General features: G+C 64.2%; 217 protein-coding genes, 7 tRNA genes, 1 other RNA gene and 2 pseudogenes (2 of these 227 cut by a window edge). 148 read left to right on the top strand and 79 right to left on the bottom strand.

Annotated elements, in window-relative coordinates; genetic code table 11:
• The 3 genes from moaC to ACYVGK_RS10935 all read left to right on the top strand — a co-directional run.
• Window positions 1-131 carry the 3' portion of a cyclic pyranopterin monophosphate synthase MoaC gene (gene moaC / locus ACYVGK_RS10925; protein ID WP_460733588.1) on the top strand. It extends 361 nt beyond the left edge of the window, so 131 of the gene's 492 nt are visible here — the last part of the coding sequence; the start codon falls outside the window, past its left edge; its stop codon occupies window positions 129-131.
• Window positions 128-373, top strand: coding sequence for a MoaD/ThiS family protein (locus tag ACYVGK_RS10930; RefSeq protein WP_460733590.1), 246 nt, complete (start codon window positions 128-130; stop codon window positions 371-373). Before moaC ends, ACYVGK_RS10930 begins: the two co-directional genes overlap by 4 nt.
• 181 nt (window positions 374-554) lie before the next feature.
• Window positions 555-983: a molybdenum cofactor biosynthesis protein MoaE gene (locus ACYVGK_RS10935; RefSeq protein ID WP_460733592.1), complete on the top strand. Its 429-nt coding sequence runs from the start codon at window positions 555-557 to the stop codon at window positions 981-983.
• 122 nt (window positions 984-1,105) lie between these two features.
• Here ACYVGK_RS10935 and ACYVGK_RS10940 read toward each other — a convergent pair whose 3' ends face one another.
• From ACYVGK_RS10940 to ACYVGK_RS10950, 3 genes are all read right to left on the bottom strand, one after another.
• Window positions 1,106-1,624 (bottom strand): hemerythrin domain-containing protein, encoded by a 519-nt coding sequence (locus tag ACYVGK_RS10940; RefSeq protein WP_460733594.1) that lies wholly within the window; start codon window positions 1,622-1,624, stop codon window positions 1,106-1,108.
• Window positions 1,625-1,927: 303 nt separating this feature from the next.
• Window positions 1,928-2,024: signal recognition particle sRNA small type (gene ffs / locus ACYVGK_RS10945), an RNA gene on the bottom strand.
• A gap of 48 nt (window positions 2,025-2,072) precedes the next feature.
• Window positions 2,073-2,165, bottom strand: a tRNA-Ser gene (locus ACYVGK_RS10950).
• 212 nt (window positions 2,166-2,377) lie between these two features.
• Between ACYVGK_RS10950 and dnaX the strand changes: the two genes are divergently transcribed.
• From dnaX to ACYVGK_RS10970, 4 genes are read left to right on the top strand one after another with little or no spacing between them, the layout of a single operon-like run.
• Window positions 2,378-4,129, top strand: a complete 1,752-nt coding sequence (dnaX, locus tag ACYVGK_RS10955; RefSeq protein ID WP_460733596.1) for a DNA polymerase III subunit gamma/tau — start codon at window positions 2,378-2,380, stop codon at window positions 4,127-4,129.
• 57 nt (window positions 4,130-4,186) lie between these two features.
• Window positions 4,187-4,507, top strand: coding sequence for a YbaB/EbfC family nucleoid-associated protein (locus ACYVGK_RS10960; protein WP_460733598.1), 321 nt, complete (start codon window positions 4,187-4,189; stop codon window positions 4,505-4,507).
• Window positions 4,508-4,523: 16 nt separating this feature from the next.
• Window positions 4,524-5,117 carry a recombination mediator RecR gene (gene recR / locus ACYVGK_RS10965; protein ID WP_460733600.1) on the top strand — a complete coding sequence of 198 codons (594 nt, stop codon included), beginning with the start codon at window positions 4,524-4,526 and terminating at the stop codon, window positions 5,115-5,117.
• A 27-nt stretch (window positions 5,118-5,144) separates the two neighbouring features.
• Window positions 5,145-5,495 carry a histidine triad nucleotide-binding protein gene (locus tag ACYVGK_RS10970; protein WP_460733602.1) on the top strand — a complete coding sequence of 117 codons (351 nt, stop codon included), beginning with the start codon at window positions 5,145-5,147 and terminating at the stop codon, window positions 5,493-5,495.
• 59 nt (window positions 5,496-5,554) lie between these two features.
• Here the strand turns inward: ACYVGK_RS10970 and ACYVGK_RS10975 are convergent, their stop codons facing one another.
• The 5 genes from ACYVGK_RS10975 to ACYVGK_RS10995 all read right to left on the bottom strand — a co-directional run bounded on the left by ACYVGK_RS10975 (window position 5,555) and on the right by ACYVGK_RS10995 (window position 10,570).
• Entirely contained in the window at window positions 5,555-5,887 is a 333-nt protein-coding gene (locus ACYVGK_RS10975) for a hypothetical protein (protein ID WP_460733604.1), read from the bottom strand.
• Between the two features lie 131 nt (window positions 5,888-6,018).
• Entirely contained in the window at window positions 6,019-6,507 is a 489-nt protein-coding gene (locus ACYVGK_RS10980; RefSeq protein ID WP_460733606.1) for a Slp family lipoprotein, read from the bottom strand.
• Window positions 6,508-6,561: 54 nt separating this feature from the next.
• Window positions 6,562-8,580, bottom strand: a complete 2,019-nt coding sequence (locus tag ACYVGK_RS10985; RefSeq protein ID WP_460733608.1) for a transglutaminase TgpA family protein — start codon at window positions 8,578-8,580, stop codon at window positions 6,562-6,564.
• A complete protein-coding gene (locus tag ACYVGK_RS10990) occupies window positions 8,577-9,581 on the bottom strand; it encodes a DUF58 domain-containing protein (protein WP_460733610.1) in 1,005 nt (334 codons plus the stop codon). The genes ACYVGK_RS10985 and ACYVGK_RS10990 overlap by 4 nt, the downstream gene beginning before the upstream one ends.
• A gap of 35 nt (window positions 9,582-9,616) precedes the next feature.
• Window positions 9,617-10,570, bottom strand: a complete 954-nt coding sequence (locus tag ACYVGK_RS10995) for an AAA family ATPase (protein WP_460733612.1) — start codon at window positions 10,568-10,570, stop codon at window positions 9,617-9,619.
• 78 nt (window positions 10,571-10,648) lie between these two features.
• On the opposite strand from ACYVGK_RS10995, the gene ACYVGK_RS11000 reads away from it, so the two are divergent.
• Window positions 10,649-12,508, top strand: a complete 1,860-nt coding sequence (locus ACYVGK_RS11000; RefSeq protein ID WP_460733614.1) for a glycosyltransferase family 39 protein — start codon at window positions 10,649-10,651, stop codon at window positions 12,506-12,508.
• A 24-nt stretch (window positions 12,509-12,532) separates the two neighbouring features.
• Here the strand turns inward: ACYVGK_RS11000 and ACYVGK_RS11005 are convergent, their stop codons facing one another.
• Complete coding sequence (locus tag ACYVGK_RS11005; RefSeq protein WP_460733616.1) at window positions 12,533-13,108, bottom strand: Maf family protein; 576 nt, start codon at window positions 13,106-13,108, stop codon at window positions 12,533-12,535.
• A gap of 1 nt (window position 13,109) precedes the next feature.
• The gene (locus tag ACYVGK_RS11010) at window positions 13,110-13,466 is read right to left on the bottom strand and encodes a hypothetical protein (RefSeq protein WP_460733617.1); all 357 of its coding nucleotides are present in this window, start codon (window positions 13,464-13,466) and stop codon (window positions 13,110-13,112) included.
• A 161-nt stretch (window positions 13,467-13,627) separates the two neighbouring features.
• Here ACYVGK_RS11010 and ACYVGK_RS11015 point away from each other — a divergent pair, with 161 nt between their 5' ends.
• From ACYVGK_RS11015 to ACYVGK_RS11075, 13 genes are all read left to right on the top strand, one after another.
• Entirely contained in the window at window positions 13,628-14,158 is a 531-nt protein-coding gene (locus tag ACYVGK_RS11015; RefSeq protein WP_460733619.1) for a YceD family protein, read from the top strand.
• Window positions 14,159-14,192: 34 nt separating this feature from the next.
• Complete coding sequence (gene rpmF / locus ACYVGK_RS11020; protein WP_460733621.1) at window positions 14,193-14,387, top strand: 50S ribosomal protein L32; 195 nt, start codon at window positions 14,193-14,195, stop codon at window positions 14,385-14,387.
• Window positions 14,388-14,691: 304 nt separating this feature from the next.
• Window positions 14,692-15,672 carry a beta-ketoacyl-ACP synthase III gene (locus ACYVGK_RS11025; RefSeq protein ID WP_460733623.1) on the top strand — a complete coding sequence of 327 codons (981 nt, stop codon included), beginning with the start codon at window positions 14,692-14,694 and terminating at the stop codon, window positions 15,670-15,672.
• 163 nt (window positions 15,673-15,835) lie between these two features.
• Complete coding sequence (gene fabD / locus ACYVGK_RS11030) at window positions 15,836-16,783, top strand: ACP S-malonyltransferase (RefSeq protein WP_460733624.1); 948 nt, start codon at window positions 15,836-15,838, stop codon at window positions 16,781-16,783.
• Entirely contained in the window at window positions 16,783-17,529 is a 747-nt protein-coding gene (gene fabG / locus ACYVGK_RS11035) for a 3-oxoacyl-ACP reductase FabG (protein WP_460733626.1), read from the top strand. Before fabD ends, fabG begins: the two co-directional genes overlap by 1 nt.
• Before the next feature lie 133 nt (window positions 17,530-17,662).
• A complete protein-coding gene (gene acpP / locus ACYVGK_RS11040) occupies window positions 17,663-17,902 on the top strand; it encodes an acyl carrier protein (protein WP_187712453.1) in 240 nt (79 codons plus the stop codon).
• A 187-nt stretch (window positions 17,903-18,089) separates the two neighbouring features.
• Window positions 18,090-19,328: a beta-ketoacyl-ACP synthase II gene (gene fabF / locus ACYVGK_RS11045; RefSeq protein ID WP_460733628.1), complete on the top strand. Its 1,239-nt coding sequence runs from the start codon at window positions 18,090-18,092 to the stop codon at window positions 19,326-19,328.
• Window positions 19,329-19,429: 101 nt separating this feature from the next.
• Window positions 19,430-20,785, top strand: coding sequence for an aminodeoxychorismate synthase component I (locus ACYVGK_RS11050; RefSeq protein ID WP_460733630.1), 1,356 nt, complete (start codon window positions 19,430-19,432; stop codon window positions 20,783-20,785).
• Window positions 20,782-21,603, top strand: coding sequence for an aminodeoxychorismate lyase (gene pabC / locus ACYVGK_RS11055; protein ID WP_460733632.1), 822 nt, complete (start codon window positions 20,782-20,784; stop codon window positions 21,601-21,603). Before ACYVGK_RS11050 ends, pabC begins: the two co-directional genes overlap by 4 nt.
• Before the next feature lie 19 nt (window positions 21,604-21,622).
• Window positions 21,623-22,690 (top strand): endolytic transglycosylase MltG, encoded by a 1,068-nt coding sequence (mltG, locus tag ACYVGK_RS11060; RefSeq protein ID WP_460733634.1) that lies wholly within the window; start codon window positions 21,623-21,625, stop codon window positions 22,688-22,690.
• Window positions 22,687-23,322 (top strand): dTMP kinase, encoded by a 636-nt coding sequence (tmk, locus tag ACYVGK_RS11065; RefSeq protein ID WP_460733636.1) that lies wholly within the window; start codon window positions 22,687-22,689, stop codon window positions 23,320-23,322. The genes mltG and tmk overlap by 4 nt, the downstream gene beginning before the upstream one ends.
• Window positions 23,319-24,299 carry a DNA polymerase III subunit delta' gene (locus tag ACYVGK_RS11070; RefSeq protein WP_460733638.1) on the top strand — a complete coding sequence of 327 codons (981 nt, stop codon included), beginning with the start codon at window positions 23,319-23,321 and terminating at the stop codon, window positions 24,297-24,299. Before tmk ends, ACYVGK_RS11070 begins: the two co-directional genes overlap by 4 nt.
• Window positions 24,296-24,661, top strand: a complete 366-nt coding sequence (locus tag ACYVGK_RS11075) for a PilZ domain-containing protein (protein WP_460733640.1) — start codon at window positions 24,296-24,298, stop codon at window positions 24,659-24,661. The genes ACYVGK_RS11070 and ACYVGK_RS11075 overlap by 4 nt, the downstream gene beginning before the upstream one ends.
• A 128-nt stretch (window positions 24,662-24,789) precedes the next feature.
• Here ACYVGK_RS11075 and ACYVGK_RS11080 read toward each other — a convergent pair whose 3' ends face one another.
• A complete protein-coding gene (locus ACYVGK_RS11080; RefSeq protein WP_460733642.1) occupies window positions 24,790-26,850 on the bottom strand; it encodes a 3-hydroxyacyl-CoA dehydrogenase NAD-binding domain-containing protein in 2,061 nt (686 codons plus the stop codon).
• A gap of 261 nt (window positions 26,851-27,111) precedes the next feature.
• On the opposite strand from ACYVGK_RS11080, the gene rpoE reads away from it, so the two are divergent.
• The 9 genes from rpoE to recO all read left to right on the top strand — a co-directional run bounded on the left by rpoE (window position 27,112) and on the right by recO (window position 35,884).
• The gene (rpoE, locus tag ACYVGK_RS11085; protein WP_460733644.1) at window positions 27,112-27,741 is read left to right on the top strand and encodes an RNA polymerase sigma factor RpoE; all 630 of its coding nucleotides are present in this window, start codon (window positions 27,112-27,114) and stop codon (window positions 27,739-27,741) included.
• Window positions 27,738-28,613, top strand: a complete 876-nt coding sequence (locus ACYVGK_RS11090) for a sigma-E factor negative regulatory protein (protein WP_460733646.1) — start codon at window positions 27,738-27,740, stop codon at window positions 28,611-28,613. The genes rpoE and ACYVGK_RS11090 overlap by 4 nt, the downstream gene beginning before the upstream one ends.
• Window positions 28,614-28,692: 79 nt before the next feature.
• On the top strand, window positions 28,693-30,234 hold the full coding sequence (locus ACYVGK_RS11095) for a DegQ family serine endoprotease (RefSeq protein ID WP_460733648.1): 1,542 nt from the start codon (window positions 28,693-28,695) through the stop codon (window positions 30,232-30,234).
• Between the two features lie 107 nt (window positions 30,235-30,341).
• Window positions 30,342-32,135, top strand: coding sequence for a translation elongation factor 4 (lepA, locus tag ACYVGK_RS11100; protein WP_460733650.1), 1,794 nt, complete (start codon window positions 30,342-30,344; stop codon window positions 32,133-32,135).
• 155 nt (window positions 32,136-32,290) lie between these two features.
• A complete protein-coding gene (gene lepB, locus ACYVGK_RS11105) occupies window positions 32,291-33,094 on the top strand; it encodes a signal peptidase I (protein ID WP_460733652.1) in 804 nt (267 codons plus the stop codon).
• A 34-nt stretch (window positions 33,095-33,128) separates the two neighbouring features.
• Window positions 33,129-33,509 (top strand): DUF4845 domain-containing protein, encoded by a 381-nt coding sequence (locus ACYVGK_RS11110; RefSeq protein ID WP_460733654.1) that lies wholly within the window; start codon window positions 33,129-33,131, stop codon window positions 33,507-33,509.
• Window positions 33,506-34,159 carry a ribonuclease III gene (gene rnc / locus ACYVGK_RS11115; protein ID WP_460733656.1) on the top strand — a complete coding sequence of 218 codons (654 nt, stop codon included), beginning with the start codon at window positions 33,506-33,508 and terminating at the stop codon, window positions 34,157-34,159. The genes ACYVGK_RS11110 and rnc overlap by 4 nt, the downstream gene beginning before the upstream one ends.
• A gap of 68 nt (window positions 34,160-34,227) precedes the next feature.
• On the top strand, window positions 34,228-35,136 hold the full coding sequence (era, locus tag ACYVGK_RS11120; protein ID WP_460733658.1) for a GTPase Era: 909 nt from the start codon (window positions 34,228-34,230) through the stop codon (window positions 35,134-35,136).
• 19 nt (window positions 35,137-35,155) lie between these two features.
• Complete coding sequence (recO, locus tag ACYVGK_RS11125; protein ID WP_460733660.1) at window positions 35,156-35,884, top strand: DNA repair protein RecO; 729 nt, start codon at window positions 35,156-35,158, stop codon at window positions 35,882-35,884.
• Between the two features lie 30 nt (window positions 35,885-35,914).
• Here the strand turns inward: recO and ACYVGK_RS11130 are convergent, their stop codons facing one another.
• The gene (locus ACYVGK_RS11130; RefSeq protein WP_460733662.1) at window positions 35,915-36,640 is read right to left on the bottom strand and encodes a response regulator; all 726 of its coding nucleotides are present in this window, start codon (window positions 36,638-36,640) and stop codon (window positions 35,915-35,917) included.
• A gap of 30 nt (window positions 36,641-36,670) precedes the next feature.
• Between ACYVGK_RS11130 and ACYVGK_RS11135 the strand changes: the two genes are divergently transcribed.
• The 12 genes from ACYVGK_RS11135 (at window position 36,671) to ACYVGK_RS11190 (ending at window position 47,778) form a co-directional block, all read left to right on the top strand.
• Window positions 36,671-38,692, top strand: a complete 2,022-nt coding sequence (locus tag ACYVGK_RS11135) for a translocation/assembly module TamB domain-containing protein (protein ID WP_460733664.1) — start codon at window positions 36,671-36,673, stop codon at window positions 38,690-38,692.
• Between the two features lie 39 nt (window positions 38,693-38,731).
• Window positions 38,732-39,355, top strand: coding sequence for a DUF1318 domain-containing protein (locus tag ACYVGK_RS11140; protein ID WP_460733666.1), 624 nt, complete (start codon window positions 38,732-38,734; stop codon window positions 39,353-39,355).
• A gap of 182 nt (window positions 39,356-39,537) precedes the next feature.
• The gene (gene rlmD, locus ACYVGK_RS11145) at window positions 39,538-40,881 is read left to right on the top strand and encodes a 23S rRNA (uracil(1939)-C(5))-methyltransferase RlmD (RefSeq protein ID WP_460733668.1); all 1,344 of its coding nucleotides are present in this window, start codon (window positions 39,538-39,540) and stop codon (window positions 40,879-40,881) included.
• A gap of 74 nt (window positions 40,882-40,955) precedes the next feature.
• Window positions 40,956-41,471: a CYTH domain-containing protein gene (locus tag ACYVGK_RS11150; protein WP_460733670.1), complete on the top strand. Its 516-nt coding sequence runs from the start codon at window positions 40,956-40,958 to the stop codon at window positions 41,469-41,471.
• A gap of 58 nt (window positions 41,472-41,529) precedes the next feature.
• Window positions 41,530-42,525, top strand: a complete 996-nt coding sequence (nagZ, locus tag ACYVGK_RS11155; RefSeq protein WP_460733672.1) for a beta-N-acetylhexosaminidase — start codon at window positions 41,530-41,532, stop codon at window positions 42,523-42,525.
• Window positions 42,525-43,091 carry a hypoxanthine-guanine phosphoribosyltransferase gene (locus ACYVGK_RS11160; RefSeq protein ID WP_460733674.1) on the top strand — a complete coding sequence of 189 codons (567 nt, stop codon included), beginning with the start codon at window positions 42,525-42,527 and terminating at the stop codon, window positions 43,089-43,091. Before nagZ ends, ACYVGK_RS11160 begins: the two co-directional genes overlap by 1 nt.
• 3 nt (window positions 43,092-43,094) lie before the next feature.
• Entirely contained in the window at window positions 43,095-43,559 is a 465-nt protein-coding gene (locus ACYVGK_RS11165) for a hypothetical protein (protein WP_460733676.1), read from the top strand.
• The gene (locus tag ACYVGK_RS11170; RefSeq protein WP_460733678.1) at window positions 43,556-44,308 is read left to right on the top strand and encodes an S-methyl-5'-thioinosine phosphorylase; all 753 of its coding nucleotides are present in this window, start codon (window positions 43,556-43,558) and stop codon (window positions 44,306-44,308) included. The genes ACYVGK_RS11165 and ACYVGK_RS11170 overlap by 4 nt, the downstream gene beginning before the upstream one ends.
• Window positions 44,309-44,409: 101 nt before the next feature.
• Window positions 44,410-44,613 carry a cold-shock protein gene (locus ACYVGK_RS11175; protein ID WP_056133187.1) on the top strand — a complete coding sequence of 68 codons (204 nt, stop codon included), beginning with the start codon at window positions 44,410-44,412 and terminating at the stop codon, window positions 44,611-44,613.
• A gap of 116 nt (window positions 44,614-44,729) precedes the next feature.
• Window positions 44,730-45,959, top strand: a complete 1,230-nt coding sequence (locus tag ACYVGK_RS11180; protein ID WP_460733680.1) for an FAD-dependent oxidoreductase — start codon at window positions 44,730-44,732, stop codon at window positions 45,957-45,959.
• Window positions 45,960-45,986: 27 nt separating this feature from the next.
• Window positions 45,987-46,169: a hypothetical protein gene (locus tag ACYVGK_RS11185; protein ID WP_460733682.1), complete on the top strand. Its 183-nt coding sequence runs from the start codon at window positions 45,987-45,989 to the stop codon at window positions 46,167-46,169.
• Window positions 46,141-47,778, top strand: coding sequence for an acyl-CoA dehydrogenase family protein (locus ACYVGK_RS11190; RefSeq protein ID WP_460733684.1), 1,638 nt, complete (start codon window positions 46,141-46,143; stop codon window positions 47,776-47,778). The genes ACYVGK_RS11185 and ACYVGK_RS11190 overlap by 29 nt, the downstream gene beginning before the upstream one ends.
• Window positions 47,779-47,805: 27 nt before the next feature.
• Here the strand turns inward: ACYVGK_RS11190 and ACYVGK_RS11195 are convergent, their stop codons facing one another.
• From ACYVGK_RS11195 to ACYVGK_RS11210, 4 genes are all read right to left on the bottom strand, one after another.
• Window positions 47,806-49,560, bottom strand: coding sequence for an ABC transporter transmembrane domain-containing protein (locus tag ACYVGK_RS11195; RefSeq protein WP_460733686.1), 1,755 nt, complete (start codon window positions 49,558-49,560; stop codon window positions 47,806-47,808).
• Between the two features lie 130 nt (window positions 49,561-49,690).
• A complete protein-coding gene (locus tag ACYVGK_RS11200) occupies window positions 49,691-50,275 on the bottom strand; it encodes an IMPACT family protein (protein ID WP_460733688.1) in 585 nt (194 codons plus the stop codon).
• Entirely contained in the window at window positions 50,272-51,312 is a 1,041-nt protein-coding gene (locus ACYVGK_RS11205; protein ID WP_460733690.1) for a hypothetical protein, read from the bottom strand. Before ACYVGK_RS11205 ends, ACYVGK_RS11200 begins: the two co-directional genes overlap by 4 nt.
• Entirely contained in the window at window positions 51,309-51,863 is a 555-nt protein-coding gene (locus ACYVGK_RS11210; RefSeq protein WP_460733692.1) for an RNA polymerase sigma factor, read from the bottom strand. The genes ACYVGK_RS11205 and ACYVGK_RS11210 overlap by 4 nt, the downstream gene beginning before the upstream one ends.
• Window positions 51,864-52,103: 240 nt before the next feature.
• Here ACYVGK_RS11210 and ACYVGK_RS11215 point away from each other — a divergent pair, with 240 nt between their 5' ends.
• The gene (locus tag ACYVGK_RS11215; protein ID WP_460733695.1) at window positions 52,104-55,022 is read left to right on the top strand and encodes a bifunctional diguanylate cyclase/phosphodiesterase; all 2,919 of its coding nucleotides are present in this window, start codon (window positions 52,104-52,106) and stop codon (window positions 55,020-55,022) included.
• 54 nt (window positions 55,023-55,076) lie between these two features.
• Here ACYVGK_RS11215 and ACYVGK_RS11220 read toward each other — a convergent pair whose 3' ends face one another.
• The 3 genes from ACYVGK_RS11220 to xseA form a co-directional block, all read right to left on the bottom strand.
• Complete coding sequence (locus ACYVGK_RS11220) at window positions 55,077-56,897, bottom strand: vWA domain-containing protein (RefSeq protein ID WP_460733697.1); 1,821 nt, start codon at window positions 56,895-56,897, stop codon at window positions 55,077-55,079.
• A 63-nt stretch (window positions 56,898-56,960) separates the two neighbouring features.
• The gene (locus ACYVGK_RS11225; protein ID WP_460733699.1) at window positions 56,961-58,403 is read right to left on the bottom strand and encodes an aldehyde dehydrogenase family protein; all 1,443 of its coding nucleotides are present in this window, start codon (window positions 58,401-58,403) and stop codon (window positions 56,961-56,963) included.
• Window positions 58,404-58,464: 61 nt separating this feature from the next.
• On the bottom strand, window positions 58,465-59,802 hold the full coding sequence (xseA, locus tag ACYVGK_RS11230) for an exodeoxyribonuclease VII large subunit (RefSeq protein ID WP_460733701.1): 1,338 nt from the start codon (window positions 59,800-59,802) through the stop codon (window positions 58,465-58,467).
• Window positions 59,803-59,934: 132 nt separating this feature from the next.
• On the opposite strand from xseA, the gene ispG reads away from it, so the two are divergent.
• The 4 genes from ispG (at window position 59,935) to ACYVGK_RS11250 (ending at window position 67,267) form a co-directional block, all read left to right on the top strand.
• Window positions 59,935-61,167 (top strand): flavodoxin-dependent (E)-4-hydroxy-3-methylbut-2-enyl-diphosphate synthase, encoded by a 1,233-nt coding sequence (ispG, locus tag ACYVGK_RS11235; protein ID WP_460734409.1) that lies wholly within the window; start codon window positions 59,935-59,937, stop codon window positions 61,165-61,167.
• A gap of 50 nt (window positions 61,168-61,217) precedes the next feature.
• The gene (locus ACYVGK_RS11240; RefSeq protein WP_460733702.1) at window positions 61,218-61,883 is read left to right on the top strand and encodes a phosphatase PAP2 family protein; all 666 of its coding nucleotides are present in this window, start codon (window positions 61,218-61,220) and stop codon (window positions 61,881-61,883) included.
• A gap of 334 nt (window positions 61,884-62,217) precedes the next feature.
• Window positions 62,218-65,583, top strand: coding sequence for a S8 family serine peptidase (locus ACYVGK_RS11245; protein ID WP_460733704.1), 3,366 nt, complete (start codon window positions 62,218-62,220; stop codon window positions 65,581-65,583).
• Window positions 65,584-65,677: 94 nt separating this feature from the next.
• Window positions 65,678-67,267, top strand: coding sequence for a YadA-like family protein (locus ACYVGK_RS11250; protein WP_460733706.1), 1,590 nt, complete (start codon window positions 65,678-65,680; stop codon window positions 67,265-67,267).
• A 53-nt stretch (window positions 67,268-67,320) separates the two neighbouring features.
• Here ACYVGK_RS11250 and ACYVGK_RS11255 read toward each other — a convergent pair whose 3' ends face one another.
• From ACYVGK_RS11255 to ACYVGK_RS11280, 6 genes are all read right to left on the bottom strand, one after another.
• Window positions 67,321-68,247, bottom strand: coding sequence for a DMT family transporter (locus ACYVGK_RS11255; protein ID WP_460733708.1), 927 nt, complete (start codon window positions 68,245-68,247; stop codon window positions 67,321-67,323).
• On the bottom strand, window positions 68,247-69,302 hold the full coding sequence (gene murB, locus ACYVGK_RS11260; RefSeq protein ID WP_460733710.1) for a UDP-N-acetylmuramate dehydrogenase: 1,056 nt from the start codon (window positions 69,300-69,302) through the stop codon (window positions 68,247-68,249). Before murB ends, ACYVGK_RS11255 begins: the two co-directional genes overlap by 1 nt.
• A 19-nt stretch (window positions 69,303-69,321) precedes the next feature.
• Window positions 69,322-70,380 carry a quinone-dependent dihydroorotate dehydrogenase gene (locus tag ACYVGK_RS11265; protein WP_460733712.1) on the bottom strand — a complete coding sequence of 353 codons (1,059 nt, stop codon included), beginning with the start codon at window positions 70,378-70,380 and terminating at the stop codon, window positions 69,322-69,324.
• Window positions 70,381-70,398: 18 nt separating this feature from the next.
• The gene (amaB, locus tag ACYVGK_RS11270) at window positions 70,399-71,931 is read right to left on the bottom strand and encodes an L-piperidine-6-carboxylate dehydrogenase (protein WP_460733714.1); all 1,533 of its coding nucleotides are present in this window, start codon (window positions 71,929-71,931) and stop codon (window positions 70,399-70,401) included.
• Between the two features lie 58 nt (window positions 71,932-71,989).
• A tRNA-Arg gene (locus ACYVGK_RS11275) sits at window positions 71,990-72,066 on the bottom strand.
• Window positions 72,067-72,290: 224 nt separating this feature from the next.
• Entirely contained in the window at window positions 72,291-74,516 is a 2,226-nt protein-coding gene (locus ACYVGK_RS11280; RefSeq protein WP_460733716.1) for a M3 family metallopeptidase, read from the bottom strand.
• A gap of 174 nt (window positions 74,517-74,690) precedes the next feature.
• On the opposite strand from ACYVGK_RS11280, the gene ACYVGK_RS11285 reads away from it, so the two are divergent.
• Window positions 74,691-75,116: a CBS domain-containing protein gene (locus ACYVGK_RS11285; RefSeq protein WP_460733718.1), complete on the top strand. Its 426-nt coding sequence runs from the start codon at window positions 74,691-74,693 to the stop codon at window positions 75,114-75,116.
• A 94-nt stretch (window positions 75,117-75,210) separates the two neighbouring features.
• Here ACYVGK_RS11285 and ACYVGK_RS11290 read toward each other — a convergent pair whose 3' ends face one another.
• Window positions 75,211-75,981: a MerR family transcriptional regulator gene (locus ACYVGK_RS11290; protein WP_460733720.1), complete on the bottom strand. Its 771-nt coding sequence runs from the start codon at window positions 75,979-75,981 to the stop codon at window positions 75,211-75,213.
• A 197-nt stretch (window positions 75,982-76,178) separates the two neighbouring features.
• Between ACYVGK_RS11290 and ACYVGK_RS11295 the strand changes: the two genes are divergently transcribed.
• The 4 genes from ACYVGK_RS11295 to ACYVGK_RS11310 all read left to right on the top strand — a co-directional run bounded on the left by ACYVGK_RS11295 (window position 76,179) and on the right by ACYVGK_RS11310 (window position 84,494).
• Window positions 76,179-78,209, top strand: coding sequence for an amidohydrolase family protein (locus tag ACYVGK_RS11295; protein ID WP_460733722.1), 2,031 nt, complete (start codon window positions 76,179-76,181; stop codon window positions 78,207-78,209).
• A 164-nt stretch (window positions 78,210-78,373) separates the two neighbouring features.
• On the top strand, window positions 78,374-80,755 hold the full coding sequence (locus ACYVGK_RS11300; protein WP_460733724.1) for a TonB-dependent receptor: 2,382 nt from the start codon (window positions 78,374-78,376) through the stop codon (window positions 80,753-80,755).
• Window positions 80,756-80,872: 117 nt separating this feature from the next.
• Window positions 80,873-81,355 (top strand): glutathione peroxidase, encoded by a 483-nt coding sequence (locus ACYVGK_RS11305; protein ID WP_460733726.1) that lies wholly within the window; start codon window positions 80,873-80,875, stop codon window positions 81,353-81,355.
• A gap of 715 nt (window positions 81,356-82,070) precedes the next feature.
• Window positions 82,071-84,494: a bifunctional diguanylate cyclase/phosphodiesterase gene (locus ACYVGK_RS11310; RefSeq protein WP_460734411.1), complete on the top strand. Its 2,424-nt coding sequence runs from the start codon at window positions 82,071-82,073 to the stop codon at window positions 84,492-84,494.
• 133 nt (window positions 84,495-84,627) lie between these two features.
• On the opposite strand, the gene ACYVGK_RS11315 is transcribed toward ACYVGK_RS11310, so the two are convergent.
• Window positions 84,628-85,803 (bottom strand): acyltransferase family protein, encoded by a 1,176-nt coding sequence (locus ACYVGK_RS11315; RefSeq protein WP_460733728.1) that lies wholly within the window; start codon window positions 85,801-85,803, stop codon window positions 84,628-84,630.
• A gap of 155 nt (window positions 85,804-85,958) precedes the next feature.
• Here ACYVGK_RS11315 and ACYVGK_RS11320 point away from each other — a divergent pair, with 155 nt between their 5' ends.
• Complete coding sequence (locus ACYVGK_RS11320; protein ID WP_460733730.1) at window positions 85,959-86,864, top strand: LytTR family DNA-binding domain-containing protein; 906 nt, start codon at window positions 85,959-85,961, stop codon at window positions 86,862-86,864.
• 160 nt (window positions 86,865-87,024) lie between these two features.
• Here the strand turns inward: ACYVGK_RS11320 and ACYVGK_RS11325 are convergent, their stop codons facing one another.
• The 4 genes from ACYVGK_RS11325 to ACYVGK_RS11340 all read right to left on the bottom strand — a co-directional run bounded on the left by ACYVGK_RS11325 (window position 87,025) and on the right by ACYVGK_RS11340 (window position 92,848).
• Window positions 87,025-87,834: a ferredoxin--NADP reductase gene (locus ACYVGK_RS11325; protein WP_460733732.1), complete on the bottom strand. Its 810-nt coding sequence runs from the start codon at window positions 87,832-87,834 to the stop codon at window positions 87,025-87,027.
• Window positions 87,835-87,987: 153 nt separating this feature from the next.
• The gene (locus tag ACYVGK_RS11330; protein ID WP_460733733.1) at window positions 87,988-89,658 is read right to left on the bottom strand and encodes an ABC1 kinase family protein; all 1,671 of its coding nucleotides are present in this window, start codon (window positions 89,656-89,658) and stop codon (window positions 87,988-87,990) included.
• Between the two features lie 76 nt (window positions 89,659-89,734).
• Complete coding sequence (locus ACYVGK_RS11335) at window positions 89,735-90,922, bottom strand: PQQ-dependent sugar dehydrogenase (RefSeq protein WP_460733735.1); 1,188 nt, start codon at window positions 90,920-90,922, stop codon at window positions 89,735-89,737.
• 48 nt (window positions 90,923-90,970) lie between these two features.
• Window positions 90,971-92,848, bottom strand: coding sequence for an ABC transporter ATP-binding protein (locus tag ACYVGK_RS11340; protein WP_460733737.1), 1,878 nt, complete (start codon window positions 92,846-92,848; stop codon window positions 90,971-90,973).
• Window positions 92,849-93,045: 197 nt separating this feature from the next.
• Between ACYVGK_RS11340 and ACYVGK_RS11345 the strand changes: the two genes are divergently transcribed.
• On the top strand, window positions 93,046-94,764 hold the full coding sequence (locus tag ACYVGK_RS11345) for a hypothetical protein (protein WP_460733739.1): 1,719 nt from the start codon (window positions 93,046-93,048) through the stop codon (window positions 94,762-94,764).
• Between the two features lie 61 nt (window positions 94,765-94,825).
• Here ACYVGK_RS11345 and ACYVGK_RS11350 read toward each other — a convergent pair whose 3' ends face one another.
• The 6 genes from ACYVGK_RS11350 to ACYVGK_RS11375 all read right to left on the bottom strand — a co-directional run bounded on the left by ACYVGK_RS11350 (window position 94,826) and on the right by ACYVGK_RS11375 (window position 99,867).
• On the bottom strand, window positions 94,826-95,602 hold the full coding sequence (locus tag ACYVGK_RS11350; RefSeq protein ID WP_460733741.1) for a LytR/AlgR family response regulator transcription factor: 777 nt from the start codon (window positions 95,600-95,602) through the stop codon (window positions 94,826-94,828).
• Window positions 95,602-96,684 (bottom strand): sensor histidine kinase, encoded by a 1,083-nt coding sequence (locus ACYVGK_RS11355; RefSeq protein WP_460733743.1) that lies wholly within the window; start codon window positions 96,682-96,684, stop codon window positions 95,602-95,604. Before ACYVGK_RS11355 ends, ACYVGK_RS11350 begins: the two co-directional genes overlap by 1 nt.
• Window positions 96,685-96,727: 43 nt before the next feature.
• Window positions 96,728-97,582 (bottom strand): DUF2306 domain-containing protein, encoded by an 855-nt coding sequence (locus ACYVGK_RS11360; protein WP_460733745.1) that lies wholly within the window; start codon window positions 97,580-97,582, stop codon window positions 96,728-96,730.
• Window positions 97,582-98,268 carry a DUF2306 domain-containing protein gene (locus ACYVGK_RS11365; protein ID WP_460733747.1) on the bottom strand — a complete coding sequence of 229 codons (687 nt, stop codon included), beginning with the start codon at window positions 98,266-98,268 and terminating at the stop codon, window positions 97,582-97,584. The genes ACYVGK_RS11360 and ACYVGK_RS11365 overlap by 1 nt, the downstream gene beginning before the upstream one ends.
• Window positions 98,269-98,463: 195 nt before the next feature.
• The gene (locus ACYVGK_RS11370) at window positions 98,464-98,922 is read right to left on the bottom strand and encodes a carboxymuconolactone decarboxylase family protein (RefSeq protein ID WP_460733749.1); all 459 of its coding nucleotides are present in this window, start codon (window positions 98,920-98,922) and stop codon (window positions 98,464-98,466) included.
• Window positions 98,923-99,006: 84 nt separating this feature from the next.
• Complete coding sequence (locus ACYVGK_RS11375) at window positions 99,007-99,867, bottom strand: RNA polymerase sigma-70 factor (RefSeq protein ID WP_460733751.1); 861 nt, start codon at window positions 99,865-99,867, stop codon at window positions 99,007-99,009.
• 163 nt (window positions 99,868-100,030) lie between these two features.
• On the opposite strand from ACYVGK_RS11375, the gene ACYVGK_RS11380 reads away from it, so the two are divergent.
• A complete protein-coding gene (locus ACYVGK_RS11380; RefSeq protein WP_460733753.1) occupies window positions 100,031-101,581 on the top strand; it encodes a fumarate hydratase in 1,551 nt (516 codons plus the stop codon).
• An 84-nt stretch (window positions 101,582-101,665) separates the two neighbouring features.
• Here ACYVGK_RS11380 and ACYVGK_RS11385 read toward each other — a convergent pair whose 3' ends face one another.
• Together ACYVGK_RS11385 and ACYVGK_RS11390 are read right to left on the bottom strand one after the other, a co-directional pair.
• On the bottom strand, window positions 101,666-102,841 hold the full coding sequence (locus ACYVGK_RS11385; RefSeq protein ID WP_460733755.1) for a phospholipase A: 1,176 nt from the start codon (window positions 102,839-102,841) through the stop codon (window positions 101,666-101,668).
• Complete coding sequence (locus ACYVGK_RS11390; protein ID WP_460733757.1) at window positions 102,841-103,341, bottom strand: DUF456 domain-containing protein; 501 nt, start codon at window positions 103,339-103,341, stop codon at window positions 102,841-102,843. The genes ACYVGK_RS11385 and ACYVGK_RS11390 overlap by 1 nt, the downstream gene beginning before the upstream one ends.
• A 248-nt stretch (window positions 103,342-103,589) precedes the next feature.
• Here ACYVGK_RS11390 and ACYVGK_RS11395 point away from each other — a divergent pair, with 248 nt between their 5' ends.
• The 7 genes from ACYVGK_RS11395 (at window position 103,590) to ACYVGK_RS11425 (ending at window position 110,697) form a co-directional block, all read left to right on the top strand.
• Window positions 103,590-103,796 (top strand): cold-shock protein, encoded by a 207-nt coding sequence (locus tag ACYVGK_RS11395; protein WP_460733759.1) that lies wholly within the window; start codon window positions 103,590-103,592, stop codon window positions 103,794-103,796.
• 277 nt (window positions 103,797-104,073) lie between these two features.
• On the top strand, window positions 104,074-104,814 hold the full coding sequence (locus ACYVGK_RS11400) for a GspH/FimT family pseudopilin (protein ID WP_460733761.1): 741 nt from the start codon (window positions 104,074-104,076) through the stop codon (window positions 104,812-104,814).
• Complete coding sequence (gene pilV, locus ACYVGK_RS11405; RefSeq protein WP_460733763.1) at window positions 104,811-105,278, top strand: type IV pilus modification protein PilV; 468 nt, start codon at window positions 104,811-104,813, stop codon at window positions 105,276-105,278. Before ACYVGK_RS11400 ends, pilV begins: the two co-directional genes overlap by 4 nt.
• Entirely contained in the window at window positions 105,275-106,369 is a 1,095-nt protein-coding gene (locus ACYVGK_RS11410; protein ID WP_460734413.1) for a PilW family protein, read from the top strand. Before pilV ends, ACYVGK_RS11410 begins: the two co-directional genes overlap by 4 nt.
• A complete protein-coding gene (locus tag ACYVGK_RS11415; protein ID WP_460733765.1) occupies window positions 106,366-106,911 on the top strand; it encodes a pilus assembly PilX family protein in 546 nt (181 codons plus the stop codon). Before ACYVGK_RS11410 ends, ACYVGK_RS11415 begins: the two co-directional genes overlap by 4 nt.
• Window positions 106,912-106,924: 13 nt before the next feature.
• On the top strand, window positions 106,925-110,278 hold the full coding sequence (locus ACYVGK_RS11420) for a pilus assembly protein (protein WP_460733767.1): 3,354 nt from the start codon (window positions 106,925-106,927) through the stop codon (window positions 110,276-110,278).
• A gap of 11 nt (window positions 110,279-110,289) precedes the next feature.
• A complete protein-coding gene (locus ACYVGK_RS11425) occupies window positions 110,290-110,697 on the top strand; it encodes a type IV pilin protein (RefSeq protein WP_460734415.1) in 408 nt (135 codons plus the stop codon).
• An 85-nt stretch (window positions 110,698-110,782) separates the two neighbouring features.
• On the opposite strand, the gene ACYVGK_RS11430 is transcribed toward ACYVGK_RS11425, so the two are convergent.
• Together ACYVGK_RS11430 and ACYVGK_RS11435 are read right to left on the bottom strand one after the other, a co-directional pair.
• Window positions 110,783-111,235 (bottom strand): glycine zipper 2TM domain-containing protein, encoded by a 453-nt coding sequence (locus ACYVGK_RS11430; RefSeq protein WP_460734417.1) that lies wholly within the window; start codon window positions 111,233-111,235, stop codon window positions 110,783-110,785.
• A gap of 143 nt (window positions 111,236-111,378) precedes the next feature.
• On the bottom strand, window positions 111,379-111,822 hold the full coding sequence (locus ACYVGK_RS11435) for a hypothetical protein (protein ID WP_460733769.1): 444 nt from the start codon (window positions 111,820-111,822) through the stop codon (window positions 111,379-111,381).
• A gap of 123 nt (window positions 111,823-111,945) precedes the next feature.
• On the opposite strand from ACYVGK_RS11435, the gene ACYVGK_RS11440 reads away from it, so the two are divergent.
• Entirely contained in the window at window positions 111,946-112,752 is an 807-nt protein-coding gene (locus ACYVGK_RS11440; RefSeq protein WP_460734419.1) for a tRNA threonylcarbamoyladenosine dehydratase, read from the top strand.
• Between the two features lie 6 nt (window positions 112,753-112,758).
• Here the strand turns inward: ACYVGK_RS11440 and ACYVGK_RS11445 are convergent, their stop codons facing one another.
• Both ACYVGK_RS11445 and ACYVGK_RS11450 read right to left on the bottom strand, forming a co-directional pair.
• Window positions 112,759-113,529, bottom strand: a complete 771-nt coding sequence (locus ACYVGK_RS11445) for a TatD family hydrolase (protein WP_460733771.1) — start codon at window positions 113,527-113,529, stop codon at window positions 112,759-112,761.
• Window positions 113,530-113,532: 3 nt separating this feature from the next.
• The gene (locus ACYVGK_RS11450; protein WP_460733773.1) at window positions 113,533-113,766 is read right to left on the bottom strand and encodes a DUF6116 family protein; all 234 of its coding nucleotides are present in this window, start codon (window positions 113,764-113,766) and stop codon (window positions 113,533-113,535) included.
• A 171-nt stretch (window positions 113,767-113,937) separates the two neighbouring features.
• Here ACYVGK_RS11450 and ACYVGK_RS11455 point away from each other — a divergent pair, with 171 nt between their 5' ends.
• The 5 genes from ACYVGK_RS11455 to ACYVGK_RS11475 all read left to right on the top strand — a co-directional run bounded on the left by ACYVGK_RS11455 (window position 113,938) and on the right by ACYVGK_RS11475 (window position 119,803).
• Entirely contained in the window at window positions 113,938-114,750 is an 813-nt protein-coding gene (locus tag ACYVGK_RS11455; protein WP_460733775.1) for a glycine zipper 2TM domain-containing protein, read from the top strand.
• 196 nt (window positions 114,751-114,946) lie between these two features.
• On the top strand, window positions 114,947-116,110 hold the full coding sequence (locus ACYVGK_RS11460; RefSeq protein WP_460733777.1) for an acyl-CoA dehydrogenase family protein: 1,164 nt from the start codon (window positions 114,947-114,949) through the stop codon (window positions 116,108-116,110).
• Between the two features lie 160 nt (window positions 116,111-116,270).
• Window positions 116,271-116,819 (top strand): GNAT family N-acetyltransferase, encoded by a 549-nt coding sequence (locus tag ACYVGK_RS11465; RefSeq protein ID WP_460733779.1) that lies wholly within the window; start codon window positions 116,271-116,273, stop codon window positions 116,817-116,819.
• Window positions 116,819-117,457, top strand: coding sequence for a glutathione S-transferase family protein (locus ACYVGK_RS11470; RefSeq protein WP_460734421.1), 639 nt, complete (start codon window positions 116,819-116,821; stop codon window positions 117,455-117,457). Before ACYVGK_RS11465 ends, ACYVGK_RS11470 begins: the two co-directional genes overlap by 1 nt.
• A gap of 75 nt (window positions 117,458-117,532) precedes the next feature.
• Window positions 117,533-119,803 (top strand): thiamine pyrophosphate-dependent enzyme, encoded by a 2,271-nt coding sequence (locus ACYVGK_RS11475; RefSeq protein WP_460733781.1) that lies wholly within the window; start codon window positions 117,533-117,535, stop codon window positions 119,801-119,803.
• 174 nt (window positions 119,804-119,977) lie between these two features.
• On the opposite strand, the gene ygfZ is transcribed toward ACYVGK_RS11475, so the two are convergent.
• Complete coding sequence (gene ygfZ / locus ACYVGK_RS11480) at window positions 119,978-120,850, bottom strand: CAF17-like 4Fe-4S cluster assembly/insertion protein YgfZ (RefSeq protein WP_460733783.1); 873 nt, start codon at window positions 120,848-120,850, stop codon at window positions 119,978-119,980.
• 29 nt (window positions 120,851-120,879) lie between these two features.
• Here ygfZ and ACYVGK_RS11485 point away from each other — a divergent pair, with 29 nt between their 5' ends.
• The 24 genes from ACYVGK_RS11485 to ACYVGK_RS11600 all read left to right on the top strand — a co-directional run bounded on the left by ACYVGK_RS11485 (window position 120,880) and on the right by ACYVGK_RS11600 (window position 140,085).
• Complete coding sequence (locus tag ACYVGK_RS11485) at window positions 120,880-121,068, top strand: DUF1674 domain-containing protein (RefSeq protein ID WP_460733785.1); 189 nt, start codon at window positions 120,880-120,882, stop codon at window positions 121,066-121,068.
• Between the two features lie 82 nt (window positions 121,069-121,150).
• Complete coding sequence (gene sdhC, locus ACYVGK_RS11490; RefSeq protein ID WP_460733787.1) at window positions 121,151-121,546, top strand: succinate dehydrogenase, cytochrome b556 subunit; 396 nt, start codon at window positions 121,151-121,153, stop codon at window positions 121,544-121,546.
• The gene (gene sdhD, locus ACYVGK_RS11495) at window positions 121,543-121,938 is read left to right on the top strand and encodes a succinate dehydrogenase, hydrophobic membrane anchor protein (protein WP_460733789.1); all 396 of its coding nucleotides are present in this window, start codon (window positions 121,543-121,545) and stop codon (window positions 121,936-121,938) included. The genes sdhC and sdhD overlap by 4 nt, the downstream gene beginning before the upstream one ends.
• A gap of 42 nt (window positions 121,939-121,980) precedes the next feature.
• Window positions 121,981-123,735, top strand: coding sequence for a succinate dehydrogenase flavoprotein subunit (gene sdhA / locus ACYVGK_RS11500; protein WP_460734423.1), 1,755 nt, complete (start codon window positions 121,981-121,983; stop codon window positions 123,733-123,735).
• A 15-nt stretch (window positions 123,736-123,750) separates the two neighbouring features.
• Window positions 123,751-124,533, top strand: a complete 783-nt coding sequence (locus ACYVGK_RS11505) for a succinate dehydrogenase iron-sulfur subunit (protein WP_460733791.1) — start codon at window positions 123,751-123,753, stop codon at window positions 124,531-124,533.
• A 38-nt stretch (window positions 124,534-124,571) separates the two neighbouring features.
• The gene (locus tag ACYVGK_RS11510) at window positions 124,572-125,579 is read left to right on the top strand and encodes an SRPBCC family protein (protein WP_460733793.1); all 1,008 of its coding nucleotides are present in this window, start codon (window positions 124,572-124,574) and stop codon (window positions 125,577-125,579) included.
• Window positions 125,580-125,597: 18 nt separating this feature from the next.
• Entirely contained in the window at window positions 125,598-126,020 is a 423-nt protein-coding gene (locus tag ACYVGK_RS11515; protein ID WP_460733795.1) for an MAPEG family protein, read from the top strand.
• Complete coding sequence (locus ACYVGK_RS11520) at window positions 126,017-126,271, top strand: FAD assembly factor SdhE (protein ID WP_460733797.1); 255 nt, start codon at window positions 126,017-126,019, stop codon at window positions 126,269-126,271. The genes ACYVGK_RS11515 and ACYVGK_RS11520 overlap by 4 nt, the downstream gene beginning before the upstream one ends.
• Before the next feature lie 37 nt (window positions 126,272-126,308).
• Window positions 126,309-126,671, top strand: a complete 363-nt coding sequence (locus ACYVGK_RS11525) for a hypothetical protein (protein ID WP_460733799.1) — start codon at window positions 126,309-126,311, stop codon at window positions 126,669-126,671.
• 24 nt (window positions 126,672-126,695) lie between these two features.
• Complete coding sequence (locus tag ACYVGK_RS11530; protein ID WP_460733801.1) at window positions 126,696-127,940, top strand: lipoprotein-releasing ABC transporter permease subunit; 1,245 nt, start codon at window positions 126,696-126,698, stop codon at window positions 127,938-127,940.
• Window positions 127,933-128,643: a lipoprotein-releasing ABC transporter ATP-binding protein LolD gene (lolD, locus tag ACYVGK_RS11535; RefSeq protein ID WP_460733803.1), complete on the top strand. Its 711-nt coding sequence runs from the start codon at window positions 127,933-127,935 to the stop codon at window positions 128,641-128,643. Before ACYVGK_RS11530 ends, lolD begins: the two co-directional genes overlap by 8 nt.
• Before the next feature lie 30 nt (window positions 128,644-128,673).
• Window positions 128,674-131,022 (top strand): DNA internalization-related competence protein ComEC/Rec2, encoded by a 2,349-nt coding sequence (locus tag ACYVGK_RS11540; protein ID WP_460733805.1) that lies wholly within the window; start codon window positions 128,674-128,676, stop codon window positions 131,020-131,022.
• Window positions 131,023-131,143: 121 nt separating this feature from the next.
• Window positions 131,144-131,806, top strand: coding sequence for a MotA/TolQ/ExbB proton channel family protein (locus ACYVGK_RS11545; protein WP_460733807.1), 663 nt, complete (start codon window positions 131,144-131,146; stop codon window positions 131,804-131,806).
• Window positions 131,807-131,815: 9 nt separating this feature from the next.
• On the top strand, window positions 131,816-132,253 hold the full coding sequence (locus ACYVGK_RS11550; protein ID WP_460733809.1) for an ExbD/TolR family protein: 438 nt from the start codon (window positions 131,816-131,818) through the stop codon (window positions 132,251-132,253).
• On the top strand, window positions 132,250-133,998 hold the full coding sequence (msbA, locus tag ACYVGK_RS11555; RefSeq protein ID WP_460733811.1) for a lipid A export permease/ATP-binding protein MsbA: 1,749 nt from the start codon (window positions 132,250-132,252) through the stop codon (window positions 133,996-133,998). The genes ACYVGK_RS11550 and msbA overlap by 4 nt, the downstream gene beginning before the upstream one ends.
• Before the next feature lie 4 nt (window positions 133,999-134,002).
• Entirely contained in the window at window positions 134,003-135,013 is a 1,011-nt protein-coding gene (lpxK, locus tag ACYVGK_RS11560) for a tetraacyldisaccharide 4'-kinase (protein WP_460733813.1), read from the top strand.
• Window positions 135,014-135,060: 47 nt separating this feature from the next.
• The gene (locus ACYVGK_RS11565; protein WP_460733815.1) at window positions 135,061-135,843 is read left to right on the top strand and encodes an SPFH domain-containing protein; all 783 of its coding nucleotides are present in this window, start codon (window positions 135,061-135,063) and stop codon (window positions 135,841-135,843) included.
• A 24-nt stretch (window positions 135,844-135,867) separates the two neighbouring features.
• Entirely contained in the window at window positions 135,868-136,632 is a 765-nt protein-coding gene (gene kdsB, locus ACYVGK_RS11570) for a 3-deoxy-manno-octulosonate cytidylyltransferase (RefSeq protein WP_460733817.1), read from the top strand.
• A gap of 15 nt (window positions 136,633-136,647) precedes the next feature.
• Entirely contained in the window at window positions 136,648-137,127 is a 480-nt protein-coding gene (locus ACYVGK_RS11575; protein ID WP_460734425.1) for a low molecular weight protein-tyrosine-phosphatase, read from the top strand.
• A 33-nt stretch (window positions 137,128-137,160) separates the two neighbouring features.
• Complete coding sequence (gene uvrC, locus ACYVGK_RS11580) at window positions 137,161-139,020, top strand: excinuclease ABC subunit UvrC (protein ID WP_460733819.1); 1,860 nt, start codon at window positions 137,161-137,163, stop codon at window positions 139,018-139,020.
• Window positions 139,017-139,598: a CDP-diacylglycerol--glycerol-3-phosphate 3-phosphatidyltransferase gene (gene pgsA / locus ACYVGK_RS11585; protein WP_460733821.1), complete on the top strand. Its 582-nt coding sequence runs from the start codon at window positions 139,017-139,019 to the stop codon at window positions 139,596-139,598. Before uvrC ends, pgsA begins: the two co-directional genes overlap by 4 nt.
• A gap of 89 nt (window positions 139,599-139,687) precedes the next feature.
• A tRNA-Gly gene (locus ACYVGK_RS11590) sits at window positions 139,688-139,763 on the top strand.
• A gap of 101 nt (window positions 139,764-139,864) precedes the next feature.
• Window positions 139,865-139,938: transfer RNA gene (locus ACYVGK_RS11595), tRNA-Cys, on the top strand.
• A gap of 60 nt (window positions 139,939-139,998) precedes the next feature.
• A tRNA-Leu gene (locus ACYVGK_RS11600) sits at window positions 139,999-140,085 on the top strand.
• A gap of 19 nt (window positions 140,086-140,104) precedes the next feature.
• Here the strand turns inward: ACYVGK_RS11600 and ACYVGK_RS11605 are convergent.
• Window positions 140,105-140,908: an isocitrate lyase/PEP mutase family protein gene (locus ACYVGK_RS11605; RefSeq protein WP_460733823.1), complete on the bottom strand. Its 804-nt coding sequence runs from the start codon at window positions 140,906-140,908 to the stop codon at window positions 140,105-140,107.
• A 148-nt stretch (window positions 140,909-141,056) separates the two neighbouring features.
• Here ACYVGK_RS11605 and ACYVGK_RS11610 point away from each other — a divergent pair, with 148 nt between their 5' ends.
• Together ACYVGK_RS11610 and ACYVGK_RS11615 are read left to right on the top strand one after the other, a co-directional pair.
• Window positions 141,057-142,337, top strand: coding sequence for a nucleotide sugar dehydrogenase (locus tag ACYVGK_RS11610; protein ID WP_460733825.1), 1,281 nt, complete (start codon window positions 141,057-141,059; stop codon window positions 142,335-142,337).
• A gap of 49 nt (window positions 142,338-142,386) precedes the next feature.
• On the top strand, window positions 142,387-144,009 hold the full coding sequence (locus ACYVGK_RS11615) for an FMN-binding glutamate synthase family protein (RefSeq protein ID WP_460733827.1): 1,623 nt from the start codon (window positions 142,387-142,389) through the stop codon (window positions 144,007-144,009).
• 39 nt (window positions 144,010-144,048) lie between these two features.
• Here the strand turns inward: ACYVGK_RS11615 and arsC are convergent, their stop codons facing one another.
• Window positions 144,049-144,399: an arsenate reductase (glutaredoxin) gene (gene arsC / locus ACYVGK_RS11620; protein WP_460733829.1), complete on the bottom strand. Its 351-nt coding sequence runs from the start codon at window positions 144,397-144,399 to the stop codon at window positions 144,049-144,051.
• Between the two features lie 71 nt (window positions 144,400-144,470).
• A tRNA-Val gene (locus ACYVGK_RS11625) sits at window positions 144,471-144,545 on the bottom strand.
• Window positions 144,546-144,719: 174 nt separating this feature from the next.
• On the opposite strand from ACYVGK_RS11625, the gene ACYVGK_RS11630 reads away from it, so the two are divergent.
• From ACYVGK_RS11630 to ACYVGK_RS11705, 16 genes and pseudogenes are all read left to right on the top strand, one after another.
• Window positions 144,720-145,547 (top strand): tyrosine-protein phosphatase, encoded by an 828-nt coding sequence (locus ACYVGK_RS11630; protein ID WP_460733831.1) that lies wholly within the window; start codon window positions 144,720-144,722, stop codon window positions 145,545-145,547.
• Window positions 145,548-145,696: 149 nt separating this feature from the next.
• Window positions 145,697-146,314, top strand: coding sequence for a polysaccharide biosynthesis/export family protein (locus tag ACYVGK_RS11635; protein WP_460733833.1), 618 nt, complete (start codon window positions 145,697-145,699; stop codon window positions 146,312-146,314).
• A pseudogene (locus ACYVGK_RS11640) lies at window positions 146,311-147,681 on the top strand (GumC family protein); the annotation flags it as partial. The gene ACYVGK_RS11635 and the pseudogene ACYVGK_RS11640, both read left to right, overlap by 4 nt.
• A 141-nt stretch (window positions 147,682-147,822) precedes the next feature.
• A pseudogene (locus tag ACYVGK_RS11645) lies at window positions 147,823-148,455 on the top strand (CpsD/CapB family tyrosine-protein kinase); the annotation flags it as partial.
• Window positions 148,456-148,479: 24 nt separating this feature from the next.
• Window positions 148,480-149,667: a hypothetical protein gene (locus ACYVGK_RS11650; RefSeq protein WP_460733835.1), complete on the top strand. Its 1,188-nt coding sequence runs from the start codon at window positions 148,480-148,482 to the stop codon at window positions 149,665-149,667.
• A gap of 66 nt (window positions 149,668-149,733) precedes the next feature.
• The gene (locus ACYVGK_RS11655) at window positions 149,734-150,150 is read left to right on the top strand and encodes a hypothetical protein (protein ID WP_460733837.1); all 417 of its coding nucleotides are present in this window, start codon (window positions 149,734-149,736) and stop codon (window positions 150,148-150,150) included.
• A gap of 74 nt (window positions 150,151-150,224) precedes the next feature.
• Window positions 150,225-151,589 carry an O-antigen ligase family protein gene (locus ACYVGK_RS11660; protein ID WP_460733839.1) on the top strand — a complete coding sequence of 455 codons (1,365 nt, stop codon included), beginning with the start codon at window positions 150,225-150,227 and terminating at the stop codon, window positions 151,587-151,589.
• A gap of 20 nt (window positions 151,590-151,609) precedes the next feature.
• Entirely contained in the window at window positions 151,610-153,040 is a 1,431-nt protein-coding gene (locus tag ACYVGK_RS11665) for an undecaprenyl-phosphate glucose phosphotransferase (RefSeq protein WP_460733841.1), read from the top strand.
• Between the two features lies 1 nt (window position 153,041).
• The gene (locus ACYVGK_RS11670; RefSeq protein ID WP_460733843.1) at window positions 153,042-154,343 is read left to right on the top strand and encodes a WcaI family glycosyltransferase; all 1,302 of its coding nucleotides are present in this window, start codon (window positions 153,042-153,044) and stop codon (window positions 154,341-154,343) included.
• A gap of 48 nt (window positions 154,344-154,391) precedes the next feature.
• Window positions 154,392-155,507 (top strand): GDP-mannose 4,6-dehydratase, encoded by a 1,116-nt coding sequence (gene gmd, locus ACYVGK_RS11675; protein ID WP_460733845.1) that lies wholly within the window; start codon window positions 154,392-154,394, stop codon window positions 155,505-155,507.
• 101 nt (window positions 155,508-155,608) lie between these two features.
• Window positions 155,609-156,910 (top strand): polysaccharide biosynthesis protein, encoded by a 1,302-nt coding sequence (locus tag ACYVGK_RS11680; protein WP_460733847.1) that lies wholly within the window; start codon window positions 155,609-155,611, stop codon window positions 156,908-156,910.
• Window positions 156,907-158,505 (top strand): hypothetical protein, encoded by a 1,599-nt coding sequence (locus tag ACYVGK_RS11685; RefSeq protein WP_460733849.1) that lies wholly within the window; start codon window positions 156,907-156,909, stop codon window positions 158,503-158,505. Before ACYVGK_RS11680 ends, ACYVGK_RS11685 begins: the two co-directional genes overlap by 4 nt.
• A 319-nt stretch (window positions 158,506-158,824) precedes the next feature.
• The gene (locus ACYVGK_RS11690) at window positions 158,825-159,556 is read left to right on the top strand and encodes a CgeB family protein (protein WP_460733851.1); all 732 of its coding nucleotides are present in this window, start codon (window positions 158,825-158,827) and stop codon (window positions 159,554-159,556) included.
• Window positions 159,553-160,731: a glycosyltransferase family 4 protein gene (locus ACYVGK_RS11695; protein WP_460733852.1), complete on the top strand. Its 1,179-nt coding sequence runs from the start codon at window positions 159,553-159,555 to the stop codon at window positions 160,729-160,731. Before ACYVGK_RS11690 ends, ACYVGK_RS11695 begins: the two co-directional genes overlap by 4 nt.
• Before the next feature lie 90 nt (window positions 160,732-160,821).
• The gene (locus tag ACYVGK_RS11700) at window positions 160,822-161,961 is read left to right on the top strand and encodes a glycosyltransferase (RefSeq protein ID WP_460733853.1); all 1,140 of its coding nucleotides are present in this window, start codon (window positions 160,822-160,824) and stop codon (window positions 161,959-161,961) included.
• Window positions 161,958-162,524 (top strand): LbetaH domain-containing protein, encoded by a 567-nt coding sequence (locus ACYVGK_RS11705; RefSeq protein WP_460733855.1) that lies wholly within the window; start codon window positions 161,958-161,960, stop codon window positions 162,522-162,524. Before ACYVGK_RS11700 ends, ACYVGK_RS11705 begins: the two co-directional genes overlap by 4 nt.
• Before the next feature lie 316 nt (window positions 162,525-162,840).
• Here the strand turns inward: ACYVGK_RS11705 and ACYVGK_RS11710 are convergent, their stop codons facing one another.
• On the bottom strand, window positions 162,841-163,515 hold the full coding sequence (locus ACYVGK_RS11710) for a phosphatase PAP2 family protein (RefSeq protein WP_460733857.1): 675 nt from the start codon (window positions 163,513-163,515) through the stop codon (window positions 162,841-162,843).
• A 16-nt stretch (window positions 163,516-163,531) separates the two neighbouring features.
• Window positions 163,532-164,476, bottom strand: a complete 945-nt coding sequence (gene fcl, locus ACYVGK_RS11715) for a GDP-L-fucose synthase (RefSeq protein WP_460733859.1) — start codon at window positions 164,474-164,476, stop codon at window positions 163,532-163,534.
• 132 nt (window positions 164,477-164,608) lie between these two features.
• Here fcl and ACYVGK_RS11720 point away from each other — a divergent pair, with 132 nt between their 5' ends.
• Together ACYVGK_RS11720 and ACYVGK_RS11725 are read left to right on the top strand one after the other, a co-directional pair.
• A complete protein-coding gene (locus ACYVGK_RS11720; RefSeq protein ID WP_460733861.1) occupies window positions 164,609-166,006 on the top strand; it encodes a mannose-1-phosphate guanylyltransferase/mannose-6-phosphate isomerase in 1,398 nt (465 codons plus the stop codon).
• Entirely contained in the window at window positions 166,006-167,133 is a 1,128-nt protein-coding gene (locus ACYVGK_RS11725; protein WP_460733862.1) for a nucleotidyltransferase family protein, read from the top strand. The genes ACYVGK_RS11720 and ACYVGK_RS11725 overlap by 1 nt, the downstream gene beginning before the upstream one ends.
• Window positions 167,134-167,148: 15 nt before the next feature.
• On the opposite strand, the gene ACYVGK_RS11730 is transcribed toward ACYVGK_RS11725, so the two are convergent.
• Genes ACYVGK_RS11730 through ACYVGK_RS11740 form a run of 3 tightly spaced genes read right to left on the bottom strand, consistent with a single transcriptional unit; the run spans window position 167,149 to window position 170,840 of the window.
• The gene (locus ACYVGK_RS11730) at window positions 167,149-168,057 is read right to left on the bottom strand and encodes a hypothetical protein (RefSeq protein WP_460733863.1); all 909 of its coding nucleotides are present in this window, start codon (window positions 168,055-168,057) and stop codon (window positions 167,149-167,151) included.
• Window positions 168,054-169,952, bottom strand: coding sequence for an asparagine synthase-related protein (locus ACYVGK_RS11735; RefSeq protein ID WP_460733864.1), 1,899 nt, complete (start codon window positions 169,950-169,952; stop codon window positions 168,054-168,056). The genes ACYVGK_RS11730 and ACYVGK_RS11735 overlap by 4 nt, the downstream gene beginning before the upstream one ends.
• Window positions 169,953-170,840 carry a sugar-transfer associated ATP-grasp domain-containing protein gene (locus ACYVGK_RS11740; RefSeq protein WP_460733865.1) on the bottom strand — a complete coding sequence of 296 codons (888 nt, stop codon included), beginning with the start codon at window positions 170,838-170,840 and terminating at the stop codon, window positions 169,953-169,955.
• 85 nt (window positions 170,841-170,925) lie between these two features.
• Here ACYVGK_RS11740 and ACYVGK_RS11745 point away from each other — a divergent pair, with 85 nt between their 5' ends.
• Window positions 170,926-171,174, top strand: a complete 249-nt coding sequence (locus tag ACYVGK_RS11745; protein WP_460733867.1) for a hypothetical protein — start codon at window positions 170,926-170,928, stop codon at window positions 171,172-171,174.
• A 22-nt stretch (window positions 171,175-171,196) separates the two neighbouring features.
• Here ACYVGK_RS11745 and ACYVGK_RS11750 read toward each other — a convergent pair whose 3' ends face one another.
• The 3 genes from ACYVGK_RS11750 to ACYVGK_RS11760 are packed head-to-tail and all read right to left on the bottom strand — an operon-like array spanning window position 171,197 to window position 172,090.
• The gene (locus ACYVGK_RS11750; RefSeq protein WP_460733868.1) at window positions 171,197-171,658 is read right to left on the bottom strand and encodes a lasso peptide biosynthesis B2 protein; all 462 of its coding nucleotides are present in this window, start codon (window positions 171,656-171,658) and stop codon (window positions 171,197-171,199) included.
• A complete protein-coding gene (locus ACYVGK_RS11755; RefSeq protein ID WP_460733869.1) occupies window positions 171,655-171,936 on the bottom strand; it encodes a PqqD family peptide modification chaperone in 282 nt (93 codons plus the stop codon). The genes ACYVGK_RS11750 and ACYVGK_RS11755 overlap by 4 nt, the downstream gene beginning before the upstream one ends.
• 19 nt (window positions 171,937-171,955) lie before the next feature.
• Window positions 171,956-172,090, bottom strand: coding sequence for a hypothetical protein (locus ACYVGK_RS11760; protein ID WP_460733871.1), 135 nt, complete (start codon window positions 172,088-172,090; stop codon window positions 171,956-171,958).
• Window positions 172,091-172,312: 222 nt separating this feature from the next.
• On the opposite strand from ACYVGK_RS11760, the gene ACYVGK_RS11765 reads away from it, so the two are divergent.
• Complete coding sequence (locus ACYVGK_RS11765) at window positions 172,313-173,962, top strand: ABC transporter ATP-binding protein (protein WP_460733873.1); 1,650 nt, start codon at window positions 172,313-172,315, stop codon at window positions 173,960-173,962.
• A 19-nt stretch (window positions 173,963-173,981) separates the two neighbouring features.
• On the opposite strand, the gene ACYVGK_RS11770 is transcribed toward ACYVGK_RS11765, so the two are convergent.
• From ACYVGK_RS11770 to ACYVGK_RS11780, 3 genes are all read right to left on the bottom strand, one after another.
• Window positions 173,982-174,827, bottom strand: coding sequence for a hypothetical protein (locus ACYVGK_RS11770; RefSeq protein WP_460733875.1), 846 nt, complete (start codon window positions 174,825-174,827; stop codon window positions 173,982-173,984).
• A gap of 77 nt (window positions 174,828-174,904) precedes the next feature.
• Window positions 174,905-175,528, bottom strand: coding sequence for a TetR/AcrR family transcriptional regulator (locus ACYVGK_RS11775; protein WP_460733876.1), 624 nt, complete (start codon window positions 175,526-175,528; stop codon window positions 174,905-174,907).
• A 19-nt stretch (window positions 175,529-175,547) separates the two neighbouring features.
• Complete coding sequence (locus ACYVGK_RS11780; protein WP_460733878.1) at window positions 175,548-175,805, bottom strand: acyl-CoA-binding protein; 258 nt, start codon at window positions 175,803-175,805, stop codon at window positions 175,548-175,550.
• Window positions 175,806-175,956: 151 nt separating this feature from the next.
• Between ACYVGK_RS11780 and ACYVGK_RS11785 the strand changes: the two genes are divergently transcribed.
• Entirely contained in the window at window positions 175,957-177,948 is a 1,992-nt protein-coding gene (locus ACYVGK_RS11785) for an SDR family oxidoreductase (protein ID WP_460733880.1), read from the top strand.
• A 135-nt stretch (window positions 177,949-178,083) separates the two neighbouring features.
• On the opposite strand, the gene ACYVGK_RS11790 is transcribed toward ACYVGK_RS11785, so the two are convergent.
• From ACYVGK_RS11790 to ACYVGK_RS11800, 3 genes are all read right to left on the bottom strand, one after another.
• On the bottom strand, window positions 178,084-179,028 hold the full coding sequence (locus tag ACYVGK_RS11790; RefSeq protein ID WP_460733882.1) for a restriction endonuclease: 945 nt from the start codon (window positions 179,026-179,028) through the stop codon (window positions 178,084-178,086).
• 211 nt (window positions 179,029-179,239) lie between these two features.
• Window positions 179,240-179,752 carry a phasin family protein gene (locus tag ACYVGK_RS11795; RefSeq protein WP_460733884.1) on the bottom strand — a complete coding sequence of 171 codons (513 nt, stop codon included), beginning with the start codon at window positions 179,750-179,752 and terminating at the stop codon, window positions 179,240-179,242.
• Window positions 179,753-179,861: 109 nt separating this feature from the next.
• Window positions 179,862-181,121, bottom strand: coding sequence for a patatin-like phospholipase family protein (locus tag ACYVGK_RS11800; protein WP_460733885.1), 1,260 nt, complete (start codon window positions 181,119-181,121; stop codon window positions 179,862-179,864).
• 99 nt (window positions 181,122-181,220) lie between these two features.
• Between ACYVGK_RS11800 and ACYVGK_RS11805 the strand changes: the two genes are divergently transcribed.
• Window positions 181,221-181,946, top strand: coding sequence for an FFLEELY motif protein (locus ACYVGK_RS11805; RefSeq protein WP_460733887.1), 726 nt, complete (start codon window positions 181,221-181,223; stop codon window positions 181,944-181,946).
• 5 nt (window positions 181,947-181,951) lie between these two features.
• Here the strand turns inward: ACYVGK_RS11805 and ACYVGK_RS11810 are convergent, their stop codons facing one another.
• Both ACYVGK_RS11810 and ACYVGK_RS11815 read right to left on the bottom strand, forming a co-directional pair.
• A complete protein-coding gene (locus tag ACYVGK_RS11810) occupies window positions 181,952-182,344 on the bottom strand; it encodes a hypothetical protein (protein ID WP_460733889.1) in 393 nt (130 codons plus the stop codon).
• Between the two features lie 99 nt (window positions 182,345-182,443).
• Window positions 182,444-184,213 (bottom strand): M14 family metallopeptidase, encoded by a 1,770-nt coding sequence (locus ACYVGK_RS11815; protein WP_460733891.1) that lies wholly within the window; start codon window positions 184,211-184,213, stop codon window positions 182,444-182,446.
• Between the two features lie 159 nt (window positions 184,214-184,372).
• Here ACYVGK_RS11815 and ACYVGK_RS11820 point away from each other — a divergent pair, with 159 nt between their 5' ends.
• The 4 genes from ACYVGK_RS11820 to ACYVGK_RS11835 all read left to right on the top strand — a co-directional run bounded on the left by ACYVGK_RS11820 (window position 184,373) and on the right by ACYVGK_RS11835 (window position 188,119).
• A complete protein-coding gene (locus ACYVGK_RS11820) occupies window positions 184,373-185,005 on the top strand; it encodes a glutathione S-transferase family protein (RefSeq protein WP_460734427.1) in 633 nt (210 codons plus the stop codon).
• Entirely contained in the window at window positions 185,005-185,775 is a 771-nt protein-coding gene (locus ACYVGK_RS11825; RefSeq protein ID WP_460733893.1) for a hypothetical protein, read from the top strand. Before ACYVGK_RS11820 ends, ACYVGK_RS11825 begins: the two co-directional genes overlap by 1 nt.
• Window positions 185,776-185,864: 89 nt before the next feature.
• Window positions 185,865-187,493 (top strand): POT-type proton-dependent oligopeptide transporter, encoded by a 1,629-nt coding sequence (locus ACYVGK_RS11830; RefSeq protein ID WP_460733895.1) that lies wholly within the window; start codon window positions 185,865-185,867, stop codon window positions 187,491-187,493.
• A 23-nt stretch (window positions 187,494-187,516) separates the two neighbouring features.
• On the top strand, window positions 187,517-188,119 hold the full coding sequence (locus ACYVGK_RS11835; RefSeq protein ID WP_460733897.1) for a rhomboid family intramembrane serine protease: 603 nt from the start codon (window positions 187,517-187,519) through the stop codon (window positions 188,117-188,119).
• Between the two features lie 30 nt (window positions 188,120-188,149).
• On the opposite strand, the gene ACYVGK_RS11840 is transcribed toward ACYVGK_RS11835, so the two are convergent.
• On the bottom strand, window positions 188,150-188,347 hold the full coding sequence (locus ACYVGK_RS11840) for a hypothetical protein (RefSeq protein ID WP_460733899.1): 198 nt from the start codon (window positions 188,345-188,347) through the stop codon (window positions 188,150-188,152).
• Between the two features lie 226 nt (window positions 188,348-188,573).
• Between ACYVGK_RS11840 and ACYVGK_RS11845 the strand changes: the two genes are divergently transcribed.
• The 8 genes from ACYVGK_RS11845 (at window position 188,574) to ACYVGK_RS11880 (ending at window position 197,296) form a co-directional block, all read left to right on the top strand.
• Window positions 188,574-189,464, top strand: coding sequence for a hypothetical protein (locus ACYVGK_RS11845; RefSeq protein WP_460733901.1), 891 nt, complete (start codon window positions 188,574-188,576; stop codon window positions 189,462-189,464).
• 1 nt (window position 189,465) lies between these two features.
• Window positions 189,466-189,792 carry a GNAT family N-acetyltransferase gene (locus ACYVGK_RS11850; RefSeq protein ID WP_460733903.1) on the top strand — a complete coding sequence of 109 codons (327 nt, stop codon included), beginning with the start codon at window positions 189,466-189,468 and terminating at the stop codon, window positions 189,790-189,792.
• A gap of 75 nt (window positions 189,793-189,867) precedes the next feature.
• Entirely contained in the window at window positions 189,868-190,581 is a 714-nt protein-coding gene (locus tag ACYVGK_RS11855) for a pseudouridine synthase (RefSeq protein ID WP_460733905.1), read from the top strand.
• A 115-nt stretch (window positions 190,582-190,696) separates the two neighbouring features.
• A complete protein-coding gene (locus ACYVGK_RS11860) occupies window positions 190,697-191,536 on the top strand; it encodes a DUF3298 and DUF4163 domain-containing protein (protein ID WP_460733907.1) in 840 nt (279 codons plus the stop codon).
• Window positions 191,537-191,600: 64 nt separating this feature from the next.
• Window positions 191,601-192,725, top strand: coding sequence for a cyclopropane fatty acyl phospholipid synthase (gene cfa, locus ACYVGK_RS11865; RefSeq protein WP_460734429.1), 1,125 nt, complete (start codon window positions 191,601-191,603; stop codon window positions 192,723-192,725).
• A 159-nt stretch (window positions 192,726-192,884) separates the two neighbouring features.
• A complete protein-coding gene (locus ACYVGK_RS11870) occupies window positions 192,885-194,159 on the top strand; it encodes a glycerophosphodiester phosphodiesterase family protein (protein ID WP_460733909.1) in 1,275 nt (424 codons plus the stop codon).
• 378 nt (window positions 194,160-194,537) lie between these two features.
• Window positions 194,538-196,634, top strand: a complete 2,097-nt coding sequence (locus ACYVGK_RS11875; protein ID WP_460733911.1) for a M13 family metallopeptidase — start codon at window positions 194,538-194,540, stop codon at window positions 196,632-196,634.
• A gap of 272 nt (window positions 196,635-196,906) precedes the next feature.
• Window positions 196,907-197,296 (top strand): VOC family protein, encoded by a 390-nt coding sequence (locus tag ACYVGK_RS11880; RefSeq protein WP_460733913.1) that lies wholly within the window; start codon window positions 196,907-196,909, stop codon window positions 197,294-197,296.
• 21 nt (window positions 197,297-197,317) lie between these two features.
• Here the strand turns inward: ACYVGK_RS11880 and dinB are convergent, their stop codons facing one another.
• Complete coding sequence (gene dinB, locus ACYVGK_RS11885) at window positions 197,318-198,418, bottom strand: DNA polymerase IV (protein ID WP_460733915.1); 1,101 nt, start codon at window positions 198,416-198,418, stop codon at window positions 197,318-197,320.
• An 86-nt stretch (window positions 198,419-198,504) separates the two neighbouring features.
• Here dinB and ACYVGK_RS11890 point away from each other — a divergent pair, with 86 nt between their 5' ends.
• The 6 genes from ACYVGK_RS11890 (at window position 198,505) to ACYVGK_RS11915 (ending at window position 202,642) form a co-directional block, all read left to right on the top strand.
• Window positions 198,505-199,137, top strand: coding sequence for a CDP-alcohol phosphatidyltransferase family protein (locus ACYVGK_RS11890; RefSeq protein ID WP_460733917.1), 633 nt, complete (start codon window positions 198,505-198,507; stop codon window positions 199,135-199,137).
• 86 nt (window positions 199,138-199,223) lie between these two features.
• Entirely contained in the window at window positions 199,224-200,216 is a 993-nt protein-coding gene (phaE, locus tag ACYVGK_RS11895) for a class III poly(R)-hydroxyalkanoic acid synthase subunit PhaE (RefSeq protein ID WP_460733919.1), read from the top strand.
• Window positions 200,213-201,298, top strand: a complete 1,086-nt coding sequence (locus ACYVGK_RS11900; RefSeq protein WP_460733921.1) for a class III poly(R)-hydroxyalkanoic acid synthase subunit PhaC — start codon at window positions 200,213-200,215, stop codon at window positions 201,296-201,298. Before phaE ends, ACYVGK_RS11900 begins: the two co-directional genes overlap by 4 nt.
• 276 nt (window positions 201,299-201,574) lie before the next feature.
• Entirely contained in the window at window positions 201,575-201,949 is a 375-nt protein-coding gene (locus ACYVGK_RS11905; RefSeq protein ID WP_460733923.1) for a DUF5329 family protein, read from the top strand.
• A gap of 52 nt (window positions 201,950-202,001) precedes the next feature.
• The gene (locus ACYVGK_RS11910) at window positions 202,002-202,202 is read left to right on the top strand and encodes a PspC domain-containing protein (RefSeq protein ID WP_460733925.1); all 201 of its coding nucleotides are present in this window, start codon (window positions 202,002-202,004) and stop codon (window positions 202,200-202,202) included.
• 8 nt (window positions 202,203-202,210) lie between these two features.
• Entirely contained in the window at window positions 202,211-202,642 is a 432-nt protein-coding gene (locus ACYVGK_RS11915; RefSeq protein WP_460733927.1) for a hypothetical protein, read from the top strand.
• A gap of 335 nt (window positions 202,643-202,977) precedes the next feature.
• Here the strand turns inward: ACYVGK_RS11915 and ACYVGK_RS11920 are convergent.
• The 14 genes from ACYVGK_RS11920 to ACYVGK_RS11985 all read right to left on the bottom strand — a co-directional run bounded on the left by ACYVGK_RS11920 (window position 202,978) and on the right by ACYVGK_RS11985 (window position 212,952).
• Window positions 202,978-203,064: transfer RNA gene (locus ACYVGK_RS11920), tRNA-Leu, on the bottom strand.
• A 28-nt stretch (window positions 203,065-203,092) separates the two neighbouring features.
• Window positions 203,093-203,545, bottom strand: coding sequence for a DUF2214 family protein (locus tag ACYVGK_RS11925; RefSeq protein WP_460733929.1), 453 nt, complete (start codon window positions 203,543-203,545; stop codon window positions 203,093-203,095).
• 60 nt (window positions 203,546-203,605) lie between these two features.
• On the bottom strand, window positions 203,606-204,220 hold the full coding sequence (locus tag ACYVGK_RS11930) for a cysteine dioxygenase family protein (protein ID WP_460733931.1): 615 nt from the start codon (window positions 204,218-204,220) through the stop codon (window positions 203,606-203,608).
• A gap of 123 nt (window positions 204,221-204,343) precedes the next feature.
• Complete coding sequence (gene metX, locus ACYVGK_RS11935) at window positions 204,344-205,471, bottom strand: homoserine O-acetyltransferase MetX (RefSeq protein ID WP_460733933.1); 1,128 nt, start codon at window positions 205,469-205,471, stop codon at window positions 204,344-204,346.
• A gap of 102 nt (window positions 205,472-205,573) precedes the next feature.
• A complete protein-coding gene (locus ACYVGK_RS11940; protein WP_460734430.1) occupies window positions 205,574-206,590 on the bottom strand; it encodes a tetratricopeptide repeat protein in 1,017 nt (338 codons plus the stop codon).
• 10 nt (window positions 206,591-206,600) lie between these two features.
• Entirely contained in the window at window positions 206,601-207,071 is a 471-nt protein-coding gene (locus ACYVGK_RS11945; protein ID WP_460733935.1) for a cytochrome c-type biogenesis protein, read from the bottom strand.
• The gene (locus ACYVGK_RS11950; RefSeq protein ID WP_460733937.1) at window positions 207,068-207,604 is read right to left on the bottom strand and encodes a DsbE family thiol:disulfide interchange protein; all 537 of its coding nucleotides are present in this window, start codon (window positions 207,602-207,604) and stop codon (window positions 207,068-207,070) included. Before ACYVGK_RS11950 ends, ACYVGK_RS11945 begins: the two co-directional genes overlap by 4 nt.
• 17 nt (window positions 207,605-207,621) lie before the next feature.
• On the bottom strand, window positions 207,622-209,559 hold the full coding sequence (locus tag ACYVGK_RS11955) for a heme lyase CcmF/NrfE family subunit (RefSeq protein ID WP_460733939.1): 1,938 nt from the start codon (window positions 209,557-209,559) through the stop codon (window positions 207,622-207,624).
• 2 nt (window positions 209,560-209,561) lie between these two features.
• Window positions 209,562-210,023: a cytochrome c maturation protein CcmE gene (gene ccmE / locus ACYVGK_RS11960; RefSeq protein WP_460733941.1), complete on the bottom strand. Its 462-nt coding sequence runs from the start codon at window positions 210,021-210,023 to the stop codon at window positions 209,562-209,564.
• Window positions 210,024-210,029: 6 nt separating this feature from the next.
• Entirely contained in the window at window positions 210,030-210,194 is a 165-nt protein-coding gene (locus tag ACYVGK_RS11965) for a heme exporter protein CcmD (protein WP_460733943.1), read from the bottom strand.
• On the bottom strand, window positions 210,191-210,940 hold the full coding sequence (locus tag ACYVGK_RS11970; RefSeq protein ID WP_460733945.1) for a heme ABC transporter permease: 750 nt from the start codon (window positions 210,938-210,940) through the stop codon (window positions 210,191-210,193). Before ACYVGK_RS11970 ends, ACYVGK_RS11965 begins: the two co-directional genes overlap by 4 nt.
• A 109-nt stretch (window positions 210,941-211,049) precedes the next feature.
• Window positions 211,050-211,742 (bottom strand): heme exporter protein CcmB, encoded by a 693-nt coding sequence (ccmB, locus tag ACYVGK_RS11975; protein ID WP_460733947.1) that lies wholly within the window; start codon window positions 211,740-211,742, stop codon window positions 211,050-211,052.
• Window positions 211,739-212,389: a heme ABC exporter ATP-binding protein CcmA gene (gene ccmA / locus ACYVGK_RS11980; protein WP_460734432.1), complete on the bottom strand. Its 651-nt coding sequence runs from the start codon at window positions 212,387-212,389 to the stop codon at window positions 211,739-211,741. The genes ccmB and ccmA overlap by 4 nt, the downstream gene beginning before the upstream one ends.
• Before the next feature lie 89 nt (window positions 212,390-212,478).
• Window positions 212,479-212,952, bottom strand: coding sequence for a DUF3293 domain-containing protein (locus ACYVGK_RS11985; RefSeq protein ID WP_460733948.1), 474 nt, complete (start codon window positions 212,950-212,952; stop codon window positions 212,479-212,481).
• A 117-nt stretch (window positions 212,953-213,069) separates the two neighbouring features.
• On the opposite strand from ACYVGK_RS11985, the gene ACYVGK_RS11990 reads away from it, so the two are divergent.
• The 14 genes from ACYVGK_RS11990 to ACYVGK_RS12055 all read left to right on the top strand — a co-directional run.
• Window positions 213,070-214,218: a pyridoxal phosphate-dependent aminotransferase gene (locus tag ACYVGK_RS11990; RefSeq protein ID WP_460733950.1), complete on the top strand. Its 1,149-nt coding sequence runs from the start codon at window positions 213,070-213,072 to the stop codon at window positions 214,216-214,218.
• 411 nt (window positions 214,219-214,629) lie between these two features.
• Window positions 214,630-215,094 (top strand): hypothetical protein, encoded by a 465-nt coding sequence (locus tag ACYVGK_RS11995; RefSeq protein ID WP_460733952.1) that lies wholly within the window; start codon window positions 214,630-214,632, stop codon window positions 215,092-215,094.
• 31 nt (window positions 215,095-215,125) lie between these two features.
• Entirely contained in the window at window positions 215,126-216,061 is a 936-nt protein-coding gene (locus tag ACYVGK_RS12000) for a VirB8 family type IV secretion system protein (RefSeq protein WP_460733954.1), read from the top strand.
• Window positions 216,058-216,828, top strand: coding sequence for a TrbG/VirB9 family P-type conjugative transfer protein (locus ACYVGK_RS12005; RefSeq protein WP_460733956.1), 771 nt, complete (start codon window positions 216,058-216,060; stop codon window positions 216,826-216,828). The genes ACYVGK_RS12000 and ACYVGK_RS12005 overlap by 4 nt, the downstream gene beginning before the upstream one ends.
• Window positions 216,825-218,081 (top strand): TraB/TrbI/VirB10 family type IV secretion system protein, encoded by a 1,257-nt coding sequence (locus ACYVGK_RS12010; RefSeq protein WP_460733958.1) that lies wholly within the window; start codon window positions 216,825-216,827, stop codon window positions 218,079-218,081. Before ACYVGK_RS12005 ends, ACYVGK_RS12010 begins: the two co-directional genes overlap by 4 nt.
• Window positions 218,082-218,096: 15 nt before the next feature.
• Window positions 218,097-219,131, top strand: coding sequence for a P-type DNA transfer ATPase VirB11 (gene virB11, locus ACYVGK_RS12015; protein WP_460733960.1), 1,035 nt, complete (start codon window positions 218,097-218,099; stop codon window positions 219,129-219,131).
• Between the two features lie 174 nt (window positions 219,132-219,305).
• Entirely contained in the window at window positions 219,306-220,025 is a 720-nt protein-coding gene (locus tag ACYVGK_RS12020; RefSeq protein WP_460734434.1) for a lytic transglycosylase domain-containing protein, read from the top strand.
• A gap of 83 nt (window positions 220,026-220,108) precedes the next feature.
• A complete protein-coding gene (locus ACYVGK_RS12025; RefSeq protein ID WP_460734436.1) occupies window positions 220,109-220,474 on the top strand; it encodes a TrbC/VirB2 family protein in 366 nt (121 codons plus the stop codon).
• Window positions 220,467-220,778, top strand: coding sequence for a VirB3 family type IV secretion system protein (locus ACYVGK_RS12030; protein WP_460733962.1), 312 nt, complete (start codon window positions 220,467-220,469; stop codon window positions 220,776-220,778). The genes ACYVGK_RS12025 and ACYVGK_RS12030 overlap by 8 nt, the downstream gene beginning before the upstream one ends.
• A 56-nt stretch (window positions 220,779-220,834) precedes the next feature.
• The gene (locus ACYVGK_RS12035) at window positions 220,835-223,312 is read left to right on the top strand and encodes a VirB4 family type IV secretion/conjugal transfer ATPase (RefSeq protein ID WP_460734438.1); all 2,478 of its coding nucleotides are present in this window, start codon (window positions 220,835-220,837) and stop codon (window positions 223,310-223,312) included.
• Window positions 223,313-223,357: 45 nt separating this feature from the next.
• On the top strand, window positions 223,358-224,119 hold the full coding sequence (locus tag ACYVGK_RS12040) for a hypothetical protein (protein ID WP_460733964.1): 762 nt from the start codon (window positions 223,358-223,360) through the stop codon (window positions 224,117-224,119).
• A 22-nt stretch (window positions 224,120-224,141) separates the two neighbouring features.
• Window positions 224,142-225,272: a TrbL/VirB6 family protein gene (locus ACYVGK_RS12045; RefSeq protein WP_460734440.1), complete on the top strand. Its 1,131-nt coding sequence runs from the start codon at window positions 224,142-224,144 to the stop codon at window positions 225,270-225,272.
• Between the two features lie 87 nt (window positions 225,273-225,359).
• Window positions 225,360-225,770 carry a DUF4189 domain-containing protein gene (locus ACYVGK_RS12050; protein WP_460734442.1) on the top strand — a complete coding sequence of 137 codons (411 nt, stop codon included), beginning with the start codon at window positions 225,360-225,362 and terminating at the stop codon, window positions 225,768-225,770.
• A gap of 131 nt (window positions 225,771-225,901) precedes the next feature.
• Window positions 225,902-226,160, top strand: the 5' portion of a protein-coding gene (locus ACYVGK_RS12055) for a DUF4189 domain-containing protein (RefSeq protein WP_460734444.1). The gene runs 140 nt beyond the window's last position; only the first 259 of its 399 coding nucleotides appear in the window; the start codon lies at window positions 225,902-225,904; the stop codon falls past the right edge of the window.

Consider the following 226,160-nt stretch of genomic DNA (forward strand, 5'->3'; position numbering starts at 1 on the left):
TGACCGGCGCCACCGTCGCCGCGCTGACGGTGTACGACATGTGCAAGGCGCTTTCGCACTCCATCGTCATTGGTCCCGCCAAGCTGCGGGGCAAGCGTGGCGGACGCCGCGACTTCGGAAAGACCCAATGAGTAAGAAGGTCACCATCCTGTACTTCGCCGGCTTGCGCGATGCTGCCGGCAGGGCGAGCGAGTCGGTGGAAACGACTGCTCCCGATCTACACGCGCTGTACAACGAATTGCAGGCGCGCCACCAGCTGCCGTTCCCGGCGCGTCAATTGCGGGTGGCTGTCGATGGCGATTTCGCCCGATGGGAAGATGTCCCGCGCGAAGGCGCCGAGATCGCTTTCATCCCCCCGGTGAGCGGTGGGTGAGGGAGTGCGCTTGGTCGATGCCTTATTGGCAGCGCCCGGCCATGGATGGCCGGGCCGGAACATCCGAAATCGCTGACGTTTCGCCAAGGACGGCGACAGAAGATGCATCGAAGCCAAAGAGCGCCCGGAACACCCGGATTGCAGTTGCTCCAGCCGTAACGAGACCCAAGACAGACCCGCAATGAACCGCTTCTCCCTCTCCGACACCCCCTTCGACACCGCGACCCTGCGCGCCGAACTGCTCGACGATCGCGTGGGCGGCTACGCCAGCTTCGAAGGCTGGGTGCGCAACCACAATGCGGATCGCGCCGTGCTCGGACTGCATTACGAGGCCTATGCCGCGCTCGCTGAAAACGAGGGCGAAAAGGTCCTCGCGGAGGCCATGGAAAAGTTCGCGGTGACCGATGCCCGTTGCGTGCATCGTGTCGGCGATCTGGGCATCGGTGAGTTGGCGGTGTGGGTTGGCGTAAGTGCGGAGCACCGCGATGCGGCGTTTGCCGCATGTCGCTACATCATCGACGAGGTGAAGGCGCGCGTACCGATCTGGAAGCACGAGCGCTATGTCGAAGGCGATTCCGGCTGGCTGCATCCGGCCCACGGTAGCGATTGAGTGCCGGTAAAGCTGATGCCGCGCCCGCGGCTGAAAACGCTAGGCCGTCGGCGCTTTTCATCGAGCCAAAAAACAAGGCGGGCCTGAGCCCGCCTTGCAGTGTTTCGTTGGCAACGCCCCCCTTACGGCGCGTAAAGCGGATACAGATTGCCTTCTTCGCGCTCGATGCGCATGACCAGCAATTTGCCCACTTCATCGTATTCGCGCATGAAGTCGTTGGCGTTGGCGGCGGTGACGCGCATTTGCTGATAGCGGCGGACAAACTCGACCACGCCACGCGCAATGCCGTTCATCTCGCGACGGAAGTCGCGGATGATCGCCATGTTGTCGCTGTCTTGCGCAAGCGCCTGTTCCAGATAGACGTAGAAGCGCACATTCTCGATCAGCAGATGCGCTTCCAGCCGAGTCTTGAACGCGAGCAGGGAGTTCGGGATGCGCTGATAGTGGCCGTCGCGGACGTCTTGCCCAAGCTGGCCGTACATCGCCACCAGCTCCGAATGATCGTGTCTGAGGTTTTCGACCAGACCTGCGTCGTAGCGGATGGTCCGCTCCGGTGGCTTCATGTATTCCAGCGTTTTAGCCGCCGGCCGCATGTCACCCTGCTGCGGTTTTCCCTTGAACCAGTTCCCGAACAGTCCCATGTCGCAGCTCCTTGCGAAGCCGGTCCCCCTGACCAGCCATAGCGGGCCACTCTGGAGAATCGTGAAGGGAATGGCAAGCAAACGGGACAATGAGGCAATAGCCGCATTTCCGTTCTGAGACGGCCGGCCTCTTTACTGGGCCAGCTTTGGTCCGCCAACGTGCTCCGCGCCGAATCGCGCTGGAGGAAAGCCCGCTTAGTAGGGGGGCGCGGCGAAGCCGTGGGGATTGGAAGCGATAGCCCGGGGCCCGAAGTTTGCGTTGCAAACTTCGGGCGTTTTGGGCGGAGCCCAAAACGGGCGATGACCCCGCCGGCTGACCTCGGCGCCCGCGTCGATCGATACCGTTGCTGCCTTCCGGCCCTGGCGGGGTTTTCGACCTAGCGTCGCGAGGGGCCGACGGGGCCACCATAGAGACTTACTGATCGTGCTTTGCGCACGAGATTGCGGCTGGCGGAGAGAGGGGGATTCGAACCCCCGAAGCGCGGTTTAGACGCTTACACACTTTCCAGGCGTGCTCCTTCAACCACTCGGACACCTCTCCGCACCTGGTACCGCAAAAGCCCTGAATACGACATCCGGCCGACTTCAGGGGCGCAAATTCTAACTGCGGCGCGCGGGTATCACAAGGAACAGGTGCCTGGAGGCCGGGGTGTGGGTCAAAAAGGCCGGCGTCAGAACTTCCTGGCGCGCTGCGGCGCGTTTCAGTTCCATGCAGGCATAGTTTGTCGCGGCGCGGCGCGGCAGAATGGCGGCATGTCCTACCTCGTCCTCGCCCGCAAGTGGCGTCCCAAGCGTTTCGCCGAACTGGTCGGGCAGGAGCATGTGGTCCGTGCGCTCACCAACGCGCTGGATTCGGGCCGCGTGCACCACGCCTTCCTGTTCACCGGCACCCGCGGCGTGGGCAAGACCACGATCGCCCGCATCTTCGCCAAGTCGCTCAACTGCGAGCATGGCACCTCGGCCGATCCCTGCGGGGAATGCGAGACCTGTCGCGCCATCGATAGCGGCCGATACATCGACCTGCTGGAAATCGACGCCGCCAGCAACACCGGCGTCGACAACGTCCGCGAGCTGATCGAAAACGCCCAGTACCTGCCGTCGCGCGGCCGCTACAAGGTCTACCTGATCGACGAAGTGCACATGCTGTCGAAGGCGGCGTTCAACGCGCTGTTGAAGACGCTGGAAGAGCCGCCGGAGCACGTGAAGTTCCTCTTCGCGACCACCGATCCGGAAAAGCTGTTGGTCACGGTGCTGTCGCGGTGCCTGCAGTTCAACCTCAAGCGATTGGACGAGCAGCAGATCAGCGGCCAGATCACCCGCATTCTCGAAGCGGAAGGCATTCCGGCTGAAGCCGGTGCGATCCGCCAGCTCGCGAAGGCCGCCGACGGCAGCCTGCGCGACGGCCTTTCGCTGCTGGACCAGGCAATCGCCTACACCGGCGGCAAGCTCGACGACGCAGCCGTGGCTGCCATGCTGGGTACGGTCGATCGTACGCGCGTGGGCGCCCTGCTCGATGCTCTATCGCGCGGCGACGGCGCGGCGCTGCTGGCGGAAGTCGGTGTGCTGGCCGAGTTCTCCCCGGACTGGGGTGGAGTGCTCGACGCGCTTGCGGACGCATTGCACCGCGTGCAGGTGCGTCAGCTGGTGCCGGAAGCCGCAGTCGAGGGTGAGAGTGTCGCCATCGGTGCACTGGCCGCCGCGTCGCGACCCGAAGTCGTGCAGCTCTGGTACCAGATGGCGCTGCATGGCCGCCGCGATTTGCCGCTGGCGCCGAGTCCACGTGCCGGCTTCGAGATGAGTCTGCTGCGGATGCTTGCGTTCCGGCCGGCGGACGGCGAGGGTGCGCGTGCGCCGGCGCCACCTGTTTCGTCGCGCAGTGAAGCACCACGCACGACGGCCGCAGAGGCATCCTCAGGGATGTCGGCTGCAGCGGCGGCGCGCGAAGCCCTGGCTCGTGACCCTGCGCCTCGCGAGGCAGCACCACGGCAAGCCATGCCGCGCGAAACCGTTGCGGCACCTTCCATGCCAGAGCCTGTTCGAGTCGCGCCAGCGATGGCGCCGACTCCGCAGGCGGAGCAGCCGGTGATGGCTGCGCCAACCACCACCGGCGTCATCGCGGATGCGGATGCCTGGCATGCGTTCGTCGCCGACAGTGGCCTGCGCGGTCCAGCGCGCCTGCTGGCCGAGCATGCCGGTTTTATCGGTTACGACGGCAGCGTGTTGCGCCTGTCGCTGCCTGCGGCTGACGAGCATCTCAAGTCGACCGCGCTGATCACGATGGTGGCCAACGCGCTGGCCCCTGCGCTTGGTGCCGCTCCGCAGATCCGTTTCGAGAATGCCTCCGTGCAGGCCGAGTCTCTGCGCGAACGCAACGAACGCGCGCGTGATGAACGTCAGAGCGCCGCCGAATCCGCCTTCATGAACGATCCCGACGTGCAGCGCCTGATTTCGCAACACGGCGCCAAGGTGGTGCCGGATTCGATCCGACCTTTCGAAGACAATTAGTCCAACCCCCACGCTGTCGTCGCGATTGCGGCACGGCTTTCATCAGAGAACAGAACCATGCGTGGCAACATCGCCCAAATGATGCAGCAGGCCCAGCGCATGCAGGAAAACCTGCAGCGTGCCCAGGAAGAAATCGCGAAGATCGAAGTCACCGGGTCGGCCGGCGGCGGCATGGTCAACGTGACGCTGACGGGCCGCAAGGAGTGCCGCAAGGTGCGTATCGATCCGAGCATCCTCTCCGACCAGGAAATGGTCGAGGACCTGATCGCCGCCGCCTTCAACGACGCCTCCAACAAGATCGACCAGGAATCGCAGGCCAGGATGTCGGCCGTCACCGCGGGCATGCCGCTGCCTCCGGGAATGAAGCTGCCGTTCTGATCGGCAGGCTTGCCTAGTGAGCGCATTGCTCGAACAACTTATCGATGCGTTGCGGGTATTGCCGGGCGTTGGGCCGAAGTCGGCGCAGCGCATGGCCTACCACGTGCTCGAACGCGATCGCGACGGCGGTCGACGGCTGGCGGAAACGCTGGCCGAGGCGGTGGAGAAGATCGGCCATTGCGCGCGCTGCCGCGACTTCAGCGAGACCGAAGTGTGCGCGACCTGCGCGAGCGCGTCGCGCGATGCCTACCTGTTGTGCGCGGTGGAATCGCCTGCCGACCGTCTCGCCATCGAACAAGCCACCGGCTATCGCGGCCTGTACTTCGTGTTGCAGGGGCGCTTGTCGCCGCTCGACGGCATCGGTCCGCGCGAACTGGGGCTTGACCGCCTGGCATCGCGCCTGGCCGAGGGCGAAGTTCAGGAACTGATCATCGCGACCAATCCCACCGTCGAAGGCGAAGCCACCGCGCATTACCTCGCCCAGCTTGCGCGCCAGCACAAGGTGCGGCCGAGCCGGCTCGCGCACGGTGTTCCGTTGGGCGGTGAGCTGGAATACGTCGACCGCGGCACACTGTCGCATGCCTTCGGCAGCCGCAGCGAAATGCTCTGACTTCAGAAGGAATCAGAAGGAAACCCGATGTCCGACACCATCTTCCACAAGATCATCCGTCGCGAGATCCCTGCCACGATCGTCTACGAGGACGACGACGTCATCGCCTTCAAGGACATTGCGCCGCAGGCGCCGGTGCACGTGCTGTTCGTGCCCAAGGTCGACATCGCCACGCTCAACGACGTGCAGGCTTCGCAAGCCGAAGTGATCGGACGCCTGCATCTCGCCGCAGCCGACTATGCCAAGCAGCAAGGCTTCGCCGACGAGGGCTACCGGGTGGTGATGAACTGCAATGATCACGGTGGACAGACGGTGTTCCAGGTGCACCTGCACCTGCTCGCCGGTGCGCCGCTGGGGCGTTTCGGTACGCCGAAATAACGCCCGGGAAATAACAACGCCCGGGGCCAGGTCCCGGGCGTTATCAAAGCACTTTCCGATCAGTGGCCGGAAGAACGCCCGGCCGCTTCGAGCAGCGCGTTGCGTGCGGGCTCGCCCTTCTTGTTGCACATGGCGTCGGATACCACGCGACCCATGATGGCGATCGTCCCGGTGACGTAGCAGTTATATACCTGCCCCTTCTTTGTCTTTACGACATAGTTCGTCTGGCTGCCGTCGTCCACGCGATTACTGATCGTGAACTGGCCCTTGTCGAGGCCCAACGCAAACGCGGTTTTGTCTTCGAGGCTTTCGTTGGTGACAGCAACCGACGCACATCCTGTGACGACGGTAGCTGCAAGAAATGCAGCAGCGAGTTTCGACTTGCGGAACATTTGTATCTCCTTCATCCATGCGCCCTTTCTCCTGTGTGTCGCCGGGCGCGTCAGCGACGTTTCCATTGTACCTGCACCCCGAAAACGAAAACGCCCGGGATGCCCCGGGCGTTCTTGCCGAACCTCGACGGTTACCAGCCCCACCACCACGGCCACGGCGGCGGACGCGTGGTGATCACGTCGACGTGCTCGCGTACCGGCCACAGATAGACCACGTCGGCCTCTAGTCGCGGGAAGCGGTAGTTGTAGGCGCCGATTTGGCGATTCTCGTAACCGTCGATGCGGCCGGTGAAGGTCACTTCGCGGTTTTTCTCGAACAACGCCGGGTCGTAGAAACCGGTCTTGCACGCGATGAAGCGGCCACCGACGTCATCGGTCGCCCAATAGGGGCGTCCATAGGCGGACAGGCGCGTGGAGATCATCTGGAAGCAGGTGCGGTTGGGCTGCGGCTCGACTTCCACGACGCGGCCGCCCCAACGGACCGTTGCGCCGGCGGATTCGGATGCAGCCGCCTGTTGCGGCGTGATCTCGGTGAACGAACCCTGCAACGGTCGTGGTTGCGAAGCGCAGGCGGCGAGTAGGGCCGCGCTGAGTATGGGCAGGACTATTCGGGCCTTCATTTCCTTTTCTCCGATGGGCGGATCCGTTAGGGGTCCCGCGCGTCCGGGCACGGGTCAGGGGTTCTTGCGACCGGGACGATGGCTGCGCAACGCGCGGACCAGATCCCGTCGGGCGCGGGCGTTGCGTGTTCCTGGCTGGAGTTCAGCGTAGCGCCAATTGGCGAAACGGTGGCTGAGTTCGCCCAGTCCGCGTACGAGGTCGGGGCGGGTGCGGGCGACCCGATCGAGCCAGTCACCCGCAGTCTCGTGCGGCGTGCGTTCGAGATCGAAGCGGCGGTAGCGCGCACCCAGGCGATGCCAGGCGCGAAGTACGGGGTCGGGCTCGCGCTGGCCGCGGGCGCTGAGCCATACCATCCAGAGCAGGGCGAGGGCGGCTGCCAGTGAAAAAATCAGTGTGAGCTGCGCGCTATCAACCTTGCGAAGACCAAGCGGCGATAGCAGGTTCGACTGGCGTTCCGCGTCGAAACCAAGGACCAGGTCGTTCCAGTTGCGCCGCAGCCAGTCACGGGCGTTCCAGACGGGCATGCCGAGGTCGCCGAACAATCCCTGCGAACCCGGCGCACGATCAGCCAGCGTGTCGTAGATCCGCTCCGGTGCAACCGCTGCCGTGGGATCCACGCGCACCCAGCCGCGGCCCTGCAACCAGACCTCGGCCCAGGCATGCGCGTCAGACCGGCGCACGATCCAGTAATCGCCCAACGGATTGCGATACCCGCCGGCATAGCCGGTCACGATCCGCGCCGGAATGCCGGCTCCGCGCATCAGGACGACGAAGGCCGAGCTGAAGTGCTGGCAGAAGCCGGCCTTGGTGTCGAACAGGAATTCGTCGACCGCGTTGCGGCCCCAGGGAGGCGTGTCGAGCGTGTAGGCGAATTCGGCGCGGATCCAGGTCAGTGCCCGGCGGACGATCGCGACGTCGTCGGTACCCGCTTCGCGTCGCCATTGCCGGGCCAGGGCAATGGTGCGTGGATTGAAGCCCTGCGGAAGCTCAAGTGCAGTCTGGCGCAGCATGGCCTTGAGGTAGGGTTCGTTGCGCAGCGCGACCGCGGATTGCATCCGCCAGCGCGTCAGCGACGTAAGCGAGCGGTTGCTGCGTAGCGACAAATCACCAATCTGGGTACTGCCTTGCGGGGCGGCCAGGGGCAGGTCGAGTGCAACCAGCTGACGGCGATCGGTGGGTTCGACTTCCAGTTCGTAATCCCAGCGCTGCGGGGCGAGTTCTGTCGTGGGGGGCGGCAGGCCGCGCGTCCAAAATGGTTGCGTCCACTCCTCGCCGTCGAAGCGCCACAGCGTCATGTTGCGCCAGTACATCTGGTCCTGAGACGGCGTCGCCCCGAAGAAGCGCACGCGCAACGTGGGCGTGTCGTCCGTCATCAGATTGAGCCAGTCGTTCGGACGCATGGAGTCGGACAGACCGGGGCGCGCGATCGCGCGATCGGGTACGCCCCATAACGGCGAGGCAAGACGCGGAAACAGCCAGAACGTAGCCAATGCCAGCGGCAACCCGACAAGCAGCAGATGCAGTGCGCTGCGCAGGCGGGTCCTCAAGGAAACACCGAAACGCGTGTCTCCCGATTCAAGGTCTGCAAGGCGCTGCAGTGCGGCTAGCGCCGCAATGGCGGCCGTCAGTCCGAGCGTCAAGGACAGCGGACCCTGATCGAGCAGGAAGGTAGCGAACGGTGCAAACAGGGCGAAGCCGATCAGGCTGCGGGCGTCGCGCAATTTCGCCGTCTCGGACGGCTTGATCGCCAACATGGAGGCAAGCAGCGCGCAGCCTGTGTCACGGCCGAAGCGCATGCTCGATACGGCCATCACCATGGCCAACATCAACAACGGAAGCAGGATTCGCAGCACCACGGGTAGCGGCTTGCGCCAAGCCAGCACGGTTGTCCCCACTCCCGCAGCCATGATCGGCCACGTCAGTGAGGGCGGCAGCTGCAGCAGCAGCGGCAACATGCATGCAGCTGCCGCTAGAAGGGCCCAGCGACGGCTGGCATGGTCGAGCAGTACTTCCGCGGGCGCTGAGCTACGCGCGATCGCATCCGACGATAGTGAGACCGTTCTGGCGCTCATCGGGCGATCCCGACGGCGGATGGCAGCAACGCAAGTGCGCGCTGACAGGCCTGCCGATGCGCCGCGCCACGATCCGGGCCGATGTCGGGCTGGCCGGGGAGACTCAGGCGGTAACGACGCCCATCGCGCTCGGCTTCATCGACCCAGCGAGCGAGTCGCGAAACCCGTGCTTCGTATTCCAGACGTCCCAGCTGCTGCCAATCCAGAACGACATCCGCACCCAGCGGCTGCTCGTATTCGCGCACCAGCAACGTGTCGCGACGCGCGGATGGCTTCCAGGCAATCGCGCGTCGTGCGTCACCGGCACGGTAGCCGCGCAGATGGTGCACGTCGTCGCCGGCGGGATGCAGGCGCGTCTGTGCTTGTTCACCTGATCCGGTGGGCAGGGGCGGTCCATCCAGTTCGGGTGCAGCGAAGACCAGCATCGGAGCGTCGCTCCAAACGTAGGTCCAAGCTCTGGCCAAGCCCAATGGGCGTGTGGTGTAGAGGCGCAGACGCGGCACGTCGAGCCAACCGCGCCGATACGTGGGCAGGACAAGCTCGGCTTCGCCACGACCCTGTTCGAGGTTCAGCAACGACGATGCGAGCAGATCGTCGTCATCGATGCGCAGACCCCTGCGCACGCGCGCCGGATCGGCCTGGGCATGCAGGCGCACCAGCAACGGATGCCCGGCCGCGACCGGCTCGGCATCGATGGCGGTGATGTTCAGGCCAGTGAGCTGCATCTGCGCCGCGATCAGGCTGGCCAGCCCGGCGCCGCCGAGCAGCAGGCCCAGCAGCAGCGCGGGATTGTTGTTGTAGTTCAACGCGCCCGCGCCCATGCCCATCAGCAGCAGCGCGTAGAACAGGCCAAACCGTGTGGGCAGGACGTACACGCGGTGGCGATCGATGGTGACGGGCAGGGACTCGGGCGTTCGCGGGCGGGTGAGGCTCAACGCAAGTGCACGCAGCTGGCGCAGCGGACTGGCGGATCGCGGGATCGGGGCAGTGGGCAATGGCATCGCTGTCATCCGGATTGAGACTTGCCCGTCTGGCCTCAATCCACAGGCACCGAATGCAGGATTGCCTTGGCCAGCGATGAATCGCTACCGGCTTGCGCGTCCGCGACCAGACGGTGCGCGGCGACGGCACCAAACAAGGCCTGTACGTCTTCGGGCAGTACGTGCGAGCGCCCCAGCAGCAGCGCGTACGCGCGCGCTGCGCGCAGCAGTGCCAGGCCTGCACGCGGCGACAGGCCTACGCGCACGCCCGGATGCTTGCGGCTGCGGGCGAGCAGCGCCTGCACGTATGTGATCAACGCTTCGCTGGCATGCACTTCGGAAACTGCCCGCCGCGCCGCCAGCACATCCTCCGCACTCAGCAATGGCATGGTCTGCGCGATCAGGTCACGTCGATCGACGCCGGCGAGCAGATCACGCTCCGCAGCTTCGCCCGGATATCCCAACGCCAGGCGCAACAGGAAGCGATCAAGCTGCGAATCCGGCAGCGGATACGTGCCGGCCAGGTCGACCGGGTTCTGCGTGGCGATCACGAAGAATGGGTCGGGCAAAGTGTGCGTGGTGCCATCGATCGTCACCTGATGCTCGGCCATCGCTTCGAGCAATGCGCTCTGCGTGCGTGGCGGTGCGCGATTGATTTCGTCGGCGAGCAGGACCTGGGTAAACACCGGGCCCGCATGGAACTGAAACGTGCGCGTCTGCGGATCGAATACCGACACGCCGACGACATCCGCCGGCAGCAGGTCGGAAGTGAACTGCACGCGTTGGAAGTCGAGGCCGAGCGTGGTCGCCATCGAGCGTGCCAGCGTCGTCTTGCCCAGGCCGGGCAGATCCTCGATCAGCAGGTGGCCGCCGGCCAGCAGGGCGACGAAGGCGAGCCGGACTTCATGCACTTTGCCCAGCACCAACGCGTTGACCTGTGCCTGTGCACGATCAAGGGTGGCGCGCAGGTTGTCGGGTAGCATGTTCGCCATGGAAGGGGATACGGCCATGTGCTCGGTCCTCGTCGATACTCGCAGTGTAGCCGGGGCGAAACGCTTCATGCTTGACGTTGTTTTTTTGGATCTTCGATGGGTGTCGAGGTAATGGCGACGCGGGACGATGCCCGCTTCGTGCGAGGTGCTTTCTGGGCGCTGTGGACGGCGGTGCTGCTGTTCAAGCTGACGGTGGCGGCAAGGCTGCCGCTCTTTGTCGATGAGGCGTTCTATTGGCAGGAAGGTCAGCATCTGGCCGCTGCCTATTCCGACCTCCCGGGCATGACCGCATGGCTGGCCCGCCTCGGCGTGGCGTTGGGCGGCCAGCACGTGCTCGCACTGCGAGCCCCTTTCCTGATCGTCGTCGCGCTGGTGCCAATCTTGATGGCCAGGTTGACCGCGCGCGAATTCGGAGAGCGCAGCGGCTGGGAGGCCGGTTGCTTCGCACTGTTGTTGCCGTTGTCAGGCACGCTCGGCCTGCTGGCGCTTCCCGATGCGATGCTCGCGCTGGCGACCCTGTTGTGCGTGGATGCCGGCGCGCGTTTGCTGCGTGAAGTCACCACCGCGAGCGCGTTGGAACTGGCCTTGGGTTTGAGCCTGGGTGCGTTGAGCCATTACCGCTTCGTCGCGGTGATCGGCGTGGGCTTCTGCGCCCTGCTAATTCTTGCCGAGGGGCGTCGATCTCTACGCGATCCTCGCGTCTGGGGAGCCATCGCGCTGGGTGCGCTGGCGTGGCTCCCTTTGCTGGCCTGGAACCTGCGCAACGCCGATGCTGGCCTGCGGTTCCAGCTGGTGGATCGGCATCCGTGGTCGTTCCATCTGGATGGACTCTGGTTTGTCGCGATCCAGATGCTTCTGGTAACGCCCCTGTTGTTCGTCGGGCTGATGCAGGCCGCCTGGTCCGGGCGTCGCAGTACTCGGCCGGTTTCCCGTTACTTCGCGCTGCTGGGCGGGTTGGTGGTGGCGGGCTTCTTCCTGCTGGGTTTCTTTGCCGATAGCGAGCGGGTGAGTTTTCACTGGCCGTTGCCTGGATACCTTGCCTTGGTGCCGCTGCTGCCCGCGGTGCTGGCGGGCTGGCCGCGCGCGCTGCGCACGCTCGCGTGGATGCTGGCGGGCCTCGGACTGCTGGCGACGCTGGGTTATTACATCGCGGTCTCGGTGCCGGCCGTCCGCGCGAGCGGCGCGACTTCCAAGGGGTATCCCGCCAATTTCTCGGGCTGGAACGAACTCGCCGATGCCGTGCAGCAGGAGCGCGAGCGCATGCCTGCCGACACTCGCGTCATCGCCGACAATTTCAAGGTCGGCGCCGAGCTCGGTTTTGCCCTCGGCGACCCTGCGATTCCCGTGCTCGATCATCCGCTCAATCACAAGCACGGGCGCGCGCCCCAGCTTCACTTGTGGAGCCTGGAGCAGGGCGTCGTGCGCGATTGGTCGGAGCGCCCTGCATTGCTCGTCGTGGGCATCTCCGATGTCCCGTATCGAGGGCTGCTGCAGCGCTATCACGCCCTGTGCGAAATGGTGGGCCCGCTGCCCGCGCCGCGGGTGCTGAATGTCGATCACGGACGACGGCGCTTTGCCTTGTTTGCGCTGGACGAGCGACGCACAGGAGCCTGCACTACGCCGGCCATGGCCTGGATCGATTCGCCTGCGGGAGGCGATCGGGTAGCGCGTGAATTTCAGGTGCGCGGGTGGGCCTTCAAGGACGGCGTCGGACTCGCAAGCGTGGAGGTCCTGCTGGATGGGCGAGTGGTCGCTTCAGGCGACTATGGCAAGCCCTACGAGGGCCTGCAGCACTCGTGGCCAGGCTCCAACGATCCGCAGCACCCGAATGTGGGCTTCAGTGCGCGCGTCCAGCTCCCGGAAACCGTCGCCGGACGCCATTGGCTCGGATTGCGGCTACATGGTCGAGATGGAAGCAGCGAAGACTGGTCCGAGCAACCGATTGAGATCAGGTAGCGCTGCGGCTTGTTCGAACCGTCGTCATGGCAGCGCGAAGCCAGCTTCGCGCAGCAGCCGAGCCGTAGCAATGAGCGGGAGCCCCACGAGAGCGGTGGGGTCCTCGGTCTCGATCGCATCGAATAGCGTGATTCCCAGCCCTTCCGACTTGAAGCTGCCGGCGCAGTCGAATGGTTGTTCCGCATCGACGTAGCGCGCGATTTCGACTTGGGTAAGCGCGCGGAACCGGACGGTGGTCGTGTCGATAGTCACGCGAGGCACATCGCCATCGTGCTGCACGCACACCGCGGTGCGAAATCGCACCACCTCGCCCGACATTGCGCTCAGCTGCGCAAGTGCGCCATCACGGTCGCCCGGCTTGCCTAGCGGGGTGCCGTCGAATTCGGCCACCTGGTCGGAGCCGATCACGAACGCCCTGGGCTCGCGCCTGGCAATGGCACCCGCCTTGGCGATCGCCAGGCGTTCGACCAGGGCCAAGGGCGTTTCGTCACGAAGCGGAGTCTCATCGACGTCCGGCCGGGCGGTGTCGAAAGGGAGGCGCAACCGTGCTAGCAGCTCGCGCCGGTACGCCGACGTCGAGGCGAGAATCAGGCGGGACATGTCAGGTCTGCGGTGCGCGGGCCCGCGCGATCTTGATCAGCTGGGCATCGATGCGTTCGCGGGCCGTGTCGATGGTGTTGCGGACTTCGGCCAACTGCTCCAGGGTCGCCTCGCGACCATGGTCGCGCAGCCACAGGCGCTGTCGGAGCATCTCACGCATCGCGTCGCCAACCGGGTCCGAGCCTTGGTTGCCGGTCACGGCTTCGATTTCGGCGCGGGCGGTGCGCAGGCGGGCTTCCAAAGCATCGGCCGCATCCAGCAGCTCCCGGAGGGCCCGGGCGCGCCGGCGGGGGGCGTTCTGGCGCAGGGCGACCATCAGCACGGTCACGACACCCGCCGCGACCAGAATCCAGAGCAATGCGTGAAGGGTCACGGCGCCGACTGCGAGAATGGGAGCTTCAGTCTGAACCGCCGGGGCCTGTTTAGACAATTGAGCACCCATCGGGAGCAAAACCCCGCCACCACAAGGACTTGCGGGTTTGACAGCAGGTGGTCGCGGCCTCTACCATCCCGCGTCTTATGTCAGCTGGCACGCCATCCGAACGGGTCCCCGAACATCTGGACGCCTGGCGGATGGTGGCGGCGCGGCGCGGGGTCGAAGGACACCTGCCGCTGTCGGCGCTGACACGGCTGGAAGGCAGCCTGCTCGATACCCAAGGTGATGTGCGGTTCGCGCTCGAATTCGATCGCGACTCGCTGCAGGTGCCTTACGTCGAGTTGCGCATCGAGGCCGAGTTGCCGCTGGAATGCCAGCGCAGCCTGGAGCGATTCCTTCTGCCGGTGAAGATCGTGCAGCGGCTCGGTCTCATTCGCGACGAAGCGGAAGAGGCTGCGCTGCCGGAAGGTTACGAGCCGCTGCTGGTGCCGGACGACGGCGAGCTGCGGACGGCCGAGCTGGTGGAGGATGAATTGATCCTCGCCGTGCCGGTGGTGCCGGTGAAGCCCGGCGGCGAGGCGGTGGAGCGCGACTGGCCCGCCACGCAGGTGGAACAAGAGCGCGCAAATCCGTTTGCCGCGCTGTCGGCATTGAAGTCGAAACCGAACAAATAACCAGCTTTAACTAGCGAATTTTTGGAGCAAGACCATGGCAGTTCAAAAGTCCCGCGTCACCCCGTCCAAGCGTGGCATGCGCCGTGCGCACGACGCTCTGTCGGCCAAGCAGCTGGCCACCGACCCGACCTCGGGCGAGACCCATCTGCGCCATCACGTCACTGCCGACGGTTACTACCGCGGCAAGAAGGTCATCGACGTCCAGTCGAAGGTCGCTGACGAAGAATGATTATTCCGGCGCTTTTTGCGCCGGAATAATTGCCGCCGTTGGAACGGCCGCTGCGCGGCCGTGCAACGCCGGCGACGAAGCGGGCGCTTATGCGCCCGTTCGCGTTTGGGTTCCGGATCCATTCCTGGGGCCCTGTTAGAAATTACGGGCGCTTTGTGCGCCCGTTTGCGTTTGTGCAATGCGCCAAAGGGCGCCCAAGCGAGTAGCATTCAGCATCCGCGCTCCGGGTGCCCCGGACGCTCCGCTTCCGCCGGATGGCCCGGGCGCCTGGCGCTCCCGTCGCGGCTCCACGAATGAGACAGGCATGACCCAGCAAGTGTTCGCGCGTATCGCAGGTACCGGCAGCTATCTGCCGGAAAAGGCACTGTCCAACGATGACCTGTCGAAGATCGTCGACACCACCGACGAGTGGATCGCCGCCCGCACCGGTATCCGCAACCGCCACATCGCCGCCGAAGGCGAGACCACCAGCGACCTCGGCTACAACGCTGCAGTTCGTGCGCTCGAGGCTGCAGGTGTCGATGCCAAGGATCTCGACCTGATCGTGGTCGGCACCACTACGCCGGACCTGATCTTTCCGTCCACCGCCTGCCTGATCCAGCATCGCCTCGGTGCGGACGGCTGCCCGGCGTTCGACGTCAACGCGGCCTGCTCCGGCTTCGTGTACGCGCTGACCGTCGCCGACAAGTTCATCCGTTCCGGCGCGGCCAAGACCGCGCTGGTGATCGGTGCGGAAACCCTGACCCGCATGGTCGACTGGAGCGATCGCACGACTTGCGTGCTGTTCGGCGACGGTGCCGGTGCAGTCGTGCTCAAGGCCGATACCGAGACCGGCATCCTCAGCACGCACATGCACGCCGATGGCGGCAAGAAGGAATTGCTCTGGAATCCGGTCGGCGTCTCCGTCGGCTTCAAGCCGGGCGAAGACAACGCCGGCGTGCGCATCCACATGAGCGGCAACGAAGTGTTCAAGCACGCCGTGAAGGCGCTCGACTCCGTGGTCGAGGAAACGCTCGAAGCCAATAACCTGGATCGTCACGACATCGATTGGCTGATCCCGCACCAAGCCAACCTGCGCATCATCGAAGCCACTGCCAAGCGCCTGGACATGCCGATGGAGCGCGTGATCGTCACGGTCGACAAGCATGGCAATACGTCGTCGGGTTCGGTGCCGCTGGCGCTGGATGAAGCCGTGCGTTCGGGCAAGGTGCAGCGCGGCCAGCTGGTGTTGCTGGAAGCCTTCGGTGGCGGCTTCACCTGGGGCTCTGCGCTGTTGCGCTATTGATCTTGTAGAGCGGAGCTTGCTCCGCTGCTTTTCATACGGCCGTTTCAAGTGCAGCGGAGCAAGCTCCGCTCTACAAGGCGGTCATTGGCCTGCATACGCACTGGTACAGACGAATGACCGCCTTCGCCCGTATCATGCCGCGTCTTTTTTGAAGGGAACCGCCGTGACGGAGCCTTCTTCGCAACTTGCATTCGTGTTTCCCGGACAGGGCTCGCAGTCGCTGGGCATGCTTGGCGAACTCGCCGGTCAGCACGCGCTCGTCCGCGATACCTTCGCTGAAGCCAGCGAGGGTGCCGGCGTGGACCTGTGGACGATTTCGCAGGACGGACCGGAAGAACAACTCAATCGCACCGAGTTCACCCAGCCGGCATTGCTCGCCGCGGGTGTTGCGGTGTGGCGCGCGTGGCAGCAGCAGGGCGGTGCGCAACCGTCAGTGCTGGCTGGCCACAGCCTGGGCGAATACACCGCGCTGGTCGCCGCCGGAACCTTGTCGCTGCACGACGGCGCGCGCCTGGTGCGCCTGCGCGGTCAGCTGATGCAGGACGCCGCGCCCGCCGGTACCGGCGCGATGGCGGCCGTACTCGGCGCCGAGGACGAACTGGTTCTCGAGGTTTGCAAGGCCGTGTCCGGCGACGAAGTCGTCGTTCCCGCCAATTTCAACTCGCCGGGTCAGATCGTGATTGGCGGTCATGCCGCCGCCGTCGACAAGGCGCTCGCGACGCTTGGCGAACGCGGCGTGCGCAAGGCCGTGAAGCTCGCGGTGAGCGTGCCCTCGCACACGCCGCTGATGCGCGAAGCGGCCAACCGGCTTGCCGAGGCCATGAATGGCACTGCCTGGCACGTCCCGCAACTGCCGGTAGTGCAAAACGTCGACGCCGAAGTGCACGAAGGCGTCGAATCGATCCGCGGCGCGCTCGTCCGTCAGCTGTACCTGCCGGTGCAGTGGACCGGTTGCGTGCAGGCACTTTCCGCACGCGGCATCACCCGTATCGCCGAATGCGGCCCCGGCAAGGTGCTGGCCGGCCTGATCAAGCGCATCGACAAGTCGATCGAGGCGCGCGCGCTCGGCACGAGCGCGGAATTCGAATCCGCAATGACGGAGTGGAAGTAATGAGCAATCTCCCGCTGTCCGGTGAAATCGCACTCGTCACCGGCGCCAGCCGTGGCATCGGTGCCGCGATCGCCGACGAACTCGCCGCGCAGGGCGCCACGGTCATCGGCACGGCGACCTCGGAAGCCGGTGCCAAGGCCATTGCCGATCGTCTCGCCGCGCATGGCGGCCACGGCCGCGTGGTGAACGTAAGCGAGGCCGAATCGATCGAAGCCCTGATCGACGGCATCGCCAAGGACATCGGCGCGGTTTCGATCCTGGTCAACAACGCCGGCATCACCCGCGACAACCTGCTGATGCGCATGAAGGACGAGGACTGGCAGGCCATCCTCGATACCAACCTCACCAGCGTCTACCGCACCTCGAAGGCGGTGATGCGCGCGATGATGAAGGCACGCAAGGGCCGCATCATCAATATCGCTTCGGTCGTCGGTGTTACCGGCAATGCCGGCCAGACCAATTACGCCGCGGCCAAGGCCGGCATCATCGCCTTCAGCAAGTCGCTGGCGAAGGAAATCGGCTCGCGCGGTGTCACCGTCAATGTCGTTGCGCCGGGTTACATTGCGACCGACATGACCAAGGACTTGCCGGAAGACGCCAAGCAGGCGCTTATGAGCCAGATCGCACTGGGTCGCCTGGGCGAACCTGCCGACATCGCGCGTGCGGTAGCCTTCCTGGCAGGCCCTGCCGCGACCTACATCACCGGCGAGACCTTGCATGTCAATGGCGGCATGTACATGCCGTGAAAATTCGCTTCGGCCGGTTGCCCATGTAACCGTAACCGGTTGAAGTAAAAGGGTTTTTGCGACCTTCGCGAACGCCCGTGATTCATTTAGACTATTCCATCGAATTTCCCGATCCCGGGAGGAGTGAGACCCAATGAGCAGCATCGAAGAGCGCGTCAAGAAGATCGTCGTCGAACAACTCGGCGTGAAGGAAGATGAAGTCACCAACAACGCTTCGTTCGTCGACGACCTCGGCGCGGACTCGCTCGACACCGTCGAGCTGGTGATGGCCCTCGAAGAAGAATTCGAGTGCGAAATCCCGGACGAGGAAGCCGAGAAGATCACCTCGGTGCAGCAGGCCATCGACTACATCAAGGCCCACGTCAAGGCTTGATGTGATCGCGGAGCCCGGTACGCCGGCTCCGGTGGTTTTCCATCCGATCCTTTCGTTGATGGCGAACCACAAAACCAGACCGGGGCCGCTTTCTGCGGCCCCGCGTTTTTGAGCCGCGGAAACCATACCGTGGCGTTTCAACCGCAATCCTGCCGGTAATCCCGGCGCAGCGTTCGGAGTGTGTTTCATGTCGAAGAGACGCGTAGTGGTCACCGGTATGGGTACCGTGTCGCCGCTGGGTAACGACCTGGCAACGACCTGGGACGGCATCATCAATGGCCGGTCCGGCATCGGTCCGATCACCCATTTCGACCCGTCACCGTTCACCACCCGCATCGCCGGCCTGGTGAAGGACTTCGATATCACCAAGTGGGTGAATCCGAAGGACGCCAAGAAGATGGATGCGTTCATCCATTACGGCGTCGCCGCGTCGCTGATGGCGCTGGAAGATGCGGGCTACAAGATCGACGATTCCAATGCCGAACGCACCGGCGCCCTGATCGGTTCCGGCATCGGCGGCCTGCTCGGCATCGAAGAGCAGACCATCAAGTACCACGAAGGCGGCGTGCGCAAGATTTCGCCGTTCTACGTGCCCAGCACCATCATCAACATGCTGCCCGGCCAGGTGTCGCTAATCACCGGTGCCAAGGGCCCGAATTTCTCCGCCGTCTCGGCCTGCGCCACGTCGAACCACTCGATCGGCATGGCGATGCGCATGATCCAGTACGGCGACGCCGACGTGATGATCGCCGGTGGTGCCGAACGCGGTTCGTCGCCGACGTCGGTCGGCGGCTTCTGCTCGATGAAGGCGATGTCCACCCGCAACGACGAGCCGACCAAGGCCTCGCGTCCGTGGGACAAGGACCGCGACGGCTTCGTGCTCGGCGATGGCGCCGGCATCCTCATCCTCGAGGAATACGAACACGCCAAGGCCCGCGGTGCGCGCATCTACTGCGAGCTGGCCGGCTTCGGCGCGTCGTCCGATGCGTTCCATATGACCGCGCCCAGCGAGAACGGCGAAGGCCCCGCGCGCTGCATGGTCGCGGCATTCAAGGATGCCGGCATCAATCCCGAACAGATCGGCTACCTCAACGCGCACGGTACCTCGACGCCGCTGGGCGATCTGGCCGAAACCCTGTCGATCAAGCGCGCGCTGGGCGACTACGCCTACAAGACCATGGTCTCCTCGACCAAGTCGATGACCGGTCACCTGCTGGGTGCGGCGGGCGGCGTGGAAGCGATCTTCACCGTAATGGCGCTGCACAAGGGCATCATCCCGCCGACGATCAACCTCGATAACCCGGGCGAAGGCTGCGATCTCGATTACGTGCCGCACACGGCGCGCGAAGCCAAGGTCGACGTGGTCGTATCCAACGGCTTCGGCTTCGGCGGTACCAACGGCTCGCTGGTGTTCAAGCGCATCTGATCGCTGGCGCCCGCGAGACGTTCATCCGATCCCCGCTCCGGCGGGGATCGCTTTTTCCGGTCTCCTGCAAAAGTCCGTCGCAAACGCGGTCTAATACGCCCATGTTGTTGACCCGCTCCTTGCCGTCCTCGCTGGACCTGCTTGCCCTGCATCGGCTGGCGCCGTTGCGTTACCCGCTGCTGCTGGAATCCAGCGCGCACGGCACGGCGCAGGGGCGTTGGGACCTGCTGCTGTTGACCAATGGCGACAGGCTACGGCTGGATCGCGATGGCGTGTCGCGAGATGGAACCGGGCAGTCGCTCGCTGGCGATTTTTTCACCGAGTTGGATGCCGCGTGGCAATCGCAACGCGTGGCGCGCGATGAGCCGCGCTGGCCATTCCGCGGTGGCTGGGCATTGCTGCTCGGCTATGAACTGGCCGCACAAGTCGAGCCGGTTCTGCGCCTGCCGGATGCGCCCGGCGATGTTCCGGTTGCGCTGGCGTTGCGTTGCCCTGCCGCAGTGCTGCGCGACCATGTCACGGGCGAATGCATCGCGGTCGCGGAGCCTGCCCAGGCCGAGATGCTCGATGCCATTGCGGCGGATGTTCAAGCCGCGGTGGCGCTTCCCTCGCTACCGCCTTGGCAACCACCCGCCACCATCGAAGAAGACGAGCCGCAACGCTATACGGACGGCGTGCAGCGCGTTCGCGACTACCTTGCCGCGGGTGATGTCTTCCAGGTGAACCTCTCGCGCGTATGGCGCGCCGGCTTCGTCGATTCACTGGATCCTGCGGCCCTGTTCCAACGGCTGCGCGAAAATAATCCCGCTCCGTTTGCAGGGATCTTTGCGCAAAGCGAGTGGGCGGTGGTGAGCTCGTCGCCGGAGCGTCTCGTGTCGGTGCGCGGCGATCTCGTGGAAACACGTCCCATCGCCGGAACACGCGCCCGCTTCGCCGGGGATGACGACGCCGAGCGCATCCGCGAACTCGTCGGCCATCCCAAAGAGCGCGCCGAGCATGTGATGCTCATCGATCTCGAGCGCAACGACCTGGGGCGCGTCTGTACGCCCGGCAGCGTCGAGGTCGACGAACTGATGACCGTGGAAAGTTACGCGCACGTGCACCACATCGTGAGCAATGTTCGCGGCCGGCTGCGCGAGGGCACCACGCCAGGCGAGGTGATCCGTGCGGTGTTTCCGGGCGGCACGATCACCGGCTGCCCAAAGGTGCGCTGCATGCAGATCATCGCCGAGCTCGAAGCCGTGGGGCGGGGCGCCTATACCGGCGCGATTGGCTGGTTGAATCGCGATGGCGATCTCGACCTCAACATCCTGATCCGCAGCGGCGAAGTAGAAGGCAAGACGCTGCGCTTTCGCACGGGCGCGGGCATCGTGACCGACTCCGATCCGCAACGCGAACTCGAGGAAACCCGCGCCAAGGCGCGCGGCATGCTGCGCGCGCTCGGAGTCGCGGGATGAACGCGCGCATCTTCGTGGGCGACACCCGCTTCGATGCGATCGCAGCAGACGATCGCGGTGTGGCTTACGGCGATGGTTTGTTCGAGACGATGCGCGCGCATCGTGGCGAACTGCCGTGGTGGGATGCCCACTGGGCACGCCTGCAAGCCGGTGCGCATCGTCTGCGCATCGTCCTGCCCGAGCCGAGTCGAGTGCACACCGAAGCCGCGAGTCTGCTTTCCGGCAAGGATGCAGTGCTCAAACTGATCGTCACGCGCGGCAGTTCCGGCCGTGGTTATGCCCCCGACGCGGACAACACGCCGACGTGGATCGTTTCCGTCAATCCTCTGCCGCCGGCAATGCCGGAGACGGGAATCACCGTGCGTTGGTGCGAAACCCGACTGGCCCTGCAACCCGCGCTCGCGGGCATGAAGCACTGCAACCGGATGGAACAGGTGCTAGCGCGCACCGAGTGGCTCGATCCGATGGCCCCGGACAAGGGGGCCGCCGAAGGCCTGATGCGCAGCATGGAAGGCGACGTGGTCTGCGCCACGGCGGCCAACCTGTTCGTGCTCCGCGATGGAACCTGGCTCACGCCGCGGATCGATCGATGCGGCGTCGCTGGCGTTTGCCGGGCCTGGGCCATGGATGCATTGACGGCGACCCAATCCCGCATTGCTGTGACCGATGTCGAAACCGCCGACGCGGTTTTCCTGTGCAATGCGGTGCGCGGTATCCTGCCGGTGGCGAAGTTGGGCGAGCGCACGTGGTCCCTGCATCCACAGGTGGTCGCGTTGCGGAGGCAGCTTGCTCTCGCGCATCCGGCCTTCACCCAGTAACGAACGAACCGGAGACGTTGTGAGTCGCAAGCCCAAGCGCCGCTTCGGCGGCTTTTTTCTTCTTCTCGTGCTGATCGTCGCGGGCGCCGGCTTTTGGGGCTGGCAGCGCTACAGCAGCTTCGCCTATCGCCCGATGCCGGGTATTTCGGAGGGGGCTTCGATAGTCGTGCAGGCGGGCGACTCGCTGCCGACGGTCTTGCGCAAACTTCGCGACGCCGGGATCAGTACGGGCGAATCGCTCGAATGGCGTGTGCTCGCACGGGAGCTGCATGCGGCCGGCAAGCTGCAGATCGGCGAGTACCCGCTGGACTCCTCGACCACACCGCGCGAATTGCTGATCGCCATGCGCGACGGCAAGGTGATCCAGCGTCGCTTCACGATCGTGGAAGGCTGGAACATCCGCGAAATGCGTGCCGCGCTGGCCCGCGCCAAGCCGCTGAAACAGGACACTGTGCAGCTGGACGATGCCGGATTGATGAAGGCACTTGGCCACCCGGGCCAGCATCCGGAAGGCCGCTTCCTGCCCGAAACCTACTTGTACACCGCCGGCGACAGCGATCTCGACGTGCTGGAACGCGCGTATGCCAGCATGGAAAAGGCGCTCTCGACCGCCTGGGAGCAACGTCACCAGGACACGGTGCTGAAGTCTCAGGACGAAATGCTCACGCTCGCTTCGATCGTTGAGAAGGAAACCGGCGTCGCTTCGGAACGTCCGCAGATCGCGGGCCTGTTCGAGCGCCGATTGCAGCTTGGGATGAGGTTGGAGACCGATCCCACTGTGATTTACGGCATGGGCTCGGCCTACGGTGGAAACATCCGCAAAGCCGATCTGCGCACCGACACGCCCTACAATACCTATCGTCGCGCGGGCCTGCCGCCCACGCCGATCGCCATGCCTGGCATCGATGCGCTCAACGCAGTGGCGAATCCGGCGCCCGGCGACGCGCTGTTCTTCGTGGCCATTGGCGACGGCAGCGGACGCCACCTGTTTGCGCGGACCTATGCCGAGCATCAGGCCAATGTGGCCCGATACATCCGCAACTATCACGCTGCCCAGCAGGCGCCTGCGCAGACGGAGAAGCAATGACGTTGCAGTCCCACGCCCGGTTCATCACGCTCGAGGGCGGCGAGGGCGCCGGCAAGTCCACGGTGCTGTCGGCGCTGCGTGGTTTCCTGCTGGCCCGCGGCTTCGAGGTCGTGTCCACGCGCGAACCGGGCGGCACGCCACTGGCCGAACAGATCCGCGGACTATTGCTCGATACCCATCACGAACCGCCGGCGACGGAGACCGAGCTGTTGCTGATGTTCGCTGCGCGTTCGCAACACGTGCGCGAAGTCATCCTGCCGGCCTTGCAGCGCGGTGCCTGGGTGATCAGCGATCGCTTTACCGATTCCAGTTACGCCTACCAGGGCGCAGGCCGCGGCATGGATGCGGGTTTCATTGCGGATCTGGAGCGCCGCGTCGTCGGCATCGCGCCTGCGATGACGCTGCTGCTCGATATCGGCGTCGCTGATGCGCGCGAGCGCACGCGCGGGCGCGACCTTGCACCCGATCGCATCGAGCGCGAGCAAGACCATTTCTTCGAACGCGTGCGCGATGGCTTTCTGGCGCGTGCGCAAGCCGAGCCGCGCCGCTTTCGTGTCGTGGACGCCAAGCAATCGGTCGAAGCGGTCGCCGCCGAAGCGGTAGCGCATCTGCGCGCGCTGGTGGACGCATGAACGCGCCGGCTGTCTTCGCGCCCTGGCAGCAGCGGATCTATGCCCAGGCAGCCGCGAGCCTGGATGCCGGACGCCTGGGGCACGCGTTGTTGTTCGCGGGGCCGGCGCAACTTGGCAAGCGCGAAGTGGCCAGACGATTGGCGCAACGCCTGCTGTGCGAGCGACGTGGCGAGGACGGCGAGCCCTGTGGCCGATGCCGTGGCTGTCACCTATTCGGGGCCGGGACGCATCCGGATTACCAGTTCGTGTCGTTCATTCCGAACAAGGAAGGCACGCGGCTGCGCACCGAGATCGTCATCGAGCAGATCCGCGAGCTTTCCGAGCGTCTGTCGCTCACTCCGCAATATGGCGTAGCCCAGATCGTGATCATCGATCCGGCCGAGGCGATCAACCATGCGGCCAGCAATGCGCTGCTGAAGACACTGGAGGAGCCGGTGCCGGGCCGCTATTTGTGGCTGGTCTCCGCGCATCCGGCCCGGCTGTCGGCCACGATCCGCAGCCGCTGCCAGAAGCTCGAATTCCGGCTCCCGCCGGGCGACGAATCCCTGGTCTGGCTGCGAGCGCGCGGTCATGCCGAGGCGGCGGCGCGCGAGGCACTGGAAGCCGCCCGCGGGCACCCCGGTCTCGCGGATGAGTGGCTGAACGGGGGCGGGCTGGCCTTGCGACGGGAAGTCGCCACCGACTTGTCGAAGCTTGCGCGAGGCGAAGCGACCGCGGCAGACACCGCGCAGCGCTGGGCCGCCGACGACAACCTCGAATTGCGCCTGCGCCATGCCGCGGATCTCGCGCTGGCCGAGGCCGCCTGCTTGACCGATCCGGTGCGAGCGCGCAGTCTGGCCGAGTGGTTTGATCGCGCCAATCGCGTCCGCGACCTCTTGCGGACTACGGTGCGCGCCGATCTGGCAGTAATCGAATTGCTGCTCGCCTGGAGCGGTAGCGGCGCAACTCGGGCGGGTGCGGGAGGAAGCAGGGGATGAGCGGAATGACAGGAGCAGGCGGTGCACGGCAGGGCATTCTGTCGCACGCAGTCAAGGACAAGGCCGCGCTGTACAGCGCGTACATGCCATTCCTCAAGTCTGGCGGGATTTTCGTCACCACGGCCAAGCGCTATTTCCTTGGCGACGAGGTGTTCCTGCTGCTGACCTTGCCCGATTCAGCCGAACGCCTGCCCGTAGCAGGCAAGGTCATCTGGGTGACCCCGACTGGTGCGCAAGGCAACCGGCCGGCCGGCATCGGCGTGCAGTTCGCGGACACGGCCGAAGGTGAAGCGGTAAAGAGCAAGATCGAGGCCATGCTTGCCGGTACGCTGGCGGCGGAGCGCCCGACGCACACGATGTAACTGCGCGTGGCCCCAGGCCTACGCGGTACGCGGAACGGTTGAATCCCAAGCCCGGCGAAACGCCACCGGATATCTCGCTGGTGGCGTTTGCTGTTGGGTAGGCTGTCCGTCCCATGGACTGCCGAAAATCACGCTGCCTTCAGTAGCGCCGGGTTCGACCACCCATTCCGTGGCGCGAACCGCTCGCCATACCTCACCTGCAGCGCCTTGAGCTTTTCCAGCAGCACGGCTGCGCCGGTTTCGCGGATGTACTGAATCGGACCACCACGGAACGGCGCGAATCCGGTACCGAAGATCACGCCGGCATCGAGCAGGTCGGCATCGCTTACGACACCGTCGTGCAGGCAGGCGACGGCTTCGTTGAGCAGCGGCAGGATCAGGCGGTCTTCGAGATCGTCCGGCGCCTTGTAGTCCTTGGGCAGCTCCGGCTTCTGCGCACGACCGTCGACCCACTTGTAGAGACCCTGGCCGTCCTTCTTGCCGCGCTTGCCCGCTTCCGGTGGCGTGGAAAGTGAAGCAGGGATTGGCAGCCCGAGGAACGGCGCGAGTTCGGCACCCACACCGGACGCCACATCGAGACCGACTGTGTCGATCAGTTCGATCGGTCCCATCGGCATGCCGAACTTCACTGCGGCCTTGTCGATCGCCGCGCCTGGGATGCCTTCGGCGAATGCCGTGGCGGCTTCCAGCATGTACGGGAACAGCACGCGATTGACCAAGAAGCCAGGCGTTCCGGCGACAGGTACCGGCAGCTTGTCGATCGCCTTGCAGAACGCAGCCAGGCGCTGCTCGGTTTCCGGAGCCATGGCGTCGTGGCGGATGATTTCCACCAGCGGCATCAATGCGACCGGATTGAAGTAGTGCAGGCCGGCGAATTGCGCCGGGCGTGCGATGTGTTCGCGCAATTCGGTCAACGGGATCGACGACGTGTTGGTGGTGAGCAGCGCGCCGGGCTTCATGCGTGGCTCGACCGCGGTGTAGAGATCGCGCTTGGCTTCCGGCTTTTCGATGATGGCCTCGATCACCAGGTCCGCCTGCGTCACGCCGTCGCCGGCGAGGTCGCCCTTGAGTCGTGCGGCCACGGTCGCGCGCTTGGTGTCGTCCTTCACTTTCTTGTTGAACAGCTCGGCGGAACGGCTCAACGCGCCATCGATAAAGCGCTGCTCACGATCGCTCAGCGTCACGTCGAAGCCACGATAAGCCGACCATGCGGCGATATCGCCGCCCATCACGCCGGCGCCGACGACGTGCACGTGCTTGATGCCATGCTCCCTGCCGCCAGTGGACTTCAGACGCTCCTGCAGGAAGAACACACGAATCAGGTTGCGCGCGGTTGGCGTCGAAGACAGCTTCACCACGGCCTTGCGCTCGGCCGACAGCAGCGCCTGCACGCCGCCGCTGGAGCGTTGCCAGCAGCTGATCAGTGCGTAGGGGGCCGGGTAGTGTTCTTTGCGTGCCTTGCGCGCGACCTGCTTGATTAGCATCGGTGCGAGCAGCTGGCGGGCAGGCCAGGTGTTCGTCGCCCATGCCATGAAGCGTTGCTTGAACGGACGCTCCGTGCCGCGCAGCGCGAGCTTGGCTGCTTCCTCCAGCAGCGAGGCGGGATCGACGACTTTGTCGACCAGACCCATGCCGCGCGCCGCCGACGCGGACAGCGAGCGTCCCGTCAGCATCATGTCGAACGCCGCCGGTGCGCCGACCAGACGCGGTAGCCGCACGCTGCCGCCCCAGCCTGGGAAGATGCCCAGCTTCACTTCCGGCAGGCCGATGCGGGTGGATGCGTCACTGCTAGCCACGCGATAACGGCAGGCCAGCGCCATCTCCGTGCCGCCGCCCATGCAAAAGCCGTGGATGGCGGCGACGGTGGGGAAGGGCAGTTCGGCGATTCGCTGGAACACCTGCTGGCCGCGGCGGATGGCGTCGTTGACGTTGCCCTTGGCGTCGAATTCGGCGAACTCCTTGATGTCGGCGCCGGCGATGAAGCCGCTGGTCTTGGCCGAACGCAGCACCAGGCCCTTGGGCGGATCCAGCGCGAGGCGTTCGAGCACGCTGTCGAGCTCGATCAGCACTTCCTGCGCGAAGGTATTCACCGAGCTGCCGGCGCGATCAAACGACAGCACCACGACGCCGTCGTCGCGCTGTTCCAGTTTCCAATGCTGCAAGCGAAGCCCGTCGAGGCCAGCGATCATGCGGGACCATCCTTTCAATCAGTGGGGGCGGCGCAATCCGCGCCGAAGTTTTGGGCAGGCCATCCGGGCCCGGATGGTCCTATCATCCTGAGCTTGTTTCGACCTCGTCAAACCGTATGGTCGAACCATGACAGATGGCGCTTGTGGCGTATGGTCGTTGCCCCCATCAATGTCCTACGAATGAACTTTCGCCCGCGCGGGCGGTCACACGGTCCAGCTTCGCCGGACTGACCGCAGCGTGAGCTGAGGGAGACAGGTGCGGTGAAGCCCGAAAATACGTTGACCCCGGAATCCGACCTGGACCAGGAGCTGGTCCGGCGCGTGCAGCGTGGCGACAGTGCCGCGTTCGATGCCTTGGTGCGCAAGTACCAGCATCGCATCGTGGCGCTGATCGGCCGCTACATCGCCGACTGGAGCGAATGCCAGGACGTGGCGCAGGAAACCTTTATACGCGCCTATCGCGCGCTGCCCAATTTCCGGGGCGACTCCCAGTTCTATACCTGGCTGCACCGGATCGCCGTGAATACCGCAAAGAATCATCTCGTTGCGCAGAATCGCAGGCCGCCCACCGACGATGTCGATGCCGGCGACGCCGAACAGTACGACAGCGGCACGCGCCTGCGCGAGACGGCAACGCCCGAGCATGAATTGTTGCGACAGGAAATCGAACTTACGGTGATGCGTGCTGTCGAAGCCTTGCCGGAAGAACTGCGCACGGCCATCAACCTGCGCGAAGTCGACGGCCTGAGTTACGAGGATATTGCCGCCAGGATGGATTGTCCGATCGGCACCGTGCGTTCACGGATCTTCCGGGCGCGCGAGGCGATCGACAGTCAGCTGCGGCCCCTGCTGGATTACGACGCAAACCTTCGTGAGCGTGCGCACCGATGAACAACGGTTCCAACACCTCCAATCACCATCCGCTGCACCCGCGCGACGACCGGGAGACGCTCAGCGCGCTCTTCGATGGCGCGCTGCCTGGCGATGCGGCGCGTTTCGCACTCAAGCGCCTGGATCATGATGCGGGCTGGCGCGATACCTGTGGTCGCTGGCAGTTGATTGGCGATGCGTTGCGAGGCGAAGCCACTTCGGCTGCTCCAGCGGACTTCGCCGCGAGCGTCATGCGAAAACTAGTCGCGGAAGGCGCGGTGCCGGTCGCGGCTTCGCCTGTCGCCCCCGTGGCTGCTTCCCCGGCCGCGGTCACCACGCGCCGTCGCTGGATTGGCGGCGCCGCGCTGGCGGCTTCGGTGGCAATGGTTGCAGTGCTGGTGGCGAGACCGTTCTCGCAGTCGCCGACTGGCGCTCCGCCGCAGGTGGCCGGTGGCGTGGTAGCGCCAGCGACAGCACCGATCCGGGCGACGCAAGGTGCCGAGGCCGTTCCGACCATTAGTCCGGCGGCTTCCTCGACCGCAGCCGCCTCGCTCGCTGTGGCCGATGCTCCGCGCCCACAACCGGTAGCCGCACATCGCGTCGAACGTCCCGCGCATTCGACGCCGCGCCCGATACCGTCGACCGCGAGCGACGACGGCTCGAGGGTTGTGGCTGTCGCGGAGGCGACTGCGACCCGCAAGCCCTTCCATCCTCCCATCGACGACGTCGCGACACGGCCCTGGCCGCGCGCCGTGCTGCCGGACGCTGGAGCCGGAGCGTTTAGCGTGAGTTTTGATCCGGGCGTGACGCCTGCTTCGTCGTACTACCCGTTCGAGCCGCGTCTGCCTGAAGCCGCGGCGGCGAAGCCCCCGGCGACCGAGCCGCAGCACTGACGCGACACGAGCCCCTTCCCCCAGGTGCCACCGCAGGGCGGCGCCTTGGATCTTCACAACCAAAACCGACCACTACTCCATGAATCGATCGCTTCGTTCCCTGGCCGTGCTCGGCGCCATCGCCGCCAGCCTGCCGGCCGCCTGTACCGCCCAACCCCCGGCTTCCGGTGCATCGGTGCCCGCTACCACGACGGCGCAAACCGTTCCGGTGGCCCCCATCGTGACCGGGCTTCCGGACTTCACCAATCTGGTCCAGCAGGTAGGACCGGCGGTGGTGAACGTCAGCGCCGAGACCGGCTCGCGACGCGTTGCCCGCCAGGGGCCGGATGACGAGCAGATTCCCGAATTCTTCCGTCGCATGCTGCCGCCGGGGATGTTCGAGGGCCCCGAAGGCCCCGACGGGCCGCAGATGCCGCAGGCGCCCCGTGGGTTCTCCATGGGCACCGGCTTCCTGATTTCGAGCGACGGCTACGTGCTCACCAATCACCATGTGGTGGAGGGCGCGGATACGGTGACGGTGAAGTTGTCCGACCGGCGCGAATTCAAGGCGAAGGTGGTCGGCAGCGACCAGCAGTCGGACGTGGCGTTGCTCAAGATCGATGGCAAGAACCTTCCCAATCTGCGCATCGGCGAGTCCTCCCGCTTGAAGCCCGGCCAGTGGGTGGTCGCGATCGGCTCGCCATTCGGCCTCGACCAGTCGGTCACCGCCGGCATCGTGAGCGCCGTTGGTCGCGCGAACCCATACGCCGACCAGCGCTACGTGCCCTTCATCCAGACCGACGTGGCGATCAATCGCGGCAATTCCGGTGGCCCTTTGCTCAACACCTCGGGTGAGGTGGTTGGCATCAACTCGCAGATCTTCAGCAACTCCGGTGGCTACATGGGCGTGAGCTTCGCGATCCCGATCGACGTGGCGATGAACGCGGCCGATCAGATCAAGAAGGTCGGCAAGGTGCGTCGCGGCCAGCTCGGCGTGCAGGTCCAGGCGATCTCCGCCGATGAAGCGCGCGGTCTTGGGCTTCCGGACGCGAGCGGTGCCCTGGTGTCGGTCGTAGTGCCGGGCAGTGCTGCCGGCAAGGCGGGCGTCGAGCGCATGGATGTGATCCGCGCCGTGAATGGTCGCCCGGTCAGCGTTTCGAGCGATCTGCCGCCGTTGATCGGTGGTCTCGCGCCAGGTTCGAAAGTCCATCTAAGCCTGATCCGCGACGGCAAGCCACGGGAGCTCGATGTGACCCTGGACGTGCTCGATGAGAGCCTGGCCGGTGGCGCGGTCGATCAGCCCGGTTCGGGCGACGACGATCAGGCCCCGGCGGCTTCGGGTCGCGGGAACGCCCTGGGACTGGTGGGCCGGGACCTGAGTGGCTCCGAGCGTCAGCAGTTGGGCCTGCAGACGGGCGAGGGCGTGCGTCTGGCCCGGATTGGCGACGCGGCGGCGGAAGCCGGCCTGCAGCCAGGCGACATCGTCCTTTCGGTCGGTCGCACCACCGTCGGCACGACGGCAGGGCTCGACCGTGCCCTGTCGGGGGTCAAGAACGGGCAGACCGTGATGCTGCTGGTCCGGCGCGGCAATGCGACCCAGTTCGTCGCCGTGACCGCGGGCGATAGCGACAAGTCGGGCTGAGTCCCTCCGCCTTTGCCGAACCGCACTGCGCCCGCCCACAAGGCGGGCGCAGTCGCGTATGCGATAATCACGCGTTAATTTTTCCGAGACGGCACGACGCCGCCCGCATGCAACTGATCCGCAACTTCTCCATCATCGCCCACGTCGACCACGGCAAGTCGACGCTGGCAGACCGCATCATCCAGCTCTGCGGCGGCCTGGAGGCCCGCGAGATGGAAGCCCAGGTGCTCGACTCCAATCCGATCGAGCGCGAGCGCGGCATCACCATCAAGGCCCAGTCCGTCTCGCTGCCGTATAAGGCGAAGGACGGCAACACCTACCAGCTCAACTTCATCGACACCCCGGGTCACGTCGACTTCAGTTACGAAGTCAGCCGCTCGCTGGCCGCCTGCGAGGGCGCGCTGCTGGTGGTCGACGCGGCGCAGGGCGTGGAAGCACAGTCGGTCGCCAACTGCTACACCGCGGTCGAGCAGGGACTTGAAGTCGTTCCCGTGCTCAACAAGATCGATCTGCCAACGGCGGACGTCGATCGCGCCAAGGCCGAGATCGAGGCCGTGATCGGCATCGACGCCGAAGACGCCGTGGCGATCAGCGCCAAGACCGGCCTCAACGTCGAGCTGGTGCTGGAAGCGATTGTCCATCGCATCCCGCCGCCGAAGCCGCGCGACACCGACAAGCTGCAGGCGCTGATCATCGACTCCTGGTTCGACAACTACCTCGGCGTGGTGTCGCTGGTGCGCGTGATGCAAGGCGAGATCACCCCGGGTAGCAAGATCCTGGTGATGTCGACCGGCCGTACCCACCAAGTCGACAGCGTTGGCGTGTTCACGCCCAAGCGCAAGGTGCTGAACAAGCTCGGTGCGGGCGAAGTGGGCTGGATCACGGCTTCGGTGAAGGACGTGCACGGTGCGCCGGTCGGCGACACGCTGACGCTCGCGAGCGACCCGGCACCGAAGCCGCTGCCGGGCTTCCAAGAAATGCAACCGCGCGTGTTCGCCGGCCTGTTCCCGGTTGATGCGGAGGACTACCCGGCGCTGCGCGAATCGCTGGAAAAGCTGCGCCTCAACGACGCCGCGCTGCGCTTCGAGCCCGAAAGCTCCGAGGCGATGGGCTTCGGCTTCCGCTGCGGCTTCCTCGGCATGCTGCACATGGAAATCGTGCAGGAGCGCCTGGAGCGCGAGTACAACCTCAACCTGATCAGCACGGCACCGACGGTCATCTACGAGGTGCTGAAGACCGACGGCACTATCGTGCCGATGGACAACCCGGCCAAGCTGCCGCCGGTGAATATGGTCGAGGAGATCCGCGAGCCGATCATCCGCGCCAACATCCTTACGCCCGAGACCTACATCGGCAACATCATCAAGTTGTGCGAGGAAAAGCGTGGCGTACAGCTGGGCATCCAGTACCTGGCCAGCCAGGTGCAGATCAGCTATGAGCTGCCGATGGCGGAGGTGGTGCTCGATTTCTTCGACAAGCTCAAGTCGGTGTCGCGCGGCTATGCGTCGCTGGATTACCACTTCCTGCGCTTCGACGCCGGCCCGTTTGTGCGCGTGGACACGCTGATCAACGGCGACAAGGTCGATGCGCTGTCGATCATCGTCCACCGTTCGCATGCCGACCGCCGTGGCCGCGAGCTGTGCGAGAAGATGAAGGAACTGATCCCGCGCCAGATGTTCGACGTGGCGATCCAGGCCGCGATCGGCTCGCAGATCATCTCGCGCAGCACGGTCAAGGCTATGCGCAAGAACGTGCTCGCCAAGTGCTACGGCGGCGACATCAGCCGCAAGAAGAAGCTCCTCGAGAAGCAGAAAGAGGGCAAGAAGCGGATGAAGCAGGTGGGGCGCGTGGAAATTCCGCAGGAAGCCTTCCTCGCCGTGTTGCAGGTGGACAGCAAGTAATCCCTGCCGGTTGGGGAACCTGAAGTTTCAATCGCTGTCTTTGCTGGCAGCATGATGGACCTGCCTTGCCGGGACTGGTTTCCGGCAAGCGGGACGGCAGTCCGGTCCGACCTTATCCTCCCAGTCGCCAACATTCCGGCTCCCAAGGAGCAAGCATGAAGTGGTTTGAGATCATCCTCGTCGTCCTGACCCTGTTCACTGGCCTGGTCTGGCTGCTGGACAAGCTGTTCCTGGCCAAGCGCCGTACCGCCGGTGCCGGCTTGCTGGACGAGGGGGAAGAGCCTGTCGTCGTCGATTACTCGAAGGCGTTCTTTCCGGTGCTGGCGATCGTCCTGATCCTGCGCAGCTTCGTGGCCGAACCCTTCCGGATCCCTTCGAATTCGATGATGCCGACGCTGCTGACCGGTGACTTCATCCTGGTCAACAAGTTCGCCTACGGCCTGCGCCTGCCGATCAACAACAAGAAGTTCTTCGACATCGGCGAGCCGCAGCGCGGCGATGTCGTAGTGTTCCATTTTCCGGGCCATACTCCGGATGACCCGAACAAGGGCGTCGACTTCATCAAGCGCGTGATCGGGTTGCCGGGCGATCGCGTCGGTTACCACGACAACCAAGTGACGGTGAACGGCGTTCCGGTCGCCTACCAGGAGATCGGAACCTATACCGGCAAGGGCAAGGGGGCAGAGATGACGGGATCCCTGGAATTGCGTGAGAATCTGCCCGGCCGGTCGCACTCCGTCCTGGAATCGGCGGCTTCGCCGTTCACCAATCCGGGGGAGGGCGATTGGGACGTACCCCAGGGGCAGTATTTCGTGATGGGCGACAATCGCAAGAACAGCGACGACAGCCGATACTGGGGCTTCCTGCCGGAGAGCCAACTTCGTGGCAAGGCATTTCTGATCTGGATGAGCTGGGACGGCGGACTCGAGTACCACCGAATCGGCACCGGCATTCATTGACGACGCGGTTTTTCGATAACTGGGGAGAGTTCGAATGAAGCGTACTCAGCGTGGCATGAGCCTGATTGGGTTCATCTTGGTGCTAGGGGTCGTGGGCGTGTTCGCCTACATGGGCATGAAGGTCATTCCCATGTATTCGGAGTTTTACTCCGTGAAGCAATCCCTCAATGGCTTGGCCAATGAGCCCGGCGTGGCGAGTATGGATTCGGAACATATCAGGAGTCTGTTTTTCCGCCGCATGGACGTGAACTATTCGGAAAACGTGAAGCCCGAAAACGTCAAGTTCCAGCGCAGGGAAACTGGCTGGCAGATGACGGTCAACTACGAAGTGCGTCGCCCGCTGATCGCCAACCTGGATGTGGTCGGCAACTTTCACGCAGAGAAAGAGCTGAAGCGCAACGCAGGCGACAATTGAGTATCGCCATCAGTCATCGTTTCAAGCGTCAGGAGTTCCTTACCCAAGCCCTGACTCACCGCAGCGCAGGCGCTCCGCATAACGAGCGCCTCGAATTCCTCGGCGACGCACTGGTCAACCTGATCGTCGCCGAGGCGCTCTACCACTACTGGCCGCATGCCGACGAAGGCGCGCTTACCCGCGCCCGGGCCGAACTGGTGCGCGAATCCGCGCTGGCCCCCATCGCGAGGCAGCTGGACCTTGGTGCCAAGCTGATCCTGGGGCCCGGCGAAATGAAGTCGGGCGGTCATCGCCGCGATTCCATCCTGGCCGATGCGCTCGAAGCGCTGGTCGCCGCGATCTACCTGGATGCCGACTTCGAAACCTGCCGCTCGGCGGTCCTGCCCTGGTTCACGCCAGCAATGGAAGCACTCCCTCCGCCGCACAAGGTAGGCAAGGATGCAAAGACGCGCCTGCAGGAATGGCTTCAGGGCAAGCAGAAACCGCTGCCCATCTACGCCCTCGTTTCCGAGAGCGGCGACGACCACGCCAAGACCTTCCACGTCACTTGCACGCTGCAGCAGCTGGTGACCGAGGGGCAGGGCAATTCCCGGCGTGCCGCCGAGCAGGCCGCGGCCGAAGCCGCGCTCCAGAGCCTCGGCGTCGCCTAATTTCTGAACGCCCTCGAACGTCTCGCCTCGGTTTGCCCTTGGCGGGCTCGCGGCGGACAATTCCGGATATGACAGACCCCATGTATCGCGCCGGCCACGTTGCCGTCATCGGCCGTCCCAATGTCGGCAAATCCACCCTGGTCAACGCGCTGGTAGGCGCCAAGGTCAGCATCGTGTCCCCGCGCCCGCAGACCACGCGCCATCGCCTGCTGGGCATCGCCACCTTCCCCGAAGGCCAGCTGTTGCTGGTCGACACCCCCGGCATCCATCGCGAGCAGAAGCGAGCGATGAACCGCCTGATGAACCGCGCCGCCCGCGGCGCGCTGGAAGGCGTGGATACCGCGCTGCTGGTCGTGCGTGCCGGGCAGTGGGACGACGAGGACACCCTGGCCTACGATGCACTGCGCGGTGCGGGCCTTCCCGTGATCCTGGTGGTCAACCAGGTCGACCGCATCACCGACAAGACCGCGCTGCTGCCATACCTGGCCAAGGTCAGCGAAGGGCGCGACTTTGCCGGCGTGCATCCGATCTCCGCGCTCAAGCGCAGCGGCCTGGAGGCATTGGTGAAGACCGTGCTTGCCCAGTTGCCCGAGCAGCCCGCGCTCTACGGTGAGGACGAAATCACCGACAAGAGCCAGCGCTTCCTGGCCGGCGAGCTCGTCCGCGAGCAGCTCATGCGCCAGCTCGGCGAGGAACTGCCGTACGCAACCACGGTGGAGGTCGAGCGTTTCGTCGAAGAACCTTCGCCCAAGGGCGTGCTGCTGCGTATCGGCGCGGTGATCTGGGTCGAGCGCGAAGGCCAGAAGCTGATCGTGATCGGCAAGGGCGGCGAGCGCCTGCGCGAGATCGGCACCAAGTCGCGCCTGCAGATGGAACGCCTGTTCGGCGCCAAGGTCTTCCTCGAAACCTGGGTGCGCGTGCGCGAAGGCTGGTCGGACGACGAGGCGGCACTGCGCGCCTTCGGCTACAACGACTGACTGCAAAACGCGTTGATCGATGCGGTTCTCCGCTGAGCCCGCCTTCGTCCTGCACACGCGCCCCTGGCGCGAGAGCAGCCTGCTGGTGGAAGTGCTGAGCGCCGAACACGGGCGGTTGGGCCTGGTTGCGCGCGGCGTGCATGGGCCCAAGCGGCATTTGCTACGCGCCGCGTTGCAACCACTTCAGTACATCCGTTTCGACGCGGTGCAGCGTGGCGAGCTGGCGACACTGGCTACGGCCGAAGCGCTCGACGCTGCGCCGCGATTGCTCGGTGACGCAATGCTCGCCGGCTTCTACCTCAATGAACTCACGCTGCGATTGGCGCCGCGCGGCGATCCGCAACCGGAGTTGTTCGAAGCCTATCGCGCGACGCGCCTGCGGCTGGGAGAGGCTCCGCTGGCGTGGACGCTGCGGCGTTACGAGCGTGACTTGCTGGATGCGCTGGGCTTCGGCTTCGACTGGACAGTCGAGGGCGATGGCACACCGATCGATGCCGCCGCTCGCTATCGCCTGGACCCCGAATACGGGCCGCGCCGGCTTCTGCTCGATCGCGGCCACGGGGACCGCCGTAGCGCGGCGACCGGTCGCGGCCTCCTCGCACTTGCGGCCGACTCGTTGCCTGCGGACGAGGACCTGGCCAGCCTGCGCCTGCCGATACGCGGCGTGCTCGCTTTTCATCTCGGGCCGCGCGGACTGAAATCCTGGGAGATGCTGGGTGAATTGGCGCGCGTTTCGTCCGGCGACTGAGCGGCGCGCCTGATCGGATTCAAACGCTGTCTATGGTGCTTCGTCTGATCCAGTCAATGCGTTCGCCTCGACCGTGAAATCCTGCAGCGCTTCCGGCGAACGATCGTCTGCGCCGAGCGACTGCACGGCCTGTTGCAACCGGGCGGCGCCTACGAAACCGCAGCTGGCGCGCAGACGGTGCAGCTCGCCATGCAAGCCCTGGTAGTCCTCGTTGTCGAAGGCATTGCGCACGCGTTCCACGACGCCCGGCAACTCGGTCAGGAAGAGTTTGCGCAATGCCGCGATGTGTTCGGGGTTGCCGTTCAGGGCCCGCGTGGCCGCTTCATCGTCCCAATGTGGAAGCGGGTCGTTCGTCACCATCACCGGTAACGTCATTCCAGCTGCGGTTATGCCCAGGGTCTGACACAACGCCTTCTGTACGGCTCGCGCGGGAAGCGGCTTCACCAGCACCTGGACGAAACCCGCCCCTCGCAACGATTCCCCGATTTCGACATCGGACGCCGCCGTGTGCGCCAGCGCGGGTGTCGAGGCATCGCGAACGCGCAGGCGTTCGAGCAGCTCGACCCCGCTGCCATCGGGCAGGTTCGCATCGAAGAGCCATGCGTCGTAGCGGTTGGTCGCGGCCAGCGCCAGTGCGGCAGCCATGCTGTCGGCGGCGTCCACCGCCGCGGGCAGTGCATGGATCGCTGCGCTGAGAAATGCCCGACTGACGGGATCGTCTTCGACCAGCAGCACACGAGGCAACGCGGACGTCATGTCTTGCCCTCCGATCGGTATCCTTCCCGGATGTCGGCCGGGATGGTACGCCTGATATGCATGGTGTGGCTCGCTGCTCTGGCGGCGGGGCCGGCGCATGCACGGTCGCTGCAGGCGCGTATCGCCAAGGTGACGACGCCCGTGGCGACGTTGCAGGACGTAAGCATTCGACTGGATTGGCCCGAGGCGGCGGCGCAAGGCGAACTGCGGCTGCGCGCGGGTCGCGTGGAAGCACCCGATCTCGGTTATCGCTTCCGCAACCTGGACTGGCAATGTCCATTGCAGCGTGACGGTCGGGGCGGCTGGCGTTGCGAGGGGCCGCTGCGCAGCGGAGCGGGCGCGCCATTTCGACTTGCCTTGGATCTGGGTGTCGCGACCACCGATGTGCGGCTGACCCGTGCCAATAGTGCGTTGTCAGTGCGCCGCAATGCAGCGACACCCGATCTCACCGACATCGATCTCGCCCGCGTTCCCCTGGCGTGGACGCAGGCTTTGCTGGCGAATGCCTGGGCCGAGGGTCGCATCACCAAGGGCACTCTCGACGCCAGGCTCGTCATCAATGCACCGCCCACGCAGCCGCTTCGCGTCGCCGGCCCGCTGCAGCTCACCGGCGCGGCGTTCGATACCCCCGATGGCACTATCGCTGCCGAGAACCTCGGCGCCAGGCTGGCGCTGGACCTGTCGTTCGCCCAGCGCGATACCGCCAGGCTGGAGGGGCAGGTGCTCGGAGGTGAACTGCTGTTCGGCAACGCCTATGTTTCGTTGCAGCAGCGCCATGTCGACGTGCGCATGGAGGCCTATCAGGACGATGGGCAGGGCTGGCGCTTCCCGGGCATCCGGTGGCATGACCGTGGTGTATTGGAAGCCCAGGGCAGCGCGGCGCTGACTCTCCAGGGAGACGTGGATGCGCTCGAGCTACAACTGCATGCCCCGGATCTGACGCCGCTACGGGATGCCTACCTCAGTGGCTGGATGGGCATTGCCGGCCTGTCCCAGCTGCAATTGCGGGGCGCTGCTGACGCTCAGATGACCATCGTCGCTGGCGCATTGCGTGATGTCGATGCGGCCGTGCACGAAGTGACGATCGACGATCCTGGACAGCGGTTCGGATTCGATCGACTGGATGGAACGGTGACGTTTTCATCTGGTGCGTCCAAGCAATCCAATCTGCGTTGGCAGGGCGGCCAGTTGTATGGCCTGGCCTTCGGCGCCGCGCAGTTGCCCTTTATCAGCAATGCAGGGGAGCTGCGTTTCCGCGAGGCGGTGGTCGTACCCATGTTGGGCGGGCAGCTGCGCTTCGATCATCTTCAGTTGCGGCCGCCTGCGGACGGGCAAGGTCTGGACGTCCGCTTCGGCATGACGTTGGACAAGCTGGATGTCGCGCAACTGGCGAAGGCGCTGGAGTGGCCGGCGTTTGCCGGAGAATTGAGCGGCAGCATCCCCTTGGCGCATTACGCGGCCGACCGGCTTGATTTCGATGGCGGCCTGCGCATGCAGGTGTTCGATGGCGAGGTGAGCATGTCCTCGTTGTCGATGGAACGTCCGTTCGGCGTGGCCCCGACTTTGTCGGCGGATGTGGCGCTGGATGACCTTGACCTCGAGGCGCTGACCGGGGTGTTCGGCTTCGGCAGCATCACCGGACGTCTGGACGGCAGCATCAACGGCCTGCGAACCGTCGACTGGCAGCCCGTGGCGTTTGACGCCACCCTGCGCACCCAACGCAAGCGGGGCGTGAAGCAGCGCATCAGCCAGCGCGCGGTCCAGGACCTGTCGAGCGTGGGCGACGCGTCGTTCGCTGGCAGCCTGCAATCGAAGCTCATCGGCTTCTTTGACGATTTCGGCTATTCGCGGATCGGCATTTCCTGCCGGCTCGCCGACGACGTCTGTGCCATGGACGGACTGGGTTCAGCCGGGCGGGGATTTATTATCGTGGAAGGTTCCGGCGTACCGCGGCTGAACGTGGTCGGGTACAACCGCCAGGTCGATTGGCCGACGCTGGTGGAGCGGCTGGGGGCTATCGGCAAGGGCGACGTCAAGCCGGTCGTCGAATGATTTCGAGCAACTGACATTTCATTTCTGGAGAAAACCGATATGCGCCGCCTGATGGGAATTCCGTTCGCCGCCGTGCTGCTCACGGCCTGCGTGACGATCAATGTGTACTTCCCCGCCGCCGAGGCAAAGGAAGCGGCGAAGGAATTTGTCGAGAAGGTCATCGGCGACGAAGCCAAGGGCAAGGACGTGAATGTGAAGCCGTCGGACGGCGGTGGCATGGCGTTCGAGTCGCATCCAGTCGAACGCAGTCTGCTCGCTCGTGTTGATCTGCTCAGCCTGGTTGGCATTGGCACCGCCTACGCGCAGTCGCAGCCCGACATCACGATCAAGACGCCCGCCATCCAGGCGATCCAGGCGCGCATGGCCGAGCGCTTCGATGCGCAGCTGCGCGCGGGGTTCGATGCCGGCGCGCTGGGTTTCGCCGATGACGGCACCGTCGTCGTGCGCGATGCTGCGAAGCTTGCGCTGAAGGACCGCGTTGCGGTGAATCAGGCCGTGGCCGACGACAATCGCGACCGCAAGGCCGTGTATCGCGAAGTTGCGGTCGCCAACGGTCATCCGGAATGGGAAGCGCAGATCCGCGATGTGTTCGCGAGGCAATGGGTCGCCAGTGCACGGGCTGGGTGGTGGTATCAGAGCGGTGGGGCCTGGAAGCAGAAGTAAGGCCTATTGAGCCCGGCAATTCTCGAGAGAGGCCCGCTTCGGCGGGCTTTTCTTTTTGGAGTCCAAAGCCCGTTGCCAGACGTTCTCAGCCGCCGCCGCGGCATCATTTGACCGGTGCTTTAGGTGGGTCGAGGGGCGGCAGTCTGCGACAATATGCGGCCCTAGTCGTACCGAATTCTTCCGTGGCCCGCATCGATCAGACCCCCTTTGAAGTAGACATCACCGGCTTGAGCCATGACGGCCGCGGCGTGGCCCGGCGTGACGGGGAAGGAGGCAAGGTCACCTTCGTTGCCGGTGCACTGCCCGGTGAGCGCGTCATGGCGAAGCAGACTTCGCGTTCGCGCCACTTCGACGAAGCGACGACCCTGGAGGTCCTGCGCGCGTCCGAAGAGCGTGTGCCCGCGCGTTGCCCGCATTTCGGCACCTGCGGTGGCTGCGCCCTGCAGCACCTCGACGAAAGCAAGCAGATCCTGTCCAAGCAGCGCGTGCTGCTGGAGAACCTGGAACGCATCGGCCACGTCACACCCGAACGCGTCCTGCCGCCGCTTACCGACGCCGCCTGGGGCTATCGCCGCAAGGGCCGCTTCTCCGTGCGCCGCGTTGAGAAGAAGGACAAGACCCTGGTGGGTTTTCGCGAACAGGACCCGCGCTTTGTCGCCGATCTGTCCGAATGCCACACCGTGATTCCGGAAATCGGAACCAAGGTGTCTGCGCTCGCCGCACTGGTCGACAGCATGCAGGCGCGTCGCGACATCCCGCAGATCGAATTCATCGCAGGCGACCCTGCTGACGACTTCAGCGGAATCGCGCTGACCGTTCGTCATCTCGCGCCGCTGTCGGAGTCCGATCAGGCCGCACTCGTCGCGTTCGGCCAGCAGCACCGCTTCGCCATTTTCCTGCAGCCAGGCGGCGTCGACAGCGTGCACCCGCTGTGGCCTTCCGATCCGAAGCTCGCGTTCAAGCTGCCGCAGTGGAACATCGAATTCGTGTTCCGCCCGCTCGACTTCATCCAGGTCAACGCGGGCCTCAATGGCAAGATGATCCAGTCGGCGCTGGACCTGCTCGATCCGCAACCGGAAGACCGAGTGCTCGATCTGTTCTGCGGACTGGGCAATTTCACCCTGCCGCTGGCGCGACGCGTACGTGAAGTCGTCGGTGTCGAAGGCGAGGCCGGACTGGTGAGGCGCGCGCGTGAAAACGCGGCGCACAACGCCATCACCAACGCCGAATTCCATGCGGCCGACCTGGGCAAGGACCTCAGCGACCACACCTGGATGCGCGAAGGCTTCGACCGCCTGCTGCTGGATCCACCGCGTTCCGGCGCGGACTTCGTGCTGACCCAGCTCAAGCTCAAGCAGTTCAAGCGCATCGTCTACGTCAGTTGCCATCCGGGCTCGTTGGCGCGTGATGCCGGTTATCTGGTGAATGAGAAGGGTTGGAAGCTGCGTGCGGCGGGTGTGATGGACATGTTCCCTCACACGGCGCACGTCGAATCCATCGCGATGTTTGAACCGCGCCACGATTGAGGCAGGCGTGCGACGGATTCAAGCGCGCCGCAGCGCGTGTTGAAGTCAAACAACGAGCTTTTTGAACAACTACCATGCCTATCGAAATCGAACGCAAATTCCTCGTAACCAGCGACGGCTGGCGCACCGCCGCACGCAAGGCCGTGCCGATGGCGCAGGGCTACCTCAACGACCTGGCCGCCATGGATACGGGGGCGATGAAAACCTCGGTACGCGTGCGCATTCAGGGAGATGAGGCTTACCTCAACCTCAAGTCGCGCGAACTGGGACACACCCGTCAGGAGTTCGACTATGCGATTCCAGTCGAGGATGCGCGCGCGCTGCTCGCATTAAGCGTGGGTGGTCTTGTCGACAAGCGCCGCCACTACGTCGATTTCGACGGATACGTGTGGGAAGTGGACGAATTCCTCGGTGATAACGCTGGCCTGGTGGTGGCCGAGATCGAGTTGCCTGCGGCGGATGCGGCGTTCGATAAGCCCGGCTGGATCGGGCGTGAAGTGACCGACAGCAAGCGCTACTACAATCTGGCGCTGGCCACGCGGCCGTACTCGCAATGGAACGAGGCGGAGCGGGCGGGTACTGTGGATTGAGTTGTTGATCGCGGCAGGCGACCCTCAACCCGCCTCTGTTGCTTCTCGGAGTTCTGACATGTTGCTTATTGGCGTTGCTGGCAAAGAACTCACCACGCAGGAACGCGACTGGCTGCGGCACGATGCCTGCGCCGGCGTGATCCTGTTCGCGCGCAACTTCGCGTCCAAGGCGCAGGTGAGCGAGCTGTCGCAGTCGATCCGCGAGGCTGCCCCGCGCCCGCAGCTCGTGTGCGTGGATCAGGAAGGCGGGCGGGTGCAGCGCTTCCGCGAGGGTTTTAGCGCACTACCGCCGTTGGAACATTTCGGCCGCCTGCACGGGGAGAGTGCAGCGGCCGCGCTGGCAATGGCCGAGGAACATGCATGGCTGATGGCTAGCGAGGTCCGCGCGAGCGGCGTCGATCTCAGCTTCGCGCCTGTCGTCGATCTCGGCCGCGGCAATCGCGCCATCGGCAATCGCGCATTTTCGGAAGATCCTGAAGTCGTCGCCGAGTTCACGCGGGCCTATGTGCGCGGGATGCATGCTGCCGGCATGGCCGCGACGCTTAAGCATTTCCCGGGTCACGGTTCGGTGCTGGAAGACACGCACTACGACACCGCCATCGATCCGCGTCCGCTCGAGGAAATCCGTGCGCTGGACCTGGTGCCCTTCATCGCCGGCATCGACGCCAAGGCCGACGCGGTGATGATGGCGCATGTGGTCTATCCGGCCGTGTCGCCCGAACCGGCGGGGTACTCGAAACGCTGGATCGAGGAGATCCTGCGCGGTGAACTCGGATTCCACGGTGTCGTTTTCAGCGACGACATCGGCATGGCTGCAGCCAACGCGGCTGGTGGCGTCGGCAAGCGCGTCAATGCCCATCTCGATGCGGGCTGCGATGTGGTGCTGGTCTGCCATCCGGAACTGGTCGACGATTCGCTCGCAGCCATCCAGAACCGCAAGCTCAACACCATGGCGCTCACCGGCCTGATTGGCCGCGGCGCGATGGGTTGGGATGGATTGATCGCCGACGCCCGTTACGGCGCGGCCCGTAATCGCCAGGAAGGACTGGCCTGATGACTCACCACCACGACGACCACGACCTGCAGACCGCGCTGGCCAACAGCGACCTCATCCACGACCGCTTGACGCTCGAAGCGGCGATCGTGCGCATGGCCGCCCGCATCCGCGAGGACTACGTCGGCAGCGTGCCGGTCTATCTCACCGTGATGCACGGCGGCCTGCCGTTTGCCGGACAGCTTTCGCTGGAACTGGGCGCGCTTGGCCAGGATCTCGAATTCGACTATCTGCACGCCACCCGCTACCGCGGTGCGACTTCCGGCGGCGAACTAGCCTGGAAGCATCGTCCGGCGACGTCGCTGCAGGGGCGCCGCGTGCTGCTGGTCGACGACATCGTCGACGAAGGGCACACATTGGCCGCGATCCGCGAGTGGTGCCACGAGCAGGGGGCGGCCGAAGTACGCATCGCCGCTCTCGCAGTGAAGATCCACGACCGTTGCGTGGCCGGCCTGGCCGCGGACTACCTGGGCGTCGAAGTGCCCGATCGCTACGTCTACGGCTACGGCATGGATTACCACGAACAAGGTCGCGGCTTGCCGGCCATCTATGCGCTCAAGGACTGATCGGTGAGCACTCGCAGGAGCATCGGTGGTTGGATGACCGTCGCCATGGTCCTGGGCCAGCTCGCGATCATCCGGATCAAGGATCTGCGGGAACATGGCGCGACTGATGACTTCCTGGGGTATGCCCCGAACCTCGTGGCTGCCGCGACGCTGCCGGGTCTGTTCGTGCTGCTCCTGCTGAAGCGCGGTGTCGATGCGGATTCCGCCTACAGCTGGTCGAGTCTGTGGCGTGAGACTTCCGTGCATGCCTGGGCGTTGCTGATCACCACGGGTTCCCTGCTTGCCTGGGAGTTCGTGCAGGTGTATCGCCCGAACCGCACCTTCGATCTCCAGGACATCTGGGCAACCCTGGTTGGCGCCGCCGCCTGGCTTGCACTAGTCGCAGCAGGGCGAGCCTTCACAACCGGATCGCATCGCCGCCTCGTTGCGGCATCCCTCGCCGACACCACTGTGGAGAACACGCCGTGAGCACCATCGACCTCGCCATCATCGGTGGCACCGGCCTGTACAAACTGGCCGAATTGCAGGACGAGGAGACGCACCAGCCGGTGACGCACTACGGAGCGCTCTCCGGGCCAGTTCGTGTGGGAACGCTGGACGGCCATCGCGTCGCCTTCCTCGCGCGGCATGGCGAGGGGCATTCCCTGCCGCCGCACAAGGTCAACTATCGCGCCAATCTCGCCGCGCTGAAGGCGCTGGGCGCGCAGCGCGTGCTAGCGCTCAACACTGTGGGCGGCATTACCCAGCGCTTTGGTCCCCGCGTCCTTGCCTGTCCCGATCAGCTGATCGACTACACGTGGGGTCGGATCTCCACGATCTGCGAGGAAGAAGGCACTGATGTGCTGCACGTCGACTTCGGCGAGCCGTATACGCGGGGGTTGCGTCAGGGCGTGATTGCGGCGGCGGCAAAGGCCGGTGTCGCGCTCGTCGATGGTGGTTGCTATGGCGCCACGCAAGGGCCACGCCTGGAAACCCGAGCAGAGATCGTGCGCATGCGCCGTGACGGCTGCGACCTGGTCGGCATGACCGGCATGCCCGAAGCGGGGCTCGCGCGCGAAATGGGTCTCGACTATGCCTGTCTTGCCATCGTCGCCAACTGGGCGGCGGGTGCGGGGCCGGATCAGGACGAAATCATCACTCTGCAGGACGTGCTGGATAACGTCGCCGCCGCATCGGCGGGTCTGCCGGGTCTGCTACGCGCTCTCCTGGCTGCCTGAGATCGCAGGCCGGGTTTGCGTTCGTTCAGCAAGTTGGCATACTCGCGGTGCGCCGCCAGGGCCGGCGCTCGTCAACGCATCCAGCAGAGGTCAACAAGGACATGCAGTACGGTACCGTGAAGTGGTTCAACGACGCCAAAGGATTTGGCTTTATCTCGCCCGAAGACGGCAGCGCGGATGTTTTCGTGCACTTCTCCGCGATCAACGCTAAGGGCTTCCGTAGCCTGCAGGAAGGCCAGCGCGTCAGCTACCAGCTGACCCAGGGCCCGAAGGGCGCACAAGCGTCCGAAGTCGCGCCGGTCTGATTTGGGCGGCGGTGACTTGAGCCGATACGGCTCGATGAGTTCGACTTTCCAGGCCCCGCTTTTGCGGGGCCTTTTTCTTTTGCGGTTTGCGTCTGAGATCTGGGATATCGCGGGCAATGAAGCGAAAGCTGCGTGTCGGCATCGTGGGCTACGGCACGGGCGGTCAGACCGCCGCGCTGCTGCTGGCGCGCGACGGCCACGAAGTCGAGGTGTTCGAGCAGGCACCAGTGCTGGGACCGGTCGGCGCGGGTTTCCTGCTGCAACCCACGGGCATGGCTGTGCTGTGGGAACTGGGGCTGCTGGAAGCCACGCTCGCGCACGGCGCGCGCATCGGCCGCCTGTTTGGCGAGACGCACGCCGGTCGGGCGGTGATGGACATGCGTTATCGCGACCTCGACCGGCGCCTGTTCGGGCTGGGCATGCAACGCGGCGCATTGTTCACGCTGCTGGATGACGCGTGGCAGGAAGGGCGACACGTCCACTGTGGACGGCGCATCGTCAATATCGATACCGAACGCGGTGTGCTGCGTGATGCGGATGGCATCGAGCACGGAAGCTTCGACCTGCTGGTGATCGCCGACGGTGCGGCTTCCGGACTGCGCGGTAGTGTGGGCGAAGCCGTGCTCGATCGCCCCTATCCATGGGGCGCACAGTGGTGCCTGGTGCCGCGTCACGAGTGGCCCTTCGCCGACGAATTGCGTCAGCGCTACGTCGGCGCGCGACGCATGGCCGGGATGTTGCCCGTCGGCACGCGGCCGGGCGACGACACGCCGCGTATGAGCTTCTTCTGGAGCGTGCCGGTGTCTGCGCTGCATGAAGCATGTGATGAAGCGCAATGGCGTGCCGATGTCGCGGAAGTCTGGCCTCAGGCTGCGGAGACGTTGTGCGATATCCAGGTGCCACACGGCCTGGCGAAGGCGCGCTATCGCGACACCATGCATCGTCGCTGGCATCGCGGCTGCGCCGTGCTGCTCGGCGATTCAGCCCATGCGATGAGTCCGCAGCTCGGACAGGGCGCGAACATGGCACTGATCGATGCAATGGCCCTGCGTGATGCGCTGCGAGCACACGACGAGCTCGCGGCTGCGTTCGCCCAGTACGAACGTGCGCGTCGCGCGCACGTCGGCATCTATCACTTCTGGAGTCGGTGGCTGACGCCGCTGTTCCAGTCCGAGCGCGATAGCCTGGCGACGATGCGCGATTACCTGTTCCATCCGCTCACCCGCATGCCCGTGGGCCGCCGCCACGTGTTGCGTGTGCTCACTGGAACGCGGCGCGGCTGGTTGGGCGTGTTGCCCATGGATCATGACTTCATGGCGCTCCTTGCAGAAAAGCGCATGACGTAATTCACTCCAAATCGACATCGAACTGCGATGCGTTGTGAACACGAAATCGCCGCCGCGTTCCAGGCGCGTGCCAGCGAGGGCGACTGGGTGCGCCGCGCCGACCTGGCGCTATATCGTGCCGGGCGGGAAGGGCGCAATATCACCCGTGACGACATGGATGCCACGCCAGCGGAACTCGATGATGAATCCGTCTCCGTTTCAGACCCATGAGGTCGAAAACCAGCCGCCCGAATTCGCGCCGCGAAACCTCTGGGACGACGACGTCGTCCTGCGTGAAGCGATTGCGCGTGAGCAGGCAGCGCGGTTCACAGACCGCCTGGCGGCGTACGGTGCCATCGCGGGCAGCGACTTGTATGGGTTGAGTTTCGATGCGCATCGGGACCGCCCACGACTGCGCACCCACGATCGCTTCGGCCATCGCCTCGATGTAGTCGAGTTCCATCCCAATTACCACGCAGTAATGGGCGCTGCGATCGGGCATGGCGTCGCCAGCCTGTCGTGGAGCGACACGGGGCCTGGCAGCCACGTGGCACGTGCGGCGCTGAGCTATCTGCATGGCCAGGCCGAGCCGGGCAGCAGCTGTCCTTTGACGATGACGCATGCCGCGGCGCCGGTGCTGCGCCGCGAACCGGCGCTGAAGGAATGGGCGGACAAGTCCACTGCGCCGCACTACGACCCGCGGGACGCTCCCATCGGCAGCAAGCAGGGCGTCACCCTCGGCATGGGCATGACCGAGAAGCAGGGTGGCAGCGATGTCCGCTCCAACACCACGCGCGCCACGCCTCTGACCGCCTCCAACGAATACACCCTGGTCGGGCACAAGTGGTTCTTCTCCGCGCCGATGTCGGACGGCTTCCTTGTGCTGGCGCAGGCGCCCGGAGGACTCAGTTGCTTCCTGATGCCGCGTTGGCGTCCGGATGGGAGCAAGAACGCGTTCCGCCTGATGCGCCTGAAGGACAAGCTCGGCGACTGGTCGAACGCTTCTTCGGAAGTCGAATTCGACGACGCCTGGGCCTATCGGATCGGCGACGAAGGTCGCGGGGTCGCGACCATCATCGAGATGGTGATGCTCACGAGGCTGGACTGCATGCTGGGTTCCTCCGCCCTAATGCGTATGGCGCTGGCACAGGCTCTGCATCACACGCGGCATCGCCGCGCGTTCGGCAAGACGCTGGTCGAACACGCGCTGATGCGCAACGTGCTGGCCGATCTCGCGCTGGAGTCCGAAGCCTCGCTTGCGTTGTCCATACGCGTGGCCGGTGCCGTGGATCGCGCATCTGCAGACGCGCGCGAGGCGGCTTTCGCCCGGGGTGCTACCGCGATCGGAAAGTTCTTCATCTGCAAACGCGCGCCGGCCTTCGTCAACGAGGCCCAGGAATGCCTGGGCGGTGCGGGTTACGTCGAGGAATCCCTGCTGCCGCGCCTGTACCGCCAGGCGCCGCTGAATTCGATCTGGGAAGGCAGCGGCAATATCCAGTGCCTAGATGTACTGCGTGCGCTCTCGCGCGAGCCGGAAACGTTGGAAGCATTGCGGGCTGAGCTTGCCGCCGCTGCCGGTCTCGATGTCGCGCTTGATCGCGAAGCGGACGCGCTGCTTCGGCAGCTGAGTAATGCGAGTGGTGTGCTGGAAGCCAGTGCGCGCGGCCTGGTCGAACGCATGGCGCTCGCCTTGCAGGCGAGCGTGTTGCTGCGAGCGGGAAGTCCGGCCGCGGAGGCCTTTTGCCGATCGCGTCTGGCCGGCGAGCGCGGGCTGGTGTTTGGAACACTGTCCGCCGACATCGATTTCACCGCGCTCATCGAACGCGCCTTGCCGGAGTAGCGCCGGACTCGCCCGGCGCCAAGGACCTCAATCGAGGAACTGGAGCTTCGCCAGTTCCGCGTACAGACCGCCCTGAGCCAGCAATTGCTCATGCGTGCCTTCGGCGATCACGCGGCCGTGGTCCATCACCACGATGCGATCGGCCTTCAGCACGGTGGCCAGGCGATGCGCGATAACCAGGGTGGTGCGGCCTTCCATCAGCGTTTCCAACGCCTGTTGCACCGCGCGTTCGCTCTGCGCGTCGAGTGCGCTGGTGGCTTCGTCCAGCAACAGGATCGGAGCGTCCTTCAGCAGCGCGCGAGCGATGACGATCCGCTGCTGCTGACCGCCGGACAGGCGCGCGCCGCGTTCGCCCAGTTCGGTGTCCAAGCCCTGCGGCAGGGCACGGATGAAGTCAGCGGCGTGCGCGTTGCGAACGGCGGCATCGATCTGCTCGGCATCGGCTTCGAGCCGTCCATAGCGGATGTTGTCGCGCGCGCTGGTGGCGAAGATGGTGGGTTGCTGCGGGACAAGGGCGATGGCTTCGCGCAGTTCGGCCGGATCGAGCTTGCGAATGTCCGTGCCGTCGACGCGCACCGTGCCTGCATCCGGATCGTGGAAGCGCAGCAGCAGCGAGAACACCGTGCTCTTGCCTGCGCCTGAGGGGCCGACCAACGCAACCGTCTCTCCCGGTCGTACGCGCAGATTGAAGTCGGCCAGCGCGGCCTGATCGGGGCGTTGTGGGTAGTGGAACGTGACGTGTTCCAGAGCGAGCTCGCCTTGCAGCGGTGCCGGCAGCGAATGCGGCTGTGCCGGTGCGACGATGGCGGGTGCTTCGTTCAACAGCTCGCTGATGCGACCCATGCCGCCAGCCGCGCGCTGCAGCTCGTTCCAGACTTCGGCCAAGGCACCGATCGAACCGCCGCCGATCAGGGCGTACAGCACGAACTGTCCCAATGTGCCCGCGGTCATGCGGTGGGCGACCACATCGTGGGCGCCCGACCACAGCACCAGCGTGATCGCACCGAACACGATCGTGATGGCAACGGCCGTGACGATCGATTGCGCACCGATGCGCTTGCGCGCGGTATTGATGGCCGCTTGCAGGGCAGAAGTGAAGCGCCCATGTTCGTAGGGTTCGCGTGCATGGGCCTGCACCGTGCGTACGGCACCGAGTGTTTCGGCCGCGAGTGCGTTGGCGTCGGCGATGCGATCCTGGCTGGCGCGCGAAATCTTGCGCAGCCGGCGGCCGCCGATCACGATCGGCAATACCGCGAGGGGAATGCCGATCAGCGCGTAGGCCGCCAGATAGGGCGCCGTGACGAACAGCATCACGATCGAGCCGATCACCGTCACCACGCTGCGTAATGCGACCGACATGGTTGAACCCACAACGCTGCGCAGCAGTTCGGCGTCGGCGGTCAGGCGGGAAACGAGTTCGCCACTGCGGTTGCGATCATGGAATCCCGCGTCGAGACCGAGAAGCTGCGTGTAGAGTCGTTCGCGCAGATCTGCCACGACACGCTCGCCCAGCAGGGACACGAAGAAGAAGCGCGCCGCTGTCGACAGCGCCAGCGCGAGCGCCGCTACGAACAGAAGCAGGAAAGCATGATCGATGGCCGCGCCACCGGTGGCGAAGCCCTGGTCGATCACCACGCGCGCCGCGGCTGGAAAGCTCAGGGTTGCCGTGCTCGAACAGGCGAGGGCGACCAGCCATGCGATGAACAGCCCCAGATGCCGGCGCACGAAGGGCCACAGGGTACGCAGGCTGCCGATGGGGGCTTTGGGTTTCGGGTCGGACATGTTGTTCTTGTTGCCAGTGGGGATGGCTGGCCGCTTGCAACTGGCGGATGACCATGATCGCTGCCGGAGTTTCGTATCTCGCGAGCAGACGTGGAATTGAGGAGGTGGGACAGTGACCGGGCAGTGATGTTCAATCCGATCCGAAGCGCACCCGATCCCGGGTGGCGTCCCGCAGCTGGATTTTCAAGGCGTCAACGCGATCGGCCGGTAGCCGCAATCGCATGGAGACGCCATCGGCCAGGTAATCCTCGCCCAGCTTGTCCGCGCCCAGCGATCCCAGCGTTGAGTGCACCGATCCGGTCGCCTCGAAGGGGTAGGTAATCGTGAGTTCGGCATAGGCGATCAGCGCTTGCTTCGGCGCCACGCGCAGGCATTCCGCCGCCGCGCCGCCGTAGGCCCGCACCAGCCCGCCCGCTCCCAGCTTTATGCCGCCGTACCAGCGTGTCACGACCGCGACAACCTGATCGTAGCCCTGGCCGTCGATGGCGGCGAGGATCGGGCGACCCGCGGTCCCCGCCGGCTCGCCATCGTCGCTGAAGCGATATTGCCCGCCGATGCGATAGGCCCAGCAATTATGGGTGGCTGCCGTGTCCGAGACTTCCGCGAGAAAAGCCAAGGCGGCTTCCGGAGACGCGACTGGCGCCGCGTGGACGATGAAGCGACTGTGCTTCACCTCCAGCGTGTGTGCCGCGTGGGCGGCAAGGGTGTGGCTCATTGCTTCGCGTCGGCCAGCAACGCGCGCAGGTCGGCAGGCAGGCGGACGCGAGGATGCTCGCGACGGAACAGGACCAGGCTGGCGCGTGCGTGCTCCAGATCGCCATCGTCCCGGCGGTCGCGGATCCGCTGCAACCATTCGTCGACGGCCAGCTGCGCATCGTCGCGGATCGGTACCTGCGCCCAGGCTACTGGCTGGTTGCGCAGCCGCGAACCGGTCACTTCGACCCGGTCCAGTGTGGTGGCATCGGATTCGGCCGCGGCGGCTGGTGCGGCTGCCGCTGCGGGTGCCGCTGCGGCCATCGGGGCGCTTTTGCTGGCGCGCGCGCGCCGCTCGGCCGTGGCGCGTGCGGCGGTGGTGTAAGTGGCATGGTCCCTGCGCATCGGCGCTTCCGCCCCAGGCGGTTCCGGGGTGAAGCCACTGTTTGCGCGCACGGCGGCCGCGTCGGTCGCACTCTTTTCTTCCGCGACAGCTTCGGCCCTGGCCTGGGCCGCGAGCAATCCGGCTTCAGTCGCAGGCGGCGGCGGAGCAGGCGCGGCCGGCGCCGGTTCCGCGGCAGCGCGTGCTACCGATTCGGTGCTTGCCGCCGCCGGAGCGCTGTCCTGCATTTGTGCCGCAGCGGCGGCCCGTTCGGCCGGCGCAGCAGCCATCGGCGACTCTGGAAACGGCGGCGGATTCGCAGGGGGCTTGGCGGTGCCCATCGGGGCGATCAGGATCACTTCCTCTTCGCCGCCGCTGGCGTCACTGCTCGCCGCGATTTCGCTGTACTGGGGGCGCATCTGCCACACCAGGCCCAACGCCAGCACCGCGGCGGCCGCAACCCCGACGCCCGTGACCAAGGCCGGTGGAACGCCCAGCCAGGCCAAGTGGCGACGCCGGTTCGGCGCACGCGTGGCCGCCGCGGCATGCGCGGCGGCGAGGATCTTCGCATCCAACGCGGGCGACGGACCGTCAAACGGACCGACACGCCCCAGCCGCGCGGCGAGATCGCGTTCCTCGGCGTCCAGCGGTTCGTGGTGGTCGGGACGGGTGGTCATTCGTTCAATCTCTGGCGCAGCTTTTCCATGGCGTAGCGAAGCCGCGATTTGACGGTTTCCCGGCCAACGCCGGTGATCTCGCCGATTTCCTCCAGGCTCAGTTCCTGTTCGAGGCGCAGGATCAGCACCTCACGCTGTTCTTCCGGCAACTCCTCCATCGCGAGCTGCAGGCGGCGACGTTGTTCGAACTCTGAAAGTTCGCGCTCCGGCGTGCTCGGGTCTGGCACCCGGGCCGCGCGTTCGTCGCCGTCTTCCGGTGCTGCCGGACGGTGCTTCGCCGCCCGCCAGTGATCGTTGAGACGATTGTGGGCGATCCGGAAGAGCCATGTCGCGAAGGCGGCTTCCGGTTTCCAGCCGGCACGAGCCGCGATCACCCGCTGCCATACGTCCTGGAAGAACTCGTCCGCCAGCGCCTGGTTGCGCAGCTGGCGCAGCAGGAAGCGATACAGCGGCCCGCGGTGGCGCGCATACAGGATTTCGAACGCCGCTGCGTCGCCGCCCACCCAGGCCAGCATCAACAGGTCGTCATTGGCGTCCGCGCCCGGATTCATCGCGGGGAGGTTACGGGCTGGCGCTGGCGACGTGAAGCCGTTGACCACGGCCGCATGTGAGGCTACGGGGTGAGGGCGCCGCTCGTCGGATGCAATGAGGCAAGGCGGGGCGAGAAATGGTGCAAGGGCAAGCTCCATGCATCAACCAACGGTCGGGCGGTCGGGGTGGGGTTGGTCTTCCAACACGGCCCCCGGCTGGGGTTATGCTGGACGGGATCGTTAAGGCGAGGTTGGGGGCTAGTGCAGCGATCAGCGACAAGGATCAAGTTCGAGGAGCCGGCAGAGGGCAGCGGCAGTCATGTGCTGGCTGAAGTTCTCCAGCAGGGCCTGCCCGCTGGCTCCCAGGTGCTGATCCGCTGGCGTGATGACGTGGGCACCCCCGGCTTTTCCGTGTCGGAGGATGTGCACGGTCGCCTGCATGAGATCGCGGACCGATGCATCGTCACGGGCTCGCCCGTCGAAGACGCACAGACCATGGCGTCGGTCTGGGATGGCGGAGGCGAGATGCGTGCCGCGATCGTCGCGCACGTTCCGGAAACCATGCCGCAGTGCGCGCGTCGCGGCTGGATGGCCATGGCGCAGATGCTGGTCGCCGCTCATCTGTCCGCCGCCGAGGCGAAGGCCCGCGCTTCCCTCCTCGAAAAATCCGAGCGCCTTCAGCAGGCCCTTTACGAAATCGCCGATCTGGCCGGCTCCGATCTGGAAATGGCCGACATGCTGCGACGGATCCACGCCATCGTCGCCGGCCTGATGTATGCCGAGAATCTCTTCATCGTGTTGTACGACGACGTGCGCGATTCGCTCCGCTTCCTCTATTTCGCGGACCGGCAGGATCCCTACGTGGCGGATCCGTCGCTCGAAATTCCGGCCATCGATATTTCGAACAGCATGACCCTGGCACTGTTGCGCCTGGGCGAGCCGATGCTGGGGCCATCGCGCCAGTTGCGCGCACACTTCAGCGTTTCCAGCGACATGGCGCATGGTCCGGACGCGGAGGACTGGCTGGGCGTGCCGATGCGTCGCGACGATCGCGTCTGCGGCGCCGTCGTGGTGCAGAGCTACGACCGGCCCGATGTCTACAGCGACGAAGAGTTGGCGCTGCTGAGCTATGTCGCCCAGCACATCCTCACCGCCCTCGACCGTCGTCGCGCGCGCGATGATCTCGAACGTCGCGTCGAGGAGCGGACCCGGGCGCTGCAGCACAGCAACCGCGACCTGCAGGCCGAGATCGTCGAGCGCCAGCGCGGCGAGCGCCTGCAACGCGCGTTGTTCCGCATCGCGGAGCTGTCGATCACTTCCGACACGCTGGAGCGCTTCTACGCCCAGGTCCACGATGTCGTCGGCGAGCTGCTGTACGCGCGCAATTTCTACATCGCGCTGGTGTCCGAAGATGGCGCGATGATCGAGTTCCCGTACTCGATCGACGAGCGCGATGCGGCTCGGCAGACGCGCCAGTTCGCCAAGGGCCTGACTGAATACGTGATCACGCAGGGTCGTGCGCTGCTTGCAGAGCGACCGCACATCCAGGAATTGCAACAGACGGGCGAAGTCCGCAGCCAGGGCGCGCTGGCCCACTGCTGGCTGGGTGTTCCGTTGTTCCGCGATGACATGGTTGTCGGCGTCATCGCGGTGCAGAGTTATTCGCCCGCCATCAGCTTCACCAGCCGCGACCAGGAACTGTTGACCTTCGTAGCGCATCACATCGGTATCGGTCTGGCGCGCAAGCAGGCGCAGGACCGGTTGCTGATCGCGCACAGCGAACTCGAGCAGCGCGTTACTTCACGCACACGCGAGTTGGCCCAGGCCAACGCCGAACTGCTGTCGCAGATCGGCGAACGCCTGCGTGCCGAGCAGCAGCTCACCCATCAGGCGCGACACGATGCGCTGACCGGATTGCCCAATCGCAGCCAGTTGCTGGAGCGGCTCGCGGCCGCAATTGCGCGGGCGCAGGCCGAAGCGCTGCAAGGGCATACCTCCGCTCGGCAATTCGCGGTGCTGTTCCTCGATCTGGACCGCTTCAAGCTGGTCAACGACAGCGTGGGGCATGCGGCCGGCGACGAGCTGCTGATCGAGGCCGGCCGGCGCATCGTTGCCACCGTGCGCGGTTGCGACACCGTCGCGCGATTGGGCGGTGACGAATTCGCCATCCTCATCAGCGACATCGATGACCTGCAGATTGCCGAAGACCTGGCGCGTCGCGTGCTGGTGGCGCTGGGCGAACCGCTCTGGATAGCCGGGCGCGAAGTATTCCCGTCGGCGAGCGTGGGTATTGCGGCTTGGAACCCGCGTTATCAGAACGGCGCCGAGTTGCTGCGCGACGCCGACGCGGCGATGTATCGCGCCAAGGCCAGCGGTCGCAACGGCTGCGCGGTGTTCGACGAAGCGATGCGCGAGGAAGCCATGCGCATCCTCGACCTGGAAGCGGATCTGCGCCGCGCGATCAACAGCGACGACTTCGTCGCCTACTACCAGCCGATCGTGCGGCTCAGCGATCGTCGCGTGATCGGTCATGAGGCGCTGCTGCGCTGGCGCCACGAGAAGCGTGGGCTGCTGGCGCCGGCCGAGTTCATCGGCCTGGGCGAAGACAGTGGCCTGATCGAGGAAGTCGATTGGCTGATGTACGCGCAGGTGGCCAAACGCCTGGCCCGTGAGGAATTCGGCTACATCTCCGTGAACGTGTCGCCACGCCACTTCCTGGCGCCGGATTTCGCCGAGCGGCTGCTGCATCTGCTCGACGAAGCCGGTGCGAATCCGCACCGCCTGCGCATCGAGATCACCGAGGGCGCGCTGCTCGACGACACGGCTCGTGCCCTGCGCACGCTGAGGACGTTGCGTAGCAACGGTGTGCTGGCGCAACTGGACGATTTCGGTACCGGCTTTTCTGCGCTCTCCTATCTGCACCGGTTCCCGCTGGAATGCCTCAAGGTGGATCGCAGCTTCGTCTCCGGCCTGGTCGGCGATACGCGGCCGGAAAGCATGGCGGTGGTTCGTGCAATCCAGGCATTGGCCGGTTCCCTCGGCATCCATACCATTGCTGAAGGCGTGGAGAGCGAATCGCAGCGGATCATCCTGCGCGAACTCGGTTGCCAGCACGGACAGGGCTTCCTGTTTGGCCGGCCTGCCGAAGAACTGCTGCCACTCGCGCCGTTGGTGCGCTGATTCGGCGTCGATACTCCTTGGGGTGCCGGAATCCGGCACCCCACATAACCGCAGTTACTCGCTGACGTTGACGGCCACGCCGTCTGGCGAAGTGAGCTTGCGCGCCTGCTCGACCAGTTGGACGAATTCCTTGCGCTGCCCCCACGGATCCGCGCCGACTGAGCGCTTCGCCGAAGCAGCGATGTCTTTCCAGCCCCATTGTCCGATCTGCTTGCCGCCGCGCAGCGCGTCCGCGAAGGCGGTCACGGTGCTGGCAAAGCGCAGCGATTCGTCCGGTGAGGCGACGAGCTGCGAACGCAGGATCGGTGTTTCGATCAGCCGGCTCGTGTCTTCGCCCGGTCGCTTGTAGCGCAACCGCAGGTGCGCCAGTTCGCGGGCCTTGCCGGCAGGCTCGGATGATTTGGTTTCCTGTCCGTAGCGCAATGCCGGCACACGATCCGCGCCCGAGCCGACCGGAGTGATTTCATACAGGGCCGTGACTTCATGTCCGGCTCCGATGTCGCCGGCATCGACCTTGTCGTTAGCGAAGTCCTCGCGATTGAGGATGCGGTTCTCGTAGCCGATCAGGCGGTATTCCGCTGCCACCGCCGGATTGAACTCGATCTGTATCTTCACGTCCTTGGCGATCGTGAGCAGGGTTGAACCCATCTCTTGCACCAGTACTTTGCGGGCTTCCATCGGCGTGTCGATGTAGGCGTGGTTGCCGTCACCGACGTCGGCCAGCTTCTCGGCCAGCTGGTCGTTGTAGTTGCCCTGGCCGAAGCCGAGCGTGGTCAGCGCGATGCCACTCTTACGCTGGTCGGCGACCAGGGTTTCCAGTGCGTTCTGGTCGACCGTGCCGACGTTGAAATCGCCGTCGGTGGCAAGGATCACGCGGTTGACGCCGCCCTTGATGTACGCCTGCTTCGCCATCGCATAGGCCAGGCGGATGCCGTCGCCACCGTTGGTGCTGCCCCCGGCTTCCAGGCGGTCGAGGGCGCCGAGGATGTCATCGCGTTGCGCACCGGAAGTCGGCGGCAGCACCAGCCCCGCCGAGCCCGCGTACACCACCATCGACACGCGGTCCTGGGGGCGCAACTGCTTCACCAGCTGGCGCAGGGCGTCCTTCACCAGCGGCAGCTTGTCGGGATCCTGCATGGAGCCCGATGTGTCGATCAGGAACACGAGATTGGCTGGCGGCAGCGCCGCCTTCGGCACGTCGTAGCCCTTGATGCCGATCATCAGCAGCTGGCGCTTGCTGTTCCACGGCGCGGGAGCAAGCTCGGTGGTCACGCGGAACGGTGTTTCGCGCGACGTTGGCGCGGGATGGCCGTAGTCGAAGTAGTTGATGAATTCCTCCGCGCGCACCGCATCCGTCGGCGGACGCACGTTCTCGGCTAGCATGCGGCGCACGTTGCTGTAGCTGCCGGTATCGACATCGATGGAGAAGGTGGACACCGGCTGTTCGGAGGTGCGGTGCACCGGATTGTCTTCGTTGTGCGCGTACTTTTCGGTGTTGGCAGGCTGCAGCAGCGGCTGCGCGATCACGGCCATCTTTACCTGCGCGGGCGGTGGAGGTGGCGCGACCTGATTGCTCGAGATGCGTGAGCCGGTGGCGTCGACACGATCCAGACTCACGGCGGGCGCATACGCCTCGCTGAGCACGGGGGCCGGTGGGGAGGTCGGGGCGACTACGCCGGCCTTTCGCTCCGCTTCGCTGGGCGCGCGTTCGCGCCGTGCTTGCAACGCGCCAGTTGCCGCTGCGGCATCCGCCGCGGAGGCGGCATCGGCTTCTTCCGAACTGCTCAGACTGCTGTTGGTGGTACTGCAGGCGCCCAGGGCCAGGACAAGGCCGAGGGCAAGGGCGAGGCGGTGCGGCTGGGGCGAGCGTTGCATGGTGCGTCTCCGCGGCTGGGTTGCCGATGGAAACGCCTGGCCCTCGTGAGTGGGGTTATCGGGTCACGACCTGATCACCAGCAACCGTTGCTCGGTCATGTCTTCGATGGCGTAACGCACGCCTTCGCGACCCAGTCCCGAGTGCTTCACGCCACCGTAGGGCATGTTGTCGACACGGAAGCTCGGTACGTCGCCGACGATCACGCCGCCGACCTCGAGCCGATCCCATGCGCGCATCGCATGCGCGAGGTTGCCCGTGAACACGCCCGCCTGCAGGCCGAAGTCGCTGTCGTTGACGCGATCCAGTGCATCGTCGAAGTCGTCGAACGGTTCGATCATCGCGACCGGACCAAAGGCTTCCTTGCGATAGAGGTCGCTGTCGTGCGGCACCTTCTCCAGCAATGCCGCCGGCAGCATGTTGCGTTCGCGCGCACCGCCGGCGAGCAGCTTCGCCCCCCGTTTGCGCGCGGCGGCGATCCAGTTCTCCACCCGCTGGGCGGCTTCGTCGTTGACCATGGGGCCGATGAACGTCTTTTCATCGCGCGGATCGCCCATGCGCAGCTTCCCGACCGCAGCCTTCAACTTGCGCCGCAGCTTGTCGTAGATGTCCACATGCGCGTAGATCCGCTGCACGCTGATGCAACTTTGGCCGGATTGGTAATAGGCGCCGAAGACGAGGCGCTCGACGACATGGTCCAGCGATGCACCGGGATCCGCATCGACGATGCAGGCGGCATTGCCGCCCAACTCCAGGGTCACCTTCTTGCGGCCCGCACGTGTCTTCAGGTCCCAGCCGATCAGGCCGCCGGTGAAGCTGAGCAGGGCGATTCGTTCGTCCTCGACCAGCGCGGCAGCGTCGTCGGTAGTGCAGACCACGACCGAGAACGCACCCTTCGGAAGATTCGTCTCCGCCAGAATCTCCGCGATGATCAGCGCGCCAATCGGTGTCTTGTCCGCCGGCTTGAGTACGAACGGACAACCCGCGGCGATTGCGGGGGCCACTTTGTGCGCGACCAGGTTGAGCGGAAAGTTGAACGGGGTGATGAAGCTGCACACGCCGATCGGCACGCGCTTGACCATGCCGCGATAGCCGCGGGCGCGGGGCGAAATCTGCAGTTCGAGCAGCTCGCCCGCATTTCGCGTGGCTTCGCCGGCGGCAATGCGGAACGTGTCGATCAGGCGGGTGACTTCGCCGCGCGCGTCCTTGATCGGTTTGCCTGCCTCGATGCATAGGGCTTGGGCGAGTTCTTCGAAGCGCTCGTTGAAGCGGCGCACGCAGTGCTCGAGTACATCGCGGCGCGCATCGGGCGGAAATGCTGCCATCGCTTCGCGTGCCTTGTGCGCCGCGACTATCGCCTTGCGCACCGCGGCCGCATCGGCCAATGCCACGCGCGTGGCGCGCTTGCCGGTGTACTTGTCGAGGACGTCCAGTTCCTGCTTCGCGCTGACCGGCTGGTTGGCGAGGTAGTAAGGGTAATTCTTCGCGAGAGCGGGCTTGGCAAGCATGTGAACCCTCCTTAGTTCCTGCAGCCTAAACCATGTCCCGTGGAAGCCGGGCGTGCATCGTCTACGGTTCGGCAACCTTCAAAGGCAAGGTGCCATCCGACAGGCGTGCCTCGAGGCGATCACCCGGCGCCGCATCGAGCACGCTGCGTACCACGCGACCATCGGGATGACGCAGGATCGTGTAGCCGCGTGCCACGGTAGCCAGTGGGCTCACGGCTTCCAGCGAACGCGCCAGTCCACGCAGGCGCAGGGTTTCGTTGCCCAGTCGCCGCACGATCGCCACTTGTGGCCGTGACGACAGCGCCGCCAATCGTTCGCGCAGGCGCGCGATGCGGCGTTGCGGATGCGCGGCGCGCAGGACCGCATCGGCGTGACGCACCCGGGCGCGTTCGCGTTCCAGGCGTCGTTGCCAGGCCGCGTTGAGGCGCCGCACGGCGTCGGCCTGGCGCCGGCGCAGCGCATCAAGACGGGCGCGCGGGCTCAGCGCATTCAGTCGCAGAGCGGCACGATCGGCGCGTTGCATGGCCGCGCGCAGATGCTGCGCCTGCAGGTTGTGCAGGCGCGCATCGAACATGCGTACACGCCGTGCCAGGTCGTCGCGGCTCGGGACCAGAAGTTCGGCGGCGACCGAGGGGGTTGGTGCACGCAGGTCGGCCGCGAAGTCGGAGAGGCTGAAGTCGGTCTCATGGCCCACGGCCGAGACCACCGGCACCGGGGAGGCGGCGATCGCACGCGCCAGACGCTCATCGTTGAACGACCACAGATCTTCCAGCGATCCGCCACCGCGGGCGAGCACCAGCACGTCGTAGCGGCCAGAGGTCGCTGCTCGCTGCAGCATCGAAACTATCTGCGCGGCCGCGGCGGCTCCCTGCACCTGCACAGGCAGCACATCCGCTTCCACCAGTGGAAAGCGCCGAGCCAGCACGCTGAGCACGTCGCGTACCGCGGCGCCACTGGGCGAGGTGATCACGCCGATGCGCCGCGCGAACTGGGGCAGGGGGCGCTTGCGTTCGCTGTCGAAGAGGCCTTCGGCGGCCAGCTTCGCCTTGAGTTCCTCGAAGGCCCGTCGCAACGCGCCTTCGCCAGCTTCCTCCATGTGGTCGAGCACCAGCTGGTACTCGCCGCGTGCCTCGTACAAGGTCAGCCGGCCGCGCGCGAGTACGTGCACGCCTTCGCGGGGGATGAACTTGAGCCAGCTGCTCTTGGGCTTGAACATCGCGCAGCGGACCTGCGCGCGCTCGTCCTTCAGCACGAAGTACAGGTGGCCGGAGGAGGGGCGGGAGACGTTGCCGAGCTCGCCTTCGACCCAGATCAGCGGGAACGTGCCTTCCAGCAGGTCCCTGGCCAGCGTGTTGAGCTGGGAAGGCGTCAGGACGTTGCTGGCGTCGTCTTGATTCATGAACTAGGGCTTTGGCCCTGCCGACTGCACGGCGGCCCACGGTACCGCAGCGGGGCCGTCGGGTCACGCCGCCAGTACAATAGGCCCATGAATTCCGTTCTCGATCTCGCTTCCGCCGCGCCCTGCGCCGGCATGGCCTTCGGCCCGCAACCCCGCCGCAACACCCGCGCCGTCACCGTGGGGGGCGTGCAGGTGGGTGGCAACGCGCCGGTGGTGGTGCAATCGATGACGAACACCGACACCGCTGACGTCGCTTCGACCACCAAGCAGGTCGCCGAGCTGTGGCGCGCGGGTTCCGAACTGGTGCGCGTCACCGTCAACACGCCCGAAGCCGCGGCCGCGGTGCCGCGCATCGTCGAGAAGCTGGCGATGATGGGCGTGCACGTGCCGATCATTGGCGACTTCCACTACAACGGCCATCAGCTGCTGACCAACGAGCCGGCCTGTGCCGAGGCGCTGGCGAAGTACCGCATCAATCCCGGCAACGTCGGTTTCGGCAAGAAGAAGGACACGCAGTTCGCGACCCTGATCGAATTCGCGATCCGTTACGGCAAGCCGGTCCGCATCGGCGCCAACTGGGGCTCGCTGGATCAGGCGCTCGCGGCGCAACTGATGGACGAAAATCACAAGCTCGCCGAGCCGCTCGACGCTGCCGAAGTACTGCGCGAAGCCCTGATCCGCTCGGCGCTGGATTCGGCGGCGCGCGCGGTCGAGCTCGGTCTGCCCAAGGACCGCATCGTGTTGAGCGCGAAGGTCAGTGGCGTGCAGGAACTCATCGCCGTCTATCGCGAGCTCGCGCGCCGTGGCGACTACGCCCTGCACCTGGGCCTGACCGAAGCCGGCATCGGCAGCAAGGGCATCGTCGCGTCCAGTGCGGCGCTCGGCGTGCTGCTGCAGGAAGGCATCGGCGACACCATCCGCATCTCGCTGACGCCGGAGCCTGGCCAGTCGCGCACCACCGAAGTCATCGTCGCGCAGGAACTGCTGCAGACCATCGGCCTGCGTGCGTTCACGCCGATGGTCACGGCCTGTCCGGGTTGCGGTCGCACCACCAGCACGTTCTTCCAGGAGCTCGCGAAGAAAGTGCAGGAGCATGTGCGCGCGAAGATGCCGGAATGGAAGGTCACCCACCCCGGTGCGGAAAATCTGACGCTGGCGGTGATGGGGTGCGTGGTCAATGGCCCCGGCGAGTCGCGCCACGCCAATATCGGCATCTCGTTGCCGGGTACGGGCGAGGCGCCATCCGCGCCGGTGTTCGAGGACGGCGAGAAGACCGTCACCTTGCGTGGTGAAAATATCGCCAACGAGTTCGTCGAGCTGATTGACCAGTACGTCGAGCGCCGTTACGGCGCAGCGCGCGACTGATCCCGGGCCGGGGGCAGGGCGCTCCCGCGCGACACGAAAGGAATGTCCGCTTGAATCGACACGATTCCGCGCGCCGTCGACGGCGCCTGACCCTGTTGCTGATCGGCTTGCTCCTGCCGCTCGCAGCTTTCGCATCGCTGGCGGTGAGTGTGGATGCCAGCGCGCGGTTTTCGTTCGATATCCCCGCGATGCAATGGACGCACTCGTGGGCGGGCCCGGTCATGGATCGGGCCTTCCTCTGGATCAGCCATCTGGGTTTCAGTCATGGCGTGGTCCCGTTCGACATCCTGCTCACGCTGACGCTGCTCGTTCGCCGCCGTTGGCGTGAGGGGCTGTTCGCATTCGTGGCGCTGGGGGGATCGATCTGGCTCAACGGCGTGCTGAAGGATGCGTTTGCACGACCACGCCCGGACCTGTGGGAGCCGATGCTGCATTACCCCGGCTACAGCTTTCCCAGCGGCCATGCCATGGCGACGATGACCCTGACGTGGGTGTTGGGCCTGCTGGCCTGGCGTACCCGCTGGCGCTGGCCGGTGTTGGCGTTCATGAGTGTATTCACTGCCCTGGTAGGCGTCTCGCGGCTGTACATGGGGGTGCACTATCCCTCCGATGTACTGGCCGGCTGGGCCGTTGGTGCGGTGTGGCCGGCTGCCTGTTATCTGGTTGCCTTCCATCACCGGCATCCCTGGCAGGAATCCCCGCTTCCCAAGCCATGACTTGGGTCACGCGCGATCCAGCGCCACTCCGATTTGATTGAAGTGAAAGTTGCTGGCGGCAAACCTTTTGCGCCGCTCATGTCAAGTTGGTTCTTAGAAAACTTTGCCATTTGACCGCTTTTTAGGCTGAAGCCGTCACAATTCGTGCTGCTCTGCAGCAAGCAATTTTCTTCCACATCCGTATGGTGTCCGCTTGTCAGGTTCGGGGGGACCGACAAACGGCAAGCGTGTATGGGCCCCGCTTGCCCTCTCTCAGGGAAGAACTCCCGTCTTGAAGCAATCCCGCGGTCTTCGGGCCGTGGGTGTCGTGTCTTTTCATTTAGGGGTAGCGAAGATGTCCATGAGCAAGAAGGGCGTGCTCGGCATAACGATGTGCGCGCTGATGGCGGCCGCAGGTGCGGCCGTTTTATCCACGCCTTCAGGAGGAAGGTCGTCTGCAGGTTCCGTTGCACCGAGCGCCGGACGCACGGGCGGGACTGTGCCGAATGCCAATCCGGATGGGAGGGACGAAGCGTCTTCCCGTTACATCGTCGTCTACCGCGAAGATGCGCTGGCCGGCTATCACGGCAATGTCGCCGGCCTGCCGGCAGCACCCAAGCTCGCCACCACCAGGAGCATTGCAGGCGCTCGCACTTTCGGTAGTGGTCGCGGAACCAGCCGCATGGACGTCAGAAGTCCGCAGGCTCGCGGCTACGTGCGCTATCTCGAGCGCCAGCAGCTCGATCATGAAATCCGGATCAGCCGCGTGCTGGGTCGCCGCCTGAAGGTCCACGGCCGCATGCAGCATGCGTTGAATGCCGACGTCATGGATCTCACCTCGGCTGAAGCCGCCCGCGTGCGCCAGCTGTCGGAAGTCGCGCTGGTCGAGGAATATCGCGAATACAAGCTCGATTCGGACGTCGGTCCGCGCCTGATCGGCGCCGAGCCGATCTGGAATGGCACCAATCCGGGAGCCACCGGCGCGTTCCAGGGCGAAGGCGTCGTGTTCGGCATCATCGATACCGGCATCAACTTCGGCAGCCCGTCGTTCGCCGCAGTCGGACCGGTCGACGGCTACCAGGCGGTCAATCCGCTGGGTGCTGGCAACTATCTGGGTACGTGTGCTCCGGGTGGCGTCGACGCAGGTCGCTGCAACGACAAGCTGATCGGCGGCTACGACTTCGTCTGCGCTGCGCCTGGCAACGCCTGCGGCGCGGCCGGTGTCCGCGAGGAACCCGGTTTCGGCGACACCAACTCGCACGGCAGCCATACCGCATCGACCTCGGGCGGCAACCGTCGCGACGCGGTGTACAAGGGCACGACCGTGCGCATTTCGGGCGTCGCCCCGCACGCGAACATCATTGCTTACGACGTCTGCTACACCACGATCTCCACCGGTCAGGGCTCGTGCCCGAACACCTCGTCGGCCGCTGCGGTCGATCAGGCCGTGGCCGATGGCATCGTCGACGTCATCAACTTCTCCGTCGGCGGCGGTGCACAGCCGTGGAGCGATGCCGTTTCGCTGGCGTTCCTCAATGCCGTGGATGCGGGCATCTATGTCGCGACTTCGGCCGGCAACAGCGGCCCGGGCCCGAACACCATGGGTCACCACGAACCGTGGACGGGTTCGACGGCTGCAGCCACGCATACGCGAGGCAGCTTCGCCTACCTGATGCAGATCACCGGTCCGGGCACGGTGCCGGATGCGCTGAAGGCCCTCGTCCTTAGCGAAGGCAGCGGCGGCGTGGCCCATTCGGCAGCTCTGCCGGGCACCACGCCGTATACGGTCAGCTCTGGCATCAACACGACCAGCGACGGTTGCGCGGCCTATCCGGCCGGCACGTTCCAGGGCGCGATCGCGATGATCCGTCGTGGTACCTGCTCGTTCTCGATCAAGGTCAACAACGCTGCGGCTGCAGGTGCGATTGCCGTGGTGGTCGCCAACAACCAGGCGGGCGTCATCCTTCCGTCGGTCCCCGGTACGACCATCCCGACGTTCTCGGTGGTCCAGGCCGATGGTGATGCCATCGCGGCCTACTCGGTTTCGAACCCGGGCATGACTGCCGCGATCGGTTATCCGCCGTCGCCGCTGCCGTCCACGCCTGATGTCCTGGCTTCCTTCAGTTCGCGCGGTCCGGCCGCCAATTTCGATCTGGTCAAGCCGGATGTCACTGCGCCGGGCGTCAACATCCTCGCGGTGGTGTCGGGTACGACGATCTCTGGTTCGGAAAACGCCGTCGATCTCATGAACGGCACGTCGATGGCTTCGCCGCATCATGCCGGTGCAGCGGGCCTGCTCCGTCAGGCGCAGCCGAGCTGGACGGTTCCGGAAATGAAGTCGGCGCTGGCGATGACCGCCAAGCAGGAAGTGTTCAAGGAAGACTCGATCACGCCGGCCGACGCGTTCGCAAAGGGTAGCGGCCGCATCCAGGTGGACCAGGCCGCACGCGCGGGTCTGGTGATGAACGAAACCAAGGCCAACTACCTCGCGGCCAATCCGGCTACCGGTGGCAACGTTTCCAGCCTCAACCAGCCGAGCATGGCCAACGGTCGCTGCGCCGAGTCCTGCACGTTCACCCGCGTCTTCCGCAACACGCTGAGCTTCCGTCAGTCGTGGACGTTGAAGCTGGCTGGAGTGAAGGGCACGGTTTCGCCCGCGCTGTTCACGATCAATCCGGGCGAAAGCAAGTCGGTCAAGATCTCGGTCTACACCAGCACGCAGCCGAACGACGGTTCGTGGGCATTCGGTTCGCTGACGCTGCAGCCGGGTACGATCGGTAATCCGAACCAGCCGGTGCTGCGTCTGCCGATCGCTGTCTCGGTGCCGCCGCCGGTGCTGACGCTCACGCCGTCGTCGCTCAGCGTCGCGCTGACCGCCGGCAACAACAGCTCGGCGACCTTCAACGTCGCCAACCTCGGCGGTTCGAAGCTGAACTACAACGTCGATAACACCGGTGTCGGCACCTACACGCCATACGACTTCAACCATGGCGCCGTGACCAGCGGCTTCCGCTCGACCACCTTCACCGACCCGGCAACCGCCGGTAGTGCGGCGCAGTACGCGGCCGATGATTTCGTGCTCACCGAATCGACCAAGATCAAGTCGCTCTTCATGGAAGGCTTCGTGGTCAGCGGACAGCCTCTCGGTAGCACGGCCACCAACCTGAGCTGGAACATCTACCGCGACGTCGGCGGCAATCCGGAAGGCCATCCGTTGCAAACGCCGAATCTGGCGGTGTGGACGTTCACCGCGCTGCCGACTTCCACGGCCGTGGACCTGACGGGCAACAACATCCGTCTGAACCTGGTGGCTGCTGGCCAGAACGTGGTGCTGCCGCCCGGCCGCTACTGGGCGATGGTGAGCGTGCGTTCCACGTTCGCCAACCGCTTCGCCTGGTACGGCGCGCCGAGCGGCGACGGCACGTTCCGCACGATCACGGTCACCACCGCCGGTGCCGGCGCTTGGGCGAGCAACAACAGCTTCCCGGGTCTCTCGTTGCAAGTGCGTGGCGAAGTCTCGTGCGGTGCGCCCTGGCTGGGTGCCGCGACGCCGACCATGGGCACGCTCGCCTCCACCGCCAACAGCAACGTCCAGTTCCAGCTCAACACCGCGGGCCTGGCGGCTGGCAATTACGCCGGCTACGCCTGCTTCAGCAGCAACGATCCGTCCTCGCCCAAGGTGGCCGGACGCATCGGCCTGACCGTGAACCCGGCGCCGTAAAACAATCGCAACGATGCCGGACCGGCAATGCCGGTCCGGCGCAGTTCTCAGAATGGACAGCAATGGCTGTCACGAATATCCAGGGGAAAGAAATTTGAACGTCATTCATCGTAGTGTCCTGGCCACCGCCATCCTGTTGGCCGTGGCCTCCGTGGCACCTGCACACGCAGGCGAAGTCTGCGTCCTAGATGATGGAATCAGCACCGGCACCGGCGGAGCTTCCGCTACCGGCGCGGCCGCGACGGCCTGCGGCACCGGGGCCAGCGCCAATGGCGATGCGAGCACGGCAGTTGGCAACAACAGTTCGGCCGGTGGCACGGGCAGTACCGCGGTTGGCGCGGATAGCCTCGCTAGTGGCGAGCAGAGCACGGCGATTGGTCAGGGCAGCCAGGCCACGCAGTTCGGTGCGACTGCGATCGGTAATGGCGCGGTGGCCAGCGGCGAATTCAGCACCGCAACCGGCATCAGTAGCCAGGCCACCGGCCTGAACAGCACGGCGACCGGCGCGGGCAGCAATGCTTCCGCGGAATCGACGACCGCCAACGGTGTCTTCAGCGAAGCCAGCGGACAGTTCAGTTCGTCGTTTGGTGCTTTCAGCTTCGCCAACAGCAACAGTGCGAGCGCATTCGGCTTCCAGGCTCAAGCCATCGCCAACAACAGCGTGGCGCTGGGTGCGAACTCGATCGCTGATCGCGCCAACACGGTGTCGGTCGGTTCGGCTGGAAGCGAGCGTCAGATCGTGAATGTCGCCGCCGGCACGCAGGCCACCGATGCTGTCAATTACGGACAGCTGCAGGCTGTGGAAACCGTGGCCAATACCGCGCTCACGAACGCAGCCACCGCGCAGACGACCGCCAACACGGCGCTGGCCAATGCTGCAACGGCCCAGACGACCGCGAACACGGCGCAGACCACGGCAAACACGGCGCTCACGAACGCAGCCACCGCGCAGACGACTGCCGACACGGCGCTGGCCAACGCTGCAACGGCCCAGACGACCGCCGATACGGCGCTTACCAACGCTGCGGCCGCTCAGACCACCGCCAACACCGCGCTGACCAACGCCGCGACGGCGCAGACCACTGCTGACACGGCACTGTCGAATGCCGCGACCGCGCAGAGCACCGCCAACACGGCCATCACCAATGCGGCCACTGCGCAGACGACCGCGAACACGGCTCTCGCCACTGCAACCAACGCCGTGGTCAGCGCGAACGGCTACACCGACACGAAGGCCGCGGCGACGCTGAGCAGCGCGAACGCTCATGCCGATGCCGGTGACGCTGCCACGCTGTCGTCTTCGAAGACCTATGCGGACGCGGGCGATGCCCATACGCTGTCGCAGGCGAATGCCTACACCGACTCGCGCATCACCCAGATGCTTGCAGCTCCGCAGGCGGCGATCGACGAGCTTCGCGGTGACATGGAATGGCGCTTCAGCCAGACCGATCGTCGCATCGATCGCATGGGTGCGATGACCGCGGCCATGGTGCAGATGTCGAGCGCAGCGGCTGGTATCCACACCAAGAACCGTGTTGCCGTCGGTGCCGGCTTCCAGAATGGCGAGCAGGCACTGTCGATCGGCTATCAGCGTTCGATCGGCGAGCGTGCTTCGTTCACCCTGGGCGGTGCGTTCAGCAACAGCGAAAGCTCCGCTGGCGTGGGCCTGGGCATGGGCTGGTAAGGCTGGAGCCTGAAGTAGTGAGCATGCCCGCCGCGGTGCGGCGGGCATGCGATTCATTCGCCCGGCTTGGCAGCTTCCACCGGCGCCGTCGTGGCGTGTTGCCGGGCCAGCTTCGCCTCGCGATGCGCGATATAGGCGTTGGCACCGAAGATGATCGCCGCGCCGACAGCGGTCCAGCGATCGAGCTTTTCATCGAACAGCAGATAGCCGAGCACGGCTACCACCAGCAACTGCATGAAGCTGATCGGCGTCAGCGCCGACACATCTCCCAGCTTGATTGCCCGAGTCCACAGCATGTGAGCCGTCGTGCCGAGAATGCCGGCAGCGGCGACCCACAGCCACGCGATTCCCTGCGGCCAGTGCCATACGAACAGCGCCGGAACCAGCGACATCGGCACCCATAGCAGGGTGGTCCACACCACGATGCGATCGGCAGGTTCCGTGTACGAAAGCTGTTTGATCTGGATCGACACCAGTGCACTGAACACCGCGGCAGCCAGCGCCACCAACGTGCCCGCGCTGAAGCTTTCCGAGCCCGGACGCAGGATCACCATCACGCCGACGAAGCCGATCAGCACCGCGGCCCAGCGGCGTGCACGGACGTGTTCCTGCAGGAAGATGACCGCGGCGATGGTGACGAACAGCGGCGTCGAATACGACAGAGCGATGGCCTGCGCGAGCGGCAGGTGGCCGATGGCCCAGAAGCCGCAGAACATGCCGATCACCCCGATCACGCAGCGGATCAGGTAGCGACGCCACTGGGTGGTCTTCAGCAGGCCGGGGCCGTGCTTCACCAGCAACGGAGCCGTCGCCAGCAAGCCGAAGAAATTGCGGAAGAAGGCGACTTCGAAGGTGTGCATCGAAGCCGAGGCCAACCGGATGGCAACGGCCATCAGGCCGAAGAACACCGTGCTGCCCAGCATCAGCAGCGCCGCCTGGACGTGCGTGTTTGCCGGAGCAGGCTTGGTGGGGGGGGTCATTACCAGGTGGCGCCAATCACGCGTGGTTCGGGTTCGATCATCACGCCAAAGCGTGTTCGCACCGAATCGGAGATGCGTCGGGCCAGGTCCAGCAGTTGCATGCCGGTGGCCTGGCCATGATTGACCAGCACCAAGGCATGCGAAGCCGCCACGCCCGCGTCGCCCTCGCGATGTCCCTTCCAGCCGCATTGATCGATCAGCCATGCGGCGGAAAGCTTGCGCGAGCCTTCGTCGTTGCCCCGGAACATCGGCAGCGGCTCGTGCTCCGACTTCAATGCCTCGGCCTGTGCCGCGGGCACGATCGGATTCTTGAAGAAACTGCCGGCGTTGCCGAGCACCGCGGGGTCGGGCAGTTTGCGCCGACGGATCGCGATCACCGCGTCGGCGACATGCTGCGGCGTCGGCTCGGTGACGCCCATGTTGGCCAGTTCTTCGCGGATGCCGGCGTAATCGAGTTTGAGCGAGGGCGTGCGCGACAACGCGAATTCCACCGCGGTGACGATGTATCGATCCGGTTGCTGCTTGAACAGACTGTCGCGATAGGCGAAGCCGCAGCCGTTCGCGTCGAAGCGGAGCATCTGGCCGGTCGCGGGTTCGAACGCTTCCACGGCGTGGATGAATTCGCGGACTTCCGCGCCGTAGGCGCCGATGTTCTGGATCGGCGCCGCACCGACGGTGCCGGGAATCAGCGCGAGATTTTCGAGTCCGGCCAGGCCCTGGCGCAGCGTGCGCATGACGAAGTCGTGCCATTCCACACCGGCATCGGCACGCACGATGGATTTCTCGTCATTGCTCGTCGTGTCGTGCGGATCGAGCCGGACGACGCGCTTGCCGGTCAGTGCCAGCACCACGCCATCGGGGTTGCCCGCGAACAGCAGGTTGCTGCCGCCACCGAGCACCAGCGAGAGCTGCCCGCCGAAGTCGCGGTCGGCCAGCAACGCGGGTAGGGCGTTCGAGTCGGATACTTCCACCAGCACCGGCGCGGTAGCTGCGACGCCGAATGTGTTGCGCGATTGCAGCGAGGCGTCGCGGGCGATGCGGATGGAGTCGGTCATGGATGCGGAGTTTGGGCTCTCAGGTTTCAGGCGGCAGGTTGCCGCGGCTGGGGGCTTCCTTGCGGCGACGCAGCGCTTCGACGCATTCGCGCACCAGGCCCGGGCCCTTATAGACCAGGCCGGTGTACAGCTGCACCAGCGTCGCACCGGCCGCCTGCTTGGTGGCGGCGTCGGCGCCGGACACGATGCCACCGACGCCGATCAACGGGATCGATTCGGGCAGGCGCGTGCGCAGCATGCGCAGGATCGTCGTGGAAGCGCCCATCAGCGGGCGTCCCGACAAACCACCGGTTTCGTTGGCGTGGTCTGCGCCTTCGACCATCGTGCGCGAGATCGTGGTGTTGGTCGCAATGACGCCGTCGACGTGGAGATCGGCGAGCACGCGCGCGGCGGCATCGACGTCGCTCTCGCTCAGGTCGGGTGCGATCTTCACCAGCATCGGCACACGCTTGCCGTGCTTGGCGCCAAGCCGTTCCTGTTCCTCGCGCAGCGTACCGACCAGGCGACGCAGCGCCTGTTCTTCCTGCAGCTCGCGCAGGCCGGCGGTGTTGGGCGAGGAGATGTTGACCGTGACGTAGTCGGCGAGCGGATACACGCGCGACAGGCAGTACATGTAGTCGCCTTCGGCCGCTTCGTTCGGCGTGTCCTTGTTCTTGCCGATGTTGATGCCGAGCAGGCCGCCGCGACGTTGTGCGCGTTCGACGTTGCGCACCAGCACTTCAATGCCTTCGTTGTTGAAACCGAGGCGATTGATCACCGCGCGATGCTCCGGCAGGCGGAACATGCGCGGCTTGGGATTGCCCGACTGCGGCTTCGGCGTGATCGTGCCGATCTCGACGAAGCCGAAGCCCAGCGACAACAGCGCGTCGATGTGCGCGCCGTTCTTGTCGAGGCCGGCCGCGAGGCCGACCGGGTTCGGGAAGGTCAGGCCGAAGGCCTTGGTCGGCAACGGATCGGGCTTGCGCGACAGCAGCGGGTTGAGCCCGCTGCGATAGGCGGCTTCCATTGCCGACAAGGCGACACCGTGCGCGGTCTCGGCATCGAGACCGAACAGGAAGGGGCGCGCAAGTCCGTACATCGTCACTGGGACCGTCGCTTACAGGTCGAACTTGATGCCCTGGGCCAGCGGCAGCGAATCCGAGTAGTTGATGGTGTTGGTCTGGCGGCGCATATAAGCCTTCCACGAATCCGAGCCCGATTCGCGGCCACCGCCGGTTTCCTTCTCGCCACCGAAGGCGCCGCCGATTTCGGCGCCCGAGGTGCCGATATTGACGTTGGCGATGCCGCAGTCCGAACCCGACGCGGCCAGGAAGGCCTCGGCAGCCTTCAGGTTGGTGGTGAAGATCGCCGACGACAGGCCCTGCGGCACGGCGTTCTGCATGTCGATGGCTTCGTCGATCGTCTTGAACTTCATGACGTACAGGATCGGCGCGAAGGTTTCGTGCTGGACGATCTGGTCTTCGTTGGTCAGGCCGGTGACGATCGTCGGCAGGACGAAGTTGCCCTTGCCCTCGACCTTGGCGCCGCCGGTTTCGATCTTGCCGCCCGCGGCCTTGGCCTTCTCGACCGCATCGAGGTAGGCGTTGACGCCATCCTGGCTGTTGAGCGGGCCCATCAGGTTCTTCGGGTCGGTCGGATCGCCGATCTTGCCTTCGACCTGCTTGTACGCGGTGACCAGCTTGCCCAGCACTTCGTCGTACATCGACTCGTGCACGAACAGGCGGCGCGTGGTGGTGCAGCGCTGGCCGGCGGTGCCGACGGCGCCGAACACGATCGCCGGGATCGCCAGCTTCAGGTCGGCGGTCTGGTCGACGATGATCGCGTTGTTGCCGCCGAGCTCGAGCAGCGAGCGGCCCATGCGCTGGGCGACGCGCTCACCGACCATGCGGCCGACCTTGGTCGAACCGGTGAAGCTGATCAGCGGGACGCGCTTGTCGTCGACGAACTGCTGCGCCAGCTCGCTGCCGGCGTCGTTGAACAGGAAGAAGATGTCGGGGAAGCCGCCCTTCTTCAGCGCTTCGTTGCAGATCTTCATCGCGGCGATCGCGGAGAGCGGGGTCTTCGGCGACGGCTTCCACACGGTGATGTCACCGCAGATGGCGGCGATGAACGAGTTCCAGGCCCACACGGCGACCGGGAAGTTGAACGCGGAGATCACGCCGACGATGCCGATCGGGTGCCACTGTTCGTACATGCGGTGGCCCGGACGCTCGGAGTGCATGGTCAGGCCGTACAGCTGGCGCGACAGACCGACGGCGAATTCGCCGATGTCGATCATTTCCTGCACTTCGCCGTCGCCTTCCGGCTTGGACTTGCCCATTTCCAGCGCGACCAGCGAACCCAGTGCGTCCTTGTGGGTGCGCAGTGCGTCGGCACACAGGCGGATGGCTTCGCCGCGGCGCGGGGCCGGGGTGGTGCGCCAGACTTTGTAGACGGCCTGGGCGCGCTCGATGATGGTGTCGTAGTCGGCCTGCGAGGAGGCCTGCACGCGACCCAGCACTTCACCCGTGGTCGGGTTGACCGGTTCCAGCACGCCCGCGTCCTTGGTGGTGGCCCACTGGCCATTGCCGAGGAAGGTGCCGGATTCGTTATCGGTCAGGCCGAGCGCGGTGAGGACAGGGTGGGTCATGGGGGAAGCTCCAATGGAAAAGAGGTGCTGGCCGGACTGACTTCCGGCTGGCAAAGACTGGCGGCCCCGACACGATTCGAACGTGCGACCTTCCCCTTAGGAGGGGGACGCTCTATCCAGCTGAGCTACGGGGCCATAAGGCGCGGAATTATCGCAGAGAACGGCGGTAGGCCGTACCCCGGGGCAGGGTGCCGCGCCTCTGGCGAAGCTCAAAAAGGATCCCGCAGCTCGCCAGGATGACGAGTCATGGCCGGGGGTATTCGGCGAATTGACGATTCGGTGGTGCATCCGGATTCCGAAGCGTCAAAAACAAAACGCCCGGATTGCTCCGGGCGTTCTGTCGTGCAGGAACGCGAAACTTACTTCGCGCGCTTCTTCTTGCCCTTCCCACCGTCGGCCGGCGGCGCGGTGTCGTCCGCCTTGGGCGTGGCGACCAGGCCACGGCGTTCCAGCAGCGGCTGGATGTCCGGCTTGCCACCGTAGAACTTCTCGAACAGTTCCATCGCATCGACGCTGCCGCCCGGCGACAGGATCATGCTGCGCAGGCGGTCGCCATTGGCGCGCGTCAGGCCCCCGTTGGCCTTGACCCAGGACACGGTGTCGGCATCGAGCACTTCGGACCAGATGTAGGCGTAGTAGCCGGCTGCGTAGCCTTCCATGATGTGCTTGAAGTACGGAGTGCGGTACCGCGGTGGGACGGCCTTGTAGTTCAGTCCCACCGAGTCCAGTGCCGCTGCTTCGTAGTCCATCACGCCCGATGCCGCGGGGATCTTGTCGGCGCTGACCTGGTGCCACTTCTGGTCGAGCATTGCCGCGCCCAGGTATTCGGTAGTGGTGAAGCCCTGGTTGAACTTGGCCGCGGCCAGCACCTTGTCCAGCAACGCCTTCGGCATTGCCTCGCCGGTCTGCCAGTGCTTGGCGTAGTTGGCCAGGATCGACGGCCAGTCGGACCACATCTCGTTGACCTGCGACGGGTATTCGACGAAGTCGCGCGGCACGTTGGTGCCGGAGAAATAGGGGTACTTCACGTTCGAGAACATGCCGTGCAGGACATGGCCGAATTCGTGGAAGGCCGTGTTGGCGTCGTCCCACGTCATCAGCGAGGGCTTGCCCTGCGTCGGCTTGGTGACGTTGAGGTGGAAGGCGACCACCGGGTGCGTCCCCATCAGGTCGGACTGGTCGACGTAGGAACTCATCCAGGCGCCGCCCTGCTTGGAGGCGCGCGCATAGGGATCGACGATGATGATGGCGAGCTGGCTGCCGTCTTCGTTGAACACGTCATAGGTCTGCACGTCTTCCTGATAGACAGGCAGGTCGGTGCGACGCTTGAAGGTCAGGCCGTAGAGCTGGTGGGCGGCGTAGAAGACGCCGTTGTTCAGCACGTTGTTGAATTCCAGGTACGGTTTGAGCTGGTTCTCGTCGAAGTCGTACTTCGCCTTGCGCACCTTCTCGCTGTAGTACAGCCAGTCCCAGGATTCCAGCTGGAAGCTCGGCTGGCCCTTGGCCTTCTGTTCCTTGTCGATCATCGCCTGCAGTTCGGAGCCTTCCTTGCGCGCGTTGGCAACAGCGGCGGGGGCCATGCGGGCCAGCATCGCGTTGACCGCCTCAGGATTCTTCGCGGTCTGGTCAGCCAGGGCGAATGCGGCGTAGTTCGGGTAGCCCATGATCGCGGCGCGTTCGGCGCGCAGCTTCATCAGTTCCGCGATCGGTGCGGTGTTGTCCCACTGGTTGCCGCGGGTATTGCGCGCCATGGAGGCCTTCTGGATGCGCTCGCGCAGGGCGCGGTTGTCCAACTCGGCCAACAGAGGCTGCAGAGTCGTGTTGAGCAGCGCGATGCGGTACTTGCCGGGCAGGCCCTTGTCGGTGGCGGACTTGCCCAGCACGGCGATCTGCTCGTCGGACAGGCCGGCGAGCTCGTCCTTGCTGTCGACGATGATGGCCGAGTCATTGGCTTCGGCCAGCACGTTCTGAGTCAGCTTGGTCTGCAGGCTGGCGACCTGTGCGTTGATGGCCTTGACCCGATCCTTGTCGGCGGCGGACAGGTTGGCGCCGGAGCGTTCGAAGTCCTCGTAATACTTCTCCACGAGGCGCAGGCCCTGGGCGTCCAGGCCAAGCGAAGCACGCTTGCCGTACAGCACCTTGATGCGGGCGAACAGCTTGTCGTTGAGGTAGATGCTGTCGTGGTGCGCGGCGAACTTCGGCGAATAGGCGGCGTCGATCTTGTCCAGCGCGTCATTGGTGTTGGCACCGGTCAGGTTGCCGAAAACGTAGCGCGCACGGGCATAGATCTGGCCGCTCTTCTCCATCGCCACAATCGTGTTGTCGAAGGTCGGGGCGTCCTTCGAATTGGCAATCGCATCGATTTCCTTGAGCTGCTCGGCCATGCCGCGGTCGAAGGCCGGCGCGAAGTCGCTGTCCTTGATCTTGTCGAACTGCGGGTAATGGAACTGCAGCGGGCTGTCGGAGAAGAAGGGGTTGGCCTGGTTGTTCACGACTGTGGGAGCGGTGGTGGGCTTCTTGGCGAAAGCCGGAGTGGAAGCCGCGGCCAGGGCGATGGCGACGGCGAGTGCGAGGCGGTGCGACATTCGGGTGGACTCGTGGAACGGGAGCCGGAGGGTAACCGATGGGGGCTGACCGGGACCCATGACGAAAGGCACGGAGGGGTGCCGGATGCCCCGTTCATGACCCTGTCACGCCACGAGAACCGGGGGTTTTTCATGCTGGGTGCGTTCTCGGAGCCCGCTGATCGGAGATCTGCCATGAATGTCGTGTCCGTAATGACTCCCAACCCGGCCTGCTGCGCCGCTACCACGCCCCTGCGCGACGTGGCCCGGATGATGCTCGACAACGACTGCGGTCAGATTCCCGTGGTGGACGCGTCGCAGCATCCGATCGGCGTGGTGACCGACCGCGACATCGCCATGCGCGTCGTCGCCGAGGGCCGCAACAGCAACGACGCCACCGCCGCCGATGCGATGAGCATGCCGGTGCGCACGGTGACCACCGAAACCAGCCTGGCCGACTGCGTCTGCCTGATGGAGGCGGACCAGATCCGTCGCGTGCCGGTGGTGGATGCACAGGGCAGGCTTGCGGGCATCGTGTCGATCGCCGACCTGGCACTGGCCGGCAAGCGCGAAGCGACGGCGGAAGTGGTGAAGGAAGTCTCGGAGCCGATGCGGCACTAACGTCTGACACTTTGTAGTCCCGGGCCTGCCCGGGACGCTTCGTGGTGTCGAAGTGCCGGGCAGGCCCGGCACCTACAGGACGAACGGTGGAGACTTAGTGCTGTTCTGCCGCATTGGCCCGGATCGCCGCGATCAGATACGCGGCCAAGCCGGCACCGTGACGGTCGTAGTAGTCGCGGAAGCGCTCATCGGTCTCGTAAAGATCGGCCAGGCCGCATTGCATCGCATTGCTGCACGGGTAGTAGCGCTCGCCGATATGCAGGCGATGGCGTTCGGCCAGTGCCATGGCGCGTTCGCTGTCGGGCGCCGCACCGCCGTCGCGTGCGCTGCGCAGGTCGGCGATCAGTGCGTCATGTTCGGACTGCGCGGCTTGCCAGTCCGCGCGCTTGTAACCGGCGACGCGACGGCGGGATTCCTGCCAGGCTTCGGTGTGGCCCCAGCGTTGCTCGGCTTCGCGGGCATATTCGCCGTTCTCGAACTGCTCGAAGCCTTCAAAGAGTTTGTCGGTGGTCATGGGTCGCTGCTCCTGTAATGAGTCGAGGGTCGCATCGACCGCACGCAATACCGCTTCGGCATGGCGCCGTTGCTGGTCGACTACCGCGCGCTGCTCCAGCAGCGCCTGGCGCTGCCGGTCGGGCGTGGCGTCGATCAGCGCGTGTACCGCGTCCAGCCCGAAACCCAGTTCCCGGAACAACAGGACCTGGCGAAGACGGCGCAGGTCGTCGTCGTCATACAGCCGATAGCCGGCCGCGCTGCGCTGCGACGGCTTCAGCAGCCCGATCGCGTCGTAGTGATGCAGTGCCCGCACCGTGAGGTGGGTGAGGGCGGCGACCTGGCTGACGGTGAGATGGGGCTGGCGTTTCATGGCGGTGCGATCCGATGCGGCACGCAGGTTCCGGCCTGACGCAGCGTCAGGGTCAAGCGCGACGTCCATCCCGGTTCAGGGATGCCTCAGCACTGCCGTAACGTGAGAGACAGGAAAACCCAACCTTTGGCCATGGCGGGGCCGCCGCTTTGCGGCGATGCTGCGGCCTCCATTCGACCCTGACAAGGAATAGCAGGATGAAACGAGTATTGGCTCTGTCGCTGGCGGTGATCCTGGCCAGTCCGGCCCACGCCGCGCAAACGCTTCGCTATGTCGCACTCGTCGACAACGGCAAGGAAGCGGGTCACCAGGTCGTGACTACGGGCGACGACGGCGTGACCCACGTGGACTTCATCTTCAAGGACAACGGCCGCGGTCCCGAATTGAAGGAAGAGTTCAAGCTCGCGCCGGACGGTACTTACACCAGCTACCACGTCACCGGCAGTACGACGTTTGGCGCGCCGGTCGATGAATCGTTTGGCCGCGACGGTGGCAAGGCGTGGTGGAAGTCCACGTCGGACCAGGGTGAACAGACGGTGGATGGCACCGCGTTGTATTCGCCACTTGGTGGCACGCCCGCGGGCTTCTCGGTTGCGCTCGCGGCGATCGCCAAGCGTCCCGACGGCAAGCTGCCGCTGATTCCGAACGGAATGCTGAGCACGCGCAAGATCGCCGAAGCCGAAGTCAACCATGGCGCCGAGAAGCAGAAGGTGCAGTTGCTCGCAGTCACCGGCGTTGGCCTCACGCCAACGTTTGCGTGGGCGACGCAGGGTGAATCGCCGCGTCTGTTCGCGTTCATCGTGCCGGGCTTCCTGCAGCTGATCGAGGACGGTTGGCAGTCCAATGGCGCCACCCTCGAAGCCCGCCAGAAGCAGGCGGAAGGCGAGACCCTGGTCGCCTTCCAGAAGCGCCTCGCGCATCCGCTGAAGGGCGCGACGCTGATCCGCAACGCACGTATCTTCGACAGCGAGCACGCCACGCTGGGGCCGGCATCGGATGTGCTGGTGCGTGACGGCCGCATCGTTTCGATCAGCGCCACTGGCGGCAAGGGGCAGGCCGACCAGGTCGTCGATGCCGCTGGACGCGTGCTGCTGCCGGGGCTGTTCGACATGCATGGCCATGTGGGTCGCTGGGATGGCGGGCTCAACATCGCTGCCGGCGTGACCACCGTCCGCGACATGGGCAACGACAACACCACGTTGCAGCAGATCCTCGCGGAGGAGAAGGCGGGCACGCTGCTGATGACGCGCATCGTCCCGGCTGGCTTCATCGAGGGCGAAAGCCCGATGTCGGCGCGCAACGGCTTCGTGATCAAGAACCTCGACGAGGCAAAGAAAGCCGTCGACTGGTATGCCGAGCACGGCTATCCGCAGGTGAAGATCTACAACTCCTTCCCGAAGGACCTGCTGCGCGACACCGCGGCCTATGCGCACAGCAAGGGCCTGCGCGTGAGCGGGCACGTCCCGGCCTTCATGCGCGCCCAGGACGTGGTGGAGCAGGGCTATGACGAGATCCAGCACATCAACCAGGTGTTGTTGAACTTCCTGGTCGATGAGAAGACCGACACGCGCACCCTGGTGCGCTTCTATCTGCCCGCCGAGAAGGTGGCCGACCTGGATTTCGACAGCAAGCCGGTGCAGGACTTCATCGCGATGCTCGCGGCGAAGAAGACCGTGATCGATCCGACGCTGTCGACGTTCGAGTACTGGCGCCAGCGTCCGGGCCAGGTCGCGCAGAGCTATGCGCCGGTCGCCGAGCACATGCCGCCGGATGTCCAGCGCGGGTTGAAAGTCGCGGAAATGAAGATCCCCGACGATGCGACGTGGGAGCGCTACAACAAGTCGTACCTGAAGATGGTCGAGTTCGTGGGACGCCTCTACAAGGCCGGGGTGCCGATCGTCGCCGGTACCGACGCGGTGCCCGGCTTCACCGTGCAGAGCGAGCTGGAATGGTACGTCCGGGCCGGGCTGACGCCGGCGCAGGCGCTGCAGGTGGCGACCTGGAACGGTGCGAAGTATTCGCGCACGCTCAATGACCGCGGTTCGATCATGCCGGGCAAGCTGTCCGATCTCGTGCTTATCGACGGCGATCCGACCCGCGACATCTCCGACATCCGCAAGGTCGCGCTGGTGATCAAGGGCGACACCGCGTACTACCCGGACGAGATCCACGAGGCCATGGGCATCAAGCCGTTCGTGTCGGCGGTAAAGGTCGGCGCGGGCCACTGAGGTACCCGATCCGCGTCCGTGGCGGTCACGGACGCGGATCGATACGGACTGGTACGGCTTCTTTAACAGTGCGGTAACATCCGGCGGCGCAACGCCAGGACCGGCAAGGCGGTCCTGGCTCCCCGAACCCGGCGGCCTGTGCCGCCCTGACCGCGAGGCCGCCCATGACTTCCAAGCCGCTGCACGCTCGCCAGCCGTCCCGCCACGTACTGGCCGTAGCCATCGCACTGCTGCTTCCCACGCACGCTGCGCTTGCCCAGGAAACCACCGCTCCGAGTACGGCTCAGAAGGCGACCACCCTCGACAGCGTGCAGGTAACCGCGCAGCGCAAGGTCGAGAACATCCAGGACGTCCCGGTCTCGGTCAGCACTGTCAGCGGCGAGAACCTCGAGGTGATCGGTTCCGGCGGCAACGACGTGCGCTTCCTGTCGGGACGCGTGCCCAGCCTCAACATCGAATCGTCCTTCGGCCGCGCCTTCCCGCGCTTCTACATCCGCGGTTACGGCAACACCGACTTCCGCCTCAATACCTCGCAGCCGGTGTCTCTCGTCTATGACGAGGTCGTGCAGGAGAACCCGATCCTCAAGGGCTTCCCGGTGTTCGATCTGGACCAGATCGAAGTGCTGCGTGGTCCGCAGGGTTCGCTGTTCGGCCGCAACAGCCCGGCAGGCGTGGTGAAGTTCGAATCCGCGCGTCCGAAGAAGGAAATGGACGGCTACGCCAAGCTCGGCGTCGGCAGCGACGACATGATCAATTTCGAAGGCGCCATCGGTGGTGGCCTCGGTGGCAACTGGTCGGGTCGTGCTTCGGCCATGTTCCAGCGCCGCGACGACTGGGTGCGGAATACCTATCCGGGTCCCAACGACGGGTTCGAGGGCTACGACGAAGGCGCCGCGCGCCTGCAGGCGCTGTACGCAGGCGAGGATTTCGAGGCCTTGTTGAACGTCCACGCGCGCCACCTCAACGGTACCGCGCGCCTCTTCCGCGCCAACATCATCAAGCCGGGCACCAATGAACTGGTCGACGGTTTCGATGAAAACAGCGTGTCCATCGATGGCGCCAACCGGTCCGAACTGGACAGCAAGGGCGCCAGCGCCCGCCTGACCTGGAACCTGGGCAGCTACAAGCTGCACTCGATCACCGGCTACGAGTCGGTGGAAACCTATAGCCGCGGCGACATCGACGGCGGCTTCGGCGCGGCGTTCCTGCCGGTGTCCGGGCCAGGTGTGATTCCATTCGCGTCGGAAACCGCCGATGGCATTCCCGAGCACTCGCAGTGGACGCAGGAGTTCCGCATCGAGTCGGACACCGGCACGGCGATCGACTGGCAGGCCGGCCTGTTCTATTTCAAGGAAGACTACGACGTCGAAAGCTTCAGCTACGACTCGCTCAATGGCGGCGCGCAGGATGGTTACGAGCGCGTCAACCAGACCAGTGACTCGTGGGCGGTGTTCGGTGCCGCGACCTGGAAGGTCACGCCGGCGTTCGAGCTGCGCGGCGGCCTGCGCTACACGGTCGACAAGAAGGAGCTGACCGTCGAGGAATACAACGCCAGCGGTTTCGCCCCGTGCTTCCGCTACATGGTCATCTTCAATCGTCCGGACCTGGCGAAGTGCAACATCACGCAGCTCGCGGCGCAGGAACCGGATGGCGATCTGTCGGCTTCGCCGGAAGACAAGAAGCTGAGCTGGGATCTGTCGGGCACGTATAAGATCAACGACAACATCAATGTCTACGCGCGCGTTGCCACCGGCTATCGCGGCAGCAGTATCCAGGCTGCGGGCGCATTCAACGCGAAGTCGGTGGCGGGTCCGGAGACGTCTACGGCGATCGAAGCCGGCGTGAAGGCCGATCTGTGGGACAACCGCGCACGCCTGAACCTGGGTGTGTTCCGCTACGAAGTGAAAGACCAGCAGCTCACCGCTGTGGGCGGTTCGGCCAATGCCAATGTCCTGCTCAACGCCGACAAGACGGTCGGACAGGGTTTCGAGCTCGACTTCCAGGCGTACCTGACCGACCACCTGCTGGTCACTCTGGGCAGCAGCTACAACGACACCGAAATCCAGGACGACGACCTGGTGGTTTCCGCGTGCGGCACCGGACAGCACGTGCCCAACCCGCAGGCCAACTGCACGATCCTCGATCCGCATGTGTTCGAGCAGGATCCGGTGACAGGCGATTGGGTGGCGCGCGCCAACATCGACGGCAATCCGCTGCCGCAGGCGCCCAAGTGGACCCACAACTTCACCGCGCGCTGGAGCATGCCGGTGGCCGATGGCGCCGAGCTCTACGTCTACACCGACTGGGCGTACCGCAGCGAAGTGAATTTCTTCCTGTACGAGTCGAAGGAATTCACCGGCAAGTCGCTGGTCGAAGGTGGCCTGCGCCTGGGCGCGAACTGGAATTACGGCAAGTACGACCTGGCGGTGTTCGGTCGCAACATCACCAATGAAGTGCAGGTCGTGGGCGGCATCGACTTCAACAATCTCACCGGCTTCATCAACGAGCCGCGCACCGTAGGTGTGGAGTTCAAGGCCTCGTTCTGAGGTCGCAGCGATGGATGCGGGAAGCGCCGGGCAAGTCTCGGCGCTTCTCTTCTGACGAGCCAGCCAAACCGTGCGCCACGGCGCTATTCTCATTCGACCAAGCCCGGGAGCCATGCCATGACCACTGCTTACGATTTTTCAGCGACCGATATCGATGGTCAGTCCACGACTCTGAGCGACTACCGCGGCAAGGTGCTACTGGTCGTGAATGTCGCTTCTCAATGCGGCTTCACGCCGCAGTACACCGGACTGGAACAGCTGTGGCGCGACTTTGGCGAGCGCGGACTGGTCGTGCTGGGTTTCCCATGCGATCAGTTCGGCCATCAGGAGCCGGGTGATGAAGCCGAGATCAAGAATTTCTGTTCACTCAATTACGACGTGAGTTTTCCGATGTTCGCCAAGATCGATGTCAACGGCGACCAGGCGCATCCGTTGTGGAAGTGGTTGAAGGAAGAAAAAAGCGGCTTCCTTGGCATCGATGCGATCAAGTGGAACTTCAGCAAGTTCCTGATTGGTCGCGATGGTGAAGTGATCAAGCGCTATGCGCCCACCGACAAGCCGGAAGCGATGGCGAAGGACATCGAGAAGGCGCTCGGATAAACGCCGGGCGCGGGGTAACCCGGACGGGCATCCCCAATCGACGGTGCCGCGGTGAAAAGCGGGCCGGAACGCCGACGGGCGGACGCCGGGGGAGGGATTCCCCTAAGACGCCCGTGGAAGGCGGGCGTACACTCAAAACCCTATGGTCACGCGCGCCCAGGATCTCGAACAGGGCGGAGGGGCCGGTGGCAGGCTCACAGGGACGGCATCGGCTGCCGAGTTCGTCTCCCGGTTGTTCACCGTTTCCAATCTCGAAGAGATTGGAGCCGCGGTCGAGCGCGAGGTTGAACGTGGCTTCGGTGCCCGCGATGCACGCGTCATCTGGAACGAACCCCCCGTCGACGACGCTGGCGACGGTGCGGACGGCGCAAGACCCACGAACGGTAGCTGGCAGTCGCCGGTAGCCAATCACTATCCGCATCGAGATGGTCATGGCGCGGCAGCACCCGCGACCGGTTGGCGACGCGTGAATGTGGAGCTGGGCATTCCCGGTTCGCGACATAACGCGACATTGAGTGCCGACTGGCCGGCTTCCAACTGCGTCCCCGAGTTGGACGTTCCCACCTGGAACGAGTTCTGCAGTGTCGTCGGCGCGCGCGTCGCGTCCGCGATGGAACTGGCCGAGCAACGCCTTGCGGCGCAGCACCTTGAGAAAACCGCGAAGCTGCAGACCGCGTTGTTCGCCATTGCCGACCTGGCCAGTAGTGAGCTCGACATGCCGGAGATGCTCACGCGCATCCATGGGGTGGTCGGCGAGTTGATGTATGCGAAAAACTTCTTCATCGCGCTCTACAACGCGGCGCGCGACAGCGTGCGTTTCATCTATTTCGCCGACGAGCACTATTCGCTCGCGGTTGACCCGATGCAGGAGTTTCCGGCGGCGGAGATGCGCAGCAGTCTGACTCTGGCGATCATCCGTCACGGTCGACCGGCGATGGGGCCGTCGCGCCAGTTGCTCGATGAGTTCGGTCTGGAGTATCCCGAGTCGGATAGTTACGGCCCCGACAGCCAGTCGTGGCTGGGTGTTCCGCTGATCGCCGAAGGCGGCGTGCTGGGTGCCGTGGTGGTGCAGAGCTATGACGACTCCGCGCGCTATACCGAGGAGGATCGCGCGCTGCTGGCGTTCGTGGCGCAGCACATCCTCACCGCGCTGATGCGCAAGCAGGCACACGAGGAGCTGGAGCGCCGGGTTGAAGAACGAACCCGCGAACTCACCACCGAAGTACGCGAGCGCCAGCGCGGCGAGAAATTGCAGGCGGCGCTGTACAGCATCGCCGACCTGGCCAGCAGCGAACTAGATATGAAGGAGATGCTGCGCCGCATCCATTCCGTCGTCGGAGAGCTGATGAATGCGCGCAATTTCTATATCGCGCTGTACAGCTCCGAGCGCCATACGATCCATTTCATCTACTTCGCCGATGAAATGGATACCAACATGTACGACACGGAGAAGGAGATTCCCACGGCGGAGATGGGCAACAGCCTGACGCTGGGGCTGATCCGTCACGGCAGGGCGGTCCGTGGCGCCGCGCGTGAAGTTGCCGAGCGTCTGGCCGTGCCCAGCGGCATCGGACTGGGCACGCCCGCGGAGGATTTTCTGGGTGTTCCGATGATCGCCGAAGGCGACGTGCGCGGCGCGGTGGTCGTGCAGACGTATGACAAGGCGCTGCGCTACACCGACGAGGACAGTGCGCTGCTTAGCTACGTGGCGCAACACATCCTCACGGCGCTGGAACGGAAGAAGGTCCAGGGCGAGCTGGAGCGACGCGTGGAGGACCGCACCCGCGAATTGGCGGCGGCGGTGAGCGAACTGCGCGAGCAGATCGCCGTGCGCGAGCGCGCCGAACAGCAACTGGTGCACGAGGCCCTGCACGATTCGCTGACCGGTCTGCCCAATCGGGCCTTTCTCTATGGCGCGCTGGAACGCGCGCTGGCACGCCTGCAGCGCGATCCGAGTCACCGCTTTGCGGTGCTCTTCCTGGACCTCGACCGTTTCAAGGTTGTCAATGACAGCGTAGGCCACCTCTACGGCGATCAGATGCTGCAGCAAGCCGGTGAGCGTTTGGCGGCTTGCGTGCGCGAGTCCGATGTCGTCGCGCGTTTGGGCGGCGACGAATTCGCAGTGCTGCTGGAGGACGTGCAATTGCCTGAAGCCGCCTGCCATACCGCTCAACGGGTCATCCAGGCGTTGAGCGAACCGATGTACATCGGCGGCAAGGAGTTGTTCACGTCCGCCAGCGTCGGCATCACCCTGGGGAGTTCGCGCTATCGCAAGGCCGAGGAACTGCTACGCGATGCGGATGTGGCGATGTATCGCGCCAAGGCGCATGGACGTCATCGCTTCGAGATCTTTGACGAACGCCTGCACCAGGAAGCGCTGCAGCTTCTGGATCTCGAAGTCGACCTCAGGCGCGCGACGTTGCGCGACGAGTTCGAGCCGCATTACCAGCCCATCGTGAACCTGCACAGCGGCCGCGTTGCCGGCTATGAAGCCCTGTTGCGATGGCGGCGACCGGGCAGCGACATCATGTTGCCTGGCGAATTCCTCAAGGTGGCAGAGGACAGCGGCAGCATCGAACAGATCGATTGGCGCCTGTTCGAACACGCGTGCCGGGAGATCGGCGAGCTGGTCGGGCAGGGCGGTTACGTCACCATCAATGTCTCGCCACGGCATTTCCGCTCACCGTCGCTGGCGCGCCAGTTGCTCGATCTGCTGGCGGCTTATCAGGTGCCACCGCCAAGCCTGCGGATCGAGGTCACCGAGGGCGCGTTGCTCGAGAATCCGGATCAGGTCTTCGCCACGCTCGATGCCTTGCGCAAGGAAGGCGTGCTCGCGGTGCTGGACGACTTCGGCACCGGCTATTCGTCGCTGAGCTATCTGCACCGGTTCCCGCTGCACGCGTTGAAGATCGATCGTTCGTTCGTCAGCGCGTTGCGTCCGGGCGATCGTGGCGGCAGCGCCGCGGTGGTGCGTGCGGTGCTGGCCCTGGCCAACACGCTGGGCATGGAAGTGATCGCGGAAGGCATCGAGACCGAGAGTCAGCGCGATGCCTTGCTCGAGATCGGTTGCGAACAGGGACAGGGGTTCCTGTTCTCGCATGCACGGCCCGTTCGCGACTGGACGATCCACGCCGCGTGACGTTTCGCGGCAGCGCCCTCCGCCACCCGAACACCCAACGGTAAGCCACTGCACCGCCATCGTGGAGCGCCGAATCCTGTTCCCCGCTGACCTGCGACGAGGACATGTCGGCGCCACCACGATGGCCGTGGGGTCAGGCCGTGGCAGCCACTTCAGTCAGCGGCTTGGCGGCCCGGTTGACCGCCTTCAGGCCGAAGCATGGACGCAGCCAGCGCACGCGACGGATCACGAATTCATGCAGCAACCAGCAGCCCACGATCGTGCCGACGAACAGCAGCAGCGGTTCCGATACCGGGCCCAGGTGGAGCGGCAGCAGCCAGTAGGCGATCAACAGGATCAGGCTCTGGTGCAGCACGTACCACGGATACACCGCTTCATTCGCCCACGGCAGCCAGCGGAAGGGACGGTCCAGGCAGGCCTTGGCCCAACCCAGGATCGCGCACAGCGCCATCCAGATGTAGAGATTGCGCAGGGTGCGACCGACCAGCAGCACCCAGTCCGGGATGTCATCGGAAAGACCAAAGACCATGCCCAGGTAGGCCGACACCAGTAGCAGTGCCGTCATCAGGGAGTGCTTGCGCAGGCGTACCAGCTCTTCCCAGACGGTTTCGCTGCGTCCCAGCCACCAGCCGTAGAGGAAGACGGTGAAGTAGACCGCGTGCCGATACCAGTCGTGGATGAGGTCGCCGGTGTCCTCGAACAGCGGCTGCAGGGTCAGCGTGTAGGCCAGCAGCGGCAATGCCGGCAGGGTGAGGAGCCAGCCGCCACGCAGGCGGGCGAAGGGGTTGGGCAGGCGACGCAGAAGTGGCAGCAGGGCGGCGAACACCATCGTGTAGCACCACAGGTAGATCAGGTACCAGAGATGGTTCCAGGTGAAGCTGTGCTCCCAGCCATTGAAGGCGTCCTCGGGCCACTGGCGGCCACCGAAGTAGTCGCCCAGGAACCGGAGGTAGCCGGGTTCGACCGCGCCGTTGGCGATGCCCTGCACGTAAGGCTGGACCGGGACCACCAACAGGCAGCCGAACACCAGCGGCAGTAGCAACCGCCAACTACGCTGGGCTACGAATCGGCCGGCCGACGTGCCGCGCAACAGGAAGTGCACCGACAGGCCCGAGATCAGGAAGATCAGGTCCATCCGCCAGCGGTTCACCACCAGCATCGGAAGCTGCAGCCATTCGGCCAGGTGGGTGCTCTTGAGGTGCCAGCCCCAGTCGTCGCCGGCGACGTAGAACATGCAGCAGTGGTAGACGATGAGCAGGGCGAAGGCGAGGGCGCGCAGGGCGTCGATGTCGTGTCGGCGCTGTTGCATGGTGGACTCCGTGACGGGGTGACTGCCGCCACGATCGAGCGCACCAGCATCCTGTACTACCGCCAAGTGATTGATTGCGCTGAAATGGGGACGAAGCGCGGGCTCGTGGGATGAGTCGGAAGCGCTTCCGATCGCGCCTGGGTGACAATGAGCCGATGAATTTACCGCCGCCCTCTGCAACCGCCTCGACTGCGCCCTCCGACAACCTTTGGGACCGCTACCAGCCGTGGCGCCGAACCGTCGAATGGGGTTTCTGGATCGTCAGTTACATAGTCGGCGCCGCGACCAACAGCGTGACCGCCCTGATGGATGTCCGCCGGGCAGGCCTCGACGTCGCCGCATGGGAACCGGCGGTCTGGGAGTGGAGCAGCCATCTGGTCGCGCTGGTCCTGACGCCCGCGGCGCTCTGGTACACCCGGCGCTTCCCCCTCCACTTCGATACCTGGCGGCGGAACCTGCCCTGGCTGGCACTGGGGAGCGTCGCCTGGTCCCTGTTGCACGTGGGCGGAATGACGGCGCTGCGCAAGGTCATCTATGCCGCGCAAGGCGATTACTACGACGCTGGGCCATGGGCGAGAACGTTCCTCTACGAGTATCTGAAGGACTTCAAGCACTTCGCCGGCCTGGTGGTGATGATCGAGATCTACCGGCTGCTGATCCGTCGCCTGCAGGGTGAAGCCAGCGTTCTGGTGCAGCCGGACGATGCTCCGATGGTTGAGCAGCCGGAGCGCCCCGAGCGCTTCCTGGTACGCAAGCTGGGCAAGGAGTTCCTGATCGCGGCATCCGAGGTGGAATGGCTGCAGGCTTCAGGCAACTACGTGAACCTGCATGTCCGCGGCCGTGACTATCCGCTGCGTACCACGATGGCGGCGATCGAGGGGCAGCTGGATCCCGCGCGTTTCGTGCGGGTGCACCGCAGCTACATCGTCAACCTTGACCGTGTGGGGGAAATCGAGCCGCTGGATACGGGGGATGCGCGGATTGCGATGCGGGATGGGGTATCCATTCCGTGCAGCCGGACTTATCGCGATGCGTTGCGGCCGGAGAAGCGGGCCGCTTGACCGCCCCTCCCCTGCGTCGCTACGCGACGCTGTCCCTCTCCCCGCAAGCGGGGAGAGGGTGCGCACGGGCGAGGCGAGGGAGACACTTGCCCTTCTCCCCGCTTGCGGGGAGAAGGTGGCGCGCAGCGCCGGATGAGGGGCGCGCGGCAACGCCGCGCGATCACTTCTCGACAAACGCCCGCTCGAACACGTATTGCCCCAACGAACCAATGCGCGGCGCCGCACTAAAACCGCGCTCATCCAACAACGAGCGAAAATCCGCCAGCATCTGCGGGCTGCCGCAGATCATCGCGCGGTCGTGTTCGGCGTCCAGCGGCTCGATGCCGAGCTGATCCATCATCTTCCCGCTGGCCATCAGGTCGGTGAGGCGACCGCGCTGGTCGTGCCCATTGAGCTCGAAGCCTTCGCGCGACACTGCCGGGTAGTACTTCAGCTTTGTGCTGATCTGCTCGCCGAGGAATTCATGCCGCGGCAGCTCGTTGACGATGTAGTCGCGGTAGGCGAGGTCCTGTGCATTGCGCACACCGTGGCACAGGACGACCTTGTCGAAGCGCTCGTAGGTCTCCGGATCCTTGATCACCGCCAGCCACGGCGCGAAACCGGTGCCCGTGCCCAGTAGATACAGGTTGCGGCCCGGGTGCAGGTCGGAGATCAGCAGCGTTCCGGTCGGCTTGCGGCCAATGAGTACGCTATCGCCAGGCTTGATGTCCTTCAGTCGCGAGGTCAGCGGCCCGTTCTGCACCTTGATGCTGAAGAACTCCAGCTGTTCTTCCCAGTTCGCGCTGGCGATCGAATACGCGCGCAGCAGCGGCTTGGTGCTGCCGTCTTGCTGCGGCACTTGAAGGCCGATCATTACGAACTGGCCGTTGTCGAAACGGAAGCCGTCGTCGCGGGTGGTGGTGAAGCTGAAATAGGCATCCGTCCAATGACGGACATCCAGCACGGTTTCGGCGCCGAAAGCGGAAGACATGGGGCAGGGGTGTGACGCGGGGAGGGCGGCATTTTAGCCCGCCCACATTACGAATGAAGCGACAGGGGCTTGCGGGCCGCGCGCGCGGCTTGGTGAAGGCAAACAACCTCCTGTCACCCCTGCAGCCAGCGGCTGGCATAGGAGGCAAATGCCTTACCGCGGCCCCGACTCCTCCCTCGGCCGCGCCTTGCGATCGCGCAGCAGCGCGCTGACCACGATGCCCACCCCCAGTGCGGCGGCGAGCACGAACAGCACCAGTGCCAGCGCGGGATACCCGAACAGCCGCACCTTGGTTTCGATCCGCATGATCATGGCTGCTGCCACGATCAACGCGGCCACGATCAGACCGGTGGTGATGCGGTTGGCGATCTTCTGTAGATTCTCCATCAATCGCGATTCCTCCAGCCCGGTAATGCGCAGTTGGAGGCGGTTGTCGGCCAACAGCGACAACATGTCCGACAATTTGCGCGGCGTCTCGCGCACGAGCGTCTGCAGATCCATGAGCTCGCTGGCCACGCGATGCGGCGACAGCGAACGGCGCAGGCGCTTGACCATCACGCTCTCGAGATGGCGGTCGACCACGCGCTTCATGTCCAGGCGTGGTTCGAGTGCACGGCACGTGGTTTCCAGATGCGCCAGTGTCTTGCCGAGCAGACTCAGCTCCGAAGGCGGACGCAGGCCGCACGCGGTGCTGATGCGCACGATGTCGAACAGCAGCCGGCTCTCGCTGGCAGACTGTCCCGGATGTGCCGCGTAGCGTGCTACCAGTTGACCGGCTTCACGCAGGAAGCGTTCTCCCTCGAAGTCTTCCAGCCGCGTGCCCATCGCGATCGCTTCGCGCGCGGCTTCCTCACCGCGACCGTCGACGGCGGAGAACAGCAGCCGGAACAGGCGGTCGCGTTGCCGCGGCGGAACATGAACGACCATGCCCAGGTCGAACAGCGCCAGCCGTCCATCCTCCATCGCGAGCAGGTTGCCGGGGTGCGGATCTGCATGGATGTCGCCATGCACGAGAACCTGATCGAGGTAACCGCGCAGCAACGCCTCGGCCATGGTGCGCGTGTCGTGTTCGGCGCGATAAAGGCCGGACAGTTCGGTCACCTTGTGCCCGGTGACAAGTTCCATCGTCAGCACGCGCCGGCTGCTGAAGTCGGGCAGCGGCGCTGGCACGAACACTTCGGGATAGTCGCGGAAATGCGCGCGGAAACGGCGGAGGTTCTCCGCTTCGCAGTTGTAGTCCATCTCGAGCAGCAAGGTCTTGCGGAACTCGTGCACCCAGTCGGCGAAATGCACGCGACGCCCGACCCTCGTCGCCTGGTCGGCGCGGCTGGCGATGCCGGCCAATGCATCGAGGTCGGTGTGGATCAGGCTATCGATGTCCGGTCGCTGCACCTTCACCGCCACGGCACGCCCGTCGCGCAGGGTGGCGCGGTGCACCTGCGCGAGCGATGCGCTGCCCAGCGGCACGTCATCGAAGTGCTCGAACAGATGACTGGGGCGGACGCCGAGCTCGTTTTCGATCACCGCGCGGATCTGTTGCGCGGAAATCGGGGATACGTCGTCCTGAGTGCGTTCCAGCGCCGCGAGATATGCCGGCGGCACGAGGTCGGGCCGCGTGGACAGGGCTTGTCCGAACTTGATGAAGGCGGGGCCGAGGGCCACGAGGTCGGCAACGAACTCCTCCGGCTTGCCGCTGACCTCCGGCATGGTGCCGTCGTTCACGTGGTCCAGGTCGAGCCCGGTGAACACGCCCGCGTGTCGATACTTCAGCAGGAAGCGCAGGATGCGCGCGGTACGCGCGAGTCCGCTCGGGGCATCGCTCATTGGGCGTCACTCCCTTGGCTCGGTGCCAGCCTAGCGGGTGCGATGTGAAGGGATTCGCCTCCGGTCGGCCAGTCCGTCAGTTCGGCGCTTCCAGTCGCAGCAAGCTGCCGTTCTCGTCATCCGTCAGCACATAGACACTGCCATCCGGTCCCACCCGCACATCGCGAATGCGCGCGCCGAGCTCCTTCAGCAATCGTTCCTCGCCGACAATGCGATCGCCGTCCAGCGAGAGGCGGATCAGGCTGCCGTCCGAGAGCGCACCGAGGAACAGACTGTCGTTCCACTTCGAACGCGGCTGGTTGACCAGGAAGGCCATGCCCGACAGCGCCGGCGACTTCGCCCATACGTGGTACGGCTGCTCCATCCCTGGCGCGCTGGTACCTACCGCTTCGGGGATCGGGAAGCCGGAATAGTTGATGCCATGCGTGATGATTGGCCAGCCGTAGTTCTTGCCGGGTTGCGGACGATTGATCTCGTCGCCACCGCGTGGGCCGTGCTCGCTTTCCCACAATGTGCCGTTACGCGGATCGATGGCCAGGCCCTGCATGTTGCGGTGGCCATAGCTCCAGATTTCCGGACGCGCATCGCTGCGGCCGACGAAGGGATTGTCCGGCGGAATGCTGCCGTCCAGGTTCAGGCGCACCAGCTTGCCCTGCAGCATGCCGAGTTGTTGTGCGCGCATGCGGTCGTTGCGCTCGCCCTGGCTGATGAAGATATGACCAGTCTTGTCGAAGGCCAGCCGCGAGCCGAAATGATTGGGACCTTCCAGCTTGGGTAGCTGCCGATAGATCACCGTCACGCCGTCGAGCGAGGTTTCGCCAAGGATCGCCGTGGCGACCGTGGTGCCGGCCGTGTCGCCTTCGCCCGGTTCGGCGTAGCTGAAATAGATGCGTCGGCTGCTGGTGAAATCGGGCGCCAGCGCCACATCGAGCAAGCCGCCCTGTCCCTGCGCGAAGACCGCCGGTACGCCGCGCAGCGGTGCGGACAGTGCGCCTTTGGCATCGACGCGCCGCAGGCGTCCCGGGCGTTCGGTGACCAGGAAGTCACCCTGCGGCAGCAGCGCGACCGACCAGGGGTGTTCGAGTCCGCTAGCGATGGTGGTCACGCGCACATCGCCCAACTTGCTGGCGACGATCTGCGAGGTTGCATCCGGCGCCGAAGCCGATGCGCTCGCTTCCGCAGCCGCCGGCGTCTTATGCGCCTCGCATCCGAGCATCGGCAGGCAGAGCCCGGCGATCGCAGTACCGAGTAGGAAAATTCGCATGGTGCTTTTCTCCGTTCGCGGGACTTCCGACGACGTTCCTGCCCGAGTCTAGCGGTATCCGGCGGCCTGCAACTCGAACAACTCCGCGTAGCGCCCGCCCTGTGCCAGCAGCTGCTCATGCGTGCCGCTGGCTTCCAGCCGACCTTCATTGAGCACCAGGATGCGATCGGCCATCCGCACGCTGCTGAAGCGGTGCGAAATCAGGACCGCCGTGCGGTTGTCGGACAATTCCTTGAAGCGTTGGAAGACCTCGAACTCGCTACGCGCATCCAGCGCCGCGGTGGGTTCGTCGAGGATCATCACCTGCGCATCGCGCATGTAAGCGCGGGCAATCGCGATCTTCTGCCACTGGCCGCCGGACAGGTCCACGCCGGTGCGGAAGCGTCGCCCAATCACCTGGTCGTAGCCACGGGGCAGGGGTGCGATGACCTGATCGGCCAGCGCACGGCGCGCCGCTTCCTGGATGCGAGGCTGGTCGTACATCGCGTCGATCTGGCCGACGCCGATGTTCTCGCCCGCGGTGAGGTGATAGCGCACGAAGTCCTGGAAGATCACGCCGATGTTGGCGCGCAGGTCGTCGAGGTCGTATTCGCGCAGGTCGCGTCCGTCGAGCAGGATGCGACCTTCGTCCGGGTCGTAAAGGCGTGCGAGCAGCTTCACCAGCGTGGTCTTGCCGGCGCCGTTCTCCCCGACCAGCGCCAGGACTTCACCCGCGCGCAGTTCGAAGCCGAGGCCGCGCAGCGCCCAGCGTTCGGCATCGGGGTAACGGAAGCCGACGTTCTCAAACACGAAGCCCTTCGTGATCGGCTGCGGTATCGGCACAGCGTGCGCCGGTGAGCGGATTTCCGGCTGGATCTCGAAGAACGAGAACAGGTCGTCCAGATACAACGCCTGTCCTGCCACTTGCGAGAAGCCCACCAACAGGCCCTCCAGCAATTGGCGCAGGCGCAGGAAGCTGCCCGCGAGGAAGGTGAGGTCGCCAATGCTGAAATCGGCCTTCACCGTGCGCCAGGCGATGTAGGCGTAGGCGACGTAGTAACCCAGTGTGCCCAGCGCGGCGAGCAACGTGCCCCATACCGCGCGCCGCCGTGCCAACCGGCGATTGGCCGCGAAGAACTTGTCCGACAGCTCACGGAAGCGGGTGATGAAGAAGCGATTGAGGTTGAAGATCTTCACCTCCTTCGCCGTTTCCACGCTCGCACCCATCTGGCGGATGTATTCGAGCTGGCGTCGCTCCGGCGTCCACTGGAAGTTCAGCGAATAGCCCAACGCATTGAAGTGGGCTTCGCCTACGAATGCGGGAATCAGCGCCACGGCCAGCAGCGCGATCAGCCATGGTGCGTATACCAGCAGGCCTGCGGCGAAGCTGATCACGGTGATCACGTCCTGGACCTGGCCGAACAGCTGACTCATCAGGTTCATGCGCCCCATGGTCTGGCGGCGCGCGCGATCGAGTTTGTCCTGCAGATCCGGGTTCTCGAATGCTTCGAGATCCAGTGTTGCCGCATGCTCCATCAGGCGGATGCTGGTCGCATTGGTGAACAGCTCCGACAGCAGCGCATCGCCGTAGCTGATCAGCCGTCCCAACAAGTCCGAGCCGATGGCCAAGCCGAATTCGGCAAGCAACAACCACAGTAAGCGATCGAGTTGTCCGCCATGCCAGGACGCGGTGAAGGATTCGAACGCGACTCCCGCGCCGACCAGATGTACGGCTTCATCGATGATCAGCTTGCCGACGTAGAGCGTCGCGACCGGCAGGAGCGCGCGTATCAGTCGCAGCGCCATGGTCATGACGGTCAGCGGGGGGCTGGTCGTCCAGATCTGGCTCAGGAATGGCGGGAGGTTGCGCAGTGCGTTGAAACGGTCGCGCAGGCTGGGCTGGCCTGCGGAGCGGGCGGGGCCCGACGTCGGATCTGGGTTGGCCATGCGGCAATTGTGCCTGTGTCAGGCCAAGAGAGGCCGCCTGCACCGATGTGAAGGCGGTTGCGGCAAATACGCAAAGCACCGGCCCGCCCGGCCATGTGTCGAAGCCGTGACGATGTGTCCTGCGATTCGCACCAATGGCGTTCTCCCCTACGTCGCCGGCAGGCGACAAAAAATCGATCATCAGGAGAAACGCATCCATGAGGACCACACTGATCGTGACTGCCATGTGCGCGCTCGGCGCGACCGCAGTTCTCACTACCACCAGCAGCAAGGCGCAGGTCGCCGGCGACAAGGCTGCCCCTCGTACTTCACTCGAGCATGTGGAAGACGTTCCGGTCGTGATGCCGCGTCTGACAAAACACGTGCAGGCAAAGAAGGCCGGCGCCCCGGCCCGTTACGACCTGCCGCTGATGGGCAACGACCTGGATTCGGGCGAACGCTACTACGTCGGCAAGAAGCGGCACAGCGATTCGGGCTCGCAGATGTGGGGCTACGACATCGGCATGATGAAGTACGACGGCGACAAGGACAGCTGGTCCGAGGTCAAGCCGGGAACCGATTGGAAGAAAATCAAGAATTCCAATTACTACGTTTATGGCAAGCCCGCCTACGCGATGGGCGACGGTACGATCATCCGCTGCTGGCGCAACGCGCCGGAGAATCCGCGGCCGTACAGCTCCGCGCTCGGCGACGATTGGGATGAGGAGTTCAAGGACAAGGACTGGCTGAGCACGGAATGGCGCGCCAAGAAGATGTCCGGGGCCGGCAACCATCTGCTGGTGCAGGAAGACGATGGCGATCTCGTCCTGTACGCCCATGCGCAGACCGGCAGCATTCCCACATCGCTCTGCCCGCACAACGCCACGCTGTACAGCAAGGCGGAGGCCGACAGCGAAGCCGACGTTCCCGCCGCTCAACAAGTCCACATCCATGCGGGCCAGAAGCTGTACCTGATCGGCAATTCCGGCAACTCCAGCGCACCGCATCTTCACGTGCACAAGCAGACCGACGACGGTACGCCAGTGCAGATGCAGTTCAATCGCGGCCTGGCGAATGCCATTCCCGACTATCAGCATGCCGATATCGACAAGTGGACGCGCTTCGCAGGCCAGCGCATTCCGGATGGCCCGGTGCTGATCTGGCCGCCGCACATGCTCGGCGGCGAGTATTCGCGCCATGGTTATCCGGCCAAGGATTACCAGCGTCTGTTCGATCATCTGGCCGATTCCGGGTTCCGTCCGGAATGGGTCGACGGTTACAGCGTCGGCGGCACGCCGTATCTCAACTTCACCTGGCGCCCGGCGACCGCGGCATGGCGTTCGTACTTCCTGCTGAAGCCGGCCGACTACCAGGCCCGTTTCGACGAGGCCAAACAGGACGGATTCGCACCGACGCAGGTCGAGAGTTCATTGGTCAATGGCCAGGTGCGCTACTCCGCGATCTTCGTGAAGGGCCTGCCAGGCAGCTATCTGGCACGCCACGGCCTGACCACGGCACAGCACGACGCCGTGATCCAGGAAGCCAAGAACAAGGGCCTGTCGCCGGTGGACGTGTCGGTGGTGTCGGTTGGTGGCCAGCGCAGCTATACGGTGCTGTACCGCTCCGAAGGCATTGGCCAATGGGAGATGAAATCGCAGGTGCCGGAAGCGTCGTACCAGGCGCTGTATGACACCAATGCCCAGGCCGGTCGCCGCCCGGTCTATGTCAACGCCTACATGCACGGTGGCCAGCCGTTCTATTCGGTGGTGTTCGCGCAGAAGCCGGCCGGTCCACGCAAGGACCGTCATGGCATGAATCCCGCGCAGTACCAGTCCGAGTTCGACAGCGCGATGCAAGCCGGATTGCCGACGCGTGCGGTGTCGGGCATCGACGGCGCGACCTCCAACCATCGCTACCTCGCCTACTGGCGCAAGTAATTGCCTGGTAGAAGTTGAAACAAGAGTTGGAACCGACGATGCCCGGCAATGCCGGGCATCGTCACATCTGGCGGAACAGATGCAGGTAACTGCGGCTGACGGGCAGTACATCCTTGCGGCCGCGCAGGTGGATGCTGGCGGTTTCGTTCTCGCCACGCGTTACGTGGCTGATGGCCCGCAGGTTGACCACAACCGAACGATGGACCTGGGCGAAGTGCGCGGGGTCAAGCTGCCCAATGAGTTCCTTGAGTGATGTGTTGATCAGCGCCTCGCCAGGCTGGCCGCCGTCGTCGCGCCAGGCGATCAGCGTGTACTTGGTGTCCGAACGCAGATAGTCGATGTCATCGACGGGAATCAGGCGCAGCGTCTGGCCTACCTGGGCGCGTATCCAGCGCAGCGGCGCCGGTGCCGTGCCACGTTGCAGCTGTTCCGACAGCTGTTGCAGCAAGGCGTCCGTGTTCAAGGCGGGTTGCGCGGTCTGCAGTCGTTCCTTGAGGCGCGAGACCGTTTCGGCGAGGCGGGTCGCTTCGACCGGCTTCACCAGATAGTCGAGCACGCCTTCGTTGAAGGCCTGCAGGGCATATTTGTCGTAGGCGGTGACGAAGACGAGGTGCGCGCGACGTCCGATCTGGTGCGCGGCTTCAACGCCGGACAAACCGGGCATATGCACGTCGAGGAAGCAGACCGTCGGACGCTTGGCTTCGAACATCCGCACCGCCTCGCGCCCGTTGCGCGCGAGCGCGACCACTTCCAGTTCCGGCCAGGCTTCGGACAACTGGCGCGCCAATGCGTCGCGCAACAGGGGTTCGTCGTCGGCGATCAGGGCGGTGGGACGCATCAGGGCACCGCCTGGCGCAGCGGCAGGTCGAGTTCGGCGGACACGCCGCGTGGGTGCCGGGCGAGCACGCGCAAATGCGCGTCGCCGCCGAAGACCAGGCGCAGGCGTTCGCGCAGCATCGACAGCCCGGTGCCGAGACCATTACCCGCCGGCTGCAGACCGACGCCGGTATCGCTCACGCGCACGATGCAACGGGCATCATGTACTTGCGCGGAGATGTCGATGCGGCCGCCTTCCTCGCTGGGATCGATGCCGTGGCGCACGGCGTTTTCCACCAGCGTCAGCAAGGTCATCGGCGGACAATGCTGGGAACGCGCGGCTTCGTCGACATGCAGGTCGAACCGCAGGCGATCTGGCATGCGCATGTGCATCAGCTCCAGATAGGCCTGCACCAGATCGAGTTCCTGCCCGAGTGTGGTGGCGGGGTCGTTCAAGCGCGGCACCGCGGCGCGCAGGTACGCCACCAGACTGCGCAGCACCGCCGACGCCTGCGGCGATCCCGTATCGACCAGCGCCTGCACGTTGGCCAGGGTGTTGAACAGGAAATGCGGCGATACCTGCGCCTGCATCAGGTGCAGACGGGCATCGAGTGCCTGGCGTTCCAACTCGCTGCGTTCGAGTTCGAAGGCCAGCGCCTGATGCCGCGCCAGCGCGTCCTTCTGTCTTACCAATGCGCCGAGAGCCACCCAGGGCGAAAGGAATATTCCCATCCCGGTCAACGCAGAGAAGCCCTCCATGCGTTCGCGGTCGTGCCAGAACTGCGGCGCACCGTGTTTAGTCGAGTAGAGCCAGATCAGGAAGGTGCCGATCGGCATCGACACCGCCACGCCGAGTACCTGCAGGACCCAGCGCGCAAGCCACTTGGGCAGTTCTTCGGGCCATTGCTCGAACAGGCCGAACGCCATCAGGCCGATCATGCCCAGCGCCACGACGCGCGTGACGGCTGACCACCAGCCCGACTGCCAGCCCATTCCGATCATCGCGCCGAGCAGGAACGAGAACAGCAAGGTGAAGCGCACGCGCGGCCAGGCCAGCATCAGGGCCAGGCCGCGCGGCTTCATGGAAGGAACTGGAATCGACATGCCGGCAGGATAGTTCACCGCGGCCGCGCCGCAGCGGGGCCGACTACAGCCGGGGCAGCCATAGCATTGCAGTCGTGGCGGCGATGCCGCCCAGCATGGCGAGCGTCACGACACTCAACACTCCCGCCGTGGCCAGTCGCATCCCTTGAGTGCGACTCCTCTGCGCACGGAAATACAGATCCAGCAGCGCCAGCGGCACGAGGTATTGCGCGAAGGCGAGGCCGGTGAGGAAGGGGCCGGTAAAGGTCTTCGGATCGAAGCCGACCGGCCCATGGTTCACGACCAGCCACAACATCAGGCCGATGCGGAAGAACCAGCCGCCGTTCACTACCAGGAAGAGCCGAAGCGCCCACCGACGATGCGCGTCGAATCGACGCGCCCGAGCTCGCTGCCAGGCCAGGCCGGCGAAGGTGAGGATCAGGAGCGCATTGATGCTGATCGCAATGTGCTGGGAGACATCGCCGGCGGCACCGCGCGTCCAGATCATGATCAGGCCGCCCAGACTCGCGATTGCGGCGGACAAGGCGAACAGGCGGCCAGTCCATCGATGGAAACGCGGCCAGCGATTGCGTACCCACGGCAGGACTTGAAGCACACCCGCAAGCGTGACGATGAATCCGAACGCGAGGTGCGACGCCAGAACCGCATTCCCGGCCGTGTCCCCGGGCACGTACCCCACCTGCAGTACGTCGTTCCACTTTTCCGGATGGCCCTGGATGGCGGCGCGCCCATAGAACCCGATCAGGTACGTCGCGAACGCCGTCAGCCCGAGCGTCATCGCGCTGAAGCATGCGGCGGCGGAGAACCGCAAGGCGCGGGTGGACCACGTAGTGCGGTGCGATGCCGCCGTGTGTTCACGGAGTTCGAGCGTGGCGACCAGTTCGTTTGCCGCTTGCATCACGGATTCTCCATAGCGTTCTGGTGTGCGATCGCATGTGGGCGACGACTGATCAGCGTGCGTGCCAGCCAGTACAGGACGACCAGCGTCACGACCAGTACGGGGATCGCGCGCAGCCCGATGTGCTGGCGCAGATAGTCAGGGAACACCGTGGCTTGGCCGATGAAGAAGGAAGTGGTCGCGATCCACATCGCAAAACCCATACGCCACAAGTGGCGCGCGATCCGATGCGCCCCTTCGATATGCCCTGCCCACAACATGCGCGCATCCAGCAAGCCTCCGGCAAGGCCCGCGATGGCGAACATGAAGAGTGGTTGCGGCGGCACGTGACCAATCGTCCCGGTGGGACTGGCGAGCGCCATGAACGCCAGCGAGAACGCCCAGGCGCTGAGCGACAGCGCCGCCAGCATCAATGCGATCGTCACGCCCCGCATCTGCGCAACGGTGCGCTTGACCGCGAGCATCGCCGTGCCGACCAGGTAGCAGGTCATCGAGCCGGCCATCACGTTGACCGGATTGGGCTTGATGAAGACCGCCATCAGTGCGCCCGTGGATGCCATCACCAGCATGGCGCCGACGAAGACCGTGCCGGCCTTGCGATGCAGCGGCGAGCCTTTGGCGGCGAAGAGGGCGATGAAGCCCGAGATGAGCGCCAGCAGCCCGGCGGCGATGTGGACCAGTTTCATGCAGCGCTCCCCGTTGCGACCGTTTTGGAGGTCGACGGGGAGTTTCCGAAGCGGAACGCCGGCGGTGAAGGTCGTTTTCGACGAACGACGGCGTCAGAGGGATGGGCTACGACCGGTGCGGACGAGTGGTCCCAGACGGAGGTCCAGTTACCGCGTGGGGTGGTGGCCCTGCCTGTGAAGGCAGGGCCGCACCGATCAGGCGGCTGCAGCGGTCATCGGCAGCGGTACGTGCAGGCCCACGTTGAGCGTGTTCCAAGCGCGGATCATCGCGACCGTGAAGGCGAGCTCGGAGGTCTCGCGCTCGTTGAAGTTCTGCTGCACGGCTGCGAACGCCTCATCCGGCACGTGCGCACTGCCGATGGCGTTCAGCGCTTCCGCCCAGCCCAGGGCGGCGCGCTCGCGCTCGTCGAACAGCGGGCTTTCGCGCCAGGCGGCGAGCGTATCCAGCTTGCGCTGCTCCATGCCGGCCTTGCGAAGGGCGGTGCAGTGCATGTCGAGGCAGTACACGCAGCCGTTGATCTGCGAAACGCGCAGCGAGACCAGTTCGACCAGCTTGTGGCCGAGCGGGCCCTTGTGCAGTCCGTTGCTCAGGGCCAGCAGATGCTGGAAGGCCTGCGGGGCGTGGGTGATGTAATCGATGTGGGGAGCGTTCATTGCGGTCTTCTCGTGTCGGCCACCATGGCCTTGCATGGAGTAGACGGACGGGCAGGGCGCGTTGTGACACTTGAGGAGAAATTCTCAGTCGAACGCGCTCAACTTGTCCGGATTCAGTACCGAAAGCACCTGGGTGATGCGATCGCCGTCGACGGCAATCGTGGTGATCGAATGCAGGTGTCCCTGGTACCAGCGCAATATCGCCGGCTCGCCGTTGACATAGCCGATGCGGCACTGCGTCTGCGTGCCGACCCGCGACGCAACGGCACCGTAGAGACGGGCGATGCGCTCGGCGCCTTCGAGCGGACGGATCACCGCGGTGACCTTGCCGCCGCCATCGGACACCAGGCGCGCATTCGTATCCAGCAGGGCGACGATCGAGGCCTGGTCGCCCGTTTCCGTCGCGCGCATGAAGCGTTCGAGCAGTCGGCGGTGCTTGTCGGGCGTGACCTCGAAGCGGGGGCGTTCCGCCTGCAGTCGTTGGCGCGCGCGGTGCACCATCTGCCGGCAATTGGCTTCGCTGTGGCCGATCAGCTCCGCGACCTGGGCGTAGTCGTAATCGAAGATTTCCTTCAGCAGGAACGCAGCGCGCTCCTCGGCGCCGAGCCGCTCCAGAAGGGAAAGGAAGGCGAACGAGACCTGGCTGCCGATGTCCGCGCGATTTTCCGGGCTAGGCGATTCGTCGACCGTCAGGGGTTCGGGCAACCAGGGGCCCGAGTAGGTTTCGCGCTCCGTGCGGGCCAGGCGCAGCCGGTCGATGCCGAGTCGTGTGGTCGCCGTCACCAGCCAGGCCTCGACATCGCGGATCGCGGAGCGATCGGCCTGGTGCCAGCGCAGCCAGGCGTCCTGGACCACGTCCTCGGCGTCGCTCCGGCTGCCCAGCAGCTTGTAGGCCAGTCCGAACAGGCGGGAACGGTAGGTTTCGAAGAGATTTTCCGTATTCATGCAGCCAGGACGGGGGAGGGCGGCGCGTTGTGACACATGGTAGGCCGGGTCTTGACCCGCCGAATGGCTGGAGGCGTTAGTCCGTTGCAGGGATATGTTCACAGGGCGGCGGGTCTAGAGCCGTCTTACAATAGTCGGCTCCGCCCGCTACCCATCGGCAGCCGTGACCGCCAGCAAGCCCGCTTCCAGCAACACTCCTGTTTCCATCAAGCAGGAAGACCTGATCCAGTCCGTCGCCGACGCCCTGCAGTACATCTCGTACTACCACCCGGTCGACTACATCAAGAATCTCGCCGCCGCCTACGAGCGCGAGGAATCGCCGGCCGCGAAGGACGCGATCGCGCAGATCCTGATCAACTCGCGCATGTGCGCGGAAGGTCACCGCCCGATCTGCCAGGACACCGGCATCGTCACCGTGTTCCTTGAGATCGGCATGAGCGTGCGCTGGGACGACGCCACCATGGGTGTGGAAGACATGGTCCACGAAGGCGTGCGTCGCGCCTACAACCACCCGGACAACAAGCTGCGCGCCTCGGTGCTGGCTGATCCGGCCGGCAAGCGCACTAACACGAAAGACAACACGCCGGGCGTGGTCAACGTGAAGGTCGTGCCGGGCAACACGGTAGAGGTGATCGTCGCCGCGAAGGGCGGTGGTTCGGAAGCGAAGTCGAAGTTCGCGATGCTCAACCCGTCCGACTCGATCGTCGACTGGGTGCTCAAGACCGTGCCGACCATGGGCGCCGGCTGGTGCCCGCCGGGCATGCTCGGCATCGGCATCGGTGGCACCGCCGAGAAGGCGATGCTGCTGGCGAAGGAAGCACTGATGGAGCCGATCGACATCACCGAGCTGCAGGCTCGCGGCCCGTCGAATCGTGCCGAAGAGTTACGCCTGGAGTTGTACGAAAAGGTCAACGCGCTGGGCATCGGCGCGCAGGGCCTGGGTGGTCTGACCACGGTGCTCGACATCAAGGTCAAGGATTACCCGACCCACGCCGCCAACCTGCCGGTGGCACTGATCCCGAACTGCGCCGCTACCCGCCACGCGCATTTCACCCTCGATGGCAACGGCCCGGTGATGCTGGATCCGCCGTCGCTGGCCGACTGGCCTGAACTCACCTACGACGCCTCGAAGGGCCGCCGCGTCAACCTCGACACCTTGACCAAGGAAGACGTCGCTTCGTGGAAGCCGGGTGAAGTGCTGCTGCTCAACGGCAAGCTGCTCACCGGCCGCGATGCCGCGCACAAGCGCATGGTCGACATGCTCAACAAGGGCGAGGAACTTCCGGTCGACCTGAAGGGCCGCTTCATCTATTACGTCGGTCCGGTCGATCCGGTGCGCGACGAAGTCGTCGGCCCGGCGGGCCCGACCACCGCGACGCGCATGGACAAGTTCACCGAACAGGTGCTCGCGCAAACCGGCCTGATGGGCATGGTCGGCAAGGCCGAGCGTGGTCCCACCGCGATCGAGGCGATCAAGAAGCATCAGTCGGCCTACCTGATGGCCGTCGGTGGCGCCGCCTACCTGGTGTCGAAGGCGATCAAGGCCGCCAAGGTCGTCGGTTTTGCCGACCTGGGCATGGAAGCGATCTACGAATTCGAAGTGCAGGACATGCCGGTCACCGTCGCGGTCGACTCGCAGGGCACGTCGGTGCACAACACCGGACCGAAGGAATGGCAGGCGAAGATCGGCAAGATTCCGGTGGTCGTCGCGTAAGCGCTATTGCCAGTTCCAAGCAAACAGGCCGCATTCGACGGCCTGTTTGCTTTTATAGGGCTGCGCTTCGCGTTCCGCGCGGCCTCAGTACCATTCGAGCAGCGAAATCCCCAAGCCGAGGTACGTCGCGCGGTGGTTGTAATCGATCAGGCTTTCGCCGTAGCCGTCGAACACCTGCACGTGACCCCGCAGTGTGCGGCTGATTGGAAAGCCCCAATCGAACTGCACTGCGCCTCGCGAACGCTCACCGGTGCGCAGGGAGTGGCGCGCCATCAAGGCGAACTCGTGATCGTTCCAGCGATGCACGAGGGTAACGTCGCCGCGGCCGACGTAATCCTCGATGGCCGGATTCTCGTCCTCGTCGTCGACATCGGGAATGCGCCACCACGGACGGATCATCACCGCCCAGTTGTCGCGATCCAGGCCGACGTTCACCACTACGCGGTTCCAGCTGCGCGAGATGGGATCGGCTCGACCATTGGACTGATGGTTCACGCCGAAGCCCAGTAGCCGCCCGTGCCAACCACCCAGCTCATAGCTGTTGCGGAACACCAGCATCACTTCCGGTTCGTAGTTGGTCTCACGGAAAGGGCGCGACTCATCGGCATTGAAGACCTGCCAGCGCGAGCTCTGGGAATACGCCGCCCATAGATCGCCGTTGTCGCCGAACAGGTTCTCCGCGATCTTGGTCTTGAAGCTGATCTGGAACTTCGCCTCGGTCGTATTCAACGACTGCCGTTGTGCGGGCACTCTGTTGGGATTGGAGGAGCTGGGCAGTTCGTTGGGATTGCTGCTCCAGAATGCCGGCAGCAGATAGACCGGTTTGTAGGCGCGGAAGTTGAAGAGGCCCAGCTTCGAGTTCCTGGCCAGTTCCCAGCGGCTGTCCAACAACGAGCCCTTGCCGGCATTGGCGATGCGTTCGTCGAAGACGGTGCCGCCTTCCTTGCGGAACAAGTCGCTGACCACACGACGCGTGCGTTCGGCCGGCGGAAGCGATTCACGCTCCAGGCGCTCGTACTGCTGGATGACGTGCCTGGTCGCCTTTGCGTCGACGGCGGCCTTGTCGGCCGCGGCGGTGTCGGGTGAGCCGCGTTTCATAGCCGCGTCGTAGCAGGCCAGGCGCTCGGCATCGACGACGATGGAGACGCAGGCTTCCGGTTCGATTGGCGGAGCCTGTTGCGCGAGTGCCGGGGCGGTGACGAAGAGGGCTAGCACCGAGCCGGCTGTCGCGTTGCCGCCGGGAAAAGCTAATGCCTTCATTAGAAGAACCAGGCGATTGCGAACAGGCCGACCATCACGAAGGCCACACCCAGCTTGAGGATCGTGCCGACAACGATGCCGAGCCATGTGCCCAATCCAACTTTCGTTGCCTGGCCCAGCTCGCGGCCGCCGACGCCCCGCAACCAGACCAGTTCGCCCAGCAGGGCGCCGATGAAGGGTCCGATGAATACTCCAACGAAGCCGAAGAGCAGGCCGGCAAAAGTGCCCAGCACGGCGCCGACGAGCGCGGGCTTGCTTGCCCCGACTCGTTTGGCACCCATGGCCGTGGCCATGAAGTCGATGCCCAGCGAGAGCAGGGTCAGCAAGGCCAGCACCGCCACCGTCCAACCGCTTACCTGTTCGAAATGACCCGCCCAGGCGGCCAGCAACATGCCGGAAAAGACCAGGGGCAAGCCGGGCAGGGCGGGGAGCACTGTCCCGGCGATCCCGACCACCATCATGACTATCGCGAGCACGTAGTAGACCGTTTGCAGTTCCATTCTTTTCCCTTCGGATTGCCTTGTTTTTGTGCCGCTAATCGGAGGCCTCTCGACCTCTGTCCGGCGTCGTTGCATTTTGACTGGTCCCGGGGTACCGTGCGGGCGCTGTGTTTGCCAGGGTCACCGTGAACCGTGGCCCGATGCGGTTGATCATCGATCGCTACATCGTTGCACCTCGCTTCCTCCTTGCGAACCAGCGCCACGATGCAAGTCGTGTCTCAACCAGCAACGTTCCAAGGAGCAAGTAAATGTCCCGCGAAACCGGTACCGTCAAGTGGTTCAACGATGCCAAGGGCTTTGGCTTCATCAGCCGTGAAAATGGTGAAGATGTGTTCGTGCACTTCCGCGCCATCCAGACCCAGGGTTTCAAGAGCCTGAAGGAAGGCCAGAAGGTTACGTTCACCGTCGTCCAGGGCCAGAAGGGCCTGCAGGCTGACGCCGTCGAACCGATGTAAATCCCCGGCGCGGTTCATTCCGCGTAACCAGGATTTTTTGGAACCCGGCCTCGCCGGGTTCTTTTTTGCCTTCCAAATCGTTGTTGCATAGCAGCAACCCGTGCGTCTGTCCGGCCTTGTCGAAGCGGCTTATCGGGCCGCGACATGTGAATGGGTGCACGATTCCGACGCTTCCTTGCCGCTGGTCGGGATTTTTCCAAGTTTCGTCTGTAAATTCATACCGTAAGTCGGTCTGACGAGCGGTAGTCGTGCGCTGCGGGGGCGGTGCCGATTCGAAATGAAGCAATTGGGGGAAGGGATGCAGGGGACAAACCGGGGATTCACTCTGTTCGAGCAGAGCGCGACTTTTATTGTCGCGAAGTCCCGTCGTGCGCTTGCCGGCTTCTCTTCCGGCAAGACCTTTAGCGCCGGCAACGCCGGGAGCCGTGGCGCGAACTGCCATCGATCACTACGGGGCCGATCCGGCTTCACGCTGGTCGAGTTGCTGATCACCGTAGCCATCATGGCGATCCTGGTCACGCTGGCGACCCCCGCCCTGACCGCGCTGATCAATGGCAATCGGCTGCGCGCCGCTGCCAACGAAACGATCGCGATCTTCCAGTCGGCCCGCTTCGAGGCCATCCGCGCCAATCGCCGGACCGTGGTCTGCATGAGCGCCGACCCCAATGCGGCGGTGCCTGCCTGCGGGGCGGCGGGGGCGACTGGCTGGATCGCGTTCGTGGATGCCGACCGCAATGGGCAATACGCGGCGGCCGAGCCATTGCTCCGACGGGCAACGGTCGCAAGCGGTGTGAAACTCCTGGGCAGTGCCGCTTTTGGGAGCGGCATCACATTTAACTCCGATGGCATGGCAAGGGATGTAGGGGGGAACCTGCTGACCGCCGTTGTAGGCGTGTGCCTGCCGACCACCAAGCCGCAGGAAAACGAGAGTGACGTCAGCATCAGCTCCGGCAGCCGGATCCTGCTCTCCCGGAAGGCTGCAGCGGGCAAGTGCCTGACGCCAGGAGACAAGCCATGAACCACACGCCCCGCGCACGCGCGCGGAGAGCTTTCCGCGGGCCCCGCCATGCCACCGGCATTGGCATGATCGAGGTGTTGATCGCGATTGTGATCCTCGCGTTCGGCCTGCTCGGCATCGCGGCGCTGCAGATGACGGCGCTGCGCGGCAGCCAGAGTTCATTGCAGCGCAGCCAGGCGACAATGCAGACGTACGCCATCCTCGACGCCATGCGTGCAAATCGCGAAGCGGCGCGCATCGGTGGTTACAACCTGAGCAAGATGACCTGCAAGGCGCCCGATCGCGGTTCGCTGGCCATGAACGACCTGGCCAATTGGATTGGCACCCTCAAGCAGACCCTCGGGGACTCCGCCTGCGCCATGGTCGTTTGCGGCGCTGTCGAGTGCGAGATCTCCGTGCAATGGGACGACGCGCGTGCTGCTGGCGATTCCCAACAGACCGTCAAGACCGTGACGCGCCTATGAAAGTCAATGCATTTTCCGGTCGCCGCGGCTCTCACGGCGTCACCCTTGTCGAGTTGATGGTATCGATGGTGGTGGGCCTGATCGTGGTCGGTGCCGCGATCACGGTCTTCCTCGCCACCAGTCGTACCTACCAGGCGACAGAGAGCCTTGGGCGCGTGCAGGAAAACATGCGCGTGGCGTTCGAGCTCATGGCCCGCGACATGCGCGAGGCCTCTGGCAATCCGTGCGAAAAGAACCTGCCGGTCTACAACGTTCTGAACAAGCCGAAGGACCAGTGGTATACGGATTTCGTAACCGGCGTTCGCGGCTATGAAGGTTCGGAAGCCTTTGCCGGCGCTGCATTCGGAACCGGCGCCGGGCAACGCATCGCGGGTACCGATGCGATCGAGCTCAAGTCGGCCGCGGCTGGAGTGAGCATTGTCAGCCACACGCCGACCTCCGCCCAGTTCAAGGTCAGCACCGTCAATCACGGGCTGTCCCCGGGTGATCTCGCACTTGCGTGCGACTTCGGCCAGGTCGCGGTGTTTCAAGTGACCAATGCCAGTCCCGGCACCAACGACACGATCGTGCATAACACGGGCACGGGAACTCCAGGCAATTGCAGCAAGGGGCTGGGATTCAGCTCTCCCGCCAATTGCGATGGGGCCAACGGCAACCAGTACGCGTACGGCTGCTATCAGGGCAAGTTTTCGGGGTCCGGCTGCGACGGAGACGAGGACGGCATCAAGAATGAGGTCGAGGACATCTGGCCCGCCATCATCGCCAAGTTGCGGGTAACGCGCTGGTACATCGGCGGCAACGACAAGGGCGGCCGCTCGCTCTACCAGTCGAGCCTGCGCAACAACGCGGGTGCCCTGGTCGTCGACAACAACGAGATCGTCGACGGCGTGAAGGACATGAACCTGAAGTACCTCCTCGTCGGTTCCACCAACTACGTAGATGCCACCTCGGTGACCGCTGCGGATTGGGTGTCGGATAAGGTCGTTGCCGTCAGCGCCGACCTGACGCTGGAAGGAGCCGATTCCATCGATGGCAAGACGTTGCAACGCCACCTGCAACTCGTCGTCACCATTCGGAACCACGCGCAATGATCACTCTGCCCAAACACTTCTCGCATCGGCCCCGCGACCAGCGCGGCGCAGCCACGCTCGTGACCGTGCTCATTCTACTGTTGGTCGTTGCCCTCATCGGGTTGGCGAGCCTGCGCGGAACGCTCATGGAGGAGCACATGAGCGGTGGCGTTCGCGACCGTGGGCTGGCCTTCCAGGCGGCTGAAGCGGCCCTGCGCGAAGGTGAACTCCTGGCGGCTACCAAGCCGGCACTACCGGCGGCGGGATGCCTGAAGGGACTTTGCGCGAAGCCTGATCCCAAGGCGACTCCGGTGTGGGAAGACGAGACCGTGTGGACGAACGCCAACCAGACCGTGGTGACACTCGGCGGCCAGACAGTGAAGCCGAAGTTCATCGTCGAATTGCTCGCCAACAACATCCCGCCGAGGTCGAGCTGCACCACCAAGAACGTCATCGGCGAGGGCGGGTGCAGCGGAACCGAAAGCCGTTATCGCATCACCGCGCTGAGCCGCGCGGATGGCCGCGCCGAAGTGATGTTGCAATCCATCTATGCGGTCCCCTGATCGGAGCCGATTCATGTCCAGGTCCAAGTTCAATTCCGAATCCGCTCGTCGGCCGCGTAGTCGCCTCCTTGCTGGCGCACTGGCTTTCGTAGCGACGCTGGCGGCAGCACCCGGTTATGCCGTCGTCGTGCCCAACATCCCGCTGCAGTCGCAGGCCGAGTATCCCGCGGCGAACGTGCGTTTCATTCTGGACGACTCGGGTTCGATGAACCTGATCTCGATGCCGGCTTCGCTCGCTGATTCCAAGTACAAATCGGGCACGGGTGCGTCGGGGGACCTGGATTCCAACAACATCCGCCACGCCTCATACGGCCACAACACGATCTACTACAACCCGACGACCGACTATCAGCCGTGGATCAAGGCCGACGGCACGCGCTACACCGGGGGCACATCGCTCCGCGCCGCCTATCGCCACACGACCCTCCTGTCGGATACGGTGGACTTGTCTGGCACTACCCAGACCTTTTTCGTCCCCAAGTCGAGCAGCGTGCTGACGAGCACGAGCGAATCCGACTTCTACCGCTATCAGATCCTCAAGGTCGACGGGACGTCGCGGGTAGTCAGGAGTGAGTGGGGCTCGAAATCGAGCTCCGCCGGTGAAACCGATGCCGGGTGCGTGGAATATGGTTCGAGAACCAAGGGTAGCGATTGGCGCAACTGCACTTTCGATACTCCGGCTCGCGCGCCGAAGCGCAACGAAGCGGAAGAGATCACGAATTTCGCAACCTGGTATTCGTACCACCGCAGCCGCATGAAAGTGGCCAAGGCCGGCGCCAGCGAGGCAATGAGCCGTGTGGGCGAAAAGTTGCGCATGGGCATCGATACCATCAACCGCAATACCACCGGCATCCCGTATGACATCCCGGTAAGCACCGACGACGGCCTGTTTCGCGGCAGCAACAAGTCCACGTGGTTCGACCGCCTGCAGCAGGCCGAGGGCGACGACTCCACGCCCTTGCATCGCGCGCTGCAGCGTGCCGGTGACTATTTTTCCAGGGCCGACGCGAATGGTCCGTGGGGTCCGCTCAGCGGCGACAAGCAGATCAGCTGCCGCCAGAACTTCGCGATCCTGACCACGGACGGCTATTGGAATAGTACCGACGGCTTCAGCAGCGTCGGTGATGCCGATGGGACCGTGGGCGTAGACCTCGTCAACTCCAAGGGCGAGACCATCAATACGTACTCGCCACGAAACCCGTACAAGGACAATTTCGTCGAGACGAAGACCACTACCCGCGCGGACACGTTGGCCGACGTGGCCATGTACTACTGGAAGCGCGACCTGCGTCCGTACGTCAGCGCAGCGGATCCGGGGTTGGAGAACAACGTGCCCCACTCGGAGCGGGACCGAACGGATACGGATCCAGCCTTCTGGCAGCACATGGCGACCTTCGGGGTTTCCATTGGCCTCAAGGGCAACATGAATCCGGTCTCGTCGGAGCTCGAAGCCATCATTAACGGCACTGAGCACTGGACCGATCCCATCAACGGTGGCGAGAACGGCGACCGCATCGACGATTTGTGGCACGCCAGCGTCAACGGTCGCGGACGTTTCGTGGTGGCGGGTAACAGCAAGGAGTTCACCGACGGCCTGCTGGCCGCGTTCGCCACCGTTGCCGAACGCCTTGGCTCAGCCTCCAACGTGACGGCCAACAGCACGTCCTTCATCACGAATACTCGCGTCTACCAAGCCAGCTACATGTCCGGCAAGTGGAGCGGCGAGCTTTCGGCCTACGATGCCTCGTCGACCGGCGTCGCAGACGTGCCGCGCTGGAGTGCATCCAAGCTCATCCCGGCGACCGGACGCACTATCCTCAGCTGGAACGGTGTCTCCGGCACTGTATTCCCGACTACGACGCAGATCAGCCAGCTGGATCAGAGTTCGCGTGCGCCGGCGCCGGTGAGCGGCGCGGACAACGTGGCGTACATCAAGGGCGACCGGAGCAAGGAACGCCAGAACAAGGGTGAATTGCGCGACCGCGACACCGTTCTGGGCGACATCGTCAATTCGTCGCCAATGTATGTGAAGGATTCCGAGACCATCTTCGTTGGCGCCAATGACGGCATGATGCATGCCTTCGATGCGATCACGGGCATCGAGCGATTCGCGTACGTGCCTGGCGGTATCGATTTCGCCAAGCTGGCGACGTTGAGCAGCCCGCAGTACTCCCACGAGTATTTTGTCGATGGGCCTATCGTGGTCTCGACCAAGACCATGACTCCGGGCAAGAACTATCTGGTCGGCACACTGGGTCGAGGCGGCAAGGGTGTCTACGCACTGGACGTGACCGATCCGACGAAGTTCGGCGTCAATGACGTGCTGTGGGAACACACCAGCGGCGACAACATGGGATACGTGCTGGGCGAGCCGATGATCACGTCGCTCAAGGACGGCTCGCGGGTGGCGATCTTCGGCAACGGCATCAACAGCGCCAACGGTCATGCAGTGCTGTACGTGGTCGATCTGCAGTCTGGAACGGTCCTGCAGGAAATCGACACGGGTGTGGGCAGCGACAACGGCCTTTCCTCGCCGCGTGGCTGGGACCAGGATGGCAATGGCAGTGTCGATTACGTTTTCGCCGGCGATCTGAAGGGCAATATCTGGAAGTTCGATTTCACCTCCGGCACCGGCAAGGTCGCTTTTAGCGGAAAGCCGCTGTTCACCGCCGAGGCCGGCCAGTCGATCACGGCGGACCTGGCACTCGCGGTCAATCCGCAGACCGGACAGCGCTGGGTCTTCGTTGGTACCGGTAGCCTGCTGTCCAAGAGCGACCTGACCGACACCACGATCCAGTCCATGTATGCCCTGATCGACGATGGCACTGGTCCCATCTCGCGGTCGGAATTGCAGGCGCGCAAGATCGACGTCGTGGATACGAAGACGGGAAATCGCGCATTCGAGCCGAATGACTTGTTGCCCTCCGGCAAGCGCGGCTGGTACCTGGATCTGGAGAAGCCGACGAAGGGCGAGCGTGTGGTGAGCCGCCCGCTGATCGATGGCTCAGCCCTGTTCTTCGCGAGCATCATTCCACCTACGAGCAATGCCTGCGACGTTGGCGGCAAGGGCTATCTGAACGCGTTGGATGCATTCACCGGTACCAGCCTGAAGAATCCCTTCTTCGACGCCAACGGCGATGGTGCGTTCAACAACGGCGATACGCTTACCAATGGCTCGGGCCAGAAGGTTGCAGTCGGATCCATGGATCCGGGCATCGGCATGCTGACCAAGCCGATCATCATCCGCGGTCCGGGCAGCGCCATTGCAGTGGTGGGTGGGTCGCAGGGTGGCAGGGCTGATCCCCCGGTCAATCCGCCTGGCTCCGCACCGCAGCGCGTGTCGTGGCGCGAGATTCTGAGGAACTGACCGTGAGTGCGATGACTTCAGGCGAAGGCGCGAGTGTCGCGGAGCGGGGATTTACCCTTATCGAATTGGTGGTGGTTATGGCAATCGTGGCCATCCTGGCTGCCATCGCCGTCCCCAGCTACCAATACGCCATGGTCAAGGCGCGCCGTGGTGCGGCAAAGGGGTGCCTCACCGAGCAGGCGCAACGCATGGAGCGCTACTACACGGTCAACATGACTTACGCGAACGCTGCTGCACCGAGTTGTGGCGCGGATGTGAAGTTCTACAGCATCGCATTCTCCGGGACTCCCGATGCATCCGGCTACGTCCTGCAGATCGAGCCCCAGGCCCCGCAGTCGACTGCCGATAAGGTATGCGGCACGATGAGTATCGATCAGACGGGAAAGAAGACCGGGCTGACGACCGACTGCTGGAACTGATACGGCAAGGCCGAATCAGCGCAAAGATGTTGCAAAAATCAAAGGGCACGCATTGCGTGCCCTTTGTGCATCCGATTTGCGGCGATCAACGCAATACCGCGCGTCCGTTGTAGACACGGACGTAGGAGCCTTCGCGTACGCCGTTCAAGTCGTGCTGTGTGACCGTCACCACGCGTCCGTCGTCCATCCTTACGTACACGTTGTAGCGCGGGCCACTGACATTGCGCTGGATCGCGCTGCCGGCGACCGCGCCGGCTACGGCGCCGGCCACAGTAGCGGTGTTGCGACGCCCGGTGCTCTTGTCATCGGCTATTTCACGGCCCGCGGCTGCACCGACAAGACCGCCCAGCACCGCGCCCGTAGCGCCACTCGAGGAGCCACCGACCTGTTCGATGCGAGTCACCGTGCCGCAGTCGTAACAAGTGGCCTGGCTGTAACCGGAACTGCCGTAGTCACTGCTGCTGTACCCCGGCGACGTGGCGCAACCGGCCAGTGCCATCGAGGCCGCAGCAACGCAGACCAATAAGGGATTGCGGATATTCATGCGACGCTCCTGACTGGGGACATGTGGCCAATTGGCCACGTATCGCCAACCTAGGCGCGCGCGTGTGAACTGGTAATCAATTGAGCGCCAAGCCCGCCGTCGCATTCAGCGCGCAGCGGGCAACGCATACGCGAAGTTCAGCGGAAGTCCTGATGGCAGGCCTTGCAGTTCTCACCGATGTTCTTGTTCAACGCGGCGACGCCTTCGCAATTGAGCGGAGGCGAAGCTAGCGCTCCGTCGAGCGTGCCGCGCATCTTGCTCGCCGCGTCAGCGAAGCGTTGATCATCGGCCAGGCTGGGAAACGCGCGTTCCAGGTCGTCGGCCGTGGTGCGCAGAGCCTTGAGGTGGGGCAGGGTGTCGGTGGCGGCGCAGCGGTTCTGCTCGACCGCTTTCGCCAGTTGTCCCATGTGCCAGCCCTGCACATGCATGAGGCTCTCCGGGAAATGGTCCTTGCGAGCATTCCATGCGCGCAACCCCATCACCACGGCGACGGCGCCGACTACCAGGCCGAGCAGGAACAGGAACAGATACTTCGAGCCATTGCCCTTGCGGACGTTGGTTCCGGGATTGGGTTCGCTCATGCCGGGTTCCTTTGCAAGTAGTGCCGACTGGCGGCAATTGCCGCGCACCATAACAAGGCCACCCCCCGATTCGCCAGAATTCCGACCGGCGTGTCCGGCGCGGTCGCCGCTTACAATGACGGAATGACCACACACGCATTGGATCCCCGCTGGCAGGAGCGGTTTGGCGGCATCGACCGTCTCTATGGCAAGGGGGCCCTGCGCCGTTTTGCGGGCGCCCGCGTGGCGGTGATTGGTATGGGCGGTGTGGGCTCCTGGGCCGTGGAGGCATTGGCGCGCAGTGGCATCGGGCATCTCTGCCTGATCGATGCCGATGATCTCTGCGTTTCCAATACCAACCGACAATTGCCGGCCCTGCAGGGGCAGTACGGCCGCAACAAGGTCGAAGCGATGGCCGAACGCTGCCGCGCGATCAATCCCGGGATGGAGGTCGAAGCGATCCCCAGCTTCCTGACGGCCGGCAATGTCGAAACGCTGCTCGATCGCGGGTTCGATCTGGTCATGGATGCCTGTGACAGTTTTCGCAGCAAGGTAGAACTCATCGCGTGGTGCCGCCGGCGCAAGCTACCGCTCATCGTGTGTGGTTCCGCTGGCGGACGTACTGATCCCACGCTCGTGCGCGTGCGCGACCTCTCGCGGACCGAGCATGACGCGATGTTGGCGCTGATCCGCAAGAAGCTGCGCAGCGAGTTCAATTTCCCAAAGAACAAGGACCGTTACTTCGGTGTTTCCGCGATTTATTCCCTGGAAAACGTGCAGTATCCGCAACCCGACGGGACGGTGTGCGGCGTGCGTCCGCAGGTGAGCGGTGATGCGGCCCTGAAGCTGGACTGTGGCGCCGGCCTGGGCGCGGCGACCCACATCACCGGGACCTTCGCGTTCGCAGCGGTCGGGCGGGCCCTTGAGCTGCTGCTCAAGCAGCCAAAGTAACCACGATTAATTGGCGGGAAGCCGGAACAACCGCTCGGCATTGGCCGTAGTGGCGGCGGCGACAGCAGCTGCTTCTTCCCCGCGCAGTTGGGCGATCACGCTCAACACCTCAGCCAACCGGGCGGGCTCATTGCGCTGACCTCGGATACCGGCATCGGGTTGGTCCGGGGCATCGGTTTCGAGCAACAGGAAATCGATCGGCATGCTTGCGGCGAGCTTGCGCAGCCGATTGGCCCGATCGTAGGTCACCGGACCGCCGAGACCGATTAGGAAGCCGAGCTTCCATAACTGCTGCGCCTGTTCCAGGCTGCCGGAATAGCTGTGCACAACTCCGCGCAGCTTCCCTACCTTCCGGATCGCGGCAATGACGGCGTCGACCGCGTGGCGCGCGTGCACCACGACCGGCAGGTCGAACTCCCGGGCAAGCTGCAGCTGCGCTTCGAAGTAATGGCTCTGCGTGTCGCGGTCCAGTCCTTCGATGAAGTAGTCCAGCCCGCATTCGCCAACGGCTGCCGGGCGCTCGCGTTCGATCCATTCGCGCAGCTCGGACAGGTGTTCGTCGCGATGCGCATCCAGGTACATGGGATGCAAGCCATAGGCCGGAAACAGCCCCGGATCGTGCGCGCAGACGTCCCGCAGCTTCGGCCAGCCCGCGGCATCCACCGCGGGCACGATTTGCCGTGCTACGCCCGCCTGACGGGCGCGGGCGATAACCGCGTCGCGGTCATGGTCGAACTCGGCGGCGTCGAGGTGGCAGTGGCTGTCGATCAACAGCATGCGTCAGCGACGCGATTCGCCTTCGATGATGTTATTTTTCGGCGGCTCCGGTGCCTTGCGGTTCTTGAAGTTCGCCAGCAACAGGCTGCCAAGGCCCAGCAGGATCTCGTCGGCCAAGGGAATGAAGTCGGGAATGATCAGATCGATCACGAACAGTGTGGCCGTAATCACGAAGAGTCGGGGATAGCTCAGGCGGCCGAGGAAGCCAAGAACCGGAGCGAGGAGGGGATTGGCCATTGGATGCGAACCCGCCGAAGCAGTGGATGTGTGCACGCTATCACGCTGTGAACAGTTGGTTCACTTTCGTTAGCTTTTCGTTGCTCCGGCTCTGCGCTCGTTCAGGTTCGCGGTGATGGAATGCAGGCGTCCAATCAACCCCGCGGGCTGATCCCGCAGCAGGAGGCTTCAATGAACAAGAACATGCTCGCCGTCGCGCTGGCTTCGCTGCTGGTCGGCGGTGTCGCGGTCGCCGCATACAACAGCTTCCGCAGCCATAACGATGCGTCTGCTGATTTCACGACCGCCAATCCGGCCGCGAGTGCCGGCGCCGAGGGCGATATCGCTGCCAACGGCGCGATCGAAGGCAGCAAGCTGGAATACGCCGACGTCGTCAACGTCAAGGAACTCACCGAGAAGAAGCCGCAGTACGCGACCGTGATCGGTACCGAACCGGTGAAGGAAACCAGCACCACTTCGAGCCCGCGCGAAGTCTGCGAGGACGTGGTCGTGCAGGAACGCGCCCCGGAACGTGATGGCAACGTCGGCGGCACCGTGGCCGGCGCGATCATCGGTGGCCTGGTCGGCAACCAGGTCGGCAAGGGCGACGGCCGCAAGGCCGCGACCGCGGCCGGCGCCGTGGCCGGTGGCTTCATCGGCAACCGCGTCGACAAGAACCACGTGGGCGGCAAGGTCGTGAACCGCACCGAGCGCAAGTGCCACACCGTGTCCGACTCGAGCACTTCGAGCAAGACGGTTGGCTACAACGTGACCTACCGCAATCCGGATGGCACCACGGGCACGATGCGCGTGGGCAGCAAGCCGGGTAGCCAGATCCGTCTGGGTAGCGAGAACGAAGTGGTCGGCTACGACGTGACCTACCGCTACAACGGCCAGGAGCAGACCATCCGCATGGACGAAAAGCCGGGAGCCAAGCTGCCGGTTGTCAACGGCGAAGTCGTGACCCAGACCGCGTCGGCTGGCTCGGACAAGACGCAGGGCTGATCGCTGTCGCAAATGCAGTCCCCGACGGGGCCGGAATATCCGGCCCCGTTTTTTTTGGGGTGAGCCAGGCTTGTGCATTCCGCAGAAAGGCATCGTCGCTTTGCGACCTGTCCACCCCGGTCATCGGCCATTCCACGGGTGCCGCGCCGCAAATTAGGCCGATAGAATGGGTGTCTTTCCGCGCCCGAGTACACCGATGGCCCTGAACCCTTACGACCTGTACGACGTCCGTTCCCTCCTGAGCGAAGAAGAGCGGGCCGTCCAGGACACCGTCGCGCGCTTCACCAATGAACGCGTGCTGCCGATCATCGGCGACGCCTTCGACCAGGGCCGTTTTCCCAAGGAACTGGTGCCGGAAATCGCCGAGCTCGGCCTGCTGGGTTCCTCGCTGCCGGAAAAGTACGGCTGCGCCGGCCTCAACGCAGTGAGCTACGGCCTGATCTGCCAGGAGCTCGAGCGCGGCGACAGCGGCATCCGCAGCTTCGTCAGCGTGCAGTCTTCGCTGTGCATGTATCCGATCTACGCCTACGGTTCCGAAGAGCAGCGCATGCGCTGGCTCCCGGGCATGGCGCGCGGCGAGATCATCGGCTGCTTCGGCCTGACCGAGCCGCATGGCGGCTCCGACCCGGCCAACATGAAGACCAACGCCCGCAAGGATGGCGGCGACTGGATCCTCAATGGTTCGAAGATGTGGATTACCAACGGCAATGTGGCCGACATCGCGATCGTCTGGGCGCAGACCGACGAAGGCATCCAGGGCTTCGTGGTCGAGAAGGGCATGGCCGGTTTTGCAGCGCAGGAGATCAAGCACAAGATGTCGTTGCGCGCTTCGGTGACCAGCGCGCTGTACTTCGACAACGTGCGCGTCCCGGAGGCGAACCGCCTGCCGAACGTGAAGGGCCTGAAGGGTCCGCTGGGCTGCCTCACGCAGGCCCGCTACGGCATCACCTGGGGGCCGATCGGCGCCGCCATCGCCTGCCTCGACGAAGCGCTGAACTACACGAAGGAACGCATCCTGTTTGATCGCCCGGTAGCGGCGACGCAGAGCGCGCAGATCAAGATGGCCGAGATGGCCCGCCGCATCACCCTGGCGCAGCTGCTGGTGCTCCAGCTCGGCCGCCTGAAGGATGCCGGCAACATGCAGCCGTCGCAGGTCTCGCTGGCGAAGTGGAACAACTGCCGCATGGCCATCGACATCGCGCGCGAATGTCGTGACCTGCTCGGCGGCGCCGGCATCACCACCGAACATGCCGCGATCCGCCATGCGTTGAACCTGGAATCCGTGATCACCTACGAAGGCACCGAGACGGTGCACCAGCTGGTGATCGGACGCGAGCTGACGGGTATCAACGCGTTCTGATGTGGCTTCTTCTCCTTGACGGAGAAGATCCGAAGCGCGAGCAGGGACGATGCAGGTCGTCCCACTCGCGTGAGGTCGATGTAGTTGTTTGCGACGTGTAGTTTGCTATTCGGCTTTACCGCGATCTCCTCCTGTCGGAGCGAGACAAGGAGCAGGATCGATGCGCGACGTCCAACTCGAAACCCCACGCCTCATCCTGCGCTTGCCGCGCATCGAGGATTTCGAGCGCTATGCCGAACTGTTCATGCACCCGACCGCGGCGCAGCACATCGGTGGTCCGATGCTGCGCCATGAGGCTTGGCGCAAATTCCTGCATATGCCGGGTGCATGGATGTTGCAGGGCTTCGCCATGTTTTCCGTGGTCGAGAAGGCGAGCGGACAATGGCTCGGACTGGCCGGGCCGTGGTATCCGGACGGCTGGCCGGGTACCGAAATCGGCTACGCCTTTCATCACGACGCCTGGGGCAAGGGCTACGCGACCGAGGCCTGCGCCGCCGCAATGGACTGGGCGTTCGAAACGCTGGGATGGCATGACGTCATCCACTCCATCTCTCCAGCCAACACCGCTTCGCAGGCCGTAGCGCAGCGCCTGGGTTCCCGCAATCGTGGGCCTGGCAAGCTGCCGCCTCCGCTGGATGCGCACGAGATCGATATCTGGGGCCAGACCCGCGAGGAATGGCGTGCCCAACGCAAGGAGGTCATGGCGTGATCACGGTTTACGGCTTTTCGCCTTCGGGCAATTGCCACAAGGTTCGGCTGCTCCTGGAACAACTGGGGCGCGATCATCGTTGGGTCGAGATCAACAGCGCGGTTGGCGAGACCCGTACGCCGGAATTCCTGGCGAAGAATCCGAATGGCCGTGTGCCCTTCATCGAACTCGATGACGGCCGCGTGCTCACCGAGTCCAACGCGATCCTGCATTGGCTTGCGGAGGGCACGTCATTCCTGCCGGTAGATCCCTGGCAGAAGGCGCAAGCCCTGAGCTGGATGTTCTTCGAGCAATACAGCCACGAACCATATATTGCCGTCGCGCGCTTCATATGCGGCTGGACGCCGATCGATTCGCCGCGTCGCGCGGACCTGCCGCGATTGCGCGAACGTGGGCATCAGGCGCTGGCCGTGATGGAACGCCATCTGCTGACGCATCGCTGGTTCACAGGCGATCAGTACGGTATCGCCGACATCGCGCTGTATGCGTACACCTGTGTCGCCCATCACGGCGGTATCGCGCTCGGCAATTACCCGGCGATCCGCGATTGGCTGGAACGGATTGCGAGTACGCCTGGATTCGTGCCGCTTGCTGAACCGGACGCCGCCGCGCAGGCGCTGATCGATCAGTCCACGTAGGGCGGGTCTTGACCCTCCACTGCATTTCGAAAATCACTCGGCGGGCCCAGACCCGCATAGCCAAGAAAATCCAACATGTTCGCAAGCATTCCCAACCCCATTCCCGCCCGCATGAAAGGCCTCAATCGGGCCGAGATCTGCGACGTCAACTTCGTCGATTTCGTGAAGGCCTGGGATGGGCGGGGCGATGCGAAGCCGGCAGCGCACGAAGCCATTCTCGACGGCAGCGCGCTGGATGCGCAGGGCTTTCGCGAACTGTTCGAGTCGCAGCTGATCAGTCGTCATCTCGACCTGATGGCGCGCGTGTTGCGCGTGCAGAACAAGGTCTTCTACACGATCGGTTCCAGCGGCCACGAAGGTAATGCGATGGTCGCGCGTCTGACCCGCCACACCGATCCGGCGTTCCTGCATTACCGTTCGGGCGGCTTCATGGCCGAGCGCTTCCGCAAACTGCCGGGCATGGATCCGGTGATGGATTCGGCGCTGTCGTTCGCAGCAAGCAAGGACGATCCGGCTTCCGGCGGTCGCCACAAGGTATGGGGCAGCAAGCCGTTGTGGGTGCTGCCGCAAACCTCGACTATCGCTTCGCATCTGCCCAAGGCGCTGGGTACTGCCATTGCCATCGAGACCGGCAAGCGTCTTGGTCATCAGTTGCCGATTCCCGACGACAGCATCGCCATCTGCTCGTTCGGCGATGCGTCGTCGAACCACGCCACCGCGCAGACCGCGTTCAACGCGGCCGCCTGGACCGCGTACCAGAAGCTGCCGGCGCCCGTGCTGTTCGTATGCGAGGACAACGGCATCGGCATCTCGGTCAAGACGCCGACGGGATGGGTCGCCAATCGCTTCCAGCACATGGATGGCCTGGATTACTTCTTCGCCGATGGCCTGGACCTGGCGTCAGGCTATGGCGACGTACAGAAGGCGGTCGAACATTGCCGCCGCACGCGCCGCCCGACGTTCCTGCATCTCAAGACCAACCGCATCATGGGGCACGCGGGTACGGACTTCGAGATCGAGTGGCGCTCGGTCGAGGAACTGTGTGCCGTGGAAGCCGCGGATCCGCTGCTGCGTTCGGCCGCAATCGCGCTGGAATCGGGGTTGATGTCGAAGGACGAAGTGCTGAGTCTCTACGAAGCCACGCGCAAGAAGTGCTTCGCCGCTGCAGAAGAGGCCGATCGCCGTCCCAAGCTCGACAAGCTCGCCGACGTGATCTCACCGTTGGCGCCGTACACGCCAGCGAAGGTGAAGCAGGAAGCCGAGCGTGCCGACTATTCCGAGCGTCGTCTCGAAGTCTTCGGCGGCGAAGCGAAGCTGCCGGAGAACCAGGCGCCGCGTCACCTCGCCATCCAGATCAACAACGCGCTGCACGACATCTTCGCCAAGTATCCCGATACGTTGCTGTTCGGCGAGGACGTGGCGCAGAAGGGCGGCGTCTACACGGTGACCAAGGGCCTGCAGAAGGCCTTCGGTCCGCGTCGCGTGTTCAACACGCTGCTGGATGAGACGATGATCCTGGGCATGGCGCAGGGTTTCGCCAACATGGGCATGCTGCCGATCCCCGAGATCCAGTACCTGGCGTACTTCCACAACGCCTGCGACCAGATCCGCGGCGAAGCGGCGTCCCTGCAGTTCTTCAGCAACAACCAGTACGCCAATCCGATGGTCGTGCGCATCGCCGGCCTGGGCTATCAGCGCGGCTTCGGCGGCCATTTCCATAACGACAACTCGATCACCGCGCTGCGCGACATTCCGGGCCTGGTGGTTGGCTGTCCGTCGCGTGGCGACGATGCGGCGACCATGCTGCGCACGCTGACTGCGCTATCGAAGGTCGATGGACGCGTGAGCGTGTTCCTCGAGCCGATCGCGCTGTACATGACCAAGGATCTGTACGAAGCCGGCGATGGCCAGTGGCTGACGACGTATCCGAAGCCTGACGAGGCGATGCCGCTGGGCGAGGGCCGTGTCTACGGCGAAGGCAATAACGACCTGGTCATCATCAGCTACGGCAACGGTGTACCGATGAGCCTGCGCGCCGCGCGGGCAATCGAAGCCAAGCATGGCTGGAAGACGCGTGTGGTCGATCTGCGGTGGCTGGTTCCGCTCAACGAGAAGTACATCGTCGAGCAGACGAAGAACGCCAAGCGCATCATCATCGTGGACGAAGGCCGTCACAGCGCCAGCGTGGGCGAGGGCGTGGTCACCGCGATCGCCGAAGGTGGCTACGGTGCGCGACCGTTCCAGCGCGTGGTGGGGGTGGATACGTACACGCCACTGGCGGGTGCGGCGTTCCTGGTGATTCCGGGCGACGACGACATCGTGGCCGCGGCTGATCGCCTGGCCTGAGCCCTGCGCATCCCGGCCTTGTAGAGCGGAGCTTGCTCCGCTGCCCTTGCTATCGAGATGATCCGGCTTGCCCGGATCTCGGTTGCTCGCGGTCGCACCGAGCAGGCTTGGCGCAACAGGTGCACGTACAAAGAGAAGGGCAGCGGAGCAAGCTCCGCTCTACAAGGCACGGCGTTAGCGCGCCAGGCCTTCCCGCAAAGGCAGTTCCCGCACCGCGGTGCCGGATATCCGCAACGCCGTGGACTCTCGCTCAAGCGGAACGACGGCCAGTGCCAAGTGACGGCCGTTCGCATCGATGCTTGCCACCAGGTGGCCGAGGATGGCTTCCGCATTGTGCAGGTCGTCGCCGGCGTGCATGGCCGCGTAACCTTCGATGAGTGCCAGTCCGCGCTTCACTTTGCCCAGAAAATGCGTGCGCGCCACGATTTCCTGGCCCGGGTAGCAGCCCTTCTTCACGCTGAAGGCGTCGAGACGGTCCAGCGAGAGCTGCTGGGGCGTCCAGTGGTCCGTCTGCGAGGAGGGCAGTCGCGGCAGTCCGTGTTCCAGGTCGAACGCCGCCCAGCGTCCCATCCACGCCGGATCGTGCGCGGCGGTCGATTTGCGCAAAATGTGCAAAGTCCGGTCGCCGCCTTCGGCGCCGAAGTCGAGTTCGACAACCGCATCCGCTTCGCCCGTGAAGCCACTGCCGCGCGCTTGCGAGGGCGCGGCGAACGCGCCCTCCACGGACAGTTCGTCACGCACGCTGATCGAGACCTTCGACCGGAAGACGAACCGCTGCAGCGCTGCGGCCAGCGTTACCGGATCCGCATCCGGCACCAGCAGCCACAGGGCCTCGTCGTCGAACTTGAGCACCGCAAACAGCGCGATCACCCGTCCCTTGGGCGTCAGCCAGCCGCTCCAATGCCAATGGCCCGGCGCCAGCGCCTTAACGTCGCTCATGAACTGCGCCTGCGCAAACGTCGCCGCATCGCGGCCCGAAAGCGCAATCACGCGGTGGTCGGGGAGGGCGAAAACCAGGCCTGGAGAGACCTGCGGGTTGTCATGCATGGGGGCGGGAATTAAGATTTTGCGCCGTGATGATAGGCCATTCCCCCCAGGAAACCCCGCAAGAGAACGTCACGGACGTCCCCGAGGCAGCAGAGCAGCCGCCTGCACCGACCGGATCGAAGACGGAAAAGGCCCCAACGGAATGGGGTGGACGCGAAGGACCCGAACCCACCCGCTATGGCGACTGGGAAAAGAACGGCCGCTGCATCGATTTCTAGCTTCACGCTTCACGCTCTTTTACTTCCGCGCTCTTAACTTCCGCCACGCGGCCCCGCCGCCCAGCCGAGACACCGCACGCCCATGGCGAACCGCGAACGTCCCTTGTCGCCCCACCTCCAGGTTTACCGCTGGCAGGTGCAGATGGTGACTTCGATCCTGCACCGAGCGACCGGTGTCATCCTTGCCCTCGGCAGCCTGCTCATGGTCTGCGCGTTCCTGTCCCTGGCCGCCGGGCCTACGAGGTGGGCGCACTTCACCGACTTCGCACGCTCGCCGCTCGGTTTCCTGATCATGTTCGGCTGGAGCTGGGCGCTGGCCTTCCACCTGATCAACGGCATCCGTCATCTGATCCAGGACGCGGGCTACGGCTATGCGATCGAGAAGTTCGTGCGCAGCAGCTGGATCTCCATCATTGGCAGCCTGGCGCTGACCATGCTGATCTGGGTCCTGGCGATGATGCAGCGGGGTGGCGCATGAGCATGTCCAACAATCGCCTGCGCACGCCGTTGAAGACTGCGCGTGGCCTCGGCTCGGCCAAGGACGGTACGCATCATTTCGTTCTCCAGCGCATCACCGCTGTCGCGCTGATCTTCCTGTCGCTGTACGTGGTCGGCCTGATCATTTCGCTGGTCGGCGGCGATTACGAAACCGTACGCGCTTCGGTCGCCAACCCATGCCACGCCGTGCTGCTGATCGCCTTCGTGATCAGCGCGTTCTGGCACGCCAAGCTCGGCCTGCAGGTCATCATCGAGGACTACGTGCATACGCCGTGGTCGGCCACGCTGCTGCAGCTGGCCAACATCTTCGTCTGCGTTCTCGCGGCAATCGCCAGCGTGCTCGCCATCGTCCGTATCGTGTTGGGAGCCTAAGTCGTGGCTGCTGCTTACAAGATCCAAGAACACAAGTTCGACATGGTCGTGGTCGGCGCCGGTGGCGCTGGCCTGCGTGCCACCTTCGGTCTGGCCCAGAAGGGCCTGAAGACCGCGTGCATCACCAAGGTCTTCCCGACCCGTTCGCACACCGTGGCGGCTCAGGGCGGCGTGGCCGCGGCGCTCGCCAACATGGGTGAGGACGACTGGCGCTACCACTTCTTCGACACCGTGAAGGGTTCGGACTGGCTGGGCGACCAGGACGCGATCGAGTACATGTGCAAGGAAGCGATTCCGGCCATCATCGAACTCGAGCACTACGGCGTGCCGTTCTCGCGCACCGACGACGGCAAGATCTACCAGCGTCCGTTCGGCGGCATGACCACGCGTTACGGCGAAGGCCCGCCGGCGCAGCGCACCTGCGCCGCGGCCGACCGCACCGGCCACGCGATCCTGCACACGCTGTATCAGCAGTCGCTGGCGCATGACGCGCAGTTCTTCGTCGAATACTTCGCCCTTGACCTGATCATGGACCAGCACGGCGCCTGCCGCGGCGTGCTCGCCCTGGACATGGCCGAAGGCACGCTGCATCTGTTCCGTGCGCAGGGCACCGTGCTCGCCACCGGCGGTTACGGCCGTGCGTACTTCAGCGCGACCTCTGCGCACACGTGCACCGGCGACGGCGGCGGCATGGCGCTGCGCGCGGGCCTGGGCATGCAGGACATGGAATTCGTGCAGTTCCACCCGACCGGTATCTACGGCGCGGGTTGCCTGATCACCGAAGGCGTGCGCGGCGAAGGCGGCATTCTGCGCAACTCCAACGGCGAGCGCTTCATGGAGCGCTACGCCCCGAGCGTGAAGGACCTCGCCCCGCGCGACATGGTCTCGCGTTCGATGACCATCGAAATCCGCGAAGGCCGCGGCGTCGGCGAGCACAAGGATCACATCCTGCTCGACCTGACCCACCTCGGCCCAGAAGTGATCCACGAGAAGCTGCCGGGCATCGCCGAATCCGCGCGCATCTTCGCTGGCGTCGACGTGGAGAAGCAGCCGATCCCGGTGATCCCGACCGTGCACTACAACATGGGCGGCATCCCGACCAACTACCACGGCGAAGTGGTGCAGTTGCGCGACGGCAACCCGGACGCGGTCGTCCCGGGCCTGTACGCGATCGGCGAAGCCGCGTGCGTGTCGGTCCATGGTGCCAACCGTCTGGGTTCGAACTCGCTGCTCGATCTGGTCGTATTCGGTCGCGCCGTGGCCAACCGTGCCGCTGAGACCATCAAGCCCGAGGGGGCGCACGCCAAGCTCGAAGCCGACGCCTGCGACGCATCGCTGGCGCGCCTGGACAAGCTGCGCAATGCCAATGGCGGTACGCCGACCTCGGTGATCCGCGACAAGATGCAGCGCACGATGCAGGCCGACGCCGCCGTGTTCCGCACCGGCGAAACGCTGGCCGATGGCGTGAAGAAGATGCGGGAGATCCACGCATCGTTCGCCGACGTGAAGGTCACCGACCGTTCGCTGATCTGGAACTCGGACCTGATCGAGACGTTCGAACTGTCGAACCTGCTCGACCAGGCATTGGTCACGATTGTTTCTGCCGAGAACCGCAAGGAATCGCGTGGCGCTCACGCCCGCGAGGACTTCCCGGACCGCGACGACGCCAACTGGCAGAAGCACACGCTCTGCTCGGTCGACGAAGCCGGCAACACCAAGATCGACTACCGCCCGGTGCACATGTACACGCTGACGGACGACGTCGCCGTGGTGCCGCCGAAGAAGCGCGTCTACTGATCCGGAGCGAGCAAAGTGGCTGAATTTTCCCTACCGAAGAACTCGCAGATCCAGAAGGGCCGTCACTGGGCGTCGCCTGGCGCCAAGCAGCCGCGCACCTTCAAGGTCTATCGCTGGAACCCCGACGACGGCATGAACCCGCGTGTGGACACCTACGAGGTGGACATGGCGACCTGCGGTCCGATGGTTCTGGACGTGCTGATCAAGATCAAGAACGAAATCGATCCGACGCTGACGTTCCGCCGTTCCTGCCGCGAAGGCATCTGCGGTTCGTGCGCGATGAACATCGACGGCACCAACACGCTGGCCTGCACCAAGGCAATCAGCGATTGCAGCAGCAAGGGCGACGTACCGATCTATCCGCTGCCGCACATGCAGGTGGTGAAGGATCTCGTGCCGGACATGACGCATTTCTATGCCCAGTACGCCTCGATCAAGCCGTGGCTGCGCACGCAGAGCGCGCAGCCGTCGCGTGAGCGTCTGCAGTCGCCGGCCGACCGCAAGAAGCTCGACGGCCTGTACGAATGCATCCTGTGCGCCTGCTGCTCGACCAGCTGCCCTAGCTACTGGTGGAACGGCGAGCGTTACCTCGGCCCGGCGATCCTGCTGCAGGCCTACCGCTGGATCATCGACTCGCGTGACGAGGACACCGGTGCGCGCCTGGATGATCTGGAAGATCCGTTCAAGCTGTATCGCTGCCACACGATCATGAACTGCGCGCGGACCTGCCCGAAGGGCCTGAACCCGGCGCTGGCGATCGCCGAGATCAAGAAGCTGATGCTGGCGCGACGCGTCTGATGAGTCGCGCAACGCCGGGCATGGAAGGGGGCAACAGGATGCAGTCCTTGCCTCCTTCCGGCTTTGGTTCTGATCTCAAGAAGCGTTACGTCTTTGCCCTCGGGGCTCTTTACGGGGTGCTGATGCGGTTGGCCTTCGGCCTTCCGCTGTTCGCCGCAAGCGGACGATCCAATGCGGCCAGCGAGGCCATGCTGTGGTCGTTCGTCTGCCTCGTGCCGTTTCTTATCGGCACGTTGACGGTGTACTTCTCCGGCGGTCGTCAGCGCACCCTGGGCTATGCCTTCATCGCTCCCTGGTTGCCGATCCTGGCCTTCGTGGCGGGTACCGCGCTTTTGTTGATCGAAGGCAGTATCTGCATCGCCATGGCGTTGCCGTTGTTTCTAGGCATCAGTTCGTTCGGCGGCGTGGTGATGTGGGCGGTGTTGAAGCTGTATCGCCCCTCGGAGTCGGCCATGAGCCTGCTGCTGGTATTGCCGCTGCTGGTGGGGCTATGGGAGCGCGAACAGCCGCTGCCTGACCATCTGCAAGCCACGGATGCCTCCGTGCAGATCGATGCCCGCCCCGAAGTCATCTGGGGGCTGATCAACCGCGCCGAGGCGATCCAACCCGCTGAAATGCGGGACGGGCTTGCTTACCGCATCGGCGTGCCATATCCGCAATCGGCGAATACCGTGGAAACCGCGCAAGGTCGCGTGCGGAAGCTGCGCTGGGATAAGGACGTGCGCTTCGATGAGCCGATCAACGCCTGGCAAGAAAATCGCTATATCCGCTGGACGTATTCCTTCCTGCCGGGAACCATCCCGCCGGATGCGCTGGACGAGCACGTGGTCATTGGCGGCAAGTACTTCGACCTGGTCGACACGTCCTACCGGCTGACGCCAGAGGGGCAGGGCACGCGCCTGGACATCCACGTCACCTACCGCGTCAGCACCAATTTCAACTGGTACGCGAACGTCTGGGGACGACTGTTGGTGGACGATTCGGCTCGCACGATCCTGCAGTTCTACAAGCACCGTGCGGAAGCATCCGCTTCCGATCAGGGATAGACACTTAAGAGGTGACCGATGACGCCGAACTCGATCTACCTGCCAGCATTGGCCATGGCGCTGTTGACCTTCGCAGTCTGGTGGCGGATGTACTTCCTGCGCATCGGCGAGATGAAGCGCGAACGGATTCACCCGCAAGCCGTGGCGACTTCGGCGCAGCTTGCCGCGAAACTCACTGATAGTCGCGCCGCCGACAACTTCCGCAATCTGTTCGAACTGCCGGTTCTGTTCTATCTCGCTCTGATAGTCGCCCAGCAGGCGGAACTGGTTTCAGCGCCCGTGCTGGTGCTGGCATGGATCTTCGTCGCGCTGCGCGTCGCCCATAGTTGGATCCAGTGCACCTACAACAAGGTCATGCATCGCTTCTACGCGTATCTGACCGGCGGAATGGTGCTGTGGATGCTGTGGGGTGTGCTCGGTTACGGGTTGCTTGCGCGATGAACGAAGCCGACGAGGCCGAACTGCGCCGCCTGCGCTGGAAGTCCCGGCGCGGCATGCGCGAGCTCGACCAGTTGCTGGGTCGCTATCTCGATCGCGAATGGCGGCAGTCTTCCGAAGCCGAAAGGGTGGTTTTCCTACGGCTGCTGGAAACCGAGGACGATAGGTTGTGGCATTGGTTCATGGGCCACGAAACCTCCGACGATGGCGAAATCCAGACCCTGGTCGACTGCATCCGCACCTTGCCGCCTTGAGTGGCGAGCTTCCTGGATTCTTGCTTCCGCGTTGTTGATGCTGGGAGCACTTGCGGCGTTCGCCGTACTTGCCTGCGAACTGCCCTGGTCGGTTTCACTGCCGATCGCCGCAGCGGCTGCTTTCGGCGGGGTAGAGCTGGCGGAACGCGAGCTTCTGCTGCCGACGCTGGACCTGGTGATTCCGCATCAGGGCGACGCGACGATCGATGGCGTGTTGGTGCACGAACTGCAGGTTCACTGGCGGGGCCCTCTGGCATTCCTGCAATGGCGCGATGCCGCCGGGCGTCGCCGACGTCGGCAGGGCTGGCCCGACAACCTGGGCGCGGCCGCGCGGCGTGAACTGCGGCTGGCCATGGCGGCACGCGCCCCGGCGCATTCGCCGCGTTCGGTGGCACCATAGCCGCCTCGTTTCCCGGCCCCGCGCATGTTCAGACCCGTACCCGTCGCCATCGGCCTGCGCTACCTGCGCGCCAAACGCCGCAATGGCTTCATATCCTTCATCTCGTTCGCATCCATCGTCGGCATCGCACTGGGCGTTGCGATCCTGATCACCACCATGTCGGTGATGGGCGGTTTCCAGCGCGAAATCCGCGACCGCATGCTGCAGATGACCGCGCACGCCACGGTCAGCGGCTATGGCGAACCCGTACAGGACTGGCCGCACGCCGTGGAGGTCGCGCTGCTCGACAAGCGTGTCGCCGGGGCGGCGCCGTACGTCGAGAAGGAAGCGCTGATCTCGGGCTCGCGCAACCAGCCCGCGCTGATCCGTGGCGTGTTGCCGGCAGAGGAGGGCAAAGTCTCCGTGCTGCCCGACAAGGTGGTCGAAGGCAGGCTGGATCAATTGACGCCAGGCAGTTTCAACATCGTGCTAGGGCGGGAGTTGGCGCTCTGGCTGGGCGTGGGTGTCGGTGACAGCGTGATCGTGACCATGTCCGATTTCCGCAGCACGCCGATGGGTGCGATCGCCACGCAGAAGCGTTTCCAGGTCAGTGGCATTTTCGAGGCCGGGTACAACGACTTCGATAAGGGCCTTGCCGTCGCCAACATGAAGGATCTGCAGCGCGTGCTGCGCATGGGCGAGGGGGTCACCGGCGTGCGCCTGAAGCTGCACGACATGGACAAGGCCTTCGACGTGGCCCGCGATCTCGCGCTGGAACTCAAGGGGCCATACACGGTCAACGACTGGAGCAGCGAGAACGCCAACCTGTTCCGTGCGCTGAAGATGGAAAAAACCATCATGGCGATCCTGCTGGCCTTCATCATCGGCATGGGCGCGTTCAACCTGGTCAATTCGCAGGTGATGCTGGTCACCGACAAGCAGGCCGACATCGCGATTCAGCGCACACTGGGCCTGACTCCGCGCGGCGTGATGCAGGTATTCATGGTGCAGGGAACGCTAATCGGCGTGATCGGCACCACGATCGGCGTGATCGGCGGCATCCTGCTGACGCTCAACCTCGAACATGTCCTGCATGGCATCGAGTACCTGTTCGGCGTACAGCTGTTGCCGGAAGACGTTTACTACATCACCGGATTGCCGACGGACCTGAAGGCGAGCGAGGTCATCCTGACTGCCATCACGGCACTGCTCATGGCGTTCCTGGCAACGGTATATCCGGCCTGGCGGGCGGCACGCACGGCTCCGGCGGAGGCGCTGCGCTATGAGTAATACCGCGATGAAGGAAGAGGTGATCCGCGCCGAGCACCTGGGCAAGACCTATGCCGAGGGCAAGTTGCGCACGCCCGTATTCGATGGCTTGGCGCTGTCGGTGGCCAAGGGCGAAACCGTGGCGATTCTGGGTGCGTCCGGCGCGGGCAAAAGCACGCTGTTGCATCTGCTTGGCGGACTGGACACGCCGACTGCGGGTGAGGTGTATGTCGCCGGTCAGAAGATGAGCGCGCTGTCCGATGCGGCCCGAGGCGCGTTGCGCAACAAGGCGCTCGGCTTCGTCTATCAATTCCATCACCTGTTGCCGGAATTCACCGCGTTGGAGAACGTGATGCTGCCGGTGCTGCTGAACGGTATCGACGTGGCGGAAGCCACGCAGCGCTCGAAGGCGTTGCTCGAATCGGTGGGACTTGGGCATCGCCTCGAGCACAAACCCGGCGAACTTTCGGGCGGCGAACGCCAGCGTGCTGCCGTCGCGCGTGCGCTGGTGAACCGCCCGGCATGCGTGCTTGGCGACGAACCGACCGGCAATCTGGACGAGAAAACCGCAGCGACGGTGTTCGAACTCATGCTCGAATTGAACCGCGAGCACCACACCAGCCTGGTGCTGGTGACTCATGCCCGTGCTCTGGCAAGGCGCATGGATCGCGTCCTCGAACTGCACGAGGGCAAGCTGCGCGAGCTACGACTCGACGAGGTCTAGCGCATGAGCAATGTGGCAAGGACGCCACCTATGACTCCCGCCTTCGGAATCCCCACTGCGCTGGCATTGCTGGCCGGCGTGACCCTTTGCCTGTGGTTGCCATGGTTGGCGCCCTGGTGGATGTCGGCTTTGTTGCTGTTTGCCGGTGTCTGGGGCTGGGTCAAGCGCTGGTCCGCTCTCCAGCAGTACTTCGGCGTGTCCTGGCCGCGCGTGCTCGGCGCGTTCATCTGCGGATTCGCACTGACCGGTCTGCATGGCGCCCATGCGTTGTCGGGGCAGTTGCCCGGCGAGCTTGAAAAGAGCGAAGTCATCGTGACCGGTCGGATCGTCGACCTGCCTCAGCATGAGCCTCGATCCACGCGCTTCCTGTTCAAAGTCGATGCCGCGAAGGACAGGGTGCCCGCATTGCATGGTCGGCTATTGCGCCTTGGCTGGTACGACGACGAGCACCGCGCGAACGCGCCGCATCCCCGCTTCGGTCTGAAGGCGGGCGAGCGCTGGTCATTGCCAGTACGTCTGCGTGCCCCGCGTGGCCTGCGTAATCCGGGTGGTGCCGATGCCGAGAAATTTGCCGTGGCCCAACGGCTGGCAGCGACCGGTTATATCTATGCCCCGGAAATGGCCCGGCGACTCTCGCCACCGCATGGCCTGGAGGCTTGGCGCGAAACGATGTCCGCCCGCATCGCGCGGGAGGTGCCAACGTCCACCTCGCGGTTCGTGCAGGCGCTGGCGCTCGGCGACACGCGTGCATTGAGCGATGCAGACTGGGAGCTGTTGCGCGCGAACGGCCTGACCCATCTGATCGCGATTTCGGGCTTCCACGTCGGCTTGGTCGCGGGGTTCTTTGCGTTGATCGCGCGCGGCCTGTGGTGGCTTTGGCCGTCTCTGGGGCGGCGTTGGCCCGCACCCATCGTGGCGGCCCTGTGTTCGGTGCTGGGCGCCGCCAGCTACGCAGCAGTGGCCGGGTTTGCGCTGCCGACACTGCGCACGGTCCTGATGATTGCCGTCGTCGCCCTTGCCCGCGCCTGGCGTCGCCCCGTTCGTGTCGCGCAGGCGTTGGCTCTGGCGCTGATGGCCGTGCTGCTTGTCGATCCCTTGTCGGTGATCGGCGCCGGCTTCTGGCTGAGTTTCCTCGGTGTCGCCTGGCTGCTGTGGTGCCTGCCGAATGGCGGGAGCAGTGTGTGGCGCGAATTCCTGTCCGCGCAGGGCGTGGCCACGCTCGGATTGTTGCCGTTGAGTGTGGCGCTGTTCGGGCAGGCCTCGTTGGCAGGTCCCGTTGCGAATCTGATCGCGGTGCCATGGTGGAGCCTGGTAGTGGTGCCCTTGTCGCTGATCGGGCTGCTGCTCGAAATCGGATCTCCTGGTGCTGGCGGCTTGGCATGGAGACTTGCAGCCTGGTGTTTCGACCGGAGCTGGCCGCTTTTCCAATGGCTGGCGGACAGCGACTTGGCGGTGTGGTGGCTTCCGGAGGCGCGTTGGTTCGCGCTGTTGCTGGCGATGGGTGGTGCCTTCTGGTTACTGCTGCCACGGGGTACGTCGGGCAAATGGCTGGCGTTGTTGCTGTGGCTGCCGCTGCTGTGGCCGGATCGTCGAATTCCGAAGACGGGCGAGGTCGAATTGCTGGTGAACGACGTGGGGCAGGGCTTGTCCGTGTTGGTGCGTACGCAACGGCACGCCCTGCTTTACGACATGGGGCCGGCGATACGCGATGGTTTCGATGCAGGCGATCGTGCCGTGGTGCCAGCGCTGCATGCGCTCGGTGTGCGGCAGGTCGATCGTGCCGTCATCAGCCATGGAGACAACGACCATGCCGGCGGGTTCGAGGCCGTGCGTGCGGATTTTCCGGTGGCAGTCGTGTTCGCCCCCGAGGGCGTCGGCCTACCCATTGCGACGGTACCGTGCGTGGCTGGGCAGAGCTGGCGCTGGGACGGTGTCGAATTCCGCTTCCTGCACCCTCCGCCGCATTTCCCCTATCTGGCCAATGAATCCAGTTGCGTCCTGCGCATCGAGAGCGCGTATGGGACCGCCCTGCTCACCGGCGACATCGGCGAAGTGATCGAACGCGATCTGGTCCGGCTTCACGCCGCGCAACTGAAATCCAAGGTCGTCCTGGTTGCTCACCACGGCAGCGGAGGTTCTTCCGATCCCACCTTCGTCGAAGCTACGCGACCGCAACTGGCGCTGGTGTCGTCCGGGCATGGCAACCGCTTCGGTCATCCGAAGCCGCAGGTCATCGAGCGTTGGCAGCGCGTCGGCGCGCGGACCTTCGATACGTCAGTGAGCGGCGCTCTGCGCGTGGGGCTGCGCGGTGACGGGCCTGGCATCGAAACGCGACGCGGCGCACAACCGCGCTGGTGGGACGCGGCCCGCAGGCCTTGACGTCGCGCCCAAATGGCTTGATCCGGCCGGGATTCGCCCCGAAATATCGCCACCGCCGGGTCCGCTCCGTATGCTAGCGGCCGGACTGTCATGAAAGCGGCCGCTGGCCGGAGGTTTGCGAGTGCTGGAACTGGTCAAGGCCGGCGGTTGGCCGATGATTCCGCTGATTCTGTTGTCCGTGCTGGCGCTGACGATCGTCGTCGAGCGCGCCTGGACGCTCCGCCGCCGTGCAGTGCTGCCGCCGGGACTGGGCAAGGAAGTGCGGACCTGGGCCTCGGGCGGCAAGCTCGATCCGGCCCACATCGAATCCCTGCGCGCGACTTCGCCCCTGGGTGCGCTCCTGGCCGCTGCCCTGGACGTGCGCGGCCGCCCGCGCGACCAGATCCGCGAGCGCATCGAGGACGTGGGTCGTCACCTCGTGCATCGCATGGAGCGCTACCTCAACACGCTCGGCACCATTTCCGCCGCCGGCCCGCTGCTGGGCCTGTTCGGCACCGTCGTGGGCATGATCCAGATGTTCCTGGGCATCCTCGATCACGGCATCGGTGACGTGAACCAGCTCGCCGGCGGCATCGGCAAGGCGCTGGTGTGCACCGCGACCGGCATGATCGTCGCGATTCCCGCACTGATCGCGCACCGCTGGTTTCGCGGTCGCATCGCCGAATACATCGTCGACATGGAACACGAGGCGATCCAGCTGCTCGACACCATCGAGCCGCGTCCTGCGTCCGCCCGCATGGCTCCGGGCTCGCACGGCATCACGCCGCCGGTCGGCACGCCCTGAGTTTCACCAATGCGCATTCGCGACCACCGCAAGGACGACGATCCGGAGATCAATATGATCCCGCTGATCGACGTCATCCTCACGCTGATCATCTTCTTCGTCGTTACCACGACTTTCGACGCGCGTTCGGTGCTGAAGCTGCAGCTGCCCAAGGCGACGGGAGAAGCCGCGACCGACACCACGCGCGCGCTGAGCGTGCTGGTGAACGCCGATGGCCGCTATTTCGTCGACGACCGTGAAGTGCTGCGCGACGACGTCGAATCGCTCAAGGCGACGCTGGCGGAAGTCGCCGGTTCCGACCGCACCCGCAAGGTCCTGCTGCGTGCCGATGCGCGCACGCCGCATCAGGCCGTGGTCACCGCGTACGACGCGCTGGGTCAGCTCGGTTTCCGTGAGGTGATGATTGCCACCGCGCCGGAAGTTCGCGGGCAGGGGAGCAAGCAGTGAGCGAAACCGCCTCGCCGTGGTTCATCTATCGGCGATTGCTGGGGCTGGCCCGTCCGTACCGATGGGTGCTGACCATCGCCGCTATTGGTCTGATGATCGAAGGTGCCTCTGCAGGCGCCTTCGGCCTGCTGACCAAGCCGATGATCGACGAGACCTTCGTCGCGCAGAACAAGGAATTCAGCTTCCTGCTGCCGCTGGCGATCGTCGGCATCTTCGTCGTCCGCGGCATCGCCGGCTACGTCACCGACCTCTACATGGCCAAGGCCGGCCGTGGTGTGGCGCGCGACATGCGCACGAATGCACTGGGCAAATATCTGCGCCTGCCGGGACTTCGCTTCGACAGTGAGCCGGTGCCGTCGATGCTGGTGAGGCTGAGCGCCGACAGCGATCAGGTCGCGCAGGCTGCCATCGATTCGGCCAAGGTGATGCTGCAGCAGTCGTTGCAGGTCATCTACATGTTGGCGGTCATGTTGTACGCCAGTTGGCGCGTCACGCTGGCCGTGCTGCTGCTCGGTCCGGTGATCGCCTGGATGATGGACAAGGTGGGGCGTCGCTATCGGCGTTTCAGCCACCGCGTGCAGGAGAGCAGCGCGCAGCTGATGCTCATCGCCGATCAGGCCCTTTCGAACCAGCAGGAAGTGAAGGTCTACGGTGCGCAGCAGGCGGAACTGAAGCGCTATTCCGACCAGGCCAACCATCACCTGAAGCTGAGCCTCAAGATCGAAGCCACGCGCAGCATTTCCTCGGCGGTGGTGCAGTTGACCGGAGCCCTGGGCCTGGCGCTGCTGCTGTTCTTCGCGGGCCGTGAGGCAGCGGTGGGGCGGCTCAGCGCGGGTGGTTTTGTGCAGCTGATGATTTCGATGCTTGCGATCATCCCGGCACTGAAACAGCTCACTAACGTGCAGGGTCTGCTGCAGCGAGGCATCGCGTCGGCGGAGCGCCTTTTCTCGGTGCTGGATGCGCCGGACGAACCCGATACGGGCACAAGGCCGATCGAACGCGCCAAAGGCCTGCTCGAGTTCAACGACGTGGTCGCGCGCTATCCCGGCCAGACGCGCGCGGCTCTTGCCGATGTCAGCTTCAGCGCACGTCCGGGCACGGTCACGGCGATCGTCGGCCGTTCCGGCAGCGGCAAGTCGTCGCTGATCAAATTGATTCCGCGTTTCTACGAACCCGAATCGGGCAGCATCCGGCTCGACGGTCATCCGCTGCACGAATACCGATTGGCGGATGTGCGCCGACAAGTCGCGATGGTGGGCCAGCAGGTGATGCTGTTCGGCGGCACCGTGGCCGAGAATGTCGCCTACGGCGAATTGAATGATGCCGATGCGGCTGCCGTGGATCGCGCCGTGCGCGGCGCCAATGCGCTGGAATTCGTCGAGCAATTGCCTGAAGGGCTCACCACGCATATCGGCCCGAAGGGCAACAAGCTCTCTGGTGGCCAGCGCCAGCGCGTCGCCATCGCGCGCGCGATGCTCAAGGACGCCCCGATCCTGATCCTCGACGAAGCCACCGCGGCGCTCGACACCGAATCCGAACGCCTCGTGCAGGATGCGCTCAACCATCTGATGCCCAATCGCACCACACTGGTCATCGCGCATCGCCTGTCGACGATCGAACATGCCGACCAGGTGCTGGTGATGGACCAGGGCCGCATCGTCGAGCGCGGTACGCACACCGAACTGCTGGCGCAGGGCGGCCTCTACGCGCACCTGCATCGCATGCAGTTCCGCGAGGGCGAATAACCCGATGCCGCGGCAGAACCCCGCATATTGGTATGGCGAAGCGCGTGTGCCGTTGTGGACGCGTGTGCTGGCCGGGATATATGCCGGCATCAGTGGTTTGCGGCGCAGGCTCTACGAAAAGGGCGTCCTGCGCAGCCACCGCGTCGACGTGCCGGTGATCGTTGTTGGCAATATCAGCGTTGGGGGCACCGGCAAGACGCCGTTGACGATCGCCATGGTCCGCCGTTTGCAGGACGAAGGCTTCAGGCCCGGCGTGGCCAGTCGCGGTTACGGCCGCGAAGAACCTTCCCAGCCGCGCTGGGTCGATCGCGAAAGCAATCCACTCAAGGTCGGCGACGAACCCGCGCTGATCGCGCACCACACCGATGCGAAGTTGCGTGTCGACCGCGATCGCGTCGCCGCGGCGAAGTCGCTGATCAAGGCTGGCTGCGATGTGATCGTCTGCGACGATGGCCTGCAGCACTACCGCCTGGCGCGCGATATCGAAATCGAAGTCATCGATGGTCGTCGCCGCTATGGCAATGCGCAGCGGCTCCCCGCGGGGCCCTTGCGTGAGCCGGTGGAACGCGCGCAGCGCTGCGACTTCCGCGTGGTGAACCTGGGCGGGAACTCGACGCCTGGCAACAACAATGTCGGGGCCGGCTTTGGCGAATGGCCGATGAAGCTGCTCGCGGAACACGCGATTCCCGTCACGGGCGGCAGGGCGCGACCGTTGGCGTCGTTTGCCGGGCAACGTGTGCATGCCGTGGCCGGTATCGGCGATCCGGAGCGCTTCTTCGCCATGTTGCGCGCCTTCGGCATCGCCGTGGTACCGCATGCCTTCACCGATCATCATCGTTATTCGAGCGCCGATTTCGAATTCGGTAGCCGCCTTCCGGTGCTGATGACCGAGAAGGATGCGGTGAAGTGCGCGGAAATCGCCGGCGACGACTGGTTCACCGTGCCGGTGCAGGCGGAATTGCCGGAAGCGTTCTGGGTGGCGTTGCTCGACAGGCTGTCGCGGCAGTCGCGGTAACCGGAGCTTTCCTTCGCTGAATTTCTCCTTATCCCATTGGAGGGGTCATGGTTGCGCTTTTGGTTCTTGCTGTAGTCGCGGTAATCCTGCTTTCCGGCGTGCGCATCGCACAGGAATACCAGCGAGGTGTGATATTCCGCCTCGGCCGTTACACCGGGCTTCGTGGGCCGGGTTTGTTCTGGATCATTCCGCTCAACTTCGAGCGCGCGGTCATCATCGACACCCGCACGCGCACCGTGACGGCCGAGCAGCAGGAAAGCATCACCCGCGACAGCGTAACGGTGAAGGTCAATGCAGTGCTGTGGTACCGCGTCGTCGATGCGGCGAAGTCGGTCATCGCCGTGGAGGATGCCGAAGCGGCGGTCTACCAGTTGGCGCTGACCAGCCTGCGCAACATCATCGGCCAGCACGATCTGGACGAGGTCCTTCAGGATCGCAACACCATCAACGGCTTGCTGCGTGAAAACATCGCCGGTTCGACGGCGCCTTGGGGCGTGGAGGTCGAGCGTTTCGAAATGAAGGACGTCGAACTGCCGATCGCGATGCAGCAGGTGATGGCCATGCAGGCCGAGGCGATCCGCGAGAAGCGCGCCCGCATCATCAAGGCCGAGGCCGAGCTGGAGGCGTCGCGCAAACTCGCCGATGCGGCGATCCAGATGGCCAACAACCCGGTGGCCGTGGAGCTGCGGCGCATGCAGATGGTCACTGAGGTTGGTGCCGAGAGCAACAGCACCACCGTGCTGATGATCCCTTCGGACTTCGTGACCCTCTCGAAGAGCTTGAGCGAGTTTCTGCAGGACCGCATTACCAGCGATGCCCACAAATCCTGAGCCGCGAATCGTGGAGACTTGGCGATGACTTCCTTCGTTGTAGCAATCCCGGCTCGCTACGCCGCGTCGCGCCTGCCTGGCAAGCCTCTGCGCGAGCTAGCCGGCGAACCGCTCGTGCTGCATGTGGCGCGTCGCGCGCTCGCGGCGGGCGCGCGTGAGGTATGGGTGGCCGCGGACGATCAGCGCATCGCGGATGCCCTGCGCGGCAGCGGCGTGCATGTCGCGATGACGTCGACCGGACATGTTTCGGGTACCGATCGCCTGGCTGAATGCGCACGCATTGCCGGCTGGGGCGACGAGACCGTGGTCGTGAATCTGCAGGGCGACGAGCCATTCGCGCCTGCCGAGGGTATTCGCGCCGTCGCGGCGCTGCTGCGCGAGTCGGGTGCGGAAATGGCCACCCTCGCGGCACCCGTCGTCGATGCGGAAATGCTGTTCGATCCCAACACCGTGAAGCTGGTCCAGGCGGCCAACGGCGATGCGTTGTATTTCAGTCGTGCTCCGCTGCCCTGGCCGCGCGATGCATTCGCCCGCGATCGCACCCAGTTGCCGGAAGGCGGGCATTGGCTGCGCCATATCGGCATCTACGCGTACCGCGCCGGCTTCCTGCAGCGGTTTGCGGCGATGCCGCCGGGGCGTCTGGAACAGGTCGAATCGCTGGAACAGTTGCGCGTGCTCGAAGCCGGCTTCCGGATCGCGGTGGTTCCCACGCCTGCACCGTTCCCGCCGGGCGTGGACACGCCCGAGGATCTGGTGCGCGCCGAGGCGCATATAGCGGCCCAAGGCTGAGCGATGCAAATGCCGGTGCGCCTGCTCGTCGTCTGCCTCGGCAACATCTGTCGTTCGCCGATGGCGGAGGGCGTGATCCGCGCACGCATCGAGGCTTCCTCACTGGCGGGCCAGGTGACTCTGGATTCGGTAGGCATCGGTCCCTGGCATGTGGGGCAGCCGCCTGATCCGCGGGCAATCGCGACCGCTGCGAGGCACGGTGTCGATATCGCCGGTCTGCGGGGGCGTCAGCTGTCCCGCGAGGATTTCGCCAATCACGACTGGCTGCTGTGCGCCGACCGCAGCAACCTGCGTGACGTGTTGGTACGCGGGCCTGCGGAAGCGCATTCCCGGTGCGCATTGCTGCTCGACTGGGCCGGCGTGGCGGATGCGGAAGTGCCCGACCCGTACACCGGTGACGCGGAGGATTTCGAGGCGGTATGGCGGATGCTCGATCGCGCGGCCCTGGGTGTCGTCACGCGCCTGGAGGCCACGGTGAGGTCCCGCACCGCTTGAGGTCACGCATAATCGGCACTAGATAGTGAGCCGATGTCTGCAGATCCGATGACTTCCAACACCCCAGTATTCGACGGCAAGGCCTTCGTCAAAGGCCTGAGCACCGTGCCGGGCGTGTATCGGATGATCGCGGCCGACGAGGCGGTGCTGTATGTCGGCAAGGCCAGCGCGCTGAAGAACCGCGTCGCCAGCTACTTCAATGCCTCGCCGAAGTCGCCGCGCATCGCCACCATGCTGGCGCAGGTCGCGCGCATGGAGGTGACGGTCACGCGTACCGAGACCGAAGCGCTGCTGCTGGAGAACCAGCTCATCAAGTCGCTGAAGCCGCGTTACAACGTACAGCTGCGCGACGACAAGAGTTATCCGTACGTCCTGCTCACCAACGAAGCCTGGCCGCGCATCGCCATGCATCGCGGGCCTCGAGCCGTCCCCGGACGTTACTTCGGCCCCTATGCCAGCGTCGGCGCGGTGCGCGAGACGCTCAACCTGATGCACAAGTTGTTCCGCCTGCGCAGCTGCGAGGACAGCGTCTTCCGCAACCGTTCGCGGCCTTGCCTGCAACACCAGATCGGTCGCTGCAGCGCTCCGTGCGTGGGCCTGGTGCCCGCGGACGACTACGCGGAAAGTGTGCGTCGCGCCGGCCTGTTCCTCGACGGCCGCAGCGACGAGCTGAGCAACGAGCTGGGCAAGGCGATGGAAACGGCCAGCGAGAAACTGGAGTTCGAGGAAGCCGCGCGCCTGCGCGACCTGATGCAGTCGATCCGTAGCCTGCAGGCGCGACAGTACGTCGACGGTCGTGCGGCCGAGCTCGACGTGCTTGCGGTGGCGATGCAGGACGCTGCGGCGTGCGTGTTGCTGCTGGCCTTCCGCGATGGTCGCAATCTCGGCACGCGCGCGTTCTTTCCCAAGACCGGCGGCAGCACGGATCCGGCCGAAGTACTGGCCGCCTTCGTATCGCAGTACTACGCCGAACAGGCGCCGCCACGCGAGATCGTGCTCGATCGCGATATTCCCGATCGGGAACTGATCGAGGAAGCGCTCTCGCTGACCGGCGAGCGCAAGATCCAGATCAAGACCAGCGTGCGCGGCGAACGCGCCGGCTACGTCGATCTCGCACGCCGCAACGCCGAGATGTCGCTGGCCAGCGAACGCACCAGTCATATGGCCCAGCGTGCGCGCGCCGAGGCATTGCGTGATCTGCTCAGTCTGCCGGCCTTGCCGGCGCGGATCGAGTGTTTCGACATCAGCCACACGATGGGCGAAGCCACGGTCGCTTCCTGCGTCGTCTTCGACAGCGAAGGCCCGGTGCGTGGCCAATATCGTCGCTACAACATCGCCGGCATCGAGCCCGGCGACGACTACGCCGCCATGCATCAGGCGATCGAGCGTCGTTTCCGCCGTGCCGTGGAAGAGCAGGGCGTGATGCCGGATGTGCTACTGATCGATGGCGGCGCGGGCCAGGTAGCGCAGGCGCGTGCCGCGCTGGACGATCTGGGCGTGGAGGGCGTGACCCTGGTCGGCGTGGCCAAGGGGCCGGCGCGACGCCCGGGCGATGAGGAGCTGTTGCTTCCCGACGGCCGTATCGTGCACCCCGGTGCGGAATCGCCTGCCTTGCAGCTGGTCCAGCAAGTTCGTGACGAAGCGCACCGTTTCGCCATCACCGGGCATCGCGGTCGCCGCCAGAAGGCGCGCAGTACCAGCCGTCTGGAGGATATTCCCGGTATTGGACCGCGCCGCCGCGCGGCCCTGCTGAAGCACTTCGGCGGCCTAGGTGGCCTCAAGGCCGCCGGCGTCGAGGAGATTGCGCGGGTGGAGGGTGTAAATGCGGCTTTGGCCGAGCGCATTTATGCTTCCCTGCACGGACTGGAAACTGCGGAGACGAAGGGCGAATGAAGTTAACCGTTCCCACCATGCTGACCCTGCTGCGGATCGTGCTGATCCCGGTGCTGGTCCTGGTGTTCTATCTGCCCTGGAAGTGGACGAACTTCGCGGCGGCGTTCGTATTCGTGCTGGCTTCGGTCACGGACTGGCTGGATGGCTGGATCGCGCGTGCCTACAACCAGTCCTCGGCATTCGGTGCCTTCCTGGACCCGGTGGCGGACAAGCTGATGGTCGCCGTGGCGCTCCTGCTGATCGTGCAGAAGCATCCGACGCCGTGGATGGCGTTGTGGGCGGCGGTGATCATTGGCCGCGAAATCGCGGTGTCCGCGCTGCGCGAATGGATGGCGGAGCTGGGACAGCGCGCCAAGGTGAAGGTCGCCTCCATCGGCAAGATCAAGACCATCGTGCAAATGGTGGCTTTGACGATCCTGCTGTATTTCGTGCCGGACAAGTTGGGCGATAAGCCCAGTATTCCGTTCGTCATCGGCGACTGGATGCTGGCGGTGGCCGCGCTGCTGACCCTCTGGTCGGGTCTGGCGTATCTGCATGCGGCCTGGCCGACCCTGCGTGAGGACGCGCGTGGTTCCTGAAGCACATACATCCGGCGGGCCGAATGCGCGGGGATTTTGCATTCAGGTGTTGACACTGCCGTTTGTATGCCTAAAATGACGGCTCTTCCGCGGGAATAGCTCAGTTGGTAGAGCACGACCTTGCCAAGGTCGGGGTCGCGAGTTCGAGTCTCGTTTCCCGCTCCAGTTTCATACGAAGCCCCGTTCGCGGGGCTTCGTCTTTTTCGGTTCAGGCATCGATGGTGTTTTAGAAACACTCTCGGTGTGACAGAATCGAAGTGTCATCCGGCCTCGTGGCAGATTGGTTATGCACCGGATTGCAAATCCGTTTAGAGCGGTTCGATTCCGCTCGAGGCCTCCAGTTTCAAACAAGAAAGCCCGGCATTGCCGGGCTTTTTTGTGTATGTAAGCTTGCGCCCATGCCTGGGTGGCGAAACCGGTATACGCAGCGGACTTAAAATCCGCCGGGGGCGACCCCATGCGGGTTCGAGTCCCGCCCCAGGCACCACCGATTCAGCCTGCGCGCTTCACGCGAACAGCGCGTTGAGTTCCGGATAAGGCATCGCATCCGCCGACAACGGCGCGGACAGGCCGTCGCGCAGGAAATCGCCGGCCAGCACCGCCACGCGGCGGTAGGCTGATTCGGCGATATCCGATCCCGCGCTCAAACGACGCACACCCCAGGACTGCAGCTCGGCGACATTCGGCAGTTGCGCGCGCGCCAGCACGTTGAGGGGCAGCGAAGCGCCGCCGACGACCGCGGCAATCTCGGCATGATCGGCAATGCCGGGAACGAACAGTCCGTCCGCGCCGGCAGCGCGATACAACTGCTCGCGCTCGAGCGTCTTCTCCACGCGCGCTTCCGCCGGTGCCAGCCTGCGCAGGTACACGTCGGTGCGCGCATTGATGAACACATCGGTTCCGCACTGGGCGCAGGCACTCTTGATCGCCTCGATCTTCGCGCAGAGGAGGCTCGGTTCCGCGGCGCCGTCCTCGAGATTGATTCCTGCGACGCCCATGCCGGCCAGTTGCGTCACCAGTTCGGCGACGGCTTTCGGATCCTCGGAATAGCCACCCTCGATGTCCACGGTCAGCGGCACCTGGATCGCATCGAGGATTCCGGTCACGGTGGACAGCAGTCGCGGAATCGGCAGCAGGTCGCCATCCGCATAGCCGTTCGCCCATGCGACGCCGGCACTGGTGGTCGCGATCGCCCGTGCGCCAAGGCTTTCGATCAGTCGCGCGGTGCCGGCGTCCCAGGCATTGGCGAGCACCAGGATTCCTTCGTGGTGCATCTGGCGGAAAGCGGTGAAGTGGTGACTACGGTCCATGGATGGTCTCCGCTGTGATCGGAACATGTTGTCATGACTGCCGCGCCGGCACTCGCCATTTTCGGACGTAGATCTTTGTTGTCCTATTTCGTCGGGGCACACCCTAGAATTGGCCCAAGTGGCCACGCCGGGCCGGGAGCAGGGACGAATGCTGGATCCTCGCAATGCGCGCATCGCCATCATCGGATTGGGCTACGTCGGACTGCCGCTGGCGATCGAATTCGGCAAACACTACGAAACCGTCGGCTACGACATCGATTCGCGTCGAATCGGCGACCTGCGCGAGGGCAGGGATGGCAACCACGAAAGCAACGCCGGCGAAATCGCCGCGGCGACGAAACTGCGATTCAGCGCAGATGTCAGCGAACTGCACGACTGCAATGTCTACGTGGTCACCGTGCCCACGCCCGTGGATGAACACAAGCGTCCGGATTTCACGCCGCTGATCGCGGCCAGCCGTGCCATCGCAGGGCTGCTGGCGCGCGGCGACACGGTGATCTACGAATCCACGGTATATCCGGGGGCAACGGAAGAGATCTGCGTACCGCAGCTGGAGGCGGTTTCCGGACTGCGCTTCAACGTGGATTTCTTCGTCGGCTACAGCCCGGAGCGCATCAATCCGGGCGATCGCCAGCGTCGCCTCGTCGATATTCCCAAGGTCACTTCGGGCTCGACGCCGGAAATCGCCGATTTCGTCGACGCCCTGTACCGCAGCATCATCACCGCGGGAACGCACAAGGTGTCCAGCCTGCGTGTGGCCGAAGCGGCAAAGGTGATCGAAAACACCCAGCGCGACGCGAATATCGCGCTCGCCAACGAGTTTGCCCTGATCTTCCAGGCGCTCGGCATCGACACCACCGAAGTGCTGGAAGCCGCGGGAACCAAGTGGAACTTCCTGCCGTTCCGTCCCGGGCTCGTGGGTGGCCACTGCATTGGCGTCGATCCGTACTATCTGATCCAGAAGGCCCAGCAGGCTGGGTACTACCCGGACATCCTGCTTGCCTGTCGCCGCATCAACGATGCCATGGGTGAGCATGTCGCCAACGAAGTCATCAAGCTGATGATCCAGCGCGACATCGCCGTTTCCGGTTCGCGCATCCTGATCCTGGGGCTGGCCTTCAAGGAAAACTGCGCGGACCTGCGCAATACGCGCGTGATCGACCTGGCGCAGCGCTTCCGCGAATACCGCGTGCAGGTCGACATTCACGACCCGTGGGTGGATCCGGCGATCGCCCGGCAGGAATATGGCGTCGACGTGCTGACTTCCGAGCCTGCGACAGGCGTCTACGATGCCGTCGTGCTCGCCGTTGCGCACGACCAGTACCGCGCTTCGGGTGCGGAAGGCGCGCGCCGCTACGGCCGTCCCAACGCATTGCTGTACGACATCAAGAGCCTGTACCCGCGCGACAGTGTGGACGCGAGGCTGTAACCCTTACTAGACATGCCGCCGGGCATATTCCGCAGGAATCGGAGAGGTCATGCGCTACGCCACCTACACCGCTTGTCTGATGCTGTTCGTCGTCGCCCTCGTTGCCGGTATGTGGCTGGGCGGCGGATGGTGGATTGCGGCGCTCGTATTCGGACTACTGGCGGCGTTGGGCACGGCGGACTTGCTGCAAAAGCGCAGCACCTTGCGACGCAACTACCCGCTGCTGGCGCACTTCCGCTACGGGCTCGAATCGATCGGTCCGGAAATGCGGCAGTACTTCATCGAATCCGATACCGCGGAAGTCCCGTTTTCGCGCCAGCAACGCGCGCTCGTCTACCAGCGCTCGAAGTCGGTCAACGACACTCGGCCCTTCGGCACGCTTCAGGACGTGTACGGAACCGACTACGAATGGATCAACCATTCGATCACGCCCACGCATCCGGATACCTCCGACTTCCGCGTCACGATCGGCCAGAACAGCGCGCATCCGTATTCAGCGAGCGTGTTCAACATCTCCGCGATGAGTTTCGGCTCGCTGTCGGCGAACGCGATCCGCGCGTTGAACAAGGGCGCGAAGCTCGGCGGTTTCTATCACGACACCGGGGAGGGTTCGATTTCGCCATACCACCGCGAAAACGGCGGTGATCTCGTTTGGGAGATCGGATCGGGATATTTCGGTTGTCGCGATGACCAGGGTAGGTTCGACCTCGATCGTTTCATCCGCGCGGCCGCCGATCCCCAGGTGAAGATGATCGAGATCAAGCTGTCGCAGGGCGCCAAGCCCGGTCATGGCGGCGTACTGCCGGCGGCGAAGGTCAGTGCGGAAATCTCGGCGACGCGCGGCGTGCCGATGGGCGTGGATTGCGTATCGCCTGCGCAGCACAGCGCGTTCGACACGCCGGCGGGACTGCTGCAGTTCGTGGCGCGACTGCGTGAAGCCAGCGGCGGCAAGCCGACCGGCTTCAAGCTGGCGATCGGTCATCCCTGGGAATGGTTCGGAATTGCCAAGGCGATGCACGAGACCGGTGTGCTGCCCGATTTCATCGTCGTCGATGGCGCGGAAGGCGGCACGGGGGCGGCGCCTTCCGAATTCATCGATCATGTCGGTGTGCCGATGCATGAGGCTTTGATGCTCGTGCACAACACCCTGGTGGGGCTGGATCTGCGCGGCGACATCCGCATCGGCGCAGCCGGGAGGATCACCAGTGCGTTCGATATCGCCCGCACGTTGGCCATGGGCGCGGACTGGTGCAATGCCGCGCGCGGTTACATGTTCGCGCTGGGCTGCATCCAATCCCTGAGTTGCCATACCGATCGTTGCCCGACGGGCGTGGCGACCCAGGATCCAACACGCTGGCAACACCTCGACGTGCCAGACAAGGCCACGCGTGTGTCCAATTTCCACCAGCACACGCTGCAGGCACTGCGCGACCTGCTGGCGGCTGCGGGACTGGATCATCCTGGCCAGATCGGGCCCGAGCACATCCTGCGTCGCGTATCGCCGATCGAAGTGCGCTCGCTGGCCGCGCTGTATCAATTCCTGGAACCCGGCGAGCTGTTGTGGCGCGTACCGGACCACGCAGTGTTCAAGGCGTTCTGGGCCGAATCGCGCAGCGATTCGTTCGCGCCGCCCGAACGGGTGCGACGGATGCGCGAAAGCAAGTCCCGGTGACGCCGCGAGTCGCGCAGAGTCGCAACGGCGCGGTGGAAATTACAGCAGTTCGAGCACCTGTTCCGGCGGGCGACCAATGACCGCGCGACCACGATGGACGAAGACCGGACGTTCGATCAGACGCGGATGCGCGACCATCGCCGCGATCAGGGCTTCCTCGGACAGCGACGGGTCGGCCAGGCCAAGCGCGGCGTATTCGTCCTCGCCGGTGCGCAGCAGGGCGCGGGCGGGCAGGGCCAGCATGCCCAGCAGTTCGCGCAGTTCGTCGGCGTCGGGCGGCGTGTCCAGGTAGGCGATCACACGTGGCTGGATGCCGTGTTCGTTCAGCAGTTCCAGCGCGCCCCGGGATTTGGAACAGCGCGGGTTGTGATACAGGCGGGTGTCGTCCATCGCAGGCTCCGATAGCAGGTTCAGTCGCCACAAAACAAAAGCGCCGGCTTGCGCCGGCGCTTCGTCGAATCTGGTGGGCGGTGCAGGGTTCGAACCTGCGACCCTTGCCGTGTGAAGGCAATGCTCTACCGCTGAGCTAACCGCCCGAGTTGGGTGCTTCCTTCCGGAGCCCCGGGAGCCGCGCACTATACAGCAAACCGGGCGGCGCAAGCCAGAGGTTGGGCGACGATGTGAAGATATCGTGGCTTTAGCTCGACGTTGTCACTAGCCAACGCCACAGCGGGCGCGCAGTAAACTCATGCGCCGGAAGGTGAATCGCCATGCTCGATCTGCACTGCCACATCCTCCCAGGTATCGACGACGGTGCAACCGACCTGGAAATGGCGTTGCAGATGGCCCGGATCGCCTCCGCCGATGGCATCAGGACGATCGCCTGCACGCCGCATATCTATCCCGGTCTTTACGAAAATACGGCCGAGAGCATTCGTGCCGCCGTTGCGTCCTTCCAGGCAGAGCTCGATCAGCAGCAGATTCCGATCCGTCTGCTGGAAGGCGCGGATGTTCACATCGATCCGGATCTGGCGGCATCCATCCGCGCCGGCCGCGTGCCGACCCTGGCGCAATCGCGCTATCTGTTGCTCGAACCGCCCCACCATGTCGCGCCGCCGCGATTCGAAGAGACCATCTTCGAACTGATGGCCGCTGGCTTCGTACCCGTGATCACCCATCCTGAACGGCTGACCTGGATCGAATCTCACTATTCGACGTTCACGCGCTTGAGCGAGCGGGGCGCCTGGATGCAGATCACCGCAGGTGCGCTGACTGGACGCTTTGGGCGCCGGGTCCAGTACTGGGCGCAGCGCTTCGTGGGAGAAGGCCACTGCATGGTCCTGGCCACCGATGCGCATCATCCGGTGCGCCGACCGCCATTGCTTGCCGAGGCGCGAGAGGCGGCAGGCAAGCTGGTGGGGATAGCGGAAGCCGAGCATATGGTCAGGACCCGTCCGCAGGGTGTCGTTGCCGACCTAGGGCCTGAGCAGTTGCCCCCGCCGTTGCACGCAACCGCCGGCTTCGTACCCGAAAATCCTGCCCCGGTACGCGACGGGAGCGGCTTCAAACAGTTCCTCCGGAGCCTGCGCGGCCGGTGACCGGGTTGGTGGAGACACCACCGTACGGGCATAATGTGTGATGCGGTTTTTGTTTTGGGGTCAAGGTCTTGCAGAATTTTGTCCGAGGTGCGGTGGCGGCTTGCCTCCTGTTCCTGATGTCTGCCTGCGCGAGTACGGGGAAGCCCCACTTGCCCGAGTCCTTCCCACAGACTGAGGCCACCCCGATTTCCGGGGACCGCAGCGAGTACCGCATCGGCCCGCAGGACCTGATCGCCATCACCGTGTTCCAGATCAAGGACCTGGACCGCGAGGTGCGCGTCAACAACGCCGGCCAGATCTCGCTGCCCCTGGTTGGCGCGGTGAGCGCCGCCGGACGCACCGTCGGCGAGCTGGAGCAGGACATTGCCACCCGCTATCGCGCTCACTATCTGCAGGATCCGCAGATCACGGTCTTCGTGAAGGAATTCGCCAGCCAGCGCGTGACGGTCAACGGCGCGGTCAAGAAGACCGGCATCTTCCCGATGACTTCGCGCCTTTCGCTGTTGCAGGCGGTGTCGCTCGCCGAAGGCCTTAGCGAAACCGCCAACGAGCACAACGTCGTCGTCTTCCGCCGTGCCGGAGGCAAGCGTCTGGTCGCGCGCTTCGACCTGCAGGCCATCCGCGACGGTCGCAACGACGATCCCGAAATCCTTGCCGACGACGTCATCGTGGTCGACGAATCTGCCGGTGAAATCTGGCTCAAGCGCTTCATCCAGCTCGCGCCGATCCTGACGGCGTGGGTCTACTACGACAACACCAATAGATGAATACGGAAAGGCATTCAGGCATGGGTCTGACGGATGCGCCGCAGAGCGAGCGCGATTCCGACGAAATCGATCTGCTCCAGTACTGGAACATCCTGCGCGATAACCGCTGGCTGGTTTCGGGCATCGTGGCCGGTGTCGTGGCATTGGTCGTCGTGCTGACGCTGTTGGCGACGCCGCTTTTCCGCGCCTCGTCCCTGTTGCAGATCGAACGCGAAAGCCTGCAGGTTGTGAATGTCGAAGGCGTGGTCCCGCAGGAGCAGGGCTACTACGGCGACGACTTCTACCAGACCCAGTACGAACTGCTCGGCAGCAACAGCCTGGCACTGCGCGTGGTGCAGGATCTCAACCTGACCGAGGACGCGTACTTCAAGCCCTTGCTCGAAGGCGTCGGTGACGAGTCGCCGGCTACGCAGCGCCAGCAGGAGCGGCAACGCGCGCTGGCCGACATCCTGCTCGGTGACTTGAACATCGAACCGGTGCGCAACTCGCGCCTGGTGCGTATCAATTCCGACTCGCCCGATCCCAAGATTGCCGCGCGGATCGCCAACGCCTGGGGCCAGGCCTATATCGCTTCCAACCTGGAACGTCGGTTCGAGGCTTCGTCGTACGCGCGCAAGTACCTTGAAGAGCGCCTCGCGCAGCTGAAGGCGAAGCTCGAGGATTCCGAAAAGGCCCTGGTGCATTTCGCCACGCAGGAGCAGATCGTTTCCGTCGGCGAGGACAAGCCGTCGCTCTCGGCGCAGAACCTGTCCGAACTCAACGCGTCGCTGGCCAAGGCGCAGGACGAGCGCATCCGTGCCGAAGCCGAGTGGACGCAGGCGTCGCAGGGCGATGGCATGGGCCTGCCGCAGGTCGTCGGCGATGCGTTGATCCAGCGCATGCGCGAAGAGCGCTCCAAGGTGCAGGCCGAGTACCAGGAGAAGCTGCGTACTTTCAAACCCGACTATCCGGACATGCTCCGCCTCAGCGGGCAGATCGCTGAAATCGACCGCCAGATCGCCGGTGCGGTCGCCAATATCAGGGCCTCGGTGAAGGCGCGCTACGACGCCGCGAAGGCACAGGAAACGCTGCTGGACGAGCGCATCGGCGGCCTCAAGGGCGACGTACTGGATCTGCAGAGCCGCAGCATCCAGTACAACATCCTCAAGCGCGAAGCCGAGACCAACCGGCAGCTCTACGACGGTCTGCTGCAGCGTTACAAGGAAATCGGTGTCGCCGGCGGTGTCGGTGCGAACAACATCTTCGTCGTCGATCGTGCCCAGGTGCCCGAGGCGCCGTACAAGCCGAGCCTGTTCCGCAACCTCGCCCTCGGTCTGCTGGCGGGCCTGATGCTGGGTGTACTCGCCGCGTTTGCACGCCAGTACCTCGATCGCACCATCCATACGCCCAAGAGCCTGGAAACCCTTACGCATCGTCCGGTGTTGGGTGTCATCCCACGACTGGGCAACGGGGTCACCCCGGCGCAGGCATCCACGGATCTCCGCTCGCCATTTGCGGAAGCCTATCGTTCGGTACGCACGGCCCTGCAGTTCGCTACCACGCATGGCCTGCCGTATAGCCTGCTGATAAGCAGCGCGGGTCCCGGCGAGGGCAAGACCACGACGGCGATGGAACTGGCGCGCAATATCGCGCAGCTGGGCAAGCGTGTGGTGCTGGTGGATGCCGATCTGCGCAATCCTTCCGTACACAAGTTGTTCGGCGCGCCCAATGCCACGGGCCTGTCCAGCATTCTGGCTGGTGCCGCCAATGCGGCAGCGGCCGTGCAGGCGACCAAAGACCAGGGCCTGAGTGTCATCACCTCCGGTCCGCTGCCGCCGAACCCCCCGGAACTGCTTGCGGGCGATGGCTTGGCAGCACTGCTTGAATCGCTGCGCCAGCACTTCGACATGGTCGTGCTCGATGGCCCACCGGTACTTGGACTTGCCGACGCACCGCTGCTGGCCCACCGCGCCGAAGCCACGCTGCTGGTCGCGACCGCCGAGCAGACCCGTACCGACGCGCTGCAGGGAGCAATGCAGCGCCTGCTCGCCGCGCGCGCACGTGTGCTGGGTTCGGTGCTGACACGTTTCGACCTGCGCAAGGGCGACAGTTACGGTTACGGCGGCTACACGTACTACAACTACGGCGGCGATTCGCGCTGACGTGAACGACGGATGGGGCGGGAGATGAAGCTGCTACGCATCGCCGCTGCAGGTTGTCTGGTGGTTGTTGGGGCGTGGATGGCGATCGGGCTGTCGCATGTCGATGCCACCATCGGTTCCCCCCAGGGGCCGGATCGGCAGATCCGGGCGATCGATGACGGGGTGGTCGAAGGTAATCCGGCCAAGGTGGCGCTGGCAGGAAGGATCCTGCGCGTGCATCCGATCGACGGTCGCGCTTTTCGTGTCCTCGCGCAGGGACAAGCCGACACCGGGCAGGCTCAGACGCTCAATGAAATCGCCGTACGCAGGGCGCCGCGCGACCGATTGGCGCGGGCCGCCGCGATCGACCACGCCTTCGCGGAGGGTGATGTCGAAACCGGAATGCAACATGTGGATGCATTGCTAAGAGTCGATACCCGGGTCAGGGACGACATGCTGCAACGACTGGTGCTCCTGCTTCCGCATGAGGAAGTCCAGAGCGCACTGCTTGAGCGCCTCGCGCATGCCCCGGATTGGCGACCATCGCTGGCCGCCGCGCTGACGGCGCCGCAGACCCCCGCAGAACCAGCGGCGGAACTGCTGGAGCGTCTCGCGGCTCGAACCGAGCTGCTACCCGCCGAAGTCGATGCCCGCATCGCGCTGCTGGGGCGCCTGGGGCGTGACACGGAGGCACGTTCGGCCTGGCTGCAATCGCTCCCGCAACAGGCCCGTAGCGGAGGTGATGCGTGGCTGTTCGATGGCGGGTTCGAACACCCCGACATCAACGGCGGATACGGCTGGCGCATTGCCCAGCAACCCGCGCTCGCGGTGGTCTACGACGATGCCGCCCCGCTTGAGGGCCGATATGCACTCGCTTTCGCCTTCGCAGGCCGGGCGGTCGCGGCGCCGGGGTTGGAGCAGTCGCTGGCGCTGGGGCCCGGTAACTATCGCCTGGACCTTGCCGTGGAGAACGGTACAGACGCCACCCGCCCATTTGCGATCGAAGTGGCCTGTATGGGCGTCGAGGCACCCCGGCTGAGCCTTCCGCTGCCGGCCGAGGCGCCGTCCTGGGTGCACAGCTCGGGGACCTTCGACATTCCAGAGACAGGGTGCCCGGGGCAGGTGCTGCGCCTGCAGTACCTGGGGCGATCCCTTCAGGAGCGGATGGTCTCCGGGACCCTGCGGCTCGATGCCATCCATTTGAATCGACTGAGAAATTCGTACTTGCAGTGACGAAACGGTTGGCCTTATTCTTCTCGTCCTGCAGTGTGATGAACAGCACACCTTTTGGAGTACGGAATGAAGCAAGTGGTTTTCGGCCTCGTCGCCACTTTCGCAATCGGCACCGCCGCTGCCGCGCAGCAGCCCGATGTGCTGGTTCGCGCGAAGGGCGCAGTGACCGTCCAGGCGTCCGGTTCGGCGCAGGTCGGTGACGTTGCCGTGCCTTCCGACTCCAGCGTCGGCGCCAAGGCCGGTGACCTGGTCAGCGTCAGCGACGGTATCGCCAAGGTGACCTACGACAACGGCTGCACCGTCAAGGTGGAAGCCGGCAAGCCGTACACCATCAGCGAGAAGGCTCCGGTTTGCCGCAGCCCGGTCGTTGCCAGCACTTCGGACACCAAGTACTACCTGATGGCCGGTGGCGCCGCGGCGCTGCTGGTCGCGGGTGCTGCTGGCGGCGGCGGTGGCAGTGACGATAAGCCATCCAGTCCCTGACCCAAGGGATATAGAGGCAAGGATCTAGACGGGCCGCTCAGAGCGGCCCGTTTCTTTACAGGGGAAAGAATGAGATGCGCGAGTACCGCGCCCACTTGCCGCCGACCATCAGCCGCCCCGTCGTCGGGGACAGGCTGGCGGAAGTAGCGGCTTGTGCATTGCTCGCGGCCGCGCTCGTCTTTGGCGGAGGCTCGCGGGGTGCGGGCGACCTCGTCGTGCATCTGGTGGCGCTGTTGGCGTTGGGCTTGGGTGTGATGAGGTGGCGGAGCACACACGCAACCCGCTCACAGCGTCTCTTCCTGTATTGGCTGCTTGTTGCAACGGCGGTGCTGATGCTGCAGCTGGTGCCGTTGCCTGCTTCCTGGTTCGCGGCCCTCCCGCCCCGTGCCCAGGTGCTGGTCGATCTCCGTCTGGCCGGAGTTAGGCCGGCCTGGCTTCCCATGACCCTGGATGTCTGGGGAACGGTGCGCGCGCTGCTGGCCATGATGACGTTGGCGGCTGCCTGGCTGCTGACTTCCACGCTGAGTGCCGAAGCCCGTATCCGGGTGCTGCGATTCGCGCTGATTCTTGGCGTGGCCACGGCCCTCCTGGGATTTGCCCAGGCCGCCGCGGGTGAGCATTCCCCTTTGCGTCCCTACGCTTACCACCACCCCGTGGGAGCGATCGGCAGTTTCGCCAACCGCAATCACTTCGCGGACCTGATGGCGATGTTGCTTCCGCTCGCACTGGCCTTCGCATTCGCCGCACAAGCATCCCAGCGCCAGGCGCACGCCGCCGTGTGGTACGCGTTGGCACTGCTGCTGTTCCTCGCCAGCGCCCTGAGCTTTTCCCGGGCCGGAATGATGCTGACGGCCGCAGTCACCGTCATCACCAGCGCCTACCTTGCCTGGACCAGGCAGGATCGCGGCCAAGGCCACTATCTCCTACCGGTGTTGGCGATCGTCCTGGCGGCATCGGGCGTAGTGGCTTACGCCTGGGGGGGGATCGCCCAGCGCATGGCGCTCGATCCACTAAACGACCTGCGCTGGCAGTACCTCCGATACGGAGCCGAGGCGGTCCGGGCCTATTTCCCATGGGGAAGCGGGGCGGGCAGCTTCCGCGATGTCTATGCGCCGTTCGAACCCGTTACCGCGATGCAGCCGGTGCATGCCCTTCACGCGCACAACGACGTGCTCGAAGTCGCGCTGGAACTCGGGGCCCCCGGGTTGCTGCTCGCGCTGTTCCTGCTGGTTCTGTTGATCCCCTCGGCATGCAGGGCACTCCGGAACAATGGTGGGGGACATCGGACTTCGACGATAATTCCCGCTACGGCCATTGCCGTCCTCGTACCACTGACCCATTCGTTCGTGGATTACCCGTTGCGCACCCTCGCGGTGGCGACGGTATTCGCGACGTTGTTGGCTGTGCTGACGGCACCCGTCGCTCAACGCGTTGAATGACTTACAGGGGAGTCATGCGCATGGTCGTTACATCGGCACCCCACGCCCGCACAGTCGGGCAGGGGATTCACAAGTTCACAGCCTTGGTTGGCTTCGCGCTGCGCGCGGGCGACCTGGTTGCGCTTGTGGCTGCCGCATTGGTCGCCTACGACTACCGGTTCGGTGTCGTGGCGTTGCCTCTCGCGTACCAGAGCACGCTTGCACGCGGAGTGCTTTTTACGTTGCTGGTGTTCGGTGCCTCGTCGATCTATCGCAGCTGGCGTGGCATGAGCTTCTCGCTCGAAGTAATGCGCACCGCATTCCTGTGGCTGGGCGTTTTCGTGTTCGGAATCGGCTACATCGTTCTGTTCAAGCTTGAAGGCGCTACATCGCGTTTGTGGTGGGGTGTCTGGTTTGTCGGGACCTTTGCCGGCTCTGTATTCATACGCCTGATATTGCGTGGCACGGCCGCATGGATTCGTGTTCGAGGTTGGGATCTGCGCACGGCTGTCGTCGTCGGCGGCGGCGCGGACGCCATCCGCATCGTTCATACGTTCGAGCGAAATCGTTGGGCCGGTATCGACGTCCAAGGCTGGTTCAATACGCCGCTCGATCAAACCCAACTCAAGGGCATACCGCATCTTGGCGATGTCGAGGCGCTTGCCGATTACGTCGAGCTCAATCGCATCAACCAGGTCTGGGTCGCCTTGCCCATGAGCGCGCAGGACCAGATCAGCAGCATCCTCAAGACGCTGGATCACTCCACAGCCGACATCAAATTCGTCCCCGATCTGTTTGGCCTGCAGTTACTCAATCACTCCGTGGATCAGGTCGCTGGTTTGCCGGTGATCAATCTTCGCGCGAGCCCGCTTGATGGCAATGCGCGTTTGATCAAAGCGATCGAGGATCGCGTCCTCGCAGCATTGATTCTCCTGTTGATTGCGCCGCTGCTCGCGATGATCGCCGCGGCGGTCAAACTCAGTTCGCCCGGGCCGGTGCTGTTCCGTCAGAAGCGCCACGGCCTCGACGGCAAGGTCATTGAGGTCTGGAAGTTCCGCTCCATGCGGGTGCACGCCGAGGAGACCGGCAAGGTCACCCAGGCCACGCGCCACGACCCGCGCATCACCAGGTTGGGGCGCATCCTGCGCCGTACCAGCGCCGACGAATTGCCGCAGTTCTTCAATGTGCTGCAGGGCACTATGTCGATCGTGGGGCCGCGTCCACACGCCCTGGCGCACAATCACCAGTACAAGGACGAGGTGGAGAACTACATGCAGCGCCACCGTGTGAAGCCCGGCATTACCGGTTGGGCGCAGGTCAACGGCCTGCGCGGGGAAACCGACACGATTGCGAAGATGGCGGCACGCGTGGAGTACGACTTGTTCTACATGCAGAACTGGTCGTTGTTTTTCGACCTGCGGATCGTCGCGTTGACGGTCATCAAGGGGCTGGGCGGCCGGAACGCGTACTGACATGAGCCGCATCCTGGTCAGTGGCATCAATTACGCCCCTGAGAACATCGGTACTGGAAAATACACGGGCGAGATGTGCGAGTGGCTCGCATCGCGCGGGCACGATGTGCGCGTCGTCACTGCGCCGCCTTATTACCCGGCTTGGAAAGTATGGCCGGGATTCGCCCGCTTCCGGCATTCGCGCGAGCGCCGCAATGGCGTGGATGTCGTGCGCTGCCCGATCTGGGTGCCTGAGCAACCACGCGGAGTGACCCGCATCCTGCATCTGGCAAGTTTTGCGGTTACTTCGCTGCTGGCCCTCTTGCAAGCCATCGCCTGGCGTCCGCAGGTCGTCGTGACTATCGCGCCCACGCTCGCCAGTGCGCCTGGTGCATGGCTGGTCGCAAAATTCGCGGGCGCGCGCAGCTGGCTGCACATACAGGATTTTGAAGTCGACGCCGCCATGGATATGGGCATCGTCGAAGCGGGCCCGTTCAAACGCTTCGCACTCGCCGCCGAGCGCTGGCTCCTGCGGCGCTTCGATCGCGTCTCCACGATCTCGCCGAAGATGCTCGAGCGCCTCGCACACAAAGGCGTGAGCCTGGATCGGTGCGTGTCGTTTCCGAACTGGGCCGACATCGATGCGATACGTCCGCTTGACGCACCCAGCGCGTATCGCAGTGAATTGAGCATCCCGGACGATGCCGTCGTTGCGCTGTACTCCGGCAACATGGGATTGAAGCAGGGGCTGGAGTTGTTGGGCGATGCCGCGCGGGCGCTGGCAGGACAATCCAACCTCTATTTCGTTTTCGGTGGCGAAGGCCCGGCGCGCGCCGCGCTGGAAAGTGCATGCGCCGGATTGCCCAACGTTCGCTTTCTCGGCCTGCAGCCGACCGAGCGCCTGTGCGATTGGCTCGGCCTCGCAGACATCCACCTGCTGCCTCAGCGCGCCGATGTGGCCGACCTTGTGATGCCCTCAAAGCTCACGGGCATGCTGGCCAGTGGCCGCGCCGTGCTGGCCACGGCTTTGCCTGGCACCGGGGTGGCCACTGCGCTGGAGCACTCGGGGATGGTCACGCCGCCCGCCGATATCGCTGCGTTCGTGTCGGCACTGCGTGCGCTCGCCAATGATTCGCAGCACCGCAGCGCGCTCGGAGCCGCGGCGCGCACGCAGGCCTTGGCCACACTTTCCCGCGACGCGATCCTCGGTACCTTCGAGAGTCAATTGATGGGGCTGGTCGGCGCAGGTGCTCCGTCCGGTAGCACAATCTCCGTCGCCCCGCTCGCGGGGAGAGGCACCGCGTCGCACCGCGACGAGGGCTGAGGGCTTGCCCCAGCTCATCCAAATTCATATTCCAGAAGAAGCAACAGCATGACCAAGCGCGCCCTCATTACCGGCATCACCGGCCAGGACGGTTCCTACCTCGCCGAACTCCTGCTCGAAAAGGGCTATGAAGTGCACGGCATCAAGCGCCGCGCCTCGTCGTTCAACACGGAGCGCGTCGATCACCTCTATCAGGATCCGCACGAGGCCCGCCGCAAGTTCCATCTGCATTACGGCGATCTCACCGACACCAGCAACCTCACGCGCATCGTTGCCGAGGTCCAGCCGGACGAGATCTACAACCTCGGCGCACAGAGCCACGTGCAGGTCAGCTTCGAGATGCCCGAGTACACCGCCGACGTGGACGGGCTCGGTACGCTGCGTCTGCTGGAGGCGATGCGCTTCCTCAAGCTCGGCGATCGTTGCCGCTTCTACCAGGCTTCCACCAGCGAACTCTATGGCCTGGTGCAGGAAGTTCCTCAGAAGGAAACCACGCCCTTCTATCCGCGCAGTCCCTACGGTGTAGCCAAGCTCTACGCGTACTGGATCACGGTGAACTACCGCGAGTCCTATGGCATGTACGCGTGCAACGGCATCCTCTTCAACCACGAAAGCCCGCGCCGCGGCGAGACCTTCGTGACCCGCAAGATCACCCGTGGCCTGGCAAACATCGCCGTCGGCCTGGAGTCATGCCTGTACATGGGCAACCTCGACGCATTGCGCGATTGGGGGCATGCCAAGGACTACGTGCGCATGCAGTGGATGATGATGCAGCAGGACAAGCCGAAGGATTACGTGATCGCCACCGGCGTGCAGTACAGCGTGCGCCAGTTCATCGACATGGCGGCGAAGGAACTCGGAATCACTTTGGCGTTTGAGGGGCAGGGAGTGCATGAACGCGCCGTGGTGCAGGCCGTCGAGGGCGACAAGGCACAGGCGGTGAAGGTGGGCGATGTGATCGTGCGAGTGGATCCGAGATATTTCCGGCCGGCGGAAGTTGAAACGCTGCTGGGAGATCCGACTCTCGCAAAGGATGACTTGGGGTGGGTGCCTCAGATTACGTTGCAGGGAATGGTGGTCGAGATGATGGCGAGTGACCTTGTCGAGGCAAAGCGCCATGCGCTCTTGAGAGACAAGGGTTTTGAAACCGCGATTCCGCGATAGTGCCCCGGATTGATAGTCAGGATGGATTGGGTGGCAAGAGCATGAGTCGCGAAACCACAGCGGGTTCCGCATCCCCGCGTTCGTTCTCTCGGCGCTTTCAGATGAACGTGCTGGGTTATGGGTATGCCCAGCTCGTGACCCTGGCTGTTCAGCTGTTGCTGGTCCCCTTCTTCCTGAAGTACTGGGGCGCGGCACGCTATGCCGACTGGCTTGTTCTGACTGGCCTGCCAACGATGTTGACGCTGCTCGACTTGGGAGTGGCGCAATCGCTGGCCAGCAGAGCGACAATGGAAGCGAGTGCCGGCAGATGGACTGAGGCGCGTGCGAGTTTGCATACGGCAAACGCTTTTACGCTGGTTCTTTCCCTCTTGATCCTGGTTTTGGCAGTCACGGTTGGACAGTGGGTCGACTGGTCCGGCTTGCTGAAGCTGGAGACGCTTCAAGGCCACGATTCGCGGGTCATCATGTTCGCCATGGCCGCCTACCTATGCGTCGGGTTGATGGGTGGACCACTGGATGCTTGCTTGCGAACGATTGACCGGGCGGCGATCAGCGCTTTTCTTCTCGCAAACCGCCGGCTTCTGGATGTCGTGGTGTCGATCGGGGTACTGCTTGGCGGGGGCGGGGCGGTAGAGCTCGCCGTTACTCTGCTAGTAGGGCAGGTGTTGGCGTTGATAGTGCTTCAAGGGTTGGCGATTCGGTGGTCTCCAGCCGGAACGTTTGGGCTCACCCACGCGTCCTGGAGGATATTCAGGGAAACGCTAAAGCCTGGGCTGGCATACATGGGCTTCCCCGTGGCCCAGATCGTCACCCTTCAAGGCGGTTTGCAGGTGTTGAACCTTGTCGCCCCACCGTCGGTCATCGTGGCTTTCACAATGGCGCGCACACTCATGCGGCTGATCATGCAAGCCGGTGTGGTGGCCAATAACGCGCTCAAACCAGAGATTTCGCGACTTGCTGGACAAGGTCGCCTCGTTGTCGCGCGGCGGTTTTCCAGGACGGCAGGTATTTTGATCTTCGTCCTCTGTTGCCTGGCCTACGTGGGCCTCGTGACCACCGGCCCGCTCATCGTGCACTGGTGGGGGCATGGCAAGGTTCAAGTCAATCACATGGATCTGGCTCTGATTGGCGCGCATGCGCTGGCGAACGTGGCCTGGTTTGTTCCCGCAGCGACGCTGGTCGCTACAAATCGCCATGTTTCCGTCGCGGTTGCGTACGGCATCTCGAGCTGTGCCGGCTTGCTGGTTTGGTACGTTCTCAAATGGAGCCTGTCACCCGTGATTGGCGCATCGCTGGTGCTGCTGGTGCCCGAGGTATGTGCCGCGGTCTGCTTCTGGGTGGTGCATAGTCGGAATGTTGCCAGTTCCCCTTCTTTGAAAGAGTCAGAAGGAATTGGCGGATGAATCAGTCGGGCTACATCCCATTGCGGCTGGGCAAATTGCGATTTCTGGGGCTTTCGGCGTGGGCTGCCTTGGTCCTGCTGCAATCGTTGATTTGGCCGTCGGACGAGAATTTCGTTCTTAGCGCGTGCATCCTTGCAGGCGGTGTTGTGGGCACCAGCTACGCGCTTCGGCGGCCGCTTCTGTTGGCTGCGCCCATATCGACCTGCATGGTGCTGGGGTTTACCAGCTATCACTTTCTTCTGCCGCCTCTGGCCCAGCTGCTGGAAGGACACTCCGTAGCGACCAACCTTGAGAGGCCTGTCTCGGTCGGTGTGCATACGTTGATCGGCCTGTTCGCAATAGTCATTGCGCATCTTCTGTATCGGCAATTTCCGCCGCTTCAGGGGCTGCGCTGGATACTGTCAGAAAGGGTTTACCGTCCATTTGGTTATTTCCGGGTGCCTACCAACCTGCAGCTGTTCTTCATGGGCGGCATTGGCCTGGCAGCGATGGCCTTCCAGATCTTCGTTGCGGGCGCCGGACAAACGGACGTTCAGGGTGCAGGGAACAAAGCGATGCAGGCGCTTTACCCGTTGGCCTATCTGCCGTTCTGCATTCTTGTGCCTGTGTTGTTCGGAAAAGAGCAGGTGGTCGAGAGGCGTTGGCTCCCATGGCTGGCTGCCTACGCCGGCCTGCTGCTGCTGATCTCAATGGGGCGCAACAGCCGGGGCGTGCTGCTCGTTGGCGTCGCTTCGATCGTGCTGGCTTACGGCTATGCGGTTGCGGTCGGGCTGGTTTCAACGCGACTGTTCAAGTCGAAGCAGTTTTGGGTCGCACTGGTCGTGTCCATCGTGCTATTGGGTCCGGTGGCTGACTTGGCTACCGCAATGGTGATCGTGCGCGGGGAGAGATCGAGCACTTCTGCCGTAGATCTTGTCGGGGAGACGCTTGATACCTATGCGGATCCGACTGCGCTGGCGGATTATCGAGCAGGCAGTGCGGAGCAGGACCGCGGTGGTTGGGACGAGCACTATGTCGACAATCTTTTTCTGGCCCGCCTCGCCAATCTCAAATTTATCGACAACAGCCTCGTTCTTGCGTCGAGATTGAATGGTGCGAGCACCAAGTACCTTCGCTACCTCGAGTTGCAGAAGGTGTTGGCGGTCTTTCCACGACCAGTCCTGGATGCGTTCGCGCCGTGGGTGGACAAGGATCTTGTGAGTGGGTCGTCCGGCGGCGACCTGATGGCATATACCATTACTCACAATAAATACATGCTGGGCGGTTTTCGTACCGGGTCGCTACTCGGCAGCGCTTATGGTCAGTTTGGGTGGTGGTATCCACTGATGCTGGTCTTGCCGTTGCTACTGACGTATTCCATTGCGGATGCGCAGACAACGGGGAAGAGGTCGGTTGGAGCCATTACGCCGGTAATGGCGCCAATTACTGTGATCACCCTCTTTTCCTGGGTCCACTATCTGACCAGTGCGGCCACCGGAATAGAATCGTATTCGGGACTATCTACATTGATCTTGCGCGGGTGGCTCCAGTCGATGCTGGTGTATGCGGTGGCTCTCTGGGTGTCACGCCTTGCCATCCGGATCAAGGTTGGGTGAGGTTGAGGTGGCTAGGATCTTGTATGTAGGCGAGTCGAGCGTGCGCTCCACCAGCCGTCACCGCGCCGAGGCGCTTTCGCGTCTTGGGCATGAAGTTGTCATCGCAGACCCGTACAGCGGTATTGGGGTTGATCGATTCGGACGGCTTGAGTCCGCGCTGCATTTTCGCACCGGGTACCGATTCCTGAGGTCCAGGGTTCTGCGCTGGCTCCGTCATTTCCTATCGCATCAGACTGGGCGATTCGATGCGGTATGGGTCGACAGTGGGGAGTTGCTGGGACCCGACTGCGTCAGCGTTCTCCGGGATACTGGCGGTCGCGTGGTTCTCTACAACCACGATGATCCTTCCGGAAGACGCGACGGTCAGCGCTTTGGCTCTCTGCTGGCCGCGATTCGCTACTACGATCTCTGTGCAGTCTGCCGCGACGTGAATGTCGAGGAGTTCAATTCGCTAGGAGCGCGCGACGTTATTCGATTTGTCAGAGGTTATGACGAAGTCGCGCACAAAGGATTTGAATCTGAGTCGAGTATCCCTAATGAGTTCCGCTCGGATGTCGCCTTTGTCGGGACGTGGATGCGGCACGAACGGCGCGACGAGTTCCTCTTGCGCCTGGTTGAAAGCGGCGTTCGTCCCGCCATTTGGGGCGCCCGCTGGGAAAAGTCGCCATCCTGGAATGACTTGAAGATGTTCTATCGCGGCGGTCCTCTCGCAGGAAGGGAGTACGTCGCTGCGCTTCAAGGCGCCAAAATTTCCCTGGGAATGCTGTCCAAGGGAAACAGGGATTTTTCAACGACGCGTTCCGCCGAGATTCCGTATGCGATGGGGCTCCTGTGCGCCGAGCGCACCGCCGAGCACCAGCAAATGTATCGAGAAGGAGTTGAGGCGGTTTACTGGTCCGACGCCAGGGAGTGCGCCGAGGTGTGCGCCCGGCTCCTTTCGGATGAAGGTCTGCGGGAGTCGATCAGGGCTGCCGGACATCGCAGGGTGCTGGATCTGCGCATCGGGAATGAAGATGTATGCGGGCGGATTTTGGAGCGCTCGTTGGCATGAGCATCGTGATTTTCTGCCACCCATCGTTTCTCGATTCGACGAGCATGCCGTTGTTCGCCGACCAGTTGAAGGAGGGGATGCGGAAGTTCGGGCATGAAGTGGCTGCCTGGGCTCCGGCTCCATTCTTTCATCGGCTTCCCGTGCCGAAGCCGATAAGGAAGTGGTTGGGATACCTGGACCAGTTCGTGGTGTTTCCCATGCAGGTGCGCCGGCGGTTGCGCCTCATGTCACCTGACACTCTGTTTGTATTCTCCGACCAGGCGTTGGGACCATGGGTGCCGCTGGTATCGGGACGCAAGAGCGTCATTCATTGCCACGACTTCCTGGCCCTGCGGTCGGCACTGGGTGAGTTCCCGCAGAATCCGGTTTCATGGACCGGGCGGATCTATCAACGCTGGATCCGGCGGGGCTTTCGGAAAGGTAGGAACTTCATATCGGTGTCCGAACGGACTCGAGCGGATCTGCACCGATTTCTTGGTGGCGTCAGGCCCGATCGTTCGGTGGTTGTGCACAACTCAATCAATTACCCCTATCGGCCGATTGCCCAAGCCGAGGCACGCGAACGATTCCAGCGGCACGGTATTCCCTTTCCTGAGGGAGGCTTTGTCCTGCATGTGGGTGGGAACCAGTGGTACAAGAACCGGGAGGGCGCTATCGCCATCTACGACGCCTATGTCAGGCTCGCCTCGCGCCCGGTCCCGCTGATGATGGTCGGTGCTCCCCCAAGCGATTCATTGAAAGAGGCGGCGGCACGTGTGAATCCGAAAGGAGCCGTGCACTTCGTCGTCCGGCCTCCGACGGAGGTGCTGGAAGCTGCGTACTCCAGTAGCTTTGTGTTGCTGTTTCCCAGTCACGCTGAGGGCTTCGGTTGGCCCATCATCGAAGCGATGGCCGCCGGCTGTCCTGTCCTCACGACCGATGATTCTCCGATGACCGAGGTCGGATCCGACGTCGCCTTTTATCTGCCGAAGATGCCGGAAGACAACGACGTCTCCTGGGCGGAAACGTGTGCACAGAAGCTGATGGATCTGTTGAGTCGCCCCGTGGAGGAAAGGACCAGGACGCGTGAAGCAGGAGTGGCGCGCGCAAATGTTTTCGGCCCGGATTCGGCCATGGCGGCTTATGACGCTGTGTATCGCGAGCTGATGGCGGAGGAGACACCGCGTGCAGATTGATCAAGAAAGCCTGTGTTTCATTGCAGCAAAGGGTTCCTAGTGAAAGTACTCCATGTGATTTCTTCGATCGACCCGAAGCACGGAGGTCCGATGCAGGGCGTTCGCATGCTTGCGAATGCGGTTCGCAGGCATGGTGCCGAGATTGAGGTGTTGTCGCTGGATGCGCCCGACGCCGACTTCATCGATGCCTTCCCGGCAAAGGTTCATGCCCTGGGTCCGTCGATGGGTGGTTATGGGTACAACTCGAAGGCCGTTCCCTGGCTGCGGGCAAATGCCGGTAATTACGATGCAGTGGTGGTCAATGGTCTTTGGCAGTATCACGGCTTGGCCGCCTGGCGCGCTTTGGCCGGAGGGCCAACGCCATATTTCGTTTTCACGCACGGGATGTTGGATCCCTGGTTCAAACGAACCTATCCGCTGAAGCACTTGAAGAAATGGCTGTACTGGCCTTGGGCCGAGTATCGCGTTCTGCGCGATGCCAAGGCCGTGATCTTTACGTGCGAGGAAGAACGGCTGCTGGCTCGAGAGTCCTTCTGGTTATACAAGGTGAATGAAGTTGTCAGTAGCTACGGAACAGCCGATGTGCCGGGTAACGGCAAGGAATTGGCTGCGGCTTTCCTGGTGGCTCATCCGCAATTGCAAGGCAAGCGCATCGCGCTATATCTGAGTCGCATTCACGAGAAAAAGGGATGCGACCTGTTGATCAAGGCATTCGCGAAAGTGGCCTCGCAGCGGACGGATCTGCATCTGGTGATGGCAGGTCCCGATCAGACTGGCTGGGTCGATGAGTTGAAATCCATCGCCGTCAAGCATGGTGTGGCCGATCGCATCGCGTGGCCGGGAATGTTGTCAGGCGACATGAAATGGGGCGCGTTCCATGCATCGGAAGTGTTCTGCCTGCCATCGCATCAGGAGAATTTCGGGATTGTCGTAGCCGAGGCGTTGGCTTGTGGCAAACCGGTGCTGATCAGCGACAAAGTGAACATCTGGCGAGAGATTGAAGCCGATCGTGCCGGAGTTGTGCGTCCAGATACACTCGAAGGCACATTGGCAGGTTTGGAGCAGTGGCTTGCAATGTCGCCGGTTGAAATGATCGACATGTCCGTTGCCGCGCGACACTGTTTTGAGTCGCGGTTCCGTATCGAACAGGTGGCGGCTGATTTGCTGCAGATTATTGGCTCGCATGTTCCCGAAAGGGCGCGGGTCGACGAGGCCAGGGTCCTGCCATGACGCTGTTGAAAGCACGCGATTCCAAACCGATGCTGGGCGGGGCCAGCTATTCGCTCGGACATCGCCTTTTCCGTGCCGCGTGGAATATTGCATGGCTGTTGTTGGCCGCCTGGACGCCACCGCCGATGCACCGTTGGCGTGCGATCGTGCTGCGGCTGTTCGGAGCGAAGGTCGATGCAACGGCGCGAGTCTATGGCTCTGCGCGCATCTGGTATCCGCCCAACCTCACGATGGGGCCGCACGCCGTGATCGGCCCTCGGGTCAACTGCTACTGCATGGATCGCGTGGAGCTCGGCGAAATGGCGATCGTGTCCCAAGGGGCGCACCTGTGCGGCGGCACGCACGATATTCGCGACCCGGACTTTCAGTTAGTAACCCGCCCGATTGTCGTGGGAAGGTCAGCGTGGATCGCCGCGGAAGCGTTCGTTGGGCCTGGCGTGACGGTAGGGGAATACGCCGTCATCGGTGCGAGGGCGGTCATCCTGCGAGATGCAGAGCCCTACGGCGTGTACACGGGAAATCCCGCGCAGCTGATCAAGCAGCGATTGCTACGCGTTAATTGAAGTTGCTACGAAGCGGCATCTTCCACGCCGGCTTCGTGCTCGTAGCTTGCGCTGCAGACACCAATGGCAGCAGCACCCAGGCAAGCGCCCAGAGAAAGTCCAATCAGAAAAGTCAGCATGGGTCGATCCCTCGTTTCGATAGTCGCCGAGTGATGGGGCGTGCTACGTCGGCCTCCCTGCAGGCCGAGGACGATTCTCCGGGGATGGATGTTGAATTTTCGTGAACCGCGGCACGGTTCTGGTTTGCGGTTTTTGGTGGCTGAACGAGTCGGTCGGGACTGGCTGGAGCCCAAGCTGACAGGCGGTGCACCTTAGCTTAGTCAGCCTTTCGGGAGCCCCTGTCCTCGACAAACAGAGGAAAGGCGGCATCTCCACGCCAATCCTTGCGAACTACAGGTGCCGGTCGACCGGCCAGCCAGGCTCCGGAGCGGGCAAGCCATGCCTCCGTCGGGATGTTGAGTGAATAGGGCACGGCCGATGCGAGCAAGGCAACCAGGACCGCTACCGCGACGAAACGGTGTGAAGGGCCCAACCGAAGTGCCTTGATGGAGGGCAGAACTACCGCCATCGCAGCCAGCCCGAGGACGCTGCCGACGATCGCTTCGGAGAGTGGGTGCGCGCGCAGCGCCACCCGCGACCAGGCGCAGGCGATCCCGAGGGTGATACCGAGTGCCGTAGCCAGATGCCGCCACGAGCGTCGTTCCACTGGTACCAGGGTGGTGAGCAGCACCGGCCATAGCGCGAACGCCATCGTCGCGTGGCCGCTGGGCATGGCGAGGTCCCAGGCCTTCACGCCTGTTCCCCAGCCATAGAAGGCGATCTTGCTGGCCGCGACCACGAATCCAGCCGCACAGCTAGCCATCAGCCAGCGCCTTGCGGCAATGCCGCCAGCCTGCGACTGCTTCGCCAGCAACAGGAGTGCACAGGCAAACACGGGCAGTGTCCGGGCTACGTCGCCCGGCAAGCTGAGCAAATGCCAGTTCCAGTGCAAGTCGAGTGCCCGAACGTCAGGCCGCGCGCAGGTCGCTCTGGTGCTCCAGGAACCAGCGGTAGGTTTCGGCGATGCCGTCGCGCAACGGGATCTTCGCCTCCCAGCCCAGCGCATGCAGGCGGCTCACATCGAGCAGCTTGCGTGGCGTGCCATCGGGCTTGCTGATGTCGTTGACGATTTCGCCTTCGAAACCGGTGATCCCGCGCACCATCTCGGCCAGCTCGCGGATGCTGATGTCTTCGCCGACACCGATGTTGACGATGTCTTCGCCTTCGTAGGTCTGCGCGAGGTGCACAACCGCGTCGGCCAGATCGTCCACATGCAGGAATTCGCGGCGCGGGGTTCCGGTGCCCCACATCACCACTTCCTTGTCGCCGCGCAGCTTCGCTTCATGGAACTTGCGGATCAACGCGGGCAGCACGTGCGAGTTATTGAGGTCGAAGTTGTCGCCGGGGCCGTATAGGTTGGTCGGCATAAGGCTGATCGCGTTGAAGCCGTACTGGCGCCGATAGGCCTGGCAGAGCTTGATGCCTGCGATCTTGGCGATGGCGTACCACTCGTTGGTGGGCTCCAGAGCGCCCGTGAGGAGGTACTCCTCCTTGATCGGCTGCGGCGCCAGCTTCGGGTAGATGCAGGAGGAGCCCAGGAAGGTCAGCTTGGTCGAGCCGTGGCGGTACGCGGCGTCGATGACGTTGTCCTGGATCTGCAGGTTCTCGAACAGGAACTCAGCCGGGTAGGTGTTGTTGGCATGGATGCCTCCCACCTTGGCCGCGGCCAGGAACACGTAGTCGGGCTTGTTAGCCTCGAAGAAGGCCTCGACCGAGGCCCGATCGCGCAGATCCAGCTGGGCGCGCCCCGCCAGGAGCAGGTTGCGGTAGCCCTTCGCCTGGAGGTTGCGCACGATGGCGCCGCCGACGAGACCGCGGTGGCCAGCGACGAAGATCCGGGCGTCGAGCTGCATGAAAGTCCTGCTGTAGCGTGTGAAACCCGCATTTTACCGGCAAGGCAGGTGCCAACAGGTCCGCAAACGGCGAAAATGCGTTCCGTATCCGGCTACCAGCGGATGCGCTCCAGCCACTTCCTGAGTGTTTGCATGATCCCAGTCATCCTGTCGGGCGGTTCGGGCACCCGCCTGTGGCCGCTGTCGCGTGAGGCCTTCCCCAAGCAGTTCCTCAACCTGCTCGGGCCGCATTCGCTGCTGCAGTCGACCTGGGACCGCATCGCGCCGCTGGCGTCGTCGGCGCCGCTCGTGGTGGCCAACGAAGAGCACCGCTTCATGGTCGCCGAGCAGCTGCGCGAGGCCGGCTGCACTCCCTCGGGGATCCTGCTGGAGCCGATCGGTCGCAACACTGCGCCGGCGATTGCCATTGCGGCACTGGAAGCCATGGCCAGCGGCAACGATCCGCTGTTGCTGGTGCTGCCGTCGGATCACGTGATCGTGGATGCCGACGGATTCCGCGCCGCGGTGAAAGCCGCGATGCCGGCGGCGCAGGCGGGCAGTCTGATCACGTTCGGCATCGTTCCGACCGGGCCGGAAACCGGCTATGGCTACATCAAGGGCGAGGCCGGCGAGGGAGTGCGCGCCGTGGCGCAGTTCGTCGAGAAGCCGGATGCGGCCACCGCGTCGCAGTACGTGGCCAGCGGCGACTATTTCTGGAATAGCGGCATGTTCCTGTTCCGCGCTTCGGTCTATCTCAAGGAGCTGGAAGCGCACCGTCCCGAGATGCTCGCGGCTTGCCGTGACGCGCTGGCAAAGGCGAAGCGCGACGAAGACTTCATCCGCCTCGACAAGACGGCGTTCGCGGCGTGTCCTTCGGACTCGATCGACTACGCGGTGATGGAGAAGACCGCACACGCCGCCGTGCTGCCGATCGCGGTGGGCTGGAATGACGTGGGCAGCTGGTCGGCGCTGTGGGAGGTTGCCGAACAGGACGGCAACGGCAATGCACATCACGGCGATGTCCTGGCGCAGGGCTGCCGCAACACGCTGGCCTGGGGCCACGGGCGCCTGCTCGCATTGCTCGGGCTGGAAGACGTAGTGGTGGTTGATACCGACGACGCCGTGCTGGTTGCGCACAAGGATCACGTGCAGGACGTGAAGGGCATCGTCGCCGAGCTGAAGAAGCAGCAGCGTCCGGAGCCGACCTGGCATCGCAAGGTCTATCGCCCGTGGGGTAGCTACGATTCCATCGACATGGGCGAACGCTTCCAGGTGAAGCGCATCACGGTGAAGCCGGGTGCGGCATTGAGCCTGCAGATGCACCATCACCGTGCCGAACACTGGATCGTGGTCAGCGGCACCGGTCGCATCACTCGGGGCGAGGAAACGATCATCCTGTCCGAGAACCAGAGCACCTACATTCCGCTGGGCGTGAAGCACCGGTTGGAGAATCCCGGCGTGATGCCGCTGGAGCTGATCGAAGTGCAGTCGGGAAGCTACTTGGGTGAGGACGACATCGTGCGGTTTGAGGATGTTTACGGGCGGGGATGATGGATCCGCGTTCTGCTTCAGCCGAGCCCGCGCCTGCAGACGCGTTGCGTCGTTGGTTGGCGGCTACGCTGGGCGAGGTAGTCGTTGATCAAGCGGAGCATTCCACGGCTGAATTGATCTTCGCCACCGAGTACGAGGGGCTGGTGCCGCTCCTTGATTGGAAGCTTCGGGAAACGTCCAGTCTGTTCGCTCCGGAAGGATTCCGGGAGGAACTGGCGGTCCGCGCACGTGACGAAGTCGCCCGCTCGCTGTTCAGCACGCATGAGATCGCGCGCATCGCCGGGGTGCTGGATTCGCAGGGGTTCAGGACGCTGCTGCTCAAGGGGCATGCTTTTGCACGATGGCTCTACCCGAAGCCCTATCTTCGCGTTTGCGGAGATATCGACCTGCTGTTCGAATCAAGGGAAGAAGCGAACCGTGCCGCAACGGCGCTGCAATCCTTGGGATACGCGCTCGCATTCTTGCCTGGAAGCCTGACCTACGAGATGAGCTGTCGCCTCATGGTTGATGGCCAACTGCTCTCCGAGCTGGACCTGCACTGCCGGCTCGTCAATCAGCAGATTTACGCGGAACGGCTCGGCTTCGATGAATTGTGGACGGCGTCCATGTCATTGGCTGGCTTGCCAGCGTCGGTACGCGGCCTTTCTCCAGAGCATGCCTTGCTGCACGCGTGTCTCCATCGCGCGCATGACATGGGATTGCGCAGGCCGGATCGTCTGAAATGGCTGTACGACATCCATCTGCTGATGGCTCGCATGGATGCCGCAGCATGGAATGCATTCACGCTGTTGGCGCAAGCCAAGGGCCTGTGTGGCATTTGCCTGCGCTCATTGCAGGATGCCAGAGAGTGGTTTGGGGCCCGGTTGCCTGCTGACGCCGCTGAAACCATGGCGCACGCTGCCCAAGCGGAACAACTGGATGCCCGGCGCATCGATGACTGGCGTTACATCCAGTGGCAAGGGTTCAAGGCCTTACCGGGCATGCGCGCGCGGTTGCGCTGGTTGTACGAAAGATTGCTACCCACTCGAAGTCATTTGCAGGAACTGCATGGTGAAGACGCGCCGTGGCTGGTGCTGCTCTTCCGCCGTGTTGGCCGGGGTTTCTGGCGAATGCGCAATCGCGAGTGAGCGCATGGCGTCGCATTACGACGGCCGCTCATGCTCCAGGAACTCCAGCGTGTCGTCGATGCGATCGGCGTCCCATGGGCGCACCAGCCGCAATACCGGAATCTGCGCGGCGATTTGCGCGCATTGTCGGAAGTGTGTGGTCTCGTTGCCCAGCACTCCGATGTACTCAGGGCAATAGGTATTGCCCGCGATCGCGCCGATTGCGTGCAGGCGCGGCAGCAATTCCAGGCGATGGCTGGAATCCGTAGCGACCTCCAGGACGACGATTTCGCGCACGGGCCAAGCCTGGTCCGCTGCGTGCGAAGTATTGGTCACGTAGAACTTGTCGGTGCGGTTGGCGATCGCATCGAGACCGTGACGATCCACGCGCAGAGCGGGAAGGGCGTCCTCCCATAGCTTGAACGACGTGCTGCCCGGCCAGACGCTGGGATTTCCCGAGGCATCCAGCCGGATCGGCGTGATGTCATCGCCCAGTACCGCGAAGCCGGCTTGTCCGAAGCGTGCTGCCAACGTCGACTTGCCCGCTCCACTATCGCCGACGAACAGGGTGGCCGCGCCCCCCCGCAGCACCGCGGACGCATGCATGACCAGTGCGCCCTGCTGGTGCAGCGCGAACCCCATGGCACTGCCATTCAAGTACAGGCGAACCAGGCCTGCATCTGCCTCCGGGTACGGCCATACGTCGATCTCGGTCCCGGCGCGGACGCGGTAATGGCCGACGTCCTCCACCCGCATCACGTATCCGCCTTCCGCAACAGCGGTGAACTCGTGTTCCGGCTCGTCGGTGGCGAGCAGCGGCATGCTACCCACCTGTCGGATCCGCAGGTCGGGGACCGCCGTTCCTTCCGCTGGGAGCAATTCCGGGAGGAGCAACTCCGAGGCAACGTTCAGGCCGAACGCGCGGTAGTGGAATGTTCCGCTCATGCGCCGCGCTCCAGATCGGATTGCAGCTTCAGGAACAGGGCCAGCCGCATCGCACTCGAGTGTTCTTCCTCAAGCGAGGAAGATTGCACGCCGGATGCGGCATCGGCCGACATCTGTTCGACGATTTCCTGCGCAGTGCGTCCGGACCGCAGGTAACCGATGATCTCTTCGATATCCAGGTATTTCGTGACGAGCGGGTAGCGTCGCAACCCGTCGAACAGTTCGATGATCCGTTCGCGTTGCCGGGCCACGCGCAGTGGTTCGACCGGAAACGCGGAGAATTTTTCTTCGCGCCAGCGCACCGAATCGGGAACGATGCCTTCGAGCGCATCGCGGATCACGCGGCGGGACACGTCGCCGCGACGGAACAGGATGCCCGGGATGCGCATCGCGTAGCGGATCAGGTCGCGGTCCAGCATCGGATAGGCGTAGGCGATGCCATGCCGTGCACCGAGTTGCGCGAAAGACTCCAGGCGATAGGGGATCCACCACGCTTCCATTTCCGCGCGCCGGTTCCGACGACTGTCGGTATAGCGGGGACGGAATTCGTGGCGAGCACGACGTCGCTTTTCCGGAGCGATGAAGCTGCGGTATTCCAGCCAGGGATGCAGTCCGCGCAGCTTGTGGTAATGCGGCACCAGACGGGCGGGCAGCAGCATGTGCAATGCGAGCGATGCCGCCAGGCGCGGTTGGCTGCGGCCGGTAAGGCGGCTTTTGCTCTTCAAGCGGCTTGCGAGATCGCGCCAACGGCCAGCACGCAGCAGTTCGCCCTCCCAGCCAACCCCGTAGCTGGTGACGATCTGGTCCCCGCCCCAGCCCGACAACAGGATGCTGGCACCGTGGGATGCGGCGTTGGCCAACAGCGCCTGTTCCGGATCGTCGGAAGCGGTGGGCTGGAAGGTGTCTGCATCCAGTCCCTCGAGAACGACCTCGAAGTGGCTCCGCGAGTTGATCGGCACCACCGAAAGGTTGCTTTCCGCGCGCGCCGCTTCGGCGACATACGGCGCCTCGTCGATCACAGGCAGGTCGTCGATCGGTGTTTCCTGGAACGAATACGCATGGACGTGCCGGCCTTCTGGTGCAAGCGCACGCGCAGCCAGGACGGCGATCGGGGTCGAATCCAGTCCGCCACTCATGTGGGAGGCTACGGGGCCAGATTCCGGCAGGCGGCGCTGGACTGCCTGGTCGAGCAGGCGACGGATCTCGCCTGCAACTTGCTCAGGGTCGCTGTCGAAAGGCAACAGCGGTTCGATCGGCAGGCGCCAGTAGCGATCTTGTCGTGTCTTGCCGGCGGCATCGATCGCGGCGACATGCGCGGCTCGTACGCTGTGGATGTCCCTGAAAAAGGTATGCCCGGGCAGCGGCTGTTCGTTCACCGGATACGAGACGATGGAGCCTTCGTCCAGCGAGCGGCTGGCCAGTCCCGTCCGCAGCAGGGCGGAAGGAAGCGATGCAAACGCGACATGCTGGCCCTTGCGGACCGTGAACTGCATGGGGCGTGTGCCGAAGTGGTCACGGCCCAGCAGCAACCGTCCGCTGTCCCTGTCCCATTGCGCGAAAGCGAAGTCGCCATGCGTATCGCTCAAGCCAGCCGCACCGGCTTCATGCAGTCGGTGCGCCAGTTGGTCCGCATGCGGCAGGTCCTCGTTGCCTTCGTACAGGCGCACGTCGGCGGCGATGCACCCCGTCGGTGTACGAACGATGGCGGGTTTCGCAGGCACCTGGTGCGCATTGGTCGAAATCGTCAGCATCGCCATGGCAATGGGGCCATCCAGGACGACATCGCTCGCGCACGCCTTGTCGGACGGCGTCATCGCATCGAGCATCGACTGGACTTGCGCGGCCTCCACGGGAAGGCCGTCTAGTCGCCAGAGACCGCAGATCAGGCGCACCATCTACTGCCAGGCCTCCAAAGCCTTTCCGATAGTCGAAGTTCCCAGAGGGATGGGAGAGGCGAACTGGAAGCTGTAGAACGAAACTCCCAGATTGGCTTCACAGAGCAACGGGCCTTCCCGGTCGAACAGTACATCCCAGCCGATGACTGGAGCCAGCCCGGGGTAGCAGGTGTGAGCTGACTTCAATACTGCGATTACACCCGGCCATTGCGGGAGAACGATTCCATCGAAGCCATGGCCTACCGGCATTTCGAAGACCGGATCCATTTGCCGTGCCGTGGCGTCCATTACGCGGCCGCTGTCGGTGTCGACCAGTCGATACGGCCCGGACTGCGAGATCACCATGCCGGGGCAGGGGGCTTGCAGCATTGCCGGGCCGACTTCGACGCGATTGTCCGGCCACCGCGACGTGAAGATGCGTAGTGCCGGCATGCCTTCGCCGGCGATGGCATGCAGCGCGTCATGCGGTGCGAGCAGAGGCTGCACCATGACTGCGTTCCCTGTCGCGCCCAGCGTGCGGACATGGGACATGAATTCTTGCGGATTCAGACGAGTCGTGCCCGAACAGAACGCCGTATCGCGCCAGCGCCAGGATTCGACGCCGGTTCCCTGCGATCCGCGGGTAGGTTTGACCAGTAGGTCCTCACGAGGCGGTTCGCCATCTGGAAACGGCCGTTGCCATTCGCCGTGGGCAGCGAGGGCATACGTTGGAATGGCGCGGAATCCGTTTGCCCTGCACCAATCGGCGAATGCGACTTTGTCGTCCGCCAGTTCCCGGGCTGGGGTGTCTGTCAGCTGCCGGGACAAGCAGATGAACTCCCAGAAGTACAACCATCGGCTGGTTTCGCCGGCGCCAGCCTCGAACAGCCGGAATGCCAGCGCTTCCACTGGCGGCACGCTCTGCGTAAGCGCCAGCCTCCATGCCCACAGTGCGTGGTGGCGCTTCGACTGCCCCTTGAGCACCGATGAAGTAATGAAGGCGCTGGACTGCATCGCCTCGATGAAGCTGCTGATAGGCCAGGCCAGGATCATGACCATGGCCGCGAACGGGCGGAGGAACCACGGCCATCGCGCCATGACGGCGTTGCGCGCATGTCGACGCAAGCTCGCACCGGGTGCCGTAGACGAGCGTAGGCCGGACGGAAGCCAGGGGAAGCCGGAAGTGGATGCCAGGCTGAAGGCGTATCGGGCCTTCGCTAGTAGACGATGCATGCCGGTGTGAGGCCGGACTCAGTGGAGCTGAGTCAGTGGAAGCAAGCGATGACTGCGTACCGGCTCAAGTCGCCATCGCCGCAGATCACGGTGTCGCCGATGCTCACCCAGGCATGGGCAGCACGGCCGCGCTGAGGAACGGCGCGATCCTCGTGATGAGTACTGAGCGCAAGGCTCAACGTTGCCGGATAACCGCGTCGCTGCAACATTCGCCGGGCTGCGAGCGCCTGTTGCAGGCATAGGGCACGGAATGGCATCCGGCGGGCTACGGCTTCAATCGTATTGCCGATCAGTCGTGCCTCTGCAGCGATCTCCGCTGCGCTGCTTTCGGTAACGCGCGGCTGCATCGGGACAGCCGGCGCCGGCAGGTACTTATCCGGAGATAGACAAGTCACGACGCGCGCGCGCAAGAGTTCGTAGCCCGTCTCGAAAGCCAGGCGCCAGCCGGCGCGCTTGATGCCGCGCCATGCACGAAATGGAAAAGCGGGATTCACGCCGGGACTTCTTTGATCAGGCCGTTACGGAGCAGGTTTTCGGCGAAGGTGAGCACTTCCCTGTTGCACTGGTCGGGCTCAACGTCGAATTCGTCCAGCAGCGCAGTTACGACCTCCTGCAGTCGCAGCGGCCGTTCCAGCATGTCCCAGATCCGCTTGGCGGTCGCATCGACGGCATAGTACTTGCCTTGGGCGATGCTCATCATCAGGGTCTGACCCGCGAAATCGGTTTCGACATGCGAATCACCCCGGACAACGGTGCTGGTCAGTGTAAGCACGCGCCCGTACCGTAGGTGTTTACGAAGCGCGAGTCTTCTTGTGGTTATTACCGGCTTCCTGATTGCCGAAGACCTTGCCGGCTGCGGTGTCGGCGATCGCGACTTCTTCCAGTTTCGGCGTCGACCATTCGGCCTTTTTGGTGTTCTCAGACATGCACTTTTCCCCTGTTTGTGCAAAGTGTGGGTGTGATGAGATTCACAGAATATTGGCGAAGCAGCGGCCGCGCAAGCGCGTTACGCAGGGGGATGCCGCATTGAGCATCCGGGGCGCTGTCCAGTGTCAAACTGCGCCCATTCAGAATTCGTGGCCCGAGCGGATGGGGAATAGTCAGGTGCGGGAATCCAAGCAGGGGCAGGGGCGCGGGAGCGCAAACCAGTGAACGGTCCTGTCCACCGCCTTTTGTGGTCACTGGCCCATCCCCGGCGGGTCGTGCTCGCCTCCATCCTGCTCTTGATGGTCGCGCAGAGCCTGACGGCACTGGCGATGCCATGGCTGGCCGGCCGGTTCTCACAGGCATTGCTCGCGAGCCAGCCCGTCGGGCCGACGCTCATGCTCTGGTTCGGAGTGATCGCGGCCCAGGCAGCCTTGGGGTACGGCACCGGCGTCCTCTCGCAATCGCTTACGTCGCGCATGGTCGCGGACGCGTCCACGCGGGTGTTTGACCATCTGCAATCGCTACCGGTGGGCTGGCATGGCGACAGGCGGCGCGGTGAAGTGCTCGCCTTGGCCACGGAGGATGTCCAGCGGCTGGCCCGGTTTGTCACCGGCACGCTGGTGCCGTTGTTGCCGCTGCTGCTGACCTGCGCCGGCGCCCTCGTGATGATGGTGCGGGTGGACGTGGGGTTGGGGTTGGCGGTGGCCATGGTCCTGCCGCTCATCTTCATTGGTTTGAGGCTTGCGGGCAGATCCCTGCGGCCGCTATCCCATGCGGAGTTCGAAGCCCTATCCCGCAAATGGGCCCTGGCTGAGCAGAACCTGGCCATGCTTCCGATCATCAAGGCATTTTCCGGGGAGCAGGCGGAATCGTCCCGCTACGCGGAGCAGGCCGGACGCTTGCGGGATGTAGAACTGCGGCAGGCCCGTTTGCAGAACCTCATCGCGCCCGTTGCGCGGCTAGTGGCGGCAGCAGGGGTCATGGTCCTGCTTTGGCTCGCGAGCGCACGTGTCGCGGCGGGGGCTATGTCGGCCTCGGAGCTGATCACCTTGCTGTTGTACGGATTGCTGCTGACCCAGCCGCTGGGCCAGTTGGCCGGCGTGTACGGTGAAGTGCAGACAGCCCGGGAAAGTGCCCGCAGGCTGGCCAATCTCTTCGCTGAATCGCCCGAGCCGGACGAAGGTCGCACGGAACTTGGCCGCGTGCGGGGAGAAATCCTCTTCGAGGGGATCGGATTCGGCTATCCATCACGTCCCGCGGTATTCGAGCGGCTCGACTTCGCCATTCGCGCGGGCGAGACGGTGGCGATCACAGGTCCGAATGGCGCCGGCAAGAGCACGCTCTCGCATCTGCTTCTGCGGTTCGCCGATCCTCAACGAGGTTGCATCCGGCTCGATGGCGCGGATATTCGCGATCTGCGCCTCGGGAACCTGCGCTCGCACATCGGTGTGGTCGCTCAGAACGTATTGCTGTTCCACGCCTCCGTAGCGGAAAACATTGCCTATGGTCGACCGGATGCCACACGCAATGACATCGAACGCGCGGCCCATGCCGCACGTGCGAATGCATTCATTGCCGCGTTGCCCGAGGGCTATGACACGGTGATCGGCGACCAGGGCGCTCGGCTGTCCGGCGGCCAGCGTCAACGCATCGCATTGGCCCGCGCGCTATTGAAGGATCCGGCCGTGCTGATCCTCGACGAAGCCACGGCGATGTTCGATCCCGAAGGCGAGCAGGAATTCATCGCCGAGTGCCACGAACTGCTGCATCAGCGCACGGTGCTGCTGATCACGCACCGATCGGCCAGCCTGGCGCTGGCCGACCGGGTGTTCCATTTGCAGGACGGGGTGCTGCGGGAAGTCGCGCGCTAGCGGGAAGCGCGCTTACCGGCTACTCGATCTGTTCCTTCGCATAGGCGGCATCCAGTGCCTCCATCGCATCGACAGGCTTGGCCTTGGCCGCCTTCTCGTACGCAGCCGCTGCGTCGTCTTCCTTCTTGTCGCCATACAACAGCATCAGCACGTTGCCATGTTCGATATGCGCGATCGGCGAGTTCGGCGTGAGCTTCAGTGCGGTCTTGATGTGCTTTTCGGACTCGGCGGGCTTCGCGCCATAGGTCATGCCGCCTATCAATGCGCCGATCTTGTTGACGATCTCGGCGTGATACACGGCCATAGCGGTATGTGCCTCGGCATGCTTGGGAGCGAGCTCCAGCGTGGTGTCGAGGGCGGTGCGCACCTTCGTGGCGATGCCTTCCTTCAGTGCCTTCACGATCGACAGGCCCTGACTGTAACGACCCAGGGCGAAGGCGAGGCGGTAGTGGCTGTTGGCTTCGTCGGGTAGGGCCTTGACCGCGGCTTCGGCGAGTTTGGCGGCCTGCTCGAAGCGCTTGAGCTTCTCGGCATCGCTGTCGACGAGATAGGTCGCATGGATGCCCATGGCCTTGACCGCAACGGAAGCGCCGACCGGCCCCAGCTTCTCGCCGGCTTCGAAGGCAGCCTTGAAGTCGCCGTGATGGAAAGCCCGCCAGGCATCCTGCAGGGAGGTGGCCAATGCATCGGCGTCGAGCTTCGGAGCGGACTTGCCAGCCGCCTTGAGCAGCGAGGTAGCGTGCTTGGCATCGGGAAACGGTTCGCAGTCACCGGCATGAAGCTGCGGCCAGGCCTTTTTCAGCGCATCGCCGGTATAGGCGAAGGCCTTGGCATCGTGGGGGAATGCAGCCCATTTTGTGGCCATGCGAGCTCCTTGCGATTTCGACGACGGGCTGGACCCGCCTGGTTCGTTGGATAGTCAATGACGGACGAAGGCCCGTCTTACCTGTACGCCTGCGTCAGGTGGTTCAAGTGCACGCGCTCCGCGTCGCGCAGGAACGGCGCGAGCAGCATCATCACCTGCACGATGCCGGCGCGGATGGCTTCGTGTTCGTCCTTGTCGCCGCGCGCCGAGGCGTAGTTGAGCCAGAAAGTGGCGATCACCAGCACATTCGTCGCCGTGGCGGCGAGCTCCGCGCCGGAGGCGCGCATCACGCCAGCTTGCGAGAGTCCACGCATGACGGCGTGTGCCTGTTCGTCCGCGCGCCTGAGGATGCGCGCGAAGCGCAGGCGCAACCGGCGATTGCGGCTGAGGATCTCGACGAGGTCGCGATAGAGGAATCGGTAGTCCCAGATCGACTCGAACACCAGGTGCAATTGCAGCCAGATGTCCTCGAGCCCGGGCAGGCGGCCTTCCGGCGCGGCCAGCGCGGCGTCCATGCGCTCCTCGAAGCGCGCGAACAGTTGCTCGATGATGTCGTCCTTGTTGCGGAAGTGGTAGTACAGGTTGCCCGGACTGATTTCCAGCTCGTCCGCGATGTGGTTCGTGGTGACGTTCGGCTCGCCCTGCGCATTGAACATGGCCAGGCTGGCATCGAGGATGCGCTGTCGGGTCTGCCGTGCCATCGATCGCGAACCTTCCGTCTCAGCTGCGCAGTTTCTTGACCAGATCGACGTACTTCTTCATCGCGTCGTCCTGGCCGGTACCCTTGAGCTTGGCCCACGCCTCGTACTTGGCGGTGCCGACGAAATCGAAGAAGCCCGGCTTCGGTCCGGACACATCGCCGTCCGAGCCCTGCTTGAACAAGGCGTACAGGCGCAGCAGCGTGTCGTTGTCGGGGCGTTCGGCCAGCGAATGGACGTCCTTCGCGGCCTGCTCGAATTGGGACTTCAGGTCGGCCATGTCGGCGGCTCCATGCAGATGAGCCGGCATCACAGCATGGGCCTGTTGCATGGTCAATACGCAGGGGAATTGTCCGCAGTCGCGCGCTCTGGCAACTTAGCTGCACGACCGGCGACCCCATGCGCCGGCTTACTTTCAGGAGAGCAGGGGCATGAGCTACTTCGTCACCGGCGCCACCGGTTTCATCGGTCGCTACCTCGTCAGCAAGCTGCTGCAGCGCAAGGGCACGGTGCATGTGCTGGTGCGGAAGGATTCGCAGAAGAAGTTCGATGCCATCGCCAAGAAGATGGGCTGGGACATGAAGCGGGTCCTGGTCGTCAACGGCGACATGACTTCCGCCAAATGCGGCGTGAGCGCCGCGCAGGTCAAGGCGCTGACCGGCAAGGTCAAGCACTTCTTCCATCTGGCCGCGATCTACGACGTGACCGTCGATGCGGCCGCGCAGCGTGCGGCGAACGTGGACGGTACGCGACACGCGCTGGATCTCGCCGCGGCCATCGGCGTCGGTTGCTTCCATCACACCAGTTCCATCGCGGCGGCGGGCCTGTATCCGGGCGTGTTCCGCGAGGACATGTTCGACGAGGCCGAGGGCCTCGACGATCCGTACCTGGCCACCAAGCACGAGTCCGAAGGCCTGGTACGCAAGGAGAAGCGCATCAAGTGGCGCATCTACCGCCCGGGCATGGTCGTCGGCCACTCGCAGACCGGCGAGATCGACAAGATCGACGGCCCGTACTATTTCTTCACCCTGATCAAGAAGCTGCGCGAGATGCTGCCGCAGTGGATGCCCACGCTGGGCATCGAAGGCGGGCGCATCAACATCGTGCCGGTCGATTACGTGGTCGACGCGATGGATCACATCGCCCACAAGCCCAAGCTGGATGGGCACTGCTTCCACCTGACCGACCCGGAACCGATGCGCGTCGGCGAGGTGCTTAACACCTTCTGCCGCGCCGGGCATGCGCCGGAAATGACCATGCGCATCGACGCGCGCATGTTCGCCTTCGTGCCGAGCGGCATCCGTGCCGCGGTGGGCAATCTGCCGCCGATCAGGCGTTTCATCGGCATGTTGCTGCGCGACTTCAAGATCCCCAAGGAAACACTCAAGTTCATCACCTATCCCACGCGCTTCGACAATCGCGAAGCCGAGCGCGCGCTGCGCGGTAGCGGCATCACGGTGCCACCGCTGGACAGTTACGCCTGGCGTCTGTGGGACTACTGGGAGCGCCACCTCGATCCGGATTTGTTCGTCGACCGCTCACTGCGCGGCAAGGTGAAGGGCAAGGTGGTGCTGATCACCGGCGGCTCGTCGGGTATCGGCCTGTCCACCGCGCAGCGCGTGGCGGAAGCCGGAGCGATCACGGTGATCGTCGCGCGTGGCGAGGAGGAGCTGTTCAAGGCCCGCGATGAGATGAAGGCGGCCGGCGGCAAGGTGTTCGCCTACACCGCCGACCTCTCGGACATGGCCGACTGCGACCGTTTGGTGAAGCAGGTCCTGGAGGCCCACGGTCACGTCGACGTGCTCATCAACAACGCCGGGCGTTCGATCCGTCGTTCGATCGAACTCAGCTACGACCGCTTCCACGATTTCGAGCGGACGATGCAGCTCAACTATTTCGGCAGCCTGCGCCTGATCATGGGTTTCCTGCCGGCGATGACGCAGCGCCGACGCGGCCACATCATCAACATCTCCTCGATTGGCGTGCTGGCCAATTCGCCGCGCTTCTCCGCCTATGTGGCGTCGAAGGCGGCGCTGGATGCCTTCAGCCGTTGCGCCCAGGGCGAACTGTCGGGCAAGGGCATCAGCTTCACCACGATCAACATGCCGCTGGTGAAGACGCCGATGATCGCGCCGACCAAGATGTACGAAAGCGTGCCGACGCTGACGCCGGACGAAGCCGCAGACCTCGTCGTCAAGGGCATCATCGAGCGTCCCAGCCGCATCGCGACCCGCCTGGGCATCTTCGCCGCCCTGATCAATGCCGTGGCGCCCAAAGCCTACGAGGTGGTGATGAGCACCGCGTTCGAACTGTTCCCTGATTCGGCCGCGGCGAAGGGCGACAAGGCGGCGCTGCGCGGCGACGCACAGCCGAGCAATGAACAGATCGCCTTTGCCGCATTGATGCGCGGCGTGCATTGGTAGGAATCCGCTGCGCACAAGCCGCCCTATCGGCGGCTTGTGCGGATTTCTAGTGAGGTAAGGATGCCGAGCGGCAATGCGCCGGGGATGGCACTCCCTGAATCCTTGGCGGCTACGATCAGATTTTTCCGCCCAGCATCAGTACATCGCGCACTGCAGGAAGCGCGCCGGCCGCGGCGAACCACTCGGCGGCTGCAGATGCAGGCGGGAGGTGCGCAAACTGTCGTACTTCTCCACCACATCGCAGATCTTGCGGACCGGATCCGCGTTCTCGTCGGTGAGATACACCAGCAGCGTCGACTTGGTGCTCCACATCACGCGCTCGATGCCAGGAAGCGTCGAAACCATGCGGATGACTTCGTCGCGCTGCTCGTTTTCGCTCCTGGGAGCGACGGGGGTTGCCGCCGGGGCGCTCTTCTTGGTTGCGACCTCGGGGGTGGGCTGTACGGCGTCCGCCTGTGCGGCGACTGGAACTGTTTCCATGGCGGGTTCGCGCTTTGGCATTGCCACGGCTGCCACCATGCCCACGGTCACTGCAGCGGCCCAGGCAATGGCGACCTGGCGAGTCGCCGCCTGACGCGATTTGCCTGCCAATTCATGGAGTACGCCGGCTGACAACTGTTGCTGCACGATGGGCCACAGGGCTTCGCCGTCGAAGAGTTCCAGACGGCCGGCTGCGAGTTTGCGCGCTTCGGAATCAACCGTGCCCGGAGTGGCTACGACGCCACCCGCCGCACCGTGGAAGCGCACCGCGTCGGTCATGTCGCCGACGACGGCGGCAGTAACGCGGTAGTTGAGCCCTTGCTTGCAGGCCAGCAGCCACTCACCACCGTTGCGCTTGAGGTGGATGACCGAGTCCTGGCCGCGTTCGGCGGCATCTTCGAGCGCTTCCGGCTGGAAGCCACGACTGGCCAGGCCATCGATGACCAGCTTGGAAAATTCGCGCCAGCGCATTGCGGCGAGCAGCTTCAGCCCCGTCTCGCGTTCCACCCGCGGCCGCTGGACCAGCCACAGCCAAGCGGTGGCGATGCCACCGATGACGGCGGTCAGCGCGAATGCGAGCAGAAACGTTGAAGCCGTCATGAGGACCTACCGTTACGAGCCAGGGCGAGACTATACGGCAGGGCGCCAAGGGCGAGAACGTGAAGGACGTCAGCGATTGCAGGAGTCCGGATGAGCGCTTGAGCGCGCTTCCATTTCAATAAAAAGCCCGCCAGTCCGGATCGCAGGGGGAGGGGAGCTGCGTGATGGAACTGGCGGGCGTGTAAACGTTTGTATTTGACGCGGACTGGCGTCAGGCAGACGGAGAAGCCTTGCGGGGTTTGCGCGCAGCGGGCTTCTTGGCGGCAGGGGCGGCACGCTTCGCGGCCGGCTTGCCGTTCTGCTTGCGCAGCTCGGTGGTCAGCGAATCGACCTTGCGGGTGAGTTCGGCGAGATCGTCACGGCCGGGGACGCCCAGCTTGGTCAGCGCGCGCTGCACACGGTCCTCGAACACCTTTTCCAGACGATCCCAGGTGTCGGTCGCGCGTTCACGGGCCTGGCCTACCTTGCTCTCCACGGCGCCGCGCACGACATCGGCCTGGCCGCCGGCGAACTTGAGCGCGTTCTTCTCCAGCTTCAGGCCTTCCTTGATGAGGGCCTCGAACAGCTTAGTGCCTTCGGTCTGCGCCCGGCTGAAAGCGCCGACGCCAGCCAGCCACACCTGCTGCGCGGATTCGCTCAGGGTCTTCGACAGTTGTTCGGACTGCTGGGCACTGGCCTTCGTGGTGCGGGCGGTCTTCTTCGCGGTCTTCTTGAACTTCGCCATGACGATCCCTGTGGGGAGGTGGGTGATGGCACCAAGATCGAGGTGTTGTCTAGAGCTTTCACACCAGCGAAGCCCGTTCTAGAACGACCGGGCTAATCCGCAGAAGGGTTCAGTGCGCCCGGCGCGAGCCGACCATCGCGTCGAGCTCGTCGAGCGCGCGGTGCAGGCGCGCCGTGGTTTCCGTCTTGCGCGGACGCGGCGGCAGCCCGTCCAGGATCGAGCGCTCGATCTCGCCCACCACTTCCCCGCGCACGCGCAGGCCATGTGCCGCGAGCACCGGCGTCAGCGCGTCCGCACGATTGCGCAAGTCGGCCATGACGTTGCGATAGGCGATCTCCGCGATGCGCTGGCGGTTCGCGAAACTGAAGGCATTGGTGAAGAACAGCTCGCCGTCCTGCGCGTTGGGCTCGAAGATCAGTTGATCGATATCCGGGAACTGCTGCTGATGCTTGGCCAGACCGATCTGCATGCGCGACTGCAGCAGCGTGCGGAAGGTCTGCGACAGAACCGCAGGTAGTCCGCCGGCCGCGAGCCGCCCCGGACTGGTCGCGGCAACGCCGGCGTCGACGCCGGTATTGAACGAAACCAGCGGGTTTACGCCCACCATCAGGTCGATGCCGCGCTCAAGCAGGACCGAGGCATGCATCGTGCGTCGCAGGGCACCGTCGACGAACTGGCGGCCGCGTACTTCCACCGGCGGATACAGGCCGGGCAGGGCGGCGCTGGCCTGGATCGCCTGCGAGATCGGCACATCATTCCAACCCTCGCCGCCGAAACGCACCGCCTCGCCGCTGTCGAGGTCGACGGCAATGACGAATAGCCGGCTATCGAGCTGGCGAAAGTCGTTGGTGCGACCGCGGCGGGTGAAGACGTCGCGCAGGAAGCGCTCGATTTCCGTGTTGTCGAACAATCCCGTCGGTACCAGCCCACCGAAGCGGGTGAGGACATCCGGCCAACGCAACTTGCCTGGTGAAAGCAGGCCCGGTGAAAACAGCAGCTCGTGCCACCAGTCGGCAGCCAGGCGTGGCAGGCTCGCGGCGCGGCGCATGTATTCGTGGAAGGCCGGCCGCATGAAGGTTTCCGGCCGGAACTGCACGTCGTCGCTGTCGCCGGTCAGGAAGATGCGGCACATCTCCTCGGTACCGATGCGATTGGCGAGGCCGGCGGCCAGGAAGGCGCCGCTGCTGACGCCGACGTAGCAATCCAGTCGCGACAGGTCGAGGCCCTCGATGGCTTCCTCGAGGGCACGCAGGGCGCCCAGTTCGTACATGCCGCCGATCGGCCCGCCACCCGCCACTGCGAGGCCGATGCGGGGCGGAGCCGTTTCGGTGGGGCGTGTCCGTTGGCGGGCGGTGTGAAAGGACAGCATGCGTTCGCGTATGGATCGAGTCGGGCGAGTGTAGCTGACCCACCCCGCCCGAAACGCGACCGGTTGCCGCCCGAGGGCCGGGCCCCGATCATCGTGGCGATGTCACGGACTAGCGACCTCTCCAAGCGCCTGGGCTGCCTGTTGACCCGGCACCAGACCCTGCACGATCCGCGTAGCGAGCCGCGCAACGGCCTGCGCTGGTTGCCCGAGGTGCGGCGTTGGCAGGCGCAGCGGCTGGAAGCGAGCTTCGATCGCTTCCTGAGCGATCCCCACCGGCGTCCGGCTGCGCATTTCTTCCTCAGCGATGTCTACAACGATCACGACTTCAGTCGTCGCGACGCCGATCTCGCGCGTGTGTTGCCCATGATGCAACGCCTGCTGCCGGCCACCCTGCTGGCGACGTTGTCGGATGCGATCGAGCTGGGCTTGCTGACCCACGCGTTCGATCTGCGCGTGGCACATCTGCTGGACGGGCTGGCACCGCGGCGCCAGCGGCTGGATTCCGCGTTGTATGCGCAGGCTTATCGCGAGTCCGGGCTGCCACGGCTGCGGCGGCATCAGATCGACCTGATCGCGGGCGTGGGCCAGGGGCTTGCGCACGCGTTGCGCATGCCGGGTGTGGCGACACTGCTCAAGCTCTCGCGTGCACCCGCGCGCGCTGCGGGACTGGAGGAACTGCAAGGCTTCCTGGAACGCGGATTCGCCGCTTTTTCCCAGCTGGGCGACGCGCGCACCTTCATCGGCGAAATCGAACTGGACGAGCGCGAAGTTGCGCGCCGATTGTTCGCAGGCGACCCGGATCCGTTCCAGGGCCGCATGAAGTAGCGAAGTTAGCCGCGGTCCTTGCGGCACTCCATCGCCGGCTGGCCGACCAGGCTCAGAGTGACCTTGCCGGGGCGACTCCAGAATTCATTGCCGGCCGCATCGGCGAAACGCACGCCATCCTCGTTCGCCATCGATTTCAGCGTGAACATGCGCTCCGGGGTTTCGAGCGTGATCGATTCGAGCGAGTCGTCGTCGAAGTGGGTGGCGACGGCGAGCGTGCCGCACTTCCAGCGGGTCACTGTGGTGGCGGTCTTGTGCGTCTGCGCCTGTTCGTCCGGAGTGGCCGAAGCGGGCTCGCCAGGCGCCCCGGTTTGCTCCTGGGTGCCCGGTTTGCAGGCAGCCAGCGAGAGTCCGACAACGACGGTAGCCAACAGTAGCGGCATGCGCAGGACAGTCATGGGCGGGCCCGGAAAAAGCGATCGGCGCAGGCTACACCGGCGCCGATCGCGGTCGTAGGCGGCTTGTGTGAGCGTTGTCACATTGCCGCCAAATGGCGGTTACGGGATACGGTCGACGCGCAATACCGGATAGAGGTTGTAGGCCTGATCCCACGAGGAATGAAGGCGGGCGAAGAACTCGAGACGTGCGGACGGGTCCTTGGCGAACGCGGGATCGTCTTTCAGCCGCTGTTCGAAGCGCGCCTTCAGCGCCGGGTCGTTCGCGAGCATCTGGCGCGCGACATCCTCGGCGACGTAGTCCTCCATGTATTCCTTGCGTTCGAAGGCGGTGTTGAATTCGCCCCATGCGACCAGCGCGTCGGGTGCCTGCGGTTCCAGCAATGACATCAGCAGGCGCGCCTTGGCCTGCGCGATCGGCACGAACAGAGCACCCGTCCTCAGGTCGCGGTGTTCCGGTGCCCAGTTGCCGTTGAGTTGTACGGTCTGGTGGCCTTCGAACGACTGCGCGGCGAACGTGACCTTGTCGGCACGGAACACGGCAACGTCCGCGCCCTGTAGCGGCGCGTCGAGCCGACGAAACTCGATGTCGTGCTGGCGCAGCTTCGCCGCGACCCAGCCTGCCTGCGCGGCGGGAACGAGATAGCCCGCGCGGGGGGCATCGACTACGTGGCTGGGAACGATCTCGTCACGCAGCGGGATGTTCCAGATCTGCGGTCGGGTCTCGTCGTAGTGGGTCATCAATCCGCCGGAAATGTCCGACGGCGTGCGCGTGTAGGCGTAACCCTTGAAGGCGATCGTGCGCGACTTTTCCGTGGCCTTGTAGTCCAGTGCGACGGGTTGGCCGCCGAGCTGCGTCGCGCGTTCGTCGGCCGCGTGCTCCTGCCGCTGCCAGTCCGCGCCGTGCGCGGCGATCAATTCGGCCGCTGCAAGCACGGTATTGCGCGTGATGCGCACGCGAGTGGGGTACTCCTTCCAGGAATGGGTTTCGACCAGCATCGCCAGTCGATTGCGCTGCGAGAAATAGCTTTGCGAGAAGCGGGGCGGTGCAACGGCGTGCTCGAATCCTGAAGCCGGATTGTCGTTTTCCACGAACGACGGATAGAACGGCACCGGTTGCGAGCCTTGCCTGGTCAGGCTGGCGATCACGCCCTCGCGCCACGTCTTGCCGACGGCGCGGAGCGGCTCGTCGCCGCCATCGGCCGGTTCCACCAGGATCGAGACGTCGTGCTGGAACTTGGCGCCGTCGGTGACGTGCAGATCCATCGTCGCCAGCGGGTCCCACTCGTTGACCAGTCGCAACATGGCCTGCATTTCCGGCGCGTCGGCCTTCATGTAGTCGCGATTGAGGTTGTAGTTCTGCGCGGTGGTGCGCCAGCCCATTTCCTCCGGGCCGCGCTGGTTCGGGCGATTCCAAGCGGCGAAGCGTTCGTGGCCATCGACGTTGAATACCGGCACGAACAGCAGGACGAGCTTGCCGAGTGGATTGTTCCGGCGCTTGCCTTCCAGCAGGTCGCGTAGCAGCAGGAAGCCGGCGTCCTTGCCGTCGATTTCGCCCGCATGGATGCCGCCCTGGACCAGCAGCACCGGCAGCCCCGCTTCGCGCGCTGCCTGCGATTGCAGCTTGCCGGTGGTGCTCACTGCCAGCGCCTTCATTGGGCGCCCCTCCGGCGTGGTGCCGAAATCGAAGCAACGCACTGCCTCAGGGAAGCGTTGCTGGAAGGCATCGCAAAGCGCGATCACCTCGTCGTAGCGGCCGGTCTTCAGGAAGCCGCTGCGCTCCGACAGCGTGGTCAGCTCCGGCGATGCGGCGTTTGCGAAGGACGGCAGGAAGGAGGCGAGGGCGGTGACGAGCAGCAGTGGTCGCAGCATGGTTGGGATCTTGGTCGGGATGGCGGATGGTAAGGCGTGATCGTCCGCACGCGCATTGCGCGATCGGTGACTTTGCGCACGCTACTGTTGGCGTGGTGTCAGCAGCGTCCGGGCGGCTTGCGTGCGATGATCCGCAGCAAGTCCACAGAGAGTCGCAGCATGTACTCGCTCTATTACGCCCCCGGCGCAGCCAGCATGGTCGTCCATTGGCTCCTGATCGAACTTGGCGTGCCGCACGAGTTGCGTCTGGTGGACACCAAATCCGGACAGCAGAAGTCGCCCGAGTATCTGGCCCTCAATCCCAACGGCGTGGTGCCGACCCTGGTTGACGGCGGGGTGCCGCGCTTCGAATGCAGCGCGCTGACGATGCTGCTCGCCGAACGGCATCCGGAAGCCGGGCTCTCGCCGGGCATCGATAACCCGTTGCGTCCCCAGTACCTGCAATGGATGTTCCATTTGGCCAATGCGGTGCAGCCGCTGTTCCGCATCTGGTGGTACCCGAACGAGCCTGCGGGTAATGCCAATGAAGAACTCGTCCGCGAGAGCGTGCGTCCGCGCATCGAGGCCGCATGGGACCGTCTCGACGCGCATCTGGGCGCACATGGTCCGTATCTGTTGGGCGACCACGTCAGCGCGGCCGACTTCTACCTCACCATGCTGATGCGCTGGTCGCGCAACATGCCGCAGCCGGCGACGACGTGGCCGCATCTGGCGGCGCTGGCGCAGCGAATGAAGGCGCGGCCGTCGTTCCGTGCCTTGTACGAAAACGAGGGGCTTACCGAATGGGCCTGATGTCCAAGCGGATGCGAGACAACGGTCGCCGACTCGCGCTTGCGGCCGGCGTGCTCGTCAGTCTGGCAACGACGGGTTGTGGGCAGATCCGGGACATCGGCGAGGAAATGGGCTGGATCGAGCCCCCGCAACAGCCGGCGCCCCCGCCGGAGGCTCCATCGCTTGAAAAGAATTGGGTGCCGGCCGCCGCGGCCGTTGCGGGGATCCCGCAGTCCAAGTGGGCCCAACACTGGTGGCAGTGGGTCGGCCGCTTCCCGAGCACCAATGAGCTTCCGACCCGTGACCTGGATGGGCGCCAGTGCGCGCAATTCCAGGAAAAGGACGGCGCGGTGTGGTTCCTGGCGGGTACCGACGGCAATTTCGAAGCCGCGCGCAGCTGCCGCATTCCGGCGAACAAGCATCTGTTCGTCCCGTTGATCAACTGGTTCGCGACCGAGGGCGACTGCGCGCAGAAGATCAGCGAGGCCAGACGCTTCGCGGATCACGTCCTCACCGGACTGGTGATCCTGGACGGGCGTCCGATCGGAGACTTTCAGGCGATGCGCGTTGCCAGCGGCACCTGCTTCGCGGCCTCCGGTGATCGACCGGCCGGCGCTACAGACGGTTACTGGTTGATGTTGTCGCCGCTGCCCGCCGGCCCGCACGTGCTTGCGATCACGGCCGCCCATCACGACGGTGGCAAGCAGATGCTGCAGAACTTCCAGTACAAGCTGGAAGTGGAAGGAACCCCCGTGGAGGCCACTCCGGCAGAGACGGAAGTGGCGAAGTAGTTTGCCTTTGCGGGCCGTAAACGGCCGGCTGAACGAGCCGGCCGCTTCGATCGGGTAGGCTTCCTGCATCCGTAGACCAGATGCCCCGCATGAGTGAAGTCGCCGTTCCAGCCGCGTCCGCCCGCCTACCCCGGCAGGTGCCTTACATCATCGGCAATGAGGCGTGCGAGCGGTTCAGCTTCTACGGGATGCGCAACATCCTGGTGCAGTTCATGGTCGGCAGCATCCTGCTGGCGTATCTGCCCGAGTCGGAGAGGGAAGGCGCAGCCAAGGATGTATTCCACAGCTTCGTGATCGGCGTGTATTTCTTTCCGCTGCTCGGTGGCTGGCTTTCGGACCGTTTCTTCGGCAAGTACAACACTGTGCTGTGGTTCTCGCTGATCTACTGCGCCGGTCATGCCTGCCTGGCGTTGTTCGAGGACAATCGCACGGGCTTCTACACCGGCCTGTTTTTGATCGCGTTCGGTTCGGGTGGCATCAAGCCACTCGTGGTGTCGTTCGTGGGCGACCAGTTCACGCGCGACAACAAGCACCTGGCGAAGCTCGTCTTCGATGCCTTTTACTGGACGATCAATTTCGGCTCGTTCTTCGCTTCGCTGCTGATGCCGTTGTTCTTGCGTAGCTATGGCCCGGCCGTGGCGTTCGGCATTCCTGGGGTCCTGATGTTCATCGCCACGGTGATCTTCTGGCTGGGACGCAGACAGTACATCCGCGTGCCACCGACGCACGGCCAGGATCCGCATTCGTTCTTCAACGTGGCGAGGACTGCGTTGGTCACGCAGGCCGAGGGACAGGCGCGGCCGGGACTCGCGGTCGTCACGTTCGGTGCGGTCGTCGCTGCCGTGCTGCTGCTGATCTCGATGCCCCTGCTGTTCGGAGTGGAGCTTCCGTTCTGGCCGAAGGATTTCGGCTTCGTCATTACCGCGTGTCTGGCCCTCGGCGTGCTGATCGCATTCGGCGGCATCGGGGTCTCGATGCAGCTGGAGCGTGCACGTGGCCATCATCCGGACGGTACCGTGGACAGCGTGCGCGCCGTCCTTCGCATCATCATCGTGTTTGCACTGACCACGCCGTTCTGGTCGCTGTTCGATCAGAAGGCCTCGACCTGGGTGCTGCAGGGCAAGTCCATGGCCGTCCCGCACGATCTGTGGTGGTGGCCGAGTTTCCTGGTCAAGGAAGCCGGGCAGATGCAGGCGCTCAATCCCGCACTCGTGATGCTGATCATCCCGTTCAACAATTTCGTGCTGTATCCGACGCTGCGCCGTATCGGATGGGAGCCGACCGCGCTGCGCCGCATGGGCTGGGGCATCGTGTTCTCAGGCATCGCCTGGGTGGGCGCCGGATTGATCCAGCTGCATATCGATGCCGGCCATTCGACGTCCCTGGCCTGGCAGACGTTGCCGTACCTTCTGTTGACCTTCGGTGAAGTGCTGGTCTCGGCCACTGCGCTGGAGTTCGCCTACAGCCAGGCGACCCAGTCGATGAAGGGCGTGATCATGGCGTTCTGGTATCTGACCAGCACCTTCGGCAGTTTGTGGGTGTTGCTTACGAACGCGGCCGTGCGCAATGAAACGGTGACCTCGCACATCGCATCGACCGGCTTGAGCGAGAACGCATTCCTGATGTTCTTTTTCGCCGCGTTTGCTTTCGCGGCAGCCCTCGCGTTCGCGTTGTATGCGCGTGGTTACCAGATGCAAGACAACTACCGCGCCGCCTGACGGCGCCAGAAATAGGACGTTCCATGCTGACCTTCATCCTGATTGCCGTGACCGTGGCGGTGTCCTGGCTCGCGTTCGAGAACCCGCGCGTGCTGCAGCGTCTGATCCTGTGGCCGCCCGCGATCGACCGTAACAAGCAGTTCGATCGACTGCTGACGCATGGCTTCATCCATGCCGACTGGTCGCACCTGATTTTCAACATGATCACGCTGTATTTCTTCGGTCGCGTGGTCGAGCGCGAAATGCTGGGGTACATCGGGCCGATCGGCTTCGTCCTGTTCTATCTGTCGGCGATAGTGGTTGCGATCCTGCCGACCTACATGCAGCACCGCCACGATGCGCGCTACAGCAGCCTCGGTGCGTCCGGCGGCGTGTCGGCGGTGTTGTTCGCCTCGATCATGCTCGATCCGTGGATGTGGATCATGGCGCCGCTGCCGGTGCCGGGTTTCGTGTACGGCATTGGCTATGTGGCGTATTCGTTCTGGAAGGACCGCCAGGGCGGTGGCAACGTGAATCACAGCGCACACCTGTCCGGCGCGGCTTATGGCGTGATGTTCATGCTGCTGATGGAGCCGAGCGTGCTGCAGGCATTCCTGCAACGGTTGGCGAGTCCGCGGCTCATGTAACGGCGGCTCGGCCGCTGGTATCGCGCCTGCTCAGGCGGCGTATCGCACTCGCGGCGAGGAGCCGGGCGGGGAGGCGCCGTAGGTCGCGAAGAGCCGCGCCTGAATCGTCGCATCGATGGCCGCCAGTTCTTCGGCGTGTTCTTCAGGATGGTCGGACAGCTCGAAGTAGCGATGCATCAGGGCTTCGTCGCTGAACTGCTCGTAGGTGCCGAATTGGGCCTGGGCCATGATCGTTCTCCTTCGTGGTACGGAATAGAAGCAGCTTCCGTGCCAGCGAAGGGCGGAGCCTTCGGTTCAATCGGGGTGACTTCCCTCGTCACCTGTATGCAGGTCAACGCAACCGGATGATCTCTACGGTCACCACTTTCGCTCACCCGATGTGAATGCCGCGCGTGTTATCCGTCCAGCGCGCAGAGCGCGGCGAATTGGCGCTGCACAAGCACACGGAGGCAGCATGGCAACCCGCAAGACCACCCGGACCGTCCGCAAGGCCGCCAAGAAGGCCGCTCCCCGAAACGCGGTGTCCAAGACCGGCTCCCGTAAGCAACCCGCGAAGAAAGTCGGGAAGAAGGCGGTGAAGAAGGCCGCCAGCAAGTCCGCGGTCGTCAAAAAGGCGGTCAAGAAGACCCCCAGGAGGGCCGCAGTCGTCAAGAAGGCCGTGAAGAAGGCCGTGAAGAAGGCCGTGAAGAAGGCCGCCGGCAAGGCTGTGAAGCAAGCAAAGCGGACAGCGACCAAGAAGTCGGTGCGCAAGGCCACGAAGGCTGTCGGGGGAAGCGTGAAACCGGCAACCAAGGCCCCCGCACGCAAGCCCGTACCCAAGAAGGCACCGGCGACGAAGGCAGCCAGGCAGTCCGCCCCGGCAGTCGAAACCCTCGAGCTGGCACGGCCCACGACCACCCAGGCGCCCGCCGGTCGCAGCACCGCCGCCAACCAGGGCGCGCGTGTTCGCACGGCGGGCAAGGCCACGGCGACCACGTCTTCCGCAAGCACCGCCTCCAAGCGCGCCCGCACTCCGCTTGTAACCACGGACGCTGGCGATACCGCTTCTCCCAAGCTCGAACCGCAGCGTATTACCCAGGAACAGGCCTTGGCGAACACACGCGAGTTGCTGGAAGCCAAGCATGCGCATGACCGCGAGCAGCCGCCTTGGCGGCAATTCGACCCCGACCGAGGCCACGCCGCACACGCGCATCAGGCGCAGGCGCCGGATTCCGGGGAGCAGGCGGAGACGCAGCAGGCACACGCACAGGCACCGCACGAAACGGAGAGCCGTCTTGAGGGCGTCCAGGGCAGCATCAGCGACCAGGATCGCGACGAGCAGGGCGGTACCGATGCGAAGGACTAAAATGTCTTCGCACTCTCTCGTCCGCGCCCGAACGGCCCGCCTGAACACCATGCAGCAGTACGACATCCACCATAACCCGGTCGCCCACCGTTTCACGACCACGGTCGAGGGTGTCGAAGCCGAGGTGACCTACCACTACGACGGCAGCATCCTGGTCATCAACCACACGGGTGTACCGCGTCCCATCGAGGGGCGCGGTATTGCCTCGGAGCTGGTGCGGGCGGCCTTCGAGTTCGCCCGTAATGCCGGTGCCAAGGTCCGGCCCGCCTGCTCCTATGCAGCCGTCTGGGTGCAGCGGCACCGGCAGTACGCCGATCTGCTGGCCTAGGCCGGTCCGACAGGCCCAGAGGCCGGGGCAGGGCTGACGGCGTATCATTCCCCGCCGTTTCCGCCCCTTTGCTCCATGCGCCTCAACAAACACATCAGCGACAGCGGCTTCTGTTCGCGTCGCGAAGCCGACCGACTCATCGCCGAAGGCCGCGTCACCGTCGGAGGGGTGCGTGCGCGCGTCGGCGCGGAAGTAGGCGAGGGCGAGGAAGTCCTGGTCGACGGCCAGAAGCTTCAGGTCCGCACGGTGGCCAAGGGCCAGAAGCGCCACGTCTACATCGCGCTGAACAAGCCGGTCGGGGTCACCTGCACCACCGAGTCGGACGTCAAGGGCAACATCGTCGACTTCGTCGGCCATGAGAAGCGCATCTTCCCGATTGGTCGCCTCGACAAGGATTCGGAAGGGCTGATCCTGCTCACCAGCAATGGCGACATCGTCAACGAGATCCTGCGCGCCGAGAACAAGCTCGAGAAGGAATACCTGGTCGCCGTCAATCACGCGGTCACCGACGAGTTCCTGCGTGGCATGAGCCGTGGCGTGCCTGTGCACGGACAGACCACATTGCCCTGCAAGACCGGACGCCTGGGCAAATTCGGCTTCCGCGTCACTCTGGTGCAGGGCTTGAACCGGCAGATCCGCCTGATGGCGGCGCATTTTGGCTTCCGTGTGAAGCAGCTGCTGCGTGTGCGCATCGGCAATGTGAAGCTCGGCCATCTCAAGCCAGGTCAATGGCGCAATCTCACCGACGCCGAACTGCGCGGGCTGCTTCCGCAACGCACCGAGTGGTGACCCTCGCGTCCGTGTGACCGATCGCGCTGCCGGTTCGACCGGCATTCCGCGTGAATGTGAATACGCAGATCACGATCCGGGCGATACTGTCCCCGGAATCACAAGGACTTGTTCCATGCGCACGAATGCACCGCGCAACCTGTTGAGTCTGGCTCCGATAGCGCTGGCATTGCTGGCCGCGCTTGCGGCCTGCAAGCGCGAGCAAACCGCCCAGACGGCGACCACCGCGACGGCACCACCGCCAGCGGTGCCCGCGGCCGCGCCGGGTCTCGAGCTGGCGGATGTCACCGAAAACACGCCGGCATACGTGGTCGGTATCAGTTACCCGCAGGTGGCCAATCGCTATCCGTCACTGGCCGCGGAATTGAAGCGTTATGCCGAAGCCGCGCGCGCGGATCTACTCGACGCCGCCAAGGGACGCGCGAAAGGCGAGGGCGCGGCGCCGTACGAACTGGTCCTGCCCTTCACCGAATTGCACGTGTCGCCGACCCTGGTTGCGGTCGGCGTGGACGGCAGCAGCTATACCGGTGGCGCGCATGGCGCACCGCTGATCGCGCGCTGGGTATGGTTGCCGCAGCAAAACCGGCAGCTGCAGGCCAGGGACCTCGTCATGGATGCGAAGGGCTGGGAAGCGATTTCCAGCCTGGTGCGCGAGCAACTGCATACCGCGCTGTCGCAGCGCGTGGATGCCGATGAGCTGCCTCCGGCCGAGCGCGTGGAAGTGCTCAAGAGCGCCAACAAGATGATCGAGGACGGTACCGAGCCCGATCCGGAGCACTTCAGCCAGTTCGAACCGCTGATCGGTAGCGATGGACGTATCCGCGCGCTGCGCTTCGTGTTCCCGCCCTACCAGGTGGGGCCGTATTCCGATGGCACGCAGACCGTGGAAGTCTCGGCCGTGGCCCTGCTTCCGTACATCGCGCCGGCCTACCGGAGCCTGTTCGAAGGAGGCTAGTTCCGTGCGTCATCGCAGCGCGAGCTGAACCGCTATGTCCGTGACGCCGTCCTCTTCGACCGCGATGCGGATCCATCCCTTCCGTCATCGGTTGGAGCAGCTTCTTGCGCAGGCGGATGTGCGCATGGATGGCGAGCGCGACTGGGACCTGCAGGTGCACGACCCGCGGCTTCCGACGCGCCTGGTGGTGCAGGGTTCGCTGGGATTGGGCGAGTCGTACATGGACGGCTGGTGGGATGCGCGCTCGCTCGACGGCCTGCTGTATCGGCTGCTTGATGCGCACCTCGACGAGCGCGTGCGCGGACTGCCGGCCTTGCTCGATGGGTTGCGTGCGCATCTGTTCAACCTGCAGACGCGCAGCCGCAGCTTCGTGGTGGGGAAGCGCCACTACGACCTGGGCAACGACCTCTATTCGGCGATGCTCGGTCGGCGCCTGGTTTACAGCTGCGGTTACTGGCACGAGGCGCGAACTCTGGACGACGCGCAGGAAGCCAAGCTCGATCTGATCTGTCGCAAGCTCGGGCTGCAGCCGGGCATGCGCGTGCTGGATATCGGCTGCGGTTGGGGCGAGGCGTTGAAGTTCGCGGCCGAGCGTTACGGCGTCAGCGGCGTCGGTGTGACCGTTTCCGGCGAGCAGGCCGAATTCGCGCGGCAGCTGTGCGCGGGGCTGCCCATCGAGATCCGCGTGCAGGACTATCGCGTGTTGGCAGGGGGGAGCGAAAAGTTCGACCGCGTTTTCTCCATCGGCATGTTCGAGCACGTCGGCGCCAAGAACTACCGCCGCTATTTCGAAGTCGCCCGCGCCTGTCTGTCGGACGACGGCCTGTTCCTCTTGCACAGCATCGGCAACAACGTCTCGCAGCACTACACCGATCCGTGGATCGCGCGCTACATCTTCCCGAATTCGATGCTGCCCTCGGCCGCGCAGATCGCGAAGGCCGTCGAAGAGCTGTTTGTGATTGAGGACTGGCATGGTTTCGGACCCGACTACGATCGCACGCTGCAGGCCTGGCGGGCCAATATCGAGGCCGCATGGCAGCGGTTGCCGACCTACGACGAGCGCTTCCGCCGCATGTGGCGCTTTTATCTGGCGGGCTCCATGGCCAGTTTCCGCGCGCGTCGCATCCAGCTGTGGCAACTGGTGTTGTCGCCGCATGGCATCCAGGGCGGCTATGCCGCGCCGCGCTGATCGCGCCACCCGCGTGCACGGAGCGACCTGAAGCCGCTTGCCGGCCTCTCACTCGGCCGTCTGACTTGCAGCAGTCAAGCTTTCGAAACCTGCGACGGCCAGCATGCATCGGCCGACAGAGGGGAGTCGGCTTTCCCCGACTTTCCAAAGAGGTTCATGATGCACAGCAAGCTGCTTGTTGCCGTTACCTGCGCCCTCCTGGCGCTCGCATCGACGGCAAATGCCAAGGACGCCAATGCCGTGACGCCCGTACAACGCGCCAATCACCAGGGCTTGATCGTTATCGGTCATCGCGGTGCGAGCGGGTATCGCCCCGAGCACACACTCGAGTCCTATCGCCTCGCGATCCGCCAAGGCGCCGACTTCATCGAGCCGGATCTGGTGGCGACCCGGGACGGTGTCCTCGTCGCCCGACACGAAAACGAAATCTCCGGCACTACCGACGTCGCCAATCATCCGGAATTCGCCAACCGCCGCACCACCAAGGTGATCGATGGCAAGACGCTGACCGGCTGGTTCACGGAGGACTTCACTCTCGCCGAGCTGAAGAGCCTGCGTGCGAAGGAGCGCATTCCGGACGTGCGTCCGGAGAACACGCGCTACGACGGGATGTTCCAGATTCCGACCTTCGCCGAAGTCGTGCGCCTGGCCAAGGCCGAGAGCCGCGATGGCCATGTGATCGGCGTGTATCCGGAAACCAAGCATCCGACCTGGTTCGCCAGCGAGGGCCGGCACCTCGATGGCAGCCCGATCGGGATCTCGCTGGGTCGCAAGCTGGTGGAGACGCTGGTCGCCGAGGGCTTCACCGACCCGCAGCGCGTCTACATCCAGAGCTTCGAAGTCGCCAACCTGATCGAGTTGAAGAAGTCGATCATGCCTTCGGCGGGTGTCGACTTTCCGCTGGTGCAGCTGTTCGACGACATCTACTCCGCCGGCCCGTACGACTTCCGCTGGAACGCTACGCACGGTGCCGATCTCAATGCGACCTATGGCGGGCTGGTCGGCGTCGTCGGCGGCATCGATGCCGGCACGAAGTACCAGGCGCTGGCGGGCGAATCGGCACTGCAATGGATGAAGGCCAACTACGCCAGCGGCATCGGACCTTGGAAGGTCAACATCCTGCCGCGCGCCGCATTGACGCCGAAGGTCGATGCCGACGGCGATGGCAACGCGCAGCTCGCCACGCGCAACCATGGGCTGGTGCATCCGTTCCTGTCCTACGCGCTCAAGGCGGGACTGGTGGTGCACCCATACACCTTGCGCGCGGAAGAGCAATATCTGACGCAGGGGCCCAACGGCATCAACCAGTCCGTGGTGGCCGAGGCGGTGCAGCTCTACGGGTTGGGCGTGCAGGGGTTCTTCATCGACCAGCCTGATCTCGGTGTGGCGGCGCGCGACATCTTCCTCGACGTCAGCCAAACCGGACCGCGATAACGCGGAAGCCCATCGACCGCGTCAGCGGCCCGGACAGATAAACCGCGAGTTCTGCCTTGTAGAGCGGAGCTCGCTCCGCTGCTTTTTGAGGGTTGCAGTAGCGCCGGGCCCGCGCCCGGCGCGTTAGCGGTTGGGCAAGCGCGATCGGGCGGTCCCGAATCTACAAGAGCACGGCAGCGGAGCAAGCTCCGCTCTACAAAAAAGAGACCGTCAATCGGGCCGACAGATTGCCATTTGCTGCCTGCAAGGGCCGGCGGTGTTGTTCTAGTCCGAATGTCACATGCCACCGGCCGTGAGCAACTGCTACGTTCGGGAATACCGCATGGCCTGCGACAGGGCATCCATGCCCTGCGGCCATCCCTATTCACGGAGATATCCATGGCCGTTCCTTCGAAGAATCCGCTGGCCGCAGCCTGCGTCCTTGGCGTATTCATGCTTGCCGGTTGCGCGGGCGACCACGCAACGCCGGAAGCCCAGGCTTCCACCGCCTCCGCCGCCACGTTCAAGCTTGACGAAAGCAAGCTGCCGCAAGTCGCCGGCTTCAAGGCGAGCGACCTGGATCCGGCTAAGGGCGCTTGCGCCGACCTCGATGCCTACGTCAACGGCAAGTGGAAGGCCGCCAATCCCATCCCTGCAGACCGCACCGACTGGGGCCTCTACGAAATGATGAGCGAGCGTTCGCTCGCCGTGCAGCACCAGCTTGCCGAGCATGCGGCCGCGGACAAGGCGGGCGGCGTCGAGAAGATCGTCGGCGACCTCTGGGCGACCGGCATGGATACCGACAAACTCAATGCGCAGGGCATCAAACCGCTGCAAGGCCGCCTGGACGCGATCAACTCGCTGGCCGATGGCGGGGCCGTCGCCGATTTCCTGCGCGAGTCCTATGCCAAGGGAGAGGGCTTCGTGTTCGGCTTTGGTCCGTCGCCGGACTTCAAGGATTCGAATACCAACATCGCTTATGCGACCCAGGATGGACTGGGCCTGCCGGACCGCAACTACTACTTCGACGCCGACAAGAAGGACGCGCGCGAGGCGTACCAGGCGCATGTCGCCAAGTTGCTGGAAATGTCCGGCGTGCCTGCGGCCGATGCCGCCGCGCAGGCCAAGGATGTGATGGCGTTCGAGACCCGCCTGGCGAAGGTGTCGAAGTCGAGCGAAGAGCTTTCGCGCGATACGGCGCTCTACTACCACCCCGTGTCCATCGCCGAAGCCGACAAGCTGACTCCGCATTTCCCGTGGAGCAAGTTCTTCGCCGCGCAGGGACTGGATGCGCCGAAGATGTTCTCGCTGGCGATGCCGGAGTTCCAACAGGAATTCGATCGTATGCTAGCCGGCGTTCCGGTCGCGACCTGGAAGAGCTATCTGCGCTTCCACACGCTGGACAGCGCAGCGCCGTATCTGAGCGATGAATTCGTGCAGCAGCACTTCGAATTCCACAGCAAGGCGTTGAACGGCCAGAAGGAGATCAAGGACCGCTGGAAGCGCGTGTTGGGCACCGTCAACGGCCAGGCCGGCGAGGCGATGGGCCAGTTGTACGTCAAGGCCGCGTTCCCGGCTGATTCCAAGGCCAAGGTGCTGGCGATGGTCGAGAACATGCGCGACGTGCTGAAGGCGCGTCTGGAACACCTGGAGTGGATGGGCGACGCCACGCGCCAGAAGGCGTTGGCGAAGTGGGCGACGTTCACGCCCAAGATCGGTTATCCGGACAAGTGGCGCGACTGGGCCGGCCTGCAGACGAATCGCGACAGCTATATCGGCAATGTGCTGGCCGCGAACGAATTCAACTACAAGTGGGGCCTGGGCAAGATCGGCAAGCCAGTCGACCGCACCGAGTGGGGCATGAGCCCGCAGACGGTCAATGCCTACTACAACCCGCAGCTCAATGAAGTCGTGTTCCCTGCGGCGATCCTGCAGCCGCCTCTGTTCGATCCCAGGTCAGACGACGCGCTCAACTACGGCAATACCGGCGCGACCATCGGCCACGAGCTGATGCACGGCTATGACGATCAGGGCAGCCGCTTCGGGCCCAGCGGCAACTTCGAGAACTGGTGGACGCCGTCCGATGCCAAGGGCTTCGCCGATCGCAGCGAGAAGCTGGTGCAGCAGTTCAACGAATTCGAAGCGTTGCCGGGCATGAAGGTCAACGGCCGCCTCACGTTGGGCGAGAACATCGCCGACCTCGGCGGCATCGAGGTTGCCTACGACGCGATGAAGAAGGCGGCGGGCAATACGCCCGATCCGATGATCGAAGGTATGAACCGCGACCAGCGCTTCTTCGCAAGCTATGCATTGAGCTGGCGCAGCTCGATGACGCCGGAATCGCTCAAGGTGCTGGTCGCCACGAACCCGCACGCCCCGGCGAATTTCCGCGCGATCGCGCCGCCCGCGAACATGCCGGAGTTTGCGACGGCGTTCCAGTGCAAGGACAGCGATCCGATGGTGCGTCGTGGCGACAAGCAGGTTGTGATCTGGTGATCTGGTTGTTTTCGCCCCTCGCCCCGCTTGCGGGGTGAAGGCGGGTGCTTGTGCGCCACTGGCGCACGCCCGACTGAACGCCCTTGCGCTATGCGCAAGGGCAGGGGGCATAGCGAGGGACAGCGTTGCGAAGCAACGCAGGGTGAGGGGGCGTCAGCGTTAACTGCTGAACCGGCATTGCCGCTTCGTTCGCCCCTCATCCGCCCTTCGGGCACCTTCTCCCCGCACGCGGGGAGAAGGACCAGCTGGCGTCAGGCAGAAGGAGAAGGCCGGTGAAGCGTACGTGGACAATTATTGGCGTAGCTGATGTCGCTCGAAGCTTCGGCTGGTACCAGCAGCTGTTCGGCCAGGCCAAAACCGGGCCTGCCCACGAGTATTTCGGACAAATCCTGGATACGGACGGGACCGTCCTGCTCTGTCTTCATCAGTGGGGATCCCACGATCATCCGACGCTTGCCAGTCCCGACCACTCCCAACCCGGCAACGGGCTGCTCTTGTTCTTCCGTGTGGACGACTTCGACGAAACGCTGAGTCGGGCCCGCGCTCTTGTTCCGACGCTCGAAGAAGAGCCCGGCCTGAATCCCAATACGGGTACCAGTGAGTTTGCGCTGCGCGATCCTGATGGCTACTACGTCATGGTCAGTGCGCTTGCCGCGCCCTGACGATCCGTTCAATCGGAGTCGTCAACCGAACAGATCTTCCTGCGCCGCCGCACTATCCGGATCCACGAATCCCGACAGCCCCACGCCGACCAGCCGATAACGCGTCTGGCTCGGCAGATCCACGCGTGCGCGCAGCTCGCTGGCGATTTCGGACAGTTGCTCCAACGTCGAAGGCCGCGTCGATGGTGTCAGGCTCCGCGTCAGCGTGCGGAAATCGGATGTCTTGAGCTTCAACACCACCGTGCGCGCAAGGCGGCCCTGGTGCGATTCGAGTTCGTGTTCGTAGCCCCGCCAGGCTTTCTCCGAGAGACGACGAATATGTGGCTCGAGCTCCTCGAGCAGCAGGTCGCTTTCGAAGGTGTCTTCCGCGGAGATCTGCATCGTCGGGCGTTCGCTTTGCACCGGATGCTCGTCGATCCCGAGCGACAGCTCGTGCAGACGCTGGCCCCAACGGCCGAAACGCAGTTCGAGTTCCTCCACGCGCAGTGCACGCAAGTCGCTGACCGTGGTGACGCCAAGCTGCGCCAGCCGGCCTTCCATGACCTTGCCCACGCCCGGAAGCCGTCCAACAGGCAGCGCTTCCAAGAAGGCGAGCACCTGATGCGGCCGGATCACGAAGATGCCATCGGGCTTGCGCCAGTCGCTGGCGATCTTGGCGAGGAATTTATTGGGTGCGACCCCGGCCGATGCGGTCAGTCCGGTCTCTTCGCGGATCGCCGCGCGGATGGCCTCCGCGGTCTCGGTCGCGGTCGGTAGCCCGGTCTTGGTGATGGTGACGTCGAGATAGGCCTCATCCAGCGACAAGGGTTCGATCAGATCCGTATGCCGCGCGAAGATCTCGCGTACCTGCCGCGACACCGCCTTGTAGCGGTTGAAGTCCGGCGGCACGAAGACCGCCTGCGGACACAGACGTTCGGCCCGCACGGCCGGCATCGCCGAACGCACGCCGAACTTCCGCGCCTCGTAACTGGCCGCGCACACCACCGAACGCGCCCCCCGCCAGGCCACGACGACGGGCTTGCCGCGCAATTGCGGATCGTCGCGCTGCTCCACGGACGCATAGAACGCATCCATGTCGATATGCACGATCTTGCGGGGCGAAGCGGAGGGTGGCGAGAACACCTCGGAAGTTTAGCTCTGCGACTGTTTCGCGGTTTGCGACACCGTCGGACTTGCCGCGAAGGCGCTCGCTTGGCAGCATCGCGACCATGAATCAGCCCTCGCCGAACCGACGTCACTTCTCCATGATCCGCGGCTTCCACCTGGCCGACTGGTTCACCCTGGCCAATGCCTTCTGCGGCACTGGGGCCATCTTCGCCGCGATGCGCTTCCTCCAGGACGGCGTGGTCAACGATCTGTTGATCGGCATGGCCCTGATCCCCGCAGCTTTCATCTTCGACGCGCTTGACGGCCGCGTGGCGCGCTGGCGCCAGGCCTCGTCGACGCTGGGGCGCGAGCTGGATTCGCTGGCCGACGTGATTTCCTTCGGTGTCGCTCCCGCCGCCCTGGCCTACGCCTGCGGCCTGCAGGGCGCTTGGGACTGGGCGGTGCTCAGCTATTTCGTCGGCTGCGGCGTGAGCCGTCTGGCGCGCTACAACGTCACCGCGGAGCAACTGTCCGGTGGCGGCGACAAAGTGAAGTACTTCGAAGGCACGCCGATTCCCACTAGCCTGTTGCTGGTAGTCGTGCTGGCGGTGGCCGCCTGGCAGGGCGCGCTTGGCGACAACGTATGGCTGGGCGTGGTCAAGCTGGGGCCGTGGCAGTTCCATCCGCTGGTACTGATGTTCGCGCTGTCCGGTTCGCTGATGATCAGCAAGACCCTGCGTATTCCGAAGCCGTAACCGCGGCATCCAATCGCGCCGCCCGCAAATACGCCGCCCTGCAACAAGCGGGGCGGTATCATCCGTCGCCTTGACGGAGGAATGCGATGGCCAGCGGATTCAACGACTTTGAACAGCTTGCACGCCAGTACTGGGGCGCCTGGGGCGAGGCGATGCGGAGCAGCACCGCGCCGGCCCAGCCCTCAGTACCGAATTGGAACGATGCGCTGGGCTGGTGGTCGCAGCTGGCGCAGGGCGCCGCGAAGTCGAATCCGGCCAGCGGCGTAGACGATGCGGTGAACCGTTTCCAGTCGCAGGCGCAGCAATGGTTCGGACAGATGCAGCAACTGGCGGCGCAGTTCGCCGGTAAGCCGGCACAGCCTGCCGATATCGTCTCCGCCTGGCAGCGCATGCTGGGCGTCAACGCCAGCAACGCGTTTGCGGACATGTTCAAGGGCATGTCCGGCCCGGGACAGCATGGCGTGGAGCAGTGGCTGGAACAGATGGCGCCGATGCTGCAGACGATGCAGCGCGACGGTCGCAGCTGGCTGGGCCTTCCGGCGTTCGGCTTCGCGCGCGAGCACCAGGAACGCTGGCAGGCGCTGGCGCAGGCACAGCTGGACCTGCAGGAAAAGACCAACGCCTACAACGCATTGATGACCGAAGCCACGCAGCTGGCCTTCCGTCGCTTCGAGGACAAGCTGGCCGAACGCAGCGAGCCCGGGCGCCAGCTCGGCTCCGCCCGCGCGCTGTTCGACCTGTGGATCGATGCCGCGGAGGATGCCTATGCCGAGATCGCGTTGTCGCCGCGGTTCCGCGAGACCTATGGCGACTTCATCAACGCACAGATGAAGGTTCGTGCCGGCCTGCAGCGCGAAGTCGAGCAGTACTGCGGCCAGCTTGGTATTCCCACCCGCACCGAGATCGACTCGGCCCATCGCAAGATCGTGCAGCTGGAGCGCGAGCTGCGGCGCCTGCGCGATGCCTTGCAGGAGCGCGCGCCGGCGGAGTCGCCGACGATCAAGCCGGCTGCGGCCAAGGCTCCCGCCAAGAAGGTTGGCGAGAAGACCGCCGCGAAGAAGAAGGGAGCAGGCGCATGAGCCCCACCGATCTCCATGGCCCGTTCAGCTTCACGCCCGACTCGCTGTCGCAGGAGGCGGCGCAGATCCAGGCCAAGCTGCGTGCCGGCCTGGACACGCTGCACGAGGTCGACGACGTCAATTACGGCGCGACGGCGCGCGAGGAAGTCTGGCGCGATGGCAAGGTCGCGCTGTATCGCTTCAAGGGTGAGCGCACGCCGACATCGAAGCAGCCGCTGCTCATCAGTTATGCGCTGGTGAATCGTCCGTACATGGTCGACCTGCAGAGCGACAAGTCCATCGTGCGCGGCTTGCTCGAACGTGGCCAGGACGTCTACGTGCTCGACTGGGGCTATCCGGACCGCTCGGACCGTTACCTGGAACTCGAGGACTACATCCAGCGCTTCCTCGGTGGTGCGGTGGATCATCTGCGCCGCGCGTATCGGACCGACGCGATCAACCTGCTCGGCATCTGCCAGGGCGGTGCGTTCTCGCTGTGCTATTCCGCGCTCAATCCGAAGAAGGTCCGCAACCTCGTCACCATGGTCACGCCGGTGGATTTCCACAGCGACGACAACATGCTGTCGAACTGGGTGCGTTGCCTCGATGTCGACGCATTCGTCGACACGCTCGGCAACGTTCCGGCCGACTTGATGAATTGGACCTACCTCACGCTCAAGCCGTGGCGGTTGTTCGTTCAGAAATATGTCGGGATGGTCGACATCTTGGACAACAAGCAGGCCCTGGAAGATTTCCTGCGCATGGAGAAGTGGATCTTCGACTCGCCGGACCAGGCGGGCGAGGCTTTCCGCCAGTTCGTTACCCAGTTCTACCAGCGCAATGGCTTCGTCAATGGCGGCATCGAAATCGGTGGACGCCCCGTGGACCTCGGCTACGTCGATATGCCGGTGTTGAACATCTATGCCGAACAGGACCACCTCGTTCCGCCGGCCGCATCGAAGGCGCTGAAGGACCTTGTCGGCAGCGACGACTACAGCGAGCTGTCCTTCAAGGGCGGCCACATCGGCATCTATGTGTCGAGCCGCGCCCAGCGTGAGGTCCCCAGCGCGATCCACGACTGGCTGGAACAGCGCGCGCGCTGATCGGGCTGCGGAGCGGCCAAGGAGGAAGGGGGTACGACGCCCGCCATTCGGTCAGACAGCGACGTACCCCCGTCCTTGGGGGTCATATCGAGTCGCGAGTTCAGTGCGATTCGTGATCCAGCATGTCGTTCACCGCATGCTGTCTTCGAGTCGGATGATGCCTCGCGTCGATCGACGCAGGCATCCGGCAAAACCCCCAGTGAGATCCGGCCGAGAACCACCACTGGGTTCAGGTTGATTGACTAGACTCGGCACGAGTTCCTACGAATCGCGCGCATGTCCCTGCTTCGGTTGTCCTTCCTTCTGGCCCTGGTTACGCCGACGGCGTTGGCGGCACCGCCGCCGCGAGCCGCCGCGGAAATCGATTACCTGATCACGTCCCTGGGCCGTTCCGGCTGCGACTTCCAGCGCAACGGAATCTGGTATCAGGCACCCAAGGCGGAGGACCACCTGCGCCGCAAGTACGAATGGCTGCGTGATCGCAACAAGGCCGCCACTGCCGAGCAGTTCATCGAAGGCGCCGGTACCCGCAGCAGCATGAGCGGCCTCGCCTACCATGTGCGTTGCCCGGGACGGCCGGTCGTGGATTCGGCGGACTGGTTGCGCGACCGGTTGCACGAAATGCGTGGCCGTGACGTTCGCGGCCACTGATTCCTGCGAACTATCAGGACTAAACTCGCTGCGTCTTCAGGAGGACGGCGCCATGAACGCTCCGCGCACACTTTCCCGCTCCCGCGACGACCGCATCCTGGCCGGCGTGATGGGAGGCATCGCACGGCGTTTTGGCTGGAGTTCGACGCTGGTGCGCATCCTGTATGTCATCGTTTCGGTGGCATCCGCGGCGTTCCCCGGAATCCTGGCCTACCTGATCCTGTGGCTGCTGATCCCGGAAGAGGGCAGTTGACTCCGGTAATGCGCATCGGCGTGATCGTGCTGGGCATGGTGTGGGCGTTGCCCAACAGCGTGCTGGGATTGCTTGCGGGAACCCTGGGGTTGGCGTTCGGCGCGCACGTTCATTGGCGGCCACGCGAACTGGCGCTGGTCTTCCATCATTGGCCCTGGGGACCGGGCGGCGCACTCACTCTCGGTAACGTGATCCTGCACACCGGCGACACGCTGGATTCGACCTGCATCACTTACGCGCATCGTGCGGGGCATCGCGATGAAGCGCCGATCATGCTAGCCGATCACGAACGCGCGCATGTCTACCAGTACATGGCCCTGGGCTTGCTGTTTCTCCCGCTTTACCTGGGGTGCGGCGGTATCAGCGTGCGTAATCCGTTCGAACGCGCCGCGGATCGCTATGCGCAGACCGGGCGCGGCTGGTGGCCCTGGTCGGCGTGAGGATGAATGCGTGACGCTGCTCGGACAGACCGCGCCGAGACAAATATCGCGCCACCCGAAAAATTCAGGCCGAGCGGCTCCAATGAATGGGATTCTCGCGCGATCGGAGAGATGCAACAGGCATCTTGATCCTGCAATAACAGTCGCAGCGTTATCCTCGCATGCGTCCGGAGAACAAGCGGCAAACCTGAAAGACTTGCTGTAACAACTCCGGCACGGAAGGCTCAGCCAATAGAGGGGTTAAAACCTCGAAGACTGGGCCTTCTCTATGTCCGGCGCACCGTGCGCCAAAAACAAATCGGGCCGCGTAAGCGGCCCGAAGTGCATTCATAGTCTGGTGCCGGAAGTGGGACTCGAACCCACACGCTTTTAAGGGCGGCGGATTTTGAGTCCGCTGCGTCTACCGATTCCGCCATTCCGGCGCGGTCGCGCAGTATAGCGGAGCCAGGCTCAGAAGCCACCGTAGCGAGCCATCATCGCCGCGAACACCAGGATGGCGGCGACCAGCACCAGCTCGAACTTGACGATGCGTGCCAAGGACGCCACCTCTGCGCGAGAGGGTACGAACCCGGGATTGTCCTTGGCGGCCTTGCGCCAGCGCAGGAAGCGCACGGTCGGCAGGATCGAGAGCAGCCCTACCAGGACGAAACAGCCCAGCTTGGCGTGGAACCAGGGGTTGTGCAGGTAGAAGTCGTAGCCCTTTACGCCCTTGAACACGCGCAGCAGGCCGATCACCAGAAGCAGGCCGGCGCTCATGCCATAGCCCGAGTCGAGACGCGCCAGGCGCTGCACGATCGAGGCGTCCACGCTGCCGCGCAGCAGCACCGATTCGGCAACCAGCATCGTGATCAGGGCGAAGAACAGCAGGTGGTGCAACGAAGCCAGAATCAGGTCGGTCAGCACGGGGCATCCTTTTGCGTCATGCGGATAGAACGAAGCCGGGCGGACCCGGCTTCGCAAGAATCAACTCGTGGCGTCGGTCTTCAATTCCTTGTCCTTCCGCACGAACCACTCGCCGTCGCGGGGCACGAACATGGAACAGCATTCCATCGCCGCCTTGTAGATATGCAGCGAGATCGCAACGTTGCTGTCGCTGGTATTGCGGATGGTGTGGTATTCGTGCGGCGGAATCAGGCTGCCGGCGCTGCCGGGGCCGGCGTGCATGCCGCCGGCGGCGCGGAAGTGGAAGCGTTCGCCGTCGCGTTCCAGCAGTTCGTACTGGACGATTTCGAGTTCGCCGTCCCAGACGCCTTCGACGCACCACAGGCCGGAATGGTCATGCACCGGCGTGCCCTGGCCGGGACCCCAGGTCATCGCGACCACGCTGTAACCGTGTTGCGGGCTGCGATAAAGCTCGCGGCGGGCGTAGTGGTCGGTAATGGGCTCGTGCACGCATGCGGGCAACTGGATGTCGCGGTCGCGGATCATGCGGCACAGCGCGTTGCGCAGCGCGGCGGTGACGGCGTGCTGGTCGCCCGCACCGACGGCGGCGTCGATCGCGGCAACCAGCTTGTCGTGGCCCGGGAAGTCGAAGTCCGGCAGCGTTGCTGCGGCCTGATTACATTGCGTCATATCCATATAACCCATTCTAGCGGGCCGGCCGGTTGTGGGCACGGGCAATGCGTCCGTTTTTCGCAGGATCGGTAGGGCGGGTCTTGACCCGCCATATGGCGCGCTTCGGATCGCGGGTCGAGACCCGCCCTAGAGCGCAGCGAGGAAGTTGGACACGGCCGGCCCGAACCGTTCGATATCGACGAGGAAGGCGTCATGGCCCTGGGGCGACTCCAGCGGCAGGAACTGCGCGTCGGCGCCACCCGCGCGCAAGCCATCGGCGATTTCCTGCTGCTGCTGGAGCGGGAACAGGATGTCGGTGTGGACACCGATCGCCAGCGCCTTCTCCACGCGGATGCTGGCCAGCCCAGCCATCGCATCGCCTCCGGCGTATTCGCCCAGGTCGAACCAGTCCATCGAACGGCTCAGGTACAGGTAGCAGTTCGGGTCGTAGCGCCGCACGAAGCGGCGGGCGTGGCCTTCGAGGTAACTCTCGACCTGGAACTCCAGGCCGAACGGATCTTCGTCGGGGCGGTCCGGACTTTGAGAGGTTTGGTCGAGTCGCACCCGACCGAAGCGGCCATCCCATTCCAGCGCGGAGCGATACGTAATGACGCCGAGCTTGCGTGCCATGCGCATGCCGGATTCGGGATAGCGCGCGTCGTCGTACTCGCCGTGGTTCCAGTTGGGATCCAGGCGGATCGCCTCGCGCTGCAGCGAACGGATCGCGATCGAGAACGGCAGTGCGCGGGCGGCGCCGGAAATGTTGATATGCGCGCGTGAGATGCCCGGATGCAGGAGCAGCAGCGCCAGCGCGGTCATGCCGCCCATCGAATTGCCGATGACGCAGGCGAGGCGCTCGATGCCGAGGCCATGGACCACATGAGCCGCGGCGTTTGCGCCGTCTTCGACCGCCAGTTCCGGGAAGTCCAGGCGGTACGTGCGCCCGGTCGCCGGGTTGAGCGAAGCCGGTCCGGTCGAGCCCTTGCAGCTGCCCAGCGAGTTCACGCAGATCACGAACCAGCGGTTGCTGTCGATGGGCTTGCCGGGGCCGATCATCGGTTCCCACCAGCCGGGTTCCGGATTGCCTTCATTCGCTGCGGCGTGTGCGTCGGGCGATAGGCCGGTGACGATCAGGACGGCGTTGTCGCGTGCGGCGTTGAGTTCGCCCCAGGTTTCATAGGCGACATGGCCGCCGCTCAGTTCTCCGCCACGCTTCATGGCGAACGGCGAGGGCAGATCGAAGTAGCGGGTGCCGGCAGGAATGAATTCGGTCATGGGCCGAAGTTTAACAACGCGGCATCGCCGCGTTATGCGGGAGTGGAATACTGGATTGCCGGCTTCGCAACGAATCGGGCCGCGGGGCTTGCCGCCGAAGCGCTATTCGACGACGCGATCGATGCGGATGCTGTAGCGCGCGCCTACCTTCGGCTGGGCGGCCTGCGCAGCCGACTCCAGATCGCCCGACGCACGATTGGCCGTGCCCGTATGCGACACGCGTGCAAGCAGTTCCACCGATCCAGCCTGCGACAGTTTCATCGTCGGCATGGGGCCGTCGGCGTCGCCGAGCTCGACCGTGATCGGGAAATCGCCCACCGGTACCCGCTTCACCGCAAGCGGCATCGGCGGCCCCTTGGGCTGGCGTGCGATCACGAACAAGGTGTCGTTCCCGCCGAGTTTCGCCTTGAGTCCGGGGGCGAGGTCGACGGTGACGCGAAGTAGCGCGCCCGCATCGGATGCCGTCGGTGCGGTCAACGGTTTCAAACCGGCTTCGGCGCGGGCCGTATTGATCTGTTCGCGCAGGCTCGATGCAGTGTTGGCATCAACGATGCCCAGCAAAGGCTCCCACGTCTTTGCGGCTTCGGCGGGCTGGTTCTGTTGGCGCTGCGCGATGCCAAGGAACCAGCGCGCACGCTGGTGCATCGGCTGCTTTTCCAACGCATGCCGAAGCATGGCGACGGCTTCATCGTCGAAGCGGCGGCCGCCGTTGTCCAAAGCGCGGGCCTCGGCAGCCTCGGCGAGCAGGTCGGGATCGTCGGGCAACAACTTCACGGCCTGCATGTACGCCACGCGCGCGGCGGCGGTTTGGCCCTGCTCGCGTTGGGCGCGGGCAAGCAGGCGCCAACCTTCAGGCTGGTTGGGATTGCGCTGCAATTCCGCTTCAAGCTGCTTGACCGCGTCGGCCAGGTTTTCCGGCGGACGTTGCGCGGAGTCGAGCGCGATCGGCGTACCGACCAGCAGGTACACCAGTCCGGCAATCATCGCGATCGAAAGGCCCGCGATAGCGGCGACACCGCGTCGCTCGCGCCATAGCGGACGCAGCACGAAAGCCAGCACCAGCGCGGCCATCAGCACCGCTGCGATCACGAACCCTTCGACTGCGCTCAGTGCAGGCATTGCCGTCACGTCACCACTCCTGCTCATCGTCCGCGACGACTTTCTGCCCCGAACCCGTGCGACGCCGCAGGATGCCGGCCACGATGAAACCGCCGGCGAGCAGCACCAGGCCGGGGCCGAACCACAGCAGCCACGTCTTGGATTCGACCTGCGGCCGGTACAACACGAACTCGCCGTAGCGCGCCACCAGAAATTGCTTGATCTCAGTGTCGGACTTGCCCTGGCGCATGAGCTCGAGCACTTCGCGGCGCAGGTCGCGGGCGATCTGCGCATTGGAATCGGCCAGCGACTGGTTCTGGCACATCACGCAGCGCAGCTCCGCGGTGAGCGCGTGGAAGCGCAGCTCTTCGGTGCGGTCGGTGAACCGCGGCGGCGCCTCGGGTTTGGCCGGCTGGGCCCACGCCAGCGTATTGCCCAGCAGCAATACGGCTGCGAGGCCAAGCGTGGCGACGCGCATGCGGATATGCGAAGGGGGGGTCATAGCCCGCGCTCGATCTGCGTCAGCTTAGGCAGCAATTGTTCGGTGATCACGTCATCGGTCAACGGACCGACGAACTTCCAGCGCACGATGCCCCTACCATCAACCAGGAAGGTTTCCGGCGCACCGTAGATGCCCCAATCGATTGCGACCTTGCCTTCGCGGTCGGTCACGACGATCCAGTACGGATTTCCGTGGTCTTCCAGCCAGCGCAGCGCGTCGGCGTGTTCGTCGTTCCAGTTGAAGCCAATCACGCGCACGCGCTTGGCTTCGGCGAAGCGCGTCAGTACCGGATGCTCGTTGCTGCACTCCGGACACCAGCTGCCCCAGACATTGAGCAGGTACGGCTGGCCGCGCAGATCGGCGGTGCCGAACAGGCGGCCGGCTTCGTGCAGTACCGGCAGCGAGAACGTCGGGGCCGCCTTGCCGATGAGCGGCGAGGGCAGCGCCTCGCGATTCGGATTGCGGCTCATCCACACGCCAGCCGCCAGCAGGACGCCGAGCACGGCGACCACGATCAGGGGCATCCAACGCATGAGGGGTTTGCGTTCGCTCACGCGGCGGTCTCCGAAGTCCTTGCGGGGTTCGAGCGGGCGAAGCGGCGATCGGTCGCCGTCACGAAACCGCCCAGCATCATCAGCAATGCACCGGCCCAGATCCAGCGCACGAACGGTTTCACGTGCACGCGCAGCGCCCAGCTACCGCCACCAAGCGGTTCGCCCATCGCGACATAGAGGTCGCGGTTGAAGCCGGGGTCGATCGCGGCTTCGGTCATCACCTGGCCACCGCTGGCATAGGCGCGCTTTTCCGGATGCAGCACTGTCACCGGTACGTCGTCTTGGAAAACGGAGACGGTGCCGCGGTCGCCGGTGTAGTTCGGACCCTGATAGCGCTCCGCGCCATCGAAACGGAAGCTGTAGCGCCCGAGTTCGACGCTGCCGCCCTGTGCGATCGCGACTTCGCGCTGCTGGCTGAGGCCTTCGGTCAGCAATGCGCCGATCAGAAAGATCGCGATGCCGAAGTGCGCGAGCGACATGCCGAGCATCTCGGCGGTGAACTGCTTGCCGGCCTGGTCGAAGCGGGAGCGCACGAAACGCAGCGTGCCGACCGCGATCCACACCGATGCCAACACACCCGCGATCACCTTCCACGAAGCCTGCGGCGCGAGAAAGTACGCGGCGATACCGGCGATACCGGCGAGTACGCCCCACGGCAGCAGCATTGCGAGCGGTTTCGACGCTTGTTCGCGTTGCCAGCGCGTGACCGGGCCGAACGGCAGCAGCAGGATCAGCGGCGCCATCAGCACCATGAACATCAGCGCGAAATAGGGCGGACCGACCGAGATCTTGCCCAGATCCAGCGCGTCGGCCAGCAGCGGATACAACGTGCCAAGCAGCACCATCGCGCAGGCAGTCGAGAGCAGCAGGTTATTGGTCAGCAGCAGGGTTTCTCGCGACGCCGTGGAGAACGGCGCGCCATCGTTGTCCGACGGTGCACGCAGCGCGTATAGCACCAGCGAACCACCGATCACCAGGCCGAGGAAGATCAGCACGAACAGGCCACGCGTCGGATCGGCGGCGAAGGCATGCACCGACGTGAGCACGCCCGAACGCACCAGGAAGGTTCCCAGCAGCGACAGCGAGAACGTCGCGATTGCCAGCAGCAGCGTCCAGCCGCGGAAGCTGCCGCGCTTTTCCGTCACCGCCTGTGAATGCAGCAACGCCGCGCCGGCGAGCCATGGCATGAACGAGGCGTTCTCGACCGGATCCCAGAACCACCAGCCGCCCCAGCCCAGCTCGTAATACGCCCACCACGAACCCAACGCGATGCCGAGCGTGAGGAAGGCCCAGGCGACATTGGTCCACGGCCGCGTCCAGCGCAGCCAGCGTGCATCGATGCGGCCGTCGAGCAATGCGGCGATCGCAAACGAGAACGGCACCGCGAAGCCGACATAGCCCATGTACAGCATCGGCGGATGGATGATCATCCCCGGGTCCTGCAGCAGCGGATTCAGGTCGCGACCTTCGGCCACGGCGGGCAACAGGCGCTCGAACGGGTTGCTGGTGAAGATCAGGAAGGCGAGGAAGCCGACCGCCACCGCGCCCATCACGCCGAGCACGCGCGCGATCACCTCGATTGGCAGGCGTTGCGAGAAGCGCGCAACGGCCGCAGTCCACACCGACAGGATCAGTGCCCACAACAGCAGCGAACCTTCGTGCGAGCCCCAGACCGCGGTATAGCGATACACCACCGGCAGCAACGAGTTGCTGTTGATGGCGACGTACTTGATCGAGAAATCCTGGCTGACGAAACCGTAGGTCAGCACGCCGAACGCGAACGCGACCAAAGCGAACTGCGCGAACGCCGCGGGCCGCGCGATCGCCATCCAGCTGCCGATGCCGCGCTGCGCGCCGACCAGTGGAAGTACGGTTTGCAGCGCCGCCATCAGCAGCGCCAGCACCAGCGCGAATTGGCCAAGCTCGGGCAGCACGGTTATTTCGCTTCCGCGGCAGCAGCCGGAACGTCGTGCTTGCGATGGGCCGCGCCCATCTTGTCCGCGACTTCCTTGGGCATGTAGGTCTCGTCGTGCTTGGCGAGTACCTGTTCGGCGACGAAGTGGTCGCCCTGCATGCGGCCCGTGGCAATGACCGCCTGCTTCTCGCGGAACAGGTCGGGCAGGATCCCGGTGTAGATCACGGGCATCTCCGCATCGCCATCGGTCACGCGGAAGTGCGCTTCCAATGAGCCCTGGGCGCGTTGGAAGGAATTGGCTGCGACCATGCCGCCCAGGCGGAAGCGCGCATTCGCGCCGGTCTCGCCGCGCAGTATTTCGCTGGGCGTATAGAGATAGGTGACGTTGCGCTGGATCGCGTAGGTGATCATCGCGGCGGCGAGGCCGGCGGCGGCGACGAGCGCGCCGATCCAGAGCAGACGGTTGCGGCGGGTGGGGTTCATTGCGACTTATCGGGTGAGTACGTTGTTCGATCCGCGGGTCGCCTCGCGCGCGGCGCGCAGGCGGGCAGTGCGGAGCTGGCGGCGGATCTGCAGGCGCGTGGCGACGTAGTCCCACGCCAGCACGATCACGAATACGGCGTACGCCGCGATCAGATAGTTCAGATAGCTCATGGGCGCGACTCCGCGGCTTCGACGACCCAGGCCTTGCCGGCCTCGCGACGCAGGTTGTCCGCGCGGGCGCGGGCGAGCAGGGCACCGATGAACCAGAGCTTGGTGCCGACGATCATGATGATCAGCGGCGCGATCATGCTGGAGTCCATGGTCGACTGGCCGAACAGCTTGATCGTCTGACCCTGGTGCAGCGAGTTCCACCACACTACCGAGTAGCGGATCACCGGCAGCAAGGCGACGCCCACGATGGCGAGGAAGCCCGCGGCACGCGCGGCAGCGCGGCGATCGTCGATCGCGTTGTACAGGCCGATCACGCCCAGATACATGAAGAGCAGGATCAGTTCGGTGGTCAGGCGCGGATCCCAGTCCCACCACGTTCCCCACATCGGCTTGCCCCAGATCGAGCCGGTGATCAGCGTGATCAGGGTGAAGGCGGCGCCGATCGGCGCGCAGGCCATGGCGAGGATTTCGCACAGCTTGATCCGCCATACCTGTGCGATCACGGCGTAAAGCGCCATCAGCGCGTACACGGCCATGCTCATCCAGGCGCTGGGTACGTGGATGTAGAGGATGCGGAAGCTGTCGCCCTGCTGGTAATCGGCCGGCGTGTGGAACAGGCCCCAGTAGATCCCCACGGCCATGATGAGCAGGCCCGAGCCGTAACCCCACGGCGCCCAGCGCGCGGCGAAGCGGTCGAAGTAGGGCGGCGAACCAAGTTGGTGGAACCAGCGCAGGATCGGATTCATCGTTTCTCGGGTCGCCCGCAAACATTGGCGGGCGGCGATATTGTCGTTGAGCGCTTGGCGCCGTGGCTTGATCGGGCTCAACCGGATGCGGAGCGATCCAGCGGCGCGTTCAGTTAAGAGCGATCCGGATGGCGGCGGCTGCCGCCAGCGGCGCCAGGACGAGCGCCAGGACCAGTCCGGCCCCCAGCATCAGCAGCGCGCCGGTGACATCCAGCCCCTGTGCCGCCTGCATCACGGAGCCAGCTCCGAACACCAACACGGGCACGTACAGCGGCAGCGCCAGCAGAGCGACGAGTATACCGGAGCGCCGCATTCCGACCGTCAGCGCGGCCACCACCGCACCGAGCAGACTCAGCAAAGGCGTGCCCAGCGCCAGCGACGCGATCAGCACGCCCAGCTGGGGGCGCGGGAGGTGCAGCAGCTCGGCCAGCAGGGGCGCGGCAAGCAGGAGCGGCAGCGCCGTCGTGGCCCAATGCATGAAGGTGCGCACGAGCACCAGCCAGGAGAGCGGGACCGGCGCGAGCATCCACTGCTCCAGCGAACCGTCCTCCGCGTCGCCCCGGAACAGGGTGTCCAGCGCCAGCAGACCCGCCAGCAGCGAAGCCAGCCACAGCACCGCGCCGGCCGACTTCGCCAGCGTCGCGCGGTCGTTGCCCAGCGCCAACGCGAACAGGGTCACCACCAGCAGGGCGAACAGGGCTGGCTGCAGGGCGTCGCCGCGACGACGCCACAGCAGGCGCAGGTCGCGCAGCATCAGGGCACGGGCCGAAACCAGTAATCCGGGATGAATGGCTTGGCTCATGCCGGCTTCCTCATCACCAGCATCCGCGTGCGGACCGGCGGCGCTGCGTAGGCGCCATGGGTCGTCACCAGGGTCGCGCCGCCGTCGTGCAAGTGCGCCTGCACCATGCGATTCACCAGCTCGATCCCGTCGAGGTCGAGGTTTGCGTACGGCTCGTCGAGCAGCCATAACGGCGCGGGCGAAAGCCACAGGCGCGCCAGCGACAGGCGCTTTTTCTGGCCGGCGGACAGCTGCCGCGCCAGCGCATCTTCGTAACCGGCCAGCCCGACCATCGCCATGGCCTGCTCCGGCAAGAGATTCGCGCGGCAACCGTGCAGGCCGCACAGGAAGTCGAGGTTCTCCAGCGCGCTGAGATCGGCCTTGAGTGCCGGCAGATGGCCGAGATAGGCAATGGCGTGCGAACGCTGATAGGGGTCCGCAGGACGACCTTCGATGAGAATTTCGCCCTCGTCCAGCTTCAGCAGGCCCGCCAGCACCCGCAGCAGCGTGGTCTTGCCGGCGCCGTTGTCGCCCTGGACCAGCAGGGCTTCATTGGCTTCAACGGCGAAGTCCAACGGCCCGAATACGGGCTCGTCATTGCGGGTGAAGCGCAGGCGGCGCGCCTCCAGCAGCGGGGGCTGCGCGGGCTTGGGCGGAGTGTTGTCCAAAGTTCGGGTCGCGGCCTGGAATACGGCGGCCACGGCCGCGAAGCGGCAATTTTATGCGATCAATTCATGCTCAGGGCGTCGGGCCATGCTCACGCGCCGACCCAATCGATCCATTCGTTATCGGGTGCATCGGCCGGGCAGGGCATCAGCATTCGCAGCCGCACCGGCTCGCCGGCATTCCAAGACAGGATGCCGGCCTGTCGGAATTCCCGTCCGAGCAGATCCAGCAGCGACTCTTCCATGTCGGCGATCAGCCAGCCGGCTTCGCGCCAACTCCCGTCGCTGGCAAAGGCATGTGCTGGCAGACGCTGGACACCGATCGCATCCAGTCGGGCCACCAGCATCGCGTTGGCGGTTTCGTTGGCGGTGTCCGAATACGGGATCGATGCCGGATTCCAGGCCGTGATGAATCCGTAGCGCCGTACCGGCCAATAGGCTTCGACGTCCCGGGCGTGCTCACCGACGCGCAGATGCAGCGCGTCTTCATCCATCACCAGGGCGTACCCCGCCCTGACGTAGGCGACCGCCAGCTCGGCGGCATCCACGATCCGCAGTTCGCGCATGCTGACAATTTCCCCATTGCCCATAACCGTTCTTCCTTGACGGTAGCTGTTTGTCATTAGGCCCCAGCCGGGTGATTCCTTACACTCCGGAGTTTCCCTCAGTGCCAGTCCCCTGCAATGACCCCGGAAACCAAGCTGCCCAAGGTCGGCACCACTATTTTCACCGTGATGTCCCAGCTTGCCATGGAGCACGGCGCCGTCAACCTGGGCCAGGGCTTCCCCGACTTCCAGGTCCCCGAGCGGCTGATCGAGGCACTCGACCGGGCGATGCGCGAGGGCAAGAACCAGTATTCCCCGATGACCGGCATCCCGGCCCTGCGTCAGGCCATCGCCGCCAAGACCGAGCGCTGCTACGGCTATCGGCCCGATGCCGATGCCGAGATCACCGTAACCTCGGGCGCCTCCGAAGCCATCTTCGATGCCGTGCTCGCCGTCGTGCGCCCGGGCGATGAAGTCATCGTCCTTGATCCCTGCTATGACTGCTACGAACCCGCCATCGACCTGGCCGGCGGCCGCGCCGTGCATGTGCCGCTGGATCCGCAGACCTTCGTTCCCGACTGGAACCTGATCCGCGCCGCGATCACACCGAAGACGCGGCTGATGATGATCAACACGCCTCACAACCCGTCCGGCGCGATGTTCACCACCGACGACATCGCCCAGCTCGCCGCGCTGCTGCGCGACACCGGCATCTACCTGCTGTCGGACGAGGTTTACGAACACATCATCTTCGACGGCGCCCGCCACGAATCCGTGCTGCGCTATCCCGAACTGCGCGCGCGCGCCTTCGTTGTTTCCAGCTTCGGCAAGACTTATCACTGCACCGGCTGGAAGATCGGCTACTGCGTCGCACCGCCGGCGTTGTCTGCGGAATTCCGCAAGGTGCACCAGTACAACACCTTCTGCAGCTTCCCCCCGGCGCAGTGGGCGTTCGCCGAAATGATCGAAGCCGAGCCCGAGCACTACGAGCAGCTTGGTGCGTTCTACGAGGCCAAGCGCGATCGCTTCCGCGAGCAACTGCTGACGACCAAGCTCAAGCCACTGCCCGTGCCCGGTGGCTACTTCCAGCTGGTCGATTACTCGGCGGTGAGCGACCTGGACGATGTCGCCTTCTGCCGCTGGCTCACCGTCGAGAAGGGCGTTACCGCGATCCCGTTGTCGCCGTTCTATGAAACGGCCCCTGCTGGCCAGCGCCTGGCGCGGCTGTGCTTCGCCAAGAACGAAGCGACATTGGATGCGGCGATAGAGCGTTTGCACAAGCTATAAGTGTTACTGCCCCGCGACAGCGATGGCCGGGGAGCTTTCCTACCGATGGCCGGGGAATTCTCCTCTTGCCGTTTGCGCGAAGTTCGTTCTACTCTTCGTGACGGGCGTCCCTTGACGCCCGTCGAGTAGCATGCCGACGTTGGAAGGGGGAGTTCAGGGATAGAACGATCACCGCTTGGGAACACGGATCGCCGATCGCGATCGTGAAGTGGTGTGTACAGGGATCGTACGCGCGCGCCGTCAACGCACGGCCGCCAGGCTTGCTGCCCTGGCATTGATCTATCCGCTTGTCTCACTACCACGGCGAGGACCGACCGGTTCCGCATGGCCACGCCATGCCTCCGGTACGGGCTTCCGGTGGCTACGCGTGGGTCCGATGCAGGCATTTTTTCAGGCAGGAGCAGGGATAGCGTGAGCACTACAAATGCATTTGGCATTCGCGGCGGGGCAGCGGCCCTGCTGGTGGTACTGATCGGGACAACCGCGGGGTGCGCTACCCAGCCGGCGCCGGAATACGGCGGCCGCTGGAAGGAGGTCAATCACTACGCGGAGGCCCCACAGGAACTCCCGCTTTATCAGGCCTACCAGTTCTATCCGTCGCCGATGGACGGAACGCTCAAGACCATGCTCGAGCGCTGGGCGCGCGATTCGAAGATGACCCTGTCCTACATGCATGCGTCCGATTTCACGCTGCACGCAGCCGTGGCCCAGATCCGTACCAATGATCTTGCCGATGCCGCATCGCAGCTGTCCGCCGCCTATGCCCCGCAAGGTGTTTCGGTCACCACCGAGGGCAACCAGATCGTCGTGCGCAGCGCAGCGCCTGCTTCGGCCGCGCTGACTACCGGCAGCGGCTCCAACGCCGTCACGCCCTGACGGCCGCCGACACGACAAGGACGCGAACGAAATGCTTGGAAAGAAAACGGATACACCTCAAGTCGACGCGGCAATCGCCAAGGCGGCCAACTTTGAAGTGACCATCGCCGACCTGGCGCGGCGCAGCGAGCGTCGTGCCTGGATGGTTGCGTGGTCGGCCATCGTGATGGCGCTGATTCTCGCTGGCGGCTACTTCTTCTTCCTCCCGTTGAAGGAGAAGGTGCCGTACCTGGTCATGGCCGACGCGTACACCGGCACCAGCACGGTGGCGCGCCTCACCGGAAACTTCGGCGAGCATGGAATCACCTCGAGCGAGGCGCTCAACAAGAGCAACATCGCGCACTTCATCATGGCGCGCGAGTCCTATGACTACTCGCAGTTCGGTCAGCGCGACTGGAACACGGTCCATGCGATGGCAACCCAGGCCGTAACCTCCGGTTACGCCCAGCTGTACACCAAGACCAATCCTTCGAATCCGCAGACCCTGTTCGGCAAGAACAAGGCGATCCGGATCAAGATCCTCAGCCTGCAGCTGAACGATCCTGCTGAAGTCGGCGGAACGCCAAAGGCGGCAACGGTCCGGTTCCAGCGCAGCCTGTACGACAAGAACTCGGGCGGCGTAACGCCGCTGGACAGCAAGATCGCCTCGCTGGAGTTCAGCTACAACGCCCACCTGAAGATGGATGAGCCGAACCGGATACTGAATCCGCTTGGCTTCCAGGTCACCAGTTACCGCGTCGACAACGACTACGCCGCGTCTCCGCCGGTGGAGGCGGAGTTCCCGGCGCAGGCCATGCATCCGGCATCGATTCCTGGCATGCCGCCTTCGGATGTATCTGGACAACTCGTGCCGACGGTACCGGGAGGCATGACGGAGCCGACTTCCGCAGTACCCGCACCTGCGACGGGCACGCCTCCGGCAGCCCCGGCAATGCCCAGCACCGCGAACGGAGCCAGCACCCCATGAAGTTTCTGAGTAAACACCGCTTTGCCGTGGCGCTGCTCTTCGCGGTATCGATTGGTGCCGCGCTGCCGGCGGCCGCCCAGGTCATCCAGGAATACGAGTACGAACCCAATCGCATCTACCAGGTGCGGACCGGCCTGGGCATCACCACGCAGATCGAATTGAGCCCGAACGAACAGATCCTCGATTACAGCACCGGCTTCAGCAATGGCTGGGACATGAGCCGGCGCGACAACGTCTTCTATCTCAAGCCGAAGAATGTCGACGTCGACACCAACATGATGGTGCGGACGGCCGCGCATTCCTACATCTTCGAGCTGAAGGTTGTGGCCACGGACTGGCGCGCGCTGGAGCAGGCGAAGAGCGCCGGCGTGCAGTACATGATCAAGTTCGTGTATCCGAGCGACACCGAGTTCGATGCCAAGAAGAAGGACGACGATGCGCCCCAGCCGGAGCTGAGCACGCAGCTGGACAAGAGCCGCCAGTACAACTTCGATTACTTGTACGCGACGAAGACGAAGCAGCGATGGCTCGTTCCCATCAACGTCTATGACGACGGCCGCTTCACGTATGTGCGGATGAGCGACCTCAAGAACATTCCGACCGGAAACTTCCCCGCAGTGTTTGCGCGTGAGCGCGAGGGCAGCGAGGACTTCGTGGTGAATACGACGGTGGAAGGAAACACCATCATCGTCCACGGCACCTATCCCTACTTGGTCATCCGTCACGGCAAGAACGTGGTCGGCCTGCGCAGGAACATCCGGAAATGAACCAGAACATGCCGAACGAACATGGACGTATTGATGGCCAGGCCGGTGAGTTCCAGGACAGCCGCGTCGGCGTGAATCCGTATTACGCGCAGCAACAGACGGCGACTGGCGCACCTGACCTGGATGCCAACGCGCCGATGCTGCGATCGACCGACGTGCAGCGGCTCAACCGCAAGGCGCTGGTCTTTCTTGCCGGCATCGTCGCACTGCTGGTCATCGCGGCCTTCTGGATGTTCAAAAGCGCTACGGCGGGCAGCGGCGACAACAAGCCGAGGGTCGCCGACCAGGAAGTGAGCATCCCGGAGCTGCCCAAGGGAAGCGACGGAGACAATCCGCCATTGCCGGAAGCAACCGACCTTCCGCCGTTGCCGGTAGCGGATGCTGCCGCGGCACCGGTTCCGGTACAGCCCCTGCCGCCCCCGATGCCTGAGCCGTACCCCGATGCTTCTGGCGAGGCGCGAGGACCTTCGCTGATGGAGCGCCGCATGGCGAATCTCGCGGGCGGTGAGGCCACGCCTTCCGCCGGAGCGGCAGGTGTGGCCGGCATGATGCCGCCCGATCAGTACGCGCAGACGATGCTCAATCTGGCGACGCAGGGTAACGGCCAGGGCCAACAGCCTGCCAAGCCCATGCGCACCATGCCGACCAGTGCGCAGCCGTTGACCAATCCGGACACGCTGCTCGTGCGCGGCACCTACATCCGCTGCGTGATGGAAACCCACATCGTCACCGATGTGCCCGGCTTTACTTCATGCGTGGTTACCGAGCCGGTGTATTCGGTCAACGGGCGCCGCCTGCTGTTGCCGAAGGGATCCAAGGTTTCCGGGTCGTATGAAAGCGACAACGTCACGGGTCCACGCGTTGCCGTGGTTTGGGACCGGATCATTACGCCGACTGGCATTGATGTGAACATGGCGAGTCCGGGCGTGGACAACCTCGGTGGCGCCGGGCATCCGGGTGACTACAACGCGCATTGGGCCAGCCGCATCAGCTCCGCGCTGTTCATCAGCCTGATCAGCGACGGGTTCAAGTACGCCGGTGCCAAGCACGGCCCGACTTCGAGCACGGTGACCAACTCGGGCAACGAGATCATCCAGCCCTACGAGAGCAACACCGCGCGGACGATGGAGCGCATGGCCAATGAAGCGGTCGATCGCGCCATGAGCCGACCGCCTACCGTCACCATCAATCAGGGCACCATCGTGAATGTCTACGTCGCCAAGGACGTGGACTTCTCCTCGGTGCTGCGCTGACGCGGAGCAGGGCGCATGGAAGCGGACAACTCACCCATTGCCAGGATCTCCAACGACTTCCTCGACTACCAGTACCAGGTGCTGGGAATCGACGAGCACATGAGCTCGCCGGACGTCACGGAGATCTGCATCAACCGACCGGGTGAGCTTTACCTCGAAACCCGCGCGGGTTGGCAGCGCATGGATGTGCCGAGCCTGACCTTCGAACGCGCCCGGCAGTTCTGCACCGCCGTCGTCAACGAGTCGAACACGGGGCAGCGCATTACCGATGCCGATCCAGTCGTCTCGTTGACGTTCCCCACGGGGCAGCGCGCGCAGTTCGTGATTCCCCCCGCGTGCGATGCTGGCAAGGTCTCGATCACGATCCGACTTCCGTCCAAGCACAGCAAGACCTTGCAGCAGTACCAGGAAGACGGATTCTTCGACCAGGTACTAGAGCACGCCCATACGCTGAGCGATCACGACCAGGAATTGCTGGACCTGCGTGCGGCGCGCAATTACGCGGACTTCTTCAAGAAGGCCGTCCAGTACAAGAAGAACATCGTGGTGGCCGGCGCAACGGGCAGCGGCAAGACCACGTTCATGAAATCGCTGGTCAACCATATCCCCGAGAACGAGCGTCTGGTGACGATCGAGGATGCGCGCGAGCTGTTCATCGCCCAGCCAAACGTCGTGCATCTGCTGTATTCGAAGGGCGGGCAGAGCACCAGCAATGTGAGCGCGAAGAGCTGCATGGAGGCCTGCCTGCGCATGAAGCCGGATCGCATCATCCTGGCGGAGCTGCGTGGCGACGAGTCCTTCTATTTCATCCGCAACTGCGCGTCCGGACATCCCGGCTCCATCACCAGCTGCCATGCCGGCAGCACGGCCCAGACCTGGGACCAGCTCGCGCTGATGGTGAAGGCTTCCGCGGAAGGGTCCGGTCTCGAATTCGCTGTAATCAAGCGCCTGTTGATGATGACGATCGATATCGTCGTGCATATCAAGGCGCATGCGGGACAGCGCTATATCACCGGCATCGATTTCGATCCGGCGAGGGCACAGCAATGAAGTAATGAGTTATGTGGAGTCACGCGTTTGTCGATCTGTGACGGGGTTTGCACCCATTGACAGTCCAAACAGTGGCATGAATCATGGCGATGCCAACCCTTCAGGGGTTGGAACGCACAAGGAAGTCTGCGTTGGGTGCCAAAACGGCACAGGGGGATAGGGATGTTGCCTGGCATGGAGCTGATGAGCTGCCCGAATCTGGCAGTTCCAAACGACGTCATGCAGCACGTCGTTCATGTCGAATCCGCATTCAACCCCTTCGCCATCGGCGTGGTGGGTGGGCGCCTGGTCCGTCAGCCACGCAATCTCGCCGAAGCGGTGTCGACCGTGCGGATGCTCGATGCACGAGGCTTCAATTTTTCGGTCGGCCTTGCGCAGGTCAACAAGCACAACTTCGATCGCTACGGGCTCGATTCCTATGAGCGCGCTTTCCAGGCGTGCCCGAACCTGCAGGCAGGATCGCGCATCCTGGCCGAGTGCTACGGCCGCTCTGGTGGAAATTGGGGCAAGTCCTTCAGTTGCTACTACTCGGGCAATTTTACGACCGGCTTCCGCCACGGCTACGTCCAGAAAGTCTACGCATCGATGCGGGGAAACACCGAAGGTGCGGTGGCGCCGATAGCGGTGGTTCCCTACATCGCACGCAAGCGATCTGCCGCGCCACTCGCGCGTCCGGCGGTCGTTGGCACGACGTGGCAACAGCGCCTGGACGCGACGGCGATGCGCCAACCTGCCACCGCGCCTGCCGCCGTCTCTCAACCGATGGCCGAGAACGTTCCGCAGGGCGGTCCGGTCGTGCTGCAACCTACAAGCGCGGGGCTTGCGCCCCAGGCACCGACGACAACAACGCAATCGCTTCCGGCCGAACCCGGTGACAAGGCCTTTGTCTTCTAGGGCCAGCACCGCTCATGAGTCACGAACATCTTGCTGTACCGCAGTCGCAACAACCCATGTCAAAAACGAAGAGGGATCTATCCATGCGTTTCAACCCGCAAGTCAAAAACACCGCCAAGGCCTTCATGGCCGCCCTGGTTTTCGTCGCATTGCTCGCCCTGCCGGAAATGGCCTTCGCGCAAACGACCGATGCGGAAGGCCGCGTCACCGGATTCATCGGGAAGATCAATGGCATCCTCAATGTAGCTTCGGTGGCCATCGTGACCATCGCCGTTATTTTCGCGGGCTATCAGATCGCCTTCGCGCACAAGCGGATTTCGGACGTGGCTCCGGTACTCATCGGCGGCTTCCTGATCGGTGCGGCCGCGCAGCTGGCAAAGATGGTGATTCCAGAAGACGTCGGCTCCTCGGTGAGCGCCGTGTTGTCCGCGCTTCCGGTCTATGCATAAGAACGTGCTGTTCCGCGGCTGCACGCGCCCGGCGATGTTTATGGGGGTGCCGTATCTCCCGTTCGCCGTCGGCGCGGGCAGCTGCCTGCTGCTCACGTTCTACATCAACATGTTCTGCCTGCTCCTATTGCCGATCGTGATTTTCGTGATGCGGCAAATGGCGCGACGCGACGAGATGATTTTCCGTTTGTTGGGCTTGCGCTTGCGGTTCCGGACCAAGGTCCGGAACCTTCAGCACCATTCCGGCATGTGGGTGTTCTCGCCGAATCTCTACCGCGCCCCGTCCGATCGGGCGCGGGACTGAAGGAACCAGTCGAGCCGAACTACGGCTCGACGATCTGCAGGGGAAGCTGTCCATCCATGTTTAGCCCAGATACTCCCATCAGCGAATTCATTCCGCTTTCCACCCATGTCTCGCCCACCGTGCTGAAGACGACCGGCGGAGATTTTCTGCTGGTATGGCGCCTGGGCGGCCTTCCGTTCGTCGGCAGGGAGGAGTGGGAGATCGAGCACCGACATAACGTCTTCAATCGCATGTTGCAGACGCTGCGCGCGCCTGATTTCGTCAATGTTGCGTTTTGGGTGCACGACATCCGTCGTCGCGGCAGCATCACTTCGCAGGCGCGGTTCGAACAGAAGTTCAACCAAAGCTTGTCCGAAGGCTATTTCTCCAGCCTTTCGGCACAGAAAATCATGCAGAACGAACTCTATCTGACGATGCTCTATCGTCCGGTCGTGTCCGGTAAGCGCTTTTCCGAAAAGTCGACCGATGCCAGCAAGCTGCAGGCCGAGCAGGATCAGGCTATCGGCCAGATCCTCGAGCTGGCGGGTAATGTCGAAGCGGTTCTCAAGGACTACGCTCCCGGCAGGTTGGGGATGTATGAGGCCAGCAATGGCATCGTATTCTCTGAAGCGCTCGAGTTCTTCGGGTACATCCTGAATCGAATCGACGAGCCGGTGCCGGTGTTGCAGGCGCCGGTCTACAACTACCTGCCTGTAAGTCGACACATGTTTTCCGCGAAGTCTGGCGACTTCGTGGTCAACACGCCCAATGGCGTCAACCACTTCGGCGCCATCCTCAATATCAAGGAATACACGGACGCCACGTATCCCGGCATCCTCAATGGGCTCAAGTACCTCGATTTTGAGTATGTGCTGACCCATTCCTTCAGTCCGATGGGGCGACAGGACGCGCTCAAGGTGCTGGATCGCACCAAGGGCATGATGATTTCGTCCGGGGACAAGGCGGTGAGCCAGATCGTGGAACTGGATCACGCCATGGACCAGCTGGCATCCGGCAACTTCGTGCTGGGCGAATACCACTTCACGTTGACGCTGTACGCCGAGTCGCAGGAGCGCCTGGCGCAGAACGTTGCCACGGCGCGTGCGGAGCTTTCGAATGCCGGCTTCGTCTCCGCGAAGGAAGACCTGGCGGTTACCGCCTCGTTCTATTCGCAGTTGCCGGGTAACTGGAAATATCGCACCCGCCTGGCGAACGTCAGCTCCCTGAACTTCCTCGGTTTGTCGCCCTTGCACAACTTCGCGACCGGGAAGAAGGAGAACAATCCCTGGGGCGAATGCGTCACCACTCTGCAGACGACAAACGGACAGCCGTACTATTTCAATTTCCACGCAACGCACCCGGCCGAGAATTCGTTGGGCGAAAAGGCCATCGCCAACACGATGGTCATCGGTAAGTCCGGTACCGGTAAGACCGCATTGATCAACTTCCTGTTGAGCCAAGTGCAGAAGCTCAAGCCGTCTCCGACGATCTTCTTCTTCGACAAGGATCGTGGTGCCGAGATTTTCGTGCGCGCTTGCGGTGGCAACTACCTTGCCCTCGAGAATGGACAGCCGACCGGCTTCAACCCGTTCCATTGCGAGCGCAACGAGGCTAACGTCCAGTTCCTGGCCGATCTGATCAAGGTGCTGGCCGCCAAGGCGATCTATTCCGCGCGGGAAGAGGAGGACATCTATCGGGCCGTCGAGAACATGCTCGATACGCCGATGCACCTCCGTAACATGACCAATCTGCAAAAGAGCCTGCCCAATATGGGCGATGACGGGCTCTATGCGCGCCTGCGCAAGTGGACCGTAGGCAATTCGCTGGGCTGGGTGTTTGACAATCCTGCCGACACCATCGATCTGCAGAAGGCGAACATCATCGGTTTCGACTACACCGATGTGATCGATAACCCGGAAGTTCGTGTTCCGGTAATCAACTATCTTCTGCACAAGCTGGAGTCGCTGATCGACGGGCGGCCCCTCATTTATGTGATGGACGAATTCTGGAAGATCCTCGACGGCGGCGGCGCGTTGAAGGAATTCGCCAAGAACAAGCAGAAGACCATTCGAAAGCAGAACGGTCTTGGCATCTTTGCCACCCAGAGCCCCGAGGATGCGCTGGCAAGCGATATTTCCGCGGCGCTGATTGAGCAGACGGCGACGCTGATCCTGCTACCCAATCCAAACGCCAGTCGCGAAGACTACATCGAGGGGCTCAAGCTCACCGATGCCGAATACCAGGTCGTCAAGAGCCTCGACGAGCGTTCGCGCTGCTTCCTGGTCAAGCAAGGACACGCGGCAACCGTCTGCCAGTTGAACCTGCGCGGTCTCGATGATTCCCTTTCGGTCATCTCCGCCTCGACCGACAACATCGACATCATGCACCGTGTTATCGAAGAAGAAGCGTATCGGTCGGGCATCAGCGTCAACGAACTGCGACCCGAGGACTGGTTGGAACGTTTTTATGCGGAGCGAAAGGGGTCTGGCAAGACCCGGCGGGAACCTGGTGAGCGCGAGAGTGGTTCGCGCGAAAGCGTGCGGGCCGTCGGGTGAGATCACCCTCGGCAATCTCAACACTCTTTAGACAAGGACGGACAAATGAGTAGGAACGCCAAGAAGCTGGTTGCGACTGCCTCCCTCGTGATGGCGCTGGCAGCAGGGTCGTCGGCTGTCCAGGCGACGGGTATCCCCGTTGTCGACGTTGCCAACGTTCTGCAGGCCACGCTCAATCAGATCAACACGTACTCGGCAAGGTTTCAGGACGTCGCCGAGTACAGCGAGCAGTTGATGCGATGGAAGCGCACGCTGGAGCAGTACCAGCAGCAGCTGATCCAGATCCAGGGCGTGGTAATGAGTTTCGGGCTCCCGCAGGGGCAGCCGATCACGAAGGTCCCGCCGAACTACATGGTGGCCGAGCGCTGCGGCGGTGGCTTCAATTTGAGCAATCTGACCCAGGTGTTCCAGATCAATCCGACTGGAAACATCATTGAACAGCAAAAGCAGGTTTGCGCGAACATCCAGCAAATGGAGAACGCAAAATTCAACTACACGGTGGATTTCTTCAACGAGTACATGCCCAAGCTCCAGAGCGAACTGAAACAGTCGGAGACCCGAAGGAATTCCAGTAATAACCAAGGCAACGTGGCGGCTGCCGATAATGACGCGCTGCGAATCAACAATACTGCCGATGCTAATTTCCAGACCTGGCAGGCGAACATCCAGGCCTACGATTCCTATATTGCGGGCATGGAGAACAATCAGCGCTTGCTGGCCAAAGCCGCAATGAAAGGCAAGGAAAGCTTGCTAGGCACGATGATCAAGACGACTGCCCTCAAGGGCGCTCTTGAGGTCGGGAACTAGGCTCGAATGGATTGGGAGCAGCATCGTGAGTAATTGGTTGGATTTTGGCTGGAGCCGCTGGCTCCAGCTCCGTGTCGATTCGATCGGGGATTTCGTCTTCTTCCGGCTCATCATGAGCTACCTGCGGAAGGAGATTCAGGACTTCGGCCTCGGCATCATGCATAACGCCATGACGTGGGCGGGCGGCATTGCGCTGACCCTGCTTACGTTGTGGATCATGATCCAGGGGTATCGGATCGTTACCGGTCAGTCCCGCGATTCGATGATGCTGCTGGTGACCAATTCGCTGCGCGCTACCCTGATTGTCGGGGCGGCGACCACGATGGCAGCGTTCGGGACGAATCTGCACGATTTCCTCACGAATGATGTCAATCGCGAAATCAACTGGGTCGTTACGGGCGACGACTCGTTGCCGGAAGACCGGATCGATAAGAATCTGGGCTGGATGCAGGTCGCGCTTTCCAGTATCGATGCGCTCGATGTCGTCAGCGATCCTACGCTCGATGACGACAAGACCCGGGCGATGTGGTTCGTGGGGCTGGGAACAGGCGGGCCCGCATTAGTCGGCGGCACCATGTTGCTGCTCTATCAGATCGCCCTGGCGCTATTTGTCGGGCTGGGGCCGATATTCATTCTCTGTCTGCTATTCGATCAAACCAAATCGCTATTCGGACGATGGCTTCAATACGGTTTAGGCACCATGTTCTCGATGGCGGTGCTTAGCGCAATGGTTTCCATTTCCCTGGAGATGGTTGCCCGAGTAGCCGCGGCGTTCTGGGCTTCTGCTGCGGCGGGCGCCTTGCTGGGGCAGGAAGATGGCATGACCAGTCAGGCCATGCAGCAGGGAGGCATGGGGCTGATCCTGACCACCTTGATCGTCAGCGCGCCTCCGATGGCGGCGATGTTTTTCCAGGGCACGCTGGGGCAATTCAGTGCGTATAACGCGTTTGCAAATCAGGGCAATCGACAAGTGCCTGGATTGCCGCAGGGTCAATCGAGTTCTTACACCTACAGTGGGCCGCCGCAGGTTCAGCGCGACGTTTCCGCGCCGGACGCGAGTGGAGGCAATCCTGTGCGTCACATGATTTCGGGCACCACGTCCAGCGCCCAGCCAACTCAAGATGCGATTAAAGCGGGACCTCGGGATAGGTAGATCATGAATACTCGTCGATTTTTGATCGTTTCTATACTTTCGTTGGCTAGTTGGTCTGCGCACGCGGAGCAAGGCTGCCCGGATGGAATGTACCCAGGAGGAGCGCAGCCAAGCGGGCCTATCTGTGTGCCCATTCCTGGCGCTGGAGGAGGCTCGGGCGAGCAACGGCCGGCGCAACGATGGGAAGAGCGCTGGGGCGCCATCGCGACCGATGCAAAGAATGGCTATATGGGAGTGGCTGTTGATCAACGATCAAAGTACATAGCGCAGGCAACTGCGCTGACTCAGTGTCGTGATTTCGGAGGTAGTGATTGCATTATTTCCGCAACATACGCGAATGGCTGCGCTGTACTGGCCACAGGCAATGACAAGTACTTGATTAAGGTCGGTTCGACGGTAGTCGAGGCCACCGAGCTCGCTTTTGAGGCTTGCGAGAAATCTGGGATGGATTGCACCATCCCATATTCGGCTTGCAGTTTGGCAAAGCGAACGCAGTAGTGCAGATGCCAATTTGGGCAAGTCTCATTCGGTGGAAATCGCAAGCGGCCCTTTGCGCGACGGCGCTGCTAGCCGTTTCCAGTGTGGCTCGGGCAGAGCAAGGCTGCCCGGACGGTATGTTTCCCGGCGGAATGCAGCCAAACAGGCCAATTTGTGTCCCGATTCCCGGTGCCGGAAGTGGTGATGTTCAACAATCGGCGCCGCAACCGCACTCGGAGGCCCGCTGGGGAGCGATAGCAACGGATTCCATTAACGGAACGGCAGGCTACGCCACGAATCAAGCTTCCAAAGGCGCGGCAGAGTCATCTGCGCTTACCGACTGCGGGCGTGGAACAGGCTCCGCTTGCAAAGTGATCATTGCTTACGAGAATCAGTGCGCGGTTCTTGTTG

Source organism: Lysobacter tyrosinilyticus, from assembly GCF_054779815.1.

Coding starts and splice junctions, on each gene's coding strand:
- ACYVGK_RS10990 (WP_460733610.1), bottom strand. CDS start 9,581: ATGCCATTGCCCACTGCCCCGATCCCGCGATCCGCCAGTCCGCTGCGC.
- ACYVGK_RS11365 (WP_460733747.1), bottom strand. CDS start 98,268: ATGAAACTGGTCCACATCGCCGCCGGGCTGCTGGCGCTCATCTCGGGC.
- ACYVGK_RS11190 (WP_460733684.1), top strand. CDS start 46,141: ATGAATCCGTCTCCGTTTCAGACCCATGAGGTCGAAAACCAGCCGCCC.
- ACYVGK_RS11410 (WP_460734413.1), top strand. CDS start 105,275: ATGAAAGTCAATGCATTTTCCGGTCGCCGCGGCTCTCACGGCGTCACC.
- ACYVGK_RS11070 (WP_460733638.1), top strand. CDS start 23,319: ATGAACGCGCCGGCTGTCTTCGCGCCCTGGCAGCAGCGGATCTATGCC.
- ACYVGK_RS11280 (WP_460733716.1), bottom strand. CDS start 74,516: ATGTCGCACCGCCTCGCACTCGCCGTCGCCATCGCCCTGGCCGCGGCT.
- ACYVGK_RS11400 (WP_460733761.1), top strand. CDS start 104,074: ATGAAGCAATTGGGGGAAGGGATGCAGGGGACAAACCGGGGATTCACT.
- ACYVGK_RS11220 (WP_460733697.1), bottom strand. CDS start 56,897: ATGCAACGCTCGCCCCAGCCGCACCGCCTCGCCCTTGCCCTCGGCCTT.
- ACYVGK_RS11335 (WP_460733735.1), bottom strand. CDS start 90,922: ATGCGAATTTTCCTACTCGGTACTGCGATCGCCGGGCTCTGCCTGCCG.
- ACYVGK_RS11090 (WP_460733646.1), top strand. CDS start 27,738: ATGAACAACGGTTCCAACACCTCCAATCACCATCCGCTGCACCCGCGC.
- ACYVGK_RS11450 (WP_460733773.1), bottom strand. CDS start 113,766: ATGGCCAATCCCCTCCTCGCTCCGGTTCTTGGCTTCCTCGGCCGCCTG.
- ACYVGK_RS11770 (WP_460733875.1), bottom strand. CDS start 174,827: ATGGCCACAAAATGGGCTGCATTCCCCCACGATGCCAAGGCCTTCGCC.
- ACYVGK_RS11395 (WP_460733759.1), top strand. CDS start 103,590: ATGTCCCGCGAAACCGGTACCGTCAAGTGGTTCAACGATGCCAAGGGC.
- ACYVGK_RS11515 (WP_460733795.1), top strand. CDS start 125,598: ATGACGCCGAACTCGATCTACCTGCCAGCATTGGCCATGGCGCTGTTG.
- virB11 (WP_460733960.1), top strand. CDS start 218,097: ATGGAAGCGGACAACTCACCCATTGCCAGGATCTCCAACGACTTCCTC.
- ACYVGK_RS11670 (WP_460733843.1), top strand. CDS start 153,042: ATGAGCCGCATCCTGGTCAGTGGCATCAATTACGCCCCTGAGAACATC.
- ACYVGK_RS11420 (WP_460733767.1), top strand. CDS start 106,925: ATGTCCAGGTCCAAGTTCAATTCCGAATCCGCTCGTCGGCCGCGTAGT.
- lpxK (WP_460733813.1), top strand. CDS start 134,003: ATGCCGCGGCAGAACCCCGCATATTGGTATGGCGAAGCGCGTGTGCCG.
- ACYVGK_RS11775 (WP_460733876.1), bottom strand. CDS start 175,528: ATGGCACGGCAGACCCGACAGCGCATCCTCGATGCCAGCCTGGCCATG.
- ACYVGK_RS11355 (WP_460733743.1), bottom strand. CDS start 96,684: ATGTCGATTCCAGTTCCTTCCATGAAGCCGCGCGGCCTGGCCCTGATG.
- lolD (WP_460733803.1), top strand. CDS start 127,933: ATGAGTAATACCGCGATGAAGGAAGAGGTGATCCGCGCCGAGCACCTG.
- ACYVGK_RS11805 (WP_460733887.1), top strand. CDS start 181,221: ATGTCACGGACTAGCGACCTCTCCAAGCGCCTGGGCTGCCTGTTGACC.
- ACYVGK_RS11930 (WP_460733931.1), bottom strand. CDS start 204,220: ATGGATATGACGCAATGTAATCAGGCCGCAGCAACGCTGCCGGACTTC.
- ACYVGK_RS11945 (WP_460733935.1), bottom strand. CDS start 207,071: ATGACCCCCCCTTCGCATATCCGCATGCGCGTCGCCACGCTTGGCCTC.
- ACYVGK_RS11315 (WP_460733728.1), bottom strand. CDS start 85,803: ATGCAACAGCGCCGACACGACATCGACGCCCTGCGCGCCCTCGCCTTC.
- ACYVGK_RS11015 (WP_460733619.1), top strand. CDS start 13,628: ATGTCAGCTGGCACGCCATCCGAACGGGTCCCCGAACATCTGGACGCC.
- ACYVGK_RS11540 (WP_460733805.1), top strand. CDS start 128,674: ATGACTCCCGCCTTCGGAATCCCCACTGCGCTGGCATTGCTGGCCGGC.
- ACYVGK_RS11815 (WP_460733891.1), bottom strand. CDS start 184,213: ATGCTGCGACCACTGCTGCTCGTCACCGCCCTCGCCTCCTTCCTGCCG.
- pilV (WP_460733763.1), top strand. CDS start 104,811: ATGAACCACACGCCCCGCGCACGCGCGCGGAGAGCTTTCCGCGGGCCC.
- ACYVGK_RS11630 (WP_460733831.1), top strand. CDS start 144,720: ATGCTCGATCTGCACTGCCACATCCTCCCAGGTATCGACGACGGTGCA.
- ACYVGK_RS11175 (WP_056133187.1), top strand. CDS start 44,410: ATGCAGTACGGTACCGTGAAGTGGTTCAACGACGCCAAAGGATTTGGC.
- ACYVGK_RS11855 (WP_460733905.1), top strand. CDS start 189,868: ATGCGCCTCAACAAACACATCAGCGACAGCGGCTTCTGTTCGCGTCGC.
- ACYVGK_RS11340 (WP_460733737.1), bottom strand. CDS start 92,848: ATGGCCAACCCAGATCCGACGTCGGGCCCCGCCCGCTCCGCAGGCCAG.
- ACYVGK_RS10995 (WP_460733612.1), bottom strand. CDS start 10,570: ATGGCCGTATCCCCTTCCATGGCGAACATGCTACCCGACAACCTGCGC.
- ACYVGK_RS11665 (WP_460733841.1), top strand. CDS start 151,610: ATGGTCGTTACATCGGCACCCCACGCCCGCACAGTCGGGCAGGGGATT.
- ACYVGK_RS11465 (WP_460733779.1), top strand. CDS start 116,271: ATGCGCGACGTCCAACTCGAAACCCCACGCCTCATCCTGCGCTTGCCG.
- ACYVGK_RS11200 (WP_460733688.1), bottom strand. CDS start 50,275: ATGAGCCACACCCTTGCCGCCCACGCGGCACACACGCTGGAGGTGAAG.
- ACYVGK_RS11310 (WP_460734411.1), top strand. CDS start 82,071: ATGCCGGAGATGCTCACGCGCATCCATGGGGTGGTCGGCGAGTTGATG.
- ACYVGK_RS12050 (WP_460734442.1), top strand. CDS start 225,360: ATGTACCCAGGAGGAGCGCAGCCAAGCGGGCCTATCTGTGTGCCCATT.
- ACYVGK_RS11565 (WP_460733815.1), top strand. CDS start 135,061: ATGGTTGCGCTTTTGGTTCTTGCTGTAGTCGCGGTAATCCTGCTTTCC.
- lepA (WP_460733650.1), top strand. CDS start 30,342: ATGCAACTGATCCGCAACTTCTCCATCATCGCCCACGTCGACCACGGC.
- ACYVGK_RS11295 (WP_460733722.1), top strand. CDS start 76,179: ATGAAACGAGTATTGGCTCTGTCGCTGGCGGTGATCCTGGCCAGTCCG.
- ACYVGK_RS11325 (WP_460733732.1), bottom strand. CDS start 87,834: ATGTCTTCCGCTTTCGGCGCCGAAACCGTGCTGGATGTCCGTCATTGG.
- ACYVGK_RS11225 (WP_460733699.1), bottom strand. CDS start 58,403: ATGCTTGCCAAGCCCGCTCTCGCGAAGAATTACCCTTACTACCTCGCC.
- nagZ (WP_460733672.1), top strand. CDS start 41,530: ATGTTGCTTATTGGCGTTGCTGGCAAAGAACTCACCACGCAGGAACGC.
- ACYVGK_RS11760 (WP_460733871.1), bottom strand. CDS start 172,090: ATGTCTGAGAACACCAAAAAGGCCGAATGGTCGACGCCGAAACTGGAA.
- ACYVGK_RS12025 (WP_460734436.1), top strand. CDS start 220,109: ATGCGTTTCAACCCGCAAGTCAAAAACACCGCCAAGGCCTTCATGGCC.
- ACYVGK_RS11370 (WP_460733749.1), bottom strand. CDS start 98,922: ATGAACGCTCCCCACATCGATTACATCACCCACGCCCCGCAGGCCTTC.
- ACYVGK_RS11345 (WP_460733739.1), top strand. CDS start 93,046: ATGAGGACCACACTGATCGTGACTGCCATGTGCGCGCTCGGCGCGACC.
- ACYVGK_RS11140 (WP_460733666.1), top strand. CDS start 38,732: ATGCGCCGCCTGATGGGAATTCCGTTCGCCGCCGTGCTGCTCACGGCC.
- ACYVGK_RS11320 (WP_460733730.1), top strand. CDS start 85,959: ATGAATTTACCGCCGCCCTCTGCAACCGCCTCGACTGCGCCCTCCGAC.
- ACYVGK_RS10975 (WP_460733604.1), bottom strand. CDS start 5,887: ATGTTCCGCAAGTCGAAACTCGCTGCTGCATTTCTTGCAGCTACCGTC.
- rpmF (WP_460733621.1), top strand. CDS start 14,193: ATGGCAGTTCAAAAGTCCCGCGTCACCCCGTCCAAGCGTGGCATGCGC.
- ACYVGK_RS11610 (WP_460733825.1), top strand. CDS start 141,057: ATGCTGGATCCTCGCAATGCGCGCATCGCCATCATCGGATTGGGCTAC.
- ACYVGK_RS11875 (WP_460733911.1), top strand. CDS start 194,538: ATGGCCGTTCCTTCGAAGAATCCGCTGGCCGCAGCCTGCGTCCTTGGC.
- ACYVGK_RS11985 (WP_460733948.1), bottom strand. CDS start 212,952: ATGCGCGAACTGCGGATCGTGGATGCCGCCGAGCTGGCGGTCGCCTAC.
- ACYVGK_RS11095 (WP_460733648.1), top strand. CDS start 28,693: ATGAATCGATCGCTTCGTTCCCTGGCCGTGCTCGGCGCCATCGCCGCC.
- ACYVGK_RS11910 (WP_460733925.1), top strand. CDS start 202,002: ATGAACGCTCCGCGCACACTTTCCCGCTCCCGCGACGACCGCATCCTG.
- ispG (WP_460734409.1), top strand. CDS start 59,935: ATGGCCTTCGGCCCGCAACCCCGCCGCAACACCCGCGCCGTCACCGTG.
- ACYVGK_RS11290 (WP_460733720.1), bottom strand. CDS start 75,981: ATGAAACGCCAGCCCCATCTCACCGTCAGCCAGGTCGCCGCCCTCACC.
- ACYVGK_RS11735 (WP_460733864.1), bottom strand. CDS start 169,952: ATGGTGCGCCTGATCTGCGGTCTCTGGCGACTAGACGGCCTTCCCGTG.
- ACYVGK_RS11820 (WP_460734427.1), top strand. CDS start 184,373: ATGTACTCGCTCTATTACGCCCCCGGCGCAGCCAGCATGGTCGTCCAT.
- gmd (WP_460733845.1), top strand. CDS start 154,392: ATGACCAAGCGCGCCCTCATTACCGGCATCACCGGCCAGGACGGTTCC.
- ACYVGK_RS11415 (WP_460733765.1), top strand. CDS start 106,366: ATGATCACTCTGCCCAAACACTTCTCGCATCGGCCCCGCGACCAGCGC.
- ACYVGK_RS11150 (WP_460733670.1), top strand. CDS start 40,956: ATGCCTATCGAAATCGAACGCAAATTCCTCGTAACCAGCGACGGCTGG.
- ACYVGK_RS11435 (WP_460733769.1), bottom strand. CDS start 111,822: ATGAGCGAACCCAATCCCGGAACCAACGTCCGCAAGGGCAATGGCTCG.
- ACYVGK_RS11650 (WP_460733835.1), top strand. CDS start 148,480: ATGAAGCTGCTACGCATCGCCGCTGCAGGTTGTCTGGTGGTTGTTGGG.
- ACYVGK_RS10960 (WP_460733598.1), top strand. CDS start 4,187: ATGCGTGGCAACATCGCCCAAATGATGCAGCAGGCCCAGCGCATGCAG.
- ACYVGK_RS11890 (WP_460733917.1), top strand. CDS start 198,505: ATGAATCAGCCCTCGCCGAACCGACGTCACTTCTCCATGATCCGCGGC.
- ACYVGK_RS11135 (WP_460733664.1), top strand. CDS start 36,671: ATGTCGGCCGGGATGGTACGCCTGATATGCATGGTGTGGCTCGCTGCT.
- ACYVGK_RS10935 (WP_460733592.1), top strand. CDS start 555: ATGAACCGCTTCTCCCTCTCCGACACCCCCTTCGACACCGCGACCCTG.
- ACYVGK_RS11780 (WP_460733878.1), bottom strand. CDS start 175,805: ATGGCCGACCTGAAGTCCCAATTCGAGCAGGCCGCGAAGGACGTCCAT.
- ACYVGK_RS11810 (WP_460733889.1), bottom strand. CDS start 182,344: ATGACTGTCCTGCGCATGCCGCTACTGTTGGCTACCGTCGTTGTCGGA.
- ACYVGK_RS12010 (WP_460733958.1), top strand. CDS start 216,825: ATGAACCAGAACATGCCGAACGAACATGGACGTATTGATGGCCAGGCC.
- ACYVGK_RS11440 (WP_460734419.1), top strand. CDS start 111,946: ATGACCACACACGCATTGGATCCCCGCTGGCAGGAGCGGTTTGGCGGC.
- sdhD (WP_460733789.1), top strand. CDS start 121,543: ATGAGCATGTCCAACAATCGCCTGCGCACGCCGTTGAAGACTGCGCGT.
- ACYVGK_RS11660 (WP_460733839.1), top strand. CDS start 150,225: ATGCGCGAGTACCGCGCCCACTTGCCGCCGACCATCAGCCGCCCCGTC.
- ACYVGK_RS11390 (WP_460733757.1), bottom strand. CDS start 103,341: ATGGAACTGCAAACGGTCTACTACGTGCTCGCGATAGTCATGATGGTG.
- ACYVGK_RS11460 (WP_460733777.1), top strand. CDS start 114,947: ATGGCCCTGAACCCTTACGACCTGTACGACGTCCGTTCCCTCCTGAGC.
- ACYVGK_RS11080 (WP_460733642.1), bottom strand. CDS start 26,850: ATGATCGCTGGCCTCGACGGGCTTCGCTTGCAGCATTGGAAACTGGAA.
- ACYVGK_RS11685 (WP_460733849.1), top strand. CDS start 156,907: ATGAATCAGTCGGGCTACATCCCATTGCGGCTGGGCAAATTGCGATTT.
- ACYVGK_RS11025 (WP_460733623.1), top strand. CDS start 14,692: ATGACCCAGCAAGTGTTCGCGCGTATCGCAGGTACCGGCAGCTATCTG.
- ACYVGK_RS11870 (WP_460733909.1), top strand. CDS start 192,885: ATGCACAGCAAGCTGCTTGTTGCCGTTACCTGCGCCCTCCTGGCGCTC.
- era (WP_460733658.1), top strand. CDS start 34,228: ATGACAGACCCCATGTATCGCGCCGGCCACGTTGCCGTCATCGGCCGT.
- ACYVGK_RS11525 (WP_460733799.1), top strand. CDS start 126,309: ATGCTGGGAGCACTTGCGGCGTTCGCCGTACTTGCCTGCGAACTGCCC.
- ACYVGK_RS11425 (WP_460734415.1), top strand. CDS start 110,290: ATGACTTCAGGCGAAGGCGCGAGTGTCGCGGAGCGGGGATTTACCCTT.
- ACYVGK_RS11185 (WP_460733682.1), top strand. CDS start 45,987: ATGCGTTGTGAACACGAAATCGCCGCCGCGTTCCAGGCGCGTGCCAGC.
- ACYVGK_RS11970 (WP_460733945.1), bottom strand. CDS start 210,940: ATGAATCCGATCCTGCGCTGGTTCCACCAACTTGGTTCGCCGCCCTAC.
- ACYVGK_RS11990 (WP_460733950.1), top strand. CDS start 213,070: ATGACCCCGGAAACCAAGCTGCCCAAGGTCGGCACCACTATTTTCACC.
- ACYVGK_RS11950 (WP_460733937.1), bottom strand. CDS start 207,604: ATGCGTTGGATGCCCCTGATCGTGGTCGCCGTGCTCGGCGTCCTGCTG.
- ACYVGK_RS11680 (WP_460733847.1), top strand. CDS start 155,609: ATGAACGTGCTGGGTTATGGGTATGCCCAGCTCGTGACCCTGGCTGTT.
- ccmB (WP_460733947.1), bottom strand. CDS start 211,742: ATGAGCCAAGCCATTCATCCCGGATTACTGGTTTCGGCCCGTGCCCTG.
- ACYVGK_RS11245 (WP_460733704.1), top strand. CDS start 62,218: ATGTCCATGAGCAAGAAGGGCGTGCTCGGCATAACGATGTGCGCGCTG.
- ACYVGK_RS10970 (WP_460733602.1), top strand. CDS start 5,145: ATGTCCGACACCATCTTCCACAAGATCATCCGTCGCGAGATCCCTGCC.
- fcl (WP_460733859.1), bottom strand. CDS start 164,476: ATGCAGCTCGACGCCCGGATCTTCGTCGCTGGCCACCGCGGTCTCGTC.
- ACYVGK_RS12030 (WP_460733962.1), top strand. CDS start 220,467: ATGCATAAGAACGTGCTGTTCCGCGGCTGCACGCGCCCGGCGATGTTT.
- ACYVGK_RS12000 (WP_460733954.1), top strand. CDS start 215,126: ATGCTTGGAAAGAAAACGGATACACCTCAAGTCGACGCGGCAATCGCC.
- ACYVGK_RS11455 (WP_460733775.1), top strand. CDS start 113,938: ATGAACAAGAACATGCTCGCCGTCGCGCTGGCTTCGCTGCTGGTCGGC.
- sdhC (WP_460733787.1), top strand. CDS start 121,151: ATGGCGAACCGCGAACGTCCCTTGTCGCCCCACCTCCAGGTTTACCGC.
- ACYVGK_RS11550 (WP_460733809.1), top strand. CDS start 131,816: ATGCGCATTCGCGACCACCGCAAGGACGACGATCCGGAGATCAATATG.
- ACYVGK_RS11615 (WP_460733827.1), top strand. CDS start 142,387: ATGCGCTACGCCACCTACACCGCTTGTCTGATGCTGTTCGTCGTCGCC.
- ACYVGK_RS11695 (WP_460733852.1), top strand. CDS start 159,553: ATGAGCATCGTGATTTTCTGCCACCCATCGTTTCTCGATTCGACGAGC.
- arsC (WP_460733829.1), bottom strand. CDS start 144,399: ATGGACGACACCCGCCTGTATCACAACCCGCGCTGTTCCAAATCCCGG.
- tmk (WP_460733636.1), top strand. CDS start 22,687: ATGACGTTGCAGTCCCACGCCCGGTTCATCACGCTCGAGGGCGGCGAG.
- ACYVGK_RS11265 (WP_460733712.1), bottom strand. CDS start 70,380: ATGTACGGACTTGCGCGCCCCTTCCTGTTCGGTCTCGATGCCGAGACC.
- ACYVGK_RS11940 (WP_460734430.1), bottom strand. CDS start 206,590: ATGCCTGCACTGAGCGCAGTCGAAGGGTTCGTGATCGCAGCGGTGCTG.
- ACYVGK_RS12020 (WP_460734434.1), top strand. CDS start 219,306: ATGGAGCTGATGAGCTGCCCGAATCTGGCAGTTCCAAACGACGTCATG.
- ACYVGK_RS11825 (WP_460733893.1), top strand. CDS start 185,005: ATGTCCAAGCGGATGCGAGACAACGGTCGCCGACTCGCGCTTGCGGCC.
- ACYVGK_RS11520 (WP_460733797.1), top strand. CDS start 126,017: ATGAACGAAGCCGACGAGGCCGAACTGCGCCGCCTGCGCTGGAAGTCC.
- ACYVGK_RS11730 (WP_460733863.1), bottom strand. CDS start 168,057: ATGAGCGGAACATTCCACTACCGCGCGTTCGGCCTGAACGTTGCCTCG.
- ACYVGK_RS11530 (WP_460733801.1), top strand. CDS start 126,696: ATGTTCAGACCCGTACCCGTCGCCATCGGCCTGCGCTACCTGCGCGCC.
- ACYVGK_RS11795 (WP_460733884.1), bottom strand. CDS start 179,752: ATGGCGAAGTTCAAGAAGACCGCGAAGAAGACCGCCCGCACCACGAAG.
- ACYVGK_RS12005 (WP_460733956.1), top strand. CDS start 216,058: ATGAAGTTTCTGAGTAAACACCGCTTTGCCGTGGCGCTGCTCTTCGCG.
- ACYVGK_RS11605 (WP_460733823.1), bottom strand. CDS start 140,908: ATGGACCGTAGTCACCACTTCACCGCTTTCCGCCAGATGCACCACGAA.
- ygfZ (WP_460733783.1), bottom strand. CDS start 120,850: ATGCATGACAACCCGCAGGTCTCTCCAGGCCTGGTTTTCGCCCTCCCC.
- ACYVGK_RS11720 (WP_460733861.1), top strand. CDS start 164,609: ATGATCCCAGTCATCCTGTCGGGCGGTTCGGGCACCCGCCTGTGGCCG.
- ACYVGK_RS11210 (WP_460733692.1), bottom strand. CDS start 51,863: ATGAATCCGGGCGCGGACGCCAATGACGACCTGTTGATGCTGGCCTGG.
- ACYVGK_RS11180 (WP_460733680.1), top strand. CDS start 44,730: ATGAAGCGAAAGCTGCGTGTCGGCATCGTGGGCTACGGCACGGGCGGT.
- ACYVGK_RS11485 (WP_460733785.1), top strand. CDS start 120,880: ATGATAGGCCATTCCCCCCAGGAAACCCCGCAAGAGAACGTCACGGAC.
- ACYVGK_RS11830 (WP_460733895.1), top strand. CDS start 185,865: ATGAGTGAAGTCGCCGTTCCAGCCGCGTCCGCCCGCCTACCCCGGCAG.
- lepB (WP_460733652.1), top strand. CDS start 32,291: ATGAAGTGGTTTGAGATCATCCTCGTCGTCCTGACCCTGTTCACTGGC.
- ACYVGK_RS11375 (WP_460733751.1), bottom strand. CDS start 99,867: ATGAATACGGAAAATCTCTTCGAAACCTACCGTTCCCGCCTGTTCGGA.
- cfa (WP_460734429.1), top strand. CDS start 191,601: ATGCGGATCCATCCCTTCCGTCATCGGTTGGAGCAGCTTCTTGCGCAG.
- ACYVGK_RS11475 (WP_460733781.1), top strand. CDS start 117,533: ATGTTCGCAAGCATTCCCAACCCCATTCCCGCCCGCATGAAAGGCCTC.
- ACYVGK_RS11850 (WP_460733903.1), top strand. CDS start 189,466: ATGTCTTCGCACTCTCTCGTCCGCGCCCGAACGGCCCGCCTGAACACC.
- pgsA (WP_460733821.1), top strand. CDS start 139,017: ATGAAGTTAACCGTTCCCACCATGCTGACCCTGCTGCGGATCGTGCTG.
- ACYVGK_RS11360 (WP_460733745.1), bottom strand. CDS start 97,582: ATGCAAGCGGCAAACGAACTGGTCGCCACGCTCGAACTCCGTGAACAC.
- ACYVGK_RS11900 (WP_460733921.1), top strand. CDS start 200,213: ATGAGCCCCACCGATCTCCATGGCCCGTTCAGCTTCACGCCCGACTCG.
- fabF (WP_460733628.1), top strand. CDS start 18,090: ATGTCGAAGAGACGCGTAGTGGTCACCGGTATGGGTACCGTGTCGCCG.
- ACYVGK_RS11000 (WP_460733614.1), top strand. CDS start 10,649: ATGGGTGTCGAGGTAATGGCGACGCGGGACGATGCCCGCTTCGTGCGA.
- murB (WP_460733710.1), bottom strand. CDS start 69,302: ATGACCGACTCCATCCGCATCGCCCGCGACGCCTCGCTGCAATCGCGC.
- ACYVGK_RS11195 (WP_460733686.1), bottom strand. CDS start 49,560: ATGTCCGACCCGAAACCCAAAGCCCCCATCGGCAGCCTGCGTACCCTG.
- ACYVGK_RS11965 (WP_460733943.1), bottom strand. CDS start 210,194: ATGAGCTATCTGAACTATCTGATCGCGGCGTACGCCGTATTCGTGATC.
- dnaX (WP_460733596.1), top strand. CDS start 2,378: ATGTCCTACCTCGTCCTCGCCCGCAAGTGGCGTCCCAAGCGTTTCGCC.
- ACYVGK_RS11130 (WP_460733662.1), bottom strand. CDS start 36,640: ATGACGTCCGCGTTGCCTCGTGTGCTGCTGGTCGAAGACGATCCCGTC.
- ACYVGK_RS11915 (WP_460733927.1), top strand. CDS start 202,211: ATGCGCATCGGCGTGATCGTGCTGGGCATGGTGTGGGCGTTGCCCAAC.
- sdhA (WP_460734423.1), top strand. CDS start 121,981: ATGGTCGTGGTCGGCGCCGGTGGCGCTGGCCTGCGTGCCACCTTCGGT.
- metX (WP_460733933.1), bottom strand. CDS start 205,471: ATGACCGAATTCATTCCTGCCGGCACCCGCTACTTCGATCTGCCCTCG.
- acpP (WP_187712453.1), top strand. CDS start 17,663: ATGAGCAGCATCGAAGAGCGCGTCAAGAAGATCGTCGTCGAACAACTC.
- ACYVGK_RS11385 (WP_460733755.1), bottom strand. CDS start 102,841: ATGAAGGCATTAGCTTTTCCCGGCGGCAACGCGACAGCCGGCTCGGTG.
- pabC (WP_460733632.1), top strand. CDS start 20,782: ATGAACGCGCGCATCTTCGTGGGCGACACCCGCTTCGATGCGATCGCA.
- xseA (WP_460733701.1), bottom strand. CDS start 59,802: ATGAATCAAGACGACGCCAGCAACGTCCTGACGCCTTCCCAGCTCAAC.
- ACYVGK_RS11700 (WP_460733853.1), top strand. CDS start 160,822: ATGCAGGGCGTTCGCATGCTTGCGAATGCGGTTCGCAGGCATGGTGCC.
- ACYVGK_RS11005 (WP_460733616.1), bottom strand. CDS start 13,108: ATGTCCCGCCTGATTCTCGCCTCGACGTCGGCGTACCGGCGCGAGCTG.
- ACYVGK_RS11285 (WP_460733718.1), top strand. CDS start 74,691: ATGAATGTCGTGTCCGTAATGACTCCCAACCCGGCCTGCTGCGCCGCT.
- amaB (WP_460733714.1), bottom strand. CDS start 71,931: ATGACCCACCCTGTCCTCACCGCGCTCGGCCTGACCGATAACGAATCC.
- fabG (WP_460733626.1), top strand. CDS start 16,783: ATGAGCAATCTCCCGCTGTCCGGTGAAATCGCACTCGTCACCGGCGCC.
- ACYVGK_RS11350 (WP_460733741.1), bottom strand. CDS start 95,602: ATGCGTCCCACCGCCCTGATCGCCGACGACGAACCCCTGTTGCGCGAC.
- recO (WP_460733660.1), top strand. CDS start 35,156: ATGCGGTTCTCCGCTGAGCCCGCCTTCGTCCTGCACACGCGCCCCTGG.
- ACYVGK_RS11445 (WP_460733771.1), bottom strand. CDS start 113,529: ATGCTGTTGATCGACAGCCACTGCCACCTCGACGCCGCCGAGTTCGAC.
- ccmE (WP_460733941.1), bottom strand. CDS start 210,023: ATGAACCCCACCCGCCGCAACCGTCTGCTCTGGATCGGCGCGCTCGTC.
- ACYVGK_RS11725 (WP_460733862.1), top strand. CDS start 166,006: ATGGATCCGCGTTCTGCTTCAGCCGAGCCCGCGCCTGCAGACGCGTTG.
- ACYVGK_RS11330 (WP_460733733.1), bottom strand. CDS start 89,658: ATGAGCGATGCCCCGAGCGGACTCGCGCGTACCGCGCGCATCCTGCGC.
- ACYVGK_RS11305 (WP_460733726.1), top strand. CDS start 80,873: ATGACCACTGCTTACGATTTTTCAGCGACCGATATCGATGGTCAGTCC.
- ACYVGK_RS10930 (WP_460733590.1), top strand. CDS start 128: ATGAGTAAGAAGGTCACCATCCTGTACTTCGCCGGCTTGCGCGATGCT.
- ACYVGK_RS11510 (WP_460733793.1), top strand. CDS start 124,572: ATGCAGTCCTTGCCTCCTTCCGGCTTTGGTTCTGATCTCAAGAAGCGT.
- ACYVGK_RS11160 (WP_460733674.1), top strand. CDS start 42,525: ATGACTCACCACCACGACGACCACGACCTGCAGACCGCGCTGGCCAAC.
- ACYVGK_RS12040 (WP_460733964.1), top strand. CDS start 223,358: ATGAGTAGGAACGCCAAGAAGCTGGTTGCGACTGCCTCCCTCGTGATG.
- ACYVGK_RS11705 (WP_460733855.1), top strand. CDS start 161,958: ATGACGCTGTTGAAAGCACGCGATTCCAAACCGATGCTGGGCGGGGCC.
- ACYVGK_RS11860 (WP_460733907.1), top strand. CDS start 190,697: ATGCGCACGAATGCACCGCGCAACCTGTTGAGTCTGGCTCCGATAGCG.
- kdsB (WP_460733817.1), top strand. CDS start 135,868: ATGACTTCCTTCGTTGTAGCAATCCCGGCTCGCTACGCCGCGTCGCGC.
- ACYVGK_RS11790 (WP_460733882.1), bottom strand. CDS start 179,028: ATGACGGCTTCAACGTTTCTGCTCGCATTCGCGCTGACCGCCGTCATC.
- ACYVGK_RS11840 (WP_460733899.1), bottom strand. CDS start 188,347: ATGGCCCAGGCCCAATTCGGCACCTACGAGCAGTTCAGCGACGAAGCC.
- phaE (WP_460733919.1), top strand. CDS start 199,224: ATGGCCAGCGGATTCAACGACTTTGAACAGCTTGCACGCCAGTACTGG.
- ACYVGK_RS11255 (WP_460733708.1), bottom strand. CDS start 68,247: ATGACCCCCCCCACCAAGCCTGCTCCGGCAAACACGCACGTCCAGGCG.
- uvrC (WP_460733819.1), top strand. CDS start 137,161: ATGTCTGCAGATCCGATGACTTCCAACACCCCAGTATTCGACGGCAAG.
- ACYVGK_RS11800 (WP_460733885.1), bottom strand. CDS start 181,121: ATGCTGTCCTTTCACACCGCCCGCCAACGGACACGCCCCACCGAAACG.
- ACYVGK_RS11300 (WP_460733724.1), top strand. CDS start 78,374: ATGACTTCCAAGCCGCTGCACGCTCGCCAGCCGTCCCGCCACGTACTG.
- ACYVGK_RS11075 (WP_460733640.1), top strand. CDS start 24,296: ATGAGCGGAATGACAGGAGCAGGCGGTGCACGGCAGGGCATTCTGTCG.
- ACYVGK_RS11110 (WP_460733654.1), top strand. CDS start 33,129: ATGAAGCGTACTCAGCGTGGCATGAGCCTGATTGGGTTCATCTTGGTG.
- ACYVGK_RS12035 (WP_460734438.1), top strand. CDS start 220,835: ATGTTTAGCCCAGATACTCCCATCAGCGAATTCATTCCGCTTTCCACC.
- ACYVGK_RS11205 (WP_460733690.1), bottom strand. CDS start 51,312: ATGACCACCCGTCCCGACCACCACGAACCGCTGGACGCCGAGGAACGC.
- ACYVGK_RS10940 (WP_460733594.1), bottom strand. CDS start 1,624: ATGGGACTGTTCGGGAACTGGTTCAAGGGAAAACCGCAGCAGGGTGAC.
- ACYVGK_RS10985 (WP_460733608.1), bottom strand. CDS start 8,580: ATGAGCGCCAGAACGGTCTCACTATCGTCGGATGCGATCGCGCGTAGC.
- ACYVGK_RS11785 (WP_460733880.1), top strand. CDS start 175,957: ATGAGCTACTTCGTCACCGGCGCCACCGGTTTCATCGGTCGCTACCTC.
- ACYVGK_RS11905 (WP_460733923.1), top strand. CDS start 201,575: ATGTCCCTGCTTCGGTTGTCCTTCCTTCTGGCCCTGGTTACGCCGACG.
- ACYVGK_RS11745 (WP_460733867.1), top strand. CDS start 170,926: ATGAAGGCGCTGGACTGCATCGCCTCGATGAAGCTGCTGATAGGCCAG.
- ACYVGK_RS11845 (WP_460733901.1), top strand. CDS start 188,574: ATGGCAACCCGCAAGACCACCCGGACCGTCCGCAAGGCCGCCAAGAAG.
- ACYVGK_RS10980 (WP_460733606.1), bottom strand. CDS start 6,507: ATGAAGGCCCGAATAGTCCTGCCCATACTCAGCGCGGCCCTACTCGCC.
- ACYVGK_RS11655 (WP_460733837.1), top strand. CDS start 149,734: ATGAAGCAAGTGGTTTTCGGCCTCGTCGCCACTTTCGCAATCGGCACC.
- ACYVGK_RS11835 (WP_460733897.1), top strand. CDS start 187,517: ATGCTGACCTTCATCCTGATTGCCGTGACCGTGGCGGTGTCCTGGCTC.
- ACYVGK_RS11050 (WP_460733630.1), top strand. CDS start 19,430: ATGTTGTTGACCCGCTCCTTGCCGTCCTCGCTGGACCTGCTTGCCCTG.